211 protein-coding genes, 10 tRNA genes, 1 rRNA gene, 1 pseudogene and 1 other annotated feature are annotated in these 222,783 nt (G+C 38.3%); of the genes and pseudogenes, 181 read left to right on the top strand and 42 right to left on the bottom strand.

The annotated features are described in order from the left end of the window. Window positions 1-184: 184 nt before the first annotated feature. The 27 genes from KJS37_RS03435 (at window position 185) to recO (ending at window position 26,661) form a co-directional block, all read left to right on the top strand. Entirely contained in the window at window positions 185-985 is an 801-nt protein-coding gene (locus tag KJS37_RS03435) for a ParB/RepB/Spo0J family partition protein (RefSeq protein ID WP_213495906.1), read from the top strand. 255 nt (window positions 986-1,240) lie between these two features. Next, window positions 1,241-2,599: a chromosomal replication initiator protein DnaA gene (gene dnaA, locus KJS37_RS03430; protein ID WP_017370087.1), complete on the top strand. Its 1,359-nt coding sequence runs from the start codon at window positions 1,241-1,243 to the stop codon at window positions 2,597-2,599. A gap of 163 nt (window positions 2,600-2,762) precedes the next feature. Then, the gene (gene dnaN, locus KJS37_RS03425; RefSeq protein WP_096368904.1) at window positions 2,763-3,905 is read left to right on the top strand and encodes a DNA polymerase III subunit beta; all 1,143 of its coding nucleotides are present in this window, start codon (window positions 2,763-2,765) and stop codon (window positions 3,903-3,905) included. 43 nt (window positions 3,906-3,948) lie between these two features. Beyond that, entirely contained in the window at window positions 3,949-7,272 is a 3,324-nt protein-coding gene (gene rexB / locus KJS37_RS03420; protein WP_213495904.1) for an ATP-dependent nuclease subunit B, read from the top strand. Next, entirely contained in the window at window positions 7,265-10,828 is a 3,564-nt protein-coding gene (addA, locus tag KJS37_RS03415) for a helicase-exonuclease AddAB subunit AddA (RefSeq protein ID WP_213495902.1), read from the top strand. The genes rexB and addA overlap by 8 nt, the downstream gene beginning before the upstream one ends. 1 nt (window position 10,829) lies before the next feature. Continuing rightward, entirely contained in the window at window positions 10,830-11,033 is a 204-nt protein-coding gene (locus KJS37_RS03410) for a DUF951 domain-containing protein (RefSeq protein WP_017370091.1), read from the top strand. A 113-nt stretch (window positions 11,034-11,146) separates the two neighbouring features. Continuing rightward, window positions 11,147-12,262 carry a redox-regulated ATPase YchF gene (ychF, locus tag KJS37_RS03405; protein WP_017370092.1) on the top strand — a complete coding sequence of 372 codons (1,116 nt, stop codon included), beginning with the start codon at window positions 11,147-11,149 and terminating at the stop codon, window positions 12,260-12,262. A 110-nt stretch (window positions 12,263-12,372) separates the two neighbouring features. Next, window positions 12,373-12,945, top strand: a complete 573-nt coding sequence (pth, locus tag KJS37_RS03400; protein WP_213495900.1) for an aminoacyl-tRNA hydrolase — start codon at window positions 12,373-12,375, stop codon at window positions 12,943-12,945. Continuing rightward, window positions 12,942-16,427 carry a transcription-repair coupling factor gene (gene mfd / locus KJS37_RS03395; protein ID WP_213495898.1) on the top strand — a complete coding sequence of 1,162 codons (3,486 nt, stop codon included), beginning with the start codon at window positions 12,942-12,944 and terminating at the stop codon, window positions 16,425-16,427. Before pth ends, mfd begins: the two co-directional genes overlap by 4 nt. Window positions 16,428-16,545: 118 nt before the next feature. Next, window positions 16,546-16,818 (top strand): RNA-binding S4 domain-containing protein, encoded by a 273-nt coding sequence (locus tag KJS37_RS03390; protein ID WP_017370095.1) that lies wholly within the window; start codon window positions 16,546-16,548, stop codon window positions 16,816-16,818. A gap of 26 nt (window positions 16,819-16,844) precedes the next feature. Further along, window positions 16,845-17,216 carry an FtsB family cell division protein gene (locus KJS37_RS03385; protein ID WP_017370096.1) on the top strand — a complete coding sequence of 124 codons (372 nt, stop codon included), beginning with the start codon at window positions 16,845-16,847 and terminating at the stop codon, window positions 17,214-17,216. Beyond that, window positions 17,213-17,494, top strand: coding sequence for a S1 RNA-binding domain-containing protein (locus tag KJS37_RS03380; protein ID WP_017370097.1), 282 nt, complete (start codon window positions 17,213-17,215; stop codon window positions 17,492-17,494). Before KJS37_RS03385 ends, KJS37_RS03380 begins: the two co-directional genes overlap by 4 nt. Continuing rightward, complete coding sequence (locus KJS37_RS03375; RefSeq protein WP_213495896.1) at window positions 17,491-18,927, top strand: 4-hydroxyphenylacetate 3-hydroxylase N-terminal domain-containing protein; 1,437 nt, start codon at window positions 17,491-17,493, stop codon at window positions 18,925-18,927. Before KJS37_RS03380 ends, KJS37_RS03375 begins: the two co-directional genes overlap by 4 nt. Then, window positions 18,908-20,209, top strand: coding sequence for a serine hydrolase (locus tag KJS37_RS03370; protein ID WP_213495894.1), 1,302 nt, complete (start codon window positions 18,908-18,910; stop codon window positions 20,207-20,209). Before KJS37_RS03375 ends, KJS37_RS03370 begins: the two co-directional genes overlap by 20 nt. Further along, entirely contained in the window at window positions 20,206-21,456 is a 1,251-nt protein-coding gene (tilS, locus tag KJS37_RS03365; RefSeq protein WP_096368895.1) for a tRNA lysidine(34) synthetase TilS, read from the top strand. The genes KJS37_RS03370 and tilS overlap by 4 nt, the downstream gene beginning before the upstream one ends. Then, window positions 21,449-21,988, top strand: coding sequence for a hypoxanthine phosphoribosyltransferase (hpt, locus tag KJS37_RS03360; protein ID WP_017370101.1), 540 nt, complete (start codon window positions 21,449-21,451; stop codon window positions 21,986-21,988). Before tilS ends, hpt begins: the two co-directional genes overlap by 8 nt. Before the next feature lie 111 nt (window positions 21,989-22,099). Beyond that, window positions 22,100-24,145, top strand: a complete 2,046-nt coding sequence (ftsH, locus tag KJS37_RS03355) for an ATP-dependent zinc metalloprotease FtsH (protein ID WP_017370102.1) — start codon at window positions 22,100-22,102, stop codon at window positions 24,143-24,145. Between the two features lie 224 nt (window positions 24,146-24,369). After that, window positions 24,370-24,441 (top strand) — tRNA-Glu (locus KJS37_RS03350). Window positions 24,442-24,446: 5 nt separating this feature from the next. Next, window positions 24,447-24,536, top strand: a tRNA-Ser gene (locus tag KJS37_RS03345). Between the two features lie 9 nt (window positions 24,537-24,545). Continuing rightward, window positions 24,546-24,619: transfer RNA gene (locus tag KJS37_RS03340), tRNA-Met, on the top strand. Window positions 24,620-24,641: 22 nt separating this feature from the next. After that, window positions 24,642-24,714 (top strand) — tRNA-Phe (locus tag KJS37_RS03335). 3 nt (window positions 24,715-24,717) lie between these two features. Then, a tRNA-Gly gene (locus KJS37_RS03330) sits at window positions 24,718-24,788 on the top strand. Between the two features lie 40 nt (window positions 24,789-24,828). Then, window positions 24,829-24,902 (top strand) — tRNA-Ile (locus tag KJS37_RS03325). Window positions 24,903-24,904: 2 nt separating this feature from the next. Then, window positions 24,905-25,020, top strand: a 5S ribosomal RNA gene (gene rrf / locus KJS37_RS03320). Window positions 25,021-25,022: 2 nt separating this feature from the next. Further along, window positions 25,023-25,096: transfer RNA gene (locus tag KJS37_RS03315), tRNA-Asn, on the top strand. Between the two features lie 548 nt (window positions 25,097-25,644). After that, a tRNA-Lys gene (locus KJS37_RS03310) sits at window positions 25,645-25,717 on the top strand. Window positions 25,718-25,902: 185 nt separating this feature from the next. Then, complete coding sequence (gene recO / locus KJS37_RS03305) at window positions 25,903-26,661, top strand: DNA repair protein RecO (protein WP_165711725.1); 759 nt, start codon at window positions 25,903-25,905, stop codon at window positions 26,659-26,661. A gap of 34 nt (window positions 26,662-26,695) precedes the next feature. Here recO and lpdA read toward each other — a convergent pair whose 3' ends face one another. The 8 genes from lpdA to trpS all read right to left on the bottom strand — a co-directional run bounded on the left by lpdA (window position 26,696) and on the right by trpS (window position 35,505). Further along, on the bottom strand, window positions 26,696-28,117 hold the full coding sequence (gene lpdA / locus KJS37_RS03300; RefSeq protein ID WP_017370377.1) for a dihydrolipoyl dehydrogenase: 1,422 nt from the start codon (window positions 28,115-28,117) through the stop codon (window positions 26,696-26,698). A gap of 23 nt (window positions 28,118-28,140) precedes the next feature. Beyond that, window positions 28,141-29,712 carry a 2-oxo acid dehydrogenase subunit E2 gene (locus KJS37_RS03295; RefSeq protein ID WP_213495892.1) on the bottom strand — a complete coding sequence of 524 codons (1,572 nt, stop codon included), beginning with the start codon at window positions 29,710-29,712 and terminating at the stop codon, window positions 28,141-28,143. Then, complete coding sequence (locus tag KJS37_RS03290; RefSeq protein ID WP_096368871.1) at window positions 29,705-30,685, bottom strand: alpha-ketoacid dehydrogenase subunit beta; 981 nt, start codon at window positions 30,683-30,685, stop codon at window positions 29,705-29,707. The genes KJS37_RS03295 and KJS37_RS03290 overlap by 8 nt, the downstream gene beginning before the upstream one ends. Window positions 30,686-30,687: 2 nt before the next feature. Then, on the bottom strand, window positions 30,688-31,812 hold the full coding sequence (locus tag KJS37_RS03285; RefSeq protein ID WP_003133590.1) for a thiamine pyrophosphate-dependent dehydrogenase E1 component subunit alpha: 1,125 nt from the start codon (window positions 31,810-31,812) through the stop codon (window positions 30,688-30,690). A 32-nt stretch (window positions 31,813-31,844) separates the two neighbouring features. Further along, entirely contained in the window at window positions 31,845-32,840 is a 996-nt protein-coding gene (gene lplA / locus KJS37_RS03280) for a lipoate--protein ligase (protein WP_213495890.1), read from the bottom strand. A gap of 195 nt (window positions 32,841-33,035) precedes the next feature. Next, a complete protein-coding gene (locus tag KJS37_RS03275; protein ID WP_165711727.1) occupies window positions 33,036-33,806 on the bottom strand; it encodes a glycerophosphodiester phosphodiesterase in 771 nt (256 codons plus the stop codon). Window positions 33,807-33,817: 11 nt separating this feature from the next. Continuing rightward, window positions 33,818-34,456, bottom strand: coding sequence for an HD domain-containing protein (locus KJS37_RS03270; protein ID WP_213495888.1), 639 nt, complete (start codon window positions 34,454-34,456; stop codon window positions 33,818-33,820). Between the two features lie 17 nt (window positions 34,457-34,473). Then, window positions 34,474-35,505: a tryptophan--tRNA ligase gene (trpS, locus tag KJS37_RS03265; protein ID WP_096368867.1), complete on the bottom strand. Its 1,032-nt coding sequence runs from the start codon at window positions 35,503-35,505 to the stop codon at window positions 34,474-34,476. Window positions 35,506-35,573: 68 nt separating this feature from the next. Further along, window positions 35,574-35,798 (bottom strand) — a binding site (T-box leader). Window positions 35,799-35,923: 125 nt separating this feature from the next. Here trpS and KJS37_RS03260 point away from each other — a divergent pair. After that, the gene (locus KJS37_RS03260) at window positions 35,924-36,364 is read left to right on the top strand and encodes an OsmC family protein (protein ID WP_017370383.1); all 441 of its coding nucleotides are present in this window, start codon (window positions 35,924-35,926) and stop codon (window positions 36,362-36,364) included. A gap of 350 nt (window positions 36,365-36,714) precedes the next feature. Next, window positions 36,715-39,312: a magnesium-translocating P-type ATPase gene (gene mgtA, locus KJS37_RS03255; protein WP_213495886.1), complete on the top strand. Its 2,598-nt coding sequence runs from the start codon at window positions 36,715-36,717 to the stop codon at window positions 39,310-39,312. Between the two features lie 35 nt (window positions 39,313-39,347). On the opposite strand, the gene plsX is transcribed toward mgtA, so the two are convergent. The 3 genes from plsX to KJS37_RS03240 all read right to left on the bottom strand — a co-directional run bounded on the left by plsX (window position 39,348) and on the right by KJS37_RS03240 (window position 42,968). Beyond that, window positions 39,348-40,340 (bottom strand): phosphate acyltransferase PlsX, encoded by a 993-nt coding sequence (gene plsX, locus KJS37_RS03250; RefSeq protein WP_017368655.1) that lies wholly within the window; start codon window positions 40,338-40,340, stop codon window positions 39,348-39,350. Between the two features lie 114 nt (window positions 40,341-40,454). After that, entirely contained in the window at window positions 40,455-41,264 is an 810-nt protein-coding gene (locus KJS37_RS03245) for a Cof-type HAD-IIB family hydrolase (RefSeq protein ID WP_165711730.1), read from the bottom strand. 75 nt (window positions 41,265-41,339) lie between these two features. After that, window positions 41,340-42,968 carry an ATP-binding cassette domain-containing protein gene (locus KJS37_RS03240; protein ID WP_096368864.1) on the bottom strand — a complete coding sequence of 543 codons (1,629 nt, stop codon included), beginning with the start codon at window positions 42,966-42,968 and terminating at the stop codon, window positions 41,340-41,342. 240 nt (window positions 42,969-43,208) lie between these two features. Between KJS37_RS03240 and KJS37_RS03235 the strand changes: the two genes are divergently transcribed. Then, on the top strand, window positions 43,209-44,051 hold the full coding sequence (locus KJS37_RS03235) for an AraC family transcriptional regulator (protein ID WP_213495884.1): 843 nt from the start codon (window positions 43,209-43,211) through the stop codon (window positions 44,049-44,051). 214 nt (window positions 44,052-44,265) lie between these two features. Next, entirely contained in the window at window positions 44,266-44,751 is a 486-nt protein-coding gene (locus KJS37_RS03230; protein WP_096368863.1) for a YkgJ family cysteine cluster protein, read from the top strand. Window positions 44,752-44,768: 17 nt separating this feature from the next. Here the strand turns inward: KJS37_RS03230 and KJS37_RS03225 are convergent, their stop codons facing one another. The 4 genes from KJS37_RS03225 to KJS37_RS03210 all read right to left on the bottom strand — a co-directional run bounded on the left by KJS37_RS03225 (window position 44,769) and on the right by KJS37_RS03210 (window position 50,009). Next, entirely contained in the window at window positions 44,769-45,506 is a 738-nt protein-coding gene (locus KJS37_RS03225) for a MerR family transcriptional regulator (protein ID WP_165713323.1), read from the bottom strand. A gap of 102 nt (window positions 45,507-45,608) precedes the next feature. Next, window positions 45,609-48,314: a YhgE/Pip domain-containing protein gene (locus tag KJS37_RS03220; protein ID WP_213495882.1), complete on the bottom strand. Its 2,706-nt coding sequence runs from the start codon at window positions 48,312-48,314 to the stop codon at window positions 45,609-45,611. Between the two features lie 45 nt (window positions 48,315-48,359). Next, entirely contained in the window at window positions 48,360-48,890 is a 531-nt protein-coding gene (locus tag KJS37_RS03215) for a TetR/AcrR family transcriptional regulator (protein ID WP_003133604.1), read from the bottom strand. Window positions 48,891-49,115: 225 nt separating this feature from the next. Next, window positions 49,116-50,009 carry a choloylglycine hydrolase family protein gene (locus KJS37_RS03210; protein ID WP_213495880.1) on the bottom strand — a complete coding sequence of 298 codons (894 nt, stop codon included), beginning with the start codon at window positions 50,007-50,009 and terminating at the stop codon, window positions 49,116-49,118. A 234-nt stretch (window positions 50,010-50,243) separates the two neighbouring features. Between KJS37_RS03210 and KJS37_RS03205 the strand changes: the two genes are divergently transcribed. Beyond that, the gene (locus tag KJS37_RS03205) at window positions 50,244-51,464 is read left to right on the top strand and encodes an MFS transporter (protein WP_165711733.1); all 1,221 of its coding nucleotides are present in this window, start codon (window positions 50,244-50,246) and stop codon (window positions 51,462-51,464) included. A 133-nt stretch (window positions 51,465-51,597) separates the two neighbouring features. Here the strand turns inward: KJS37_RS03205 and rpmG (KJS37_RS03200) are convergent, their stop codons facing one another. Then, window positions 51,598-51,747, bottom strand: a complete 150-nt coding sequence (gene rpmG, locus KJS37_RS03200; RefSeq protein WP_003135293.1) for a 50S ribosomal protein L33 — start codon at window positions 51,745-51,747, stop codon at window positions 51,598-51,600. Between the two features lie 30 nt (window positions 51,748-51,777). Next, the gene (gene rpmF / locus KJS37_RS03195; protein WP_003135292.1) at window positions 51,778-51,951 is read right to left on the bottom strand and encodes a 50S ribosomal protein L32; all 174 of its coding nucleotides are present in this window, start codon (window positions 51,949-51,951) and stop codon (window positions 51,778-51,780) included. Window positions 51,952-52,325: 374 nt separating this feature from the next. On the opposite strand from rpmF, the gene KJS37_RS03190 reads away from it, so the two are divergent. Further along, complete coding sequence (locus KJS37_RS03190; protein WP_213495878.1) at window positions 52,326-54,119, top strand: heavy metal translocating P-type ATPase; 1,794 nt, start codon at window positions 52,326-52,328, stop codon at window positions 54,117-54,119. A 10-nt stretch (window positions 54,120-54,129) separates the two neighbouring features. Here KJS37_RS03190 and KJS37_RS03185 read toward each other — a convergent pair whose 3' ends face one another. Together KJS37_RS03185 and KJS37_RS03180 are read right to left on the bottom strand one after the other, a co-directional pair. Next, the gene (locus KJS37_RS03185) at window positions 54,130-55,398 is read right to left on the bottom strand and encodes a replication-associated recombination protein A (protein WP_017368676.1); all 1,269 of its coding nucleotides are present in this window, start codon (window positions 55,396-55,398) and stop codon (window positions 54,130-54,132) included. A 22-nt stretch (window positions 55,399-55,420) separates the two neighbouring features. After that, a complete protein-coding gene (locus tag KJS37_RS03180) occupies window positions 55,421-55,894 on the bottom strand; it encodes a GNAT family N-acetyltransferase (protein ID WP_213495876.1) in 474 nt (157 codons plus the stop codon). A 138-nt stretch (window positions 55,895-56,032) separates the two neighbouring features. Between KJS37_RS03180 and KJS37_RS03175 the strand changes: the two genes are divergently transcribed. The 11 genes from KJS37_RS03175 to ptsP all read left to right on the top strand — a co-directional run bounded on the left by KJS37_RS03175 (window position 56,033) and on the right by ptsP (window position 68,401). Next, complete coding sequence (locus KJS37_RS03175) at window positions 56,033-56,497, top strand: DUF3013 family protein (protein WP_213495874.1); 465 nt, start codon at window positions 56,033-56,035, stop codon at window positions 56,495-56,497. Window positions 56,498-56,521: 24 nt separating this feature from the next. Beyond that, a complete protein-coding gene (gene prmA / locus KJS37_RS03170) occupies window positions 56,522-57,475 on the top strand; it encodes a 50S ribosomal protein L11 methyltransferase (protein WP_017368679.1) in 954 nt (317 codons plus the stop codon). Between the two features lie 3 nt (window positions 57,476-57,478). Then, window positions 57,479-58,234: a 16S rRNA (uracil(1498)-N(3))-methyltransferase gene (locus KJS37_RS03165; protein ID WP_017368680.1), complete on the top strand. Its 756-nt coding sequence runs from the start codon at window positions 57,479-57,481 to the stop codon at window positions 58,232-58,234. A gap of 124 nt (window positions 58,235-58,358) precedes the next feature. After that, window positions 58,359-60,584 (top strand): RelA/SpoT family protein, encoded by a 2,226-nt coding sequence (locus KJS37_RS03160; protein ID WP_017368681.1) that lies wholly within the window; start codon window positions 58,359-58,361, stop codon window positions 60,582-60,584. A 54-nt stretch (window positions 60,585-60,638) separates the two neighbouring features. Then, window positions 60,639-61,088 (top strand): D-aminoacyl-tRNA deacylase, encoded by a 450-nt coding sequence (gene dtd, locus KJS37_RS03155; protein ID WP_213432764.1) that lies wholly within the window; start codon window positions 60,639-60,641, stop codon window positions 61,086-61,088. A gap of 17 nt (window positions 61,089-61,105) precedes the next feature. Continuing rightward, window positions 61,106-61,714: an HAD family hydrolase gene (locus KJS37_RS03150; protein ID WP_213495872.1), complete on the top strand. Its 609-nt coding sequence runs from the start codon at window positions 61,106-61,108 to the stop codon at window positions 61,712-61,714. Between the two features lie 115 nt (window positions 61,715-61,829). Then, window positions 61,830-62,450 carry a lysophospholipid acyltransferase family protein gene (locus KJS37_RS03145; RefSeq protein WP_017368684.1) on the top strand — a complete coding sequence of 207 codons (621 nt, stop codon included), beginning with the start codon at window positions 61,830-61,832 and terminating at the stop codon, window positions 62,448-62,450. 99 nt (window positions 62,451-62,549) lie between these two features. Next, complete coding sequence (secA, locus tag KJS37_RS03140) at window positions 62,550-65,123, top strand: preprotein translocase subunit SecA (RefSeq protein ID WP_213495870.1); 2,574 nt, start codon at window positions 62,550-62,552, stop codon at window positions 65,121-65,123. 99 nt (window positions 65,124-65,222) lie between these two features. Then, window positions 65,223-66,251, top strand: a complete 1,029-nt coding sequence (locus KJS37_RS03135; RefSeq protein WP_213495868.1) for a 3-deoxy-7-phosphoheptulonate synthase — start codon at window positions 65,223-65,225, stop codon at window positions 66,249-66,251. Between the two features lie 156 nt (window positions 66,252-66,407). Then, window positions 66,408-66,674 (top strand): phosphocarrier protein HPr, encoded by a 267-nt coding sequence (locus tag KJS37_RS03130; RefSeq protein ID WP_003133620.1) that lies wholly within the window; start codon window positions 66,408-66,410, stop codon window positions 66,672-66,674. Further along, window positions 66,674-68,401 (top strand): phosphoenolpyruvate--protein phosphotransferase, encoded by a 1,728-nt coding sequence (gene ptsP, locus KJS37_RS03125; protein ID WP_003133622.1) that lies wholly within the window; start codon window positions 66,674-66,676, stop codon window positions 68,399-68,401. The genes KJS37_RS03130 and ptsP overlap by 1 nt, the downstream gene beginning before the upstream one ends. 122 nt (window positions 68,402-68,523) lie before the next feature. Here the strand turns inward: ptsP and KJS37_RS03120 are convergent, their stop codons facing one another. From KJS37_RS03120 to KJS37_RS03110, 3 genes are all read right to left on the bottom strand, one after another. Further along, window positions 68,524-68,823 carry a YbaB/EbfC family nucleoid-associated protein gene (locus KJS37_RS03120; RefSeq protein ID WP_096368848.1) on the bottom strand — a complete coding sequence of 100 codons (300 nt, stop codon included), beginning with the start codon at window positions 68,821-68,823 and terminating at the stop codon, window positions 68,524-68,526. A 152-nt stretch (window positions 68,824-68,975) separates the two neighbouring features. Further along, window positions 68,976-69,061 (bottom strand) — tRNA-Leu (locus KJS37_RS03115). Between the two features lie 84 nt (window positions 69,062-69,145). After that, complete coding sequence (locus KJS37_RS03110) at window positions 69,146-70,081, bottom strand: alpha/beta hydrolase (protein WP_213432761.1); 936 nt, start codon at window positions 70,079-70,081, stop codon at window positions 69,146-69,148. A gap of 368 nt (window positions 70,082-70,449) precedes the next feature. On the opposite strand from KJS37_RS03110, the gene rnpA reads away from it, so the two are divergent. The 13 genes from rnpA (at window position 70,450) to gatB (ending at window position 81,125) form a co-directional block, all read left to right on the top strand. Further along, window positions 70,450-70,818, top strand: coding sequence for a ribonuclease P protein component (rnpA, locus tag KJS37_RS03105; RefSeq protein ID WP_019291921.1), 369 nt, complete (start codon window positions 70,450-70,452; stop codon window positions 70,816-70,818). Beyond that, window positions 70,815-71,630 (top strand): YidC/Oxa1 family membrane protein insertase, encoded by an 816-nt coding sequence (locus tag KJS37_RS03100; protein WP_003133626.1) that lies wholly within the window; start codon window positions 70,815-70,817, stop codon window positions 71,628-71,630. The genes rnpA and KJS37_RS03100 overlap by 4 nt, the downstream gene beginning before the upstream one ends. A gap of 24 nt (window positions 71,631-71,654) precedes the next feature. Beyond that, window positions 71,655-72,566 (top strand): RNA-binding cell elongation regulator Jag/EloR, encoded by a 912-nt coding sequence (jag, locus tag KJS37_RS03095; RefSeq protein ID WP_017368691.1) that lies wholly within the window; start codon window positions 71,655-71,657, stop codon window positions 72,564-72,566. 120 nt (window positions 72,567-72,686) lie between these two features. Then, window positions 72,687-72,821: a 50S ribosomal protein L34 gene (gene rpmH / locus KJS37_RS03090; protein WP_003135255.1), complete on the top strand. Its 135-nt coding sequence runs from the start codon at window positions 72,687-72,689 to the stop codon at window positions 72,819-72,821. A 148-nt stretch (window positions 72,822-72,969) separates the two neighbouring features. Continuing rightward, the gene (locus KJS37_RS03085) at window positions 72,970-73,881 is read left to right on the top strand and encodes an aldo/keto reductase (RefSeq protein WP_017368692.1); all 912 of its coding nucleotides are present in this window, start codon (window positions 72,970-72,972) and stop codon (window positions 73,879-73,881) included. Between the two features lie 178 nt (window positions 73,882-74,059). Continuing rightward, window positions 74,060-74,326 (top strand): IreB family regulatory phosphoprotein, encoded by a 267-nt coding sequence (locus KJS37_RS03080; RefSeq protein WP_003133629.1) that lies wholly within the window; start codon window positions 74,060-74,062, stop codon window positions 74,324-74,326. Continuing rightward, the gene (gene ruvX / locus KJS37_RS03075) at window positions 74,326-74,754 is read left to right on the top strand and encodes a Holliday junction resolvase RuvX (protein WP_017368693.1); all 429 of its coding nucleotides are present in this window, start codon (window positions 74,326-74,328) and stop codon (window positions 74,752-74,754) included. The genes KJS37_RS03080 and ruvX overlap by 1 nt, the downstream gene beginning before the upstream one ends. Before the next feature lie 14 nt (window positions 74,755-74,768). Next, window positions 74,769-75,092 carry a DUF1292 domain-containing protein gene (locus tag KJS37_RS03070; RefSeq protein WP_003133632.1) on the top strand — a complete coding sequence of 108 codons (324 nt, stop codon included), beginning with the start codon at window positions 74,769-74,771 and terminating at the stop codon, window positions 75,090-75,092. Between the two features lie 139 nt (window positions 75,093-75,231). Then, on the top strand, window positions 75,232-76,839 hold the full coding sequence (locus KJS37_RS03065) for a putative glycosyltransferase family protein (RefSeq protein ID WP_213495866.1): 1,608 nt from the start codon (window positions 75,232-75,234) through the stop codon (window positions 76,837-76,839). 136 nt (window positions 76,840-76,975) lie between these two features. Continuing rightward, window positions 76,976-77,767 (top strand): GTP-sensing pleiotropic transcriptional regulator CodY, encoded by a 792-nt coding sequence (gene codY / locus KJS37_RS03060; protein WP_003133634.1) that lies wholly within the window; start codon window positions 76,976-76,978, stop codon window positions 77,765-77,767. 145 nt (window positions 77,768-77,912) lie between these two features. Then, the gene (gatC, locus tag KJS37_RS03055) at window positions 77,913-78,218 is read left to right on the top strand and encodes an Asp-tRNA(Asn)/Glu-tRNA(Gln) amidotransferase subunit GatC (RefSeq protein ID WP_017368695.1); all 306 of its coding nucleotides are present in this window, start codon (window positions 77,913-77,915) and stop codon (window positions 78,216-78,218) included. Continuing rightward, window positions 78,218-79,690 (top strand): Asp-tRNA(Asn)/Glu-tRNA(Gln) amidotransferase subunit GatA, encoded by a 1,473-nt coding sequence (gene gatA / locus KJS37_RS03050; protein ID WP_213495864.1) that lies wholly within the window; start codon window positions 78,218-78,220, stop codon window positions 79,688-79,690. Before gatC ends, gatA begins: the two co-directional genes overlap by 1 nt. Before the next feature lies 1 nt (window position 79,691). After that, the gene (gatB, locus tag KJS37_RS03045; protein WP_165711746.1) at window positions 79,692-81,125 is read left to right on the top strand and encodes an Asp-tRNA(Asn)/Glu-tRNA(Gln) amidotransferase subunit GatB; all 1,434 of its coding nucleotides are present in this window, start codon (window positions 79,692-79,694) and stop codon (window positions 81,123-81,125) included. Between the two features lie 14 nt (window positions 81,126-81,139). On the opposite strand, the gene KJS37_RS03040 is transcribed toward gatB, so the two are convergent. Both KJS37_RS03040 and KJS37_RS03035 read right to left on the bottom strand, forming a co-directional pair. After that, window positions 81,140-82,495 (bottom strand): MATE family efflux transporter, encoded by a 1,356-nt coding sequence (locus KJS37_RS03040; RefSeq protein ID WP_213495862.1) that lies wholly within the window; start codon window positions 82,493-82,495, stop codon window positions 81,140-81,142. 126 nt (window positions 82,496-82,621) lie between these two features. Beyond that, on the bottom strand, window positions 82,622-82,819 hold the full coding sequence (locus KJS37_RS03035; RefSeq protein ID WP_003133641.1) for a cold-shock protein: 198 nt from the start codon (window positions 82,817-82,819) through the stop codon (window positions 82,622-82,624). Between the two features lie 111 nt (window positions 82,820-82,930). Here KJS37_RS03035 and KJS37_RS03030 point away from each other — a divergent pair, with 111 nt between their 5' ends. The 15 genes from KJS37_RS03030 to KJS37_RS02960 all read left to right on the top strand — a co-directional run bounded on the left by KJS37_RS03030 (window position 82,931) and on the right by KJS37_RS02960 (window position 97,487). Next, entirely contained in the window at window positions 82,931-83,449 is a 519-nt protein-coding gene (locus tag KJS37_RS03030; RefSeq protein ID WP_213495860.1) for a 5-formyltetrahydrofolate cyclo-ligase, read from the top strand. Beyond that, window positions 83,439-84,131, top strand: a complete 693-nt coding sequence (locus tag KJS37_RS03025) for a rhomboid family intramembrane serine protease (RefSeq protein WP_213495858.1) — start codon at window positions 83,439-83,441, stop codon at window positions 84,129-84,131. Before KJS37_RS03030 ends, KJS37_RS03025 begins: the two co-directional genes overlap by 11 nt. A 16-nt stretch (window positions 84,132-84,147) precedes the next feature. Then, the gene (locus KJS37_RS03020) at window positions 84,148-84,600 is read left to right on the top strand and encodes a dUTP diphosphatase (RefSeq protein WP_096368837.1); all 453 of its coding nucleotides are present in this window, start codon (window positions 84,148-84,150) and stop codon (window positions 84,598-84,600) included. 89 nt (window positions 84,601-84,689) lie between these two features. Beyond that, window positions 84,690-86,066, top strand: coding sequence for a bifunctional metallophosphatase/5'-nucleotidase (locus KJS37_RS03015; RefSeq protein WP_213495856.1), 1,377 nt, complete (start codon window positions 84,690-84,692; stop codon window positions 86,064-86,066). Next, the gene (locus KJS37_RS03010) at window positions 86,036-86,638 is read left to right on the top strand and encodes a YutD family protein (RefSeq protein ID WP_165713340.1); all 603 of its coding nucleotides are present in this window, start codon (window positions 86,036-86,038) and stop codon (window positions 86,636-86,638) included. The genes KJS37_RS03015 and KJS37_RS03010 overlap by 31 nt, the downstream gene beginning before the upstream one ends. Window positions 86,639-86,732: 94 nt before the next feature. After that, window positions 86,733-87,803: a dual-specificity RNA methyltransferase RlmN gene (gene rlmN, locus KJS37_RS03005; RefSeq protein WP_213495854.1), complete on the top strand. Its 1,071-nt coding sequence runs from the start codon at window positions 86,733-86,735 to the stop codon at window positions 87,801-87,803. 209 nt (window positions 87,804-88,012) lie between these two features. Continuing rightward, on the top strand, window positions 88,013-89,242 hold the full coding sequence (gene arcA, locus KJS37_RS03000) for an arginine deiminase (RefSeq protein WP_213495852.1): 1,230 nt from the start codon (window positions 88,013-88,015) through the stop codon (window positions 89,240-89,242). A 126-nt stretch (window positions 89,243-89,368) separates the two neighbouring features. Further along, window positions 89,369-90,412 carry an ornithine carbamoyltransferase gene (gene argF / locus KJS37_RS02995; RefSeq protein ID WP_213495850.1) on the top strand — a complete coding sequence of 348 codons (1,044 nt, stop codon included), beginning with the start codon at window positions 89,369-89,371 and terminating at the stop codon, window positions 90,410-90,412. A gap of 197 nt (window positions 90,413-90,609) precedes the next feature. Next, window positions 90,610-92,073 (top strand): basic amino acid/polyamine antiporter, encoded by a 1,464-nt coding sequence (locus KJS37_RS02990; RefSeq protein WP_017368706.1) that lies wholly within the window; start codon window positions 90,610-90,612, stop codon window positions 92,071-92,073. 97 nt (window positions 92,074-92,170) lie between these two features. Further along, the gene (gene arcC, locus KJS37_RS02985) at window positions 92,171-93,121 is read left to right on the top strand and encodes a carbamate kinase (protein ID WP_213495848.1); all 951 of its coding nucleotides are present in this window, start codon (window positions 92,171-92,173) and stop codon (window positions 93,119-93,121) included. A 51-nt stretch (window positions 93,122-93,172) separates the two neighbouring features. After that, window positions 93,173-93,664 (top strand): prolyl-tRNA synthetase associated domain-containing protein, encoded by a 492-nt coding sequence (locus KJS37_RS02980; RefSeq protein WP_165713344.1) that lies wholly within the window; start codon window positions 93,173-93,175, stop codon window positions 93,662-93,664. 10 nt (window positions 93,665-93,674) lie between these two features. Beyond that, complete coding sequence (locus KJS37_RS02975; RefSeq protein WP_096368830.1) at window positions 93,675-94,805, top strand: aminotransferase; 1,131 nt, start codon at window positions 93,675-93,677, stop codon at window positions 94,803-94,805. A 77-nt stretch (window positions 94,806-94,882) separates the two neighbouring features. Then, complete coding sequence (locus KJS37_RS02970; protein ID WP_017368710.1) at window positions 94,883-95,494, top strand: nitroreductase family protein; 612 nt, start codon at window positions 94,883-94,885, stop codon at window positions 95,492-95,494. A gap of 107 nt (window positions 95,495-95,601) precedes the next feature. After that, window positions 95,602-96,582 carry a polyprenyl synthetase family protein gene (locus tag KJS37_RS02965; protein ID WP_213495846.1) on the top strand — a complete coding sequence of 327 codons (981 nt, stop codon included), beginning with the start codon at window positions 95,602-95,604 and terminating at the stop codon, window positions 96,580-96,582. Between the two features lie 2 nt (window positions 96,583-96,584). Beyond that, window positions 96,585-97,487 carry a prenyltransferase gene (locus tag KJS37_RS02960; protein ID WP_213495844.1) on the top strand — a complete coding sequence of 301 codons (903 nt, stop codon included), beginning with the start codon at window positions 96,585-96,587 and terminating at the stop codon, window positions 97,485-97,487. Between the two features lie 193 nt (window positions 97,488-97,680). On the opposite strand, the gene feoB is transcribed toward KJS37_RS02960, so the two are convergent. The 5 genes from feoB to rpmB form a co-directional block, all read right to left on the bottom strand. Beyond that, window positions 97,681-99,786 (bottom strand): ferrous iron transport protein B, encoded by a 2,106-nt coding sequence (gene feoB, locus KJS37_RS02955; RefSeq protein ID WP_213495842.1) that lies wholly within the window; start codon window positions 99,784-99,786, stop codon window positions 97,681-97,683. A gap of 12 nt (window positions 99,787-99,798) precedes the next feature. Further along, entirely contained in the window at window positions 99,799-100,260 is a 462-nt protein-coding gene (locus tag KJS37_RS02950; protein ID WP_213495840.1) for a ferrous iron transport protein A, read from the bottom strand. 170 nt (window positions 100,261-100,430) lie between these two features. Continuing rightward, window positions 100,431-102,101, bottom strand: coding sequence for a DAK2 domain-containing protein (gene fakA, locus KJS37_RS02945; protein ID WP_017368715.1), 1,671 nt, complete (start codon window positions 102,099-102,101; stop codon window positions 100,431-100,433). Beyond that, window positions 102,101-102,463 carry an Asp23/Gls24 family envelope stress response protein gene (locus KJS37_RS02940; RefSeq protein WP_026063759.1) on the bottom strand — a complete coding sequence of 121 codons (363 nt, stop codon included), beginning with the start codon at window positions 102,461-102,463 and terminating at the stop codon, window positions 102,101-102,103. Before KJS37_RS02940 ends, fakA begins: the two co-directional genes overlap by 1 nt. 288 nt (window positions 102,464-102,751) lie before the next feature. Further along, window positions 102,752-102,946 carry a 50S ribosomal protein L28 gene (rpmB, locus tag KJS37_RS02935; protein ID WP_003133678.1) on the bottom strand — a complete coding sequence of 65 codons (195 nt, stop codon included), beginning with the start codon at window positions 102,944-102,946 and terminating at the stop codon, window positions 102,752-102,754. A gap of 181 nt (window positions 102,947-103,127) precedes the next feature. Here rpmB and KJS37_RS02930 point away from each other — a divergent pair, with 181 nt between their 5' ends. Then, the gene (locus KJS37_RS02930) at window positions 103,128-103,778 is read left to right on the top strand and encodes a DUF1129 domain-containing protein (protein WP_213495838.1); all 651 of its coding nucleotides are present in this window, start codon (window positions 103,128-103,130) and stop codon (window positions 103,776-103,778) included. A 103-nt stretch (window positions 103,779-103,881) separates the two neighbouring features. Continuing rightward, window positions 103,882-106,200 carry an HAD-IC family P-type ATPase gene (locus KJS37_RS02925; protein WP_213495836.1) on the top strand — a complete coding sequence of 773 codons (2,319 nt, stop codon included), beginning with the start codon at window positions 103,882-103,884 and terminating at the stop codon, window positions 106,198-106,200. A gap of 93 nt (window positions 106,201-106,293) precedes the next feature. Here the strand turns inward: KJS37_RS02925 and KJS37_RS02920 are convergent, their stop codons facing one another. Continuing rightward, the gene (locus KJS37_RS02920) at window positions 106,294-107,442 is read right to left on the bottom strand and encodes a glycosyltransferase family 4 protein (protein ID WP_213495834.1); all 1,149 of its coding nucleotides are present in this window, start codon (window positions 107,440-107,442) and stop codon (window positions 106,294-106,296) included. A 219-nt stretch (window positions 107,443-107,661) separates the two neighbouring features. Between KJS37_RS02920 and rfbA the strand changes: the two genes are divergently transcribed. From rfbA to KJS37_RS02795, 25 genes are all read left to right on the top strand, one after another. Further along, window positions 107,662-108,531: a glucose-1-phosphate thymidylyltransferase RfbA gene (gene rfbA / locus KJS37_RS02915; protein ID WP_017368718.1), complete on the top strand. Its 870-nt coding sequence runs from the start codon at window positions 107,662-107,664 to the stop codon at window positions 108,529-108,531. Next, entirely contained in the window at window positions 108,532-109,128 is a 597-nt protein-coding gene (locus KJS37_RS02910; RefSeq protein ID WP_096368823.1) for a dTDP-4-dehydrorhamnose 3,5-epimerase family protein, read from the top strand. A gap of 1 nt (window position 109,129) precedes the next feature. Beyond that, a complete protein-coding gene (locus KJS37_RS02905) occupies window positions 109,130-109,387 on the top strand; it encodes a hypothetical protein (protein WP_165711758.1) in 258 nt (85 codons plus the stop codon). 21 nt (window positions 109,388-109,408) lie between these two features. Then, complete coding sequence (gene rfbB, locus KJS37_RS02900) at window positions 109,409-110,452, top strand: dTDP-glucose 4,6-dehydratase (RefSeq protein ID WP_017368721.1); 1,044 nt, start codon at window positions 109,409-109,411, stop codon at window positions 110,450-110,452. A gap of 15 nt (window positions 110,453-110,467) precedes the next feature. Further along, window positions 110,468-111,367 (top strand): dTDP-4-dehydrorhamnose reductase, encoded by a 900-nt coding sequence (gene rfbD / locus KJS37_RS02895; RefSeq protein ID WP_213495832.1) that lies wholly within the window; start codon window positions 110,468-110,470, stop codon window positions 111,365-111,367. A gap of 54 nt (window positions 111,368-111,421) precedes the next feature. Then, window positions 111,422-112,570, top strand: coding sequence for a beta 1-4 rhamnosyltransferase Cps2T (gene cps2T / locus KJS37_RS02890; protein WP_213495830.1), 1,149 nt, complete (start codon window positions 111,422-111,424; stop codon window positions 112,568-112,570). Next, window positions 112,560-113,516: a glycosyltransferase family 2 protein gene (locus KJS37_RS02885; protein WP_213495828.1), complete on the top strand. Its 957-nt coding sequence runs from the start codon at window positions 112,560-112,562 to the stop codon at window positions 113,514-113,516. Before cps2T ends, KJS37_RS02885 begins: the two co-directional genes overlap by 11 nt. A gap of 31 nt (window positions 113,517-113,547) precedes the next feature. Then, window positions 113,548-114,357, top strand: coding sequence for an ABC transporter permease (locus KJS37_RS02880; protein WP_213495826.1), 810 nt, complete (start codon window positions 113,548-113,550; stop codon window positions 114,355-114,357). Continuing rightward, a complete protein-coding gene (locus KJS37_RS02875; RefSeq protein ID WP_213495824.1) occupies window positions 114,357-115,547 on the top strand; it encodes an ABC transporter ATP-binding protein in 1,191 nt (396 codons plus the stop codon). The genes KJS37_RS02880 and KJS37_RS02875 overlap by 1 nt, the downstream gene beginning before the upstream one ends. After that, entirely contained in the window at window positions 115,525-116,934 is a 1,410-nt protein-coding gene (locus tag KJS37_RS02870) for a DUF2142 domain-containing protein (RefSeq protein ID WP_213495822.1), read from the top strand. Before KJS37_RS02875 ends, KJS37_RS02870 begins: the two co-directional genes overlap by 23 nt. Before the next feature lie 20 nt (window positions 116,935-116,954). Next, window positions 116,955-117,926: a glycosyltransferase family 2 protein gene (locus tag KJS37_RS02865; protein ID WP_213495820.1), complete on the top strand. Its 972-nt coding sequence runs from the start codon at window positions 116,955-116,957 to the stop codon at window positions 117,924-117,926. 3 nt (window positions 117,927-117,929) lie between these two features. Beyond that, on the top strand, window positions 117,930-119,687 hold the full coding sequence (locus KJS37_RS02860) for a rhamnan synthesis F family protein (protein ID WP_213495818.1): 1,758 nt from the start codon (window positions 117,930-117,932) through the stop codon (window positions 119,685-119,687). A gap of 13 nt (window positions 119,688-119,700) precedes the next feature. After that, complete coding sequence (locus tag KJS37_RS02855) at window positions 119,701-121,152, top strand: DUF2142 domain-containing protein (protein WP_213495816.1); 1,452 nt, start codon at window positions 119,701-119,703, stop codon at window positions 121,150-121,152. A 95-nt stretch (window positions 121,153-121,247) separates the two neighbouring features. Further along, a complete protein-coding gene (locus tag KJS37_RS02850) occupies window positions 121,248-121,985 on the top strand; it encodes a glycosyltransferase family 2 protein (RefSeq protein ID WP_213495814.1) in 738 nt (245 codons plus the stop codon). Beyond that, a complete protein-coding gene (locus tag KJS37_RS02845) occupies window positions 121,985-122,344 on the top strand; it encodes a DUF2304 domain-containing protein (protein ID WP_213495812.1) in 360 nt (119 codons plus the stop codon). Before KJS37_RS02850 ends, KJS37_RS02845 begins: the two co-directional genes overlap by 1 nt. A 66-nt stretch (window positions 122,345-122,410) precedes the next feature. Next, window positions 122,411-123,208: a glycosyltransferase gene (locus KJS37_RS02840; protein WP_213495810.1), complete on the top strand. Its 798-nt coding sequence runs from the start codon at window positions 122,411-122,413 to the stop codon at window positions 123,206-123,208. Between the two features lie 45 nt (window positions 123,209-123,253). After that, window positions 123,254-124,240 (top strand): glycosyltransferase family 2 protein, encoded by a 987-nt coding sequence (locus KJS37_RS02835; protein ID WP_213495808.1) that lies wholly within the window; start codon window positions 123,254-123,256, stop codon window positions 124,238-124,240. Window position 124,241: 1 nt separating this feature from the next. Then, on the top strand, window positions 124,242-125,249 hold the full coding sequence (locus KJS37_RS02830; RefSeq protein WP_213495806.1) for a stealth family protein: 1,008 nt from the start codon (window positions 124,242-124,244) through the stop codon (window positions 125,247-125,249). A gap of 75 nt (window positions 125,250-125,324) precedes the next feature. Next, window positions 125,325-127,271 (top strand): putative glycosyltransferase family protein, encoded by a 1,947-nt coding sequence (locus KJS37_RS02825; protein WP_244851317.1) that lies wholly within the window; start codon window positions 125,325-125,327, stop codon window positions 127,269-127,271. Beyond that, on the top strand, window positions 127,207-128,142 hold the full coding sequence (locus tag KJS37_RS02820; RefSeq protein WP_213495804.1) for a glycosyltransferase family 2 protein: 936 nt from the start codon (window positions 127,207-127,209) through the stop codon (window positions 128,140-128,142). The genes KJS37_RS02825 and KJS37_RS02820 overlap by 65 nt, the downstream gene beginning before the upstream one ends. 532 nt (window positions 128,143-128,674) lie before the next feature. Next, the gene (locus tag KJS37_RS02815; RefSeq protein WP_213495802.1) at window positions 128,675-129,529 is read left to right on the top strand and encodes a polysaccharide pyruvyl transferase family protein; all 855 of its coding nucleotides are present in this window, start codon (window positions 128,675-128,677) and stop codon (window positions 129,527-129,529) included. Next, on the top strand, window positions 129,522-130,637 hold the full coding sequence (locus tag KJS37_RS02810) for a glycosyltransferase family 2 protein (protein WP_213495800.1): 1,116 nt from the start codon (window positions 129,522-129,524) through the stop codon (window positions 130,635-130,637). Before KJS37_RS02815 ends, KJS37_RS02810 begins: the two co-directional genes overlap by 8 nt. 24 nt (window positions 130,638-130,661) lie before the next feature. Then, entirely contained in the window at window positions 130,662-132,191 is a 1,530-nt protein-coding gene (locus KJS37_RS02805; RefSeq protein ID WP_213495798.1) for a lipopolysaccharide biosynthesis protein, read from the top strand. 49 nt (window positions 132,192-132,240) lie between these two features. Next, window positions 132,241-133,917, top strand: coding sequence for a hypothetical protein (locus KJS37_RS02800; RefSeq protein ID WP_213495796.1), 1,677 nt, complete (start codon window positions 132,241-132,243; stop codon window positions 133,915-133,917). 12 nt (window positions 133,918-133,929) lie between these two features. Next, window positions 133,930-135,309 (top strand): DUF2142 domain-containing protein, encoded by a 1,380-nt coding sequence (locus KJS37_RS02795; protein WP_213495794.1) that lies wholly within the window; start codon window positions 133,930-133,932, stop codon window positions 135,307-135,309. A gap of 59 nt (window positions 135,310-135,368) precedes the next feature. Here the strand turns inward: KJS37_RS02795 and KJS37_RS02790 are convergent, their stop codons facing one another. Continuing rightward, window positions 135,369-136,823 (bottom strand): GH25 family lysozyme, encoded by a 1,455-nt coding sequence (locus tag KJS37_RS02790; RefSeq protein WP_213495792.1) that lies wholly within the window; start codon window positions 136,821-136,823, stop codon window positions 135,369-135,371. Window positions 136,824-136,996: 173 nt separating this feature from the next. On the opposite strand from KJS37_RS02790, the gene guaB reads away from it, so the two are divergent. The 9 genes from guaB (at window position 136,997) to KJS37_RS02745 (ending at window position 143,350) form a co-directional block, all read left to right on the top strand. After that, window positions 136,997-138,478, top strand: a complete 1,482-nt coding sequence (gene guaB, locus KJS37_RS02785) for an IMP dehydrogenase (protein ID WP_003133714.1) — start codon at window positions 136,997-136,999, stop codon at window positions 138,476-138,478. Window positions 138,479-138,602: 124 nt separating this feature from the next. Next, window positions 138,603-138,779, top strand: a complete 177-nt coding sequence (gene rpsU, locus KJS37_RS02780) for a 30S ribosomal protein S21 (RefSeq protein ID WP_003134539.1) — start codon at window positions 138,603-138,605, stop codon at window positions 138,777-138,779. A 186-nt stretch (window positions 138,780-138,965) separates the two neighbouring features. After that, on the top strand, window positions 138,966-139,910 hold the full coding sequence (gene comGA, locus KJS37_RS02775; RefSeq protein ID WP_213495790.1) for a competence type IV pilus ATPase ComGA: 945 nt from the start codon (window positions 138,966-138,968) through the stop codon (window positions 139,908-139,910). Continuing rightward, window positions 139,849-140,868: a competence type IV pilus assembly protein ComGB gene (gene comGB / locus KJS37_RS02770; protein WP_276512719.1), complete on the top strand. Its 1,020-nt coding sequence runs from the start codon at window positions 139,849-139,851 to the stop codon at window positions 140,866-140,868. Before comGA ends, comGB begins: the two co-directional genes overlap by 62 nt. Window positions 140,869-140,886: 18 nt before the next feature. Continuing rightward, on the top strand, window positions 140,887-141,192 hold the full coding sequence (gene comGC / locus KJS37_RS02765; protein ID WP_017368746.1) for a competence type IV pilus major pilin ComGC: 306 nt from the start codon (window positions 140,887-140,889) through the stop codon (window positions 141,190-141,192). Further along, window positions 141,167-141,583 carry a competence type IV pilus minor pilin ComGD gene (gene comGD / locus KJS37_RS10450; protein ID WP_165711775.1) on the top strand — a complete coding sequence of 139 codons (417 nt, stop codon included), beginning with the start codon at window positions 141,167-141,169 and terminating at the stop codon, window positions 141,581-141,583. The genes comGC and comGD overlap by 26 nt, the downstream gene beginning before the upstream one ends. Then, window positions 141,555-141,848 (top strand): competence type IV pilus minor pilin ComGE, encoded by a 294-nt coding sequence (comGE, locus tag KJS37_RS02755; RefSeq protein WP_244851315.1) that lies wholly within the window; start codon window positions 141,555-141,557, stop codon window positions 141,846-141,848. The genes comGD and comGE overlap by 29 nt, the downstream gene beginning before the upstream one ends. Further along, window positions 141,829-142,269 (top strand): competence type IV pilus minor pilin ComGF, encoded by a 441-nt coding sequence (gene comGF / locus KJS37_RS02750; RefSeq protein ID WP_017368749.1) that lies wholly within the window; start codon window positions 141,829-141,831, stop codon window positions 142,267-142,269. Before comGE ends, comGF begins: the two co-directional genes overlap by 20 nt. 235 nt (window positions 142,270-142,504) lie before the next feature. Beyond that, the gene (locus KJS37_RS02745; RefSeq protein ID WP_213495788.1) at window positions 142,505-143,350 is read left to right on the top strand and encodes a metal ABC transporter solute-binding protein, Zn/Mn family; all 846 of its coding nucleotides are present in this window, start codon (window positions 142,505-142,507) and stop codon (window positions 143,348-143,350) included. An 86-nt stretch (window positions 143,351-143,436) separates the two neighbouring features. Here KJS37_RS02745 and KJS37_RS02740 read toward each other — a convergent pair whose 3' ends face one another. Then, a complete protein-coding gene (locus tag KJS37_RS02740) occupies window positions 143,437-144,306 on the bottom strand; it encodes an RluA family pseudouridine synthase (protein WP_165711779.1) in 870 nt (289 codons plus the stop codon). A 75-nt stretch (window positions 144,307-144,381) separates the two neighbouring features. Between KJS37_RS02740 and KJS37_RS02735 the strand changes: the two genes are divergently transcribed. The 6 genes from KJS37_RS02735 to KJS37_RS02710 all read left to right on the top strand — a co-directional run bounded on the left by KJS37_RS02735 (window position 144,382) and on the right by KJS37_RS02710 (window position 151,055). Next, entirely contained in the window at window positions 144,382-146,664 is a 2,283-nt protein-coding gene (locus tag KJS37_RS02735) for a PBP1A family penicillin-binding protein (protein WP_213495786.1), read from the top strand. A 168-nt stretch (window positions 146,665-146,832) separates the two neighbouring features. After that, complete coding sequence (locus KJS37_RS02730) at window positions 146,833-148,668, top strand: acyltransferase family protein (protein WP_213495784.1); 1,836 nt, start codon at window positions 146,833-146,835, stop codon at window positions 148,666-148,668. 41 nt (window positions 148,669-148,709) lie between these two features. Continuing rightward, window positions 148,710-148,859: a 50S ribosomal protein L33 gene (gene rpmG / locus KJS37_RS02725; RefSeq protein WP_003134525.1), complete on the top strand. Its 150-nt coding sequence runs from the start codon at window positions 148,710-148,712 to the stop codon at window positions 148,857-148,859. Window positions 148,860-148,864: 5 nt separating this feature from the next. Continuing rightward, on the top strand, window positions 148,865-149,062 hold the full coding sequence (gene secE / locus KJS37_RS02720) for a preprotein translocase subunit SecE (RefSeq protein ID WP_003133731.1): 198 nt from the start codon (window positions 148,865-148,867) through the stop codon (window positions 149,060-149,062). Window positions 149,063-149,170: 108 nt separating this feature from the next. After that, entirely contained in the window at window positions 149,171-149,731 is a 561-nt protein-coding gene (gene nusG / locus KJS37_RS02715; RefSeq protein ID WP_003133733.1) for a transcription termination/antitermination protein NusG, read from the top strand. A gap of 46 nt (window positions 149,732-149,777) precedes the next feature. Beyond that, entirely contained in the window at window positions 149,778-151,055 is a 1,278-nt protein-coding gene (locus tag KJS37_RS02710) for an MATE family efflux transporter (RefSeq protein WP_213495782.1), read from the top strand. A 38-nt stretch (window positions 151,056-151,093) separates the two neighbouring features. Here the strand turns inward: KJS37_RS02710 and mscL are convergent, their stop codons facing one another. Continuing rightward, window positions 151,094-151,474, bottom strand: coding sequence for a large-conductance mechanosensitive channel protein MscL (mscL, locus tag KJS37_RS02705; protein WP_165711783.1), 381 nt, complete (start codon window positions 151,472-151,474; stop codon window positions 151,094-151,096). Window positions 151,475-151,796: 322 nt separating this feature from the next. Here mscL and rpsJ point away from each other — a divergent pair, with 322 nt between their 5' ends. The 28 genes from rpsJ (at window position 151,797) to KJS37_RS02565 (ending at window position 169,705) form a co-directional block, all read left to right on the top strand. Next, the gene (gene rpsJ / locus KJS37_RS02700; protein ID WP_003129973.1) at window positions 151,797-152,105 is read left to right on the top strand and encodes a 30S ribosomal protein S10; all 309 of its coding nucleotides are present in this window, start codon (window positions 151,797-151,799) and stop codon (window positions 152,103-152,105) included. A 14-nt stretch (window positions 152,106-152,119) separates the two neighbouring features. Continuing rightward, window positions 152,120-152,743 (top strand): 50S ribosomal protein L3, encoded by a 624-nt coding sequence (rplC, locus tag KJS37_RS02695; RefSeq protein ID WP_017368756.1) that lies wholly within the window; start codon window positions 152,120-152,122, stop codon window positions 152,741-152,743. 22 nt (window positions 152,744-152,765) lie between these two features. Continuing rightward, on the top strand, window positions 152,766-153,392 hold the full coding sequence (gene rplD, locus KJS37_RS02690) for a 50S ribosomal protein L4 (protein WP_003133739.1): 627 nt from the start codon (window positions 152,766-152,768) through the stop codon (window positions 153,390-153,392). Next, window positions 153,392-153,688, top strand: coding sequence for a 50S ribosomal protein L23 (locus KJS37_RS02685; RefSeq protein WP_003134519.1), 297 nt, complete (start codon window positions 153,392-153,394; stop codon window positions 153,686-153,688). Before rplD ends, KJS37_RS02685 begins: the two co-directional genes overlap by 1 nt. A gap of 15 nt (window positions 153,689-153,703) precedes the next feature. Beyond that, window positions 153,704-154,537 (top strand): 50S ribosomal protein L2, encoded by an 834-nt coding sequence (gene rplB / locus KJS37_RS02680; RefSeq protein WP_096368789.1) that lies wholly within the window; start codon window positions 153,704-153,706, stop codon window positions 154,535-154,537. Window positions 154,538-154,749: 212 nt separating this feature from the next. Continuing rightward, window positions 154,750-155,028 carry a 30S ribosomal protein S19 gene (gene rpsS / locus KJS37_RS02675; protein ID WP_003133742.1) on the top strand — a complete coding sequence of 93 codons (279 nt, stop codon included), beginning with the start codon at window positions 154,750-154,752 and terminating at the stop codon, window positions 155,026-155,028. A 15-nt stretch (window positions 155,029-155,043) separates the two neighbouring features. Further along, window positions 155,044-155,391, top strand: a complete 348-nt coding sequence (gene rplV / locus KJS37_RS02670; protein ID WP_003133743.1) for a 50S ribosomal protein L22 — start codon at window positions 155,044-155,046, stop codon at window positions 155,389-155,391. 12 nt (window positions 155,392-155,403) lie between these two features. Next, window positions 155,404-156,057: a 30S ribosomal protein S3 gene (gene rpsC / locus KJS37_RS02665; protein WP_003133744.1), complete on the top strand. Its 654-nt coding sequence runs from the start codon at window positions 155,404-155,406 to the stop codon at window positions 156,055-156,057. 3 nt (window positions 156,058-156,060) lie between these two features. After that, window positions 156,061-156,477: a 50S ribosomal protein L16 gene (gene rplP, locus KJS37_RS02660; RefSeq protein WP_003133745.1), complete on the top strand. Its 417-nt coding sequence runs from the start codon at window positions 156,061-156,063 to the stop codon at window positions 156,475-156,477. Continuing rightward, window positions 156,474-156,683 carry a 50S ribosomal protein L29 gene (gene rpmC, locus KJS37_RS02655; RefSeq protein ID WP_003133747.1) on the top strand — a complete coding sequence of 70 codons (210 nt, stop codon included), beginning with the start codon at window positions 156,474-156,476 and terminating at the stop codon, window positions 156,681-156,683. The genes rplP and rpmC overlap by 4 nt, the downstream gene beginning before the upstream one ends. Before the next feature lie 18 nt (window positions 156,684-156,701). Beyond that, the gene (rpsQ, locus tag KJS37_RS02650) at window positions 156,702-156,962 is read left to right on the top strand and encodes a 30S ribosomal protein S17 (protein WP_003133748.1); all 261 of its coding nucleotides are present in this window, start codon (window positions 156,702-156,704) and stop codon (window positions 156,960-156,962) included. Between the two features lie 21 nt (window positions 156,963-156,983). Then, window positions 156,984-157,352 (top strand): 50S ribosomal protein L14, encoded by a 369-nt coding sequence (gene rplN, locus KJS37_RS02645; RefSeq protein ID WP_003133749.1) that lies wholly within the window; start codon window positions 156,984-156,986, stop codon window positions 157,350-157,352. A gap of 157 nt (window positions 157,353-157,509) precedes the next feature. Further along, on the top strand, window positions 157,510-157,815 hold the full coding sequence (rplX, locus tag KJS37_RS02640) for a 50S ribosomal protein L24 (RefSeq protein ID WP_003133750.1): 306 nt from the start codon (window positions 157,510-157,512) through the stop codon (window positions 157,813-157,815). 19 nt (window positions 157,816-157,834) lie between these two features. Next, on the top strand, window positions 157,835-158,377 hold the full coding sequence (rplE, locus tag KJS37_RS02635; protein ID WP_003133751.1) for a 50S ribosomal protein L5: 543 nt from the start codon (window positions 157,835-157,837) through the stop codon (window positions 158,375-158,377). A 19-nt stretch (window positions 158,378-158,396) separates the two neighbouring features. Next, entirely contained in the window at window positions 158,397-158,582 is a 186-nt protein-coding gene (locus KJS37_RS02630; RefSeq protein WP_003129946.1) for a type Z 30S ribosomal protein S14, read from the top strand. A gap of 228 nt (window positions 158,583-158,810) precedes the next feature. Then, on the top strand, window positions 158,811-160,412 hold the full coding sequence (locus KJS37_RS02625) for a Na/Pi cotransporter family protein (RefSeq protein WP_213495910.1): 1,602 nt from the start codon (window positions 158,811-158,813) through the stop codon (window positions 160,410-160,412). 386 nt (window positions 160,413-160,798) lie between these two features. Further along, the gene (locus tag KJS37_RS02620) at window positions 160,799-161,200 is read left to right on the top strand and encodes an ArsC/Spx/MgsR family protein (protein ID WP_096368786.1); all 402 of its coding nucleotides are present in this window, start codon (window positions 160,799-160,801) and stop codon (window positions 161,198-161,200) included. A gap of 100 nt (window positions 161,201-161,300) precedes the next feature. Next, complete coding sequence (locus tag KJS37_RS02615; RefSeq protein ID WP_165711787.1) at window positions 161,301-162,254, top strand: L-lactate dehydrogenase; 954 nt, start codon at window positions 161,301-161,303, stop codon at window positions 162,252-162,254. Beyond that, the gene (gene rfbD, locus KJS37_RS02610; RefSeq protein WP_213495781.1) at window positions 162,251-163,120 is read left to right on the top strand and encodes a dTDP-4-dehydrorhamnose reductase; all 870 of its coding nucleotides are present in this window, start codon (window positions 162,251-162,253) and stop codon (window positions 163,118-163,120) included. The genes KJS37_RS02615 and rfbD (KJS37_RS02610) overlap by 4 nt, the downstream gene beginning before the upstream one ends. Window positions 163,121-163,450: 330 nt before the next feature. Continuing rightward, window positions 163,451-163,849, top strand: a complete 399-nt coding sequence (gene rpsH, locus KJS37_RS02605) for a 30S ribosomal protein S8 (protein ID WP_003133755.1) — start codon at window positions 163,451-163,453, stop codon at window positions 163,847-163,849. Window positions 163,850-163,936: 87 nt separating this feature from the next. Continuing rightward, complete coding sequence (gene rplF / locus KJS37_RS02600) at window positions 163,937-164,473, top strand: 50S ribosomal protein L6 (RefSeq protein WP_019291431.1); 537 nt, start codon at window positions 163,937-163,939, stop codon at window positions 164,471-164,473. 142 nt (window positions 164,474-164,615) lie between these two features. Then, complete coding sequence (rplR, locus tag KJS37_RS02595; RefSeq protein WP_003133759.1) at window positions 164,616-164,963, top strand: 50S ribosomal protein L18; 348 nt, start codon at window positions 164,616-164,618, stop codon at window positions 164,961-164,963. A gap of 20 nt (window positions 164,964-164,983) precedes the next feature. After that, a complete protein-coding gene (gene rpsE, locus KJS37_RS02590; RefSeq protein WP_003133760.1) occupies window positions 164,984-165,478 on the top strand; it encodes a 30S ribosomal protein S5 in 495 nt (164 codons plus the stop codon). A 10-nt stretch (window positions 165,479-165,488) separates the two neighbouring features. Continuing rightward, window positions 165,489-165,671 (top strand): 50S ribosomal protein L30, encoded by a 183-nt coding sequence (gene rpmD / locus KJS37_RS02585; protein ID WP_003134512.1) that lies wholly within the window; start codon window positions 165,489-165,491, stop codon window positions 165,669-165,671. Window positions 165,672-165,809: 138 nt separating this feature from the next. Beyond that, window positions 165,810-166,859, top strand: coding sequence for a BMP family lipoprotein (locus KJS37_RS02580; RefSeq protein WP_017368762.1), 1,050 nt, complete (start codon window positions 165,810-165,812; stop codon window positions 166,857-166,859). A gap of 207 nt (window positions 166,860-167,066) precedes the next feature. Then, window positions 167,067-167,519 (top strand): 50S ribosomal protein L15, encoded by a 453-nt coding sequence (rplO, locus tag KJS37_RS02575; RefSeq protein ID WP_003133763.1) that lies wholly within the window; start codon window positions 167,067-167,069, stop codon window positions 167,517-167,519. Between the two features lie 70 nt (window positions 167,520-167,589). Beyond that, window positions 167,590-168,906, top strand: a complete 1,317-nt coding sequence (gene secY / locus KJS37_RS02570; protein ID WP_165714259.1) for a preprotein translocase subunit SecY — start codon at window positions 167,590-167,592, stop codon at window positions 168,904-168,906. A 151-nt stretch (window positions 168,907-169,057) separates the two neighbouring features. Continuing rightward, entirely contained in the window at window positions 169,058-169,705 is a 648-nt protein-coding gene (locus KJS37_RS02565; protein WP_003133767.1) for an adenylate kinase, read from the top strand. Window positions 169,706-169,752: 47 nt separating this feature from the next. Here KJS37_RS02565 and KJS37_RS02560 read toward each other — a convergent pair whose 3' ends face one another. Genes KJS37_RS02560 through KJS37_RS02550 form a run of 3 tightly spaced genes read right to left on the bottom strand, consistent with a single transcriptional unit; the run spans window position 169,753 to window position 171,742 of the window. Next, complete coding sequence (locus tag KJS37_RS02560) at window positions 169,753-170,562, bottom strand: metal ABC transporter permease (protein ID WP_165711789.1); 810 nt, start codon at window positions 170,560-170,562, stop codon at window positions 169,753-169,755. Next, complete coding sequence (locus KJS37_RS02555; protein ID WP_165711790.1) at window positions 170,555-171,277, bottom strand: metal ABC transporter ATP-binding protein; 723 nt, start codon at window positions 171,275-171,277, stop codon at window positions 170,555-170,557. Before KJS37_RS02555 ends, KJS37_RS02560 begins: the two co-directional genes overlap by 8 nt. Window positions 171,278-171,298: 21 nt before the next feature. Continuing rightward, window positions 171,299-171,742 (bottom strand): zinc-dependent MarR family transcriptional regulator, encoded by a 444-nt coding sequence (locus KJS37_RS02550; protein ID WP_017368767.1) that lies wholly within the window; start codon window positions 171,740-171,742, stop codon window positions 171,299-171,301. A gap of 201 nt (window positions 171,743-171,943) precedes the next feature. Here KJS37_RS02550 and infA point away from each other — a divergent pair, with 201 nt between their 5' ends. Genes infA through rplQ form a run of 6 tightly spaced genes read left to right on the top strand, consistent with a single transcriptional unit; the run spans window position 171,944 to window position 174,501 of the window. Further along, window positions 171,944-172,162: a translation initiation factor IF-1 gene (infA, locus tag KJS37_RS02545; protein ID WP_003133772.1), complete on the top strand. Its 219-nt coding sequence runs from the start codon at window positions 171,944-171,946 to the stop codon at window positions 172,160-172,162. Between the two features lie 52 nt (window positions 172,163-172,214). Next, a complete protein-coding gene (gene rpmJ / locus KJS37_RS02540) occupies window positions 172,215-172,331 on the top strand; it encodes a 50S ribosomal protein L36 (RefSeq protein ID WP_014024193.1) in 117 nt (38 codons plus the stop codon). 17 nt (window positions 172,332-172,348) lie between these two features. After that, the gene (gene rpsM, locus KJS37_RS02535; RefSeq protein ID WP_003133773.1) at window positions 172,349-172,714 is read left to right on the top strand and encodes a 30S ribosomal protein S13; all 366 of its coding nucleotides are present in this window, start codon (window positions 172,349-172,351) and stop codon (window positions 172,712-172,714) included. Window positions 172,715-172,731: 17 nt separating this feature from the next. After that, window positions 172,732-173,115 (top strand): 30S ribosomal protein S11, encoded by a 384-nt coding sequence (rpsK, locus tag KJS37_RS02530; RefSeq protein WP_003133774.1) that lies wholly within the window; start codon window positions 172,732-172,734, stop codon window positions 173,113-173,115. 51 nt (window positions 173,116-173,166) lie between these two features. Beyond that, window positions 173,167-174,105 (top strand): DNA-directed RNA polymerase subunit alpha, encoded by a 939-nt coding sequence (locus KJS37_RS02525; RefSeq protein WP_003133775.1) that lies wholly within the window; start codon window positions 173,167-173,169, stop codon window positions 174,103-174,105. Between the two features lie 15 nt (window positions 174,106-174,120). After that, the gene (gene rplQ / locus KJS37_RS02520) at window positions 174,121-174,501 is read left to right on the top strand and encodes a 50S ribosomal protein L17 (RefSeq protein ID WP_003133776.1); all 381 of its coding nucleotides are present in this window, start codon (window positions 174,121-174,123) and stop codon (window positions 174,499-174,501) included. Window positions 174,502-174,838: 337 nt separating this feature from the next. Here rplQ and KJS37_RS02515 read toward each other — a convergent pair. Continuing rightward, window positions 174,839-174,911 (bottom strand) — tRNA-Thr (locus KJS37_RS02515). 188 nt (window positions 174,912-175,099) lie between these two features. Here KJS37_RS02515 and radA point away from each other — a divergent pair. The 5 genes from radA to ald all read left to right on the top strand — a co-directional run bounded on the left by radA (window position 175,100) and on the right by ald (window position 180,274). Continuing rightward, window positions 175,100-176,461 (top strand): DNA repair protein RadA, encoded by a 1,362-nt coding sequence (gene radA, locus KJS37_RS02510; protein WP_035001005.1) that lies wholly within the window; start codon window positions 175,100-175,102, stop codon window positions 176,459-176,461. Window positions 176,462-176,595: 134 nt separating this feature from the next. After that, window positions 176,596-177,672, top strand: coding sequence for a PIN/TRAM domain-containing protein (locus KJS37_RS02505; protein ID WP_017368771.1), 1,077 nt, complete (start codon window positions 176,596-176,598; stop codon window positions 177,670-177,672). Between the two features lie 8 nt (window positions 177,673-177,680). Beyond that, the gene (locus KJS37_RS02500; RefSeq protein ID WP_213495779.1) at window positions 177,681-178,310 is read left to right on the top strand and encodes a pyridoxamine 5'-phosphate oxidase family protein; all 630 of its coding nucleotides are present in this window, start codon (window positions 177,681-177,683) and stop codon (window positions 178,308-178,310) included. 135 nt (window positions 178,311-178,445) lie between these two features. Continuing rightward, window positions 178,446-178,952 (top strand): PepSY domain-containing protein, encoded by a 507-nt coding sequence (locus KJS37_RS02495; protein ID WP_213495777.1) that lies wholly within the window; start codon window positions 178,446-178,448, stop codon window positions 178,950-178,952. Between the two features lie 200 nt (window positions 178,953-179,152). Further along, a complete protein-coding gene (gene ald / locus KJS37_RS02490) occupies window positions 179,153-180,274 on the top strand; it encodes an alanine dehydrogenase (RefSeq protein WP_165711795.1) in 1,122 nt (373 codons plus the stop codon). 30 nt (window positions 180,275-180,304) lie between these two features. On the opposite strand, the gene KJS37_RS02485 is transcribed toward ald, so the two are convergent. Continuing rightward, the gene (locus KJS37_RS02485) at window positions 180,305-180,799 is read right to left on the bottom strand and encodes a GNAT family N-acetyltransferase (RefSeq protein ID WP_017368775.1); all 495 of its coding nucleotides are present in this window, start codon (window positions 180,797-180,799) and stop codon (window positions 180,305-180,307) included. A gap of 145 nt (window positions 180,800-180,944) precedes the next feature. Between KJS37_RS02485 and gltX the strand changes: the two genes are divergently transcribed. Further along, on the top strand, window positions 180,945-182,384 hold the full coding sequence (gene gltX / locus KJS37_RS02480; protein ID WP_165711796.1) for a glutamate--tRNA ligase: 1,440 nt from the start codon (window positions 180,945-180,947) through the stop codon (window positions 182,382-182,384). A 26-nt stretch (window positions 182,385-182,410) separates the two neighbouring features. On the opposite strand, the gene KJS37_RS02475 is transcribed toward gltX, so the two are convergent. Beyond that, entirely contained in the window at window positions 182,411-183,364 is a 954-nt protein-coding gene (locus KJS37_RS02475) for a zinc-dependent alcohol dehydrogenase family protein (protein ID WP_165714265.1), read from the bottom strand. A gap of 223 nt (window positions 183,365-183,587) precedes the next feature. On the opposite strand from KJS37_RS02475, the gene KJS37_RS02470 reads away from it, so the two are divergent. Next, entirely contained in the window at window positions 183,588-188,732 is a 5,145-nt protein-coding gene (locus KJS37_RS02470) for a vWA domain-containing protein (RefSeq protein WP_213495775.1), read from the top strand. Window positions 188,733-188,775: 43 nt separating this feature from the next. Here the strand turns inward: KJS37_RS02470 and KJS37_RS02465 are convergent, their stop codons facing one another. Then, entirely contained in the window at window positions 188,776-191,073 is a 2,298-nt protein-coding gene (locus KJS37_RS02465) for a Xaa-Pro dipeptidyl-peptidase (protein WP_213495772.1), read from the bottom strand. A 183-nt stretch (window positions 191,074-191,256) separates the two neighbouring features. On the opposite strand from KJS37_RS02465, the gene KJS37_RS02460 reads away from it, so the two are divergent. The 11 genes from KJS37_RS02460 to KJS37_RS02410 all read left to right on the top strand — a co-directional run bounded on the left by KJS37_RS02460 (window position 191,257) and on the right by KJS37_RS02410 (window position 202,735). Beyond that, window positions 191,257-191,463, top strand: coding sequence for a hypothetical protein (locus KJS37_RS02460; RefSeq protein ID WP_213495770.1), 207 nt, complete (start codon window positions 191,257-191,259; stop codon window positions 191,461-191,463). Window positions 191,464-191,807: 344 nt separating this feature from the next. Beyond that, entirely contained in the window at window positions 191,808-192,470 is a 663-nt protein-coding gene (locus tag KJS37_RS02455; RefSeq protein ID WP_019335976.1) for a Crp/Fnr family transcriptional regulator, read from the top strand. A gap of 248 nt (window positions 192,471-192,718) precedes the next feature. Further along, window positions 192,719-193,588: an aquaglyceroporin Gla gene (gene gla / locus KJS37_RS02450; RefSeq protein ID WP_003133793.1), complete on the top strand. Its 870-nt coding sequence runs from the start codon at window positions 192,719-192,721 to the stop codon at window positions 193,586-193,588. Window positions 193,589-194,117: 529 nt separating this feature from the next. Further along, window positions 194,118-194,969, top strand: a complete 852-nt coding sequence (locus tag KJS37_RS02445; protein WP_096368767.1) for a MetQ/NlpA family ABC transporter substrate-binding protein — start codon at window positions 194,118-194,120, stop codon at window positions 194,967-194,969. Window positions 194,970-194,990: 21 nt separating this feature from the next. Continuing rightward, window positions 194,991-196,067: a methionine ABC transporter ATP-binding protein gene (locus KJS37_RS02440; RefSeq protein ID WP_213495768.1), complete on the top strand. Its 1,077-nt coding sequence runs from the start codon at window positions 194,991-194,993 to the stop codon at window positions 196,065-196,067. Further along, window positions 196,068-196,763, top strand: coding sequence for a methionine ABC transporter permease (locus KJS37_RS02435; protein WP_213495766.1), 696 nt, complete (start codon window positions 196,068-196,070; stop codon window positions 196,761-196,763). It abuts the gene before it with no gap. A gap of 20 nt (window positions 196,764-196,783) precedes the next feature. Beyond that, on the top strand, window positions 196,784-198,205 hold the full coding sequence (pepV, locus tag KJS37_RS02430) for a dipeptidase PepV (protein ID WP_213495764.1): 1,422 nt from the start codon (window positions 196,784-196,786) through the stop codon (window positions 198,203-198,205). 98 nt (window positions 198,206-198,303) lie between these two features. Beyond that, a complete protein-coding gene (locus KJS37_RS02425) occupies window positions 198,304-198,591 on the top strand; it encodes a helix-turn-helix transcriptional regulator (protein WP_017368786.1) in 288 nt (95 codons plus the stop codon). A 171-nt stretch (window positions 198,592-198,762) separates the two neighbouring features. Continuing rightward, on the top strand, window positions 198,763-199,668 hold the full coding sequence (locus KJS37_RS02420) for a LysR family transcriptional regulator (RefSeq protein WP_017368787.1): 906 nt from the start codon (window positions 198,763-198,765) through the stop codon (window positions 199,666-199,668). Window positions 199,669-199,765: 97 nt separating this feature from the next. Then, on the top strand, window positions 199,766-200,467 hold the full coding sequence (locus KJS37_RS02415; RefSeq protein WP_003133801.1) for a phosphoglycerate mutase: 702 nt from the start codon (window positions 199,766-199,768) through the stop codon (window positions 200,465-200,467). A 126-nt stretch (window positions 200,468-200,593) separates the two neighbouring features. Then, window positions 200,594-202,735 (top strand): penicillin-binding transpeptidase domain-containing protein, encoded by a 2,142-nt coding sequence (locus KJS37_RS02410; protein WP_017368788.1) that lies wholly within the window; start codon window positions 200,594-200,596, stop codon window positions 202,733-202,735. 35 nt (window positions 202,736-202,770) lie between these two features. Here the strand turns inward: KJS37_RS02410 and KJS37_RS02405 are convergent, their stop codons facing one another. After that, window positions 202,771-203,703, bottom strand: a complete 933-nt coding sequence (locus tag KJS37_RS02405) for a TDT family transporter (RefSeq protein ID WP_213495762.1) — start codon at window positions 203,701-203,703, stop codon at window positions 202,771-202,773. A gap of 157 nt (window positions 203,704-203,860) precedes the next feature. On the opposite strand from KJS37_RS02405, the gene KJS37_RS02400 reads away from it, so the two are divergent. Continuing rightward, window positions 203,861-204,703, top strand: a complete 843-nt coding sequence (locus KJS37_RS02400) for a LysR family transcriptional regulator (RefSeq protein ID WP_213495760.1) — start codon at window positions 203,861-203,863, stop codon at window positions 204,701-204,703. Here KJS37_RS02400 and KJS37_RS02395 read toward each other — a convergent pair. Next, on the bottom strand, window positions 204,666-205,583 hold the full coding sequence (locus KJS37_RS02395) for an alpha/beta fold hydrolase (RefSeq protein WP_213495758.1): 918 nt from the start codon (window positions 205,581-205,583) through the stop codon (window positions 204,666-204,668). The genes KJS37_RS02400 and KJS37_RS02395 overlap by 38 nt on opposite strands. Before the next feature lie 267 nt (window positions 205,584-205,850). On the opposite strand from KJS37_RS02395, the gene recR reads away from it, so the two are divergent. The 14 genes and pseudogenes from recR to KJS37_RS10405 form a co-directional block, all read left to right on the top strand. After that, a complete protein-coding gene (gene recR, locus KJS37_RS02390; RefSeq protein WP_017368792.1) occupies window positions 205,851-206,453 on the top strand; it encodes a recombination mediator RecR in 603 nt (200 codons plus the stop codon). 12 nt (window positions 206,454-206,465) lie between these two features. After that, the gene (locus KJS37_RS02385) at window positions 206,466-207,515 is read left to right on the top strand and encodes a D-alanine--D-alanine ligase (RefSeq protein WP_017368793.1); all 1,050 of its coding nucleotides are present in this window, start codon (window positions 206,466-206,468) and stop codon (window positions 207,513-207,515) included. Between the two features lie 237 nt (window positions 207,516-207,752). After that, a complete protein-coding gene (locus tag KJS37_RS02380) occupies window positions 207,753-208,019 on the top strand; it encodes a metal-sensitive transcriptional regulator (RefSeq protein WP_019294199.1) in 267 nt (88 codons plus the stop codon). A 104-nt stretch (window positions 208,020-208,123) separates the two neighbouring features. After that, window positions 208,124-209,455 (top strand): UDP-N-acetylmuramoyl-tripeptide--D-alanyl-D-alanine ligase, encoded by a 1,332-nt coding sequence (locus KJS37_RS02375; RefSeq protein WP_165714211.1) that lies wholly within the window; start codon window positions 208,124-208,126, stop codon window positions 209,453-209,455. 391 nt (window positions 209,456-209,846) lie between these two features. Then, on the top strand, window positions 209,847-211,520 hold the full coding sequence (locus tag KJS37_RS02370; RefSeq protein ID WP_017368796.1) for a peptide ABC transporter substrate-binding protein: 1,674 nt from the start codon (window positions 209,847-209,849) through the stop codon (window positions 211,518-211,520). A 73-nt stretch (window positions 211,521-211,593) separates the two neighbouring features. Next, window positions 211,594-212,511, top strand: coding sequence for an ABC transporter permease (locus KJS37_RS02365; protein WP_003133819.1), 918 nt, complete (start codon window positions 211,594-211,596; stop codon window positions 212,509-212,511). Between the two features lie 15 nt (window positions 212,512-212,526). Further along, window positions 212,527-213,561: an ABC transporter permease gene (locus KJS37_RS02360; RefSeq protein ID WP_165711806.1), complete on the top strand. Its 1,035-nt coding sequence runs from the start codon at window positions 212,527-212,529 to the stop codon at window positions 213,559-213,561. Window positions 213,562-213,577: 16 nt separating this feature from the next. Beyond that, entirely contained in the window at window positions 213,578-214,639 is a 1,062-nt protein-coding gene (locus tag KJS37_RS02355) for an ABC transporter ATP-binding protein (RefSeq protein WP_017368799.1), read from the top strand. Further along, a complete protein-coding gene (locus tag KJS37_RS02350) occupies window positions 214,639-215,574 on the top strand; it encodes an ABC transporter ATP-binding protein (protein WP_213495756.1) in 936 nt (311 codons plus the stop codon). The genes KJS37_RS02355 and KJS37_RS02350 overlap by 1 nt, the downstream gene beginning before the upstream one ends. Window positions 215,575-215,725: 151 nt before the next feature. Then, window positions 215,726-216,169, top strand: a complete 444-nt coding sequence (locus tag KJS37_RS02345) for a divergent PAP2 family protein (protein ID WP_213495754.1) — start codon at window positions 215,726-215,728, stop codon at window positions 216,167-216,169. A gap of 107 nt (window positions 216,170-216,276) precedes the next feature. Beyond that, window positions 216,277-217,848 (top strand): peptide chain release factor 3, encoded by a 1,572-nt coding sequence (locus tag KJS37_RS02340; protein ID WP_096368750.1) that lies wholly within the window; start codon window positions 216,277-216,279, stop codon window positions 217,846-217,848. A gap of 609 nt (window positions 217,849-218,457) precedes the next feature. Further along, window positions 218,458-220,341 carry an LTA synthase family protein gene (locus KJS37_RS02335; RefSeq protein WP_244851310.1) on the top strand — a complete coding sequence of 628 codons (1,884 nt, stop codon included), beginning with the start codon at window positions 218,458-218,460 and terminating at the stop codon, window positions 220,339-220,341. Between the two features lie 253 nt (window positions 220,342-220,594). Next, window positions 220,595-222,205 (top strand): degradosome RNA helicase CshA, encoded by a 1,611-nt coding sequence (gene cshA / locus KJS37_RS02330; RefSeq protein WP_017368803.1) that lies wholly within the window; start codon window positions 220,595-220,597, stop codon window positions 222,203-222,205. Window positions 222,206-222,566: 361 nt separating this feature from the next. After that, window positions 222,567-222,783, top strand: a pseudogene (locus KJS37_RS10405) (signal peptidase I); the annotation flags it as partial.

The raw sequence follows: 222,783 nt of genomic DNA, 5'->3' as shown, positions 1-222,783 counted from the left end.
GAGATGTGCTCTCTCGCGACAACTATTATATTCTATCAAACTCACTCCCTTCTGTCAAGAATAAACTGTCCTTTTTTCTGTTTTTTTTCGCCTTCGTTCGGAAAACCCCGCCGTTGTCACGTTCTTCTATCTATTTTTTTTTTGCTTTATTCTTGTTTTTTCTATTTTATGGTACTATTAGCACATGGAAGAAAAAATTTATCAACTAAATATAGAAGATATTAGTAAAAACCCTTATCAACCACGTAGAAATTTTGATAGTGATAAATTAAATGAATTATCGCACTCTATAGAAGTTAATGGTGTACTTCAACCTATTATTGTTCGTAAAAGTAATCTCTTTGGCTACGAGCTTCTTGCTGGAGAACGACGTTTACGTGCATCAAAGCTGGCAAATCTTGATAAGATTCCAGCGATTATTCGTTCTTATTCTGATAATGACATGATGGTGCTTTCTATTTTAGAAAACTTACAACGCGATGATATGAGTCCATTAGACGAAGCTGAAAGCATCAAGAAAATTATAGAGAAAAGTTCAATGACTCATGATGAAGTCGCTAAGCATCTCGGCAAATCTCGCTCTTACATTTCTAATCTCCTGCGAATTTTGAAACTTCCTCAAGAAATACTTCTTCTATTAGAAGAAAAAAAAATTAGTTTGGCTCACGCTCGGACACTTCTTGCTGAAGAAAATAAAGAAAAGCAAGTTTTCTTAGCTCACAAGACCATTCAAGAAAAACTTAATGTCCGTCAACTTGAAGATCTTATTTACCAAAAAGATTCAAATAAAAAAATCAGTAACAAAAAAAGTATTAAAAAAAGTATTTATATAGTAGAAAAGGAAAAAGAACTTACAAAATGTTTAGGTATAAGTAATAAAATTTCATATAATGAAAAGCTTCAAAAGGGAAAACTTGAATTGTACTTTGAAAGTCTAGAAAAACTCGAAGAACTACTGAATAAACTCACAAAAAATTCACAGTAAATTTACTGTGGATTTTTTTATCCCAAGGTTTACTCACAAAAATATTGTTTTCCTTTTTTGTGGAAAACTTTAGAAACGCTTGTTATAGCCTTTAGCTTTTGTGGAAAACTTTTCCTCTCTCCACATTATCCACAGTTTTGGGGATATTTATCCACTTCTGTGGAAAACTTTATTTTTTTTTCAACAGCGGTGGATAAATAGTTATCAACATGATATAATAGGTTCTACTTAATTTTAATATATTAGAGGAAAAATATGGCTCTCCAAAAAGAAAAAAAAGAATTTTGGACGAGAGTAAAAGAATTAGCGAAAAAAAATATCAAACCGCAGTCTTATGATTTCTTCATTGAGCCTGCTCAACTGTTAGAAATTGAAAATGATATAGCAACCATTATCGTGGGGGCTAAATTTCATAAAGATTTTTGGCGGAGTCAGGAAGGACTAATTAGTACAGCCGGGTTTGAAATTTTTGATCGACCAATTCGTTTCAATTTACTTTCAGAAGAAGAGGTTTCAGAAAAGATTGAACAAGAAGTCAATGAGCCAGACGGGCTTGATAAAGCACCCGCTCTAGCAACTCCAGACTTCACGCGCTTGAATCCAAAATACATTTTTGATAATTACATTCAAGGTGAAGGTAATAAATGGGCAAAAGCCGCTGCTTTTGCCGTCGCCGATAAACCTGGTGATGTCTATAATCCACTCTTTATTTACGGTGGGTCTGGACTTGGTAAAACACATTTGATGCATGCGATAGGGAATGAAATCCTGAAGGACAATCCGCATTCTAAGGTTAAATATGTATCTGCAGAAACTTTTGTCAATGATTATGTCAATGCAACACGTAAAGGGCAGATGGCAAAATTTGAAGAAACATATCGTAACTTAGATATACTTCTTCTTGATGATGTTCAATTCTTTAGTGATAAAGAAGGTACCCAAAACGAATTTTTCAATACCTTCAATACTCTTCATGATCGTGGTGCTCAAATCGTCCTTACTTCAGACCGTATACCGCAAGAACTTAATAAACTTGAAGAACGTTTAGTGACTCGTTTTTCATGGGGATTGACGACCGACATCACGGCACCTGACTATGAGACACGTATGGCTATTCTCCAGACTAAATCTGAGAGCAGTAACTTAGAGTTCCCTCAAGAAACTCTAAGTTATATTGCTGGCCAAATTGATTCAAATGTCCGTGAACTTGAAGGTGCACTTAATCGTGTAGAGTTTGTTGCAAAAACGAACAATCAAACAGTAGTCAACATTGATACTGCTAGTGAAGCACTACGTTCTCTTAAAAGTAATACGCAGCAACCTTTGTCGAATTTGACAGTCAAAAAAATCCAAGACGAGGTTGCAAAATACTATCATGTGTCAACAGCTGATCTTATTGGGCCCAAACGTCCAAAAGAAATTGCCTTTCCAAGACAAATTGCAATGTATTTAATTCGAGAATTGTTAGCGCTCAGTCTTCCAGCTATTGGTAATGAATTTGGTGGGCGTGATCACACGACGGTCATGTATGCGCACAAGCAAATAACAGAAAAAATGAAGAATGATATTGATGTACAAAAAGACATTGATGCCATCAAGCGACTGTTTCAATAAAACATGGCCTGTGGAAAACTTCAAAAGATTTCCCTGAGTTATCCTCTATTTATACACAGTGGAAAACTTAATAAAGTTCATGTTTTAGCGCTTATCCCCATACTCACAAGACCTACTACTATTACTAATATATTTATATAAATAAATAAAGAAAAGGACTATCATGATAAAATTTTCAATTAACAAAGTAGCTTTTCAAAATGCACTAAAAATTACCAAACAAGCAATTGGTTCTAAAGTTACTATTCCTGCCTTAACGAAATTAAAAATTACAGTTACAGCTGAAGGAATCACACTAACAGGTTCTAATGGACAAATTTCAATTGAGAACTTTTTACCAGCCACTGATAAAGATGCTGGAATGAATATTTCTGGTACCGGCAGTATCTTATTGGAAGCTTCTTTCTTTGAAAGTGTAGTTAGCCAAATGCCAGAACTTACTTTAGAATTTGAAGAATTAGAACAAAAGCAAGTATTACTTACTTCTGGTAAATCAGAAATTACCTTAAAAGGACAAGATGCAGAAATTTATCCACGTATTCAAGAAATTTCACAAGAAAATCCTCTTAAAATTAATGTTGGTTTTTTGAAAGAAATTTTTACAGAAACAGTGTTTGCTGTAAGTACGCAAGAAAGTCGTCCTATTTTTACTGGGGTTCATTTGGTCTTATCAGATAAGAAAAATCTCAAAGCTGTTGCGACTGACTCACATCGTATGAGCCAACGCTTACTTGCTCTTGAGAATGATGGTTCTGATTTTGATGTCGTTCTTCCTAGTAAGTCTATCCAAAGTTTCAAAAATGTCTTTACTAATGATGAGGAAGATTTGGATATTTCTTTGGCGAATAATCAAATTCTCTTCCGTAACGAGCGTATCAGCTACTACAGCCGTCTAATTGAAGGAACTTATCCTGATACGAATCGTTTAATTCCTAATGAAGCTGACTATAGCTTAAACTTAGTCTTTGATGTTGCTGCCTTACGTCGTACAATGGAGCGTGCACGTCTCTTATCAAATGCAACAGCAAATGGTACCGTTAAACTTACTGTTTCAGGTGATTCAGTAATTACAACAGCTAATTCTCCTGAAGTGGGAAGTGTTCATGAAGAGTTGACAGCAATTGAAAAAACTGGTGAGGATATTGCAATCAGCTTTAACCCACAATATCTGATTGATGCGCTTCGTGTTATAAAAGAACCAGAAGTTCGTATTCGTTTCATTTCAAACGTTCGTCCTTTTACACTTCTTCCTAAAAATGATACAGACAGTTTCGTACAGCTTATTACACCTGTCAGAACAAACTAAAAAATGTTAGAATAGACTTAACGAAAGTGAGGTCTATTTTTTTATGGAAATCATTTATACTGAAATTACACAAGATCTAACTCAATTTCTTTTGGAGCGTGCTCAACAGGCATTGAAAGAAGAGAAAAAAGTTTATTATATTGTTCCATCTTCAATGTCTTTTGAAAAAGAAAAGGAAATTTTAGAGCGTATTTCATTAGGTGCAGATACAGCCGTTTTTGACCTCTTAGTCACGCGTTTCAAACAGCTTCCGTATTATTTTGATCGTAAAGAAAAAAATACAAATGAAAAAGTCGAACTCAGTCAGTCTGGATTGAGTATGCTTTTTCGTAAAGTTTTGAAGTCTTTTACTAAAGAAGAATTGCCGCTTTATCATAGTTTACAAACTTCACCATCTTTTCTTGAAATGTTGGTAAACTTGCGTGCAGAATTAGTTACTGCGAATTTGACATATGAAGATTTACCAGAAAGTCCCAAAAATGCGGAGTTATCAGCAATTTTGGGACGTTTCGAAGATGAATTAAATCTCTCTTATGCTAATTTTTCAGAGTTTCAAGATTTTATACAAAGTATAAATGAGGGAAAATTTAATCAGGTGTTACATAATGTGGTAATCATTATTGATGGGTATACGCGGTTTACTGCTGAAGAGGAAAGCTTTATTTCTGCCCTTCATTCCGCAGGTTCAGAAATCATCATTGGGACCTATGCTCGTTCATCAGACTATAAGTTGACAGATTTTTCTTTGTCGATTTACACGAATGCTCTAGAGATGATTCAACGTTTTCGCAATAAGTTTTCTGCTCAAATCTCTTCTGTTTCGAATACAAAACCAGATAAAGTATATGATAAGTTGACACGTTTGATTGAACTGGAAACTAATTTTCTTCAAAAAAGAGAAAATATTGAATTGGAGACTAAGGATAAAGCTCATTTTGAAATCTGGGAATCAGAAAACCAGATGGCAGAAATCGAAGCCGTTGCTAAAGATATCAGCCAAAAGATAGCTCAAGGCGCTTTATTTAAAGACTTTACGGTATTGGTTGGTGATGTGGGAGCTTACGCAATACCAGTTCAAGAAATCTTTGATTTGTATGAGATTCCTTTTTTCTATGCTCAGGAAGAAGCAATGAGTCAGCATCCCTTGATTATTTTCTTAGAAAGTCTTTATGCAATAAAAAAGAACAATTATCGTACTAATGATGTGGTCAATCTCCTTAAAAGCAAGGTTTACAGCGGTGTAAACTTTAGCCAAGATACCTTAGATTACTTTGAATACTATGTGAACAAGTATAAAATTCGAGGCAGAAAGAAATTTGCCACTGCTTTTGAAGAAAGTGAATTTTTAGAATTAGAGCAGGTTGAAACTTTAAGAGAAGAGATGCTTGGTGAAGCCTCAGCTCTCCAAAAGTTTTTGATAGGTAGTTCAGAAAAAACGGGATCCAAATGGCTTGAACAATTTCAACTTTTTCTCCAAGAAGGTAATGTTCTTGAGAATATGAATCTCCTTTACAATCAAGCCGAAGCTGAAGAAAATCACGTCTTGGCAGATAAATACGAACAGGTTTGGAAATTACTGCTTTCTAACTTAAAAGAGTTTCAGGCTATTTTTGCTGAGCAAAAGATGAAAGTACTCGAATTTCTTGAGTTGATTTTAGCGGGGCTGAAAGGTGCGAAATATCGTCAAATTCCTGCAAATGTTGATGTTGTCAATATAAAAGACTATGAACTGGTGGAAGCAAGAACCAATAAGTACATCTATGCTATTGGTCTGACAATGGCTAACTTTCCCAAAATCAAGAAAAATTCAAGCTTGCTTTCGGATGAAGAACGTGCAACTATTAACCAAAATGTATCGCATGATGATTTTCGTTTTATTGAACAATTAAATGTGACGAACTCTAGTAAAAATACCTTTACAAGTGTCTCTTTAGTCAATGCAGCAACAGAAAAACTTGTACTTTCTACACCTCAAATTTATGCGAATGTGCAAGATGATAGCTCGGCATTATTGCAGTTATTTATTGAACATACAAAAGCAGGAGAAAGTGTTAAACGTGAAGTCTCTTCAGTTAATCTCATGGAAACTGTAACGCATATAGGAAATACACGTTCCCTCATTGCAAATATCGGGAAAATTGAACATCTCCTTGCTCAAGAGGAGAATGATGGAATTGAAGATAAACGGAGTTTTTGGTCTAGTTTATTCCGGATTCTTATTAAAGAAAATACGGACTTTCAACGTCTGATTTACAATCTTGATCAAGACATAGCACCTGTCCCCTTGACTCCCGAGACTGTAAAAGAAATTTACAGTGATAAAATTCATGCTTCTGTCAGTAGTTTTGAACGTTTTTACAACTGTGAATATCAATATTTTTTAGAACAAACTTTGGGATTAGAAAGTTTTGAAAATATTGATTTGAATTCAAAAGTTGTGGGCAATTTCTTCCATGAAGTTTTTGAAAAGCTTCTAGACCAAGCGAACTTGACGAGCGAAAATTTTGACAACCACCTGGAAAGTGTTTTACATGAGGTTGACACTTCCTATGCTCGTTATTTCACGCAAGATGCAACTGCTCAATTTACGTGGGCCAATCTTGGAGAAATCGTCAAGCAAACTGCAGTTGTTTTGAAAAAAGGCTTGGAAAATGATCAGATGAAGACTTTAGCAACTGAGAGTGCTTTTGGTTTGCCGAAAAGTGAACTGGGTAATTTTGCTATAGACAAGATTAATTTACGTGGAAGGATTGACAGAATAGATCAATTTTTTGATGAGAGTATTGGTGCTATTGATTATAAATCTAGTCAACATAAATTTGATCTTGCCTCGGCCTATGATGGAACAAGTTTACAGTTTCTCACTTATTTAGATGTCCTCAAGCAAATGAATGCTGATCAAAAGCTTTGGGGCGCTCTTTATTTGCAGTTAAAAAACGAAAGCATCAACCTTTCTGATGTAGATTATTTAGGAGAAATAGCTGAATTATTAGCGAAAAAAATGCGCTATGAAGGCCTTATCCTCGAAGAGTATAAGGATAAAGTAAATCAAGAAATTGATGTTGTCAATATTAATCGAAATAACGTCTACAGTGAAGAGGAGTTTGAAAGTCTTATCAAGCTCAACGAAAGTCATTATGCTCGTGCAGGAGAACGACTGCTTGAAGGAGAAATAGCGATTAATCCTGTGATGACTAAAGAAGGTATCGATAAATCTGGTAACGTACATGGTTGCCGCTATTGTCCTTTAAAATCAATTTGTCGTTTTGAAGCAAGCCGCCATATGAATGATTATGCCCGTGAAGTTGGTCAAAAAAGTCGTAAAGAGATTCTTGAAGAGTTGAAAGGAGGTCCAGTAAATGACTGAAGTAAAATTCACACCTGAACAGGAAGAAGCAATACATAGTCAGGGACATAATATACTTGTTTCAGCAAGTGCCGGATCAGGAAAGACCTTTGTCATGGCAAACCGAATTGTTGAAAAAATAAAAAATGGTATTGATATTGAAAGCTTATTCATTTCAACTTTTACTAAAAAAGCAGCGGCAGAACTACGTATGCGTTTAGAAAAAGATTTAAAAAAAGCAAGTTATACATCACAAGATAGTGGAGAAAAACAGCGGATTAAACTGGCGCTACAAAAGCTGCCTCATGCAGATATTGGCACAATGGATAGCTTTACACAGAAACTTTTGCGAGAAAATTTTAATCGCGTAGATATTGATCCTAATTTTAGAATTCTAGCAGATCAGACAGAAAGCGATCTCTTGAAACAAGAAGTTTTTGATGAACTTATTGAGCAGTACCTTTCAGAGCAGCCAGAAATCAAAGAAACAGCAAAAATAGATAAAAAAACCTTTGAAAAATTGGTGAAAAATTTTTCAAGAGATCGAAATATTAAAGGTTTTCAGAGTGTGGTTTACACGGTTTACAGATTTGCTTCAGCAACAGAAAATCCTGAAAACTGGTTAAATAATGAATTTCTTAAAGGGTTTGAGTTTTATCAAAGATTCTCTGATTTACCTGAATCATTTTCTGAAGATGTACTTTTACAACTTAAAAATTTTATTTTAGATTTACAAAAAGCGCTGACAGAAAAAAATCTTACGGGGAAAACTTTAGAAAAAGCACAGATTGTAGTGGATAATCAAGAATATCTTCTTGGCAGTTTAACTCGAAGAGACTATCTTCAATTTACGGAGATTTTCCGTTCTCTTGACTTCTCACGTTGGTCATTAAAGAAAGATGAAATTTTAGCAGAAAGTTTTAAGTCTGTGATAGGAACTAAGACGGATCCAGGACTTGTACGAAATTTTTTAGAAAAAATAAAACATTTGTCAACGATTGAAAAATACCAACCTGAAGCAAAAGTATTAGCTGAAAATCTTCAAAAATTTGTTCTATATTTTTATAATGTTTATCTCGAGCGTAAACGTTCGGAAAATGCATTTGAATATTCGGATATTGCGCATTTTGCGATTAAAATACTAGAAGAAAATTCAGATGTCGCAACGGCTTATCGCAATAAATATAGTGAGATAATGATTGACGAGTATCAAGATACTAGCCATGTCCAAGAGGCAATGTTACGCTTGTTGAGTAAAAACGGTGATGGCACGGATAATCTTTTCATGGTTGGTGATATCAAGCAATCAATCTATGGCTTTCGTTTGGCAGATCCTAGTCTTTTTCTTAAAAAATATACGGCATACGCTGATGAAGAAAACCCAAATCAACTCATTCGTCTCAAAGAAAATTTTCGTTCGCGTGGTGAGGTTCTCTCCTTCACAAATGAGGTATTTAAACATTTGATGGATGAAGAAGTGGGAGAAATGATTTATGGTGAAGAGGAAGAATTAGTCCAAGGAAATCTTGTGGATTATCCGCAACAGCTTGATGAAAACTTTTACCCCCAACTCCTTCTTTATGAAGAAGAAGCTTTGGAAGATGAGTCAGAACAAATGAGTGACGGTGAAATAAAAATCGTTGCCCAAAAGATTAAAGAGTTAATAGCATCTGATGAAAATTTAGAATATAAAGATATTGCTCTTTTGGTGCGTTCAAAAACCCAAAATAATAAAATTGAAGATATCTTGAAAGCTTACGATATTCCTGTAGTTTTGGATGAAGGACGCGTTGATTTTTTAAAATCTCTCGAAGTAACCTTAATTTTAGATGTCTTGCGTGCGATAGACAATCCGCTGTATGATATCCCTTTGGTAGCTACCTTACGCTCACCAATGTTTAATTTTACAGAGGATGAGCTTACAAGGATTAGTTTGAACGCTGGCTCTGACACTCGTTTTTGGCAGAAATTGCAGCTTAGCGATGGTCAGCTGATCAATAAGGCACTTAAAGCAAAGATTAATTCCTTTCTGGAGAGGTTTACATCTTGGCGTAAACTTGTAAACGAAGTCAGTATTCATGAACTTCTGTGGAAGATTTATACAGAAACTTACTACATGGACTATGTTGGGGCCTTACCGAATGGTGAATTGCGTCAAGCAAATCTACATGCTCTATCAATAAGAGCTGAATCCTATGAAAGTGCGGGTTATAAGGGGTTATTCCGATTCATCAAAATGATCGATAAATTTATGGAACAAAACAACGACCTTGCTTCTGTGAATATTAAGTTGCCGCAAAATGCGGTAAGAGTAATGACTTTTCATAAGTCCAAAGGGTTAGAATTTGATGTTGTCTTTCTCATGAATTTACAAACTAAGTTCAACCAGAAAGATCTAAGAGATTCGGTGATACTTACCCGGGAAAATGGCTTAGGAATGAAATATACAGCTGATTTAAAAAATGAAGCAGCTGTAGAGACAGAATTCCCCTATGCCTTAGTTAAAATGGAAACCTTACCGTATCTTGTCAATAAGGATTTGAAGCGAAATGCAATGCTTTCAGAAGAAATGCGAGTTCTTTATGTCGCCTTTACAAGAGCGAAGAAAAAACTCTATATGGTCGGTAAAATCAAACCAAAAGATCTGGAAAAATATGGGGAAGCGAAATTAGAAAAAGGCATTTTACCTCTTAAATATCGTCAAGCTGCGAATGGCTTTCAACATTGGTTGTTAGCTCTTCAAAAAGCACATAAGTTACCGATGAATTTTAAAGTAATCAAGGCGGCTGACTTACAAGGAATTGATAAAAAATTTACAGTTTATCCTGACTTTAAAAAACTATCAGAAGATGCGAAAAAATTTGATAAAATAATGGACAGTTTATCCGATGTAAAACAAGCGCGTGCCATATTAGATTATCAATATCCAAAGCTAGCAGCAACGAAGCTATCAAGCATTCAAACTCCCAGTCAAGTTAAAAAAAGAAGTTATGAAAAGCAGTTAGAGTTGGGAAATGTTTTACCATCAAGTGAGTATGAACGTGTAAAACAGTTGGAGATGTTGGATTTTGGTCAACACAAAATTACTGCTGCCGAAATAGGTTCCGCGACCCATAGCTTTATGCAGTATGCAGATTTTTCACGGCCAAACTTATTCGATTTCCAGCAAACATTGGATCAAATGAATCTTGTGGATGAAGTGAAAAATAAAATTGATTTGCCTAAAATTCTGACCTTATTTGACACAGATTTTGGTAAATTGCTGGTTGAGAATGTTGATCGTACAACCAAGGAAGCACCTTTTTCTATGTTGAAAACAGATGAAGTTGCACAAGAACAATACATTGTTCGGGGAATATGTGATGGCTTTATAAAATTTGAAGATAAAATCATCTTGTTTGATTATAAGACGGATTATTTCAGCAATACTGCACAGATTGTTGAAATCAAGAAGAACTATGAAGTTCAGATGGAACTTTATGCAGATGCTTTAAGAAAGGCCTACCATGTCAACCAAGTTGACAAGTATTTGATTTTATTAGGAGGGCCTCGAAAAGTTATTGTAGAAAGGATTTAAAATGTTAGAGTATCAATTAGGATCAATTGTTGAAATGAAGAAACCACATGCTTGTACAATCAAATCAACGGGGAAAAAAGCAAACAGTTGGGAAATAATTCGTATGGGTGCAGATATCAAAATCCGATGTACGAATTGTGATCATGTCGTTATGATGAACCGTAATGATTTCAATAAAAAAATAAAAAAAGTTGTGACAAAGTAGTCACACTTTTTTTAAATCCTTTAAAACACCTGATAAATTATGCTTTTTTGTCTTTTTTCGGGATTTACGGTATAATTGGATGAATATAAAATTTGACGGAGAAATGAATAAATATGGCTTTAACAGCAGGTATTGTCGGCCTTCCTAATGTCGGAAAATCTACTCTTTTTAATGCAATCACAAAAGCGGGTGCTGAAGCAGCAAACTATCCTTTTGCCACCATCGAACCTAATGTAGGTATGGTTGAAGTTCCCGATGAACGCTTGACTAAAATCACAGAATTGATTAAACCTAAAAAAACTGTACCTACAACTTTTGAATTTACAGATATTGCAGGTATTGTAAAAGGTGCCTCTAAAGGTGAAGGTTTAGGAAATAAGTTCCTTGCTAATATTCGCGAAGTTGATGCAATCGTACACGTGGTTCGTGCTTTTGATGATGAAAATGTTATGCGTGAGAATAACCGTGAGGATTCTTTTGTTGATCCATTAGCCGACATCGAAACGATCAATTTAGAATTGATTTTGGCCGATTTGGAATCTGTAAACAAACGCTATGCGCGTGTTGAGAAAGTTGCGCGTACAGTTAAGGACAAAGATGCAGTAGCAGAATTCAATGTTTTGTCTAAAATCAAGCCTGTTTTGGAAGATGGAAAATCTGCGCGTACAGTAGAATTTGACGAGGAAGAACAAAAGGTTGTGAAACAGCTCTTCTTGCTCACTACAAAACCTGTACTCTATGTTGCTAATGTGGGAGAAGATGAAGTAAGTACTCCGGATGACATTGAGTATGTGAAACAAATTCGTGAATTTGCAGCGACTGAAAATGCCGAAGTCGTCGTTATTTCAGCACGTGCTGAAGAAGAGATTGCAGAACTTGACGATGAGGACAAAGCAGAGTTTCTTGAAGCACTTGGTTTAGAAGAATCTGGTGTTGATAAATTAACAAAAGCTGCTTATCACTTACTGGGACTTGCAACATATTTTACAGCTGGTGAAAAAGAAGTACGTGCTTGGACCTTCAAACGTGGCATGAAAGCACCTCAATTGGCAGGCGTCATTCATAGTGACTTTGAAAAAGGATTTATTCGCGCTGTTACCATGTCTTATGACGATTTGATGAAATATGGCAGTGAAAAGGCCGTTAAAGAAGCCGGGCGTTTACGTGAAGAGGGTAAAGAATATGTTGGACAAGATGGCGATATCATGGAATTCCGCTTTAATGTTTAAGGTTCTACCCCTAATTTTTAAATTTATAAGCCAAAAAGTTTTACAGTAACAAAAAAGAGCTGATTTGTATAAATCAGCCTTTTGCTATTTTTTTGGAAAGAGGAGAAAAAATGACAAAAATGATTGTAGGGCTGGGAAATCCTGGCGAAAAATATGAGAAAACCAAACATAATATGGGCTTTATGGCTATTGATTTACTTGCAAAAGAATATGGTGTAAACTTTAGTATGGAAAAAACCTTTATGGCCGAAGTTGCTTCTACTTTCGTTAATGGAGAAAAAGTTTTTCTAGTAAAACCGCAAACCTTTATGAATGAATCAGGACGTGCGATTCAACCCTTATTGACTTACTATAATCTGGATACAAAAGATTTGACTGTTATTGTTGACGATATGGATTCGGCTGTCGGACGCGTGAGACTACGTCAAAAAGGTTCTTCCGGTGGTCAACGAGGTATTAAATCAACAATCACTCATCTAGGGACAGAACAATTCAATCGAGTGAAAATTGGGATTGGACGTCCAGAACATGGAAAAACAGTAGTTGCACACGTCTTATCTAAATTTGATAAAGAAAATGTAGAAATTGCACAAGATGGCATAAATAAGGCTGTAGAAGCAGTGAAATTTTATATTGAATCAAATGATTTTTCTCAAGCAATGAATAAATTTAACGGACAATGAAAATAAACGAATTTTTTGATCAAAACCATGATTTACAGTCATGGCAGAGAAGTTTTGCAAAAGCAGAGCGTACGCTTTTAACCGGTCTTTCCGGAACTGCTCAGGCGATGGTTATGGCTAATGCTTATGAGAACAATCCAGATAAGTACGTGATTGTCACTGATAATCAATACCACGCCAATGAACTTTATGATGAACTGACTCATCTTGTTGAAGACGAGAGGGTTTACCAATTTTTTTCAGATGACAATGTTTATGCTGAGTTTGCGATAGCAAGTAAAGACCGGACAGCATATCGTCTTGAAGCTCTAAATTTCCTGCTTGATGCACAGCAAACAGGCTTTTTAGTTGTTCCTTTCATGGCTTTACGTTCGATCTTGCCCCAGCCTGATAATTTCCAAGAAAACTATCTTCTCTTGGCTCAAGGCGATGAGTTTGACATGGAAAACCTACTCGCTATTTTAACTAGTGCAGGTTATGAAAAGACACAGCGCGTGATGGTACCAGGAGAATTTTCACAACGTGGCGACATCGTGGATATTTACCCACTAGATGCAGCTCAACCCTTAAGGTTAGAATTTTTTGGCGATGAAGTAGATACGATTCGTACTTTCGACAGTGAAACACAACGTTCTCTCAAAAATATGGATCAGATAGAAATATATCCAGCGAGCGACTTTATTTTAATGCCCTGGGAATTTGATCAAGGTGTAAAAAAATTAATTGCTCAACTAGAAAATGTATCAGATCCTACAGCGCAATCTTATTTTGAAGAAGTTATTGCAGCAGCAGAAAATCATTACTATCATAAAGATTTGCGCAAGTTTGCAGAATATTTTTATGAAAAACCTGCCTCTCTTTTAAATTATTTTCCGAAAAATATTCAAATTTTCATTGATGATTTTCAGAAAATTAACGAAGCAAACAATAAAACAGAACAAGAACTTGCAGAATTTATCGTTTCTGAAAAAAGTATGGGCCGTTCTTTTGAGGGGCAAAGCTATCTTTTAGATGTTATTTCTAAGTTACGTTCTCACAAACCAGCAAGTTTTTTCTCCAATTTTCAAAAAGGTTTAGGTAATATAAAGTTTGATGCTTTATATAATTTTAATCAACATTCAATGCAACAGTTTTTCGGACAAATGGAACTTTTTTATACAGAAGTTGACAGGTTTGTAAAACAAGGGTTTACAGTTGTCCTAGCTGTATCTTCAGAGAAACTACGCACGGAGCTTCAAAAATTTGATTTAGAGCTTCAGGTTGTATCTACTGAAGAAATTCAAAAAGAAAAAGTAAACCTTCTGAATTTAACACTTAACAATGGTTTTAATTTTATTGATGAGAAACTTGTTGTTATTACTGAGTCAGAAATTTTTGGTAAAGCGCGGAAGAAAAAAACACGTCGCTTAAATATTACCAATGCGGAACGCCTAAAAGATTATAATGAACTTGAAGTTGGAGACTACGTTGTCCATAAAAATCACGGGATTGGGAAATACCTAGGGATTCAAACCATTGAAGTATCAGGCATGCACCGTGATTACTTGACGATTCAATATCAGAATGGTGATACAATCTCGGTTCCAGTGGACCATCTGAATCTATTAAGTAAATACTCGGCGGCGGAGGGGAAAACCCCCAAGATAAATAAGCTTAATGATGGTCGTTGGCGTAAAACTATGTCGACTGTAAGCAAGCAAGTCGAAGATATTTCTGAAGACCTGATCAAGCTCTATTCGGCAAGACAAGCTTTAAAAGGTCATGCTTTTTCTTTGGATGATGTTAACCAGGAAGAATTTGACAATGGCTTTGCCTACCCAGAAACTGCAGACCAGATGCGCTCAATCAATGAGATTAAAAAAGATATGGAACTTGAACGTCCGATGGATCGACTATTGGTTGGAGATGTAGGCTTTGGGAAAACTGAGGTTGCAATGCGCGCCGCCTTTAAGGCAATGAATGATAGTAAACAGGTGGCTGTTTTAGTACCAACCACAGTTTTAGCGGAACAACACTATAATAACTTTATGGAGCGCTTTGTAAACTTTGGTGTAAACATTGCCGTTTTGAGCCGTTTCCAAACTAAGGCGCAACAAACAGAGATTTTGGATAAGTTAAAGAAAGGGCGCGTGGACTTAATCATCGGTACCCATCGTCTTTTATCTAAGGATGTCGAATTTCTTGACTTGGGCTTAATGATTATTGACGAGGAACAGCGCTTTGGTGTCAAACACAAGGAACGCTTGAAAGAGTTAAAAACACAAGTTGATGTTTTGACGCTTACGGCAACACCGATACCAAGAACTTTACATATGTCGATGTTAGGTATTCGTGATTTATCAGTCATTGAAACGCCTCCAACAAACCGTTATCCTGTCCAAACATATGTAATGGAAACGAATTATGGTGTGGTGCGGGACGCTGTACTTCGAGAGATTTCACGAGGTGGACAGGTTTACTACATTCACAATAGAGTAGATAGTATTGAGCAAAAAGTTTCACAACTGGAAGAGCTGATACCTGAGGCAAGAATTGGTTACATTCATGGACAAATGACAGAAATTCAATTAGAAAATACCCTCATGGATTTTATCAATAATGAATATGATGTCTTAGTGGCGACGACGATTATTGAAACAGGCGTCGATATTCCAAATGCCAACACGCTTTTTATTGAAAATGCCGATATGATGGGATTATCGCAACTGTATCAATTAAGAGGTCGAGTAGGACGAAGTAATCGGGTGGCTTATGCTTACTTTATGTATAAACCAGAAAAAATCTTATCTGAAGTTTCAGAAAAACGTTTGGAAGCAATCAAGGGATTTACGGAACTAGGCTCAGGCTTTAAAATTGCAATGCGCGATCTTTCAATTCGGGGTGCAGGAAATTTGCTGGGCGCAGAACAATCTGGCTTTATAGATTCGGTCGGTTTTGAGCTTTATTCGCAACTACTTGAAGAAGCAGTCCATAAACGCATGGGCGGCGATAAGGTAAAAACCAAGACCAATGCGGAAATTATTCTTGGTTTAGATGCCTTTATCCCAAGCTACTATATTGGTGATGAAAGACAAAAAATTGAGATTTATAAACGTATTCGTCAAGTAGATACTCGGAAAAACTATGAGGAATTACAAGATGAGATGATGGACCGTTTTGGAGAATATCCTGATGAGGTTGCTTACCTATTAGAAATTGGTTTATTGAAAACATTTGCAGATAATGCTCTCGTTGAAAAAATTGAAAAAAATAAATTTGATGTCTTACTGACAATGGCAAAATCAGCCAATACTATGTATGATCCACAAGAGTATTTTGAGGCTTTGTCTGAAACGACCTTAAAAGCAAGTGTTGGTGAGAAGCTAGGAAAAATGACATTTCGCTTTAAAATTGAAAATCGAAAAGATGTTGTTCTCCTCCGTGAAATCATGAATTTTACTGAGAAACTTTCAGAATTACGAGATAAGCACGAAAAAGAATAATGTTTCATATGAAACATTATTCTTTTTTAGAGAAGTCTTTTAAATACAGACTTTGCTGACTCTAAAAATAATTTCAAGTGATTTTTCAAAAGTCTTGAAGTGTGTTATAATAACGACTATGAGATTAGATAAATTTTTAAAGGTTTCTCGTCTGATAAAACGTCGTCCAGTCGCTAAAGAAGTTGCAGATAAGGGACGGATTAAAATCAATGGGAAAATAGCGAAATCTTCAAGTGATGTTAAGTTTGATGATGTTATTGAAATTCGTTTTGGGAATAAGATTGTGGAAGTGAGTGTCTTAGAGCTTAAGGAATTCACGCGTAAAGAAGATGCAGAAAAAATGTATAAAATTTTGAGTGAAACACGAATTACTGCAGATACTGAACTTTGATTCAGTATAAATTTTTCGGAGGAAAAATGGACAAACAAATTATTCATTTGAAAAATGATTATACGAATGCTAAAAAAATGGAAAGAATACCAAATCCTCTCCCTCGACGGAAACATTTAGGTATTATTTTGATTGGAGCAATGTTGCTATTTAGCTTAGCAACCATCAGCGTTGTTCAGTCTTATCAAAATTTGCAAAAACAAATTGCAATGGAAGCCCAAGCAGCACAGAAAAATGCAGCATTGGACCATGATTTAGCGCTCAAAAGTTCAGATATTAGTAAACTCAAAGATCCTACTTTCTTAGCAAAATATGCGCGTGCTAAATTAGATGATTCACAGGAAAATGAGAAAGTCTTTAGCATTCCAGAACTTGTCAATGGTGGGATAGAGCCGTGATTGGAAAAATAAAATCAATCAGTAAATTTGGACTTTTTGTCCTTTTTTCTGATTCAAAAACAGGTCTTTTACGGTGGTCGAATATACCTAAAAGACAGATAAAATTTAAAGCAGGCGATCTTATTGGTGTGGAAGTTTTGAAGGAACGTGAAGATGGTAAGGTAGAGCTTTCTTTTATCGACAAAGATTTTAAAGAAACTTTTGGGAGTTTTTTGGAAGAAACTGAAGATCGGCTAAGAGATTTAAAAACAAAAAACGGGAACCTTAGAAGCTTATGACGACAAAAGATGGAAACTTGAATGATGGACGTGCTGTATATTATCAAGGAAAACGTATCGATGATTTTACGGCAGAGCCAGTTTTTGCACGTACTTTAAAATATATTCAACGCTATTACGAGTTGCAAAACGAAAAAGCAGATCATATGTATGATGATAACGGTGTTCAGCGTCCTGTAATGTTTCTTCCAACTAAAAGAATTGATGATTTTGCAAAAAAACGTAAGATTTATGAGGATATTTCGCGTGAAAGCTTCGGTATGCTAGGTCGTACCCCTGATTTCATTGACACAGGCATTGCTATTCTTGATTATTATGCTGATATTCTTGGAGCAGATCAACGTGCGAACTATGTAGAAAATGCTAAAAAATGGGGAAAAGGAGTTAAGGATAAGGACTTGTTCGTTTCTCATGCCATTCAGAATCCTCAGGTAGATCGTTCGAAAAGTTTGCATACCTTGCTTGAAGAGGGGCACGAGTTCGTAGCAGTTTGGATCAAAGAAGAGCGCGCAGATGGTGTTCTTGTTCGCGGTGCAAAACAGGTCAATACTTTGGCACCTTTAGCTGATGAATTAATGGTCTTTAATTTGCCAGGACTTTCAGCTGAAGATAAAAAGTTTGCCCTGGCTTTTTCTGTTCCTTTAGCTACTGAAGGTGTAAAGATTGTATGCCGTAAATCAACAATGCGAGAGGAATTTTCTCTTAAAGATTATCCTCTTTCAGGAGCTTTTGATGAAATGGATGCCTTCATTATTTTTGATGATGTTTTTATCCCTAATGAACGACTTTTTGTTTGTGGTGATGTTGAGATGTCAAATGCATTTTTCGAAGGATCTGGATTCTTTGTACATACAGCACATCAAGATGAAGTACGTGGATATGTGAAATTAGAATTTGTAACAGGATTAGCTGTACGCTTAGCTGAAAAATTAGGCTTGACTGAGTTTTTACGGGTACAAGAGATTCTAGGAACCCTAACAGTAAATTTAGAAATGATCAAATCTAGTATTCTAGCGAGCGAATATACTGCTCATATGGAAAATGGAGTCTTAGCACCAAATATGCAAGTTTTACTTGCCGTTCGTGCAAGCTTAACAAAGTATTATGACGAGGCCCTTCGGGCCATTGCCGAATTTGCTAGTGGCTCAATCGTTGGTGTGCCAGATTTTCGTGCATTTGAAAATTCCGACATTGCTGACCTTTTGAAAGCAAGCATGAGTAGCCCATTGATTCATGCTGAGGAACGTGCACTTCTGCTTAATCTAGCTTGGGATATAACTGGCGAATCTTTTGGACAACGCCAAAGAACTTATGAATTTCTGCACGGTGGTAATCCAATGTGGATTAAGAATATGCACTGGAAAAATGCAGACTTAAGTAAAGCATATGATATGATTGATAAGGTTTTAGAAAATGCAAAAGCTAAAAAATAAAATTAATATAGCTGTTTGGTTGGTGATGATTATAATGCTCATACCAGCCTTTTTTATCTTGCCGCAGAAGAGTCAAGAGGCAAGCCCTGATTCCAAAGTAAAAAGCTTAACAAAAAGTAAGGAAAATTATTATACCAATATACCTTCTCGGGCCGTAACGCTTACCAGTGTTATAGCTTATAAAGATGCAGCTATGACTCAAAAAGTTGGAGAAATTCCTAGGCAGAATCAGCTTGAAATTATAAATTTAAAAGAAAATGTGTTTGAATTATCTAATCATACATTTATCAAGGCAGATCCTACAATGATAGGTTCGGATGTTGTACTGAGCAAAGAGGAGCAAAAGATAGCTGTTTATACAGCAAGTTCAACTGATGTTTATTATAGCCCGTTTACGACATATGACAAGGAAGTTTACACAAAACTTTCTGGAGGTCAAAAGCTTCTTACAAATCAGGTTGCCAAGACCAACTGGGGAACTTATTATGAGGTTAACTTTAACGGTGGACAAACAGGATGGATTAGCAAAGATAACTTGAAGTTTGAAGACCCAAAGATGCTGAAAGCTCAAGAAATGTTGAAGCAAAAATATGACGATTCAAAGTATTCTATTTATGTTAAACAATTAAATAACTCGTTTACAACAGGTGTAAACCAAAATCAAAAGATGTACGCAGCAAGCTTATCAAAACTTCCAATATTATATTGGACGCAAAAACGTTTAAATGAAGGTCAAGCAACTTTAAGCGATAAGCTGCAATATAGTAATGCAATCAATACATTTAAAGGAGCATTCGAAGCGGGTGGAACAGGAACGCTCCCGGTTATGGCTAATAATAAAGTTTATTCCTTATCAGAAGTTATTGATCGGACAGCTAAAAACTCTGATAATGTGGGAAGTAATCTTTTAGCTTACTACGAAACAGGACAATTTTCTCCGGATTTTCTAACTGGGATTACCAAAATTGCAGGCGGAGTCTGGGATCCGGTTGAGCGAGAAGCCTCAGCTGAAATGGCTGGAAGAGTACTCGAAGCTCTTTATAATGAAGGGGGTTACTCTTTCAATGCTCTATTTGATACCCAATTTGACGATATAAAAATTCAGGCGGGACTGCCTAAAAATGTTCGTGTCGCCCATAAAATTGGTGCTGCTGATGCTTACAATCATGATGCAGCAATCGTCTTTACAAATGAACCTTATATTTTAGTTGTGGAAACAAAAGGAGGCAGTGACAAAATCATTTCACAAATTTCCAAAGATGTTTATGAGGTGCTAAAATGAATAGATTTTTAAAATTGGTTCAGCAAAAGGAATTCTTTAAATACCATAAACGAGTTTTAGTTGCCTTATCAGGTGGAAAAGACTCAATGACGCTCTTCAATTGGCTTTACACTTATCGAGAGGAGCTTGAGATTGAACTGTTTGCAGCTCATGTAAACTATGGTTTACGTGATGTGGCAAATTGGGAAGAAGAGCAACTTAAGCAGAAAATGGCAACATTGCATATTGAGTTTGAAGTTGCTCATTATGCAGGTGAGAAATTCAGCGAAGAGGATGGCAGACGTATGCGTTATGATTTTTTTAGAGAAGTCATGACAAACAAAAAGTGTACCGCTTTAGTTACAGCTCATCATAAGGGAGATCAAGTTGAAACAGTTCTTATGCGTGAAATAACAGGTCGGCGTTTACGCCATTTGACAGGAATCCCTGAACGTCAGTCTTTTGGCCCTGGTGAATTAATTCGTCCTCTACTACTTTTTAATAAAGCAGATTTTGATGCGGAAGAATATTTTGAGGATGTGACAAATGCAGGAACGGACTACTTACGTAATCGTGTACGTAATCGATATATACCGGCTCTCACACAGGAAAACCCTAGGTTTTCAGAGGCTATTATAGATATGTCGGAAGAAATTAACTTGGCTTTTTCAGTTATTAAAGATAAGATAGCAGAGTTAGAAATTATTAAGGACGAAATCAGTCTCAAAATCTTCCTCAGGCAATCCAGGGCCTTGCAACATTTTATCCTCCAAGATTATCTAGAAAAATTTCCTGACCTGCAAGTTTCCAAAGCAAAATTTTCGGAACTTTTATGGATTATTGAGCGTCCGCAGCAATATCGTTCGGAGTTGTCAGGTGACTATTGTTTTGTGAAAAACGATAAGCATTTCATGATTGTTCCAAATAAGCCTATACCTCAAAAAGAACTCGAAATAAAGAAGGAGGATCCGGAAGATGCAAGTTTTATGCGTGTTGATCTTCCGATGGCAGGTGAAATTGAAATAAGGCAGCGACAGCCAGGAGATTATATTTTAATTAATGGACATCATAAGAAATTGCGGAAATTTTTTATTGAGCAACATGTTCCGCTAGAAAAACGGGAAAATCTTTTAATTTTAGTTGAGAAAGATATCTATGCCATCACTGATCTAACTGTTTCAGATTTGAGTAAAGCCCTTAAAAATGATAAAATGAAAAGGACGCTGTGGGTTAAGCCCACTATAAGAGAGGATATTGATAATGCTTGAAAAAGACATAAAAAAAGTACTCATTTCAGAAGAAGAAATCCAGACTAAAACGATTGAACTTGGAAAAATTCTTGCTGATGAATATAAAGACAAAAATCCATTACTTCTGGGTATTTTACGTGGCTCAGTTCCCTTCCTTGCGGAGTTAGTTAAACGTATGGATATCCAATTGGAAATGGATTTCATGACTGTTTCAAGCTATCATGGTGGAACAGAGTCTTCAGGCGAAGTAAAATTGCTTCTTGATGTAGCAACTCCTGTAACAGGACGAGAAATTATTATTGTTGAAGATATCATCGATACTGGTCGTACTTTGAAATATCTGAAAGAGCTTCTTGAACACCGTGGCGCAACAGTTAAAATTGTAACGCTTTTGGATAAACCAGAAGGACGTGTTGTTGAAATTGATGCAGATTATACTGGATTTACTATTCCTAATGAATTTGTTGTCGGTTTCGGTCTTGACTTTGATAACCATTATCGTAACCTCCCATACGTTGGTGTATTGAAAGAAGAAGTCTATAACAAATAAGAAAATCATACCAAAGTATGAAAATTGCTCATGATAGGGCTTACTAATAGCAAAAGATACGTAAGTATGCTATAACTAAGAGATAAAAAAATAAAAGGCAAAGAAGAAAATATGAACAATCCAAATCCTAACAACAACAAAAACGGAGGCTTTATTAAAAGCACTCTAGGTTGGGTCTTGCTTGTAATCGTCATTGTTTTCGGTATTAATGCTTTCTTTAGTGGCAATCAATCCAACGTTGATAAAATCAGCTATTCTACATTGATGAGTGACATTAAAGATGGCAATATTAAATCACTGAAAATGCAGCCTAGTGATAGTCTGTTTACAGTTTCTGGCGAATACAAGGATCCTAAACCTGTAGAAGGTAACAATAACCTTCCATTTTTACCAGGCAACAATTCTAAAGTAACAAATTTCCAATCACTTATTATCCCTACAGATAGTGTTATTAAAGGTGTCCAAACAGCAGCAGAGGAAAAAGGAATCCAAGTGAGTGTCGTTCCAGCTTCAACAAGCGGCATGTGGATTCAAATCCTTTCATACATCTTACCAATGCTTCTTATGGTTGGCTTCTTCTGGTTGATGATGGGTGGAATGGGCTCACGTGGCGGCGGTGGTGCCGGCAACCCAATGAGCTTTGGTAAATCACGAGCTAAACAACAAGATGCTAAAACTTCAAAAGTTCGTTTTGCAGACGTTGCAGGATCAGAAGAAGAAAAACAAGAACTTGTCGAAGTTGTTGATTTCCTCAAAAATCCTAAGAAATATCATGATCTAGGTGCACGTATCCCTGCGGGTGTCCTTTTAGAGGGCCCTCCAGGTACAGGTAAAACTTTACTTGCAAAAGCTGTTGCCGGTGAAGCTGGCGTACCATTCTATTCTATTTCAGGTTCCGACTTTGTCGAAATGTTCGTCGGTGTCGGTGCTAGCCGTGTACGTGACCTTTTTGAAAATGCGAAGAAGACAGCACCTTCAATCATTTTTATTGATGAGATTGATGCTGTTGGTCGTCAACGTGGCGCTGGTCTTGGCGGTGGTAATGACGAACGAGAACAAACGCTTAACCAGCTCTTGGTTGAGATGGATGGTTTCCAAGATAATGATAACTCTGTTATTGTTATTGCAGCGACAAACCGTTCAGACGTTCTGGATCCAGCCTTGTTACGTCCAGGACGTTTCGACCGTAAAGTACTTGTTGGCGCTCCTGACGTTAAAGGACGTGAAGCTGTACTCCGCGTTCATGCGAAAAATAAACCGCTTGATTCAAGTGTTGACCTTAAAGTTGTTGCTCAACAAACCCCTGGTTTTGTTGGAGCTGATCTTGAAAATGTCCTCAATGAAGCTGCTCTCGTGGCTGCTCGTCGTGATAAAAAAGTTATCGATGCCTCAGATATTGATGAAGCACAAGACCGTGTTATTGCAGGACCAGCTAAGAAAGATAAGAAAATCTCTGAGCGTGAACGCGAAATGGTGGCTTACCATGAAGCAGGACATACTATTGTTGGTTTAGTGCTTTCAAATGCTAATACTGTCCATAAAGTTACTATTGTTCCTCGTGGCCGCGCTGGTGGATACATGATTGCTCTTCCTAAGGAAGATCAATTCCTCCTTTCAAAAGAAGATATGCAAGAAAACCTTGCAGGTCTTATGGGTGGTCGTGCAGCTGAACAAATCATCTTTAACGCTATCACTACTGGTGCTTCAAATGACTTTGAACAAGCAACACGTATTGCGCGTGGCATGGTTACTCAATATGGTATGTCTGAAAGACTGGGTACTATCAGTTACGAAGGCAGTCAAGCTGTATTTATCGGTCGTGACTACGGACAAACAAAAACTTATTCAGAAGCTACAGCACAAGCTATTGATGAAGAAATTCGTGCAATCACGAAAGAAGCTTACGATAAAGCTGTTGAGATTATCGAAGCTCACCGTGAACAACATAAAGCTATTGCACTTGCCCTTCTTAAATACGAAACATTGGATGCTAAACAAATCATGTCTCTTTATAAGACAGGAAAAATGCCAGATGATGTTATCGAACACGAAAATGAGCCTGTAGAAGCAAAATCTTTTGAGGAAGTCCTTGAAGATGCAAATAAAGCTCAAGAAGAAGCAGCTAATGAGAATAAAGAAGAAAAAACAGTCGAATAAGACTGTTTTTTCTAAACTCGGATATTTTTAAACTGAATATTCGAGTTTTTCTTTGACAAAAATGAAAAATATGGTATACTAATATAGTTGTCACTTAACAGGTTCTATCTAAACACGAATTTAAAAGAAATTTTTTTGAAAAAACGACAGCTTATTCTTGACATATTTCTAAATTAGTGTATAATAGAAAAGTACTGTTCGAGAGGGCAGCGCAATAATAAGATGGTCCGTTGGTCAAGGGGTTAAGACACCGCCTTTTCACGGCGGTAACACGGGTTCGAATCCCGTACGGACTATTTTTGGAGGATTACCCAAGTCCGGCTGAAGGGAACGGTCTTGAAAACCGTCAGGCGGGTAAAACCGTGCGTGGGTTCGAATCCCACATCCTCCTTTTTATTATCGCGGGATGGAGCAGCTAGGTAGCTCGTCGGGCTCATAACCCGAAGGTCGTAGGTTCAAATCCTGCTCCCGCAATTAATTGTTGAATTACATTTTTGGCTCGGTAGCTCAGTTGGTAGAGCAATGGATTGAAGCTCCATGTGTCGGCGGTTCGATTCCGTCTCGCGCCATTTGCGGGTGTAGTTTAGTGGTAAAACCTCAGCCTTCCAAGCTGATGTTGTGAGTTCGATTCTCATCACCCGCTTTGTTTTTCATAAAGATATGAAAAACGTTTTCAAATATGAGGGAGCATAGCTCAGTTGGTTAGAGCACTGTGTTGATAACGCAGGGGTCCGAGGTTCAAATCCTCGTGTTCCCATATTTGGTATTCATTGCATAGGAGATACACCTGTTCCCATGTCGAACACAGAAGTTAAGTCCTATAACGCCGGAAGTAGTTGGGGGTTGCCCCCTGTGAGATAAGGTAGATGCCAAGTATTGCGGATTAGCTCAGTTGGTAGTAGCGCATGACTGTTAATCATGATGTCGTCAGTTCGAGTCTGACATCCGCAGTCCCAAGACAATCTAAGGGTTGTCTTTTTTTATTTTATAGACTAATGATGAAACCGCTAACTCTTTTACTTGAAAAAGAGTTAGGAACATGTTAGTATATGTATATAGAAAAGCACTGGAATGTGCGAGTTTACTCAAATTTTTGACCGACTATATTTGTATTGCATAGGGGTTCAAGAGACATTCGATAGCGTTAAGACTCTGAATAAAGTAAGAGCAGCTGATCTGAAGCGAGAACACCCACCTGGCTTCTTGGCGGGTTCAATACTGGAGTAAGCATACGGCATTCAATCAGTGTTTTTTTGTATTTGTAAATATTTGCTTATAACTAAATTATTTTCGTGGTATTGTTATTTATTGCCTTAAAAGGCTACAAAACGCTGTTTGAGGCTTTTATAAAAGTTTTATGTCCTTTTTTATTATGGTGTAAAAGAAAGGCTAAAATAAGCTTATATGGAGCTTTTAGGATTGGATGAAATAAATACAAAAATTCTTGCATTTTTGCCTGAAAGTGCTATACTAATAAAGTAAGTTATTACATGTGAATAGCCTCCTTAGCTCAGTTGGTAGAGCAGTAGACTCTTAATCTATGGGTCGCAGGTTCGAGCCCTGCAGGGGGCACTATAAAGTAAACAGTCTCATCTTTAGTATGAGACTGTTTTTATATCGAATTAAGATGATAAAGGATGTTGAAGCCATTTTAATAATAGTAACATTATCTTTCTTATCTGTGTAACAGCCTTAGCTGTAGGTGCAATAGGATAAGTCTCTTGACAAAGATAGACCTCTGCCTTTACAATATAAGAATGAAGAGTGTTGAAACCCGCGGGCTCGTCCTGTATACTAAAAATTATCGTGAAAAGGATAAGTTGGTCAAGATTTTTACCGAGTCTTTTGGTAAACGCATGTTTTTTGTTAAAAATTTTGCACGCTCTAAATATGCCAGCAGCTTACAAAACTTTACAAGTGCAAGTTTGATGGGAACAATCAATGATGAAGGCTTTTCTTTTGTGGATGATGTGAGTGATACTATTACTTACAAGCATATCAGCGAGGATATCTTTCTCAATGCTCATGCTTCTTATATCATTAGTCTGGCTGATGCAGCTATACCTGATAATCAGTATGATCCTTCTCTCTACGCTTTTCTAATTAAGTGTTTGGATTTGCTTGATGAGGGTTTCGATAAAGAAATTGTTACCAATATTTTTGAATTACAGGTCTTAAGTCGTTTTGGTGTCAGTCTGAATTGTGCTGAGTGTGCGTTTTGCCATAGTAAGCAAGGTCCTTTTGACTATTCCTATAAATTCAATGCCTGTCTTTGTAAGCAACATTTTGATGAAGATATGCGTCGCTTACATCTGGATCCAAACGTTCTTTATTTGATCAATCTCTTTCAGGAAATATCTTTAGATCAACTCGAAAAAATATCTGTTAAAAGAGAGATGAAAGAAAAGATACGTTTATTTATTGATGGTATCTACGATGAGTATGTCGGTATTCATTTGAAATCAAAGAAGTTTTTAGATGGAATGAAAGATTGGGCCGACATAATGAAAGAATAAAAAAAGCATTCAGATGAATGCTTTTTTTATTCTTTTAAACGTGGATAGGTAATCCATCAGCGATTTCAGCTGTATCCATGATTGCTTCACCAAGTGTTGGGTGAGGCTGGATAGTCAATGAAATATCTTTTGAAGTCAAACCGTTTTCGATTGCAAGAGCAAGGCCTGAAATCAAGTCAGAAGCTCCAGGACCAACGATTTGTGCACCAATAACGGCACCTTCCTTGTTCTCTGTGATCAAACGGATGAAACCTGTTGTATCGTCCATTGAGATAGCACGACCGTTAGCTGCAAATGGGAATTTGCTGATTTTAACTTGATCCATACGATCTTTTACAGATTCAGGTGTTTCACCTACAGTAGCTAACTCTGTTGTTGTATAAGCAACAGCAGGAAGAGCGATATGCAAGTCAACAGCGTCTTCTCCGCCCGCAATGGCAGCAGCAGCAATCTTCGCTTGGAATGATGCTTTGTGTGCGAGCATTGGTCCAGGAACAACGTCACCGATAGCATAAATGTGTGGTACAGAGGTTTGGAACGAATCGTCGACTTCGATAAGGCCACGATCTGTCAACTTAACGTCAGTATTGTTAAGACCTAACATATCTGTGTTTGGACGACGACCTACTGATACGAGCAAGTAGTCACCAGTAACTGTTTGTTCTTTACCATCTACTTCGAAAGTTAAAGTAACATCTGTATCTGTTTGAGTCGCAGATTTTGCCATAGCAGAAGTGAAGATTTCTGAACCAGCAGTTTTTACACGGTTAGCAATGATATCTGACATTTCTTTGTCGAAACCATTCAAGATGTGGTCTAATCCTTCAACGATAGTGATTTTAGAACCTAACATACGGTAAGCACCACCAAGTTCAGAACCGATAACACCACCACCAACGATGATAAGGTGTTTAGGAATTTCCTTAAGGTTAAGCGCACCTGTGGAGTCAATAATGCGTCCACCGTAAGGGAAGCTTGGGATTTCAATTGGACGTGAACCTGTCGCAATAATCGCGTTTTGGAAGTTCAAGAGTTGGAAACCGTCTTCTTGTTCTACGTTGATTGTTTCATTATCAAGGAATTCAGCTGTACCTTTGATGAGCTCAATTTTATGCTTTTTAAGAAGCATTGCGATACCGCCAGTAAGTTGTTTAACAACTTTATCATCTTTCCACGCTTGAGCAGCTGTCCAGTCAAGATTTACTTCACCGTTAGAAAGACCAAATGGGCTTTTTCCTGCTTCTTGCTTAAGGGCGTCTTGATAGTGGTGACCCACGTTAATCAAGGCTTTTGAAGGGATACAACCAATATTAAGGCAGACCCCACCGACATTATCTTTTTCGATAACAACAACTTTTTTACCGAGTTCAGCCGCACGGATAGCCGCAACGTAACCGCCAGGGCCTGATCCGATGACAACTGTATCCACTTCAGTGGCTTGTGCACCAACAACCATAATTATTCTTTCCTCTTTTCTTCTTAAACTTCCATGAGCATGTAGGCTGGATCAGCCAAAAGACTCTTAAGATAGTTCAATGAACCTTGTCCGAGCATACCATCGATGAGACGATGGTCATAGCTTACAGAAAGCTTCATGTTTTGACCAACAGCTAATTCGCCTTCAGCGTTAACGATAGGTTCTTTAACGATTGAACCAAGACCGAGAATCATAACGTCAGAACCATTGATGATTGGTGTGAACCAAGTACCGCGGGCAGAACCAATATTTGAGATTGTGATTGTTGAGCCACGCATTTGGTCTGGCTTGATAGATCCTGTACGTACTGCTTCAGCAAGTTCAGAAATTTCTTTAGCAATAGTAAAGATTGATTTCTTATCAGCATTTTTAATCACAGGTACATAAAGTCCGCTTGGCGCATTTACGGCGATACCGATGTTTACATCGTTGTGGTAAACAATATCTGTACCATCGATAGAAGCGTTAATTTCTGGGAATTTCTTAGCTGTAGCAGCCAAGGCTTTAGTCACGTAAGCAAGGTAAGTGAGTTTAACGTCTTGTTTAGCCGCAATTTCTTTGTACTCTTTACGGTGAGCAACAAGTTTAGAGACTTCCACTTGGTCAAAGTTAGTAACCGCAGGGATATTTGCATTTTGTGTACTCATCGCGTTTGAGATAGCTTTACGCGTTGGTGTCATTGGCTCACGACGATCACCTTCAGCTGCTTGTACAGGAGCTGGAGCTGGTTTAGGAGCAGCAGGTTTAGCTGTATCAGCCTTAGGAGCTGGCTTAGCTTCCGCAGGAGCAGCGGCGCCAGAAGCAAAGGCTTTGACATCTGCCAATGTTGTGTGACCGTGACGTCCTGTAGATTGGACTTGAGTCAAATCAATACCGTGTTCACGCGCATAGTGACGTACAGATGGCATCGCAAGAACGCGACCGTCTGCAGTAGTACGTGTTGTAGCACCACCTTCAGTTTTTGGAGCAGCAGGTGCTGCATCGGCAGTTGCTGTTGGAGCTGCTTGAGGAGCTGAAGTAGGGGCGGCTGTAGAACCATTACCGTTATATTCGATAAGTGGAGCGCCAACTTCAACAGTTGTTCCAGCTTCAACAAAGAGTTTTGTAACTTTACCAGAGTAAGGAGACAAGATTTCTTGCATCAATTTGTCGTTTTGCACTTCAGCCACAGGATCGTCTTCTTTGACATCGTCACCAACTTTTACAAGCCAGTTAGCGATGTCACCTTCGTGCATACCTTCACCGATATCAGGCATGGTAAAGATTTGAGCCTCACCTGAAGGAGCTTCAGAAGAAGCAGCGGGTGCCGCTTCAGCAGTATCAGCTTCACTTGAGCCATCTCCATCGTATTCGATAAGCGGAGCACCCACCTCAACAGTGGTTCCGGCTTCAACGAAAAGTTTTGTTACAGTACCAGAGTAAGGAGACAAGATTTCTTGCATCAATTTGTCGTTTTGTACTTCGGCTACGGGATCGTCTTCTTTAACGACATCTCCGACTTTTACAAGCCAGTTAGCAATGTCACCTTCGTGCATGCCTTCGCCGATATCAGGCATTTTAAAAATTTCAGTCATAATCTACTACCTCTTTCACTTTTTTCACAATATCGTCTGCTTTAATTGCCCAGTCATTTTCGGCTTGAGCAAATGGGAAGATAGAATCTGGCCCAGCTACACGGCCGATAGGTGCTTTAAGTGACAGAACGAAACGTTCTGAAATTTCTGCCATAACGTTAGCAGCAATACCAGCTGTACGTTGAGCTTCTTGAACGACAACAACACGTCCAGTTTTTTCAACTGTTTCCCCGATTGATTTGATGTCAAGTGGTGAAACGGTACGCAAATCAAGAACTTCAGCGCTAACACCATCTTTTTCGAGTTGTTCAGCTGCCTTGATAGCTAAAGGAACTGTCCCACCGTAAGCGATAATCGAAACGTCTGAACCTTCTTTAGCAACAACGGCTTGGTCCAAAGGCGTTGTGTAGTAACCTTCTGGAACTTCGCCCTTAACAGAACGGTAAAGGTGTAAGTTTTCAAGGTACATTACAGGGTCGTTGTTTTCAATGGCTGCCAAAAGGAGACCTTTAGCATCAGCCGGGTTTGAAGGCATAACAACACGGAGTCCAGGAATTTGAGCAAAGAGCCCTTCGATAGAGTCTGCGTGCATTTCAGGTGTTTTTGTACCGATACCATAAGGTGTACGGATAACGATTGGGTTATGACGTGTGTTGTTAAAACGGTAACGTGTACGTGACATTTGTCCAGCAATAGAGTCAAAAACTTCATAAACAAATGTACCAAATTGGATTTCCATAACAGGGCGGAAGCCTTGAGTTGAAAGACCAATTGCTAAACCACCGATACCAGATTCAGCCAAAGGTGTGTTGAAAACGCGGTCTTCCCCATGTTTAGCTTGGAGTCCGTCAGTTGCACGGAATACCCCACCATTTTGTCCAACGTCTTCCCCGAAGATCAATGTGTTTTCGTCACGTTCAAGCGCCAAGTCAAGCGCTTCTGTGATTGCTGCAATATAAGTTTTTACTGCCATGTTTACTTGCCCTCACTTTCAAATTTTGCAATTTGTTCTGCCATTACTTGGCTAGGTACTTCAAGTGTATTTTTCAAGAAGCTTGAGATTTTTTGTTTTTCAACATTATTTGCTTTCTTGATGTCTGCATCGATACGAGCATCGAGTTCAGCGATATAAGCTTCTTCTTGAGCATCATCCCAGATACCTTTTTCAGTCAAGTAAGTACGCATACGGAGCAATGGTTCTTTTGCCCACCAAGCATCAAGTCCTTCTTGGCTACGGTAACGAAGTGGATCATCACCAGCTGTTGAGTGAGGTTCCAAACGGTTAGTAAGAGCTTCAATAACTACAGGTCCATTACCAGCGACAGCCCAAGCACGAGCTTCTTTAGCTGCTAAGTACATAGCGATTGCGTCGTTACCATCGACAACGATAGATGGTGCACCAGCTGCCCAACCTTTAGCTGCTAAGTGAGGTGCTGCTGTTTGGAGTTCACGTGGTGTTGAGATCGCATAACCATTATTTTGAATAAAGGCAACAAGTGGTGCTTTGTAAGCAGAAGCAAAGTTGATACCTTCGTAAGTATCACCTTGAGATGAACCACCATCACCAGTATAAACAAAGGCAACGGCATCTTTTTTGCGTTTTTTAAGACCCAAAGCTACACCAGCTGCTTCAACGTATTGAGCACCAATGATGATTTGTGGGAACCAAGATTTTACTTCCGCACCTTCGTCTGTAGTGTATTCATTACCAAGTTGGTGTCCACGAGACCAGAGGAGACCTTTCCAGATTGGCCAACCTTTAGCGTAAATTTGTGGCAAATCGCGGTAACCTGGGAAGAGCCAGTCTTCATCAGTGAATGCAAAAGCAGAAGCCATTTGAGAAGCTTCTTGGCCAGCAGTTGGTCCAAAGAATCCCATACGGCCTTGTTTAGCAAGCTTCATGCAACGGATGTCGATTTGACGACTAAGAAGCATATTTTTAAAGAGTTCTACTAAATCTTGATCTGAAAGATCGGCACGCTTGAGGCCTTCTTCGTCAACGATTTTTCCGTTTTCGTCTAAGATTTGGAGCGTCGGAAATGCGCTATCTTGTAATTCTAATTGTTCTTTGAAATCGAGGATTTTTGTGCTGTTTGACATAAATATCTCCCTTTCTTCTTCATTCTTGTTTTTTAAACCAATTCATCAGCTCTAAAAAGCTGTGAAAGTTCGCTGTTTTCAATTGTTCCAAAATACTGACCTGATTTGTTTTTTTCTAAAACATTATAGACAGCATCTGGGTTAAACGGAAGACCGATAAAATCTTGTTTGATATCACGCCAGTCACGGACACCAAGGAAATCCCCCAAGAAGTTAATATCAGTAATCAGACCATTATCAACGTCAACTTGGATATCGATTGACCCGCCAGTAAATTTGGCATGATTGTTGAAACTGAATTTAGGACTTTCACCATAATTCCAATCCCAGGTTGAAAATTGTTCATCACGTGCAGCTTTTATACCCGCGAGCTGCTCATCGTTCAGAACATATTCACCATCTTTACCTTGGTCCGTCAAATAGTATTTGAGGGCATCGATAAAAGTATCTAAGTTTAAGTCAGGTGCAAAGTCTTTAATGTTTCCGACACGTGCGCGAACAGATTTAGCAGCTTTAGAGACAAACTTTTCGTCAGAGACATTCAGGGAGCGAATCATCGCCTCCACATCGGTATCCCAAAGTAAAGTACCATGGTGCATAAGATAGCCACCAGCATAACGTTGGGCGTTTCCTGAAACTTTTTTACCCGAAATTTCTAAATCATTTCTTCCAGTAATTTCGGCTTCAATACCAAGGGAACGAAGTGCATCATACATGGGTTTCACGAATTGATGAAAGTTGACCTGGGCTGAACTGGCTACGGGAACAAAAAATGTAAAACAAATATTTCCTTCATCATGATAGACAGCACCACCACCAGATACGCGACGTACAACTTGTACATCATGTTGATCAATATAATCTTGGTTTATCTCAGCAAAAGTATTTTGGTTACGTCCAACGATAACAGCGCGCTTGTTTTGCCAAAGGGAAAAGACAGGCTCGTCTGCTTTCAAATTGTTTAATAACCAAGAATCCATCGCAATGTTAGTATAGGCATCCTGCCCGAGATAATTGATATATTGCATAGATTCTCCTTCCATTAAAAATATATGTCAAATGTCTTTGACATTGAACACATATAGTTTCATTATATCCCTTGTGAAATAGAAAGTAAAGAAAAATGACTCCGCTATCATAACCGAATATTATGCTATTTCTCCCACAAAATTGTGAAATACTAAGCATAGAAAAAAACATGCTGAAGCATGCTTTTATGGTTTTTATAAGTGTTGTCTGATTTTTAATGCTTTTTCAGGAAAATCAGTGAAGATTCCTGCAATATTATGTTGAAAAGCATAACGCATATCTGCTTCTGAATCAATACCCCACAGACGGAGAGGGCGACTATCCGGTGCGAGAAGTTCGGGATACTTTAAAACGTACTTTTTTTTCAAATGAAGACTGGACATGAAGCTTCTTACTTTGTTTAGACTTATCTTTTGTAATTTTTTACCCGCAAGATAGGCAATTTCATCTTTTACACCGAGAGCGTGAAGCTTCTGAAGTGTATTGATATTAAAAGAAGAGTAGATGATTGTGAAAGGAAGGGATTGCTGAGAAACAAGCCCCAATACTCTTTCTTCAATACCAGGATAACTAATAATATCGGTTTTGAGTTCAATATTTAAAAAACCTGTGAAATGCTCACTGATCAGTAGATCTAGAACCTCATGTAATGTAGGAATACGTTCGCCCTGAAAACGCTCATCAAACCAGGATCCGGCGTCTAGCTGCTTTAGCTCTGCTAGTGTCAGGTTACGGACACGCCCTTTCCCAGAAGTTGTTCGATTGACCTTCTCATCATGAATAACGACCAATTGATCATCTTTAGATAGATGGACATCGAGCTCAATACCATCTGTTTTAATACGAAGAGCCTCTTGGAAGGCAGCTAAAGTATTCTCAGGACGGTTACATTTCGAGCCACGATGAGCAAAAACAAGACATGTATTCCGATTTTCCATAAAAGTATTATTTTTTGCTAAGACCATAACTTTTCCTTCTAAATATTATACTCTTCTTCGATAGCAGTAACAAAATCGTGCATTATTTTATCTCTCTTTGCGGCTATTTTTTTAGCATGCGCTGTATTCAATAAATCTTTGAGTAGAAAGAGCTTTTCGTAAAAATGATTGAGTGTTGTACCTTGATTTTGATGATAAGTATGCTTATTTTCGAACTTTTCAGGTAATATCTGTGGGTCGTAAAAGGTTCGACCTTTGGACCAGCCGTATTCTAAGGTACGTACAATTCCCCAAGCGCCCATCGCATCAATACGATCTGCATCTTGGACGATTTGCCCATTGATATCGAGTTCTTTTTTTTCTAAAAGATTGGCAGAATAACTCATGTTATCAATGATATAAAAGAGTTTATCTTGTTTCTCTTGGGAAAAGTCTAAAGAAGTTAAGAAGTCTGCCACGTTTTGTTTTTGTTTTGTTACATCGGAGCATATCTTTTCATCATAGGTATCGTGCAAGTAAGCCGCAGCAACCACTAAACTTGGATCTGCAAGGGGCTCCGTAGCAAGAATTTGCTTTGCGAGCTTGACAACGCGACTGACGTGGTCAAAGCCATGTCCATCATTGTTATTCTCATGGATTTTCTTAGCAAAGGCGGCAATTTTTTCTTGAGTTGTCATAAGTTCTTGCCTTCTTTTTATTTAGCATCAAAGTAGTTAATACCCATCGCTGATTTTACTTCAGATAAGGTATTTGCAGCAACAGCACGTGCTTTTTCAGAGCCCGCTTGAAGCATATCATAAACAGCGCCCATATCTTTAGCGAACTCGATGCGGCGTTCACGAATTGGAGAGAGTTCACGGTCGAGAATATCTAATAAATAACGTTTTGTTTTTACATCCCCTAAGCCACCAGCCTGATAATGCTCTTTCATTTCGGCGATAGTAGCAGCATCTTCCTCACGTCCAAAGACATCAAGATAATGGAAGACCATATTGCCTTCAATTTTACCTGGATCCTCAACCTTGATGTGGTCAGGATCTGTATACATACTCATCACTTTCTTTTTGAGCGTATCCATATCATCAGCCAGATAGATGCCGTTACCAAGTGATTTAGACATTTTTGCATTCCCATCAAGACCAGGAAGACGTCCTGCTGCTTCATTTTCTGGATAAAGTCCCTCAGGTTCAACTAAAACGTCACAGTTATATGCATTATTGAAAGAACGGGCGATTTCGCGACATTGTTCAATCATTGGCTTCTGGTCATTTCCTACAGGAACCAGATTGGCTTTAAATGCAGTAATATCTGCGGCTTGAGCGATAGGATAAACTAAGAAACCAGCAGGAATAGATTCGCCAAAGGCTTTTTGCGCAATTTCTGTTTTAACGGTAGGGTTTCGTTCAAGTCGCGCTAGAGAAACCAAATTCATGTAATACATTGAAAGTTCAGCTAACTCGGGGATTTGGGACTGGATAAAAATTGTTGATTTTTCTGGATCGAGGCCAGCAGCCAAATAATCTAAGGCGACGTCTCCGACAGATTGGATAATTTTTTCTGGTTCTTTGGCATGGTCGGTGAGTGCTTGTTGGTCGGCAAGGAAAACAAACATGTTATATTTTCCTGTATTTTGTAGAAGCACACGATTTTTTAGTGAGCCAACATAATGTCCGATATGGAGTTTGCCTGTAGGGCGATCGCCAGTTAAAATTGTAGGTTTATTCATGGTAGTTCTCTCCTTCTGGATGTACAAAATTTTATAACAAAAACGCCCGTAAAGCATTGTAAAAATACTTTACGGGCGTTTTCACGCGGTACCACCGTAATTCGAAATTCTTTAAGAATTTCCTCGAGCTTGTCCTAGGAACAAGTGCTTTGTTAACGGGAGCAGCCGTGATTTATATTGCTTAAAATCATTTTTTATTATTATCAGCCCATTCACTTTTCTGAAAACATTGACTTGCACCACCGTCAACTTCCTAAAGAATTCTTTGAAAAGCTACTCTTCTGATAGTACAAATTCTACATTTATTTTCAAATAATGTCAAATAAGTCTGAGCCCAATCTCTTGAAAAGGCCATAATAAAATCCTATACTGAGAATATAGGCAAACTAACTATTTATAACACAAAAAGGAGAAAAATATGGCAAATGTATCCACAGCATCCGCACAATGGCAAGGAGATTTAGAAAATGGTTCAGGTACCATCAGTCTAGATTCTTCACAAGTATTTACTGATACACCTTATAATTTTGAAGCGCGCGCAGAGCATTCGGCATCAATAACAACCCCTGAGGAACTTTTGGGTGCTGCACATGCTGCTTGTTTCAGTATGGCATTCTCATTGCTTCTAAGCGAAAAAGGTTACAAAGTCAATAACATATACACCCAAGCAGATGTTACCTTTGCGGTAACAGCCGATGGTCCTGCGATTACAAAGATTCACTTGAAGAACCAATCGAAAATTGCTGGAATTTCTGATGATGAATTTCAAAAGTTAGCAAAAGAGATCGAAGCAACATGTCCAGTATCCAAGGCTTTAGCATCAGTTCCTATTGAGCTTGATGCCGAACTCGTTCTTTAAATCAAAGTTATTAACATGTGGAAAGGTCCCTCCATATCTTTCCACATGTTTTTTTTGTTGTCTAAAAACCAAAGTTGTAAACATGTGTATAACTTCAGGATAAACGGAAATCGAGTGTCAACTAAGTTTACAAGTGGATAACATAGTCCTGGTTTACAAAAATAACATCAAGAAGTGAAGTATGTTCTTGTATGTAGAATAATTTACTTTATGATTGCGTTTTAGTATCTTTGGAGGACTTTCCTTTAATTTGTAGTAGAATAAAGAGAGGAATTTCGCAAACCACACCATAATAACAGAAAAGTAAATCTTTTAAAGGTTTACGCCCTAGAAACGAGGGAGGTGCAAGTATGCAAAAAATGAAAACAAACAAAAACGATGTGCTCAAAGAGTTGGCACAGTTGAATCGTGACGAGCTTTTTGAACGTTTAAACACGAGCTTTACGGGTTTAAACGCTGAACAGGCTGAGGAACGCTTAGACGAATACGGGCCGAATGTGGTTGCAAGTCAGCAACCCATTCACTGGTATATTATACTGCTCCATGCATTTAAGAATCCATTTGTTTTTGTTCTAGCTTTTTTGGCAGTTGTTTCGGCATTGACAGGAGATATGGAAGGTGCACTTTACATGTTGCTCATGGTTACCGTATCTGCTGGTGTAAGCTTTGTACAGGAATACAAGTCACAAAAAGCTTCAATCGCTTTACATGAGATGATTGAAAATACCACAAACGTTAAACGTGGGGCGGAAAATTTTGAAATCCCAATGGATGAGGTTGTCCCAGGAGATATCATTCAGCTTCAAACGGGAGATATGATTCCAGCAGATGCTATTCTGCTCTCACACCGTGATCTGTTTATCAACCAAGCCTCTTTAACCGGGGAATCTTTCCCGGTTGAGAAGCGTTTACCGGAAGATTTAGATGAAGATGAGCAAATTGATTGGGAAGTTACATCAGCTCTAGATGCTCCAAATGTTCTCTTTATGGGGACTGATGTTTTATCAGGAAATGGTGAGATTTTAATCGTTAAAACAGGCGCTTCTACTATGTTCGGTGATATTGCAAGCAAAGCTACAGCCACAAAAGTTGAATCTGCTTTTGATAAAGGATTGAGCCGTGTAAGTCGCCTTCTATTGACTTTAGTTGCGATTATGTTCCCAGTTGTTTTAGTTTTGAACTGGGTAACAAAAGGCGATTTCGAAACATCATTCTTCTTTGCCATCGCTGTAGCTGTAGGTCTTACACCTGAAATGCTGCCCATGATTGTCAATGCCAATTTGGCTAAAGGTGCAGTAGCGCTCAGTAAAGAAAAAGTCATAGTAAAAAATCTATCTGCTATCCAGAATCTAGGTTCAATGGATATACTTTGTACAGACAAGACAGGCACAATTACAGAAGACCGTGTCGTGATGGTTGAATATGTAAACTCACGTGGAAACAAGGCAGATGAAGTATTAAATTCCGCTTTTATCAATTCTAACTTCCAAACCGGTTGGAAAAATCTGATGGACGTTGCTGTCATTGACTATTTCAAAAAAATAGGTCGAGAATTACCGGATGAAAATATTACAAAAGTTGATGAAATACCGTTTGATTTCTCACGCCGTCTTTTATCTGTCGTCGTGAAAACTGACAATAAAAACTTGATGGTTACCAAGGGCGCAGTTGAGGAAATGCAAGCTATCTGTACACATGTAATGGAAGACGGGGAACGTGTCGAAATTACGGAAGAACGTTTAGCAGAGATGAAAGAAGTCAACCGTGAAATGAATATGCAAGGCATGCGTGTCCTGACTATTGCGGAGCGAATCATTTCAGATGATGAATTAGAAGAATTTGACTCTGCTAGTGAGCGTGATATGACCCTTGTCGGTTTTATCGGTTTCCTTGATCCAGCCAAAGAATCTGCTGCTAAAGCAATCAATAGTTTACAAAATCACGGTGTAACTGTAAAAGTGTTGACAGGTGATAATGCCATTGTAGCGCAAAAAGTTTGTGAAGATGTTGGAATTCCGGTTGACCGTTATTGTATCGGAAGTGAAATTGATCTTATGGATGATGAAGAACTGTTCAATACAGCTATGGAAGTACATCTTTTTGCAAAATTAAATCCAATGCAAAAGGCACGAATTATTGAACTTATTCGTAAGGTTCACACGGTTGGTTTTATGGGAGATGGAATAAATGACGCCCCAAGTTTACGCGCTGCGGATATTGGAATTTCAGTAGATACTGCAGCCGATATCACTAAAGATGCCTCAAATATTATTCTGCTTGAGAAAAGTTTACAAGTCTTGGAAACTGGTGTAACCGAAGGTCGTAAAGTCTTTACAAACATGATGAAGTATATTCGTATCACTTTGTCTTCAAACTTTGGGAATGTCTTTTCAGTTTTGGTGGCTAGCGCCTTTTTACCTTTCTTGCCAATGCTCAGTTTACAAATTTTAACTTTGAACCTGATTTATGACATGAGTCAACTTTCAATTCCTTGGGATAATGTTGACGAAGAAGACATTGCACGTCCAGTGAAGTGGCAAACTAAAGGCCTTGCTCGTTTTGCATTTATTGTTGGACCCGTGTCTTCTATCTTTGACATCATCACTTTCCTTGTACTGTGGTATGTCTTTGGCTTTAATACAGTTGCCCATGCTAACCTTTTCCAAGCAGGTTGGTTTGCAGTCAGCTTAGGTACACAAGCTTTGGCTTTTCATATCTTGCGTACCAAAAAAGTCCCCTTCTTGCAAAGTCGTCCTTCGTTGCCAGTTATCCTTTCTACAATTGGCGCATTTGTCGTTGGCTTTACATTGATTTTAAGTTCTTATGGATCAATTATTGACTTAGCACACTTGCCTGTTCAATTCTTCTTCTACTGGGGCCTAATTATCCTTGCTTATCTCTTATTGTTACAGTTTGTCAAAAATGTGTACTACAAAAAATACAACTAACAAAAAGCTTTACCATTATGGTAAAGCTTTTTTTATTAGTTTTTGTCTTCGAAATGTTTCACCAGTTGGCCAGTAACATCCGTTTCTAGCATCCGATGGATTTGACGAATCGTTGAAACAATGGCCTCAGGGCTAGAATTACCGTGAGCCTTGATAACAGGTGCTTTGACACCTACTAAAGCTGCACCACCCGCGCTATCGGTACTCATCGTGTCTTTGAGTTTGCTGAGTTCTTTTTTCACAAGAGCTCCACCGATTTTAGTGGTGAAGCCTCCATTCATGATGCCGTTTTTGATTTGACGCATCAGAACACTTGCAGTCCCTTCGATAGCTTTAAGCACAGCGTTTCCCGTGAAACCATCAGCGACAACGACATCAGCTGCTCCAGTCAAGATGTCACGCGATTCAATATTACCAATAAAATTAATATCTTCAATATTTGAGAGTAAAGCATGCGTTTCTTTAATCATCGTTGAACCTTTTGATTCTTCAGAGCCGTTGGAGAGAAGTGCTACACGAGGATTTTTAACACCACGTACATTGGCCGCATAGTAGCTCCCTAAAATAGCGAAGTCAGCCAGATGTTCAGGTTTATTTTCAGCGTTAGCACCTAAATCTAACATATCGAAGCCTGTACCATCTGCAGTAGGAAGTGTACTCATAAGAGCTGGCCGGTCGATCTGTTTGATGCGACCGACAATAAATAAGCCAGCAGCAAGCAGAGCTCCAGTGTTTCCTGCAGAAAGAACAGCATCAGCTTCACCATCTTTGACTGCTTTAACCGCACGGACGAGAGAGCTATCTTTTTTCTTGCGGATAGCTTTTACTGGCTCATCGTGGAAGTCGATAAGCTCAGTTGTTGCGATGATTTTTACGTTTTTTTCATCCTCTAAATGTGCTTTAATTGCTTCAGGTTCCCCGTAGAGCTGAAACTCAATATTTGGAAATTCTTTTTTTGCTAAATTAATTCCTTTAACGATTGACTCGGGTGCAAAGTCGCCACCCATAGCATCAATTGCGATTCTCATAGTGTATCCTCCGATAATTTCTCTGTTCAATTATAACGAAAATCTTTTGTTTTAGCCAATATGATTGAGGCTGAAAACAGTCAAAAAAGTATGAGGCAAGGCTCATACTCTTGATTAATGTGCCAAAATGGCTTCGAGCTCAGTTAAGACAGCTGCGTCGCGATTGTGACCGATAACCTTATCGGAAATTTTCAAAACCTCCGGAATAGCATTCTCAACGGCTACAGCGGTACCTGCTAATTCCAGCATTTCTAAGTCATTGCTTTGATCACCAAAAGCTGTAAGTGACTCTGGACTTGATTGAAGGTGTGTGAGCAAGTGTGAGAGGCCTGTAGCCTTGCTGATTCCAGCTGACATGATGTCAATAGAGCGGAAGCCGGTCGTTGTTGCACGAATATCGGTCATTTGTGCATTTATCCAGTCTTCACATTCACGGATTTTTTCTGGTGGAAACTCCACACAGACTTTTAAGATTTCATCTTCAATATCATGTACTGATTTTACTAATTTTAAATCGGAATAATAAAGATTGGCAAATTCGACAAATTGCGGGTCGGCTGTTTGAAGTGCATAAGCACCGTTGAGTCCTGAAAAGAGGACAACATCACGATGCATATGAGGATTTTGACGTACGAGTTCAACGAGCTTACTCGCCTTATCTTGACCCAAGATACTGCTGTAGAGAATCTCGCCTTGGTATTTAACCAAGGCGCCGTTTTCCGCACAGAAAGCAACTTGGTCTTGGAACTCGTCAAAGAGTTCTTCTAAAGCCAAGAGTTGACGTCCGCTTGCTGCACAAAAAAGATAATTTCTTTTTTTAAATTCTTTTAAAATATCACGTAGACGACTTTTATCGTAGGCGCGGTTTTCGTCGAGAAAAGTGCCATCCATATCTGTCGCAAATATTTTCAATTGATTACTCATCTTGTCCCCTTATTAAAAATACTCCGCTTCAAGATAGTCTTGGCGGAGCAACAATTTATTCTTTTAAAGCTGATCTTAATCTTCAGACCAAAGTTCTTTTACTTTAGCTTGGACCTCGTCATTAGCCAAGAAGTCATCATAAGTTTCTCCAATACGATCAATGACACCGTTCTTAGAAATAACAACGATATGATTTGCTAACGTATTGATAAATTCATGGTCATGTGAAGCAAAGATAATGCTGCCTTTGAATTTTTTCAGTCCATCATTAAGTGCAGAAATTGACTCCAAGTCCAAGTGATTAGTTGGATCATCAAGAACTAAAACATTTGCACGTTGCAACATCATTTTAGAAAGCATAACACGAACTTTTTCTCCCCCTGAAAGGACAGAAACAGACTTAAGAGACTCTTCGCCTTTGAAGAGCATACGTCCCAAGAAACCACGGAGATAAGTATTGTCATCCTCTTCTTTGGTTAAGACAAATTGGCGGAGCCAATCCAAGATAGATTCGTCTGTCGCAAAGTCACGGCTGTTATCTTTTGGAAGATAAGAACGTGATGAAGTAACACCCCATTTAATTTCACCTGTGTATTCGATATCGCCCATCAAGGCACGAATCAAAGCAGTTGTTTGGATATCATTTTGACCGATAAAGGCAGTTTTGTCACCAGGAGCTAAGATAAAGCTGATGTTGTCAAGGACTTTTTCACCATCGATTTCGACGGACAAATTATCTACGCGGAGTAAGTCATTTCCGATTTCACGTTCTTGATCAAAACCGATAAATGGATATTTACGAGAAGAAGGCACAAAGCTTTCCACTTCGATTTTATCCAACATTTTCTTACGTGATGTGGCTTGTTTTGATTTCGAAGCGTTGGCCGAGAAGCGGGCGATGAAATCTTGCAACTCTTTGATTTTTTCTTCAGCCTTGCGGTTGGCATCCCCTTGCAAGCGAAGGGCAAGTTCAGAAGATTCTTTCCAGAAATCGTAGTTACCAGGATAAAGTTTGATTTTACCGTAATCCAGGTCGGCCATATAAGTACAAACGTTATTGAGGAAGTGACGGTCATGGGATACAACGATGACTGTATTTTCAAAGTTGATGAGGAAATCTTCAAGCCAGTTGATTGCTTGAATATCCAACCCATTGGTAGGTTCGTCCAAGAGAAGAACATCTGGTTTACCGAAAAGCGCGCGTGCTAGAAGGACCTTAACGTGTTCGCCAGAGGTCAAATTTGCCATGAGATCATAGTGCTGTTCAGTTTTAATGCCTAAGCTTTGAAGGAGTTGAGCGGCTTCAGCTTCGGCTTCGTAACCACCCATTTCGCCAAACTCTGCTTCGAGTTCAGCTGCACGCATTCCATCTTCATCAGAAAAATCTTCTTTCATGTAGATGGCATTTTTTTCTTGTGCGATGGCGTAGAGCTTTTCATTACCCATCATAACAACATCAAGCGGTGTTTGATCTTCATAGTCATAGTGATTTTGACGAAGGACAGACATACGCTCGTTGGGGCCCATTGAAACGTGACCAGTTGTGGGTTGAACTTCACCGTCCAAGATTTTTAAAAAAGTTGATTTACCGGCACCATTGGCACCGATTAAACCATAGCAGTTTCCTGCCGTAAACTTAATGTTAACGTCATCAAAAAGCTTGCGGTCAGAAAATTGTAATGAAACATCAGAAACTGTAAGCATGGATATATTTTTCTCCTAATTATATTGGTTTATAAAAGTTAACTCTTATAAAGGTTATCGCCTTATTCTATCATATTTTCAGTCTTTTTGAAACAGCGTAATTGTTCAACTCTAACCATTGTGAAAACTAAAAAAATTAGCAATTTTTGTTCTAGAAGAAACTTTGATAAAATTGATTCAAAAAGTATCAAGTAAGTCTTAACGAGTTTTGATAAACTTGCATCATGGAGGAAGTTGTAGATGCTTCAATCTTTTAACAAAGCAATGGATTACATTGAAGATCATTTGACTGAAAGTATAGATAGTCAAAAAATTGCCCAGATCACTTTCGTGTCTGATTATCATTTCAGGCGGATGTTTTCCTATCTTACGGGGATGTCTTTGTCGGAGTATATACGTAAACGTCGCTTATCAGAAGCAGCAGCAGCTTTGCTTGCAGGGATGTCCGTAACGGAAGCAGCCTTTCTTTATGGCTATGACAGTCTAGAAGGGTTTTCCCGGGCTTTTAAAGAATGGTCGGGGCGGACGCCAAAATCAGTGCAAGAAGGTGAGTTTGTACCCACTTTTTCCAAAATCAACTTTCAAATAACCATGACAGGAGGAAAAAACATGGATGTAAAAATCGAAACAAAAGCAGCCTTTCATTTAATCGGTGTAGAAAAACGTGTGAGGCAACAGTACGAAGGTGTTAATCAGGAGATTCTAGACTTGACTCAGTCTATTACGGAAACACAGCGCAAAAATATGCGTGCCTTGGGTGATTTGCCCCCTCAAATGCCACTTAATATTTCTTATGATGCAGATGAGACACATTTGACGCATATGATTGGATTTGCAAGCACAAAAGATAATATATTTGAGGAGCTTAATCAGGTTGAGGTACCTGAAAGTCTTTGGGCAATTTTTTCTAGTAAGGGGACTTTTCCAGAGGCACTTCAAGTAACTTGGACAGAAATTTTTACCCAATGGTTACCAAGTTCAGATTATGAATTAGTGGATTTGCCTCAAATTTCCTTTACAGATTGGTTTAGTGAAGATGAAGAAAAATATTCTGAAATCTGGCTAGCCATTAAGAAAAGATAATTTTTGAATTTTAGTTTTATTTCAGTGTGGCTTTAGCCTAGCTTAAGTCGGGTCCATTATAATATCCTTATTCCAATAAAATTTTTCATAAAACCTACTCCTAAAAGCAGAAGATGTCTGAGCTAACTCAGGCATTTTTTGTATTCAATGAATTGTTTGAGAAAAGCGAGCTGTGATTATTTCTCGTATTCATTTATGATATAATGATGAAGAAATGGATATAGAACATTATAAAGATTTGGCTCTTCAGAAGAAGAAGGAGCATAAGAAATTTTTGGGCAACTTAAAAAAGAAGGCTCCTAAAAACTTAGATTATATTGTAAAAGAAACACATGATGAAGTTTTTGCTGAAATCGATTGTACGGCTTGTGCTAACTGCTGTAAGAGCTTAGGTCCACTTTTTACAGAAGCTGATATTACCCGTATTTCGAAGTATCTTCGCATGAAGGCGGCCGATTTTGAAGCCCAATATTTACGTGTAGATGAAGATGGTGACAAGGTTTTTCAAACAATGCCTTGCCCCTTTCTTGGTAGTGACAATCTTTGTAGCATTTACGAGGTTCGTCCTAAGGCCTGCCGTGAATTTCCTCACACAGATCGGAAAAAGATTTATCAAATTAACAATCTGACTATGAAAAACACAGTAACTTGCCCAGCGGCCTATCTTTTTGTAGAAAAATTGCGGAAAAAAATAGAGTAAAAAACCCTTTGGGCTTTTTATTTGTAGTAATTTTTAATCGCTTCTAAGAAATACTCGGGAAGCTGGGCGTGTTTTTGGTTGTAATTGGTACGGAAGCGAGGATCTTCAACATACATTTGTCCTAAGTTAATATGCGCTTCAGGAGCGATGGTTTCTTCTGGCCAAAAGAGCTCTAAGATTTCTTTATGGAGAGCAATAGCTTGTTTGGCGAGATTATCATCTTTATTTTCATAAGCTTCTTCCAACATTTGTATCATTTTTTCGTGTGAAGTTTGCCAATATTTGATTTTGGCTTGATCTGCTTGAGCATATTTCTGATATGACTTATCGACGCGCTCACTGCCCCATTTTTGACGGATTTCTGCGCCATATTTATCTTCGTTTTCTTTCAGTTGTGTACTCTTGAGAAGTTCAAATTCTTGTTCATTCATGTGGTAATCTCCTATTTCTAATTTGTGTGACAGATGTTCAATCAGTTTTTCAAGGTGCTTGAGTTGATTATTTAAGCGCATCAAATGTTGGCTTAAAGTTTTCTTTTCATCTTCATCTTGTGAGAGGATATTTTTGATTTGATCAAGGGGCAAGTCCAACTTCCTTAAGCTCATGATATAAAAAATTTGAGCAATATCTTGTTCAGAATATAAACGGTAATCGTTTTGGTCTCTCGCGGGGGCCAGAAGTCCTACAGACTCCCAATGCCGTAAAGTTTTGGAGGTTAAACCTGTCATTTTTGTGATAGCTTTAATATTTTGCATAACGCTCCTTTCATTGATACTAATATTATATATCTTGACCTAAGGTCAAGGTCAAGAAAAATATAAAAAAAACTCAAAAAATATGAGTTTTTTTTACTTTTATTAATGGAAAATGTGGCTCTTTTGTGCCATTTCTGAGATTTTTCTAGATGTTTTCTCAAGATGTGGGAAAAATATAAGCCCAGCAACTAAAAAGACGATAGAAACAGCTACGAGGATGATGATGGCAAGCCAAGCGTTAGGCCAATAGATACCCCCTGCAGATTCCCGTAAGAGGTTAACCGCATGGGTAAATGGTAGGTAAGGGTTGATGGCTTGGAAGAATTTACCAGAGACTTGGATAGGGTAGTTCCCCCCACCACCGGAAATAGAGAGGACCAAGATAATAATGGCAATCCCTTTCCCGATATTTCCAAATAATGCTACTAGGACATAGACCATAATCATAAAGGTTATAGCAATCAGTAAGGCAAATAAGACACTATAAACAGGATTACGTACGTCTACTCCAAGGCCGAAATAGTTCCCAAGGGTAACGATAAGTGCTTGTCCGAGTCCCATCACGATGAAAGTAAGCATACGTGCTGAGAATTGTTCACGTTTAGAGTAAAGCAGTTTGTCTTTACCTTCTAAGTGGAAGCCGGTGACAGCGACACTAGAGAAGAGGACAGCGCCGACCCACAAACAGAGTGCAGTGTAGAAAGGCGTACTTGCTGAACCGTTATTTGCGATTGGATAGATAGCATTTTCTTGGACCTCAACAGGTTGTGTTAGGAAGTCACTTTCTTTCGTCGCATCAAGTTTTAGAAGTTTTACAATTTCTCCAAGATCAACTTCTTTCTCACCTTTACGAATAGCATCAGCAGCCTTACGAATCCCTGTTTTGATTCCTGGCCAGTCATTGACGATGAGGTCATTGGCTTGGTTCAAGGCTTTTTCAAGGTCAGGCATTTTTTGGTTGACTGTACCTAAAGTTTCTGTCAAATCTTTACGAATACCGGGGTAATCATTTTTGACAAAATCAGCGGCTTTATCAAGTTTTTGCTCCACAACTGGCAATTCATTTTGATAAAGTGAAGCACCTTTATTAATAGCGTTGACAATAGTGTTCATATTGCCGTTAAGCATAATGTTGGCATCGTGAACTTCTTGCTTAATCGCAGGCATTTCTTTTTGATACTTTTCAAGCAAAATAATCGCATTAGAGACCGTCTTACTTGTTGAGCTGAGCAAGGATTCAAAATCAATAGCTTGGGCTTTTGTTAGGAGACCTTGGGCATTTTTGATGGTATCGATAAGTTGGGTGAGGACGTTTTGCACTTTTGCGGTTATATCTTGAACATCTATTTGGCTAACAAGACCAGAAATGTTTTTTGCTAGGTCATCAATTTGATCTAAGTAGGCCTCAATAGAAGAAATATCTCCAGCTTGAACAAATTCATTAACCTTACCTAATCTAGTACTGATATCTCCTAATAGCGCACTTAAATCGTTCAAGTTTTTAATAGCGGTATCAAATTCATTATTACCAGCACTCTCTTGGGCCTTTTGTAGAAAATCAATGAGATTTTTGATTGCCTCTTGTTGTTGGGGAACGCTTGCTTGATAAGCTTTGACTAGACTATCAATTTTGGCCTTTTCATCATCAGTGAGTTGCCCATCCTCAATAGCTTGTCTTATAGTAGTAACAATAGAAGAAGTGCTGTCAGCTACATTTTGCAAAGCTTTTAAAGTCACTTCTACACTACTTGTAATACTTGGCAAAGCATTTTGAAGCTGCGTTACACCGTCCAAAGTAGTAGAAGCCAGGTCATTGGCTTGGTTGCCAAGTTTGCGAATATCTGGCAAGGCAGTTTGGACTTGTTGAATAATGGTTAAGCCTTGTTTGGCTTCTTGGATACCCTCATTCATGGTTTGTTCAACAGAGGCAAAGTCATTGTCAATCATTGCGATCTGTTTACCAGCATTTTGAATTTCAGGGATTTTTTCTTGCAAGGTCATAATAATTGCAAGCTGATTTTTCACAGTTGGCATGCTGTCGTCCAATTGGACCACTTTCTGACCAAGTGCATCAACCTCAGGCAAATAGTCAATAAACTCATTTGCCTTAGCGAGCTTCGCTTTCAAATCAGGCATTTTGCCATGTAAATCAACGACTTGCTGAGTATATTGGTCAATTGTATCTAAATTATCGTTAGTAGATAAGATAGTGTTTTTAATTTTCTGGATGCTGACCATGTTTTTATCAATGTCATATCCGATATCATTAAAGGTTTTAAGCAGTGTGCTACTTGCCGTTTTAATAAATTCTTCGGAAATTTGACTTTGTAATGAAGACGCACCTTTCGAAGTAATTTTTGGGGCAATAGCATTTATTTTTTCATTGATGGAATAAACGATTTTAGGCTTCTGGATATCCCCAGTGGTGAAGCTAAGCAAATTTTTAGAGAAATCCGCTGGCAGATAGATACCTGCGTAGTATTTACCAGACTTGACACCCTTATCCAACTCTTGTTTAGAGTCAACGAACTTCCAGCCGAGTTGTTTGTTTTCTTTGAGGTTTTTCAAGACCTCGTCACCGATATTAATCGATTTGTCTTGAAATTTCTCTGTTCGGTCATCACTATAAACCGCTATTGGGAGCTGTGAAGTGTTTGCATAAGGATCCCAAAGGGCTTTAATATTAAACCAAGCATATAAGGATGGAATAAACATCAAAGCAACCACTAAAAAGATTGCTATTGGATTTTTAAAGATACGTTTCCAATCCAGAATAAATAGTTTCCCAGTATTTTTTATATGTTTCACATATTCTCCTCTTTTAATAATTCTAAGGCAGTTTTTATTTTGTTATCAGCTAATCAGAGCCATCAACAATTCAGAAATCTGTTCTGGTGTTTCTTTCCGTTTGCGCCGAATCCAAGCTTGAGTTAAACCGAAAATGGCATTGGCATAATAAGTTGTGGTGTAGATACTTTCCAACTTGTCCAGTTTTTCACGCTTAGGGTTTTGTGGCAGGATTGAACGTGCCAAAATATTTTTCAGTTGAGCCTGCATGAACTGATGGATTTCTTTACTGCCATTTTCTGAAAATAAAGCAGCATAAATCTCATTGTTATCAAGGAACTCATAAGTTTCTAACATGGTTTTATGAAGATCGCCATTATTTTTTTCAAAGACATACTCGATCGTATTAAACAAGGTTTTTTGGTATTGGTCAATCATATCATACTTGTCTTGGTAATGCGTATAAAAGCCGCTTCGGCTGATTTTAGCAACCTTCACAAGCTCAGTTGTTGTGATATGGTCGAACGATTTTTCCTGTAAAAGTTGTGTTATTGCGTCGCGAAGTTTTGATTTCGTACGTTCTTTTCTATTTTCCATAAATCCTCCTCTATTACTAAAATATAAAAGAACAACGTGTCTATAATTAGCAAAGATTCTCATTACAACCCTTATTGAGTTTACGATATGCAATTATAGCACAAAATGGACGGAGCGTCTATAATTTTGCGTTCAAATTTTGATTTTTTTAAAGAAAGGGATTTCATAGAATGTGCTACTAATATATAGAAGAAAAAGAGAAAAAACCGCTTGAGGCGGTTTTAATTAATCAGGAAATGGATAACTTATGATAGAAAGAGAATCATAAGTCTGAAAATATAAGGTACGGCTATTTAAATCTACCGCACTGCGATAAACAGTATAAGTATCTGAACGTCCATCAGACTTAGGGACAGTGACAGCATTTAAAATGTGCCAGACTTCACTGATATTCTGCTGTTCATCAGCAGGAAGAATCGCACGTTCTTTAAGAATAGTGGCACGGATGAAGCGCGAGGTTGGGGTAAAACCTCCGGGAAAGACAGGCTTGCCACTGAAGTCCCCAGTTGAAATGCGATTAGGCGCGAGAGGTTTCGAAGTTAGCTCCATATAATCTTGTAACTTGACGATTTCACGTTCAAACTTAGGGGCGTTTGTGACTACGCCGATTGTATTTTCGATAATCTCAAAACTGCCATTGCGTGGTTCAATATTAATCATACGACCTGTTGGATCGACAGCGGAGAAGTGCAAATCACTCCGGCCAAATTTATAATGCGAAAAGGTGTCGCTCATGAGTTGGACGTTTTCAAGTTGGTTTATCAAATCAGCTACTGAACGACAGTTTCCTAAAGCCCAAGTGACAAATTCAAAAGGCGCGAGCTGTAATTTATCCTCATGAGCATGTTCAGCATACTCCGAGTGGTTAGAAAAAGTCAGCTTTTGGACGGACAGTCCAAAATTATTAACGCCATCTGAGATATCCGCATGCAAATCAGGAATATTTCGACCGACTCCTAATATAGTATAAGCATTGGAGATGATCCTGTTATTATAAGCACTTTTCCATTGGTAATTTTGCGGTAGAACAAGAGCTTCAGGGATAAAGCTATGCCAATCCATTGTTCTTGCGAAGATGATGCTTTTATCAGCAGCATGCATTTTTATACTTGTACACATATTTATATTCTAGCAAAAAAAATTTCCCAACTTCGGATAAGTGTCTTATTGGTGGACAATAAAAGGAGGGTTCTTTATTTTTCTTATAATTTAGATAAATTATAGGAAAAGCCGAACATTTTTCAATTTAGTTTCGTGTAAGGTTGGCTGAGCCTTGAATCACAATTTTTAAAGTGATAAACTGTCTAAAGCAAATAAAGCTAGACAGAGATCTGGCATTTGGAGGAATTGAATATGAGAACACACACATCGGCACAACCCAAGGCTGTGAGCGCCTATCAAGTCAAAGTAGGAACCCTGGTTTCTGCTGGATTTGGTTTAGAAAACATGGATATCATGTTTCTTTCATTCGCACTCTCGTCAATTATTGGCGAATTTGGCCTAACAACGACAGAAGCGGGTGCAATTTCTACCGTAACTAATTTGGGGATGCTGCTGGGCGGAATTCTTTTTGGGATTCTGGCCGATAAATTCGGACGTGTAAAAATGTTGTCCCTTTCGATCCTCATTTTTGGGCTGGCAACGGGCGCGATTTATTTCTCGCACAGTGTTACCTCGCTTTATATCTTACGTTTTATCGCCGGAATTGGTGGCGGTGGCGAATATGGGGTCGGAATGACCATTCTGGCTGAGAATTTCAGTAAGAAAAAACTGGGGCGAACTTCTTCGATTGTTGCCGTTGCGGGACAAGTTGGTGCCATGTGTGCAGCAATTTTGTCAATGAGTATCTTACCTACTTATGGCTGGCGTTTCTTGTTCTTGTTTGGACTTGTGCCAGTAGTTTTGACAGTCTTTATTCAAAAACATCTGAAGGAAAGTGATTCTTTCAAAGCTATAAAAACCCAAAACAAAGGAAAAATTTCTGACTTGTTTAAAACGCGTCAGTTGACACATCAAACACTTGTTCTTATGTGGATGGCGATCGTTCAAATCGCTGGTTACTTTGGTCTGATGAATTGGCTCCCAACAATTATGCAGAAAAAACTGAACTTAACAGTCGCTGGTTCATCATCTTGGATGATTGCGACCATTATCGGTATGTCTTTAGGTATGCTGACTTTTGGGCAAATTTTGGATAAACTTGGTCCAAAAGTAGCTTTCGGCCTCTTCCTTATTGCCTCGTCCTTGGCTGTTTATGTCTTGACTATTCCGACAACACTTGCATCACTGACTTTAGTTGGTGCCGTCGTTGGTTACTTTTCAAATGGTATGTTTACAGGATATGGGGCTGTAGTTTCTCGTTTATACCCACCAGAAGTACGTGCGACAGCAAATAATGTGATTATGAACACAGGGCGTTGTATTGGAGGTTTCTCTTCAATAGTTATTGGCTTTATCTTGGCACATTACTCTATCATGACTGTTATGCTCTTCATCTCTGTACTCTATATTTTAAGTTTCTTGGCTATGCTGACGGTGAAGAATTTACGTGCGAATGTGTACTGGTCACTTTGATAATAAATAGAAATAAGCTTTCCTGCTTAGTGTTGGAAAGTTTTTTTATTTGAGAAGCTCGGCAAATAAAAGTTTTTGATTAGTTTTCAGGGGAGTTCTGAGTAAACAAAAAAACCGCCACAGCGGTTTAATATTATTTAACTTCTTTAAAAATAACGTGTTTACGAAGTTTTGGAGAGTATTTTTTCAATTCCAAACGGTCTGGGTTGTTACGTTTGTTCTTTTGAGTAAGGTAAAGACGTTCACCAGATTCTTTGTGTTCAAGTGTAATATTTACGCGCATAACTGTTCCTTTCTGACTTTTTTACTGTTTTTATTTAGCGTCTTTTACTTGGCGGCCTTTGTAGTAGCCTTTAAGTGAAACACGGTGTGAGTGACGGTAGTCACCAGTAGTTTCGTCAAAAGTAACAGTTGGAGCTGTCATTTTGTAGTGTGTACGACGTTTGTTTTTCTTAGATTTAGAAGTGTGACGTGCAGGTACTGCCATGGTTTGATTCCTCCGTAGATTTTTTCGTTTTGGATAAGCCCAAAAACGTACTTTACTATAATACACTAATCTTTTTCAAAAAGCAAGCTTTGTAAAGTATTTTTACTTGACGTTTTTTTAAGGTGACTATTGGTTGAAAAAGTTCTAGAGATAAAGTGACAAAGACTTTTGACAGTTGTCTGGTTGGGAATATTCCCTGTTTTTTGCTAATATATAGTTAAGAATGTTGTAACTTATAAAATAAAAGCTCAGTTCTTCGGAATCAAAGTGCGACAAGGATTATTTTTCTATCCCGGGCAAATCAGTGTTCGATGAAAACTATTTTGAGTCAAACAGGGCAAAGTTTCAGGAATTTTATTTTATAAGGAGAAAACATGAAAAACTGGCAAAAACTTGTTTTAGTATTTTTCATAGCAGCTGCGTCTCTTTTGGCTCAGTTTGCTTTTAATGCACCTTTGGTAGCACGTTTTATCATCACTGTTGCAGGTGGTATTTTAGCACTGTCCATGTTTATTGAGATGGTTAAAACACTACGTAAAGGAAATTATGGTGTTGACTTACTCGCAATTACTGCGATCATTGCGACACTACTGGTAGGAGAATATTGGGCCTCATTAATCATTATCTTAATGTTGGTTGGAGGTGAAACGCTTGAGGATTACGCAGCGGGACGGGCCAATCGTGAATTGTCTGCCCTGTTGCAGAAAACACCAGATATTGCCCATGTCATGCAAGACGGCAAAGTCGTCGACATGGATTTAGATGATGTTGAGATAGGGGCACATCTCTTGATTAAGCCTATGGAAGTTGTACCTATCGATGGGGTTCTCCTTTCAGAAGCAGCTATTCTGGATGAATCCTCTGTCACGGGTGAAACTAAACCGAATGAGTTACAACAGGGGGATGAAATTCTTTCAGGTGCAATTAATGGCAGCTCCAGTATCGAAATCCGCACAAGTGTTGCAGCAAGTGAATCCCAATTTCAAAAAATCGTTGCTCTTGTTCGTGAAGCAGAAGCAACGCCGGCAAATTTTGTACGTTTAGCAGATCGTTACGCTGTGCCATTTACAATTATGGCCTACATCATTGCAGCTGTGGCTTACTTTATCTCTGGTGACCCTGTCCGTATTGCAGAAGTATTGGTGGTCGCAAGTCCTTGTCCTTTGATTTTGGCTGCGCCCATTGCTTTTGTCTCAGGAATGAGTCGTTCCTCAAAAAATGGTTTTTTAATTAAAAATGGAACCATCATTGAAAAACTTGCAACAGCCAAGGCAATTTTCTTTGATAAAACGGGAACAATTACCGATGGTAAAATCGAAGTAGATGCCATTGTTCCAGCAGAAGGAATATCGCAAGAAGAGTTACTCAATATTGTTTACACCATCGAAAAATCTTCCACTCACATCTTGGCCAAGGCTGTTTCAAGCTATGCAGAGTCACATAATGTCCAAAGTCTTGCATTAGAAAGCCTGAGTGAGGTTGCAGGGTTAGGTGTGACAGGGCAAATCAATGGTCAATTGATTAAAATTGGGCGTGCAAGTTTTGTGGGCGCACCAGAGGGTTTAGATTTTGAAACAGCTTTTTATGTGTCACGTGATGGCCAATATATCGGTGCAGTAACCTTCTCAGATACTTTACGTGCCAATGCTCCTGCTGTGATTAAAGATTTACGTCAAGCAGGTTTTAAGAGTATTACGATGCTGACGGGAGATAATGCTCGTGTTGCCGATAAAATTGCAGCACAAGTAGGGATTACCGAGGTTTACAGTAGTATGTTACCAGAAGAAAAGCTTGCCAAAATACAAGCTTCAACTATTCATCCAACGATTATGGTTGGTGACGGTGTCAATGATGCCCCAGCTTTAACGCTTGCGGATGTTGGGATTTCTATTGGAACAGGAAACAATACCGTTGCTAGTGAAGCGGCTGATATTGTACTCTTGAAAAATGATTTGTCCTCTGTGACAAAAGCAGTTCATATTAGTCGTGATACATTAACCATTGCGAAACAGTCGGTTTTGATTGGAATTATCATTTGTGTTATCTTGATGTTAATTGCTGCTACAGGGCTTATTCCGGCAATTATCGGTGCTCTTTTCCAAGAGGTTATCGATGTTGTTTCGATTCTTTATGCTTTAAGAGCCTTGAAGGGATTTAAGAATAAGTAATAAAAAATCGTCAGTTTTGACGATTTTTCTTTTGGTTTTCGATCCATTTTTTACGTTCGTTTAAGGCCCATTCGTATTTGCCCATCTTATCAGGGTGGAAGTAATCTGCTTTTCGCAGTTTATCGGGAAGATAATCCTGTTTCACCCAATGTTCTGGGAAATTATGGGGGTACTTATAACCCTCGCTTCGCCCAAGATCCTTAGCTCCCGCATAGTGCCCATCTTGCAAGTGCGCCGGAATGGGAAGATTTCCGTATTTTCCTAAGTCTCCTATTGCCGCATCCAGAGCCATATAAGCGGCATTGGACTTAGGGGAGAGGGCAAGGTCAATAACGATATTTGCTAGCGGTATCCTTGCCTCAGGAAACCCTAATTTTTCTGCAGCTTGTAAACCTAACATTGTATGGACAGCGGCTTCTGGATTTGCAAGACCGATGTCTTCATAAGCCATTACTGTCAATCTTCGTGCCAGACTTTGAAGGTCTCCGCCTTCAATTAGGCGCGCAGCATAGTGTAAACTTGCGTTTACATCAGATCCACGGATTGATTTTTGTAAGGCACTAAGCAAGTCATAATGAGCATCGCCATCTTTATCAAAACTTAGTGCTTTACGTTGAAGTGAGTTTTCCATATCTTCCAGAGTTACATGATGGTTTTCGGAAGATAAGACGGCAAGTTCTAAAGCATTGTAAACTGCGCGTAAATCACCGTTGGTTGAGTGCGTGAGGAAGTAAAGAGCATCATCGTCAAGAGTAACAGGGAAGTTAAAGCCTCGTTCCGTATCTTCAAGGGCAAGGTTTACAGCGTTCTGTAAATCATCACTTTCTAGAGGCTTTAACTCAAAAATCTGTACACGACTACGGATGGCAGGCACAACACTAAAATAAGGGTTTTCCGTAGTAGCGCCAATTAAGATAATTTGACCATTTTCTAACAGAGGCAGGAGAAAATCTTGCTTAGGTTTATCCAAACGGTGGATCTCATCCAAGAGAAGGACCAATTGTCCAGAAAATTCCGCCTCAGCGGCAATTTCTTGTAGTTTTTTCTTGCTGTCTGTTGTCGCATTAAAACTACGGAAAGCGGCATTCATCGTGCCAGCGATAGCAGAGGCAATGGAAGTTTTACCAATTCCCGGAGGACCGTAAAGAATCATGGAAGTCAAAAGTTTTGTTTCGACCATCCGGCGAATGATTTTTTTAGGGCCAACAAGATGAGATTGCCCAATAATCTCGTCAATATTACGCGGTCGCATGCGGCGAGCTAAATTTTGATGTGTCATATAAAGCGGTTCTCCTTACTCCCTAGAGATAATAGGCGTAAATTAAGCTGTCAACATAGGCACCATCAATGAAATACTCTTTTTTAAGTCGCCCTTCAAGTTGAAATCCTAGACGCTCGTAGAGAGCTACTGCTGTAGGGTTGCTTGACATTGCATTGATGGTAATCTTTTCATATTTTGCGGTACGTGCTTCGTGGATAAGATGTTGGATAAGCTGAGTTGCAACACCTTTTCCTCTTGCTTCTTTTACAGTCATTACACCGAAAGTAATTACATGTGAACCAAATTCAGACTTATTGCGGGGACCGTAATCTAAAACACCCAAAATAACACCCTCTTCTTCCGCAAGAAGATAACGTGTTCCCTTCAATATTTTTTTCATTATTTTTTCAGCAGAGCTGTTGATGACAAAGGGTGTGGATTTTAAAGTCCAGTTTTGATTTTCGATTTTAGCCACATAAGCGAAATCATGGGGTTCGATAGGTCTGATTTTCATATATTTCTCTCTAGAGATAATTTTTATTTCTGTTATAATTATAACAGAAAAGTATTACGACGTTTAAACTCCCAATTGCTATTTTAATTCGAAGCATTGGAGAGGAAATTGCTTGTAACAGAAAAAAAGAGGTAGAAAATGGCAAAGTACGGTTTTTTAGATATTTTAGATGAAGAATTGAGCAAGAATTTCAGTTATGATTTTGAGATAAATTGGGATAAAAGAAATTTCGCTGTCGAAGTTAGTTTCCTTTTGGAAGCTGCAAATCCAGAAGGCGTTGTTCTTTCGGATGCAGATGGTGTCGAGTCAGAAGAAAATGTACTTTATGAAGATGCTGTGATTTTTTATAATCCGAACAAGTCGAAGTTTTCAGAAGAAGACTATTTAGCAGGTGTGGCGTATTCAGATAAGGGATTATCTCGTGAATATATTGCTTACTTTGTTGAGTTCTTACAAGAAACAGCGGATGAAGGTTTAGATGCTTTGATAGATTTCTTAAATTCTGATGAAGAAGAATTTATGCTTGAATTTGATCAAGAAAAATTTGAAAAAGGTTTGGAAAATCTTGAGAAGACAACTTTTTTCAAGTATCCTCGTTATTAATATAAGGAAGAGAATAGCAATAATATGAATAATTGGAACAGTATCACCGTACGCATCATTCGTGCAGCGGAAGAAGCAATCAGTAATATTTTAGTTGAAGCAGGATCAGCAGGGGTTGAAATTAACGACAGTGCAGATTATCTTAATCACAAGGACCTTTTCGGAGAAGTGCTTCCTCAGGTAGAACAGTCAGAAATGGTGGAAGTGACTGCTTATTATCCGGAAAATATGCCAATTACTGAGCTCAAGTCAGATATTGAACAAAAGATAAATGCTTTAGCAGGAAGCTTTGACGTGACCAACGTTGAAGTACGTACAAATAATCTTGCAGAACAAGATTGGGCAGATGCTTGGAAAAAGTATTTTGAACCAGCTCGCATTACTCATGATTTGACGATTGTCCCAAGTTGGACAGATTATACGCCACAATCTTCAGCGGAGAAGCTGATTCGCCTTGATCCAGGGATGGCTTTTGGTACAGGAACGCACCCAACAACAAAAATGAGTCTTTATGCTCTAGAACAAATCATTCGCGGTGGCGAAACGGTCTTGGATGTAGGTACAGGTTCTGGTGTTCTCTCTGTAGCTAGCGCTTATCTTGGCGCAAGTGAAATTCATGCATATGATATTGATGAAGTTGCTGTGCGTGTAGCACGTGAAAACATCGAGCTTAATCCAAATACGGATAAAATTTCAATCTCAGCCAATAATTTATTGGAGGGTATCGAGCAACAAGCAGAAGTTATCGTAGCAAATATCTTGGCTGATATTCTTGTACTTATGACTGACGACGCTTTCCGTCTCGTCAAAGATGAAGGTTATTTGATTATGAGTGGTATCATCGCTGATAAGGCAGATAAAGTTATTGCATCCGCAGAAAATGCTGGTTTCTTCCTCGAAACACGTATGACTCAAGGTGAATGGAACTGTGTGATTTTCAAAAAGACAGAGAACCGTGAAGGGGTAATTGGCGGTTAAGTTATGGCGAATCAATATTTTGTGTTCAAAAAGCAACCTGAAGTTGGTGATGTTTTTACCATTGACGATAAGGCAGCTGCTCATCACATTTTTACAGTAATGCGGATGAATGCGGGACAGAAGCTACAGCTGGTTTTTGAAGAGGGGAAAGTGGGCCTTGCCGAAGTTGTTTCTAGCGAGCTATGTACGGTACGTTTATTAGAGGTACTGGATGTGCAAACGGAACTTCCAGTTTACATTACTGTAGCACTTGGTTTCCCTAAAGGCGATAAATTAGAATTTATCAGTGAGAAGGCAACGGAACTTGGGGCAAGTGCAATCTGGGCTGCGCCCTTCAAATGGTCTGTGGCCAAATGGGACAGTAAAAAGCTTGCTAAAAAGAAGGAAAAATTAAATAAAATTGTATTGGGTGCTGCAGAACAATCTCGCCGTCAAATATTGCCAGAAATCTGTTTTTTTGAAAAGCTGTCTGAACTGCTTGCTACATTTTCTCAATTTGACCAAGTTTTAATTGCTTATGAAGAATCTGCTAAAGCAGGGGAGCAAGCGAGGTTGGCTCAAAGTATGGCGAGTTTAAAACCAGGCCAAAAAGTTCTGCTGCTTTTTGGACCAGAAGGTGGTATTGCACCGGAAGAGATTGCGCTATTTGAACAAGCAGGTGCAGAGAGTGTCGGGCTCGGACCACGTATTATGCGTGCTGAGACAGCACCGCTCTACGCCTTGTCGGCCTTTTCAACTTACTTTGATTTGTTGAAATAAACCGAACAAAGAGACAAAAACTCGTGCTTTAAGGACTAAAAGCGTAAATTTATAGGCAGAAATGTGTTAGAATAGTAAAAATATATCAAGGAGGAAAGTGGAGCTACTTCACAGGAAATAAAACATGCCCTCAGAACCAAATCTTACCGGAGATCAAGTGGTTAAACTTGCCTCCGCATACATGAATGAAAAAGATATCTTGCTAGTGCGTAAAGCTTTACAGTGTGCATCAATAGCTCATGCTGAGCAATATCGTGCAAGTGGAGAACCTTACATTATCCATCCCATCCAAGTGGCAGGGATTTTAGCGAAATTACAGCTTGATGCAGCAACTGTATCAGCAGGTTTTTTGCATGATGTTGTGGAAGACACTAACTTTATACAGTCAGACTTGGTGGAGCTTTTTGGTGAAGAGATTGCGAATATTGTAGACGGAGTAACGAAGCTTGGTAAGGTAGAATACAAATCGCATGAAGAGCAACTTGCGGAAAATCACCGTAAGATGTTGATGGCTATGAGCAAGGATATTCGAGTTATCTTGGTCAAACTTGCCGACCGTCTTCATAATATGCGCACCCTCAAAAACCTCCGACCAGACAAACAAAAACGTATTTCAAGTGAGACTATGGCGATTTATGCGCCACTTGCACATCGTTTGGGTATTGGAAGCATTAAATGGGAACTTGAAGATCTCTCTTTCCGTTATCTTAATGAAACAGAGTTCTATCGTATCCGCGGCTTAATGAACGAAAAACGCGCAGCGCGTGAAAATTTAGTTGAAGAAGTGATTGAGAAGCTAAATGAGCGTATGAAAGATGCACAAGTTGACGCTGAAATCTATGGGCGACCAAAACATATCTATTCTATTTATCGTAAAATGCACGATAAGAAAAAGCGCTTTGATGAAATTTATGACCTTATCGCCATTCGTTGTTTGACAAACTCGACAAGCGACGTTTACACGACACTAGGCTACATCCATGATTTATGGAAGCCGATGCCTGGGCGTTTCAAGGACTATATTGCTAATCCTAAAGCAAATGGTTACCAGTCGGTTCACACCACAGTTTACGGTCCTAAGGGGCCGATGGAATTCCAAATCAGAACCCATGAAATGCATCAGATCGCGGAGTACGGGGTCGCAGCACATTGGGCTTACAAGCAAGGGCGTAAAGCTAAAGTTGACGTTCATGAGATTTCGGAAACACTAAACTGGATTAACGAATTGGTGGAACTTCAAGAGCAATCAGGTGACTCCGCAGAAGAATTTGTAAAAGCTGTTCAGGAAGATATTCTTGGCGACAAAATTTATGTGTTTACACCAACAGGAGCAGTTCAAGAATTGCCAGCTGGCTCTGGCCCTATTGACTTTGCATATGCCATCCATACGCAGGTCGGGGATCATGCGACAGGTGCGAAAATTAACGAGCGGATGCAACCGCTGAATTATGTTCTGAAAACAGGTGATAAAGTAGAAATCATTACTTCCAAAACTTCATTTGGACCAAGTCGTGATTGGATTAAGCTCGTTAAGACCAATAAAGCTCGCAACAAGATTAAACAATTTTTCAAGAGTCAAGATAAGGAACTCTCTATCCATAAAGGACGTGAAATGCTGCAAACGGAACTTGCAGAGAATGGTTTCACACCGAACCAATATTTGGATAAAAAACATCTGGACGAAGTGCTTGAAAAATTAAGTTATCGTGACAGTGAAGCCCTGTTTGCTGCAGTTGGTTTTGGTGAAATATCAGCAACTTCTGTATTCAATCGTTTGACAGAAACGGAACGTCGTAAAGTTGAGAAAGAAAAGCTGAAAGCTGAATCTGAACAACTGATGAAGGGCGAAGTCAAACGCGAGAATAAAAATAAAAATGTCATGAAAATTCGCCATGATGGTGGTGTGAGTGTTTCTGGCGTTGATAGCATGTTGGTGCATATCAGTAAATGTTGTAACCCTGTGCCAGGGGATAAGATTGTCGGCTATATCACTAAAGGTCGAGGGGTTTCCATCCACAGGGCAGACTGCAAAAATGTTCGCAGTCAAGAAGATTATGAAAAACGTCTGATTGATGTAGAATGGGATGATTCACAACACCTTACTAAAGAGTACGTGGCCAATATCCATGTGTATGCGTTTAATCGCCCGAATCTGCTTAATGATATTGTTCAGGTGTTGTCTAATACAACAAAAAGTTTGATTTCAATCAATGCTCATCCAACAAAGGATAAAAAAATGGCCAATATCCATCTTTCGATTGGAATAAAAAATCTATCTGATTTGACTTTGATTGTTGATAAGATTAAGATGACACCAGATGTCTATAGTGTTAAACGGACCAATGGTTAATATAAAACAGCAAAAAACTGTCCTTTTGGATAGTTTTTTTGTTAAAATTAAATTATGAAAATAGTAATCCAAAGAGTTAAAGAAGCTTCAGTAAAAATTGAAAATAAAATCAGAAATCAAATCACATCTGGTCTATTACTTCTCGTTGCAGTAGAAGATGCAGATACAGATTTTGACTTAGATTATGCCGTGCGCAAGATCAGTAAAATGCGTATTTTTTCCGATGAAAATGGCAAGATGAACTTATCTGTACAAGATATCTCTGGCGAAGTACTTTCTATTTCACAGTTTACACTCTATGCGGATATTCGCAAAGGAACGCGACCAAGCTTTTCGCAAGCAGGAAATCCTGCTTATGCAGAAGCGATGTATCTTAAATTTAATGAAAAACTTAACGAGATTGTCCCGACTAAAGCAGGGGAATTTGGTGCTGATATGGAAATCAGTTTAATTAATGATGGACCGGTAACAATAATTGTAGATACAAAAAATGCACGAAAGTAGGAAGCAGAGGAAGGGCAATGACAGTAAAAAACATCATTTTCGATCTCGGTGGTGTGATTCTTGATCTGGATTTTGAAAGGATGACGCATCAATTCCACAAACTGGGTATTTCAGAGTTTGAAGATTATTTCACCTTGAAAAAACAAGCGGATTTTTTCGAAGCTTTGGAGTTGGGACTCATTACACCAGAAGAATTTTGTGACCGTCTTCGTAAAGAAGCAAAAGTTGATGTAGAGAATGAGGCGATAGAAGAAGCTTGGAATCTTATTTTGAAAGATTTCAGTTCAGAGCGAATGAATTATCTGGAAAGAATTTCTGAAAAATATAATATTTTTCTCTTTTCAAACACCAACAGTATCCATGCAAAATGTTTTGAAAAAAGATGCTTAGAACAAACAGGAAGAACTTTAGACTCTTACTTTGACCAGGTATTTTATTCCCATGATTTACACCTTAGGAAACCTGATGAAGAAGCTTTTGCTGAGGTTTTGGGCCGTTCTGGTTTACAGGCAGTGGAAACTTTGTTTATAGATGATAATGCAGCCAATATAGCTGGTGCACACAAGGCTGGGCTCCAAACAATCCACCTTCAAAAACCTCAGACTCTTCTTGAGTTAGAAATTTAATAACTTCAAAATAAAACTCCAAAGGGAGTTTTTTTTTGTTTTTCTGACTAGCCAAATCGAACTAAATAGTATAAAATTTATAAAGCTAAATATTTTTAGGAGTATTCTATCAGTTATGTTTTATATATTTTTACGCGGTTTAGTTCGCTTTTTACTTTTCATATTTAATGGTAAGGCTACATACCACCATACGGAACGACTTCCAGATAAGTCAGAGAACTATATCTTAGTAGCGCCACATCGTATGATTCTTGATCCTGTTTATATGGCTTTTGCGACTCGTCCAAAACAGTTCATCTTTATGGCCAAGAAAGAACTCTTCAAAAACCCTTTTTTTGCTTGGTGGATTAAAAAATGTGGAGCTTTCCCAGTCGATCGTGAAAATCCTGGACGTGAAGTCATTCAGTATCCAGTGAAGATGTTAAAAAAATCAGATAAATCTCTCATCATGTTTCCAACAGGATCACGTCACTCCAACGAGCTCAAAGGTGGTGTTACGATTATCGCTAAAATGGCTAAGGTTCGGATTGTTCCTGCTGTTTATCAAGGGCCTTTATCTATGAAAGGTATTTTTAAGCGTGAAAAAGTACAATTGAATTTTGGAGAGCCTATTGATATCTCAGATATTAAAAAAGCAAATGCTGAGGGTATTGAAGAAGTAAATCGTCGTTTGGAGGCCGCATTTACTCAACTTGATAAGGAAATTGATCCTAATTACAAATATGTTGCTAAATAATACAGTTATATTTATATTTCTGGGGTAACTATTGGAAAAAACCTTTAAAAATGCTAAAATTAAGGTAATATCCCTTAATGGATGATAAACGGAGAATACATGGCAAATTTTATTAAAAAATTAGTAGAAAACGACAAAAAAGAGCTAAAAAGATTAGATAAAATGGCTCAAAAAGTCGAAGCATACGAAGAAGAAATGGCTGCTCTAGCAGATGAGCAACTGCAGGCCAAAACGGAAGAATTTAGAGAACGTGCAGCTGCAGGCGAGAGTCTTGACGACATGTTGTATGAAGTTTTTGCTGTCTGCCGTGAAGCAGCAAAACGTGTCCTTGGTCTTTTTCCTTTCCACGTGCAAATTATGGGGGGGATTGTTCTCCACAATGGTGACGTTCCGGAGATGCGTACCGGTGAAGGTAAAACTCTGACAGCTACTATGCCAGTTTATTTAAATGCGATTTCTGGCAAAGGTGTACACGTGGTTACAGTCAATGAGTATTTGACAACACGTGACGCAACAGAAATGGGTGAATTATACAACTGGCTCGGTTTGACTGTTGGACTTAACCTTAACTCTAAATCACCAGAAGAAAAACGTGAAGCTTATAACTGTGACATTACTTATTCAACATCAGCCGAGCTTGGTTTTGATTACTTGCGTGACAACATGGTTACCCGTTATGAAGATATGGTACAGCGTCCGCTTAACTACGCGCTTGTCGATGAGGTTGACTCGATCTTGATTGACGAAGCACGTACACCATTGATTATTTCAGGTCAAGCAGAAGGATCTTCTGCGCTTTATTACCGCGCAGATCAGTTTGCTAAAACGTTGCTTGGTCGTGAAGATTACGAAGAAGGTGATGATTATAAGATTGACTTGCAATCTAAAACTATTTCACTCACAGATGAGGGGATAGATAAAGCAGAACGTTTCTTTGATATTGAAAATCTTTATGACATGGAAAATGTTGCCTTGACTCACTTTGTGGACAATGCACTCCGTGCCAACTATATCATGCTTCATGATATTGATTATATGGTTGATGACCAACAAGAAGTCTTGATTATTGACCAGTTTACAGGTCGGACAATGCCTGGCCGTCGCTATTCGGATGGGTTACACCAAGCGATTGAAGCCAAAGAAGGTGTGCCGATTCAAGACGAATCTAAAACTATGGCTTCAATTACGATTCAAAACTACTTCCGTATGTACAAAAAATTGTCAGGGATGACTGGTACAGCGAAAACGGAAGAAGAAGAGTTCCGTGAAATCTATAATATTCAAATTATCCCGATACCAACGAACCGTCCGATCCGCCGTGTGGACCATCCAGACCTGCTTTACCCAACACTTGAAGCAAAACTGAATGCTGTCTTGGACGACGTGAAGAAACGTCATGCTGAGGGACAACCTATCTTGATTGGTACGGTTGCTGTTGAAACTTCTGAGATTATTTCGAAAAAATTGGTCGCAGCTAAAATTCCGCATGAAGTTTTGAATGCGAAAAATCACTTCCGTGAAGCACAGATCATTATGAATGCTGGTCAACAAGGTGCTGTAACCATTGCAACCAACATGGCTGGTCGGGGTACCGACATTAAGCTTGGCCCTGGTGTTAAAGAGCATCCAAATCCAGAATATCAAGGTCTCGCAGTAATTGGTACTGAACGTCATGAAAGCCGTCGTATTGATAATCAGCTCCGTGGCCGTTCTGGTCGTCAGGGGGATGCTGGTGTTTCTCAATTTTATCTATCGCTTGAAGATGACTTAATGAAACGTTTTGGTTCTGAACGTGTTTCTGCTTTCCTTGATCGTATGCGTATCAGTGGTGATGATGCAGTCATCAAATCTGGTTTGATTACACGTCAAATTGAAGGCTCACAAAAACGTGTCGAAGGAAATAACTACGATTCGCGTAAACAAGTTTTGCAATATGATGATGTCATTCGTGAACAACGTGAAGTTATCTATGCGCAACGTCATGAAGTAATCGTAGCGACAGAAGACATGACCCCTGCTTTGTACGGTATGTTTAAACGTACAATTGATCGCCAAGTTGACGGACATGCAGCAACAGGTGATTTGCAGGAAGAAGCAAATCTACTCAATCTTTATGAAACTGTTGAAAACACTATGCTCTCAGCAGATATCTTTAACATCGATGATCTTCGTGGTAAAAGCCCACAAGAAATTAAGGATTTTCTTTTTGAAAAAGTTAAAGAACATTATGCAACACAAATGGGACGCTTGGGTGATAAAGAGCGGCAGATTGACTTCCAACGTGCTGTTATCCTTCGTGTGGTAGATAACAATTGGTCAGAACATATTGATCATCTGGATCAAATGCGTCAGTCTGTGGGCTTACGTGGTTATGCACAAAATAATCCGATTGTTGAATATCAAGAAGAATCACATAAGATGTTTAACAACATGATCGGGGCAATTGAGTTTGAAGTAACTCGTTTGATGATGAAAGCTCAAATTCATCCGCAAACTGCTGTTCAAGAACAAGCACCGCGTGTAACTGTAACGGCTTCACAAGAAAACTTGACAAATGTGGGACAAGCTTCTGCAGAAGGTATTGATTTCAGTAAAGTTGGTCGTAATGATATGTGTCCATGTGGTTCAGGTAAAAAATATAAGAACTGTCATGGTCGCGTTCACAGAGCTTAGATAAAAAAGTGATAAAATAGATGAAACACCCTAACTTAGGGTGTTTCATTTTTCTAAGTTGATAAATACAAAAGATATCAATAAATTGAAAGGAGAGAGATGTCTTTCAAAATAATAAGTCCAGAAATAAATGTTGACGCAGTCAAAATGCTGGGCCACCTTGATAGCAAACAACATCAGCGAAAAGAAGCAAGAGACAGAGAATTAGAAGCAATTATCAAAGGGGAAGATTCCCGACTTTTGTTAATTATTGGTCCTTGCTCCTCGGACAATGAAGCAGCTGTTCTGGAGTATGCACATCGTTTGGCTAAGCTCCAAGAAAAAGTAAAAGACAAGATTTTCATGGTAATGCGTGTCTATACAGCGAAACCACGAACAAACGGAGAAGGGTACAAAGGAATCATTCATCAACCAGATGCATCAGGTGAAGCTGATCTTATCAACGGTATTCGCATGGTACGTGATCTCCACTATAAGGTTATTACAGAAACAGGATTGACTACCGCTGATGAAATGCTTTACCCAGAAAATCTACCCTTAGTCGATGATCTGGTCTCTTACTATGCAGTTGGTGCGCGCTCGGTGGAAAACCAGCAACATCGCTTCGTGGCATCGGGGATTGATGCGCCAACGGGAATGAAAAACCCAACTTCAGGTAATATCAAAGTCATGCTAAATGGTATTTACGCGGCGCAGCAAGAACAAGACTTCCTCTTTGGTCGTGCAGAAGTGCAAACTGCAGGAAATTCTTTGGCACATGCCATTTTACGTGGTGGGCAGGATGAGCATGGCAAAAATCTTCCCAATTACTATACGGATAATTTGCAGGAAGTTATTGAAAATTACGAAAAAATGGGACTGAAGAATCCCTTTATCATTGTGGATACCAATCACGATAATTCGGGTAAAAAATATATGGAGCAAATTCGAATTGTACGACAAACTTTAGTTAATCGTGATTGGGATGAAAAAATTCGACGTTATGTACGTGGCTTTATGATTGAGTCGTATTTAGAAGATGGACGTCAAGACCAACCGGAAGTGTTTGGAAAATCAATCACGGATGCTTGTCTTGGTTGGGAGAAAACAGAGGCCTTGATTCAGGAGATTTATCAAGCGGAAATATAATAATTTCAGAGGATAAATAAAAAAGCCGAAATGATGAAGATAATTTAATGAAAAAATGATTGCAAACCTTTTCACTTTGTAGTATAATGTTAAAGTATAGATATGCTGAATAAAAAGGCATTATCGAATAAAAATTGAAATAAGGAGATTCCAAAAATGGCATCTAAAGAATTCCACATCGTTGCAGAAACTGGTATCCACGCACGTCCAGCTACATTGCTCGTTCAAACAGCTTCTAAATTCACTTCAGAAATTAACCTTGAATACAAAGGTAAATCTGTAAACCTTAAATCAATCATGGGTGTTATGTCACTCGGTGTTGGTCAAGGCGCTGATGTAACTATCACTGCTGAAGGTGCTGATGCTGATGACGCATTGAGCACAATCGCTGAAACAATGGTTAAGGAAGGTCTTGCTGAATAATGACATCTATGCTTAAAGGTATCGCTGCATCATCAGGTGTAGCCGTAGCGAAGGCATACTTGCTTGTTCAACCTGATTTGTCATTTGAGACAGTGACTGTTGAGAATATCGAAAATGAAGAAGCTCGTCTTGATGCAGCTCTCGCTGCCGCTCAAAGCGAGCTTCAAATCATTAAAGATAAAGCAGTAGATAGCCTCGGAGAAGAAGCCGCAGCTGTATTTGACGCACATATGATGGTTCTTGCAGATCCAGATATGACAGCTCAAATCAAAGCTACTATTGAATCTAAAAAAGTTAATGCTGAAGCAGCCCTTAAAGAAATCACTGACATGTTCATTGCTATCTTTGAAGGTATGGAAGACAATGCTTATATGCAAGAACGTGCTGCCGATATTAAAGACGTTACAAAACGTGTAATGGCAAACCTTCTTGGTGTTAAATTGCCAAGCCCAGCTTTGATTAACGAAGAAGTGATCATTGTTGCTGAAGACTTGACACCATCAGATACTGCACAGCTTGATAAGAAATACGTTAAAGCCTTTGTTACAAACATTGGTGGACGTACATCTCACTCAGCAATCATGGCACGTACGCTTGAAATTCCTGCTGTATTGGGTACAAACAATATCACTGAACTTGTTTCTGAAGGTCAGCTTATGGCTGTTTCAGGTTTGACAGGTGAAGTCGTTCTTGATCCAACTCCAGAACAACAAAGCGAATTCCATGCAGCTGGTGAAGCATATGCGGCACAAAAAGCTGAATGGGCTGCTCTTAAGGATGCTGAAACAGTAACAGCTGATGGTAAACACTTTGAGTTAGCTGCAAACATTGGTACACCTAAAGATGTTGAAGGTGTTAACGACAATGGTGCGGAAGCTGTTGGTCTTTACCGTACAGAGTTCCTCTATATGGATGCTCAAGACTTCCCAACGGAAGAAGATCAATACGAAGCTTACAAAGCAGTACTTGAAGGTATGAATGGTAAACCAGTTGTTGTTCGTACAATGGACATCGGTGGTGACAAAACTTTGCCATACTTTGACTTGCCAGAAGAAATGAATCCATTCTTGGGTTGGCGTGCTTTACGTATCTCACTTTCTAATAGTGGTGATGCAATGTTCCGCACACAACTTCGTGCACTTCTCCGTGCATCAGTTCACGGTACACTCCGTATCATGTTCCCAATGGTCGCATTGGTTACAGAATTCCGTGCTGCTAAGAAAATCTACGACGAAGAAAAAGCTAAATTGATCGCCGAAGGTGTTCCAGTAGCGGAAGGTATCGAAGTAGGTATCATGATCGAAATCCCAGCAGCAGCAATGTTGGCTGACCAATTTGCGAAGGAAGTTGATTTCTTCTCAATCGGTACAAACGATTTGATTCAATATACAATGGCTGCAGACCGTATGAATGAGCAAGTTTCATACCTTTACCAACCTTACAACCCATCTATCCTTCGCCTTATCAACAATGTTGTTAAAGCGGCTCACGCTGAAGGCAAATGGGCTGGTATGTGTGGTGAAATGGCCGGTGATCAAACTGCTGTTCCACTTCTCATGGGTATCGGACTTGATGAATTCTCAATGTCAGCAACATCAGTTCTCCAAACACGTTCATTGATGAAACGTTTGGACTCAACTAAGATGGAAGAACTTTCAAACAAAGCGCTTACTGAATGTGCAACAATGGAAGAAGTTGTAGCACTCGTTGAAGAATATACAAAATAAGAAAAACGCGGAGAAATTCGCGTTTTTTTTGTGTTTAAAGATGACAAAAATCTTGTTCTTTGATTTTTCAATCTAATTTATAAACAGAAGTAAAATAAAAAAGCCTTTCATGGCTTTTTTAATTAGAAGGGAAGTCCTTTAGAGAACTTGCCAAGTTTTTGCTCGGTTGTTTTTTCGATTTGAGTAAGGGCATCATTTACAGCATCTGCTACTAAATCTTGCAATGTTTCAGGATCTTCAGGATCAATTACATCACTCTTGATAGTTAAATTTGTTAATTTACGATCACCAGAAAATTCAGCAACTACTAAATCTTGTGCTGCTTTACCAAAAAAAGTAGTGTTAGCAATTTCTTCTTGTGAAGCTTGCATTTGTTTTTGTAACTTTTGCGCTTGCTTCATCATGTTTTGCATATTCATCATGTCGTGTATTATCTCCTTATTTCAAGACTTAAGTGCCTTGATTATTGCAAATATATAGTTTCTTGATGTCATTATTATACCATTTTTGCACATAATTTTGAAGTAGATGTGGAAACAAAAAAAACGTCTAATTACTAGACGTTTAAATAATATGCGGAAGGCGGGACTTGAACCCGCACAGCCAAGATAGGCCACAGGATCCTTAATCCTGCGCGTCTGCCAATTCCGCCACTTCCGCGAATTGGTACCTTAATATAATACCATTTTAGGAAGTGGAATGCAAGAATAAACTGCAATAGAATGATTTGGCAGGATAAAATGATTAACTGTTATAGGTTTTCAGGAATTTCTCAACAGATTGACGATAAAGTTCAGGGTTTGTCTCAAAAGCCTTAGCATGTGCAGCACCTTTGACTAAAAGCATTTCTTTTGGTGTTCCCGATTTGACTGCTTGGTAGTTTTCCTTAAGCATTGATGTAGGAACATAAGTGTCTGAATCGCCGTGAATAAGGAGAATTGGGCGTTCATTTTGCGAAAGTGCTTGTGTCGCACTTGCTTCTTTTAAAAACCAACCTTGACGTGCTTTATTCATAGCGGATAAACTATAGACAAGGGGAAATGGTGGGATATTGTAGGTTGATTTGGCTTGATAGGTGATTTCTGACCAGACATCAGTGTATCCACAGTCTTCAATAATACTGTTGACAGAGCTAGGTAATTCTGTCTCACTCGAAGCCATCATAACAGTTGCTGCTCCCATAGAAAGACCAAATAAAGTAATACGGCTTTCAGGATTTTCTTGTGTTAATTTTTTTGACCAGGCAATCACGTCTTTTTTATCGTAGTAACCATAAGTGATAAGCTGGCCTTCAGAGGCTCCAGCAGCGCGATTATCAGGCATAAGAACATTGTAGCCTAGGTCATGGAAGAGTTGGCCATATTGACGCATCGCTTCTTTATTTTGACGAAAACCGTGGACGACGATAACAGTTTTATTTGTTTTATGTTCTGCAGGAATGTACCAGGCGTTGAGTTTTAAGCCACCATTTTCTATGGTAAGCGTTTTTTTATTCAACTTATCAAATTGTGTGACGAGAGGATAATTTTTACTTGATGCTTGAACTTGGCCTACGGGAGCATCATTTCGGATATAGGCAATGGAATAGAAGTAATATGTGATTCCTAAATCAATGAGCAGGAGGAGGCTTATGATACTGATTGTCCATAGAGCGAAATTTTTCTTTTTACGTTTTTTCATCGCATTATTATACCAAAATTTTTGATAAAAATAGGAATAATATCACTCGCATAAGATGTTGTTTAGACCATGGAGGTCATGAGGCATTAAAAAACCTCCCCACAAGAGCCAACAAATGTGTGAGGAGGAAAAGGTGTAGTCGGGAATCAAAGGGGATTGATTCTTTGAGCCATTATGTTTAGGGAAGCGAAATGAAGATCACTTTATTGGCTCTTGGCTACATCTATCTTTTGTTTACCTTCATTCTAACATGGTTTTGGGCTTATAAGTAATGATATGCAAGATAAAGCAAGCATGAAAAAGCGCTTTCTTAGAAAAAAGTGACTTTTCCTCTAGTTTGTGTTAAAATAATGGAGATAATTTTTAGTATGGGAGAGAGTGGCTTGGCTATAAAAAAGACCTATCGTGTAAAACGCTCGAAAGACTTTGAACAAATATTTTTAGCGAAAAATAGCTTTGCCAATAAAAAATTTGTTGTATATAAACTCGATACTGAGCAACAGCATTTTCGTACAGGGATTTCAGTAAGTAAAAAGATTGGAAATGCGGTCACACGGAATCGTGTGAAGCGACTCATTAGACATGCAGTAGCAGAGTTTTCTTCTCATTTAGAAGACGAAGATTTTGTGATTATTGCACGTCCAGGAGTCGAAAAACTCAGTTTTGATGAAGTAAGAAAAAATCTCAAGCATGTATTGAAATTGTCTAAAATTTATAAAGATGGAGAAAAGAATTGAAAAAGAAAATAACTTTGCTTTCGATGGCAAGTGCTTCTTTACTCTTATTGGCTGCCTGTGGACGTTCTGAGGTCACACAACATTCAACAAACTTTTGGGAACAGATAGTTTATGGATTTGCTCAGGTTATTCGTTTCTTGTCATTTGGTGGTATGACAGCTGTTGGTATTATTTTATTTACCTTGATTATTCGTGCGGCACTTTTGCCTTTGATGAATATTCAAATCAAGTCTAGCCAAAAAATGCAGGAAATTCAGCCTGAAATTAAAAAAATACAAGCGCAATATCCAGGTAAAGACGTGGATTCGCGTCGTAAAGTTCAAGAAGAAACACAAGAACTTTACGCTAAAAACAAGGTCAATCCTTATGCAGGTTGCTTACCGCTCTTAGTGCAAATGCCAATACTATGGGCATTGTACCAAGCCTTGACACGTGTGGACTTCCTAAAACACGGCACCTTCCTCTGGTTTAATATCGGGGATAAAGATCCAACATTTATCCTTCCAATTTTGGCAGCACTCTTTACATTTGCTAGCTCTTGGTTGACAATGAAATCAGCCCCTGAGAAAAATGCAATGACAAGTACCATGACGTTTGCTATGCCTGTGATGATTTTTGTTTTTGCAATCAATGTCGCAAGTGGTGTTGCTCTTTACTGGGTAGTGTCAAATGGCTTCCAAGTGTTACAAACTTTACTTATTGCCAACCCCTTCAAAATAATCGCAGCGCGTGAAGCCAAAGCTCAAGCAGAAAAGGATAAAGTAAAAGCACGTGAGAAGGCGCTGAAGAAGGCTTTGAAAAATAAAAAGTAAATCAGGAGATAGGAGTTTTAAATCATGACTATTTTTACTGGGAGAACAGTTGAAGAAGCAATAGAACGCGGTTTATACCGTTTAGGTGTAAAACGTGAAAATGTGCATATTCATGTAAAACAAAAAGAAAAACGTGGTTTTTTAGGATTTGGAAAAAAGCGAGCCCTCGTAGATATAGAAGAAATCAAAGAAGAAACCATTCGCAAAGCAGATCGCTTAGCAGAACGTGGTGTTGAAGATGTTAATCTTGGTGTGCCTAAAGCGCAGTCGGCCATGGAAGCTACTCTTGAGTTAAGTCAAATTGTTAAAGCTGTCCGTGCAGCTGAAAAAGAACAAGAAGGCGAATTAACTCCAGAAGAACGTGAAGTTATAATTGAAGAAGTTAAGGCAGACATCGCTCAAAGCAAAGATCCGATTCCAGAAGTTGAGATTCCTGAGAAGGTGAAAGAAAAAGCTAAGGCTGTACCGATGGAATTAACTGCTGAGGAAACAGCTTTTGCAGATAAAATTTCAACTTACTTAACAAATATTACCTCTGAAATGGGCATTGCAATAACTGTGAATGTTGCAAAAGAAGGTGCCTTGATTGTTTTTAACCTAAATTCTAATCAAGATGCATTACTCATTGGTAAACATGGGAAGATTTTGCAAAGTCTGCAAACTTTGGCTAAAGCTTATGCCAACAGTATTTTGAGTACACGTGTAAATATTGCTGTCAATGTTGGTGATTATCATGAAAAACGTAAAGCATATATAACAAGTTTAGCACATCGTGCAGCAGAGCGCGCACGTTCTGGCGAGACGGTGTATATTAATGATTTGCAGTCGAATGAACGCAAGATTGTGCATACAATTATATCGAAAGAAGAAGGTGTTTCTAGCCATTCTGAAGGTAACGAATACAATCGTTATATCACCGTCACAAAAGAAATTTGACATTTGAGATGATTTGGTGTAGAATATTTTAGTATGCTTTAAGCACAGAAATGAAAGAAAGGAACACCGCAAGAACGGTGGAGCTACTTTCCCAAGTGAAGTAGCCCAGGGATTTAACAAATGAAACGTACTTACCAACCACATAAAAAACCTCGTAAGACTACTCACGGATTCCGTGCACGCATGGCAACTAAAAACGGACGTCGTGTACTTGCAGCTCGTCGTCGTAAAGGACGTGCTTCACTTACAGTTTAATTGTAAAAAAGATTCTCACCCTCGGGTGGGTTTTTTCTTTTGGAAACATGATTCATAAAAAGGAACAAAAATAACTCTTGGGAAAGTAAAGCGTTTACTTTTATTGTGATATAATGAATTTATTGTAAAAGAAGAGGAGTTTTTGTTGATGAAAAAAATTCAGATTGCCGATATGCAAGCTTCACAAATTATCTTAGGCTGTATGCGTATCATAGAACCAGGAAAAAATCCTGTCAAAGTTATTGAGACAGCTTATGAAAATGGTATTAACTTTTTTGACCACGCGGATATTTATGGTGCTGGACAGTGTGAAACGGTTTTTGCCGAGGCTTTGGCGCAAACCTCTATTCGACGGGAAGACATTTATCTCCAATCGAAATGCGCTATCCGCCCAGGGGTTGCCTTTGATTTTTCAAAAGAACATATTATCAAGTCGGTAGAAGGCTCTTTACAACGGCTACAGACGGACTATCTCGATACTTTGCTCTTGCATCGCCCAGACACATTAATGGAGCCAGAAGAGGTTGCCGAGGCCTTCCACGAGCTCGAGAAATCTGGCAAGGTACGTTATTTTGGCGTTTCAAATCAAAATCCGATGCAGGTGGAGTTGCTTAAAACAGCAGTGAAGCAACCGTTGCTCTTTAATCAGCTTCAATTTGGCTTGAAGCATACCGAAATGATTGATGCAGGTCTCAATGTGAACATTCCCAATCAGGCCAGTCACATGCAAGATGGTTCAGTATTAGAGTACTCCCGTATAAATAAGATGACAATTCAAGCTTGGTCTCCTTTCCAGCATGGTTATTTTGATGGACCTTTTGTTGGCAATGATAAATTCCCAGAATTAAACAAAAAGCTTGAGGAATATGCTGAAAAATATAATCTCACACCTTCAGGGATTGCCATAGCTTGGATTAATCGCCATCCAGCAGGTATGCAAACAATAATTGGTACGATGACGGAGCAACGTATTTTGGAAGTAACGAATGCGAGTGACCTTGTTCTCAGTCGTAATGAATGGTATGACTTGTATATGGCAGCAGGTAATATTCTCCCTTAAATATCGGATGAAAAAACGCTCTAATAGATTAGTTTATGGGACTATTTGCTCGAGCTGCTAGACGAAATAGATTGAATTAGTGCCAGAAATGATGTATAATTAAAGAGCATTATTAGAAAAAATTAATTAAAAGGATTTTTAAGCAGTTGCTTGAACCTACCCAAAGGAGGTACATATTATGAGTTTTACAGATGAAACAGTCCGCTTTGAATTTGATGATTCAAGTAAAAAAGAAATCGGCGAAACACTTGTAAATGTTTATCGTGCACTTGATGCTAAAGGTTACAATCCTATCAACCAAATGGTAGGTTATGTTTTGTCAGGAGATCCAGCTTATATTCCACGTCACGACGATGCGCGTAACAAAATCCGTCGTTTTGACCGTGATGATATTGTTGAAGAATTGATTAAAGAATACTTAAAAGCACACGGTGTACAACTTTAATGTACAGTAGAATTTTAGGTTTGGATGTCGGTACGAAGACTGTTGGTGTAGCTGTAAGTGATTTGTTGGGAATGACCGCTCAGCCTGTCGAAACAATAAAGATTGATAGTGAAGCTGGAGCGCTTGGTTTTGAACGCTTAGCAGAGCTAATTACAGAATATAAACCTTCAAAAATCGTACTTGGTTTACCCAAACATATGAATAATGATGAAGGTATTCGGGCAGAAGCTTCAAGAAACTACGGTGAAAAAATTACCGAAACGTTTGATGTTACTGTAGAATACCAAGATGAACGCTTGACGACGATGCAAGCAGAAAAAGTATTGATTGATGGTGGGGTTCGTCGTAAGGACCGTAAAAAATCAATCGATAAACTCGCTGCTGTCTTGATATTGCAAAATTATCTTGATGCACACAAATTATTTTAGAAGTAGGAAATATTATGTCAGAACATACACATGACCATGACCATGAAGACCGTTTTATCACTCTTATTGATGATAACGGTAATGAAAGCCTTTTTGAAATCTTGATCACTATTGATGGTCAAGAAGAATTTGGTAAAAACTATGTCCTCGTTATGCCTGTTGATGGTGCAGAAGATGATAATGGTGAAGTTGAAATCCAAGCCTATTCATTTACTCAAAATGAAGATGGCACTGAGGGGGATTTACAACCTATCGCTGAAGATTCCGATGCTGAATGGGATATGATTGAAGAAGTTTTTAATAACTTTATGGAAAATCAAGACGACGAAGTTTATTGATAAACCAAGGGGCGTAGCCTCTTTTTTTATTGTATCAATGTAAAAATATTATAAATTATTACATAAAATTTTTAGCAAAAATTGAGTACTTCGAAGAAATTTGTTATAATTTAGTGATTACTCTTTGAAGGAAAATTAAATGAAAAAAAGATATGGTTCACGTTCACTAAGGCATGAACATAAAAAACAATTAGAACAATCAGAAGAAATCGAAGAATCCAAGGAGATTGAGGTTCATGAAGACCATGAATTTCATGAAGGAGATGGGGGATTTTATTCACGTCGTCATAAAGCAGAAGCGAGTTTTGTGCCGAGCAGAGAAAAAACACCGCGTCTTATGCCTGCCGATTGGTTGTTTATTGCGCTAGTTTCCTTAGTGCTTAGTCTCAGTTTCTATGCTTTCCCTATATTTAATCTTCAACCAGCAGGTGTGCAATCGCAATATCTCTATTCGGGGATGGCAATGCAAGCTGGTCTAGTGCCTTATAATGATTTTTGGGGCTCGGGCGGGATTGTCTTTTATCTGATTAATTGGCTTGGTCATTTTGGTCAAACAACATGGCTACTTTACCTTTTCCAAATCTTAGCCTTGTTTATGAGTGGTGTACAAGTTTATCGTTTGATTTCACAACGCACCCGTAGCCGCTTAGCAGCACGTATTACCACCGGTTTTACATTGGTTTCGATTGCGGGTCTGGCTCAAGGGGGCACAGCACCCACCTTGATTGCTTTACCTTTTGCACTGTGGGCATTACAGTTCTTCGACCGTTATCTGCGTCAAGATGCGCGTGATGAAGCTTTTATCATCTTTGGTATGAGCGGGGCTCTTGTTCTTGTTATATCGCCAATTATGACGATTATGTGGGTTCTTTCATGTCTCGCTTTGCTTATCTTTAATATTCAAAATAAAAGAATTGGTCGTGGTATTTATCAACTTTTAGCAATTTTATTTGGTGTATTGTTAGTGGGCTATACTGTTGCCTTTTATTCCTTAAATGCGCAAGTTCTGTATACATCAATGGAACAATCCATCATTATTCCGCTTACGACATTAGGCTTTACGGATAATTTTTGGATGTCACTCCTGAAAGCTCTCGTATTTCTTTTAGTATTTGGTCTTGCAGCCAACTTTGTGCATGGTATACGCAATATTAAGAAATCGGGTCAAACATTTATCTGGCAACTCTTATTGCTGTTTGGTTCGATTCTTGTTTTGGGATTTGTTATTTTTTCTCAAGTATTTGAAAGCTCAAACTTACTTGCTATCTTGCCATTACTTCTATTATTTGTCAGTGATACCTTGCAAGATGCCGTGGATCAACGTCAGAATATCTTACAAGATTATATGAAGGCAAAGCTTTTTGCGCCAATTTTGGCCCTACTCTTTGTGATAGGGGCGCCTATTGTTACGCAAACAATGCATCAACAGATTTTCTCAGAAGAACAACAAGTTTCTCAGTTTGTGAAAGCAGACACTACAAAAGAAGATAAGGTGCTGTCTATAGCAGCAGATAAAAATATTAACCTACGGGCACAGCGCGTAGGTGCTATAGATAGCTTTCCTAGTCATTATCCAGTTAGATTCCATCAGAATTTTGATTTAATCTTTGCTAACGCAGGCAACAAGTATGTCGTAGTGCAAAGTGGACAGGATCTTTCAGATTCAGTAAAAGAAACACTTAAAGATTCTTACAAAAAAGTGGAAGTTGGTAATGTTAGTCAATTTTCTGTATATAAAAAGAAATAAGATATACATAATTGTATATCTTGTTTTATTATAATGAAAAAAGCGAATTTTCTGACTATTCCTGTTGTTTTTTGAATTTTTTTGTGTTATAATTCATTAAGAGTTTATTTAGAAAATAATATAATAGGAGAAAACCGTGGCTACTTTACTAGAAAAAACCCGCAAAATTACATCAGTTCTGCAAGATGGAGTAACTGATTTAAAGCAGGAGTTACCCTATGATAACATGACAGAGCGTTTAGCCAACGTTATTGACTGTAATGCTTGTATCATTGATACAAAAGGGAAACTTTTGGGCTATTCACTGCCATACGAAATTAACAACGATCGTGTTAATGAACTTTTCCATGTACAAAAACAATTGCCAGAAGACTATGCACGTGCGGCTATCCGTATCTATGACACTTTAGCAAATATCACAATTAACGAGCCTTTGTCAGTATTTCCTGCAGAACTTTTAGGTGAGTATCCTAATGGTTTGACAACATGTGCACCAATCTATGGTAGTGGTATGCGTTTGGGAACCTTCATCTTATGGCGTACAGACGGAAAATTCAGTGATGATGATCTTGTACTTGCAGAGCTTGCAACAACAGTTATCGGTGTTCAACTTTCAAATCTTAAGCTTGAACAAATGGAAGAAAATATCCGTAAAGACACAATGGCTAACATGGCAGTCAATACACTTTCGTATTCAGAAATGAAGGCTGTGAAAGCAATTCTTGAAGAACTTGATGGTGAAGAAGGACATGTTATTGCTTCAGTCATTGCCGACAAGATTGGAATTACACGTTCAGTAATCGTTAATGCACTACGTAAGCTCGAATCTGCTGGTGTTATTGAAAGCCGTTCGTTGGGAATGAAAGGGACTTACCTCAAAGTTCTTAACCAAGGTTTATTTACAAAGCTTGAAGGTCGTAACTTCTAACCTTAAAAGTAATAAAAAAACTTCTCATAGTGAGAGGTTTTTTACTTGTGGTAAAGGCAGTAGGCAGTAAAGCCTAGCTGTATCAGTTTTTAAAGATTTTTGCTATAATTGAGAATGAAAATCTTTAATAGTTAGGGAAAATAACATGAGCAAGATTACAAAAGAACAAGTGGAGCATGTGGCAACTTTGTCAAAGCTTAAATTTGAGAAAAATGAACTTGATGCTGTGACGGATAAACTCGATAAAATTATCGAAATGGTGGAGCAGTTAGAGGAAGTCAATACGGAAAATGTAGAATTTACGATGAGCGTTGCGGATAACTTAAACCGCATGCGTGAAGATATTGCTGTACCGGGTGATGACCGCGATGAATTAATGCGTAATGTACCAACGAAGCAAGATGGCTTTATTAAGGTTCCCGCAATGTTGGCTGATGGAGGAGATGCATAATGGCTTTGAATAATAAAACAATTAAAGAGTTGCATGACCTCTTGGTGAAAAAGGAAATCTCTGCTGTTGACTTGACACAGGCGATATTGGATGATGTGCATGCACGTGAAGCAGCAATGGGCAGTTTTGTTTCTGTATTAGATGAAGAAGCACTAGCGCAAGCAGCTGCTATTGATGCGCGTGGGATTGATGCAGCAAAACTTACAGACGGTATTCCCTTAGCAGTTAAAGACAATATTGTTACTAAGAATATTGAAACAACTGCAGCAAGTAAAATTCTTTCTGGTTTTATCCCACCTTATGATGCAACTGTCGTTGAAAAGCTTTATGACAATGGCATGGTTATTATTGGTAAAGCCAATATGGACGAATTCGCAATGGGGGGCTCAGGGGAAACTTCTTCTGTTAAGCCAACGTACAATGCGTGGGATCAAACAAAAGTACCTGGTGGATCATCTTCAGGTTCAGCTAGTGCTGTTGCGAGTGGACAAGTACGCTTGTCATTGGGATCCGATACAGGTGGTTCGATTCGCCAACCAGCTTCGTTCAGTGGTATTGTGGGTCTGAAACCAACTTACGGACGTGTTTCTCGTTATGGTTTGATTGCTTTTTCTAGTTCACTTGATCAAATTGGTCCCTTTTCAGCTACTGTTGAAGAAAATGCACAACTTTTAAATGTTATCTCAGGTAGTGATGCTAAAGATGCTACAAGTTCAGAAGTAGCTGTGCCAGATTTTGGTTCAAAAATAGGACAAGATATTAAAGGAATGAAGATTGCTTTGCCTAAAGAATACTTTGGTGAAGGCATTGATCCAGCAGTCAAAGAGCAAATTATGGCGGCGGCGAAACACTTAGAATCTTTAGGGGCTATTGTTGAAGAAGTGAGCTTGCCACATAGCAAGTATGGGGTAGCTGTTTACTACATCATCGCTTCTTCAGAAGCGAGCTCAAATCTCCAACGCTTCGATGGTATTCGTTATGGTTATCGTGCACAGGATATCGAAAACCTTGAAGATGTCTATGTGAAATCACGTTCAGAAGGCTTTGGCGATGAGGTCAAACGTCGCATTATGCTAGGTACATTTAGTCTTTCTGCAGGGGCATACGATAAGCACTTTAAAAAGGCCGGTCAAGTGCGTACAATGATTATCGAAGACTTTAATAAAGTATTTGCGGATTATGATTTGATTCTTGGCCCAACGGCTCCAACGGTTGCCTTTGGCTTCGATGAAAAATCAAAAGATCCTGTTCAAATGTATCTCTCAGATATTTTAACTATTCCAGTCAACCTTGCAGGTTTACCAGGAATTTCGATTCCGGCGGGTTATGTCGAAGGTCTACCTGTTGGTATGCAATTGATTGGTAAACGCTACGATGAGGAGACAATTTATCAAGTCGCAGCAGCGTTCGAAGCAACGACAGATCATCATAAGAAAAAACCAATTATCTTTACAGAAGGAGGGGCAAAATAAGATGAACTTTGAAACAGTCATTGGACTTGAAGTCCATGTTGAGTTAAATACAAACTCAAAAATTTACAGCCCAACTCCAGCTGAATTTGGCTCTGAACCAAATGTCAATACGAATGTTATTGACTGGGGAATGCCAGGGGTTTTGCCAACATTGAACAAAGGTGTTGTCGTTGCTGGGATGAAAGCTTCTCTTGCCATGAATATGTCGATTCAAAAGAGTATGCACTTTGATCGTAAAAATTATTTTTACCCTGATAATCCTAAAGCTTACCAAATTTCACAAGCAGATGAACCTATTGGTTACAATGGTTCTATTGAAATTGAACTTGAAGACGGTACTAAATCGACTGTACGTATTGAGCGTGCACATATTGAAGAAGATGCCGGTAAAAATACGCACGGAACCGATGGCTACTCTTATGTTGACTTGAACCGTCAAGGGGTGCCATTGATTGAGATTGTCTCTGAGCCAGATATGCGTAGCGCTGATGAAGCTTATGCTTATCTAACAGCATTACGTGAGTTGATTCTCTACACAGGTATTTCTGATGTGAAGATGGAAGAGGGATCAATGCGTTGTGATGCCAATATTTCATTGCGTCCTTATGGCCAAGAAGAGTTTGGTGTTAAAACAGAAGTGAAAAACATGAACTCTTTCAGTAATGTGAAGAAAGCTTTAGCCTTCGAAATTGAGCGTCAAGCGAAGATCCTTCGTGCTGGTGGTGAAATTCGTCAAGAAACACGCCGTTTTGATGATAAAACAGGTGAAACTATCTTGATGCGTGTTAAAGAAGGGGCTTCGGATTACCGTTATTTCCCTGAGCCAGATTTGCCACGTATTGAAATTTCTGAATCTTGGATTGATGAAGTACGTGCGGAACTTCCTGAGTTCGCAGCTGCGCGTCGTGTGCGTTATGTAGAGGAAATGGGCCTCAGTGAATATGATGCACGCCAGTTGACAACTTCAAAAGATGTCTCTGACTTCTTTGAAGCGGCTGTTAAACTAGGTGGTGATGCCAAATTGGTATCCAACTGGCTTCAAGGGGAAGTTGCACAATACTTGAATACAGCACATCTGGAACTTAAAGATATTCAATTAACCCCAGAAAATCTTACAGAAATGTTGCGTTTGATTGCGGATGGGACAATTTCATCTAAAATTGCGAAGAAAGTCTTCCTCGAATTAGCTAAAAACGGCGGATCAGCAGAAGCTTTTGTTAAGAAGGCAGGATTGGTTCAAATCTCTGATCCAGCTGTACTCTTGCCAATTATTCATGAAGTCTTTGCTAAAAATGAACAATCTGTTGCGGATTATCGTGGCGGTAAGGAAAATGCAGCTAAAGCTTTAGTTGGTCAGCTCATGAAAGCTACAAAAGGACAAGCTAATCCGACAGTAGCGCAAAAACTACTCTATCAAGAATTGGATAAAGACTAATATAAAAAAATCGTTCAAGGAAGAACGATTTTTTCTTGTGTGTTTTCTCGGTTAAAGCGACGGACCATCCGAATAGTTGTGGGGATTAAAATAGCGGTTGATCCAATCCAAGCAGCAGGATTAGATGAAATAATCACGGTATAATTTAAGAGATTAACACCGATGATAGCCACTGCGGCACGCATAACTAGCTCTGCCACACCACAAATCGTCGGAATGCGCGCATTGCCCAAGCCTTGTAGTGTGGAGCGTGTGACAAAGAGAATAGCAAGTAGCCAGTAGAAACCACCATTTACAATATAATAATGTCTAGCCATATCGATAACAGCAGTTTGGTTTGGTGAGATAAAAGCAGTAGTGAAGTAGTAGTTCAAGCTTACTAAAAGAAGGGCAAAGCCAATCGCCCAAGAAACAGCAATGAGTAGAGCTTGGAAAAGCCCTTGATTTATTCGTCGATATTGTTTTGCACCATAGTTTTGGGCTCCAAAAGTAGCCATGGCAAGCCCAATCGACATCATTGGCAGCATCGCGATTTGATCAATCTTAGAAACAATAGCCTGAGTGGCGACAGCATTTGTTCCCATAGTGTTAAGCGCTACTTGAAGCGTAATAGAGCCAATGGCGATAATACTAGATTGAAATCCCATGGGGATGCTTAAGCGCGCATGTGTACGTATTTCTTGTGCATTGTAAGCAAGGAGTTTGCGATTAAGATGTAACTCAGGCACCTTGAGTTTAATGTGTAAAATCAGATAGAGCACAGAGATACATTGGGCCAAAATCGTAGCTGCACTTGCCCCTGCTAAGCCTAAATGGAGAACGAGGATTGCGAAATACTCAAAGCCTATATTTAAAATACTGGCGACGATAAGTGCATAGAGTGGTGTCTTGGAATCACCTAAGGCACGGAGCGCATTTGAATAATAAGCATATAGTGTGGTCGCTGTAAGTCCACCTAGCATAATACTCAAAAAAGTATGTGCACCTTCGTAAATCTCAGCAGGAGTTTGCATAAGTTGGAGTAATTGCCCCACAAATAGGACCGATAAGACACTGAGCAAGAGCGAGATAGCTATCGTAAAATACAGCCCTGTCACAAAGGACTTTTTGACAGCATGTGCATCTTTGGCACCAAAGCGTTGCGCAGTGATAATCGTGAGTCCAGCGGTCATACCCTGAGCAAAACCAACGATTAAAAAGTTGATGGACCCTGTAGCTCCTACAGAAGCAAGGGCGTTTTTCCCTAAAGTTTGACCAACGATTAGTGTATCTGCGGTATTATAGAGCACTTGAAAAAAGTTTCCCAAGAGCAAGGGGAGGGTGAAGGTAATTAAACCCTTAAGAATGTTTCCTTTTGTTAAATCTTTCATAATATTCCTAAATTCTTTGCTTTATACATTGTAAACTTTTTATATCTATAAAACAATAGCATAGCTGCTTTTATTGTGGTGTTTAAACAAAAAGAAAAAGCACCGTAAAGGTGCTTTAATTACCAATTATTTAGTAACATTGATTGCTTGAGGTCCACGTGGGCCTTCTTCAAGATCAAAGCTAACTTTTTGGCCTTCATCAAGAGTTTTGAAGCCATCAGTTTGAATAGCTGAGAAGTGTACGAATACATCGTTGCCTTCTTCAGTTGTAATGAAGCCAAAACCTTTAGTAGCATTAAACCATTTTACAGTTCCTTGTGCCATTTGAATACATCCTTTCTTTAGTTTGGTAAATCTTATCGTCGGAAAGCGTGTAACAAAAAGCACAAACGTTAACTTGAAAAAAACTTACAGCTTTATGATACCATATAAAGTATGGAAAAGAAAGCGCTAATTCGAAAAGAAATGATAAATTTACTGAAAAGTTTTGATTTTGCTGACAAAAGCCGCCAAAGTCAGAAAATTATTGCAGAGCTGCTTGCTTCAGAACAATGGAAGAGCGCGAAGACTGTTGCGCTCTATATGCCGCAAGAGTTTGAATTTGATTTGGGAGGCCTTTTTAAGCAAGAAGATAAACAAATAGTTATACCAAAAACTTTCGCTAATCGTCAGATGATTTTTGTAAAGTACGACAAAAATAACTTAGAACGTACAAAATTTGGTATACTAGAACCTAAGTCTGAAAATGAAATTGTCCCTGATTTGATTTTGGTCCCCGGTTTGGCTTGGAATAAGGAAGGCTATCGGATTGGTTTTGGTGCGGGATATTATGACCGTTATCTGGCAAGCTTTTCTGGACAGACAGTTAGTCTATGTTATGATTTCCAGCACAAAGACTTTCATCCAGAACCTCATGATATAAGCATAGGAGAAATATTTACTTATGAACATTGATATGATAAAAAAAGACTTTATGAAGCATAAAGCGACTTATATTTTATCACTTTTAACAACGATGGTTTGGCTTTATCAATTTTTACGTTATGGTTTAGCTGCAACCTCGGCTATTAATCTTTTTAACACTGGTGCATTATTTCCACCAGCCATTTTAGCTGATCCAACTCAATTGTGGCGCCTTGTTACACCAATTTTTATTCATATTGGATGGACGCACTTCCTCATGAATACTCTGACGCTCTTTTTTATTGGACGTCAGGTTGAAGCTGTATTTGGTAGTCTTAATTTCAGTTTGATATATATTCTCTCAGGAATTTTTGGTAATGCCGCAACCTTTATTTTTTCGCCCAACTCCTTATCTGCAGGGGCATCGACGTCGATCTTTGGCCTTTTTGCAGCAATTGCGGGAATTGGCTTCTTTACAGGGCATCCGATGCTAAAACAGATTGGTAAGACATTTACCATCTTGATTGCGATTAATCTTTTCTTTAATATGTTTAATCTTAGCTCAGTCAATATTTGGTCACATGTTGGAGGAGCAGTTGGGGGGCTTCTTTTAGCTCCTGTTTTTCCACCCAAATATTTCAAGAATTCTGTACCAATGCAAAATCGAATTTTATCAGGAGTAACGGTCGTTGTCTTATTTATCGTTTTTCTGGTTTTACCATTTATAAAGTAAACAATAAGGAGTAATTATGAAAACACGTGGATTTGAAATAGTAAGTAAATACAAAAATGAAAACCTAGAATTACCAATGCGTGCGACCAAGCATGCGGCAGGCTATGACTTATCAGTGGCTGAAAACATTTCCATTAAACCTGGTGAAATCAAGCTGGTATCTACAGGGTTGAAAGCATATATGCAAGCAGGAGAAGTTCTGTATCTGTTTGATCGCTCGTCAAATCCGCGTAAAAAAGGTTTGGTGATGATTAACTCGGTAGGTGTCATTGATGGTGACTATTACAATAACCCAGGAAATGAAGGTGAGATCTTTGCTCAGATGAAAAACATTACGGAGTCAGAAGTTATCTTGGAAAAAGGTGAGAGAATTGTTCAAGCAGTCTTTATGCCTTTCTTGGTTGCTGATGGAGACGAAGAAGTGGTCAAATCTACACGAACTGGCGGCTTCGGATCAACAGGAAAATAGGAATGAAGCCTTGCTTTTGATTTGCAGGCGTAAGTATAAAAGTACAAAAGCTACCGCTTTAGCGGTCTTTTTTGTGCTATAATGGTAAAATGAATTCATTACGCATTATTCACTTGAACGATCTGCACTCGCATTTGGAACGATTTCCAGTGATTGAGCGTTTTTTTGCGGAAAAATCAGTTGGGCATCCAGATGTCTTGCGATTTGACTTAGGGGATAATGTTGACCGGGTACATCCTTTAACCGAGGCAACAGAAGGGCAGATTAACGTTGTTCTGATGAATAAACTGGATTTGACAGCAGCAACTCTCGGCAACAATGAAGGTTTAGGCTTAACTCATGAAATGCTAAGTTGTTTATATAATCAAGCAGACTTTGATATATTGCTTTCGAATATCAGTAATATGCCTTTTACTCAAGGTCCTAAAATTATTGAAAGCAGTTGGGGAATGCGTATCGGAATCATTGGTTTGACAGCTCCTTATTCGGCTTATTTACAAGCAGGTTGGGATATTATTGATCCTTTAGCTTGCTTGGATCAGCTTTTGCCGCTGGATTGTGATTTTACGATTCTTTTGAGCCATTTGGGAAAAACTGTGGATGCAAAAATTGCTGAAAAATACGATATCGATTTAATTATTGGAAGCCATACGCATCATCTTTTTGAACATGGGGCAGAATTACATGGCACCTTACTTGCGGCTGCAGGAAGATACGGGGAGCATATCGGAGAAATCAATCTTACCTTTGACCAAAATAACAAAGTAATTGCTTCAGAAATTTCCACGATTGCTACCAACACGCTAAAAAAAGAAAAAAGTGATGCTTTACACATCAACTTGTGGGAGTTGAAAGGACGTAAAATGTTGCAAGGCAAGGCTGTCGGAGAAATTCCTTATAGCCTGACCAATGTTTATCCTGACTATAATGCCAGCCATTTTATTGCAGAGTTACTTGCCCGATATGGCAACGTGGGAGCTTGTGTTTTGAATACTGGACTCTTAGTTACAGAAGCATTGCCACACCAACTTACTTCAGATGATTTACACCAATTTTTGCCCCATTCCATGCGTTTAGTGCGGCTTACGATGAGCGGGAAGGCATTGAAAGAAGTTTTACTCGAAATGCTTGATGTATCTGCAATGCTGTCGGGGCAAAATATTCGCGGTATGGGTTTTCGAGGTAAACGATTTGGTCGACTTATCTTTCAAGGAATAAGTTTTGATAGAGGGAGTTTCTATTATGGAAGTACGCCTGTGCTTGATACTGAATCTTATAGTATAGTCGTTCCTGACCAGTATCTCTTTGCTTGGTATTTTCCTTTGTTGAAAAAGCAAGAGAAAGCAGAAATACTTTTTCCGTATTTTCTACGTGAAATAGTAGCAAATGAATTAAAAAACGAGAAAATGAACAATAAGAGAAGGGGGAGAGGGAAGTGCCAAAAGAAGTTGACGAATCAAAATTAAATTATAATCGTTTCCCTGGAGAGCGGGTTACAGCTACAGATGATATTGTAAAAGTAGGCGGTAAAACTTTTCATCTGGTTTACAATTATCGTGAAGGATTTGATGCTGAAAAGCTGGAGCAGCGATTTAGCGATATTTTCGATAAATATGACTACATTGTGGGAGATTGGGGTTTTGAACAGCTCCGTTTAAAAGGCTTTTTTTCAGTAAGTAGAAAAAAAATGCAATCGGAAAACAAAATTGATCGACTAGAAGATTACATTAATGAATATTGTAATTATGGCTGTGCTTATTTTGTTTTACGACGTGTACGGTCACAAGATGAAGCTTACACATCCGAACGTGTTTTTGAAGACAAGCCACGTCAACCTAAATTTGAAAAGCCACGACGTCGAAATAATCGCAATAAAAATCGAAGTCCTCAAGAAAAGCAAAAGAAAAATGAGAAAAAATCATTTGAAATTCGCGAAAAATCAGGCAAGAAACCAGCTAAGGTAAAACAAAATGAGAAAAATGAGAAATATACAACCTCTAAATCTAATTTTGTAATACGCGAACGTTCAAAAAAATAAAATGGACAAAAATATAAAAAGTGTCTAAAAATGTATTGAATAATATGCAAAAAAATTCTCTAAAAGTTTTTTTGTGAAAAATATCGGAGATATAATGGAAAAACAAACAATTTATGGCTTAACACGTGATCAACTTATTGATTGGGCGATTGAAAATGGTGAAAAAAAATTTCGTGCAACTCAAGTATGGGATTGGCTCTACCGAAAACGTGTTCAAACGTTTGAAGAGATGACAAACTTATCAAAGGATTTTATCGCAAAGTTGAATGCGCATTTTATTATGAATCCTCTGGAGCAAGTCGTTGTGCAGGAGTCGGAAGATGGAACAGTTAAATATCTATTTATGTTACCAGACAAAATGATGATTGAAACTGTGTTGATGCGTCAATCTTATGGCTTATCTGTATGTGTAACCACACAGGTAGGGTGTAACATGGGCTGTACGTTTTGTGCCTCTGGTATTCTAAAAAAAGAGCGTGATGTGACAGCTGGAGAAATTGTTGCTCAGATCATGTTGGTTCAGAAGTACTTCGATGAAAAAGGCCGAGATGAGCGTGTTTCTCATGTTGTGGTCATGGGAATCGGTGAACCATTTGACAACTATGTAAACTTAATGAACTTTTTACGCACAATTAATGATGATAACGGCCTTGCTATTGGAGCACGTCATATTACTGTGTCAACCTGTGGTTTCATGCCAGCAAAAATTAAAGAGTTTGCAAATGAAAACTTACAAGTGAACTTGGCTATTTCTTTACATGCACCAAACAATGAATTACGTACAAGTTTGATGCGCATCACACGTAGTGCACCACTAGAAAAACTTTTTGAAGCGATAGATTATTATACTGAAACAACAAATCGTCGTGTAACCTATGAGTATATCATGCTTTCCGGAGAAAATGACACTCCAGAAATTGCTCAAGAATTGGCTGATTTAATAAAACCACGAAATAAACTTTCATATGTCAATCTTATTCCATATAATCCTGTAGCTGAACATATCAAATATGAACGCTCAACACGAAATGATACTGCGAAATTTTATGATGTGCTCAAGAAAAATGGCATCAACTGTGTTGTGCGCCAAGAGCATGGTACAGACATTGATGCTGCTTGTGGCCAACTCAGAAGCAAACAAATTAGAAAAAACAAAGAAAAATAACAAAATGATAAAAGAAATCAGTGCAAAGGCTCAACCTTGCTATTACTGGTTTCTTTTTGTATATTTATTATTTTTAACAAAATGAAAGCGCATTATTATAATAATCTTCAATTTGCATTCAAAAAAAGATTAGACTATAATAAAAGGTGTTGAAAGCGCTTTTACAATTTTAATATATAGTTTTATATAAAAGAAAGGATGCTTATCTCATGGAAAAAGCAATCAATGTCAACTCAGAAATCGGAAAACTTAAATCAGTTCTCCTTCATCGTCCAGGTGCTGAAGTCGAAAACATCACACCAGACACAATGCACCAACTCTTGTTTGATGATATCCCTTACTTGAAAATTGCGCAGAAGGAACACGATTTCTTTGCTCAAACATTACGTGATAATGGGGCAGAAACAGTCTACATAGAAGATCTTGCCACAGATGTTTTTCAAACGGAAAGTGTTAAAAAAGATTTCTTGGCCCGTCTCTTACATGAAGCTGGATATCGTCCAGGGCGTACACTTGAAGGTTTGACTGAGTACTTGTCAAGTATGGACACAAAAGCAATGGTTGACAAGATTTATGCCGGTGTTCGTAAAAATGAATTGGACCTAAAACGTACAGTTCTTAGCGATATGGCTGGTTCTGATGCCGAAAACTATTTCTACCTCAATCCATTGCCAAATGCCTACTTCACACGTGATCCACAAGCATCTATGGGTGTAGGGATGACCATCAACAAAATGACTTTCCCAGCACGTCAACCTGAATCATTGATTACTGAATATGTAATGGCACATCACCCACGTTTTAAAGATACTCCAATTTGGCGAGATCGTAACCATACAACACGTATCGAAGGTGGTGATGAACTCGTATTAAACAAACACACTGTAGCTATTGGTGTGTCTGAACGTACTTCATCTAAAACAATTCAAGCTTTAGCAAAAGAATTGTTTGCAAACCCATTGTCAACCTTTGACACTGTACTTGCTGTTGAAATTCCGCATAATCACGCAATGATGCACTTGGATACAGTGTTTACAATGATTAATCATGATCAGTTTACAGTCTTCCCAGGAATCTTTGATGGTTCTGGAAATATCAATGCATTCATCTTACGTCCGGGTAAAGATGGAGATGTGGAAATTGAACATTTGACAGATCTTAAAGTTGCTCTTAAGAAAGTGTTGGAACTCTCAGAACTTGACTTGATTGAATGTGGTAATGGTGATCCAATCGTTGCACCACGTGAACAATGGAATGATGGTTCAAACACATTAGCTATCGCTCCTGGTGAAATTGTTACTTATGACCGTAACTATATCACAATCGAATTACTTAAAGAACATGGTATCAAAGTCCATGAGATTCTTTCAAGTGAGTTGGCACGTGGTCGTGGTGGGGCACGTTGTATGTCTCAACCATTGTGGCGTGAAGATATTTAATCAAATACCCACTCTTTATTTGCTTGGTTTACAGCTCTGTCAACCTTGTTGACACCTTATTGCTTACAGCACAAGCAAATGTCCTTATTTTAAAAAATAAAAAAATTATATTTAGGAGAAAATTAAATGCAAACACCAAAAATTAACTCAGTTTTCCAAGGCCGTTCATTTTTAGCAGAAAAAGATTTTACACCTGCAGAAATTCAATATCTTGTTGACTTCGCTATTCACTTAAAAGCATTGAAGAAAAATAACATTCCTCACCACTATCTTGAAGGAAAAAATATTGCCTTGCTTTTTGCTAAAACTTCTACACGTACACGTGCCGCATTTACAACTGCAGCTATCGACCTCGGGGCTCACCCAGAGTATCTTGGTAAGGATGATATTCAACTTGGTATCAAAGAATCTACTGAAGATACTGCCCGTGTTCTTGGATCAATGTTTGATGCGATTGAACGTCGTGGTTTCTCACAAAAAGAAGTCGAAGACTTGGCAAAATACTCAGGTGTTCCTGTATGGAATGGCTTGACTGATGATTGGCATCCAACTCAAATGATTGCAGACTACATGACAATCAAAGAAGAGTTTGGCTATCTTAAAGGTCTTAAACTTGCTTATGTTGGTGATGGTCGTAATAACATGGCCAACTCTCTTATCGTAACAGGAGCGATGCTTGGAGTGAGCGTAACTATTGTAGCGCCTGAATCACTTCAACCTTCAGAAGAAGTTATGGAAATTGCACGCAAATTTGCAGCTGAGTCAGGTGCAAAACCAGAAACAACTGCAGATATTGAAACAGGGGTTAAAGGTGCAAACATTATCTACTCAGATGTATGGGTATCAATGGGTGAATCAAACTGGGAAGAACGTGTGGAACTACTCACTCCATACCGTATCACAATGGATATGATGAAATTGACTGGAACTCCAGATGAAGAGCTCATCTTCATGCACTGCTTGCCAGCTTTCCACGACACTGAAACTGAATACGGTAAAGAAATTAAAGAAGAGTATGGCTTGACTGAAATGGAAGTTACTGACGAAGTATTCCGTTCTAAATATGCACGTCAATTTGAAGAAGCTGAAAACCGCATGCACTCAATCAAGGCAATCATGGCAGCAACTTTGGGTAACCTCTTTATTCCAGATGTACCAAGTATCAAATAATAAATTTTGAATTTGATTTTTTCCGGATTTGACAGACTTTCCACTTCCTAATACCGGTGGGAAGTTTGCACAAATCTGGAAAAAATATTTTTGGTTCCCTCTATAACTCTTGTTTTGAAAAGGTCAGACCTCGTATATTTTCATAATTGGAGACTTTTTTAAAGCATATGACTTTATGAAAAAAAATAGGAAGTAATATGGAAGTAGAAAATAAAAAAGGAATAGGGCTCATGGCCCTCGTCGCAATTATCGTATCCGGAGCTATTGGTGGAGGGGTATTTAACCTCTCGAACGACTTGGCAAATGGAGCTACACCAGGTGGTGTGGTCATTTCATGGCTCTTTATTGGTTTTGGTATTCTTATGCTCGTTTTGAGCTTAAATCACCTCGTTGTGAATAAACCAGAACTCTCCGGTGTTTCAGATTACGCCCGCGCAGGATTTGGTGATTTTGCCGGATTCTTATCAGGCTGGGGTTACTGGTTGTCTGCTTGGGCAGGTAACGTGGCTTTCGCTGTTTTGATGATGACATCTGTCAACTATTTCTTTCCTGGTGTTTTTGCTAATGAAGACGGTTCTTTGACCTTTTTATCAGTCATCGTTGTTTCAGTCGTTTCGTGGTCGTTAACTGCACTTGTTATTCGTGGGGTTGAAGGGGCAGCAGTAATCAATGCTATTGTACTTATTGCTAAATTAATTCCAATCGCAATTTTTGCCATTGTTGCCATTGTTATGTTTAAAGCAGGAGTCTTTACAGAACATTTTTGGCAAAATGTCGTCATTAATGCAGATGGATCAGCAGCATTTACTCAGATGACTGCCTCAGGATTAATCGGACAGATTCAAAGTTCCTTGATGGTTATGATTTGGGTCTTCGTTGGTATTGAAGGTGCGGCAATGATGGGCGACCGTGCTAAGAAAAAATCAGATGCTGGTAAAGCTTCAATTATTGGATTGTTTACTTTGCTAGTGATTTATATCTTGCTTTCGCTCTTACCTTATGGGTACTTGGATCAAGCACAGCTTGCAAGTATGCCACAACCAGGTATGGTTGGTATCTTACGTGAAATGGTTGGCCCTTGGGGTGGTAATTTGATGGCTATTGGGCTGATCATCTCGCTTCTCGGAGCTTGGCTATCATGGACCATGCTTCCAGTTGAGTCAACTTCTCAGTTGGCTTCGCAAAAGCTCTTGCCTGCTTGGTTTGGAAAAGAAAATAAAGCTGGTGCACCTGTTAATTCATTACTTCTGACTCAAGGTTTTGTACAGCTTTTTATCATCATCACTTACTTTGCCTCAGATGCTTACAATGTCTTTGTTTACCTCTGTACTGCAGTAATTATGGTCTGCTATGCCCTTGTCGGTGCATATCTGTTAAAAGTTGGTTTAGTTGAAAAATCAACTAAGAATGTGTTGATTGGTTTCTTTGCTATGGCATTCCAAATCATTGCCCTTTACCTGAGTGGTTGGCAGTTCGTTTGGATGGCTTCTATTCTGTATGTTGTTGGTTTTGTCCTCTATATCCGTGCAAAACGTGAAAACAACAGAACTATTTCAACAGGCGAATGGTTTGCTATTATTATCTTTACTCTCGCAGCTTTGCTGGCTCTTTATGGCTTGCTTGCTAATCAGTTTGGTTTGAGAGAGTTACTTGGTATTTAAAAAGAAAATTTAGAGTAAAATTTTTGAGCAATCAAAAGTTTTATTCTTTCAAGCGCAAAGTAAGCGCTTTAATAATATAAAATAGGAGAAAATAATTATGGTTAGACGTATTGTAGTTGCTCTTGGCGGTAACGCTATTTTGACAGATGATCCAACAGCTCAAGCACAACAAGAAGCACTTGAAGTTACAGCGAGTCAATTGATTCCGCTCATTAAGGATAACGATGTAGAAATGGTTGTGACGCATGGTAATGGCCCTCAAGTTGGTAATTTACTTTTGCAACAACTGGGATCAGACAGTGCTAAAAATCCTGCGATGCCTTTAGATACAGCTGTGGCTATGACTCAAGGGCAAATCGGATACTGGATGACTCAAGCCTTTACTAAAGCTTTAATCAAAGAAGGCTTGGAACGAATTCCTGTAGCTTCTGTTGTCACACGTGTCGTGGTGGACAGTAACGATCCTGCGTTTGAAAACCCAACAAAACCGATTGGCCCATTCTATGACGAAGCACAGATGAACAAAATGTTGAAACAATATCCAGATTGGAAATTTGTCGAAGATTCAGGTCGTGGGTATCGTCGTGTTGTTGCCAGTCCAAAACCAGAACGTATTGTAGAAGCAGAAGCCATCAAACCACTGTTAGATGCTGCAGTTTTAACTACTGTATCTGGCGGCGGCGGTATCCCTGTAGTTGAGCATGAAGACGGTACATACACAGGAGTGGAGGCTGTAATAGACAAGGACTTTTCAGCAGCTAAACTGGCAGAGCTTGTGGATGGTGACGAGTTAGTGATTTTGACAGGTGTGGACAATGTTTTTGTTAATTACAACAAACCAGATCAAAAGAAATTAGAAAAAGTTACTTTGTCTGAAATTGGTGCCTACTTGGAAGACGGTCAATTTGCTACAGGCTCTATGAAACCAAAAGTTGAAGCAGCCATGGCTTTTGTGGAACGTACAGGTCGTGCCGCTACAATTACTTCCCTTGAAAATCTTGAAGATTTCTTGGCAAACGGTTCAGGAACAACAATTGTTGCTGATTAAAATTAAAGAGGTCGTGTTTTGCGCGGCCTTTTTCTTATATAAGGAGGCTGAATGAGAGACTTTAAAGAAGTAGAGAAGTTAATGGCTCAGCTCGAAATTCCCTATAAAATTGTCGAGCATCCGGCCAGTCATTCTACAGAAGAATCTGACCATTATATTGAAGGACATGAAGGTTGTAGGTCGAAAACTTTGGTTTTGGCTAATAAAAAATCTACGCAATTCTACATGGTTATTATGGATGACAGTAAGCGAGTTGAAATGAACAAACTGGGAGAGATACTTAAAGTAAATCGTCTCCATTTTGTATCAGAGGAACGGTTGGAAAAGATGCTTGATTTACAGCCGGGGATTGTTTCGATCTTTGGGCTGGTGGACAATAAGCAGGCGAATCTACATGTTTATTTTGACCGTGAAATGTTAGAAGAGCATGAGATTATGACGTTACACCCTAATGACAATACAAAGACAATCTTTTTTCCAATGGAAGATTGCTTTAAAATACTGGACGCACAATGCTATACTTATACTATAATTGATATTTAGGAGGGCACATATGAAGATAGATGGTTTTGGAGTAGAAGAATGGCTCAACGTATGGGAAAAAGAAGCAGTTTATGACATTGCGCAATCAACGATTTCATCCATGACGCTGCAAGAAATATTAAATCTGGAAGAAGACAAGGGCCAAAGCTTTATGTCTCGCTTGATGCAGGAAAAATTTAACTATGGTTGGATTGAAGGCTCTCCTGAATTTAAGCAAGAAGTTTCCAAACTTTATACGAAAGTTCCAGCAGAAAATATTTTGGCGACAAATGGCGCAACGGGTGCTAATCATCTGGTCTTGTATGGCTTGATCGAGCCGGGAGATCATGTGATTGCAGAGTATCCTAGCTACCAGCAGCTCTATGACATTCCACGTTCTTTAGGAGCAGAAATTGAGTTCTGGCAAATTTATGAAGCTGAAAACTGGTATCCACGCTTGGATGAACTTCGTCAGATGATTCGACCAAATACAAAGATGATTTGTTTAAACAATGCCAATAATCCAACAGGTACAACCTTAAACCGCGCCTTTTTGGAAGAGGTTGTTAAGCTAGCTCAAACCGTTGGGGCATATGTCTTGGTTGATGAGGTTTACTTGCCTCTTGATGATTCGGAAGATTATGCGCCAATTGTTGACTTGTATGCAAAAGGTATCTCGACAAACTCACTTTCTAAAACATATTCTGTACCTGGTGTACGTTTAGGTTGGGTAGCGACTCAAGATGAAAAGCTAGCAGATGAGTTTCGTAAATACCGTGATTATACAATGATTTGTTGTGGAGTCTTTGACGACGCCTTAGGAACCTTAGTCTTAAAGCACCGTGATCAAGTGCTGGCGCGCAATAAAGAAATTGTCACTAATAATTTGCAAATACTTCGAGAGTGGGTGGAACATGAGCCACTGGTATCAATGATATATCCTAAAGCAGTATCGACAAGCTTTGTGAAATTTGAAACGCTCGATCCGTCCCAAACAGAAGAATTTTGTGTGGCCTTGCTTAAAAACAAAGGTGTCCTTTTAGTACCGGGAAATAGGTTTGACTTGCCAGGCTATGCACGTTTAGGCTATTGTACGGATGAAAAGACATTACGCGAAGGTTTGTCTGCTTTGTCTCAATTTTTGCGAGAATATAACAAATAGGATAATAGAGGGGATTTACCCCTTTTTTATATACTAAAAATATGCAAATTTGGTACAATAATGAGAGGAGGATATTCATGGATTTTGTAAAAATTAATAAAGAACGCCACGCTGTAAAAACATTTGATGGTAAAAAAATACCAACAGTAGATGTGAAACAGATTATCTCTGCTGCAAGTTTAGCACCTTCTGCACATAACATCCAACCTTGGCATTTTGTTATTGTCGAGAGTGAACAAAAACGTCAAGAACTTCTATCCGTTGTTAATGGAAAAAATGGTCAGCAAGTGAAAGAGGCAGGAGCAGTTATTGCTATTTTTAGTGATACTAATCTTTCCGAACGCTCAAGTGAAATTGCACGTACAGGCGCCGGTGAAATGGACAGTGAACAACTGCAACGTTTCAATAGTCGTTATCCACAAATGTTCGAAAATATGGATGAGATGATGGAAGCAAGCTACTTGTCACTGAATATCGGTTTTGTGACGATGAATCTTATGTATGTCATCAAAAATAGAGGTTATGAAGGCAATATTATCCTTGGTTTTGAACGTACAGAGCGCGTGAACGAAATTCTTGAAGTCGATAAACGTTACCGTCCAGAGCTCTTGGTTGTACTGGGTTCATCAGAAGCAAAAGGTCAAGCAAGTTACCGCTTGCCACAACAAAATATTATTGAAATTCGATAATAAGTAGTAAGAGAAAAAAGTGAGTCGTTTATATCGAAATTTAAGGTGGATTTTGCTAGAATAAGAGAGATATAAAAACGATAGATATAAGGTAGTAAGGGGAAAAAGTGCTAGATTTTTGGCAGGACTATCCTGAAATTAAGGAAAAACTTATCGCAGTACAAACTATGATGACAGAACGTTTAGCGGTAAATAATACAGATATACGTGACGCATTACAAAAGTTTACGACGCGCGGAGGTAAAATGGTTCGGCCAGCGCTTTTTTTTCTATTCTCTGGTTTAGTTGAGGACGAGATAGAAGACGAAGAACGTTTGGTTAAAATAGCAGCCAGTTTGGAGTTGTTACATTCGGCAACGTTGATCCATGATGATGTTATTGATGATTCTCCTTTGCGTCGAGGTCTGCCAAGTGTAGAAGCACAATTTGGCAAGGATGTTGCAGTATACACGGGTGATTTTATTTATACGGTTTACTTCGAGTTGCTTTGTGAAACGATGGCAGCGACGCCATTTTTGCCGCGGAATGCAAGATCGATGAAAAAGATACTTCAAGGTGAACTTACACAGATGCAATCAGCTTTTAATGCCGATAACAGTATTAGACGCTATCTAAAAGCTATCAGTGGTAAAACCGCTGAACTATTGAGCTTGGCTTGCTTGGAGGGTGTGTATTTCTCTGGTGGTGACAAGCAGATGCAACGGTCTGCACGAAAAATTGGCTTAGCGATTGGTCTTGCTTTTCAGATTTATGATGATGTACTTAATTTTACAGTCGGCTTGGAAGAGGCTGACAAGCCCATATTGACGGATTTTCGTCAAGGGATTTATACTTTACCCTTGTTGCTGGCAAAAGAAGAAGCGCCTGAGAAAGTCCTACCTTATCTGGAAGCGCCAGAAGGACTGAGCCGTCAAGAATGTATCGAATTTTCCGAATTGGTAACTGATCTAGGAGGCATTACAGGAAGTCTTTTCTTAGCGAAACATCTGACAGATCAAGCACTACTTGAAATAGAGAAATTCCCAGAATCTCGTAACCGTGAAATTTTGATGGAAGTTACCCAAACCTTATTACAAAGAAGTTATTAAAAATGAACTTTAAAATATTTGCTGAGCTTATTGAGCTGAAAGCTAAAACAGCGAGCATTTTTCCTTTTATACTGGGAGTTGCTTATTCACTTTACCATTATCAAATAGCCAATTTTGGCCCATTAATCATCTACTTTGTAGCTATGTTTTGCTTTAACTGTTTTGTAGACATCTGGGACAACTACAATGATTATCATAAGGCTGTAGATACAGAAGATTACAAGAAAAATACCAATATCATCGGACGAGAAAATCTCTCGCTGTCGCTGATAAAGGGCTTATTACTTTTCTTCTTCTCTATTTCCTTGATTTTAGGATTAATTGTGGCAGGACTTGTGGGCTGGCCGGTGTTTTGGCTCGGACTTTTCTGCTACTTTATTGGTATCTTTTACTCAGCTGGACCAAAACCCTTATCAAGTTTACCTGTAGGTGAGCTGGCCAGTGGTTTAACAATGGGCTACTTAATTTTTCTGATTTGTGTGTATATCAATACAAGTGCAGTTTTTGTTTGGGATTTTGCAACTTTGGCATCAACCTTCCTTGTTGCTTTACCAAGTACCTTGTTAATTGCTAACTTGATGCTGGCGAATAACACTTGTGATTTGGAAGAGGACGAAGCTAATCATCGTTATACTATTGTGCATTACATCGGGAGAAAGAATGCTCTCCGCTGGTGGACATTAGCTATTGTACTGGCATACATTTTTATCGTTGTGGCAGTTGTTCTGGGGTTAATCTCTCCGCTGATGTTGCTTATGTTTATACTCTTGCCTTTCATCATTAAACAAGCACGCCCTTATCTGCAGAGACAAGTAAAAAGTGAAACTTTTATTGCTTCAGTGAAAATATTAATGGTCTTTTCTTTACTACAGGCTATACTGATGGTACTGGCTTTAGTTTTCTGAGAGTAAAATAAAAACTTCCTAAATGGAAGTTTTTTATTATTCACAACAGTCTTTTTTCGATGGGGTTTCTAGGACAGAAATACCCTTAACAGGACAGGTTGTAGTGGTACAGTCATCGCAAGCCCCTTTGCTCCGTACTGTTTTACGTATTGAAAAGAAAGCTGCGATTAAAATAAGAGACAAAAGAATGATACTAGCTAAGTTCAAGAGAAAGTTCCTCCTTGTTCGATGTAGATTTTGGTCTACGGAAGATAAGATAAAGACCGAAAACCAAGAGCAGTGTTGCAAGCAATGTACTAATGCTAATGGACTGCGTAAAAAAGGCAGAGCCCAACTGATAAATGATGAAACTCATACTGTAAGCCACAGCGGTTTGAAAGCCCACAGCGCGTAAAGTCCATTTAACTTCCCCCATCTCCTTATAAATTGCCGAAATCGCAGCAATACAGGGTGCACATAACAGGTTGAAGACAAGTAAAGAATAAGCGGCCAGTGGTGTGTAGCTATTTTGTAGAGCCGTCCAAATGGCTCGTCCGTTATTTTCTACCTCTGCACCTTGGGCGTACAATTGGCTCATAGTTCCGACAATAGTTTCTTTGGCAATTAAACCGGTCAAGGTAGCTACCGTTGCTTTCCACTCTCCAAAGCCTAAAGGAGTAAAAACAATACTCAAGTACCCTCCGAGTGTTGCTAATATTGATTGACCAGGTTCAACTTGGTGTAAAGTGAAGCTATAGTTTGACAAGAACCAGAGCGCAACATTGAGCGCAAAAATAATTGTCCCGGCGCGTTTAATAAAGCTCAATCCTCGATCAAACGCATATTTAAAGACGGTTGGAAAATGAGGCAGATGATAAGTAGGCAACTCCAAGATGAAAGCGGAAGTATCTCCTGCGAACATTCTTGTTTTTTTCAAAATTATCCCTGAGAGAATAATCATGGCCATACCTAAGAAGTAAGCGCTAGGTGCAACCCAGCTGGTAGAGTGAAAAAAGGCCCCCGAAACTAAGGCAATGATTGGCAACTTGGCTGAGCAAGGCATAAAGGTGGTAACCATGATGGTAATTTTTCGGTCTCTTTCTTGTTCAATAGTACGTGTAGCCATAATTCCCGGTACACCACAGCCAGAAGAAATCAACATAGGGATGAAGGATTTACCAGATAAGCCGAACCTTCTAAAAATACGATCCATGACAAATGCGACACGAGCCATATAGCCTGAATCTTCAAGAAAGCCTAACAGGAGGAATAGAACGAAGATTTGTGGAACAAAGCCTAGGATAGCACCGATTCCGGCGAGGACACCATCGAGGAGTAGAGATTGGACCCAAGGAACAATCGCCAAGCTATCCATTGCTTGGTGTAAAACATCTGGCAAAAAACCACCAAAAAAGTTATCGTTAAGCCAATCGCTAGCAGGTGTACCAATGACTTGTATAGCCAAGAAGTAGACCAACCACATGATGAGGATAAAGATAGGGAGTCCCAGCCATTTATGGGTAACGATACGATCGATTTTATCTGTTAGGTTAAGTTGTCCTTTTTGCGTACTTGTAACAACCAAACGAATAATTTGGCTAATTAAATCATAGCGCTCGTTGACGATGATTGACTCACGATCATCGCCCATAATTCTTTCGGTAATCGCTACGATTTCATCTAATTCTTGCCGTTGTGAGGCAGTGAGGGTGGCTAAGGCTAAACTGTCTCCTTCGAAAAGTTTAATTTGGTCAAAATGATTCTTGGCTTGGGGACAAATCGTTTGAATTTCTGCCAAGGCGCTTTCAAGACGATGATCATAATCTAAAGGAGTGATTTCAAGAGGCTGACAAGCTTTCCGAATAGCCTCGTCTAGTCCTTTCTTCTTTAGAGCACTCGTAAGTACGACAGGTAAACCTAAACTATAGGACAATTTTTCGATATCAATCTGTTTACCTTGATGTTCTAGCAAGTCGCTCATATTTAAAGCGACAACGATAGGAATATTAAACTCCATGAGTTGCAATGTGAGATACAGTGAGCGTTCAAGATTTGTTGCATCTATAATATTGAGAAGCACATCTGGGGGTGTTTCACTGAGATAATTTCGTGTAACTTGTTCTTCTAAAGTATAAGGGGAAAGAGAATAAGTTCCAGGTAAATCTTGAATCGCGATATTTTTGTCTTTTTTATAGCGTCCTGTTTTACACTCGACGGTTACACCTGGCCAGTTTCCTACCTGCTGATTACTGCCAGTTATTATATTGAAAATGCTTGTTTTTCCACTGTTGGGATTTCCCAATAAAGCGATTTTAGTCATCTGTATTTCCTTTTAGTCTTGGCTAACAATTTTTATTTTTTCAGCATCTTTCTTTCTTAAAGATAGAGAGTAACCACGAAGATGGAGTTCCATGGGGTCTCCTAAAGGTGCAAGCTTATGTACAGAGATACGTGTCCCTCTCGTAATTCCCATATCCATAAGCCGGCGCTTTATTTCTCCTTGGCCATCAAGCATTCGGACAACACCACTTTGTCCGGTATTCAAAGATGAAAGAGGTATAACTTCTTCATTTGATTGTTCATCTTTAATCAAAATAGTATTAAGATAGAGGTTACTCAATGCTAGACGTGTCTGACCAATCTTTAAAAGCGCATTTTCCCCATCCATGGACATTAGAACAACTTCTTTATCCGGGGTAAAACCAAGCTCTCGAAGTTTTCCAGCATGCTCAGATTTTAATATTTTACTTACATAATATATTTGACCAATACGGGCAGTATTCAGTGTTTTCATGCATGCTCCTTTAGTGAATGTAAAAAGTATTTGACATTACAATAAGTATAACACGAATTACTTGTAATTTCGAGGAAATTTGTGTATGGGAGCGCCTAATAAAAAAAGGAATGTTTCACGTGAAAACAAAACACACAAAAAAACTAGCTTTGAGAGGCTAGTTTTTTGTTTTATTCTACAGAGAAAATGTATGGATAAACGGGTTGCTTACCATCATGAATCTCTACTTCAAGTTCTGGATAACGCTTCTCTAGTTCTTTGGCGATACGTTCTGCATTTGATTTCTTACCATCTGCGCCAATATAAATTGCTGCAATCTCGCTGTCTTCATCAATCATCTTTTCAAAAGCAGCAAAGATAGCGTCGTTCATTTTTTTGGTTGAAGCGACAATTTTATTGTTGACCATGCCAAGGGTATCTTTTTTGTGGATGTCAATACCATCAATATTAGTGTCACGAATAGCTTGTGTCACTGCACCAGATTGTACGTCTGCCAAAGAAGCAGTCATATTTTCTTTGTTTTCTTCAATTGATTTTGTTGGGTCAAAGCTGAGCAAGGCAGTAAAACCTTGAGGGACAGTTGCTGTTTCAATCACTTCAACAGGGATGTCTGAAACTTCAGCGGCAGATTTGGCAGCCATGAAGATATTTTTATTATTTGGAAGAATAATAACTTTTTCGGCATTGACAGCTTCAATAGCTTTGAGAATATCTTCTGTTGATGGGTTCATTGTTTGACCACCAGAAACGACATGCTGTACACCCATTTCACGGAAAATGTCAGCAAGACCATCACCAGCAGCGATGGCAATCAATCCCCAGTCAGATTTAGAAGTAGAAGTGCTGATGTTGTTTGTTTTTTCTTTTTCAGCAACACCTTCGTTTTGGAGGCGCATGTTGTCAACTTTAACCTTAACCAGACGACCATATTTAAGGCCTTCTTGCATAACAAGACCAGGATCTTCAGTATGGACATGGACTTTAACGATTTCTTCGTCATCAACAACTAAAAGTGAATTACCGATACCCGCCAAGTAAGCTTGGAAATTATCGTGATCGTAACTTTCACGTGCTGTTGGACCTTGGCCTAATTCGACCATAATCTCTGTACAGTAGCCGTATTTGATATCGCTTGTGGAAGCACCCGCAACACTTGTTTCAGACTCGTGCTCAAGGTTGATCATGCGGTCCATGGCACCTAAGCCTTGCTCAGGATTTTCAGGGACGAATTCACCGTTGAGAGCCATCAAGAAGCCTTCGTAGATATAAACTAAACCTTGACCACCTGAATCGACAACACCGACTTCTTTAAGGACTGGCAACATATCTGGAGTTTTCGCTAAAGCGATTTTAGCTCCTTCAAGAGCAGCTTCCATAATAGCTGTTGCATCGTCAGTTTCATTAGTTTTACGATTTGCAAGTTCTGCTGCACCGCGTGAAACAGTTAAGATTGTACCTTCAACAGGTTTCATAACCGCTTTATAAGCGACTTCAACACCATTTTGCAAAGCATTAGCTAAATGAATACCATCAAGTTCATCGTAGTCTTTAGCATATTGTCCAAAACCGCGGAAGATTTGACTAAGGATAACTCCAGAGTTACCACGAGCGCCCATGAGCAAACCTTTGGAAAGGATTTGAGCAACTTGACCAACAGTTTCGGCTGGTTTTTCAGCGACATCTTTGGCACCATTTGTGATTGTCATCCCCATGTTTGTTCCTGTATCTCCATCTGGGACAGGAAAGACATTCAGAGAATTGACATATTCAGCTTGTTCGTTAAGGCGACTTGCTGCCGCCTGAATCATTTCTTGAAATTTACTTGCGTTAATATTTGACACTAGTCTTCGACCACCTTCACATTTTGTACATACACATTGACTTTAGCTGCTACAATGCCAAGTTGATTTTCCAGATTAAAACGGATACGTTCTTGGATGTTTTTGGCAACTTCGCTAATTTTAACACCATAGCTGACAACAACATAAACACCAATGATTGTTTGGTTATCGGTTGTCGTAACGACAACACCTTTAGAATAGTTTTCTTGTCCGAGGATATTACGGAAATTGTCTTTTACAGCATTTTTGCTTGTCATGCCGACAACGCCGAAAATTTCAGTAGTGCTTGCACCTACAACAGTAGCGATAACATCTGTTGCAATGTCAACATTACCATGTTGAGTATTAATAGTAACGGTCATTTTCATATGCGTGCTGTTGAATCATACAGCACTTTCCTCCATAATAATTTATGTATCACTTCATTTTATCATAATTTTGTAAAATAGAACAGTTGTTTTGTTGGTTTTTTGGTCAATTTAGCCGTGTAAGTGCTTTAGGAAAAGCACATGAGCTGAAAGAGTTTTAGAAGATAAAAAACCAAAGATCAATCGTTAGTCATGACCTTTGGCTTCTGAAGTATTGAATAAGGAGAAGAGAATAAAAAAGACCAGTAAATAAAATTCACTAGCTTTCTTTATTTTATCCAATTATACACGCTCAACGCCTGCAGGCAATTTTTTCAATGCTTTAGCTGAAGCCCATACAGTTTTGAGTTCACCGTTTTCAAGAATTTGAACTTTTTGAAGATTAGGTTTAACTACACGTTTAGTTTGGTTCATAGCGTGTGAACGGTTATTACTTGATACAGTCTTACGACCAGTAAAATAACATTCTTTTGACATGGTTTGGTTCCTCCTTAAAAATTTTATGCTTTTTTTAAAGAGCATCTCTAAAAATTCAGATCTGAAACACAATTCTTACAGAAACCCTCAAAATAACATACCAAATTAGTATAACATTTTTTTATTAAAAAAATCAAGTTTTATTTCCAAATTTCACCAAAATTTTTATATAATAGGAGATATGGAAAATCTAATCGAGCAACTCACTGCCAAAAATAGCGAATATGTACATAACGTAACAAAGCAATTGATGCTTTTAGGAAAATCAGACGAGGAAATCAAAACAATACTTGCTGAAATCTTGCCAAAAATCATCGAAGGACAAAAGGAAGGCATTCTAGCCCGCAAATTATTGGGGGCACCAATGGAATTTGTGACACAGTATAAACCTGAAGAAGATAAGGTGAAACGTCAGGAAACAGCGAAAAATGAATCGCCCTTCTTGATGTGGTTAGATAGTGCTTTACTCTTTTTTGGTGTGATTTCAGTGGTTATGGGATTGATGGGTCTCTTCCAACCACAAGCAAGTGTTTACGGTCTTTTGACAACGCTGGCCTCTTCCGCTCTCGCTGGTTTGGTGATGTACTGGATGTACAAATACTTCTATAGTGCACAACGCCCACAGAAAAAAGGTAAAGGTTTTGCGATGTTAGCTGTCGCGATGGTTGCATGGGCAGGTGTTTCTGTCTTAGTAGCCCTCTTACCAAAATCCATCAATATCGTACTTGCGCCTTACCTGACGATTATTCTTGGGGCAGCTGTGATGGGGATTCGCTTCCTTATTCAACGTAAATTCAATGTACAGTCTTCAATGGCACGTCAAACAAAATAAACCAATTCACCTCGTCCTCATTGTGACGGGGTTTTATTTCGAAAATGTAAGGTGTTTGCTTCTCTAATAATGTTAGGATAGAATAAGAGTTAGGAGAGAGCTTATGCTATTTAAATATGAAGGTTTGACACAAAAAGAAGTTGAGAAACGTTTAAATTCAGGTCAGGTCAATATCGCAAAGAATGAGAGCAGTAAAACATACGGCCAAATTTTTGCGAGTAATTTGCTGACTTTTTTTAACTTAATCAATATTTTCCTTTTTATTTTAGTGCTTTCAGTGGGCTCGCATCGAAATGCGCTTTTCATTATTGTTGTTGCGGTGAATGCAGGAATTGGTTTATATCAGGAAATTAAAGCACGTCGCTTGCTCGACAAGCTTTCTTTATTGAATACAAGTAAGGTCAAGACTTTTCGTCAAGGGAAACAGATTGAATTAAAACAAGAAGAGCTTGTGCTTGATGATATTATTCTTCTGGGACTTGGGGATCAAATTCCGTGTGACAGCCAAATCATTGAAGGTCAACTGGAAGTTAATGAAGCTTTGCTTACTGGCGAGGCAGATGCGCTGAGTAAAAAAGAGGGAGCGAAACTTTTTTCTGGAAGTTTTGTCACAAGTGGCACAGCAGTTGCACGGGTTATTCATGTAGGAAAAGACAATTATATTCATCAATTGGCCCATGAAGCTCAAAAAATAAAGAAACAGAAGCGAATGTTGCGTGACAGTTTAGCAAAGGTTGTACGCATCGTGAGTTTTATTATGGTTCCGTTGGGCATTATGCTTTACCTCAAGTTATTTTATGTCATTGATACGGGGCACAAACAGGCTGTTTTGGGAACAGTTGCTGCTCTAGAGGGGATGTTCCCGCAAGGTTTGATTTTATTGACCAGTATGGCTTTAACGCTAGGTGTTATCAATTTAGTGAAGCAAAAAGTATTGGTTCAAGAGCTCCATACGATCGATGCACTTGCACGAGTGGATGTGCTTTGTTTGGATAAAACGGGGACTATTACGACAGGTGAGATGGAGGTAGAACATATCGAGAGTTTGGCTGAATGTTCGGAGCAACACATTGCTCATGTTATGGGGAACCTACTAGAGATTCTTCCAGATCAAAATGTCACTGCCCAAGCCTTAAGGAAGTATTTTGCTTCATTAAAGAATTATAATGTTTCTCAAGTGTTGCCATTTTCTTCTGAGAGAAAATACAGCGCAGTTGAGTTTACAGAAGGGACCTTTTATTTAGGTGCTTGGCAGTTTTTGTTTCCAAAGGGAAATACCGTGTTAGAACAGCACGCACAAAAGTATGCAGAAAAGGGTTATCGTGTGTTAGTGTTGGCCCGCTCAAAACAAGCACTTGATAGAGACCGACTTCCTGAAGACCTAACTGCAGAAGCGCTCATTGTTATTTCTGATGTCTTACGTGACGATGCCAAACAGACATTGGCTTACTTTAAAAAGCAAGGTGTACGCTGTAAGATTATCTCTGGGGATGACCCTGTGACCGTATCGGCAATTGCGAAGGCTGTTTCCTTACCAGATGCTGAGCAATATGTTGATGCCAGTCAAATAAAAACAGATGCAGAACTAGAGTTTGCAGTAGAAAATTTTCAAATTTTTGGTCGTGTCTCCCCACAACAGAAAAAAATGATGGTGCAAATCCTGAAGAAGCAGGGACACACAGTAGCGATGACGGGAGATGGTGTCAACGATATTTTGGCCTTTAAGGAAGCTGATTGTTCAATTGCCATGCGCGAAGGTAGTGAAGCAGCGAAACAAACGGCAAATCTTATTTTAATGGATAATAATTTCTCGGCAATGCCCTATATTGTAAATGAAGGGCGACGTGTGATTAATAATCTAACACGTACAGGCTCCTTGTTAATGGTGCGGATGATGTTTTCGATAGCTTTGACTGTTTTGACTTTGGTTGTTGGGAGTGTCTATCCTTTCGAGCCAATTCAGCTTACTGTTTTGACCGCATTTTTTGTCGGAATTCCTTCTTTTTTCTTGAGTTTTGAGTCAGATTTCTCCAAAGTAGAAGGAAGTTTTTTGCAAACGCTATTTGAGCGCGCCTTTCCCGTTGGTTTCAGTATTGCAGTAGGAGCAATCCTTATTGTTGCAATAGGGAAGGCTTTGGGGATTTCACATCCGGAGCTTGCTATGATGACAGTTCTTTTTTCTGCGTGGAACTATGTTTTGATGCAACGCAAGATATTTTGGACTATTAAGCGCTATCGCTTATGGATTTTCACGCTTACACAGCTGTCGTTTTTCGTAGCTTTAATTGTGGGTACGGACTTCCTCAATTTGGCATGGCCGAGTCCGCTTCATTTTACATTACTTATCCCATTTGTTATTGCTACACCTCTTATACAATATTTACTTTCTAAGGGATCTGTATTTATATTTAAAAAATTATAAAGGAACACAAAAAAGATACTCTGAGGAAAGTACCTTTTGTCATTCGCATATAAAAAAACAGTTGAGAAAATTTTCTGACTGGTTTTTTTATTACTAAAGCTTCTTGTCTAACTCGTCTAATTCAGAAAAAGCTGTTTCAAAAGCATTAGCTGTTATTTCCCAAGTGAAATTTTTCATAATATGCGTGGATGTTTTTTCCTGCATACTTTTGCGCTTTTCTGGATGAGTAATGAGATGTCTTAGGGCATCTATTAAAGCTTGTTCGTTGTTTTCGATAACGAATCCGTAGGAATCATTTGGAAGAAGTTCTCTTGCTCCACCTACATTTGTTGTTATAAGTGCATTTTTTAAGAGGCCTGCTTCGAGTAAAGCCGTGGAAAATCCCTCAATTTTTGAAAGTAAAACAAAGATATCAGATTCACTGTTCATTTGCATTACCCCATCATGAGAAATCTCTCCTAAAAATATAATGTTTTCTTGAGGGTATTTTGCTACCATATCTTGATAAATAGGTCCATCACCAGCTATTGTTAATTCTAGGTTATCAAATTCTTTGGAAAGTTTGCTAAAAGCCGCTAAAAGAGTTTCTACACCTTTAAAGTGGGGCTGCAAACGACCGGCATAACTAATTTTTATTTTGTTTTCAGTTTTTTTATTCTTGAAATATTTTGAAAAATCATTGCTGTCAATAGCGTTATAAAGGACACCCTTGGATTTTATAGCAAACTCTGACAACCAATCAGCTGCTTCCTGAGAGACACCATAGAATATTTTGGAATTCTTTTTAACTCGAGCAATCAGAAGCTTTTCGATGATGTTCAATATTTTATCTAAAAATTTATTATTGGTCGTAAGATAGGTTGTCCCATGCTCTGTAACTATAGCTTGCTTTCCTTGCTCTTTTGCTATTTTTGCTCCAAGTAATGAAGGGAGTTGGAAACGAGTATTGATAACAAAATAATCAATGTTTTCTGCTTTAATTTTCTTTAATAATTCTTTATATGTTTTGTTTTTTTTGAGGAATGGGTAGCGTTTCTTGCCAAAATTGTAGATAGGAAGTCGGTATATTTTAATCCCATCCTCAATAGATTCATCACAAAGGTCATCTGAATGTTTCGAGGTTATAACGATTACTCGATAACCGCGAGCTACCAATTTTTTTGAAATATTATAAGTGTATCTTTCGATGCCACCAAAAAATGGGACATAGAAGCCACTAAAAAAAGCGACTGTTCGGGTCATCTCGCCTCCTTATTTGAAACTCACAAACCTCTCTTCTGCTCTTTCATTTAGAAATATTGCTTTGATTTTGAGTATGATATAGTTAAATTCTTCACCATTATAACACAATCTTAATTGTAACGTGAAATGCTTCACGCAGCGAATTAGAATGAAATAAAACAAAATTTATGCTATAATTGTGCTGATTAACTATAATAAAAAAACAAAGTGAGGTACCTCATGAAAGGGATTATTTTAGCAGGCGGATCAGGAACGCGTTTGTATCCACTGACTCGTGCAGCAAGTAAACAATTGATGCCCGTCTATGATAAACCAATGATTTATTATCCGCTATCTACATTGATGTTGGCTGGAATCAAAGATATTTTGATTATCTCAACACCAGAAGATACACCGCGTTTCCAAGAACTCTTGCAAGATGGTTCTGAATTTGGTCTTAATTTACAGTACGCTGTTCAACCAAGTCCAGATGGTTTGGCTCAAGCTTTCATCATCGGTGAGGACTTTATTGGTGATGATTCGGTTGCTCTTATTTTAGGAGACAATATTTATCATGGCCCAGGAATGTCTAAGCTACTCCAAGCAGCTGCAGCCAAAGAAAAAGGAGCAACTGTGTTCGGATATCAAGTGCCAGATCCAGAGCGCTTTGGCGTTGTCGAGTTTGACAAAGACATGAATGCTGTTTCGATTGAAGAAAAGCCAGAAGTGCCAAAATCTGACTATGCTGTAACAGGGCTTTATTTCTACGATAATGATGTTGTAGAGATTGCGAAAAACATCAAACCTTCACCACGTGGAGAGTTGGAAATCACGGATGTGAATAAGGCCTATCTTGAACGAGGTGATCTCTCTGTCGAACTTATGGGGCGTGGTTTTGCATGGCTCGATACAGGGACACATGAAAGTTTGCTTGAAGCAGCGCAATATATTGAAACAGTTCAACGTATGCAAAACGTTATGGTTGCTAACCTTGAAGAAATTGCGTGGCGTATGGGCTACATTTCGGAAGAAGCTGTACGTGAACTTGCGCAACCGCTTAAGAAAAACGCATACGGTAAATATTTACTTAAATTAGTAGGTGAGAAATAAATGACGGATAACTTTTTTGGAAAAGAACTCGCAGCACGCAAAATCGAAGCTATTCCAGGTATGTTAGAATTTGACATCCCGGTTCATGGTGATAATCGCGGCTGGTTTAAAGAAAACTTTCAAAAAGAAAAAATGCTCCCACTCGGTTTCCCAGAAAAATTCTTCGCAGAAGGAAAGTTACAAAATAACGTTTCTTTCTCACGTAAGAATGTTTTGCGAGGGTTGCATGCAGAACCATGGGACAAATACATTTCCGTAGCGGATGGCGGGCGTGTTCTAGGCTCATGGGTAGACCTTCGTGAAGGTGAGAGCTTTGGTCAGGTTTATCAAACAGTGATTGATGCCAGCAAGGGTATTTTTGTACCACGTGGCGTTGCCAATGGCTTCCAAGTTTTAAGTGATACCGTTTCTTACTCTTACTTAGTTAATGACTACTGGGCTTTGGAGCTTAAGCCAAAATACGCCTTCGTCAATTATGCAGATCCAACTTTAGGCATTGAATGGGAAGACCTTGCCAATGCTGAAGTGAGTGAAGCAGATAAAAATCATCCACTGCTTACAGATGTAAAACCCTTGACTGCAGATTTACTCGGTTAACATGAAAGCGAAACATCTACAAAGTAAAAAAGTACTAGAGTTTTGGCAAGTGAATAAAGATAACGAGCAGCCTGTATGGGTAAAGAAGGCCTTTGCTTCAGGTGGATTTTCTTGGTTAAATGATAAAACATTACGTATTGTTAATACTGGTGGACTAATCAAAATTAACGCTGCTCAAGATGAATTTCTGGTGTTTAACGGCAAATATTTAAAAATCGTTTCAGCACAGAAATTCAGACAAGACTATCGCTTGCAATAAAAATATACTAGAGGAAAAACAATGACTGAATTTAAAAACATCGTAGTCACTGGTGGCGCTGGATTCATCGGTTCAAATTTCGTACACTACGTTTATAATAATCATCCAGATGTACATATCACCGTTTTAGATAAATTAACTTATGCGGGAAATCGTGCCAATATTGACATGATTCTTGGAGATCGTGTAGAGCTTGTAGTTGGTGATATTGCAGATCCAGAGATTGTGGATCAAGTTGCTTCCAAGGCAGATGCGATTGTGCACTATGCGGCAGAAAGCCACAACGATAACTCACTTAAATCACAAGATGAGTTTATCCAAACGAACTTTATCGGGACATATACCTTGATTCAAGCGGCACGTAAATATGATTTACGCTTCCATCATGTATCGACAGATGAAGTTTATGGTGATTTGCCTTACCGCGAAGATTTACCAGGACACGGCGAAGGCGAAGGTGAGAAATTCACTGATAAAACACCTTACAATCCATCAAGTCCTTACTCTTCGACTAAAGCAGCATCAGACTTAATTGTCCGTGCTTGGGTACGTTCATTTGGTTTGAAAGCGACAATTTCAAACTGTTCAAATAACTATGGACCTTACCAACACATCGAAAAATTTATCCCACGTCAAATTACAAACATTTTATCAGGGATTAAACCAAAACTTTATGGCGATGGTAAAAACGTGCGTGACTGGATCCATACAGAAGACCATTCTTCTGGTGTTTGGGCAATTTTGACTAAAGGTCGTATGGGTGAGACTTATCTTATCGGAGCCGATGGTGAAAAAAATAATAAAGAAGTTTTAGAAGAAATCTTAACGGAAATGGGACAAGCAGCTGACGATTATGATCGTGTAACTGACCGTGCTGGCCATGATTTACGTTACGCTATTGACAATACAAAACTTCGTACAGAACTTGGCTGGGAGCCTAAGCACACAGACTTTGAGTCAGGCTTGAAGGCAACGATTGATTGGTATACTGAAAATCAAGACTGGTGGAAGGCAGAAAAAGCTGCTGTTGAGGCAAAATATGCTGAAAGCCAAAAAGTTCTCTAAGATAAAGGAATAAATATGATTTTAATTACTGGTGGAAATGGTCAACTTGGTACCGAGTTACGCCATCTTCTTGATGAACGTGATGTAAAATACTTTGCAGCAGATGTCAATGAACTTGACATTACAGACAAAGCTGCTGTTGATACTTTCTTTGACAAAAATAAGCCAGAATTGGTTTATCACTGTGCTGCATACACTGCTGTAGACAAAGCCGAAGATGAAGGCAAAGCACTCAACGAAAAAATTAATGTTGATGGCACACGTCATGTGGCTGAGGCAGCGGCTCGCGTTGGAGCAACACTTGTTTATATTTCAACAGACTATGTTTTCAATGGCGATTTACCTGTTGGTCAAGAATGGGAAGTTGATGCTCCAGCTGATCCACAATCTGAATATGGTCGTACAAAACGATTAGGTGAACTTGCGGTGGAAGAATCAGGAGTGAAATTTTATACGATTCGTACCGCTTGGGTATTTGGTAACTACGGACATAATTTCGTTTTTACTATGCAAAACTTAGCGAAAACGCATGATACATTGACAGTGGTAAATGATCAGCATGGTCGCCCTACATGGACACGTACCTTAGCAGAGTTCATGGTTTACTTGGTTGACAATGATGTAAACTTTGGTTACTATCACTTAACAAATGATGCTGCAACAGATGAAGATGTGACTTGGTTTGATTTTGCGTCGGAAATACTGAAAGATACAGAAACAAAGGTAACACCTGTTGATTCAAGCGCTTTTCCAGCAAAAGCAAAACGTCCTTTCAATTCTACAATGAGCCTAGAGAAAACAAAAGCCACTGGATTTAAAATTCCGTCATGGCAAGATGCTTTAGCTCAAATGGTTGCAAAAGGTGATTTACGTCCAGATAAATCTGGTGTAAAAGGCGATATTAATAAGAAATAAAACGATATTCTGTCGGAAACGGCAGAATTCTCGTTTTGAGAGGCTATAAGTATTATGGTAAAACATATTTTTATTATTGGGAGTCGTGGACTCCCTGCGAAATATGGCGGTTTTGAAACTTTTGTGGAAGAACTTGTTAAACATCAAAAAAACGAAAATATTAAATATCATGTAGCTTGTCAAAGCGAGAATTCCGATTTGGCTCGTCTTTCGGATGGACATTTTGACTACTTAGGAGCAGATTGTTTTGCTATAGATGTTCCTAAGATCGGTCCAGCTCGTGTTATCGCATACGATATTTTAGCTATAAAAAAATCCCTAGAAATCATTAAACAAGAAGGAATAAAAAATCCTATCTTTTATATTCTAGGGAATACTATCGGTGGAGTTATTGGTACCTATGCAAAAAAAATACATCGTATAGGTGGGAAGCTTTTTGTAAATCCTGATGGGCTGGAGTGGCGCCGTACCAAGTGGACGGCCCCGGTTCGCAAGTACCTTAAGTTTGCTGAGAAAAAAATGGTTAAATATGCAGATTTAATTATTTCTGATAATGTAGGAATCAAAGAATATTTAACGGAAGAATATGGTCCTGTTAAATCTAAAATTATTGCCTATGGTACTGAAACAGAGATGTCGAGTTTGGATTTTTCTACAACTTTAGAAAAATTTGATGTTAAAGATTACTATTTGATTGTAGGGCGTTTTGTCCCTGAAAATAATTACGAGATACTGATTCGTAGTTTTATGGCATCAAACACGGAAAATGACTTGGTAATTATCACTAACTATGAAGGAAATGGTTTTTATGAAGCACTTCTTCAAAAAACAAAATTTGACCAAGACAAGCGTATAAAATTTGTTGGAACAGTATATGATCAAAATGAATTGAGGTATATACGAGAACATGCATTTGCATACCTGCATGGACATGAAGTGGGAGGGACCAATCCAGGGCTTCTTGAAGCGATGTGGTCAACTTCGGTTAATCTCGTTTTAGATGTCAATTTTAATCGTGAAACAGCAGGGGATACAGTGCTTTATTTCTCTAAAAATGAGTTAACTGAAAAAATAGAACAAGTTGAAAACTTGAGTGATATGGAACGAGATGACCTACAAAAAAGATCAAGAAGTAGGATTCAGGAAAAATATATGTGGGACATGATTTGTACCCAGTATGAGGAGCTTTTTGTTGAAAGTTAATATTTTATTGTCAACATACAACGGTGAAAAGTATGTTGGTCAACAAATAGAAAGTATTCAGAAGCAAAGCTTCACCGAATGGAATTTGTTAGTGCGAGATGATGGCTCAAAAGATAGAACGTGTGATATCGTTGCTTCATATGCGCAACTTGACCAACGGATTCAGCTGATTAAGGCTGAAAATAAAGGTGTGGTTGATTCTTTTTATGAACTAGCTAAATATAATCAGGCAGATTACTATTTTTTCTGTGATCAGGATGATTTTTGGCTACCGGAAAAATTGCAAACCATCCTTGATGAGGCGATTAAACAGGATAATGAGAAGGCAAAACTTTATTATACAGATTTGAAAATTGTTGATAAAGATTTGAATATAATAAATGACTCAATGATTAAGAGTCAATCGGGACATGCCAATACAAAACTTGTCCAAGAACTTACTGAAAATTCTGTAACTGGTTGTACAATGATGGCAAACAATGCTTTGATTAATCTTTGGAAAGATACTTCTGATATCATCATGCATGATTGGTACCTGGCGCTCTTAGCAGCTTCACAAGAAGGACTGATTTATATTGACAAGCCCACAATACTCTATCGTCAGCATGATGATAATGTTTTAGGGGCACGTACATTTAATAAAAGGATCAAGAAATGGATTCGTCCTAATCTTTGGTTTAAAAAATATTGGTGGTTGATTATAGAAAGCCAAAAACAAGCAAAAAAATTGCTTGAAGAAGATATACAGATTTCAGAAGAAAATCGAGATTTGATTCACAACTACACAAGCATTTTAGAACAGAATCAAGCAACGCGACGTGCCTGGATTAAAAAGCATAACTTGCGTAAAAATAAATCAGGGCATACACGGATATTCCGCGCTTTGATTATTACAAAATTTGCCTACAAGGCCTTTCTGCGCTCGGATCGCAAGGATATTAAATAAAATTTGCAGCAGCAAATTCTCGGAGGACTCTATGAATTTCTTTAACCGTAGAAACCAAATTCTACTCAAAGAATTGATTAAAACAGATTTTAAATTAAGATATCAAGGAAGCATCATTGGTTATTTGTGGTCAATTCTTAAGCCTGTCATGCTCTTTGTAATTATGTATATGGTGTTTGTACGCTTCTTGCGTTTCGGATCAGCAGTACCTCACTTTGCTGTCGCACTTCTTTTGGCATTGACTCTTTGGAATTTCTTTGCAGAAACAACAAATATGGGTATGCTTTCAATTGTATCGCGCGGAGATTTATTACGTAAAATTAATTTTTCCAAGCAAGTGGTTATCTTTTCAGTAGCAGCAAATGCAATGATTAATTTGATTATCAGTTTGATTGTGGTTATTATATTTGCTCTTTTGAATGGCGTACAAATGTCTTGGACTGTTATTTGGGCGGTTCCGTTAATTTTTGAATTACTACTCTTTGCAACAGGTATCGCTTTTATCTTATCTACAATTTTTGTACGTTTTAGAGACTTGGGTCCTATATGGGAAGTAGCCATGCAAGCAGGATTATATGGTACACCTATCATTTACCCCATTACACAAGTATCAGCTACGCATCCCACAATTGCTAAAATTTTGATGATGAATCCAATGGCACAGATTGTACAAGATATGCGTTATATTCTAACGTTTAGTAATAATACAAATCCCACAGTATGGCAAATGATAGACAATCCTTTTATAGTAGTGATTCCTTATATTATCCCTGTCATCATATTTGGGTTAGGCCTCTTTATTTTCACAAAGAATGCTAAGAAATTTGCGGAGATTATATAATGAACGATAATATAGCAGTAAAAATAGATCATGTCAGCAAGTTTTTCCGTTTACCAACTGAAGCAACAAATAGCTTGCGGACTCTTCTGGTTAATCGCTTACGTGGCATCAAGGGATATAAGGAACAGCATGTACTGAAAGATATTTCTTTTGAAGTCCAAAAGGGGGATTTCTTTGGAATTGTGGGTCGTAATGGCTCGGGTAAGTCAACGCTCTTAAAAATTATATCTCAAATATACACGCCTGAACAAGGAAGTGTAGAAATAGATGGTAAGTTAGTTTCCTTTATTGAACTTGGCGTAGGTTTTAACCCTGAGTTAACGGGTCGGGAAAATGTTTACCTGAATGGTGCAATGCTTGGCTTCTCAAGAACAGAAATAGATGCTATGTATGACGATATCGTCGATTTTGCTGAATTGCATGAATTTATGAACCAAAAACTAAAAAATTATTCATCAGGGATGCAGGTACGTTTAGCCTTTTCTGTGGCAATCAAGGCTGAAGGCGATATTTTGGTCCTTGATGAAGTATTGGCAGTAGGTGATGAATCTTTCCAACGAAAATGTAACGACTATTTCTTGGAACGTAAAGCTGCAGGAAAAACGACGATTCTTGTTACTCACGATATGGGTGCTGCTAAAAAATACTGTAACAAAGCAGTGCTCATTGAAAAAGGATTGGTTAAAGTTTCCGGAGATGTTGATGAAGTAGCTAACCAGTATAGTTTAGATAACTTACAAACAGAGGTGGCGGAAGGTGATACACCAGAAACAGCGGAGGATTTAATTGAAAATCTTCAACTTAACATTCTCAACGATTCTAAAATAACACCAGAAGATGATATTAAATTTGAAATCAGCTATGATGTAAAGAAAGATATTGAAACTTATATTGCCTTTTCAATGACAGAGGTTGACCGTAATATCTGGATTTATAATGATAACTCTCTTGACTATATGACTCAAGGGTCGGGACAAAAAAAGGCAGTATATTCTTGCAAGCTTGGTCAGGTTAATGATTTGAAATTAAAACTGCAAGTTTCGGTTCGTAATAATAAAGATGAACTGATTGCTTTTGCGGATGAAAAAGTGTTTATGATTAATCGTAATGATTTGGCAGATGACGATTTGAGTGCGAAAGATTCGGCAACAGGCTTAATCCAAAGAAATGGGGGATGGAAGTTTGGATAGCTTAGAAGGTGGAAAGTTATGGAAACCCGAAAATATTTTTTTGGTCTTCGCCATCTTTTTTGGTTTACTTTTCTCTTTTGTACAACCCCTATTTAATGAACCTGATTCGAGTTATCATTTTGATCATGCTATGTATATTTCGAATACAGTTGTTGATCGCTCAGCTATAGGTTTCTCAGGAGAAGACTATCAATCACAACCGATTGCTTTTACAAAAGTAAGTGATATACAAGCTGAAGGGACTTATTTTAAGAAATTTTTCGAAACGAAATTGCCCCTTATCCATAAAAAGGATGCAGACCCTAGAGCCAGTCGAGGTTACGGAACAAAGTGGGATTTGACTTGGTATAATGATGTGATGCATATTGTACCAGGATTAGGTGTCAAGCTCGGATATGCAATTTATCCTTCTATTGGCAGCATGGTTTTAACGGCACGAGTTTTTAGTTTGATTTTCTTTGTTTTAAGTATGTTTTTTATTATTAAACAACTTAGAGCATATCAATTTATCTTTGTTGCTATATCTGTGACGCCTACAGTTATTCAACATGCAAGTAGCTTGAGTTATGATGTGTATAACTACGTTGCTAGTGCATTTATGATTATGGTGGTGATAAATATAGCTGTGGATATTAAGTCTAGGTCGGAGCTGAGTTTCAAATCCTTCTTTGTAAGGCTTTTAGCACCATCCGTTATGCTATATTTTGCTAAAGAAAATGCCCAATTGATATATTTATCTTTGCTCTTTATATTTATTTATCTTTTGGGTAAGAAGTTTAACTTTAAATTATCAAAGCTGCAGTCTATTCTTGGAGTAATTATATTAATAGCTGTGGGTATGGGCTTGTTTTATTTTATGTTTTCAGATCAGCTTTTCTTGATTGCCAAGAAAATGTTTTATAGCCTGATTGAGCCTTATTATACTGTCCTAACAACAGAGGTTATTAGTGGAACCACTACAGCAGGGATTCCCGCTTGGTTTTTCCCTATCCAATTTACTGTCCTTATTCTTCTTTTTCTTTCCTATAATAAAGAAGTTGTTCCAAGATGGTTTGCTTGGGGAACGCTGAGTCTGGTATTGCTTAATTTTTTAGCAGTTATGACTTCTTATGCTATTGATCCAGCATTTATTGATTATTCAGGTCAAATTATCACGGGAGCTCAAGGTCGTTATTTTACACCTTTTCTTTTGCTATTAGGACCAGTTTTTACACTTATGGCTAAAAAGATTACAGTAAAACCTGGGCCGGCGCTCATTTATTTACTTATTGTTATGAGCGTTTTTGCCCTCATTCTTAATCTAGGGATTACATCAATAAAATTTTACCAGTTACAATTGCCAGCTGACGAATGGCGCTCAGGTATCCATCATTATATATTTAAATAATTTCAAATAAGGAGAAACGTATGGAAAATAAAGTTTCAGTCGTTGTTACTTGTTATAACCACGAGGAATATATTGAAGGATGCTTGCGCAGTATTTTTAAACAAACATACAAAAATATTGAGCTTTTAGTTTTCGATGACGGCTCAACTGATGACTCGGGTCAAATCATTGAAAAAGTATTAAAAGAGAGTCCTTTTTTAGGTAACACTTATTATTTCTCATCTGAAAATAGAGGTGTTACCTCAGTGCGTAATGATGCTTTATCTAAAATAAAAGGTGAGTTTCTCCTTTTTGTTGATAGTGATAACTTTATTGATCCCGAGCATATTGAAAGGCTGCACTATTCTTTAACAAAAGAAGGTGCAGATATTGCATATTGTCAATTGTGGGACTTTGTGCATGGTAGAAATGTTCTAAGAGATGATTTGGAATACAGTTTATCAAAAGAATTGACAGGCAATCTTATTGATGCCTCATCACTGGTACGTACTTCTAAAATATCTGGATTAAAATTTGATGATGCCCTAAATGATAAAGCCTTAGAAGATTATGATTTTTGGCTATCTATGATTTTGCTTAGAGAGGCGAAATCTATTTTTGTGAAAGAAACTAAGCTAAATTATCGTGTTTTAGATACTTCTAGAACAGAGCGAGGAAATTGGAATAAATATTATCAGTCATATTTTTATATTTTGGATAAGTATGTGGACCTGATTCCTAAAGAAATCATTCAAGCCTTAAAAAATAATATAAAGATTTGGCTGAAAGGCTATGAAGATTTAGAGAAAAAAAACAGTGAGCAGGATGTTGCGATTCGTGAAAAAGATAAACATATTGAAAACTTTCAAAAAGAAGTAGCTCTACTCAAAGAAAAGCTTGACTATCAGGAGAATAAGTTAGCTGAAAAAACTGAAATTGTGCGAGATTTTGAAAAGTCTTTGTTCTATAAACTTTATAAAAAAAGACTAAAAGTAAAAGATATTAAGGGGTAAAAAATGAAGCGTCTGCTGTTATACGTTCATTACAATAAATATAATCAAATTAGTGACCATGTTCTTTATCAGTTAAGACAGATGAAACCATTGTTTGAGAAAGTAGTATTTATTTCAAACAGTTATCTTTCTGTTGAAGGACAAGCCAAGTTGACAGGTTTGACAGATGATTTCATTCAAAGAGAAAATAAAGGCTTTGATTTTGGTGCTTGGCGTGATGGAATGGAGTATATTGGCTTTGAACAGTTAAAGAAATACGACTCAGTCACGATTATGAATGATACTTGTTTTGGTCCTTTACATGATATGGTACCTTATTATGCTGAATATGAAGCGCGTGAGGTTGATATTTGGGGGATAACTAATCACAGAGCTTACCAAGAATCAAAAAACCATGGTTTTGCGGAACATATACAATCCTATTATAAGGTTTTCAGTCATAAAGTTATTTCTTCAGAAGTCTTTCAAAATTTTTGGAAAAATATTGAAGACTTTGAAAATGTACAAGATGTCATTGATCACTATGAAATACGTTCAACTACGGTCTTTATAGAAGCTGGTTTTAAATATGAAACTATTCTTGACACACGTGAGCTTGATGATTCACGTCTTTTACATCCAGATTTTTCATACTACGCTCCAGATGTAATATTGCAAGAAAAGGTTCCATTTATTAAAGTGAAGGCGTTTCAAAGCCCAGAGAGTTCTGGAATTGCTAAATACATGTTGGATTATGTCGAGGAGTATACAGATTTTCCCAAGCAGCTTATCGTGGATCACCTTTCAGCGGTAGATTATCCAGATGCAAATTATCTTTTGGCAGAGAAATACCTGAATGAAGTAAAAAATGAGGCAATCACCAAAAAAATAGCGGTACACCTTCATGTTTTCTACACGGAATTATTGGAAGAATTTCTCGATGCTTTTGGTCACTTTCACTTTGATTACGATTTGTATTTAACGACAAATACAGATGAGAAAGAGAAACAAATTGAGGAAATACTCAAACAACGACAGATTAAGGCAGAACTTGTACGAACCGCTAATTATGGACGTGATGTCATGCCTTTCTTGGCTCTGAAAGATATTTTGAGACAATATGATATTGTAGGGCACTTCCATACAAAACGTTCTCTTGAAGCAGCTTTCTTTGCAGGAGAATCTTGGCGTAAGGAATTGATTGAGATGCTCATTGTTCCAGCGGATAAAGTGATGCGTAATTTTGAAAGTAACAATAAACTTGGTATTGTTATTGCAGATATTCCTTCCTTCTTCCGTTTTAATCGTGTTGTCGATGCGGACAATGAAAATAAAATGATTGCCCCAATCATGAATGATATGTGGAAGCGTATGAAAATGCGTAAAAAAATAAATTTTCATGATTTTAAAACATTTACGATGAGTTATGGCACATTTTTTTGGGCAAAAACAGAAGTTCTTGAACCACTTTTCGATTTAGAAATTATGAAAAAAGAAGTGCCTAACGAACCCTTGCCTCAGAATACGATTTTACATGCGATAGAACGCATTCTAATTTATCTAGCTTGGGACAAAGATTTGGATTTCCGTATTAGTAAGAATCATCAAGAGCTTTCTCCATTTATTGACGCGCGTACATTTAACCAACGGTTTGGTATAACAGAAGAGAACGCAAAAGACATTCGACTCACATTTGTACTAAAGCTAGCGGTCAAAAAAACGTTGCGTTTGATAAAGTATAGAACCCATAAACTCTTAGGGAAAGATACGAAACATATATAAGATTAGAGGAACTATGAATACAGTAAATAAGCTATCCAATGGCAAATACAAAGTGGAGAACATCTTTCTTACAATTGCTCTAATTTTTGGCTTGATTACCGTCTTTGTCCAGCCTATTTTTTCAGCACCAGATGAATTTGTTCATTTTAAACGTGCTTATACTATTTTTCATAATGACACGGATAAGCTATTTGAAGAAGTTGATAAACTAACAGCTTCAATTCCTTACGAGGGCCCAGAATTAAATGAAAATGCTCTGAATTCCCCTGAGTCAAGTTTTGCTTTTGAATCAGCTTATAGAGATGGAAGTTTTATTCAGAAATATTTTAAGGAAGAAGTATCTGATAAAGGTTCCTTGACTCTTAATATGGATTTTAATCAATTAAGCTGGTTTCCTCAAGCCTTAGGGATACTCATTGGAAGTCTCATTCACCCGAGTTTCGGTGTTATGATTATAGCTGGACGTTTAATTAATCTTTTGGTCTATATTTTAGCTATATATTTTGCAATAAAAAAGGCTAAGGTTGGGAAGTGGGTAATGGCAGCTGTTGCTTTGCTGCCGGTAAGTGTACAACAAGCAGCTTCTTTGTCTTATGATGTCGTTTATTATGTTGCTATTTTTCTATGCTTCTCTTTAATGAGCAACTTATGGACGCGTAAAGAAAAAATGGGCTATAACTGGTATTTATATCTCTTACTTATTGCTCTACTTTTATTTATACCGAAAGAAGCAGTTCTCGTTTTGGGAATTTATTATTTCACACTACCTATGTGTCTATTTGGAGATAACCCACTCACAAAGTTTATTGATAGATTTTGGGGATTTTGGAACAAACATAGAAAACTTAGTGTATTCGTTATTCTAATATTCTTTTACGCTTTATTTGTATATGAATTTCGTCAGGCTGGTGGAGCTCTGCGTGGCGTACAGATTATGATTAATACATTCTTCAGACCAGACTTCTATAATAATATGGATAGTGTGCTGGTAAGCGGAATGATTGGTAACTTTGGACAAATGACTTATCGCTTGCCAGCTTGGCTTGTAGCTATGAACTTCATTTTCTTATTTATTCTTAGTCTTACCGAAAAGGAAGTAAAACTGGATCGACGTGTAGCAGTTACTAGTGGTATCGCTTATACTCTTGTTGTTATAATGACTGCAGTTACAATGTATATGAGTTGGACTTTAAAACATTTGGATATTGCTGGTGCATTAATAAGTTTAGGAAATCAAGGGCGCTACTATACTCCATTTTTAATTATACTGATTCCTATTGCTTTGATTTTGAAGAAGTATATCAAAGTGGAAATAAGTGAAACCTTAAAGAGAAGGATATTTAAATCATTTGTAATTTTTAATCTCACCTATTTTGTAGGGTTAACAATTTTGTTCTATTACTCAGCAGATCGTGGAGCAAATTTTTTACCAGATTTAATAATTTGGGTTAAAAGTCTTGTTTAATAAAGATTTAATAGGCATTTCGTAGTTTGTTTTTCAAAGAAATATAAGATATAATAATTAAGATGCGTTTATGCAAAATGTTGTAAGGAATAAAAATGAAGAAAAAAAATGAACAGAGAATATTATTGATAATTCCTGCTTACAATGAATCTGAAGGAATTGTTAGTGTTATAGAGGACGTTGAAAGTTACAGAAAAAAATGTGATTATCATCTGGATTATATTGTAATTAATGATGGTTCAACAGATAATGAAGAAGAAGTACTTCGTGCTCACAATATAAACCATGTGGAACTGATTCAAAATTTAGGTATTGGAGGAGCTGTCCAGACTGGGTATATTTATGCTTTAGTAAACGGCTATGATATTGCCGTTCAATATGACGGGGATGGTCAACATGATATTGAGTCTTTACCAAATCTGGTGGAGCCTATTTTGAACAATGAAGCAGATTTTACAGTTGGTTCACGCTTTTTAGGTGAGAGCAACTCAGAATTTAAATCATCGAAATCACGTCAGCTGGGCATTAAAATTTTATCTGCATTAATTTTATTAACCTCACATTTTAGAATTAAAGATGTCACAAGTGGATATCGTGCAGGGAATCGGAAAGTAATTGAACAATTTACGAAGCGCTACCCAAGACAATATCCAGAACCAGAAAGTTATATGCATTTGTTTGCCAAAAATATTCGTGTTAAAGAGGTAGGTGTAAGGATGTTTGAGCGAACTACCGGTGTATCGAGTATCAACTTACTCAAGGGGGTAAACTATATGATTAGTGTCTCTCTTGCAGTCCTCGTATCCTCAATGATTGGAAAGGAGAAAGATTAATGCCCATTCAATTACGTATTTTAGCGATTGTTTTTTCAATTATTTTCTTCATTTATGTTATTCAATTGATAAAAAAAGACAAAGCTGAAATAAGACATATGCTTAAATGGTTCATACTAGCAATAATTATTTTGTTTGGGGCACTTTTTCCTGAAATGGGAAGCAGTGTTGCTCATTTTATGGGGATACAGACTTTAACATCTCTCGCTTTATTTATATTGGTGAGCTTGTTACTATTTATATCTTTGAAGTATCAAATGTCACTAATCTCAGCAGAAAAACAGATTAAAAATTTAGTTCAGGAAGTTTCTCTATTGAAAAAGAAAGTGGAAGAAACTGACCATTTAAATAATCATTAAAAACTTTTCAACAACCAGTTAGGCTGCTGTTTAGAACGATCAGAGGAAAGGTTAAACTAGCTAACCATGCGAGATAAACAATTTGCACATACTTTTGTTATTTGTGCATACCAAGATTCACCTTATTTAGAAAAGTGTATCCACTCATTACTGTCACAATCTTCTGTGATAAATCAAAAATCAAAAGTTATTTTGTATACTTCAACTCCCACTAAGTTAATGATTAGTATAGCCGAAAAATATAAGCTTAAACACTTTATAGGAAAAGGTGGAGGGATAGGTGCCGATTGGAATGGTGCATTATCCTTCGTGGATACGAAATATGCTACTATAGCACACCAGGATGATACATATGAACCTGAATATGGTACAAAGATTATTCAAGCTTTCCAACAGCAAGAAGATCTAAATATCGTTTTCTCTGATTATTATGAGACAGATGAAAACGATAATATTAGAAAAAGAAATATTAACTTAAAGGTTAAAACTTTTGGTCTACACTTGCTTTCGCTTTTCAAGAATAAGTCTTATCAACGTCGCATTTACTCTTTTGGAAACTTTATTTGCTGTCCAGCTGTTTCGTATAATATGGAACGACTGAGTGATTTTAAGTTTAATGAAGAACTAAGAATGGCTTTAGATTGGGATGCTTGGGAGCGGATTATGCGCCGTCCAGGTACTATTAAGTATCTTTCCGAAAGACTAATGGCGCATCGGATTCATAGTGAATCAGAAACAAGCGCGAATACTGTTGATAAAAACAGAGAAAAAGAAGAGTATGATATGTTTCGTCGATACTGGGGAGAAAATATGACCCAGTTACTTATGAAAATTTATGTGAATAATCAAAAAGGCAATTCATGATTATTGAGCGAGAACTGAGCAGAAAAGAAAAAGGATTAAAGTGATATGTCACAGTCAAGTACAGCATTGATATCGGTTATTGTACCCGTGTATAATGCGGAAAAATATTTAACTGAATGTTTGGACTCAATTTTAAGACAAACTTATCAGAATTTAGAAGTCATTTTGGTTAATGACGGTTCAACGGATCGTTCTTTAGAGATCATTGAAGAATATGCTGAAAATGATGAAAGAATAGTTGCTTTTTCAATTGAAAATTCTGGACCGGGTTCTTGTAGAAATATAGGACTAGATCACTTTACAGGTGATTACGTGATGTTTGTTGATTCTGATGATACCTTGTGCGATGATTTGTTTGAGTTGCTACTGAACATGACAAAAAGTACATCAGAGATTGTCATGTGTAAATTTTCAAAAGATATTTCAAATATGGGGCAGGGTAGTAGAGAAGTTATTGGACAAACGTCTACATTTACAGAAAGTGTAAAGCAAATGTATTCACCTGGTTTTGCTTCAGCAGGACCATACTCAAAACTTTATGGCCGTGATATTTTTGAATACCTTAGATTTCCTGATATAGCTATGTATGAAGACTCTGCAATAAGTCTTCAAGTTCTTTCCAATGCTGAAAAAGTAATATTTGTTGATTACATTGGATACTATTATCGATTTAATCCAGAGAGTATCACAAACAAAACAGTATCTGAAAGAAATTTCTCGATTTTCAAGAAAACAGATATAGTACTAAATTTTGTAGAACAAGAGCATCCAGAGGCTATCAATCTTGCACGGACAATATGTGTAAATGACAATGAATATGTGATGATGGAATCTACTCGTGTAAAAACAGAAATTTCAAAGACTCTTTTCACTCAATTGTTTAAACAGAATAAAGAATTAACAAAAGAGATGGGATTAAGAAAATTGCTATATCTTAACCCAGTGGTATTATATATGAGCTTTAGAGTGATGAACAAGGTATATTATAATGATATAGTTAGAAATTTTTTTAAAAAAGTACTAGGGGTATAAAATGACTGATAAAATAGATTTTGTGATAACTTATTTAGATGGAGCGGATCCAGAATGGATTAAGGAAAGAAATTACTATCGCGAAAAAACTCAAGGCATTACATCACACGAGAATAGTGATAGTAGATATAGAAATATGGATAATTTTCATTATCTTTTACGCTCGATTGAGAAATTTGCACCCTGGGTTAATAAGATTCACATCGTGACTTGGGGACATATTCCAGAATGCTTAAATGAAAATCATCCAAAAATCAATGTTGTTAAGCATAGTGACTTTATCCCCAAAGAGTATTTGCCGACTTTTAATTCCAATGTGTTAGATTTAAATTTAGATCGTATCCCGGGATTAACTGAACAATTTGTCTATATCAATGATGATGTGTTTTTTAACAGTCCGACTCAGCCAACAGACTTTTTTGAAAATGGACTACCGAAATTACAACTCATGCATGCGCCATTTATGCCAACGGATGCAATATTTTCTAATAATACTTTGGCTCTTAATAAAGTTGTAGATGCAACTAGTTTATTTACAAAGAAAATGCTATCGATGAAAAATGGTGTCTTCGCAGCCTTATCTAATTTATATTTATTACCAATTTTAAAATATTACGGAAAATTTATTGGCTTTAGAGAGGATCACTTATCGATGCCATTAACAAAATCTTCCTATAAAGCAGTAAGAGAAAAATTGCCTGAGTATTTTGATTATGTCGGTAGAAGTAAATTTAGAAATTCATTGAATATCCAAGCGGTCAATGTTTGGTTAATGATGGATTATGCACGCGCGACGAATGAGTTTGTCCCAATGAATTCCTTTAAATTTGGTCGTTTGGTTAATTTAGGAACAGATGTTGACTTTAAAAAACTTTTTCAGTCTAAATATAAAATTTTATGCTTAGAAGATGGGGATTTTGTATCCGAAGAAGATTTTCCAAGTATTGTACAAAAAATGAATGCAGAACTTGAAGGACAGCTTCCAGTAAAAAGTAGCTTTGAAAAATAATGCTGATAATAGCTAACCAAAACGCCTATTTTTAGGTGTTTTCTTTTGTATTTTACTATGTAAAATAATCAATTTTTGCTAGAATTATGGAAGAGAAAATTTTATTTAGAGAGTGGTATTTTGTTGAAGTATAAATTAAGTAGTTACATTAAAAATTTTTGGCTAAGGAATTTTATTTTTATTTTGATTTCCTTTATCTTATTCCTTCCATTTCTAATTAATGGTGAGTTGATAACTTGGGCTGACTCTCAATTCCATATTACTCGTCTTTATGAAATTATTAAACAACAACAGCATGGACAGTACTTTCCAGATATTGTCCAATACTCCGGTTTACAAAATTGGGGATATGGTCTTAATCTATTTTATCCACCTTATGCGTTGCTACCTTTGGTCTTTTTATGGCGATTTTTAGATAACCCAGTTATAGCTTTTATTTTATTTGATATATTTATTGTATATTTTGCACTTGCTATGAATTTTCGAATATTTAAAAAGGCCACTCAAAATCTGTCCTTGTCTTTTCTAATATCGACTTTATACATTCTCACAGCTTCAGCAGGTACAATGCCCCCGATAGCCAGAAATGGCATGAATATTCCTGTAGTTGGAATTGTACTCATTAATCAACTAACCTCCAATATTGTATTTCTTTTTGCTCCTGTTATACTTGTAAGTTTTTATCAAATAATATTTCGAAATGAGAAGTCTTATTGGAAAACTGCAGCTGTATTTAGTGCTCTGTCAGCAATGCTCTCTATTCCTGCAACCCTTGGCTTAGTAATCACGATAATTATCATGTTTATAGTCGGGATACTTAAAAAAACGATAAATACTAAAAATCTTACGACTTTATTCGGAGTGGCTGGAGTGACGCTCCTTTTATCTGCCATATTTATTGTTCCTCTGCTGGAACAAAGACTTTATAGTTCATGGGGGAGTTTGCCAAATAGACAAACATTATGGGGGAAAAGTTTTTTTGACATTGTAGTAAAAAATATATTTAACTTCTCTGATATTCTTTCAGTCTTTGTTGTGATAGCATTTATTTATCTTCTTTTGTATAAAAAACTGGATAAATCCTACAAGATATTAGCTGCGGGGTATCTTCTCTCACTGCTTGTCTTACATTCTTCTGTCTTTCCATGGTGGCTTATTCAAAACTTTTTCGCTGCAACTTTGCAATATACTTCACGATGGGAGTTTGTTCCTAGATTGATAGGAAGCATGTTTGTCGCTAGAGTAGTATTAGATGTTGCGCAAGAAAAACCAAAGATATTTTCACTTACTATTTACGTAACTTTGATTTTTGCAGTCCTAGGAATGTATGGTAATACATTATCTACTTATTTTCCTGTTATTCCAGCTATGCAAAAAAATCCTACTGAACCCAAGGACGGAATAAAAAATGAATCTTTTGAACCGGTCAAAACATATGCTTTGAAAGGTAGAATTTATTTAAGAGTAAATTCTGAAAATATAAGAAATATTTTGGACAGTAACTTCGCTTCTCGTAAAGAATTGGGACTTAAACCTACAGATCCTATGCTGTCTTCCTTGGCTTTTAATGATTATCGAATTCAGGGACAGTATAGAGACCATCAAAAAGTCTATGCAAATTCATTGGTAAAATTTAATGGAGAGCTTCATAAAAATATGACCTCGGTTCAGGGAGAAGAATTCCTTATTAAGAATCTACCAAAAAGTCTCAATACAGTTCAGGCTCCCATTACTTACCTTAAAGGTTTCAAAGCTTATAATGATTTGGGGAATGAGCTAGTAACTTATAAAAATGACGATGGATTTCTTGAAATAAAACCAGAAGGCTCTGAGAATATAAAAATTACTTATGAAAAAACATTTCTTCATAAGATTAGTATTGTGGTAACTATTTTTTCTTGGATAATCCTGTGTTTAGGAGTGTTTCTAAGTAAAATAAAAAAGAGAAAGAGAAGACATGCTAAAACTTTCAATCGTAGTTCCAGCATACAACGAAGAAGAAACAATCAAAATATTCGTTGATGAGGTTAACAAACAAACAGAAGAATTGCCATTGGAAAAAACTTTTTATTTTGTGAATGATGGCTCAACAGATAATACATTAAAAGTTTTAAAAAAGCTTGCTTTAAAAGAAAATATTAATTATATATCTTTTTCAAGAAATTTTGGAAAAGAAGCAGCATTATTAGCAGGATTAAAAGTTGCAGATGGAGATTTTATAACAGTTATGGATGCGGACTTACAAGATCCTCCAGAAATGTTAAATGAAATGTATTTGTATCTGCAAAAGGGATATGACATAGTGGGAACACGCCGTATTTCACGTGCTGGAGAGCCGACTTTAAGGTCTTTCTTTGCTAAAACTTTTTATAAAATAATAAATAAAATATCTGATACTGAAATGGTCGATGGTGTTCGTGACTTTCGATTAATGACACGACAAGTTGTTGATAATATTTTGAGCTTAGAAGAGCGCAATCGTTTTTCAAAAGGATTATTTAGTTGGGTTGGGTTTAGAACTCTCTATCTTCCCTACGAAAATCGTGAACGTGTGTCAGGGACCACTTCGTGGAAGTTTTGGGGGCTCGTTAAATATTCAATTGATGGTATTGTAAATTTTTCTGAGGTGCCACTGAATGTTGCAACTTTTGTGGGGATTCTAAGCTTCCTTACATCAATAGTAATGGGAATGTTTTATTTTGTGCGGACTCTTATTTGGGGTGATCCGGTTACTGGCTTTCCCACTCTCGTTATCCTTATTCTTTTATTAGGGGGGCTACAGCTTCTTTCTCTAGGGATTATTGGAAAATATCTTGCAAAAGTATTCCTCGAAACAAAGAAAAGACCTAACTATATTATTAAAGAGACAAATATAAAAAAAGATTTATATTAAAGTATATAATTCATTGGTTACGAGAAATCCCTTAGTTTAGAGGGGTTTTTTAAAAGAAAAAAGCTATTAGGACTATAACGATTTAAGATTACATACTCCATATATGATGATGCATCTTTTAACTATTTTAATTTTGTCAACTATTTCTTCGAGAACCTACCTTAAACCAGAAGTCTTATTTGTCTTTTTTATTCCAAAAGTAATCGGAATTAAGAATGATTTACCATTTCTTTATATCAATCGGATGTGTGAAACTAGGACATTTAGTACTAAAAAATAAAAGAAAATCGTCAGCTTATTTTAACTCAAAGTAACACAAAAAAGTACTGAATTTTCTTTAATTAGAATCATAATAAAATAAGAATGAGGTACTAGGATTTCTAATCGAAGTTTGAAAAAAGCTTAGAAATATGGTAAAATATAGCGTTAGTTGTATACTTTATTATATTGGATATTAATACAAGATATAGAATTATTTAAAATGAATTAGAAGTCTAAATACCCACAAAATATGAAAGAGGAAACCAAAAAGATGAAAAAAGTCAAGCTTTTCTATGCTGCTAATAAAAACATGGGAGATGAACTCAGTAAGGTTATTGTTGAGGAATTATTTCATCTAAAAGTTGAAAAGAAAATAACAGTTTTCTCAGATTTATTTGCTATAGGAAGCATCTTAGATGGTATGGTATTTAATAAAAAATCTCTTCTTCAATCAATAGTAAAGACGCTTTTAGGGAGAGTGAATCAGACAGCAGTATATATTTGGGGATCGGGGTTTATCACCAATGATACTGAAGGACCATTCTTTTATAGAAAAAATATGCAGTTTCGGGCAACGCGGGGAAAATTGACTCAACAAAAAGCAGAAGAAATATTAGGTAAACCCATTCATCCCGTCTATGGTGATGCAGGCATTTTAGCGTCGGAGCTCATAAAAGAAGAATTGCCAATACAAAAAAAATATAAGTGGGGAATTATCCCTCATTTCGTAGATAAAAAGCATCCTGCAGTAGAAACATTACGTGAAAATTTGCCTAATTCCACTGTTATTGATGTGAGAAGTGATCCTAAGGATGTTATTCGAGAAATTGCAAAATGTGAATATATCTTATCTAGCAGTATGCATGGGTTAATAATTGCAGATTCTTTGAATGTGCCCAATCACCATATTGTCATCACCGATAAGGTAACTGGAGATAATTTTAAATTTAGAGATTATTATTCTGCTTTTGGCTTAGAACATCATTTTACAAATATTGTAGAAAAAAATTGGACAGTCTTTTCAGATGAATTCATGAAGGAATCTTATGAAGTAACGGAAGATATGGTTAAAAAAATGAAAGAGGATATGAGTAATTCATTTCCTAAAGAGTTGTTAAATGACTGAGAATAAACAATGTGTCAGTGTGAAGCAATTAAAAGAAATGAATGTTCACACAGGGGATACAACTTTAGAAGATTTATTATCACTCAAAGATATAAGCAGTGATGCAATTAACTATTATTTGACTCAGACAAACTCAGAGTACTTTATAGAAGATTCAAAGTTTGTGACAACAACTGTTAAGGAGCCTCTCGTCTCATTTTTAATGACAACATGGAATAGGAGAGAATTATTACAGAAAACACTCGAGTCTATATTTGACCTATCTTACAGTAATTTTCAGTTTGTTATTGTTGATGATCATTCTACAGATGGCACTGATTTTTATATCCAACAACTACAAAATAAGTATCCTGATATTGATATTATCTTCATAAAAACAAAAGGGAAGCAAGGCCCTGGATTAAACAAAAGACTCGGTTTTGAAAAGATAACGGGAGATTACGTCATTTTTATTGATGACGATGATTTTTATATTGATAAAAATTGGATAGGAAAAGCACTAAATATTTTCAAAGATAATCCTACAGTGGGGAGTGTCTGGTTCAACTCACTACAACTTTATATGAATAAGGAAAAATTACTCTTTTCTAAGCAATCCCAGATGTCTCTATATGGCTTAGTTTCAAAAGAAGTTGTACTAGAAGGTTTCCAAACTCAAGTGAAAAAACCTCAATCCACATTCCCAGTTATTTATGATACAAAAAAATACCGACAAGCTGGTGCTGAAGAAATGAAAATTTTGAATGATACTTCAATTTATCTTAGAGGAATTCTTGCGGGTGATGTGTATATTTCAGATGCTGTCGTTGGAGTGTATCGTATTCATGATGGGTCTATTGGAAAAAATGTATCCTTTGACTTCATAATGGATAATGTAGAAGAAAAGAAAATGATTGCAAATAGATTGCCAAGTAATATATCTAAAGAACAATGGTTTTATAAGCAATCAGCTCTTTCCTGGAATTATTATTTTGCGAAAAGTAGGGTGGTAAATTGGAAAGGTGTAATCAGGTGGTCACACCAGTTATCCACAAAATATAGACTGAAATTTTACTTAGGAGTAATAAAACAGCGGCTAGGATATTATCTTCAAAAAATTAAACACTAAAGAATGTGAGATTGAGAAATGCAAATGAATAAAATGTCATCAAATAGACAGATGATGATTAATATATCGGCAACTTTAGTTGTCTTCATCGCAAATGCTTTAATTAACTTTTTGCTTTCTCCATTTATTGTTAGAGAGTTAGGGGTAGAAGCTAATGGTTTTGTCCAGTTAGCCACAAATTTCGTGGCTTACATTGCGATTATTATGTCAGCAATGAATTCTATGTCTTCTAGATTCATGACGGTAGCTTATCATGAAAAGAAAATGGATAGAATGAATGAGTATTATACTTCAACTTTTGTAGGGAACAATGTTATTATCTTCCTGTTGCTCATCCCTGTATCTCTTGGAATCATGTTCTTGGAACACTTTATTCAGATATCTCCAGATTTAGTTTTTCAAGTAAAGATGCTCTTCCTTCTTATTTTTCTGAATTATTTTGTTTCAATGGCTACGCCAAATTGGGATATATCTTTCTTTGTGACAAATAAAGTTTACATGCGCTCAATAGGTAATATGGTTTCTTATCTAGTTCGTGCACTCGTTATTGTTGTTATGTTTGTATATCTTCCTCCAAAAATTTGGTATGTAGGTGTTTCCGCTATTATGGCTACTTTGGCTCTTCAACTCTGGTTTTATTTTGGTATGCGTAGAGAGTTACCAAAGTTAAGGGTCAACAGAAGATCTATTAAAGTATCTGCTCTAAAAGAATTACTGTCAAGCGGTGTTTGGAATTCTATAAATCAGCTTGGTTTTGTACTTTCAAATGGGCTGGACTTATTGATTACAAATATATTTATCGGTGGCAACATCATGGGGATTGTTTCCTTAGCAAAAATTGTGCCGAGCATAATTGGAGGTCTTCAAAGTACCATATCCACAACTTTCACCCCACATCTAACTATTCTTTACTCACAAGGAAAAATAAAAGAGATGGTGGCGGAAATTTATAAGGCAAGTAAGATAACTCTTATTCTTATAGGTCTTCCGTTGACTGGGTTTATTGCTTTCGGGCATCCCTTTTTCACACTATGGTTGCCAGGCCAGGATGCTACCCAACTCCAGATTCTTTCATTTCTTACTATGATGAATTTAGCAGTGATTAATGGGAGTCAACCCCTCTGGCAAGTTTTTGTAGTTGTTAATAAAAATAAACCAGATGCTTTGAGTGTGATTTATGGTGGTATAGCAAATGTACTTATAACATTGATTGTATTAGAAACTACAGATTTGGGAGTTTATGCTATTGTAGGTATTAGCTCGATAATAGGTATTTTAAGATATCTGTTGTTTGTTATTCCTTACTCAGCAAAATACCTAGGTCTTAAGTGGACAACTTTCTATCCATTGATTGGCTACTCGTTAATAACTCTTGTTGTTAATTTAATTATTGGTGTCTTCATTAGCAAAGTTATCTTTATTAATAGTTGGCTAACCTTAGCTATGGCTGTAATTGTTTTTACAATTATTAGTGGACTTGTGACTAGCTTTATTGTTTTGAACAAAAAGGAAAGAAAATTCGCCTTAAAGTTGATTATGTCTAGAATTCGGTAAAAACTGGACTCAAAAATTTTATACATGCATTTAATATTGGAAAAAAATTATGAAAAATAATAAAAAAATTCTGTACATCATTATTGCCTTTTGCCTATTATTATTTATAGGTAACTACAAAATAGTTCAGGCAGAAGGGCTGCCTCAAGAAAGAGTATCTATTGAACTTAATGCCAGTAATAATGGTACCCCAATTAGGGGAGGAATTTTTAATGCAATTAATTTAGAAAATGCATATGAAAAATTAATGAACGGGGAAATAAATCCAGAAGAAACTGAGTCGGCAAGCTGGAAAGCTATTCAAACTCAATTACAACCAGATAAAGTTGAAATAAATAGCAACATTATACAGTTTGCAAATGGACAAACTGTTGGACCTGGGATAAAACATACTGCTGAAGAGACTCAACGTCTCATAGAAAGTATACTAAAACTAGGAGGATGGGGGTCTACGTTTCTAACAGAACTTAATGGCCCAACGGAAAAGATTCGCTTTAGACAGGCTGAGCGTGGCAGAGACAGCAATACCTTTACTAATGAAAAAGGTGAAGCCATTGCTACAGTCCTGACAGGACTCACAGCGATCATGTCGGGAGATAATAATTTTCAAAAACTTGTCACAATTACGGACAATAATCAAAAAATAGAGCTTGATACAGCTAATAATGATAGTCGTCTTTCAATTACTTTAGAAAATGAAGACAAAAAAGAACGGACAAGTTTTGGAAGTTATGTAGTAGATATTTCTCAACCACTCACTTACCAAATAAAGATAAATAAAGATATCAACCATCTTGGTGGTAATTTTATAATAAAATCTACAGCAAATATTGTAATAGACTCTGTTTCAAGTGCAGGTGATTCTCTTGAAAATGTTTCTATTGAGAAAACAGATACATTAGGTGATGTTATTAATCCGGAATGGCAAGTGACATTCCCTACTTTATCTCAGGATTTGGTTCTTAAGGTCACAGCTCATTTAGTCCCAACCTCTGTAAAGGATATTCAAAAAATGGGAGAAACTCTTACTGTTTCAGGAGTTGATGACACGGGAGGGACTGTAGTATCCGTATCTCCCCCTGTAATTGTCTCAGGTGCTAATTTTGTAATGATGGATAATCAAAAAAATAAATTAGTAACTGGTGGAGAATATGTGCTTGGAAGATACGTGGGGCAAACTTATCAAATATATTCCTCGCAAGAAGGTTGGATGGATGTTAATAATCTGGAAGAGATTGATTCAAATAATGCAATGGTTTTACGTGGAGGGAATCAGTACGTTATTGGAGAAAAAGAACCTGTTCCAATACCAAAAGCAACTAATCGTTTTAATTATGATTCAGATGAAAATGATAAGCTAAATAAATCTCTTATCCAAATTACTGGATTAGCTCAAGCAGACAACTACTTCCTGTATCCAATAAAAGCTATTCCTAATTATAAATTAGTTCCTACTCCCTTCAATTTCAGTGTGTTTTCAGATTTTTCTATTGGTAGAAATGGCTCAGTTTTAACAAGAAGTTCTTTAGGGAATGCTGAAGTTCAAAATTTCTCTCTAAATACAACAATTCCTGATTTTCAGACTAATGTGAATGAATATAATGTTTTAGATGTCAAAGGTTCTACGGTAACTCCGATGAATACTTTGACTAAGATTATTATCCCGATAGCTATATTATGTATTATTATGGTTGTTGTTATGATCTTGTTTACTAGATTTTTGTGAGGAGAAAATTAAGTGAAAAATATTTTTTTAACAGAAGAAACGATAAAAAGTAAGATTCATAAAGTTTATCTGTTTTTAGCTTTATTTATCGGAATGATCTTTTCCCTCGCAATGCCTCTTTTCAGTGAGCCTGATGGGATGTTTCATTATACTGTGACTACAAATATAGCGAGACTTTCAAATGATTTGTCTGCTTATGGAGAGTCAAGAATCGGAACAAACTTTTCAACACAAGTACAGAACTATCAACAAGGAACTGTATTTGAAAAGTATTATAAGAACAAAATAAAAGAGATGCCAATGGAAAATCTTCCTCGAGAAAATTCCTTCCCTTCAATTATGAGTTATAATTTCTGGGGGCATATCATTCCTGCTGTTGGTGTAAGAATTGGTCATGCTATCTATCCTTCAATTGGAGTGATGATTGTTTGTGCCCGTTTATTTACAAGTTTAATATGCAGTCTAGCTATGTTCTTTATTATTCGCTGGGTAAAAGCAGGTAAGCTTTTATTCTTTACGGTATCTTTAAGCCCAATAATAACAAGTTCCTTTGCAAGCTTATCCTATGACTCAACTACATATGTTATTGCAGCATTTATTGTAGCTCTTGCTATTAATATTTTAGTAAAGCAAAGGGTACAAAAGCTAGATTATATATGGATGTTTCTATCAACTATAGCACTGCTTCTTGGAGCAAAAACAAATATAAAATTATTTGCAGTTCTTGTTCCCTTAGTTATGATAAGTACATATATTAGAAATAAAGATGTAGATTTACCCTTCATAGACACTTGGAAGAAAAAAGAGATAGCCAAATGGAAATGGGCCGGTTTGTCAATTATATTAGTAATTATAATGATACTTTTTGTTTATCTTGTAAGGCCAACTCTATTCTTTACACTGCAACGGATTGCGATCAGTTTCTTAATTAATATTTCTCCAGGATTAGATGTATCAAATTTATTCCAAACTCTCCTTGTTGCGCCAATTGCGAATATTAATTATGTTCCTTATTGGGTATCTGCAATCTGGTATATTTTACTCGTCTTAGTCCTTTTTTCAGATACAAAATATGTATCTTCACCGTTTATAGCTTATACTTCTTTAGGCTTATTTTTAGCAGGGTTCTTAGCAGTTTACTATAGCTACGCTACCTATATTGGGGGAGGAATGACAGTTACTCAGAGTCGTTATATAGGAGCTATAGGTGCTATGCAAGGAAGGTACTTTACCCCAACATTACTCTTGCTTTCTCTTTTTGCTAGTTATCAAAAATTCAAATTTAAAGTTACACAATACCGCTTAGTTATGATATTCTCTATATTAGTGATTGTTGTTTCTAACCTTATGCTTATTTTCGGTACTTTATTTGGTTTCTATTACTTGTCATGATATAGAATATCGTGACTAAAGAAAAAACACTAACTTCATGTTAGTGTTTTTTTCTTACTTTATTTTTTCCCATACCAAGCAACACCTTCATACTTCCAACCTCGTGTAACGAGCACGTTCATCTCATATGAATCCATTGTGATAAAGTGTGATCCTACACCTGCTGCAGGGTTGTAGAGCCGATAAGCTGGGGTTGCTGAACTACTGTCTGAATAGAAAGCTATTCCTTCTCTTCGCCAACCGTGTTTAGAGGTTAAGACACTTACTTCATAAGCGTCTTTCGTATAAAGATGTTCCCCTGAGCGTGGATCATAGACGCGGTAGACAGGGATGCTAGAACTCTTAGGCGCTTTCCAAGCAATGCCTTCATATTTCCAGTCTTTAGATATTTGTGGGAGTCGATCTTTTTCATTCGCATCTTTTGTATATAAATGCTCTAAATTACGCTTGTTGTACAAGCGATAAACATTTGTATATCCTGAAGGTGCAGGTGGATTGACAGGGGTGAAGATATTAGCGTAATCAATGCTGACATCTAAAGGGCTGCGTCGACTAAAATTAGTGAAATACATTTGACTTGTATACTGCCATGAACCAAACTGAGTGTTTTGGAGATTACCAGAACTTGGTTTACCGTAAAGATATTGTGCAATCCAAAGATTTTTTGCACCTAATTTACTTGGTTCCATCTGACCAACACCATCTACAGCCCAAGCTTTTGAAGCATAATGACGAGTGGTAGCAAAGCCTTGCTTTTTAAGTTGATCCGCAAAGTTTTGTGAGGCAACCGTCCAGTCCCAGTAAGGCATGGTTCCCACGCTATCTTTTGGAACATACTCGGCATCGTTAATCATGACAGTACTTGTTGAAAGGCCGTACTGTTTAGCAACATTTGCAAAAAAATTAGCTTCTGCTCGTGCAGTATTGTTAACAGTCGCTTGAGCCGTTTTTCCTGACTCTGAGAAATGTGAAAAGTGGTAAACAGCAACAGTTAGTCCAGCATTTTTAGCCATCTGAATTTGAGCTTTAGCTGCAGGATTAATATAATTTGTGCTCTCCGTCAGTTTAACAACCACTGTCTTAACACCTTGTGCTTTAAGTTGGTTGAAATCACTTTGAGTCATCCAATTTTGCCAAGAAGCAATATCCACAGCATCCTTACGTGGTAAGCTAGTATCATTGGAGACTAAATCAGAAGGGGCGTTTCTTAAGCTCGCTTGAGCAGTTTCCGAATCATCAGCGATAGAGCGACGTACTCTGCTGGAAACTTTTGGAGTATCAGTATCTTCTGGGATTTCTTCTTTTACTGTTTGTCCGTCTTCATCGATAGGCGCCAGCTGTCCTTGTGCATCAACAGGAGCGCTCATTGGATTTTCATCAGTTTGCACTTCAGCGTAGTATCCCATCGGGTGATTGTTTATAGGCACTTCAGCAGTATCTGCTTGTGCTGCATGAGCAGCGAGTGTTATGAAGCATAAGCCGGTAAATATGGCTGCTTTTTTTTTAGTGAACATTATTTCCTCATTACTATTTTTACTTTTTTTATTAACCATCTTTTATTTTAACAAAAAGCTTAAATCAAAAAAAGTAGTTTACAAAAAATATTGACAAATATGGTAAAAAATCATTGAAATACCTAAAAGATAGTGATAGAATAGTAAAAATATATATTTGGAGGATAAATTTAATGTCAAATTGGGAAACAAAGTTTTTGAAGAAGGGTTACACTTTTGATGATGTGTTATTGATTCCAGCGGAATCGCATGTACTACCAAACGAGGTGGACATGAGTACCAAACTAGCGAAGAACTTGACATTGAATATTCCGATGATATCTGCTGCAATGGATACTGTAACAGATAGTAAAATGGCAATTTCAATGGCACGTCAAGGCGGACTTGGTGTTATTCACAAAAATATGAGTATCGCTGAGCAGGCTGAAGAAGTGCACAAAGTAAAACGTTCAGAGTCTGGCGTTATTACTGATCCATTCTTCTTGACACCTGAGCATAAGATTGAAGAAGCAGAGAATTTGATGGCTACTTACCGTATTTCAGGTGTACCAATTGTTGAAACATTGGAAAATCGTAAACTTGTAGGTATCTTGACAAACCGTGACCTTCGTTTTGTTTCGAACTATAATCAAGAAATCAAAAATGTCATGACTTCTGAAAACTTGATTACAGCGCCTGTTGGTACTTCATTGCGTGAAGCTGAGGAAGCACTTCAAAAACACAAAATTGAAAAATTGCCGTTAGTTGATGAGAGCGGTAAGCTGGCAGGTTTGATCACAATCAAAGATATTGAACGTGTGATTGAATTCCCTAATGCTGCAAAAGATAGCCAAGGTCGTCTTTTGGTTGCGGCAGCCGTTGGTGTAACCTCTGATACTTTTGATCGTGCAGAAGCTCTCTTTGCAGCTGGTGCCGATGCTATTGTCATCGATACTGCGCACGGTCATTCAGCAGGTGTATTACGTAAAATCAAAGAAATTCGTGAACACTTCCCAGAACGTACATTGATTGCAGGGAATATTGCTACTGGTGAAGGTGCACGCGCACTCTTTGAAGCTGGTGTTGATGTTGTTAAAGTCGGAATTGGTCCAGGTTCAATCTGTACTACACGTGTTGTAGCAGGTGTTGGTGTGCCACAAATCACAGCTATTTATGATGCGGCAGCAGTTGCGCGTGAATACGGTAAAACAATCATCGCCGATGGCGGAATCAAATACTCTGGCGATATCGTTAAAGCTTTGGCAGCAGGAGGAGATGCAGTAATGCTTGGCTCAATGCTTGCCGGTACAGACGAATCACCAGGTGAATTCGAAATATTCCAAGGACGTAAATTTAAAACATACCGTGGTATGGGTTCACTTGCAGCAATGAAGAAAGGTTCAAGCGACCGTTACTTCCAAGGCTCTGTCAATGAAGCAAATAAATTGGTTCCTGAAGGTATCGAAGGTCGGGTTGCCTATAAAGGTACAGCGACCGATATCGTTTTCCAAATGGTTGGTGGCTTGAAGTCAGGTATGGGCTACACTGGAGCAGCTGATATCCTTGCTTTACATGAGTCAGCACAATTTATCGAAATGTCAGGTGCTGGTTTGAAAGAATCTCACCCACACGATGTTCAAATTACAAAAGAAGCTCCAAACTACTCCGTACAATAAGCGAAAAGGCAGAGGTAATCTGCTTTTTTATTTTATATATCCAGTTGACAAACCTACAGCCATTTGATAGAATGTTAGGAGTGCTCTTTAAGAGTAAATACGAAAATGAAATGGGGTGAAATCAATGTCAAAAACTATCGTTCGTAAAAATGAATCGCTTGACGACGCTCTCCGCCGTTTCAAACGTTCAGTAACAAAAGCTGGAACTCTTCAAGAGCTCCGCAAACGTGAACACTACGAAAAACCTTCTGTAAAAGCTAAACGTAAATCAGAAGCTGCACGTAAACGTAAAAAATTCTAATTGAAAATTTTAAACCTGCCATTGGGCAGGTTTTTTTTATTACTCTTGCCTTTATTCGGCATTGAGAAAGGATATTAAGTATTCAACAAAGCTTATTATAAATTTTCTGCTCATTTTTTTGAAAAAATTGTGATAACTTGCTAACTTTATCGTATTAATAAATAAGCTTAGCTAAGGAGGGCAATGATGATACAGGTTTTGGCAAAAACCCTTTTACAAAAAGCAGTAGATCAGATGGTGCATGATCTTTACTTAATAGCCTTAGAGGGAAGGTATTCTCTATATTTTCGTACAGCAACAGAAAGGAGATTTGAAGAAGAAGTCTCCCTTGAACAAGGGCAAGCTCTGATCGCTCATATGAAATTTTTATCTGGTATGAATCTAGGTGAAAGCAGACGCGTACAGTTGGGGGCTTGCACTTATAGTTTAGATAAAGGTAAGCAACGCTTACGTTTATCTACTGTAGGGGATTTTCATGGTCAAGAAAGTATGGTTATTCGATTCTTGCATCATCAACAAAACCAACTTTATTTTTGGAACTCAGAGCTCTTTAACACTTTTCTGGGTGGAAGAGGACTTTATCTATTTTCAGGACCTGTGGGGTCAGGTAAGACCAGCCTTATGTACAAGTTTGCAAGAGAGTTTTTTAAGGATCAACAAGTTATTTGTATAGAAGATCCTGTGGAGTTAGTGGAAGCTGAGTTTTTACAACTTCAAGTCAATAAAGTTATAGGGAATGATTACGATGCCTTGATTAAACTTTCTCTTCGCCATAGACCTGATTTACTCATTGTTGGTGAAATTAGGGACAGTCAGACGGCTAAGGCTGTGCTCCGTGCAAGCCTGACTGGGTATACGGTATTCTCCACTGTTCATGCACGCTCAATATCGGGTGTAGTTGCACGCCTAAAAGAACTTGGATTAACTGATTGGGAACTACAATCTAGTCTTCAGCGAGTGATTTATCAGCGGTTAATTGCAGGAAAGGGATTACTTGTTTGTGAAAAAGAAAAGTTTGAAGAATGGCAACCAGACGAATGGAATGACCAGATTGATCAGTTGGTTGCAGATGGATTTATCTCAGCTGCTACAGCTGCGCGTGAAAAAATTGAGTTTAGCGAAGCAGATTAAACTTATTCAACTCATGAATAATCTTTTCAAAAGTGGTTTCCACCTCTCTGAAATTATTGATTTTCTTGAACGGTCGGGACTAACAGAGCAATATTTTATTTCCAAAATGCGTGAAGGTTTACTCAAAGGACAAAGTTTCTCTGGTATTTTAGCGGAGCTCAAATTTTATGAGGATATTGTGACTCAGCTCTCTTTGGCCGAGTCTCATGGGAATGTTGAGTATACTTTGGGGCTGATTGAAGAAAAACTGATACGCGTTTTGAACATCCGCAGAAAGCTCATCCAAGTCTCCACTTACCCGCTCGTTCTTCTGGCATTTCTAATCTTTATCATGCTAGGCTTGAAAAATTATTTACTGCCTCAACTGGACGAAAACAGAGGATTAGCAACTTATGCTATACAAAATCTTCCGACCATCTTTTTAGGGTGCCTCTTCGGTTTGCTTGTTTTCTTTTACCTGTGCAGATACTATTGGAAGAAAAAAACTGCTTTAGAAGCGATGAGGATGATGGTTAAAATACCTTTTGTTGGCCGTTTTGTCCAGCTTTATTTGACGGCTTATTTTTCAAGAGAATGGGGAAACTTAATTGCCCAAGCAGTTGACTTACGTCAGATTTGTTTCATTATGCAAGAACAAAAAAGTCGAATCTTCAAAGAATTTGGTGTTGAATTCCTTCAAATATTAGATAGTGGTCAGAAGTTTGAAGATGCTCTTCGATTTTACCCCATATTTACCAAGGAGCTGGCATTAATTGTGGAATATGGTGAACTAAAGGCTAAGCTAGGGCAAGAGTTAATGGTTTTTTCTGAAGAAAGCTGGTCGCTCTTTTTTGAAAGAGTCGAAAGAGCAATGCAACTTATCCAGCCTATTGTTTTCTTGCTGGTGGGTTTGTTGATTATATTAATTTATGCTGCAATGCTACTTCCTATATATAGCAATATGGGAAACTTGATTTGAAAGAATAAGGAGGAAGAAATGGAAAAAAAGAGGTTCAAAGCTTTTACTTTAATTGAAATGCTTGTCGTCTTACTTATTATCAGTGTTTTACTTTTATTGTTTGTTCCAAACTTGGCTAAAGAAAAGAAGAATATCCAAAATACAGGTCAAGCAGCAGTTGTTAAAGTTGTCGAAGGGCAAGCCGAACTTTATCAACTTGATAAACAGGATGGTCCAAGTTTAGGGAAACTTGTCTCCGGTGGGTTAATTACACAGAAGCAAGCCGATAGCTACAATGATTATTATACTAAGAACCCTAATGCAAAACGTAATGTCCCGAATTAAAGCTTTAACTTTACTGGAGAGTTTACTCGTTCTTTTCCTATGCTCTTTTGTTCTTTTTCTATTTTCAAGTTCGGTGAAACAAAGTGTGAGGATAGCACGTTCAGAGATTTTTATTTTACAATTTGAACGTCTGTATAAGGATACCCAGCGCATGGCTGGACTAAAGGGGCAGCGACAGACATTGAGTGCGCGTAATGGCACACTATATAGCCAAGAAGAAATGTTGAAAGTCCCAGAGGAGGCTGAAATAAATGATTTCTCTATTACTTTTGATCAAAAATCAGGCAATTCGAGCCTACAAAAAATCACAATATTTCTTCCCTATCAGAAAAAAACGATCTCTTATCAATTGGAAATTGGAAGTGGAAAATATAAGAAGAGAATCACTTGAGGCTTATCTTTTACTGGAAAGCTTGGTTGCTATGAGTTTGCTTGTCTTTTTTGTCACGGTTGTTTTAGAACAAGTTATTCAGGTTAAGAAACAGACAGAGATGGAAAATAGGGAAATAGAGGCTCTAAATGTTGCATATATGGCAATAAACACGGGGAAAAAACATTTAAACTTAAATGGTGTGCAGATTTCGATTGAGGAAACTACTTCGCAAATGACTGTCCGTGAATCAGGAGAGATATTAATTGTTCTTGAAAAAAAATAATGTTACGGCTTTTACTCTTATGGAGGCATTACTCGCTTTACTCGTGTTAGCGGGCACTTTTTCCTTATTTCTAGATATGACGAAAATTTTTCATGAAGAAGTGAAACGTGCAACAACAGACTATACCCAAGACTGGCAACTTTTTTGCAGTCTGTTAAGAAGTGAACTCGAGGGAGCAAGCTTAGATAAGGTGGAAAACAACTATCTTTATGTTCGTAAACACGTTCATCTGAGATTTGGCCTTTCATCTCAGGGCGATTTTCGTAAAACCAATGCTAATGGCCGAGGCTATCAACCCTTGATTCATCATTTAAAAAAGGCTAAGATTGATCAAGAGGGGGAGCAGATAACAATTACTTTATCTTTTGAAAAAGGAGGAGACCGCATATTCCTTTACAAGTTTTCAGAAAAAGAAAGCTAAAAGCTAGTATTTTGCTCTATACATTGGTAATCTCCCTTCTTTTCAGTTTACTTTTACAGTATTATTTTCAAGGAGCAATTAATGCTAGGAAACAGCGTTTACTACAACGAGAGCAACTCCAAATGCAGTTAAGAGAAAAGCTCTTCGAGCGAGAGAAGACATATATCAAATAAAAAATTAGTTAACCGGTAGTTAACCAGTTGACTTTATTTTAGATTTATATTATACTAGCTTTATGAAAAAATATACCCTCTTATTTCTTATCCCAGTCTTGCTCTTTTTGACAGCTTGCCAAAAAACAGCAAGTGATAAACCACAAATTGTGACATCTTTTGAGCCAATGTATGAGTTTACAAAAGCCGTTGCTGGTGATAAAGTTGACATTGTTAATATTGTTCCGGCCAATCAAGAAGCGCATGATTTTGAACCAAGTGCAAAAGACATGACCATTTTGACAAATGCGGATGCCATTATTTATAATTCAAAATATCTTGAAAAATGGGCCCCTTCTGTAAAAAATAAAGGTGTTAAAATAGAAGCAAGTACACCCGTAGAAAAAATTGGTGATGACCCACATACATGGGTAAGCCCTAAAGCAGCTCTACTTGAAGTTCGCTACATTGCAGACGAATTATCAAAAAAATTCCCCGAATATAAAGAAGACTTTACTAAAAACGCTGATGAGTATATTGGGAAGTTGAAAAAAATAGACCAAGATTTTGATCAATTGAAAAATGCTAAGAATAAAACATTTATTACACAGCACGAAGCTTTTGGCTATCTGGGGCGTGATTATGGTTTGACAACCATTGCTATTACAGGCCTCGACCCTGAAGCGGAACCTTCAAGTGCGACATTGATTAAACTAAAAAATGAGATGCAAAAAGCAAATTTAAATACTGTTTATTTTGAAGATAATTCTAGCAGTAAGCTTGCAGAAACTTTAGCCAAGGAAGCAGGAGCTAAATTGTTGGTGATTAACCCTGTTGAGGGCTTGACCGATGAACAAAAAAAATCAGGTGAAAGTTACCTGACAATTATGGAAGAAAATCTAAAATCATTGAAAGAAACAATTAAATAACACTTAAGTTTATTTTAAGAAGCGTCCACTATAATAAAGACCTTCCTAAAAAAATCTTTTCATAAAACTCCTAAGGTCTACTTTATCTAAAGTAGGCTTTTTTTGTCATGATAAAAAGTTTGGCTAGGTGCTATAACTACAATTGATTCTTCCGTAAATGGATGTGTGAAATATATTTTTTCTGCGTGAAGCATCATGCGCTGATTTTTTAACGCTGAATTATAGAGTGGATCACCGATGATAGGATGCCCTTCACTGGAAAGATGAACACGTATTTGGTGTGTACGACCGGTATCTAGAGTACAGCTCACAAGGCTGTTTCGACGTCCTTTTTCGAGTACAGTTACATGCGTAATAGCTCTTTTCCCGTTTTCACTGGTAATGTATTTTTTTCTATTGTGACGATTTCTTCCGATATTTTTATTGAGGATTAAGCTTTTTTCGTTAAAATAACCTTGTATGAGTGCCAAATAAGAGCGATGGATTTTATTTTCCTCAAACATTTTACCTAGAATGGGCAAGATCAATTGATTCTTGGCAAAGAGGACTGCTCCAGAAGTTTCCGTGTCCAAGCGGTGAACGACATGTACGGGGTGCTTCAAACGAGCTGCCACGTGATTTTGTAGGGCGATTTCCTCAGACGTGTTGCCATGAGTTTTCATACCTTCGGGTTTATTGACAATCACAAGATGTTCATCTTCATATAAGATATGAGCAAGTTGGGGATTTCCTTCTGGAACATCAAGTAGCTTGAAATCGCCGACATCAAAAATAAGGGTAATTTCGTCTTGGGGTTCCACATGCTCCTCCCAGTTTACTAAACGACCGTTACGGAAGACATGTTTTTTCGTACGTAGCAGATGCCTTTGTTTACGAGGGATAAGCCAAGTCTGTTCAAGTAAATGCGAAACACTTTGCTTTTTAATATTTTTTGGTAAAATTAAACTAAATTTCATATAGAATATTGTAACACAAAGGTTTTTTTGTTAGAATAGGCAAAATATAGAATGCAAAAGGATTTTTAAAAAATCATGTCAGAAAAAGATCAAAATTTTAGCCGACGTGCTAAAAACAAGAAATTGTCTAAAAAAATCGAAGATAATAATATAGAAGAAAAAGAAATAAAAGAAGCGGAAGTTCCGCTTGAAGACCTTAAGGGTATAAAAAAATATTTGAGATTGATGGCGCCTTATACAGATAAAATAAGGCAATTTTTACGCCCAGTAAAACGTTTCTGGAAGAAGTATAATTTAACTAAAATTACGATTATTGCTATTTTAGTTATGATTCTTGCTGTTGGTTCTTACTTGTTCTATTTGGCAAAAACGGCCAATGTTTCCATTTTACAAAAATCTATTGATGCGCAAACACAAATTGTGGATAAAAATGGCGATGAGGCAGGGTTACTTTATGGAAGTAAAGGGTCTACAGTTAAGTTTGACGAGATAAGCGACAATATTAAAAATGCAGTTGTCGCGACCGAAGACCGCACTTTTTATAAGAACCATGGAGTTAATCTGAGCCGTTTTAGCTTGGCAGTTGTTACCTTGGGGCGTTTTGGTGGTGGTTCTACCATCACGCAGCAGTTGGCCAAAAATGCATACCTTACTCAGAAACAAACGATTGACCGTAAAGCCCGGGAATTTTTCCTCGCTTTAGAAATCAATAAACATTACAGTAAACAAGACATTCTTACAATGTATCTGAATAACGCTTATTTTGGAAATGGTGTTTGGGGGATTGAAGATGCTAGTCGGAAGTACTTTGGAGTATCAGCAGATGCAGTGACCGTAGATGAGGCCGCTACGCTTGCGGGGATGCTGAAAGGTCCAGAAATTTATAATCCACTTTACCAGGACGGAAAATATGCGACACCGCGACGAGATACGGTACTGCAGAACATGGTCAGTGCAGGCTATCTTACGCAGTCAGAAGCAGACAGTTATGCATCGGTCGATCTGGCCTCTCGGGTAAAAGACACTTATGTTTCTCAGTCAGAAGCTTACAAGTATCCAAGCTATTTCAATGCTGTGATTGCGGAAGCTGAACGTAAATACGGCCTTAGCTTGCAGGACATTATGAATGACGGTTATAAGATTTATACAACTTTGGATCAGAACAAGCAGGCAGGGATGCAGGTTACTTATGACAATGCTGCACTTTTCCCACAAGCTGCGGACGGAACGCATGCACAGTCTGGTTCGGTGGCAATTAATCCGAAAACAGGGGGAGTCGAAGCTCTTGTCGGCAATGTCACTTCGGAAGACCATAACAGCTTCCTTGACTTCAACTATGCCACACAATCAAAACGTTCGACAGGTTCAGTTATCAAGCCGCTAATAGCCTATCTGCCAGCAGTGCAAGCAGGTTGGCCAATTGATAAAGTATTGGAGGATAAACCAACAACCTATCCGAATAACTGGCAACCACAAAATTACAGCGGTGAGTATCTTGGGACTGTACCAATGTATCAAGCTCTGGCAAACTCTTACAATATTCCTGCAATTAATACTTATCGCGACATCACTCCAGAAAAAGGAAATGCTGTTGGTCGCGAGTTTGGTTTAAATCTTACCAAAGATAATGACATTCTTCCAACCGTTCTAGGTTCTGGTATTGAAACCAATCCTTGGGAAATGGCGCAAGCATTTGCAACTTTTGCGAACGAAGGTGTAATGAACAGCGCGCATTTGATTACTAAAATCGAAAATGCGGCTGGGGATACAATCGTAACAGCCAACGTGACACAGAAACGGATCATGACCAAAGAAGTAGCAGAGAAGATGAATTCCATGATGTTGGGTACATTTACCAACGGTTCAGCTTGGAATGCTGCACCGGCAAGCTATGCAATGGCAGGTAAAACAGGGACAAATAATACGACTGACCAATGGGTGGTTGGTTATACACCTGATATTGCGATTGCATTATGGATTGGTTTCCCGAATGAGACAAATGAGCAGCAACAGCTAGAAGGTTCTTCTGAGGGGCAACCTTCAGTCATCTTCCGGAATATAGCCAGCTATTTGCTTCCTTATACAGATGGAACCGCCTTTACAGCTGAAAATGCCTATGCCATGCATAATATTGCACCGATAACTCCAGCTTGGACAGCTCTACGTGATCAACAAGATGCAATTGTTTATCAAGAGCAAAGTGCACAAAACAGTTCAGGAAATATGCCACAAACAGAAGATTCTAGCAGTGATTCTTCTGAAAAAGGCAGCGGATTTGATTTCCAAAAAACAGTAGATGATGCTAAAAATGCTACCAAAGATGTTTGGGATAAAATTACTGGTTTTTTCGGTAGGTAAATTGTTCTAAAACAGCATGAAAAGTGATAAAATAAAGGTAGTGCATAGGTGAGAAAAAGAGTCATGGCACGGCTCTTTTTCTTGCAAATATATGAAAAAAATTATTGGAATAAAAATATAAAAAGAGAATAATAAAAGTGAAGCTTACTTTTTAGAAGGAGGACAGTTTTGGAAGCAAAAAAACGCTACGTAACAGGTTTTAATGGCTTACGTACCCTTGGGGTTCTTGCTGTCATTTTGTATCATCTTTATCCACAGAAAATCCAAGGGGGATTTTTAGGCGTTGTTCTCTTCTTTGTGTTGTCCGGCTACTTAGTCACGGATTCACTACTAAGAGAATATACTAAAACTAAAAAGATAAGACCACTTAAGTTTTGGGGGAAAAGAGCCAAGCGTATTTATCCCATGCTCTTGGCTGTTTTCTTGATTGTTTCGCCTTATTTGTTCTTCTTCCAACAAAATCAGATGAAGGGCCTCAGGTCAAACTTTCTCTCAAGTATTTTTATGGTGCAAAACTGGTGGCAAATTCAGCAGGGATCCTCCTATTTTGCTGATGCTGCAGGAGAATCACCTTTTAAGCATATATATTATCTGGCGATTGAAGGGCAATTCTTTATTTTCTGGCCGCTCATTATGATTTTTTTAGTGAAGGTCATTCGGAGTAAGAAGCACAGTTTCCTTTTGACAAACTTTTTAGCCATCCTCTCATTGATACTGATGATTGCTCAGTATAAGGTGGGGCAAGATCCAACGCGTGTGTATTATGGCACAGATACCCGTATTTTTAGTCTCCTGATGGGAGCAAGTATGGCTTTCATTTGGCCAATGAATAAAATGCCTGCCAAGCTGAATAAGAAGGGGCAAGTTTTTGGCCGTAATCTTTTATGGGGAGTTCTTGCTCTGACTTTAGTCTTGTATGTTTTTATGCCAGCACAAAGTCCAGTTACCTACTACGGTGGTCTTTGGTTTGTTAGCCTCTTGACAATGTTGTTAATCCTTTTAGTCGTTCATCCACGATTAAAAGCAAATAAAATATTCTCAAATAAACTTTTTGACTATATTGGATCACGCTCCTATGGGATTTATCTCTGGCAATTGCCAGTCTTTGCTTTGGTTGCTGCTAAAGTTGTTAATCCGACAAGTTGGTACAATGTCATTTGGCAGCTGGCCTTGATTCTTGCCCTATCTGAGTTTTCATATCGCTTTATTGAACGCCCGCTTGTTGCTTACGATTACAGTAACTTATGGCCTTGGGTAATGACAAAAGTTGAGCAAGTCAAGAAAGAAAAATGGCGTGCCTTACCCGTCCGTGTAATCCTAGTGTCTGCTTTAGTACTTGCTTCACTCGTTATGATCCTTACTTCTCCAAAATCACCACATGATCAGCAGGTTTTAGAAGCTCGAATTATGGAACAACAAAAAGCGCTTGAAGCTGCAAACTTAAAAGCTGCTAATGCGCGTGTCAGCACGCCACTGAAGACAATTGCTGAAAAATATGGCGTTGATCCAGTGGTTGCCGAAAGAGCAAGTAAGATGCAAATCTTTGCAGTTGGTGATTCCGTGATGGTGGCGGGGTCAACCACTCTACAGGAAGCCTTCCCAAGAATGACGATAAAAGCTGTTGTTGGTGAGCAAGTAGATGGTGGTGCGACCATTTTAGCAGAGAATAAAGAAGCAGTTGAAAAAGCAGATGCTGTCTTAATTGGTCTTGGAACTAATGGCACACTGACCGTTGGCAATACAAATTATGTGGAAAAGATTATGGAAGAAGTTGGCGATAAGCCGGTCTTCTGGATTAATAATCAAATGCCACGTCCCTGGGAAAGCAATAACAATGAACAATTAGAAGCGATGGCGAAGAAGTATCCCAACTTGACGATCATCGATTGGCATGGCTTATCAGCAAATCAAAGTTCATGGTTCTATAGTGATGCTATCCATCCGAAGGACCAAGGGGCAATTAATTATACACGCCTTGTCTTAGAAAATATGACAAAAAAATAGAGAGATTTGTATTTTTCTCTTAGTTCTGCTAAAATAATAGCATGTTAAAAAAAGCAGGATTAGCCTGTACGGTGTGCGGTTCGAGAAACTATTCTCTTCAACTGTCAGGTACAGCAAAAGAAAAACGCATAGAAGTTAAGAAGTTTTGCTCGCGTTGTGGCAAGCATACTTTGCATAAGGAAACGAGATAAGTCAAATGTTTAAATTTATTGGAAGTGTTGTCAAAGAAATGAAGTTAACAACGTGGCCGACACGTAAACAGTCTGTCATTGATTTTTTCATGGTTATTGAGTATACAGTTTTCTTCCTCATCTTTTTGATGATCTTTGACTGGGTAACACAAAATGGTATCACAAGTGCTGTACAACATCTGCTTCCATTTGTACGTAATTAGTGATATAATGAAGAAAGAGGCGAAAGCCTTTTTCTTATACAATCCGTTCAGAACATGAACTCATCAATTTGAAACTAAAAAAATAAAAAACAATAAAGAGGTACTCCAATGGACGAAAGTACATTAACAAGTTTTGACCAAGGCTGGTTTGTTATTCAAACTTATTCTGGTTACGAGAAAAAAGTAAAAGAAGATTTGCTTGAACGTGCAGAACTTTATAACATGGCAGATAAAATTCTTCGTGTTGAAATTCCGACAGAAACAGTTCGCTCAGAAGTGAACGGTAAGATGAAAGATGTTGAAGAAAATCTCTTCCCAGGTTATGTTTTGGTAGAAATGAACATGACAGATGAAGCTTGGTTTATCGTTCGTAATACACCGAACGTTACAGGTTTCGTTGGATCACACGGTAACCGTTCAAAACCAACACCACTTTTTGAAGAAGAAATTCAAGAAATCCTTATCGGTATGGGTAAAGTCGTACGTGAAATTGACTTTGATATCTTTGTGGGTAAACGTGTACGCATCATTGATGGTGCCTTCTCAGGATTTGAAGCACCTATTACTGAAGTTCTAGGCGACGATAAGATTAAAGTTATGGTCGATATGTTTGGTCGTGAAACTCCAGTAGAACTTGACTTACACCAAATTGAAGAAGTTGAAGGATAAAAAATAAGAGCGTATCATTAAGGGTGCGCTCTTATTTATTAAGTATATGAAATCTACAAAAGAAATATTAAAATTCGCCCTGCCGGCAGTTGTTGAGAACTTTCTGCAAATGCTAGTAGGAATTAGTGACACTTTTCTGGTCACCCGAATTGGCCTCACAGCTGTAGCAGGCGTGTCACTAGCCAATAATATTATCACCGTTTATCAGGCCGTTTTCATTGCTTTAGGGACAATTTTATCAAGTTTCTTGGCACGTGCAATGTCCAAAAAAATGGTGAATGCAGGAATAAAACTGACGGTCTTATTGGGAGGGACTATTGGAATCCTCACTGCTCTTTTTGCGCAACCTCTCGTGCATTTTTTTGGCGGGCGTGGAGAAGTAGCGACTTTAGGTCAAGAGTACCTCCTTCTGGTTGGGGGGACAATTATTTTGCTGGCCTTAATGACAAGTTTTGGGGCTATTATCAGAGCAAATGGAGACAGCCGTACACCAATGTATGCAAGTCTTTTAACCAATATTCTAAATATCTTTCTCTCAGCTCTTTTGATATTTGTTTTTCACATGGGAATCATGGGAGCTGCCTTAGGTGCAACCCTTTCAAGAGCAGTAGCGCTTTTATATCTATGGAAGAAACTCAAAGATAAGGATTTACAACCAACGAAAAACTTTTTCTCAGAAAAAATAAGTAGAGAACTGATTTTGTTGACCATTCCTGCTGCTGGTGAACGTTTAGCGATGCGTTTGGGTGATTTGGTGATTATGGTGCTTATTATATCTCTTGGAGATCGTGTCTTTGCGGGAAATGCGATTGGGGAAAGTATTACTCAGTTCAACTATATGCCCGCTTTCGGGTTAGCTACTGTAACAGTTATTTTGGTTGCTCAAGAGTTTGGACAACATAACTATGTAGCTATTCAATCATATATTAAAAGAACTTACTGGTTGGCGACAGGGATGATGTTATGTATTGGTTTGCTTCTTGTATTGGTCTCTACATCTTTAAGCAATCTTTTTACCACAGATACTGTCGCTATAGCTTCAAGTAATATCGTTATTCTTTTTTCTTTTTTGGCAACTTTTTTTGTCACAGGAACGACCACTTATACGGCAGCTTTTCAAGGAATAGGCAATGCAAAGTTTCCTTTATATACGACCATCATTGGTATGCTTATTATACGTGTGGGTCTCGGATATATACTGAGTCAAACCTTTACTCTTGGATTAGAAGGTATCTGGCTTGCTGTACTTGCAGATAATCTTTTCCGCTTCATTTTTTTAAAATTTAATTTTGACAGGAGATTAAAAAGATCTCTTACAAAATAAAAAACCTCTATATATAAATAGAGGTTTTTTATTAAATTTTATTTTGAAAGTTCTTTTTCTTTCAAAAGATCACGAATTTCGCGTAAAGTATCTAGTTCATCAGTAGAAACAATCTCTTCCTCCTCTTCCTTTTTAGGGAAGAGTTTGTTGATGGCTTTTATGAGAATGAAGATGACAAAGGCTGTAATCAGGAAGTTTAAAACATCATTTAAGAAAGCACCATAAGCAAAAGTTGCACCAGCAACCTTAACTGACATTTGTGTTAAAGCACCATCTTGAACAAAAAGACCAATAAGTGGGTTGATAAGGTTATTTACCAAAGAAGTGACAATGGCCGTAAAAGCAGCACCAATGATAACACCAACTGCCAAGTCTAAGACATTACCACGTAAAATAAATTCTTTGAATTCTTTAATCATAAGATCTCCTATATAAATTAATATGTATTTATTACTATTATATAGTATTTCTAAAAACATGTGAATTATTCTGTCGCAAAATATCAGCGTAATAAAGGGGAAGCGTATCAAGAACATATTTTAGTTGAAGCAAAATAAATTAAATAAAAGTGAATTATACTCTTGACAAGCCAAAGCCGCTTTGATAGAATAGATAGGTGCTGTAAAAATTACAGTATTAGCGACGAAGCGAGAGGTTGCGACACACCCGAAAGTATTGCCATACTTCAGTGTCGGTTTTCCCGCTGAGCTAGCCTATTAACAAATAGACGAAGGAGAAAAAATGGCAACTAAAAAAATCCGTATCCGCCTCAAAGCATACGAACACCGTATCCTTGACGCTGCTGCTGAAAAAATTGTAGAAACTGCAAAACGTACAAACGCAGAAGTAAGTGGTCCAATCCCACTTCCAACTGACCGTAGCGTCTACACAGTTATCCGCGCGACTCACAAATACAAAGACTCTCGCGAACAATTTGAAATGCGTACACACAAACGTTTGATCGACATCATCGAACCAACACAAAAAACTGTTGACTCATTGATGAAACTTGATCTTCCAAGTGGCGTAAACATCGAAATTAAATTATAAGAAAGGTAATTCTCATGTCAAAAGGAATCTTAGGGAAAAAAGTGGGAATGACTCAAATCTTCACAGAAAACGGTGAATTGATCCCCGTAACTGTGATCGAAGCAACTCCGAACGTTGTGCTTCAAACAAAAACTGTCGATACAGACGGTTATGAAGCTGTTCAAGTTGGTTTCGATGACAAACGTGAAGTTTTGTCTAACAAACCTGCCAAAGGTCATGTAGCTAAAGCTAACACAGCTCCTAAGCGCTTCATTCGTGAATTCAAAGGAATCGAAGGCTTAGAAGTTGGATCAGAAATTAAAGTTGATACTTTCGAAGCTGGAGATGTCGTTGATGTTACCGGTACTTCTAAAGGTAAAGGTTTCCAAGGACCAATCAAACGTTGGGGTCAATCACGCGGGCCAATGGCTCACGGTTCACGTTACCACCGTCGTCCTGGTTCAATGGGTCCTGTTGCAGCTAACAAAGTTCCTAAAGGTAAACGCCTTGCAGGACGTATGGGTAACAAAAAAGTTACTGTACAAAACCTTGTTATCGCTCAAGTACTTCCAGAACAAAACGTTATCCTTGTAAAAGGTAACGTACCTGGATCTAAAAAATCATTGATCGTTATTAAATCAGCGATCAAATCTAAATAATAAGGAAAGGAGATAGATTATAATGGCAAAAGTATCATTATTTAAACAAGACGGCACACAAGCTGGTGAAGTAACACTTAACGATGCAGTGTTTGGTATCGAACCAAACGAAACTGTAGTATTTGATGTCGTTCTTTCACAACGTGCTAGCCTCCGTCAAGGTACACACGCTCATAAAAACCGTTCACTCGTATCTGGTGGCGGTAAAAAACCATGGCGTCAAAAAGGAACTGGACGTGCCCGTCAAGGTTCAATCCGCTCACCACAATTCCGTGGTGGTGGTACTGTCTTCGGTCCTAACCCACGTAGCTATGCTTACAAACTTCCACAAAAAGTACGTCAGTTGGCTCTTAAATCAGCTTACTCACAAAAAGTTATCGACAACACACTCTTGGCTGTTGACGAGTTGAACTTCTCAGCACCAAAAACTAGCGAATTCGCTAAAGTTCTTGAAGCTCTTTCAATCGAACGTAAAGTGCTTGTTGTTCTTCCTAACGAAGGTAACGAATTTGCAGAACTCTCTGCTCGTAACCTTAAAAACGTGAAAGTATCAACTGCTAGCTCAGTAAGCGTACTTGATCTTGTAAACACTGACAAAGTTCTTGCTACTCAAGCAGCTCTGTCTCAAATTGAGGAGGTTCTTGCATAATGTCTCTTTATGACGTAATCCGTAAACCAATTATTACAGAAGCTTCTATGCAAGCAATGGATCAAAAGAAATACACTTTTGAAGTAGATGCTCGCGCACACAAACTCCTTATCAAACAAGCTGTTGAAGCAGCATTTGAAGGTGTTCAAGTTGCATCTGTAAACACAATCAGCGTTAAGCCTAAAGCTAAACGTGTTGGTCGTTACACAGGTTTCAAACCTGGCTACAAAAAAGCAATTATCACTTTGACTGAAGGTTCAAAATCTATTGATATCTTCGGCGAAGACGCAGAATAATAGAGGAGGAAAATCGTGGGAATTAAAGTTTACAAACCTACCACAAACGGTCGTCGTAACATGACTGGTAGCGATTTTGCAGAAATCACTACAAGTACTCCTGAAAAGAGCTTGCTTGTAAGTCTTAGCAAAAACGCTGGTCGTAACAACCTTGGCCGCATTACAGTACGTCACCATGGTGGCGGACACAAACGTAAATACCGTTTGATCGACTTCAAACGTACAACTGATAACGTAAAAGCTAAAGTTGCTACAATCGAATACGATCCAAACCGTTCAGCGAATATCGCGCTTATCGTATACGAAAATGGTATCAAATCATACATTCTTGCACCTAAAGGTCTTGAAGTTGGTATGACAGTTGTATCTGGTCCTGAATCAGATATCAAAGTTGGTAACGCATTGCCACTTGCTAACATCCCAGTTGGTACTTTGATCCACAACATCGAGATGAAACCTGGTAAAGGTGGACAACTCGTACGTTCAGCTGGTACATCTGCACAAGTACTTGGTACAGAAGGTAAATACACACTTGTTCGTCTTCAATCAGGCGAAATGCGTATGATTCTTTCAACTTGTCGTGCTACAGTTGGTACAGTTGGTAACGAACAACACAACTTGATCAACTACGGTAAAGCCGGTCGTACACGTTGGCGTGGTATCCGTCCAACAGTTCGTGGTTCTGTAATGAACCCGAATGATCACCCACACGGTGGTGGTGAAGGTAAACAACCTGTTGGTCGTAAATCACCAATGACTCCATGGGGCAAACCAGCTCTTGGTCTCAAAACGCGTAACAAAAACGCACGTTCTAACAAACTTATTGTTAAACGTATCAACGATAAATAATTTTGCAGCATAAGATAAAGATTACTTTTATTTAAAAGATAAACTTATATCTGTGTGTAAGATATTTTATTGAGATGCCTTCTCGGCGTCTTGCTAAAATTGATAAAGCTTGTCAACTTTAGTAAGATGTCGAGAAGATGTCTATATAAATCATCCGCCAACCTGGCCCTAGTAGCCAGCGTGGTATCAAATTTAAAGGAGAACTCAAAAACATGAGTCGTAGTCTTAAGAAGGGGCCTTTCGCTGACGAGCATTTGATGAAAAAAGTCGAAGCTCAAGAAAACGCCGAAAAGAAATCAGTGATCAAAACTTGGTCACGTCGTTCTACAATCTACCCTAACTTTGTAGGACTTACAATTGCTGTTTACGATGGTCGCAAACACGTTCCCGTTTATGTTCAAGAAGATATGGTTGGACACAAATTAGGTGAATTTGCACCAACTCGTACATACCGTGGTCACGCTGCTGACGACAAGAAAACTAGACGTTAATAGGAGGAGAACAAAATGGCAGAAATCACTTCAGCTAAAGCAACTGCAAAAACAGTTCGCGTTTCACCTCGTAAAACTCGTCTTGTTACAGACTTGATTCGTGGTAAACGTGTTGCGGATGCAATCGCAATCTTGAAATTCACACCGACTAAAGGTGCTGCAGAAGTTCTTAAAGTAATGAACTCAGCTATCGCTAATGCAGAAAACAACTTTGGTCTTGAAAAAGCTAACTTGGTAGTTAGCGAAACTTTCGTCAACGAAGGACCAACAATGAAACGTTTCCGTCCACGTGCGAAAGGTTCAGCTTCACCAATCAACAAACGTACTAGCCACATTACAGTAGTAGTGGCTGAGAAAGAATAAGGAGGTAAAATCGTGGGTCAAAAAATTCATCCAATTGGTATGCGTGTTGGCGTTATTCGCGACTGGGATGCCAAATGGTATGCTGAGAAAGAATATGCGGATTACCTTCACGAAGATTTGGCAATTCGCCAACTCGTTCAAACAAAACTTGCTGATGCTTCAGTTTCACTTATTGAAACAGAACGTGCTGTAAACAAAGTTATCGTTACTTTGCACACTGCAAAACCAGGTATGGTTATCGGTAAATCTGGTGCTAACGTTGATGCACTCCGTGCAGACCTCAACAAACTCACTGGTAAACAAGTTCACATCAACATCGTTGAGATCAAACGTCCTGACTTGGATGCTCACTTAGTTGGTGAAGGAATTGCTAAACAACTTGAAGCACGTATCGCTTTCCGTCGTGCTCAAAAACAAGCTATCCAACGTGCTATGCGTGCAGGAGCTAAAGGTATCAAAACTCAAGTATCTGGTCGTTTGAACGGTGCGGACATCGCCCGTGCAGAAGGATACTCTGAAGGTACAGTTCCACTCCACACATTGCGTGCGGATATCGACTATGCTTGGGAAGAAGCAGACACTACTTACGGTAAACTCGGCGTTAAAGTTTGGATCTACCGTGGTGAAGTTCTCCCAACTAAAAAATCTGTGAAAGGAGAAAATTAATCCATGTTAGTACCAAAACGTGTAAAACACCGTCGTGAATTCCGCGGTAAAATGCGTGGCGAAGCTAAAGGCGGTAAAGAAATCGCATTCGGTGAATTTGGTCTTCAAGCGACTACTTCTCACTGGATCACTAACCGTCAAATCGAAGCAGCCCGTATTGCTATGACTCGTTACATGAAACGTAACGGTCAAGTTTGGATTAAAATCTTCCCTCATAAATCTTACACAGCCAAAGCTATTGGTGTGCGTATGGGTTCAGGGAAAGGTGCTCCTGAAGGTTGGGTATCACCAGTTAAACGTGGTAAAATCATGTTTGAAATTGCTGGTGTAAGTGAAGAAGTAGCACGTGAAGCTTTGCGTCTTGCATCTCACAAACTTCCAGTCAAGACTAAATTTGTAAAACGAGGTGACGCAGAATGAAATTGAACGAAACAAAATCACTTCTCAAGGATCTCCGCGCTTTGTCAATCGACGAATTGGCTACACGCGAAGCTGAATTGAAAAAAGAATTGTTTGAACTTCGTTTCCAAGCTGCAGCTGGTCGTCTCGAAAACACAGCGAAACTTGACGAAGTGAAGAAAACAATTGCACGTGTTAAAACTGTGCAACGCGAATTGACTAAATAGATCGGGAGAAATACATAAATGGAACGTAATCAACGTAAAGTTTATCAAGGCCGCGTGGTTTCAGACAAAATGGATAAAACTATCACAGTTGTCGTAGAAACTAAACGTAACCACCCAGTCTATGGTAAACGCATTAACTACTCTAAAAAATACAAAGCTCATGACGAAAACAATACTGCCAAAACTGGTGATATCGTACGTATCATGGAAACTCGTCCTCTTTCAAAAGACAAACGTTTCCGCTTGATCGAAATCGTTGAAGAAGCTGTAATTATCTAAGCTAACTAGGAGGAAAAAAGCATGATTCAAACAGAAAGCCGTTTGAAAGTTGCAGATAACTCTGGTGCCAAAGAAATCTTGACTATCCGTGTACTCGGTGGTTCAAGCCGTAAATTCGCTGGTATTGGTGATGTTATCGTAGCTACAGTAAAATCAGCTGCCCCTGGTGGAGCTGTTAAAAAAGGTGAAGTTGTTAAAGCTGTTATCGTTCGTACTAAATCTGGTGCTAAACGTCCTGATGGATCTTACATCAAATTTGACGAAAACGCAGCAGTTATTATCCGTGACGATAAAACACCTAAAGGAACACGTATCTTTGGCCCAGTAGCTCGTGAACTTCGCGAAGCTGGTTACATGAAGATTGTTTCTTTGGCACCTGAGGTTCTCTAATATTTAGAGGATGTCGAAATAGCGGGAGAGTATCCCGCTATTGATGTCAAAATCAACAAAAGGAATTTTATTCCACATTTATAAATCCACTTCTATCATAGATAGAAATAGTCCCCTACATGTAGGGTGCCCAGAGGGCGTAAGAAAGGAATATCAAATGTTTGTAAAAACTGGAGATACTGTAAAAGTTATCGCAGGTAAAGACCGCGGTACAACAGGTAAAGTAATCAAAGCTTTGCCAAAAATGAACAAAGTCATCGTTGAAGGTGTTGCTATCATGAAGAAACACCAAAAACCAGACGCTGTTAATCCAAACGGCGCTATCCTTGAAATCGAAGCACCTATCCACGTTTCTAACGTACAAGTGCTCGACAAAAACGGTGTAGCTGGTCGTGTTGGTTATAAAGAAGTTGACGGCAAAAAAGTTCGTTTCAACAAAAAATCAGGCGAAGTCCTAGACTAAGACGGGAAGGAGAAAGAATATGACTAATCGTTTAAAAGAAAAATACTCTAACGAAGTAGTACCAGCATTGACTGAAAAATTCGGTTACACTTCAATCATGGCAGTGCCAAAAGTTGAAAAAATCGTGCTTAACATGGGTGTTGGGGATGCAGTAAGCAACTCTAAAAACCTTGACAAAGCCGTTGCTGAATTGGCTTTGATCTCTGGTCAAAAACCGTTGATTACTAAAGCTAAAAAATCAATCGCGGCTTTCCGTCTTCGTGAAGGTCAAGCTATCGGTGCGAAAGTAACTCTTCGTGGCGAACGCATGTACGAATTTTTGGATAAACTCGTAACTGTTTCTCTTCCACGTGTACGTGACTTCCACGGTGTATCAAACAAAGCGTTTGATGGACGCGGAAACTACACACTTGGTGTGAAAGAACAATTGATCTTCCCAGAAATCTCATACGATGATGTTGATAAAGTACGTGGTTTGGATGTTGTTATCGTAACAACTGCGAACACTGACGAAGAATCACATGAATTGCTTGCTAAACTTGGCATGCCGTTTGCTAAATAATAGGATAGGAGAATAACTAATGGCTAAGAAATCTATGGTTGTTAAAAACCAACGCCCTGCAAAATTCTCAACGCAAGCCTACACTCGTTGCGAACGCTGCGGACGCCCACATTCAGTTTACCGCAAATTTAAACTTTGCCGTATCTGTCTTCGTGAGTTGGCTTACAAAGGTCAACTTCCAGGCGTTAAGAAAGCATCTTGGTAATTTGAAATTGATATAAAAAGGGCATGTCAGAAGCTTAGCTTATTGCCCATGCAATCTCCACGGGGGATTGTGGTTCTAACATATAAAAATACTTTCTCAAATGAGAAAGTTTTTTTGTTTTATAAAAGAGGCTTTGTTACGATATTATTTCTTTATGAAATTAAAATGAGATATACTTAAATATAAGGAATAACAAATTGAGCATGAATTAAAACTGGAGAATTTATGATGACCATCTACGACATCTTTTTCTTATTAGGCGGTTTGGGCCTTTTTTTATACGGTATGAGCTTGATGAGTGATGGTTTAAGCTTGATTGCCGGATCTCAATTAAAAAAAATATTGCAACGTTTAACACGGAATAAATGGTTTGGCGCTCTTTTAGGTTTTATTATAACAGCTATCATTCAAAGTTCGACAGCAACAACGGTCATGGTTTTAGGATTTATTGATTCTTCATTAATGAATCTGAGTCAAGCTGCAGGAATCATTATGGGGGCCAACGCTGGCACGACCTTAACGGGCATTTTATTTACATTTAATATTCAAGACATTGTTCCCTTTGTTATCTTTATCGGCACGATTGCTACGCTGTTTATGAAGCGCAAAGCTTTCAATCATATGGGGATGATTTTGCTAGGGTTTGGGCTCTTATTTTTAGGGCTAAATTTGATGAGTGTCTCTATGGTACCTTTAAGAGAAGCTCCTCTCATGGCAGAACTCTTTACTCATACGCAAATGCCCCTCGTGGGTTTATTGGTTGGTTTTGCTGTTACCGCTTTGATCCAAAGTTCAACTGCTTCAGTAGGTATTTTATTGACGATGGTTACTGCGGGGATTGTAGTAGATTTGCATCAAGCTATATTTATCCTATATGGTTTTAATGTGGGGACTGTTGTGACGACTCTCCTAGCTTCACTCCGTGGAAATAAAACAGCCAAGCGAGCTGCAATGGTGCACGTATGGTTCAATATTATTGGAGCGCTTATTTTCACTGTTTTGACTGTTTTGCCTTTTGGGTTTGTGAGTCTTATTCAGAATACTTCCGAGAATATTGCGCTACAGCTGGTTTATGCACATATTGTTTTTAATGTTGCAACACTTTTTATTTTGCTGCCGCTCTCGAGATTTATTATTGCTCTAGCTGAAAAGAGTATTAAAAATACACCAGATGGTACAGCACAGCTCAAACTAAAATTTATTGACCGAAGGTTACTCCATACACCTGAAATTGAAGTCGAGCATATTCTTAAAGAAATTCAAAGAACATTTGAACTTGTACAGGAGGATTTTGTCGAAGGGACGAATGTTCAAAGTGTGAAAAAAGACAACATAATCCTTACGAACGAAACTTTGATTAACTACTTAGTTCAGGAAATAAACCGTACACTTGTCAATCTTAATACAGTTGATTTAAAAGACAGTTATGCTATTTCTGTCGGAAGAGCGTATAAAATAATAAATTATCTGGCTCAGATTGAAGCATGTACAAAAGACATCGCACTGACTCTAAAAGATTATGATTATTCCGAGGAGGAAGTCGACAAGGAAAAAAATGAATTGGCTATTAAGCTGGTCATGGAGGCCATCGTACCATTAATAGAAAGAATGCTCAATCGAGTTTTTATGTTCTTTAAAGATAAAAAATATCAGGAAGAAGAAACAATACTTTATGAGATTGAAAAGTTAGAACGAGAAATTTTTAATCTTACTCAAGTCAATAGAGATTTACTACGAGCAGACTTTGAAGATATTCGAATTCTTAATAATTTACGAAAAGTAAGTACGGATATCCTTCATATCGCAGAAGTATTGGATTATAAAGGGTAATAAAAGGAATTTATTCCTTTTTTTTTATAAAAAAAAAGCAGTATGGAAGTACTGCTCTAAAATCAAGTTTTTTAACAGATTGAAAAGAGAATTGTAATTGTTTTTTATCATAAATTTTTTAGGGTAAAGGGTCTTTTCTAAGGACCAGAAAACTTTTCAAGGTGTCTTTAACATGATTGAGTGATTAACTACGCTTTCAGTATACTACAAAGTCATAAATAGGTAAAATGAATCTTTTTTATAGTTGTGATTATGTATATTAATTAATAACCGAAACTTTTGATTATATTTATTAATGTTTGAGATTAAATAGATTTATTTTACAAATTAAAAAGAAAACTCTACAATGTTTATAGAAAAAACACAGACATAATAAAGGAGAAAAAATGATTACTATCTACTATCGCAACTCTTGTTTATCCAGTAGAAAGGCGATAAACTGGCTGAATGCCCACCATATTCCTTACCGAAAATGTACGATAGATTGTGTGAGCTGTGAAGACTTGTCGTATATGCTTAGATTAACCGAAAACGGAATTGATGACATCGTGAAGTCTACGAAACGCTGCACCGAGGATTTGCACTGGAAGATTCTCCAGCTCCAACAGATGCATTTTAATGAAGCAATTGTTTATCTTAGTAAAAATGTCGAGATGTTACAGACACCTCTGATTGTTGATCACAATAAATTTTTAGTGGGCTATCATTCCGAAAATATTCGACAGTTTGCCCCACGCTATTATCGAATGAGCAGTATTTTTCTGCACCAGTATAAACGCCAAATTTAATTAAATAAATTAATATCTATTATTAAATTAATTCATTTTACAAATGCTTAATTATGGCTTAATATAGAGATAGAGAAATAATACAGAAGGAAGTGTAAATATGCAAGTAACAAATAGAAAAGTAGTCGTTGTCGGAACAGGATTTGTCGGAACAAGCATTGCTTACTCGATGATTAACCAAGGGATTGTCAATGACCTTGTGCTGATCGATGTAAATCAGGAAAAGGCTGAGGGTGAAGCTTTAGACCTTCTTGATGGAATTGCTTGGGGTCAAGAAAATGTAAATGTCAAATCTGGTGGCTATGAAGAATGCAAAGATGCAAATGTGGTTGTCATTACAGCAGGAATTAATCAAAAACCAGGGCAAACACGTTTAGAACTTGTAGATACAAATGCGAAAATCATGAAATCTATTGTGAAGGAGGTAATGAAGTCTGGTTTTGATGGTGTCTTTGTTATTGCATCTAATCCTGTAGATGTCCTGACTTACTGTGCTTGGAAAGCCTCAGGTCTACCAGCTTCAAGGGTTGTCGGAACAGGAACAACCTTAGATACGACACGTTTTCGTAAAGAACTCGCGACAAAACTTGAGATGGATCCTCGGAGCATCCACGGTTATATCATTGGTGAACATGGGGATTCAGAAGTTGCGGTATGGTCACATACGACGGTTGGTGGTAAACCAATTCTTGAGTTTATCGTGCAAAACAACCGCTTAGAAGTTGCCGATTTACAAACTTTATCAGACAAGGTTAAAAATGCAGCTTATGAAATTATTGACCGTAAAAAGGCGACTTATTACGGTATCGGAATGAGTACAGCTAGAATAGTAAAAGCTATTCTTAATAATGAACAAGCAGTTCTCCCTGTTTCATCATACTTAGAAGGCCAATATGGAGAAGAAGGCATCTTCACTGGTGTGCCGTCTGTTGTAAACCAAACCGGTGTAAGAGAAATTATCGAATTAAACATTGATGCATACGAACGTAAAGCTTTTAAAAACTCCGTTAAACAGTTGCGTGAAGTGATTCAGTCACTAGAAAGTCAAGAATGAATCTGATTATAGGAAAGAATGGTTTATTAGGACGGGAACTTTGTTTACGGTTTGATGCACAAAGAATTCCTTATCTGGCTACGGGATCACACGAGCTAGATATCACCGATAAAGTTGCAGTCGATGCGTATTTTTCTCGTCATAAACCACAAATTATTTATCTTTGTGCAGGCTATACTGCGGTCGAAAAAGCAGAACAAGAAGAGCGACATTTAGCCGAGCAGGTCAATGCTGTTGGTACCGAAAATATCGCGCAAGCCGCCGAGCAGGTGGGGGCATTGTTACTCTATGTTTCCACTGATTATGTCTTCAGCGGCGACTTAGCGCTTGGGAAAGAATGGGAAGTAGACGATCTTCCACAACCGCAAACCCACTATGGCTATACAAAACTATTGGGAGAAAATGCTGTGCGGAGCAACACCACCGAGCATTATATCATCCGTACAAGCTGGCTTTTTGGATGTTACGGTAATAATTTTGTCTCCACTATGAAAAATAAAGCCAAGAATAAAGATGATCAAGTAATTATGGTGGTCAATGATCAATTTGGTTGTCCAACTTGGACCAGAACTTTAGCTGATTTTATGATTTACTTGGTGCAGCATAAACCGGAATATGGCATCTACCATCTGTCTAACGCAAAAGCTGAAACTGAAAATCTTTCTTGGTTTGATTTTGCAAAATATATCTTACACAAAGATGAAGTCAAGCTTTTACCCATTGCTTCAGTAGAGCTTGCATCAAATATAAAACGACCTTACAACTCCACATTAAGTTTAAAGAAAACAGAAGCTATTGGTTTTTCAGTACCAACCTGGAAAGAAGCTTTGAATGCCATGCAGGTGTTAGAAGAAAATGGGGAGTAGAAGATGGAACTACTTATCATTTGTATCTTATTAAGTTTCCTTGTCTTTCAAATGTTTTCTTTTTCCAAAACCTCGATTCTTCAGGAAAAAGCCAAAGAGAGAGAAGAATAGCTTTTTAGTCTACCATATATATTAATTGAGGAAACACAGCTTTTTTAAGGTCTGTGTTTTTTATTATTCTAAAATTAAATGAGGGAAGAAACACCCGAGCCTATTGACACGAGAGAAATAATTTGATAAACTATATAAGTTCGGTCTTTTTAAAAAGACCTCATTAATTTGAAAGTGGGATTGAACAAACCCAAACTACAAATAAGGAGAAATTACATTATGGTAATGACAGACCCAATTGCAGACTTCCTCACACGTATCCGTAACGGAAACATGCGTCGTTTCGAAGTTGTTGAAGCACCTGCTTCAAAAATCAAACGTGAAATCGCAGAAATCCTCAAAGCTGAAGGTTATGTGAAAGACGTTGAGTACGTTGAAGATAACAAACAAGGTGTTATCCGTGTATTCTTGAAATACGGAAAAAACAACGAAAAAGTTATCACTAACTTGAAACGTATCTCTAAACCAGGTCTCCGTGTTTACGTTAAATCTGACGAAGTACCACGCGTACTTAATGGACTTGGTACAGCAATCATCTCAACTTCTGAAGGCGTTGTAACTGACAAAGCTGCACGTTCTAAGAACATCGGTGGTGAAGTTCTTGCTTACATCTGGTAATCTTTTACCCGTAAGCTGAAAGTATTATAATTGTGAAAACAGGTAGTAGAAATACTCTTGATAATTTAACAGAAAAGGTAAAAAAACATGTCACGTATTGGTAATAAAGTCGTTGTTTTGCCAGCTGGTGTAACAGTTGAACAAAATGGCGCAACAGTAACAGTTAAAGGCCCTAAAGGCGAATTGACTCGTACATTTGCAGAAGCAATCACAATGGAAATCAATGGTTCTGAAGTAACATTCAAACGTCCAGATGATTCTAAAGAAATGAAAACTATCCACGGAACAACTCGTGCAAACTTCAACAACATGGTTGTTGGTGTTAGCGAAGGTTTCCGTAAAGAACTCGAAATGATCGGGGTTGGTTACCGTGCACAACTTCAAGGTTCAAAACTTGTATTGGCTGTTGGTAAATCTCACCCAGACGAAATCGAAGCTCCAGCAGGAATCACTTTCGAAGTTCCAGATGCTACACACATCAACGTTTCAGGTTCAGATAAAGAAGTAGTTGGTCAAACAGCTGCTTACATCCGTAGCCGTCGTTCACCAGAACCTTATAAAGGTAAAGGTATTCGTTACGTTGGCGAATTCGTACGTCGTAAAGAAGGTAAAACTGGTAAATAATCTCTTTGAGATTATGATCCGTCATTTGGTGAATGTAAGTTTGCCAAAATTCTGTACAAACAGAAACTTCCCGCTTGCATTTTTTGCAAGAAAATCGATGGCAGAAACTATCGAAATATAAAATATTTAAAGAGGTAGAATTGTGATTTCTAAACCAGATAAAAACAAACTCCGTCAAAAACGCCACATTCGCGTTCGCGGAAAAATCTCAGGTACTGCTGAGACTCCACGTTTGAACGTATTCCGTTCAAACACAAACATTTATGCACAAGTTATTGATGACGAAGCAGCTGTAACACTTGCATCTGCATCATCACTCAAATTGACTGGTACTAAAACAGAACAAGCTGCTGAAGTTGGTAAACTTGTTGCTGAAGCTGCTAAAGCTAAAGGCATCGAAGCAGTTGTATTTGACCGCGGTGGTTATCTCTATCACGGACGTATCCAAGCACTTGCAGAAGCTGCACGTGAAGCTGGATTGAAATTCTAAGGAAAGGGGTAATCATTAAAATGGCTAGAAACGAAGAAGTTAAAGAATTCGAAGAACGCGTTGTTGGTATTAACCGCGTTACTAAAGTTGTTAAAGGTGGACGTCGTCTCCGCTTTGCTGCACTTGTTGTAGTTGGTGACCGTAACGGTCGCGTAGGTTTCGGTACTGGTAAAGCTCAAGAAGTTCCAGAAGCAATCCGTAAAGCTATCGAAGCAGCTAAGAAAAACATCGTGACAGTTCCTATGGTAGGAACTACTGTACCTCACGAAGTACTTGGTGTATTCGGCGGTGGTAAAATCCTTATCAAACCAGCTGTAGAAGGTTCTGGAGTTGCCGCAGGTGGTGCCGTTCGTGCCGTCCTCGAACTCGCAGGTGTTGCTGACGTAACATCTAAATCATTAGGTTCAAACACAGCTATCAACGTTGTTCGTGCAACAGTTGAAGGTTTGCAACAATTGAAACGCGCTGAAGAAGTTGCGGAACTCCGCGGCAAATCAGTAAGCGATTTGGCATAAGGAGGATATCATGGCTCAAATCAAAATTACATTGGTAAAATCACCAATCGGCCGTATCCCTGCACAACGTAAAACTGTTGTTGCACTTGGCCTTGGTAAACTTGGTTCATCAGTTGTGAAAGAAGACAATGCAGCGCTTCGCGGCATGGCTAATTCAATTTCACACTTGGTAACAATTGAAGAAGTTAAATAATAATTAAAAAAAGTTCAGATTATCTGGACTTTTTTTCTGAGGAAATTGTAAAAATTTTCAAGATGTCGAATAAAATAAGTAAAAATGTACATTAAATTTTAAGGTATAATTGTTTTTAAATGTGAAAGGAAGAGAAGAATGAACAAACGAATTTTTGCACTTGCGACAGTAGCACTTGCATCAGTAATTGTACTTGCAGGTTGCGGAGGGCGCAATACAGAAAGATCGCAAGGAAAAACAGACCTTAATGCAGCCCTCGTTTTAGGTAACGATGGGGTTGATGATCGCTCATTTAACCAATCAGCTTGGGAAGGTCTTCAAGCTTGGGGGAAAGATAACGGGCTTTCAAAAGGAAAAGGAATTAACTACTTCCAATCTAACTCTCCAGCTGAATTCACTTCAAACTTTAATTCGGCCGTTTCAGGTGGTTATGATCTTGTGTTTAGTATTGGTTTTGTCTTACAAGAAGCAACTTCTCAAGCCGCACAAAATAATCCTGATACAAAATTTGCTGTTATTGATTCTGTAATCGAAGGTAAAGACAATGTTGTCTCTGCAACTTTTGCAGATCAACAGTCAGCTTACCTTGCGGGTGTTGCAGCAGCAAAAACAAGTAAAACAAACCATGTTGGTTTCATCGGTGGGATCAAGTCAGACGTGCTTGCTGCTTTTGAAACAGGATTTACAGCAGGTGCCAAATCAGTATCTCCAGACATTAAAGTTGATGTACAATATGCTCAATCTTTCACAGATGCAGGTAAAGGTAAAACAATGGCTTCTGCAATGTATGCAAGTGGTGCAGACGTTATTTATCAAGCAGCAGGTAGCGTTGGAACAGGCTTGTTTACAGAAGCTAAGAATTTAAATGAAACAAGAAAAGAAGAAGACAAAGTCTGGGTTATTGGTGTTGACCAAGACCAAGAATACCTAGGTGGTTATACATCAAAAGACGGTAAAAAATCAAACTTTGTTCTTGTTTCAACAGTCAAAGAAGTGGGAAATGCAGTTAAAGACATTGCTAATAGAACAGAAAAAGGAAAATTCCCTGGTGGCGAAAAACTCAAGTATGATCTTTCTAACGGTGGTGTAACACTTGCTCGAGATAATGCTTCAGATGAAGCTTGGAAAGCAGTTGAAGCAGCAAAAGCTGATATTGTTTCAGGAAAAATTGAAGTTCCAGCAAAATAAAATAAAAAAAGGGTATGAAAGATATACTCTTTTTTCTATCTCTGTCTCTCAAAAGAAAGCTATGGAATGATTTGCTTTTTCAGAGTAAATTTAGTAAAATGGAAAAGGTTTAAAAGCCCAAAATTAGAAAAAAGTACAGGCGAGTTGAACTCCATCCTTCCTTAGAGTGGAGCGAGGCGGCAGCATTGTACAAAATAAGGAGAAAACATGAAACTTCATGAAATGAAAGCTGCTGAAGGCAGCCGTAAAGTTCGCAACCGTGTAGGTCGTGGTACTTCATCTGGTAACGGTAAAACATCTGGTCGTGGACAAAAAGGTCAAAAATCACGTTCAGGTGGTGGCGTACGTCCTGGTTTTGAAGGTGGACAAACAGAATTGTTCCGTCGTCTTCCAAAACGCGGATTTACTAACGTAAACCGTAAAGAATACGCAATCGTAAACCTTGACACTTTAAACCGTCTTGGTGATGGTGCTGAAGTTACAGCTGAAACTCTTGTAGCTGCCAAAATCATCAAAGATGTTAAATCTGGTATCAAAGTTCTTGCTAACGGCGAATTGACAGTGAAAAACCTTAAGGTTAATGTTGCTAAAGCATCTTCTGCTGCGAAAGCTGCTATTGAAGCTGCTGGTGGTTCTGTAGAACTTCTTGAAGCAAAATAATTCAATTGGCGGTTGATTTTCAACCGCTTATTTTATAGGGTTAATTTTTAAGAAAGTTTAGAGGGAAATTATGTTTTTCAAAACTCTAAAGGAAGCTTTCAAAATAAAAGATGTAAGAGCACGGATTATCTTCACCATCTTTATTCTGTTTGTCTTTCGATTAGGTGCGCATATCACAGTACCGGGGATCAATGTTGAAAACTTGAATGCCCTGAGTGATTTACCATTCTTGAACATGATGAACTTGGTGTCTGGTAATGCCATGCAAAACTACTCATTATTTGCTATGGGGGTATCACCTTACATCACAGCATCAATTATCGTTCAACTTTTACAAATGGATATTTTGCCTAAGTTTGTAGAGTGGTCAAAACAAGGGGAAATCGGACGTCGTAAGCTTAATCAAGCCACACGTTATATTACTTTAGTTTTGGCTATGGCTCAATCTATTGGTATTACCGCAGGTTTCCAAGCTATGAGCACGGCAAATATCGTACAAAATCCTAACTGGCAAACTTATTTGATGATTGGGGTCATTTTGACAACAGGATCAATGGTTGTGACATGGATGGGTGAACAAATCAATGAAAAAGGATTTGGTTCTGGTATTTCTGTTATCATCTTTGCGGGTATCGTTTCGGGTATACCAAGTGCCATTCATGAAGTTTATACGGAATGGTTTGTAAATGTTCGCCCGAGTCAAATTCCAATGTCATGGGTAATGGTCGGTATCTTGGTTGTTTCTTCAGCATTAATTATTTACTTTACAACATTTGTACAACAAGCAGAGCGTAAAGTTCCTATTCAATACACAAAGTTAACACAAGGTGCACCTACAAGTTCATACTTGCCACTTCGTGTCAACCCAGCAGGTGTTATTCCGGTAATCTTTGCAGGTTCTATCACAACAGCTCCAGCAACAATTTTGCAGTTCTTGCAGCGTGCTCAAGGTAACAATGTGGGTTGGTTAAACAGTTTACAAGAAGCTCTTTCTTATAACACATGGACAGGGATGCTGCTTTATGGTTTACTGATTGTCCTCTTTACTTTCTTTTACTCTTTTGTACAAGTTAATCCAGAAAAGATGGCAGAAAATCTACAAAAGCAAGGTTCATATATCCCTTCAGTTCGTCCAGGTAAAGGAACGGAGAAATATGTTTCAAGTTTACTTATCCGTTTAGCAACAGTTGGAGCTTTATTCCTTGGTTTTATCTCGATTTTACCAATCGTTGCTCAAAACATTTGGGGCTTACCAAAAATAGTTGCACTTGGAGGGACTTCCCTTCTGATCTTGATTCAGGTGGCTATTCAAGCAGTTAAACAGCTTGAAGGTTATCTTTACAAGAAAAACTACAAAGGATTTATGGATAATCCGATTGAAGGCTAAAAAAATCTTGCTTCGGCAAGGTTTTTCTTTATTTATCGTAAGAAATGCGGTAAAATATTAAGGTATAATTTATATTATGTTGTCTGTAACCTCATAAGCAAGAGTTGCAGCATCTATAGTAAAACTTGTAAGAAGAAAACGGGAGAAAACAATGAACTTGTTAATCATGGGCTTGCCAGGCGCAGGTAAAGGTACACAGGCAGAATTTATCGTTAAAAATTACGGTGTGAATCACATCTCTACAGGAGATATGTTCCGTGCAGCGATGAAAAATGAAACTGAGATGGGCAAACTTGCTAAATCTTATATCGACAAAGGAGCATTGGTTCCAGATGAAGTAACAAACGGTATCGTCAAAGAACGTTTGGCACAAGATGACATCAAAGCTTCAGGATTCTTGCTTGATGGTTATCCACGTACATTTGACCAAGCAGAAGCTTTGGACAAAATGTTGGTAGAACTTGGCATTAAACTTGATGCAGTCATCAACATCGAAGTAAACCCAGATATCTTGGTCGAACGCTTAAGTGGACGTTATATCTGCCGTACATGTGGCGCAACATATCACAAACTCTTCAAACCTACAAAAGTTGAAGGCACATGTGATGTATGTGGAGGACATGACCTTTATCAACGTGCCGATGATGTTCCAGAAACAGTTAAAAATCGCCTAGAAGTAAATATCAAAGAATCAGCGCCAATCTTGAAACACTATACAGAACTTGGTTTAGTTAAATCAATCGATGGCGGACAAGCTATGGAGAAAGTAACCGAAGATATTCAAGCTGTTCTTGGCTAAAATAGAACAAAAAAACACTGAACATTATTTCAGTGTTTTTTGTTTGTTTATCTTCGGAAAAGACGCTTCAATAAGGAAACAATTAAAAAAAGTGCAACGAAGATCAAGGTAATCGCAGAACTTGCAGGCGCATTGAAGTAATAGGAGATGATTAATCCACTGTTCATACCAATAAAACCAATGATAACTGACCAAATAAGTACGGTCTTAAAGGATTTTCCAATAAGCATAGATACACTAGCAGGTAAAACCATAATTGCAGAAACTAGTAGGGCGCCACAGGCAGGAATCATCAAAGCAATCGCCAAACCAGTTACAATATTAAAAATCATTGACATAGCACGAACGGGAAGACCATCTACTAAGGCTGTATCCTCATCAAAAGTCATCACATAAAGTGGACGGAGAAAGAATATAAAGCCAGCAAGAACAATCAGAGCGATGATGTAGAGCATTACAACTTGTGGGGTAGCAATAGTTACAATAGAACCAAAAAGGTATTGGTCGATACTAATGCTGGTTTTACTTCCTGCCACATTGATAATAAACATGGCTAAAGCGAGCCCAGCAGACATTAAAATAGCCGTTGCGAGCTCAAGGTAATTTTTATAGACAGTCCGGAGAAATTCCATAAAGATAGCAGCAATAATAACGACAATTAAAGTTGTCCATGTGGGATTTAAACTAAAAAGGACTCCGAAAGCAACACCTGCTAGAGAAACGTGCGAGAGTGTATCAGAGAGTAAGGACTGACGACGAAGGACAAGGAAAACACCGAGAAGTGGTGCAAAGAGTGAGATAGCTGTTGTCGCCAGTAAGGCGTTACGCATAAAGTCATAAGAGAGGATTTCAAGCATTAGCTTTTACCTCCTTTTTCATTTTTCCATTAGGAGTGCCATGGACTTCAAAACATTCAAATTTTCCATTTTTGTCTCGAGCGAGATGGATGTTTCGGTCCATGTATTTTTTAACAGAATCAGGATCGTGTGTAACCATGAGGACGCTTTTACCATGCTCATGTGCAGCATGAGCCATGAGCTCGTAAAAGGCTTCTGTGGTTACATCGTCCATGCCGACAGTTGGTTCATCCAGAACAAATACATCAGGGTCAGAAGCGAACGTACGGGCAATGATGATACGTTGCTTTTGTCCACCGGAAAGTTCTCCGATTTTTTTATGGCGAAAATCCCACATGCCTACAGCATTAAGCGCAGCTTCCACGTGTTCCTCATCATGTGCATTAAGTTTGCGGAACCAACCTTTGCGTGGGTAGCGTCCAGAACGAACAAATTCATGAACAGTTGAGGGAAAGCCTGCATTAAAACTTGAGATTTGTTGTGGGACGTAGGCGATACGTAAACGGCGATTTTGTGTGTCGTGGCGTGCGATGATGATTTTACCTGACTTCGGTTTTAAAATACCGAGCGTTATTTTGATTAGCGTTGACTTTGCAGCACCGTTTTCTCCGGTCAAAGTTACGAACTCCCCCGGGTTAACGGAGTAACTCACATCTTCTAAAACAGGATTGTTGTCATAATAAAAGCTTACATTTTGAACATCAATATAAGGCATAATTTTTATTTACTTTCTAAACTACTTAAATTTTTCAGCAAGTTGATGAAGAAAGTCTTGGATTACTTTTTGTTCATCTTCTGTATATTTCTGTGTAAGTTGCTGATAACTGTCTAGTGTTGCCTCGTGATGTGCAGCGTGTTCACGTGCAATGGGCAGTGCTTTTTCTGTTAGATTCCATAAAACAACACGTTCATCGGTCTTACTTTTGGTGGGCGATATAAGTTCTAAATCTTGTAACTTTTTTAAAGCTTTGGTGATGGCAGCAGGGGAAACCGAGAGGGTTTCTGCCATCCGAGCATTTGTTGTTGGTTCTCCGTTCAGGAGCATCAGGAGGTGTTCTTGAGTAGAAGTTAATTTAATATCACTCTGACACTTTCCGAGAAGAATTTCGTGCTTATTTTCAGCAAATTGCATGACTTGAGATAAAAATTGATCAATTTGGGTTTCTAAATTTGTATGCATAATCCCTCTCCTTTCGTTTACTGGTTAATGATAACACGCCTCCTATTAAATGTCAACCGGTTAATATTAAAATAGAAAGAAAAATAAAGGAAAAAAATAAATAGAGGGCTTGTTATTTGTCAGTCAGTGTGCTATAATATATCAGTCCGACTTTTTAGATACACTTGTATCTTTCGGGGATTTTTAAGGAGGTACTTTTGCTTGGCAAAAGATGATGTTATCGAAATTGAAGGTAAAGTAGTAGATACTATGCCGAATGCGATGTTCACTGTTGAACTTGAAAATGGTCACAAAGTTTTGGCGACGATTTCTGGAAAAATTCGTAAGAATTATATCCGTATCCTGCCTGGCGACCGCGTGCAAGTGGAAATGTCACCATATGATTTGACACGTGGACGCATTACCTACCGTTTTAAATAACCTGGACATTCATTGAGTGCGAAAGCACAGTAACCATAGAAAGGAAGACACAATGAAAGTAAGACCATCAGTTAAACCAATCTGCGAATACTGTAAAGTAATTCGTCGTAACGGTCGTGTTATGGTAATTTGCCCTGTAAATCCAAAACATAAACAACGTCAGGGATAGAAAGGAACTATTAAATTATGGCTCGTTTTGCTGGAGTTGATATTCCAAACGAAAAACGTATCGTTATTTCATTGACATACGTTTACGGTGTTGGACTTCAAACTGCTAAAAAAGTGCTTGCTGCTGCAGGTGTTTCAGAAGATGTACGTACTAAAGATCTTACATCTGATCAAGAAGACGCAATTCGTCGTGAACTTGACGGCTTGAAACTCGAAGGAGATCTTCGTCGTGAAGTAAACCTCAACATCAAACGCTTAATGGAAATTGGTAGCTACCGTGGTATGCGTCACCGTCGTGGACTTCCTACACGTGGACAAAACACAAAAAACAACGCACGTACTCGTAAGGGTCCTGCTAAAGCTATCGCTGGTAAGAAAAAATAATCTAGAAAGGAGTTAAAATGGCAAAAATTACTCGTAAACGTCGTGTGAAAAAGAATATTGAAACTGGTATCGCCCACATTCAATCAACTTTTAACAACACTATCATTATGATTACTGACGTTCATGGTAACGCTCTTGCTTGGTCATCTGCAGGCTCACTTGGTTTCAAAGGTTCTAAAAAATCTACACCATTCGCTGCACAAATGGCATCTGAAGCTGCTGCTAAAGCTGCTCAAGAGCAAGGGTTGAAAACAGTATCTGTTACAGTTAAAGGTCCTGGTTCAGGTCGTGAATCTGCAATCCGTGCACTCGCGGCTGCTGGTCTTAACGTAACTTCTATTAGTGATGTGACTCCTGTACCTCACAATGGTGCACGTCCTCCAAAACGTCGTCGTGTATAATCGTTAGTGAGTTGCAAAATCACTTTACTTTTCTTTTAGAGGAGACTATACATGATTGAGTTTGAAAAACCAAAAATTATTAAATTTGACGAAACAGAATTTTACGGTAAGTTTGTAGTAGAGCCACTTGAACGTGGTTATGGTACAACTTTAGGTAATTCTTTGCGTCGCGTTCTCTTGTCTTCATTGCCTGGGTCTGCTGTTACTTCAATCCAAATTGAAGGTGTTCAACACGAATTCGCAACAATCCCTGGTGTACGTGAAGATGTGGTCCAAATCATCCTTGCTATTAAAGGACTTGCGATCAAATCTTACGTTGAAAATGAAAAACAAATTGAGCTTGACGTTACTGGACCTATGACAGTAACTGCAGGTGACATTTTGACAGATAGTGATATCGAAATTGTCAACAAAGACCATTATCTTTTCTCTATCGCAGAAGGTCATTCTATGCGTGCTGTGATGACTGTAAACAAAGGTTACGGATATGTTCCTGCTGACGAAAACAAAGTCGAAGGTGCACCTATCGGTACAATTGCTGTGGACTCAATTTACACACCAGTTAGCAAAGTTAACTATCAAGTAGAACCAGCTCGTGTAGGTGGTGATGCATCTTACGATAAATTGACTTTGGAAATCACTACTAACGGCACAATCGTTGCTGACGATGCTTTGTCTCTCTCTGCGAAGATTTTGACAGATCACTTGAACTTGTTTGTTGACTTGTCAGAAACAGCTTCAGAATCTGAAACTCTCGTGGCTAAAGAAGAAGTTAAAACAGAACGTGTTCTCGATAAAATTATCGAAGAAATGGACTTCTCAGTTCGTGCTTATAATGGTTTGAAACGCGCTGGAATCAATACCGTAGCTGATATTGTGGAAATGAGTGAAGCTGACATGATTAAAGTCAAAAACCTCGGTCACAAATCAGTAGAAGAAGTCAAGGTTAAATTGACTGACTTGGGCTTGGAGCTCAAAAAACGAAAATAATACAGGAGGAAAAAAATGGGTTACCGTAAACTTGGACGCACATCTTCACAACGTAAAGCTATGCTTCGTGATTTGACAACTGATCTTATCATCAACGAAACAATCGTTACAACTGAAGCTCGTGCTAAAGAAATCCGTAAAACAGTTGAAAAGATGATCACTCTTGGTAAACGTGGTGACTTGCACGCTCGTCGTCAAGCAGCAGCTTACGTTCGTAACGAAATCGCTATTAAAGATTTCAACGAAGAAACTGAAACTTTCCCAACTGCACTTCAAAAATTGTTCGACGATATTGCTAAACGCTACGAAGGCCGTAACGGTGGTTACACTCGTATCTTGAAAGTTGAACCACGTCGTGGTGATGCTGCCCCTATGGCAATCATCGAGCTTGTTTAAGAGAGTTCGGATTTAAATATTATATAAGATTACTTATTGAGTGTTATGATGATGGCGCTGTGTTTGAGTTGACGTATAAACGTCGAGTAGCACTGCTTAGTCTAGCTCTGTCTGCCGAAATATTTATTTCGGTAGTTCACTCAATATGTTTTTTTTTTTTTTTTGCTTTTTTATAAAAAATTTTTGCCCTCTTTTATGTGAAGAGGCTTTTTTGCTAACATATTATTTAAAAATTATTTTAGAAGAAAAGAAAACAGTCAGTGAACTCCGTCTTTTGATATGTTATAATCAGATAATAGGGAAAATAAAAAAGCCTCAAAAGGCTAAAATTTAGTCATGCCACTGAATGGAATCGAACCATCGACCTCCACCTTACCATGGTGTTGCTCTACCGACTGAGCTACAGCGGCTATATTTGTGTTTTCGCCCACTCGGAGAGCAACAGATGAGGATTTGCTTTGCAAATCTCTATCTACAGATTGGAAGCAGTGCTTCCAACTCCACCGACTGAGCTACAGCGGGTTACAGTTAAACCATAATTATTTTAACAAAAATACGAATAAAAGTCTATAAGAATAATAGAAATGAGGACAGAAAAATAGCTAAAAAAAAATCAACCTTTCTTTGTCAAGAATGTGGTTATAAATCAGTAAAAAAACTCGGACGTTGTCCCAATTGTGGCGCTTGGGGCTCCTTTGTGGAAGAAGTAGAAGTCCAAGAGGTAAAAAATCAGAGAGTAAGTATGACAGGCGAGCACTCTAAACCGATGAAGTTAGATCAGGTTGAACTTTTTGATACACCACGAGTCGAGACTGACTTAGATGAATTTAATCGAGTGCTTGGTGGGGGTGTCGTTCCAGGAAGTCTTGTTCTTATTGGAGGTGATCCAGGAATTGGTAAATCTACTCTGCTGCTTCAAGTATCTACGCAACTTGCTTCAAGGGGACGTGTTCTTTATGTGAGTGGTGAGGAGTCGGCCCAGCAAATTAAACTGCGTGCCGAGCGTTTGGGCGATATTGATACAGATTTTTACCTTTATGCCGAAACCAATATGCAAAGTATCCGAAATGAAGTGGAAAGGTTACAACCAGACTTTCTCATTGTGGACTCGATTCAAACTATTATGACGCCTGAAATCCAGAGTACTCAAGGTTCGGTTAGTCAGGTGCGCGAGGTTACAGGAGAGCTAATGCAGTTGGCCAAAACCAATAATATTGCAACCTTTATTGTCGGTCATGTCACCAAGGAAGGACAACTTGCAGGCCCACGTATGTTGGAACATATGGTTGATACCGTCTTGTATTTTGAGGGAGAACGTCAAAATACATTCCGAATTTTACGTGCGGTCAAAAATCGCTTTGGTTCAACAAATGAAATTGGGATTTTCGAGATGCAGGGCAGTGGTTTAGTGGAAGTAACCAACCCGAGCGAAGTTTTTCTTGAGGAGCGCTTAGAAGGATCTACTGGTTCTGCTATCGTTTGTGCATTAGAGGGTACTCGTCCAATATTAGTTGAAATTCAAGCTTTAACTACACCAACCATGTTTGGGAACGCGAAACGCACGACTTCTGGTTTGGACTTTAACCGCGTGAGTTTAATCATGGCAGTACTCGAAAAGCGGGCCGGATTTCTTTTGCAGCAACAAGACGCTTACTTGAAGTCAGCAGGTGGCGTTAAATTGGATGAGCCTGCAATTGACTTGGCAGTTGCAGTAGCTATTGCTTCTAGCTACAAAGAAGAGCCAACAGATGCACGCGACTGCTTTATTGGTGAAATTGGCTTAACTGGTGAAATCCGTCGTGTCACACGCATGGAGCAACGTCTTAATGAAGCGAGTAAATTAGGTTTCCAAAAAGTTTATGCGCCTAAGAATAGCTTAGCAGGCGTAAATACTCCAGAAAACTTGAAAGTGGTTGGTGTGACAACTTTATCTGAATGTTTGAAAAAAGTATTTGGTTAAAAAAAGAGGCTTTGTGAGTCATTCTGTCATAATTGTAATGAGACAAACAGGTATCTTGTTATGATGTGTGATATAATTGACACAGAGCTTTTTAGTTATAAAAAAATAGAGGCTATGTATGGAAAGGAAGTCTTATGCGTCGTTGGATAATTCATGTTCTCATGGGTATTGTGGGTGCCTCTTTGGGTATCACAACTCTCCCTTGGGTATGGCACCTCTTTAGACAAGAGGGAAATGCTTTTAATCAGGAAATTATAAATGGGTTAATTGGAGCAATTATTTTTGTTATTTTATCATTCTTTATGTCCAATTTGCTGATGCGAGCTTTGAAAAAACTAGATCAAAAAATCACGAGAGTCAATCTTTCAAAGATGGTGTTTAATTTTATTGGTGCCATTTTGGGTCTGACCGTAGGTGTGCTTTTAACCACTCCTCTCTCTTTACTCGGTATTCCAGTATTGAGTAACATTATTTCTTTTGTGCTTATTATTGGTCTGCTGTATCTAGGCTATACTGTTTTTGATAAGCGAGGGGATGAAATCTTTAAAATCGTTTTTCGTAAACGTAAAGAAGTCGCTGCAGTGGATAAGCCTCTTGTAAAAGAAGAGGTTCAAGTTCAACATGCTATGATTCTGGATACAAGTTCGGTCATTGATGGTCGTATTTTGGATGTTCTAAAAACAGGATTTATCAGTGATAAAGTTATCGTGCCGAATTTTGTATTGCTAGAGCTTCAACTTATTTCAGACAGTGCTGACCCACTGAAACGTGCCAAAGGTCGTCGAGGCTTAGATCTTGTAAACTCCCTAAAAGAGTTTGACAATGTGGAAATTTCAAACAAAGACTATAAGGACATACGTGAGGTTGACACTAAACTGCTTCGCTATGCCAGCGAAATCAGTGCAAAATTAGTTACAAACGACTTTAATTTGAATAAAGTCGCGGAAATCCAAGGCGTTATTGTCTTGAATATTAATGATCTTGCAAATGCTGTTAAGACACAGCTAGTGGTTGGAGAACAGATTGAAGTAACGATTATTCGTGAAGGTTCTGAACGTCAACAAGGTGTGGCTTATTTGCCGGATGGTACGATGATTGTCATTGAAGATACGGCCAAAATGATTGATCAAAAAGTTTTGGTTGAGGTCGCAAAAGTCTTGCAAACAAGTGCAGGACGTATGATTTTTGCTGAACTCGTTAATGCAAAATAGGGAGAAATATGTACTTTAAGCGCTTTTTACAACTTTTTCTGATCTACATACTAGCAGCACTTGTTCTTACTGGTATTGTTTCGACAAATTTTTTACAAAATAAAAGTTTAACTTTCGTTCTGGCTGTACTTGTCTCCTATACAGTATTAACCTTGCCTTTAGTCCTGTTGACTGTGTTGAAAACCAATAAAAAAGCAACTAGCGTTGGTGCGCAAGGTCAAGGGGGAAAGGTCAGACAAGTATTATCCGGCCTTCCTGGTTACCTCATTTTGAGTTGCCAAACAAAAGACGGCATGCAAGAAACGACAATCATGAGCTTTATCCAATCAGTACATGAAGAAAATGTATTTTATATGGTTGCTGATAAGCATGCCAGTAAGGTGCAAAACATCAAGGTCAGACCTCGGGTTTCTTTTACCACATGGTTTGACAGCTTGGAAAAAGGGGAGCGTTTATCCTCTAATCAGGTTGATGCCGAGATTTTAGAAGGATTATCTGCAAAAGAAGTTGTTAAACATGAGCCAAATCTGCTTAAACTACATGAAAATGCGACAAATATGGCTATTATCAAACTTAAGATTCATTCCTTAGTCCATGAAAGTTTTAGAGATGGAGCTGAGATTATAGAATTTAAATGAAGTCCAAGGACTTCTTTTTATTTATGGAAAATTTTGATGTTTGCATATCTTTTTAGTTATAAAATGTCCTTTGTTATAATATAAGTAATAAAAAACTTATTTTTTTCTAATAAAAAATATAGAAAGGAGAAAAAAATGGAGAGGGACAGAAATAGGCTTTTGATTATCATCGCCTCGATTGCAGGAATGGTCATCTTGGCTCTTGGAGGTTTGTACATCGCCCTTGACTTTATTGAGGAACAACAAGAGCGCCAACAACTCACGCATCAGCAGCAACCTCCACAACAAGCAGAAGATATGAATGTGATTGACATTGAGCCTCCCTTAGCAGAGCAACCACCGGTACAAGAAGAACCACCGCCACCTGCGCAAGATTTACCAGTAGCAGCCCCAGAACAGCTTCCTGCAGCAGGTCAGCAAGGTCGGCAGATAGGCCTGGACGAAGCACGAGCAATTGCGGAAAGGCACCTACAGTCACGAAATATTCAGGCTACTTTCCGTAATCATTCAGGCATTGATCGTGAGGCAGGAACACGTGTTTGGGAGCTTGAATACCGTGGAACAGATGGTCTTTCCCATGAGTTTTACATTGATGTCTATACGGGAGATATCGTAAAATTTGAGACAGGCGATTGGGATTGACAATTAAAAAGCAAACTTGAAAAAGTTTGCTTTTTTTTGTTACATTAACAATAAAAATACGTATAAGTTCATAGTTGCAATAAAACTTTAGAAATGTTATTCTAAGTATGAAGGCGGTTACATTCTCGCTTTTATCGTATTATGGTTTTAAATAAAAAGGGGAAAAGCCCCGAACATATATCTATATGGAGGATAAATTTATGAAAATAGGTGTTCCAACAGAGATCAAAAAACACGAATATCGTGTAGGCCTTGCACCAGAATTCGCTGCAGCTTATGTTGCAGCTGGACATGATGTCTATATTCAAAAAGGAGCAGGTGAGGGGTCATCATATTCTGATGAACTTTACACAGCAGTTGGGTGTAATATCCTACCAACTGCCGAAGATATTTATGAAACAGCAGATATGATTATTAAGGTTAAAGAACCACTTGAACCAGAATATTCGTTGATGCGTGAGGGACAAATATTTTATACCTATTTCCACTTAGCAGCAGACAAAGCACTGACAAAAGCTGTTTTAGATAAGAAAATTGTCGCTATTGCTTATGAAACCATACGTGACCGTAATGGTGCTCTCCCAGCACTTAAACCAATGTCAGAAATCGCGGGGCGTCTATCTGTTCAAGAAGGTGCAAAGTATTTAGAACGTCCTTTTGGTGGACGGGGTGTTCTTCTTGGCGGAGTGACTGGCGTTCTTCCAGCAAATGTTCTTGTACTTGGTGGTGCCGGGGTTGTAGGGCGTAATGCTGTTGCAATGGCTGTTGGTATGCATGCAAATGTTACTGCTGTAGATGTAAATTTAGATGCTTTAACAGAACTAGATAAACTTTATGAGGGACGTGTAAATACTGTTTACAGTACAGATCACACAGTCAAAGATCTTATTTCAAAAGCAGACTTAGTGATTGGTGCAGCGCTTATCCCTGGTGCAGCAACACCTCAACTTATTCGTCGTGAACATCTGCCTTTGATGAAAAAAGGCGCAGTTATTGTCGATGTAGCGATTGACCAAGGGGGGACATGTCAAAGTTCTCATGTGACTTATCATGACAATCCTGTTTTTGAAGAAGAAGGTGTTATCCATTACTGTGTTGGTAATATGCCTGGTGCTGTTCCCGTAACTTCTACAGCTGCCTTAAATAATGCAACCCTTGCAAATGGTTTAGCTATAGCAAACAAAGGTTACAAAGAAGCTTTGAGAGCTAACCCAGGGCTTAAAGAAGGTTTAAATGCGGACCATGGTAAATTGACATGTAAACCTGTAGCTGACTTCTATAATATGGTTTACACAGATATTGATGAAGTCATAAGTGAATAAATAAAAAAACGCTGCTTAAGCAGCGTTTTTTCATAGAGGTAGAACCATGTTGTACCATGTTTCTCCTGCAAGTTGTGAGTCGGAAATTCCTTTAGAAACGAAACCATAGCGTTCGTAGTAAGGAATAAGGTTTTCTACACAAGTCAAGCTGATGCCTTGACGACTTTCCTCAGCTGCAGCTTCTTTCATCAAATCAAGCAATGTTGTAGCAATACCCAGTCCTTGGTATTCACTATCGACAGCAAGGCTGACGATAATTTGAAAGCGATCAGTCGGAAGACTTGCTTCTGTTTTTTCAAACATATCGTCTGTCAGGTAACATTTATCAGAAGTTGGGCCCACAAGGATACCGACCACCTTACCTTCTTCATTTCGAGCGACAAAAAAGCGCTCAGGAATGACTTGGATACGTTCTAACATTGAAGCGCGTGAGAGAACTTCATCCGCCGGGAAAGAAGTCTCTTCAATGTGCATCACATCATCAATGTCTGTGATTTTTGCTTTGTCATATGTAATTTTAGTCATATCTCTATTCTAACATGGTCCTCCTTGTCGAGTCAATGAAGCTTGTGTTTCTTTAATTACAGTATGATTTTATAATGACTCACTGTTAGAAACATTGCTCATAATATGATAGAATAAAAAGGACCGAAACTAACAGGAGAAAAATATGTCTAATAACATTCGTGTGCGCTATGCGCCATCACCCACAGGGCTTTTACATATTGGTAATGCCCGTACTGCACTTTTTAACTATCTTTTTGCGCGTCATTACAATGGAGATTTCATCATTCGTATCGAAGATACAGACCGTGAACGTCACGTAGAAGATGGGGAACGCTCTCAACTTGAAAACCTACGTTGGTTGGGGATTGACTGGGATGAAAGCCCAGAAACACATGAAAATTACCGTCAATCAGAACGTTTAGAACTTTATCAAAAATATATTGACCAACTTTTGAATGAAGGTAAAGCTTATTATTCTTATAAAACACCAGAAGAGCTTGAAGCTGATCACGAAGCACAAGAAGCAGCAGGTGTTGCACCTCATTATGTTAATGAATATGCAGGGATGACAGAAGCTGAGAAAGAGGCTTATGTTGCAGAACGTAAAGCTGCAGGGATTACACCAGTTGTTCGTATTTCTGTAAATGAAACAGCCATCTACAAATGGACAGATATGGTTAAAGGCGATATCGAATTTGAAGGTGGGAATATAGGTGGTGATTGGGTTATTCAAAAACGCGATGGTTATCCAACTTACAACTTTGCCGTAGTAGTGGATGATCATGATATGCAAATTTCACACGTTATTCGTGGGGATGATCATATTGCGAATACACCGAAACAGTTGATGGTTTATGAAGCTTTAGGATGGGAAGCACCTGTCTTTGGCCATATGACATTAATTATTAACTCTGAAACAGGTAAAAAGTTGTCGAAACGTGATACTAACACGCTTCAATTTATCGAAGATTACCGTAAAAAAGGTTTCATGGCAGATGCAATCTTCAACTTTATCGCTCTCTTAGGATGGAACCCAGGGGGAGAACAAGAAAAATTCAGCCCAGAAGAACTTGTGAAACTTTTTGATGAAAAACGTTTGAGTAAATCTCCAGCAGCGTTTGACCAAAAGAAACTGGAATGGATGGACAACGAATACATCAAGCATGCAGAGTTTGAACCTGTCTTCGAATTGACAAAACCTTTCCTTGAAGAAGCTGGCCGTTTTGATGCGCGTGCAGAAGAACTGGTTAAACTTTATAAGCCGCAAATGAAGTATGCAGAAGAAATTCTTGAGTTAACAGATCTCTTCTTTGGTGAATTCCCAGAACTCACAGATGAAGCCCGTCAAATGATGGACTTGGAAACTTCACCCGTTGCGGTGGGTGCTTTCCGCGCGAAACTTGAAAATTTAGAAGATTTCACTGCCGAAAACATCTTCCCACTTTTCAAAGAAACGCAAAAAGAAACAGGTGTTAAAGGGAAAAATCTTTGGATGCCGATCCGTATAGCTGCCTCTGGTAGTATGCACGGTCCAGAATTACCTGAAACAATCGCTCTTTTAGGTAAAGAAAAAGTTCTTGAACATATGGCTCAATTCTTATAATAGAATAAAATAAAAAAACGCACGAGTTAAAGCTCGTGCGTTTTTTGTATGAATGAAATCAGGCGTTTGTTTTTTTGTGAATACTCTAAAGCTTCAATAAGTTGGTCATAAGGGATAATGTCCACAGCTTGGTTGAGGATTAAGTGTCCATCAACAACCAAGTTAGCTAAAGTTTGCAGACTTTTTTGCCACTCTTCAGGACTGAGTTTGGTATTCCAATGCCGCAGGTGAAAGATGCTGACGTCGATGGGAAGTTTGGCTAATTTTGCCCAATCTACCTGTTGACCTGAAAGTAGACCAAGCGCTTGAAACCTCCCACCTGATCGGACACAAGCAGCCAAATCAGTTCCTGCTTTTCCACCGACACAATCAATAGCAGCATCTACTTCTAAATTGATTAAGTTTGTGCGTAATTCATGAGCTCCACGCTCCTTTAAAAGTTTGTGTTTCTTATCATCTCGGGTAATAGCGATAAAGTCGAAGCCTAAGATGCGTGAAAGTTGGGCAAAGACTTGCCCAATAGCAGATCCTGCTGCATTAACAGCTAGTTTTTGCCCAGGATGAAGGTTCAGTACTTCTGTACAGAGAAGCCAAGCTGTCAGAGGATTAATATAGAGTTGGCTGGCAGATATTGAGTCTAAGCATTCAGGGATGACAAAAGTATGGGAAGCAGGGCATTTGACATAAGTTTGCCAAGTACCCTCTCCTTCCAAGGGTAAAACGCGTTGTCCGATAAGCTTTCGTGAAAGTGAGCTTCCGACATCGACTACTAGCCCAACTCCTTCATAGCCAGCAACAGCAGGTAAACTTATCCGATGGGCATAAGCGCCTGTCATCGGGATTAAATCCGAAGGATTTACCGGGGCATAGAGCATTTTTACAAGGAGTTCTTGAGGGTGTAAACTTGGTTGACACCTTTCTTTAAGGGTTAATACCTGATGAGGCAGCCCATAGCTTTCGTAAATGAATGACTTGTACATGGCTTTATTATAGCAAACTTCTGGATAGACGGAGTTGTGGCTGATGAAAAATAAAATATACAAAAAGATTACGAATGTGTCTTTATTGTTTGTTTGGGTATTTAAAGAAAAGGATTTGATAAAAAGTAAACTTATGTTAAACTTAAGTTATATAAAATATACAATAGGGTAAAAATGTGTAAAAATACCCTTGAAGTATCGAAACTACAAAGGAGTTCGTTTTATGAAGCGTAAATTACTCTCGAAAGTATTGAACATCGCTGCTATTGCTTTGCTTGTAGCGCAGATTTTTCCAGGTTCATCTCTTCGAGCGATAGCTGATACCTTAGACCTTGGGGGAGAACCGCCAAGAGTCAATCTTACGGTGGCTGAGCTGGATAATGAAGCAGAGCCAGAATTTCTTACCCTCCAAGGCGAGGTGAAAGAAAGTGAAGCATCCGAAAACACAGAGATTACTCTATCTGGGGCAGATTTTATTGCCACAGAACAAGAAGAAGGACTTGGAGAAATACCTGAGGCAACTTATAAAGTGGATGACAATAAAGTTGTTCTAAGCTTGACGAAAGCCAGTACAGGTAACTTCTCACTAAAATTACAAATCGTTAAAGAGAGCATCACAGACGGTGAGATTCAAGTAACTTTAGGAGATCAAGTCTTAACGGTGCCACTAAAGGCAACCGAAAAGGAAAAAGCGGAAGCTGAAACAGAGAAAACGGAGAAAGCAGAGAAAGCAGCAGCTACGCTAGGAGGTACAACGCCAAGAGAACGTGGGCTGGGACTGAGTTCGGTCTTGCCGACGGCTGGTTATCCTTGGTCAGTTATTTCAGGCAGTAAGGTAGCTGATCCTGCAACCGATGATGTCTCTAATATCTTCTCAAATCTTCCAGCTGTCGATGATGGCCGCGTCTGGACAGATAAAACGGTAAGAACGCTTGGTGGGGCAACTAACTTTGAAGTTACACTATCGGCCTTGTCTCAAAGCGTGCCAACGCGCGAGGGTTATCAGATTCCTGCGGATACGGTCTTTACGATTGACGTTTCTGGCTCTATGACGAAGATTGACCCAGGAGCTGGTCGCTCACGTATCGCATTGCTGGTCGATGCGCTTAATGAAGCTATCGGTATTTTACAGGATGCTAACCCACTTAACCGTGTATCCGTTGTTGCTTATGGTGGTCGTACAGGTGGTTATGCGCGTGTCCAAAAAGTTTTGGATCTTGGCCGTTATGCGCCAAATGGAAGTGGGAACTTCTTTACCCTCGCTTCATCAGGTGATTCCGTTAATGTGAATGCGACAGCAGCAGGCGAAGGAGCAATAGCTCCCCCAGCCGCTAATATCCCAGTCGTTGGCTCAACACCAACTCAATGGGGCATTCGTGAGTCGGCGCGTATCCTAGAGAATGCAAGCAACAAACAGGTTAATGTACCTGTAACAGATACTGATGGCAACGTGACAGAAGAAGCTAACGTCACACGCCGTCCCAACATGATATTACTCACAGATGGTGAGCCGACCATGGGACGTCCTGACTATGCCTTTGACTCGTCTGCTCCTGTTGTACTTGGTCCAAACGGAAATCGTATTGATAATGCTGCCGCATCAGGTCAAGGCCCTTTCTATGGGGATGGGTCTTACGGTGAGCAAGGCCTTGCTGTGATGACTGCTTTGACAGCGGCTTATCGTAAAACAACAATTTTAGATGCGTATTTCTCAGCACCGAGTGGGGCTGAAGGTCAGCCAGCCGCAGATGTAGGCTTCTTTACCATCTCGACAGGTGTTCAACCGACAGAGTCACAGAGAAATCTTATCAATGCGACCTTAAATCCCATTCCGACGAATACAGACAAGATTTTGCCAAATATCCGTCATAGTTTCTTACCTGGAAATTCAAGCTATCTTCCAGGACCAACGGTAACAACACCGTCGATGACGACATTGCTCAATAACTTTGCCAGTGGTGCGACAGGAAACTTCTTGGCACAATACCGTGAAAGTTTTGGAGGTTACCGATGGGATAGACCACAAAGTACAGTAAATATCGCGAATACAACGTCTAGCCTCGCAACGTCGACAGATCTTGCCTATGCAGATGACTTCTTCGAGGCTAGCAATATCGAGGACCTACGTGATGCCTTCCAACATATCACGAGCAGTATCCAAGAAACAAGTAACAAGCCAATCGTCGATGGCGAAGCCGAGGGAGATTTAGGTTCGGACTCTCTTGACTTCTCAGATGTCCTTGGCGATTATATGAACTTTACTGCGGTGAAGAACATCACCTTTGCAGATAAGGGCACCTTTAGTCCTTCGACATCAGCACCAACGGACTTTAATGAAACTTTGGCGAAGTATGTACGTGGAGCAGACGGAGCAGACGGTGTTGCTTTGACACCAAGCAGTGCTGAGGTTGTAGCGATTCGTGCTACTTTTAATAACGGTCGTTTTACCTACTATGCAGACAACTATGGTCATTATCTAGATGCTACGAATCCTTCAGGTGCCGCTCTAAGGGTAGAAGTCTATCCTTTCCAGCAGGCAACAGTAAACAGTGAAGTATCTGGTGCAGCTGAAAGTATCAGTCGTGTCTTCTTTAGTGTAAATACAGCACTCAGTGATACAACTGTTGAGACAGATTACGGTATTGGAGAAACAGGAACACGTGATCTTCAAGAAAATGATCAGTTTGTGCATTGGGGGATTCCGAGTGAGCTCTTACCGATGCGGACAGTAAGTGCAAATAATGGCAGCACAACTGTATCGGGAGACCAAACACCGATCCAAGTTAAGTTTGATGTCGCATTGGACGAGGCACGTCTTTTGACAGACTTTAATGCTGATCGTGCAAGTGTACCTGCAAACTTCTGGTCGAACGATTGGATAATGCCAGCGACGGCTAATGACTCTTTTGCAACTTTTGAGCCAAGTGAGGATAATCCTTTCTATCAAAATGTCGATGGCAATCGCGTGGTTAACAAAACCCAAAACCCAACAGCTTCTGATGGATGGGTCAGCACACAAAGTATTACACCAGATCCAACGCGAGCTACAGGGGATAATATCGTTGTCAATACCCTCGGTAATAACGGAACTTACCAACTGCAATATCAAGGGCAAGTCCAAATCCAGAAAGAGTTTATCTTCCAAGGTCAAGATGGAACGAAAATCGATATCAATACTCTAGATGCAGTTCTTAGAGATGGCTCTCTTAATCTCGCACCATTACACTTTGAAGTGATAAGTACTGGCTTAGTGCCGACAACGGTTGGTACGGCTACGATTGATTTGAATGATGGAGCGGTCCTTGACCAAGCAATAGCTAATGATGGTAGAGTCACTCTGACACTCTTGGATACCAATGGACAACCTATGAACTTGCAACCAGGTGTTTACATGGTTACCGAGACAGGGGGAGATATTGAAAGCAACACTACAGGAGATAATTATATCCATGTTCCTGGTGCAACGACCCAGCGAGTAACGGTTCCACCTGGTGGAACAGGTATCGCTAGCTTTGTAAACCTCTATGCTCAAGTCGCAGATACCCAGCTGCTCCGTGTTCAAAAAGTCTTCCATGGCTTGGATGCAGCAGCTTTAGCACAGGCTAAGGCTAGCTTTGCAATGACCATAACAGCTAAGCAGACATTTAGTGGTGCTGATGCAACGACTCTTGAGTCACTCAACTTTAGCCTAAATGCAGAGGGTTATTATGAAAGAAGGCTCTCCTATGCAGATGCTATAGCTGGTGTGAACTTCGCTCAAATACCTTTAGGTGATTATGAAATCACGGAAACAGGTATGGATGTTGAAGGATACAATCATAGATTGGCTCATTGGCGCTTTATTGATTTAGATAACCCAGCTAACGCGGGTGAGTCTGGCGAAGACAGCAGTACTTCACACACGGTTACGGTAGGTGAGGATAGCCAAATCGTCTTCCGCTTTGACAACTACTATGAGCCTTTAGGCTCGATCGACTTGACGAAGAATTTTGAAGGAGTAACTTTTAATCAAATCCCTGAAGACTTCTACATCGAGATAACGAAGGATGATGACCCTGATTTTGATCCGATTCGTATAGAACGTGGAGAACTGACAGGGTTAACGACAAATGAAAAAATCTCCGGCCTCCTACCGGGTGAATACACCATCAAGGAATACAATTATGAGATTGAAGGGCGTAACTTTGAAGGTAATGCTCAAGTCGAAAGAGACTCGCAAGCAACACCAGAAGGGCAACAACCGACCTACAAAGTAACTATCCCGGGTCTTATTGGTAATAATGATGTGACTGTTAATATTTATAACCGTTACCTTCAAGGTGCAGCCATCTTACCACCTGTGATGGTTTATCCCGTACAGCTGAAAAAAGTTGACCAACGTGATCAAGGCGTTGCGGGGGCTATCTTTAGATTAGAGAAACGTAACCCAGAGACCAATCGCTGGGAAACTTACCTTGCTAATCTAACGTCTAATGCAGAAGGTTTCGTCAACACATCGGTCGGTGAGCCTGGAGATTACCGCTTTGTCGAAACAAAAGCACCAGACGGTTTTGACATGGCAGATAACCCAATCAGTAATGTTCAGACGATCGTTGATGGGGGTGTCGGAACAAACGATAATCCGGTCTACTTTGGCGAGATTGAAAATCATATGAGAACCCTTATCCAACTGAAAAAAGTGGATGAGGCAGACAACCCACTCGCAGGTGCGGTCTTCAAGGTAGAGTTCTATAACAATGGCACTTGGGAAACGATCGAGACAGGCTTGACATCGACTGCGGATGGTCTCGTAAGACTTGACGTAGAAGAAGATGGGCGCTACCGCTTTATTGAAACACAAGCGCCAGCGAACTATGTCCTAGATACGACACCAAAAGAAGTTACAGTAGTTGAAGGTCAACAAGCTATCTTTGAAGCTGGAACTTTGGAGAATAGACGTGTAGAAGGTCCTAATGTACAGAGCAACGCCATCCAACTTCTCAAAGTAGATGAGCAAAATAATGCACTTGCCGACGCCATCTTCAAGGTTGAAGCTTATAATCCAGAAAGTCAAACTTGGGAACTCTTGACTGAAAACCTCCAATCAGGTGCTGATGGTCGTGTTACTACAAGTGTACCAGGCCCAGGACGCTATCGTTTTATCGAAACGCAAGCACCTAACAGTTATGTTTTAGATGAAACACCAAAAGAGGTCACGGTAGAAGAAGGTGTGACTGGTGTCATTGATGCAGGAAAACTGGTCAATAAATCAAGAGCAAATCTTCCTATCGTCGGGGACAATCTCGGATTGTGGCTTTTGGTTTCAGGAATCGTTACACTTCTAGGTGCAAGTCTTGTACTGATGAAAAAGAAAAAACTTAATTTATAGAAAATAAAAAAGCGCCATCGAGAATGATGGCGCTTTTTTACAGTTATTTAGAGTCAATTGGGAAGATAATCTTAGAAGCACCAAGATCAACTTCATAAGTCAACTCACGGTTATCACGTACAGTATGTTCAAAATCTGTACTGTAAAGCAAGAGACGAAGCTTGTCGCCTTTTTTCAGCTGGTGAAGCGTCGGCTGTAATTTAAGATTTACTGTCATCCATTCGTTTTCCTCGACAGGACTGATTGTAAGCAAATCCTCACGGTTTTGCAGATTGAGGAAACCTTTGGTCATAAGTTGATAAGGACTATCCACCAGAGGGATTTCCATCAGATTTTCTAACATAAAATTACGGCCACGATCCAGAGCTTTCAGATCCAGTGTTTGTGCGTTTTCTGAGAGACGTTTCTTGTTTCCAAAGTCAAGAAGTTGCGCAGAGAGAAGGGCCTTACTGTCGTTGACTTTGATTTTGAGGTCCAGTTCGACTTGACCGTTTACCATCATGTCTGTCGGAACCTCTAAGTCAACTACAGCTGCTTGGGCTTTGCCTTCATACAAATCCTTTTTGAAACTATGGAAATCTTTACTGTAGGCCTCGAAAACTTCTTCGTTATAATGATTTTCAAACGTGAGGATGGAAGCAGCCGTCTTGCCAAGAGGCCATTTGGCGATCTCTGTACTGCCCCAGTCGTCTACGCCTGTCCAACTTTGGGACTTGCCATTTTCTTGCAAAACAAGAGGAGGTAAGCTCAAAGTCAGCTTGCGGTCTAAGAGTTTAGCGGTGAAATAACTGTTGATGGTTTCGCTAAAGTCGATAGACTGCCAATTGTTCATATAAATATGGGCGCCGCGGTGTAAGAAGGCGTGTTTAACCGTTTCTTTTGGCAGAGTTTGCCAAAAATGATAGGCTTGATCTGGTGTAACATTCCAGTCTTGTAAACCATGCACAATCAGAACATCTGCCTTGGTGTTTTTTGCATGAGGTAAATAATTCCTGTCGTGCCAATATTGGTTATAATCGCCCGTTGAACGCTCCAGAGCCTCAAGCATTTGCGAAAGGTGAGCTTCATATTGCGCATTATGCGCGAGGAAGTCAGCGCCCTGAAGATTACGTGAATAAGTCAATGCTGCCAAAACGTCTAAATCTTCGCCGGGATAGCCACCAGGTGAGCGCACCAAACCGTTTTCACGATAATAAGAGTACCAAGAGGTGATGCCTGCTTCGGCTAAAATTACTTCTAGACCATCAATGCCGGTAGTTGCTGCACCATAAGCCATTGTACCCAAGTAGGATTTACCCGTCATCGCAACTTTACCATTGGCCCAATCCGCAGTCACTTCTTGTGTTCTCTTGCGGGAAGAGAAAGCACGCGCTCGACCATTGAGCCAGTCAATCGCAGCGGTCATACTATAAATTTGTTGGTAATCACCTGAAGTTTGGAAACCATCCGAATCCAGAGTCCCGACACCGGCAACATAAAGTGAAGCAAAACCACGTGCTAAGAAATAATCATTAAGTGAATAAGTCCAACCGTGCGTGAACTTTTGAGTCGGCGTTTCAGGAGTAGCTTCTAGGGCAGGCTCTTTTTCGTAGTCTGGAAGATTAGGAAGTTGTGCTGTAACCTTGATTTTTCCAGGCGCTTTTTCTTCTAAAGACACATTCATGTCGTGCAATTGTTTGTCATTAGCGATTTCATTGATACCCAGATGGTAAGGACTTGCAGTCATGACTGCTGGCAATTGCCCCTCGAATACAGGACGAATAATTTGAATTTTTATTAAATCTTTTTTTCCAGTATTGTAAGTATCGACTTGAGATTCAACCCAGACAGTTTCACGAATCAGGTTTGCAGTATCAAAAGTAGCGAGCGATTTATCATTGAAAAAGTGATAGGTATTGCTTAAAGGAAGCAAACCTTCAGATACCCAATGTTCAACCAATGACATTCCGTTTTTGTGACGGCTACAAAGAAGGAGGTAAAGCGCGCTGATGAGGTTTTCACTGTGAAGCGCTTCCTCATCGACCATCGGTAAATTTACAGATTTTGCAAAAGCTTCTGCTTGGTCCACTTGAAACTCAAAATTTGGCACAAAACCTAGTAATTGTAAACTTACCGTCCAAAAGATATTCCATGTGAGTACTTCATCGGAAGTTAGGAATTCTTGGAAAGAGGCTGTAGGTGTTGCTTGAATGCTTTCACTGTCGACAGGCGCAACCATTAAAAAGTTTTTAAGGATTTTCTTTTCTTCCCAAAAAACAGACCAAGTAAAGCCGAGATGATCTAGCTCAATGAGCTGTTCGTCAAAGGTTTTTTCAACGATGGAAAAGTGATTAAATTTCATGCAATATCTTCCTTTCGATACACTATTATAGCCATTATATCAGAAAAGAGTCTTTGCCGCTTTGGCATATATCTTACGTGAAGAAGCAAAAATTGAAAAAGAAAAAGGCTTTGGTTGAGCAGTAGGTAAAAAGAGTGCTATAATGAAGGAGTAAAGAAGAACAAAACAGAGAGGAGAATAATTATGAAATTCAAATTCAGTGGGATTTCTTCATATGAGGAAAAAGCAACACCAAACTTTATGGGGGAAGCAAATTCACACAGTATTATAAAAGAGTTCGACAACATGGATCAAGCCATTCAGCATGTTGTGGATAATAATGGTTTTATGGTTACAGACAATGGCAAATTTGCCTTCCATATCCGTACCATCACTCAAGTTGATGAATAAAATGTTAAAAGCATGCTAAAAAGCATGTTTTTATTATCGTTCTTTTTGCTTTAGCAAATTAGAACGATAATACGCAGGGAGCGAAGCGAGTTGTGAGCAACTTAAAGTTCTTTTTGCTTTAGCAAATTAGAACGATAATACGCAGGGAGCGAAATGCCATAGAAAATATTCTTCTTAAGACGAAGAGTAACAAATGTTAGCGACAAAGTATGTACATTTTTTTAAAATAAGTAAGGAGAGTAGAAAAGCTTTAATATAAAATTGAAGCCATTATTTTAATAAACACGTTTAAATGGTGATATAATAACTGTTGTATTAAAGGAGTAGATGAATAAAAAAGGAAGATGACAAAAGAATTTATAGAATATTTACTGCGATTACTGGAAGAAAAAGAAGTAAATGTTGTGACTCAAAGACGGCATAGTTATGTGATGTATCAAGGTATTGAGTCAGATTACGTGTATATACTTAAAGAAGGTGTAGCTAAAATCAGCAATATTATGAGAGATGGCCGTGAGTTTAATATTGCTTATGTAACAGAACCAGACTTTGTTTCCTTGCTGGAAGAAAAGCAAGAAAATGGTATCTCAGCGCTTTTCAATGTACGGGTCGAATCAGAAGAAGCGAGTTTTTATCGTGTACAACGTCAAGAGTTTTGGAAATGGGTGATGAGTGACTTAACCTTGTTCCGTATCGTTGATGACTTTTATCAAAGAAGATTAGCCATGAACTTAGAGCTCTTGCAAAAGATGACAATCAATGGGAAAAAAGGTGCAGTTTGTGCCTGCATTAATAGCTTAATTAACGAATTTGGGATAAAGAAAAGAAACGGAATTCTGATTGATTTTCCGGTGACAAATGAGGACATCGCTGGTTTTTGTGGCATATCAACACGCAATAGTGTGAACCGCATCATCCGAGATCTCAAAACGGAAGAAATTATTGATATTATTGATAACAGGATTATGGTCTACAACTCAGAATATTTTGAGGATTATATTAGCTAAAAAGACTGAATTCAGTCTTTTTTCTTTTATAAATAGTGTTGTTTTTTAATTTTAAAGACTATAGCAATCGCTTACATAGAGCCGTTTTCTCTCATTTTTCTTGCTCAATAAATTTTCTGTTCAAGATTTCACATCTTTTTAGCCAAAATAAAAAAAACGTGCTATAATGTCTATGTATAACAAAAGAGTTTAACATTAGTTAATCTCGTTTTTATTTTGTCATTAATTTTTATTACTTGGAGGAATTCATGGACTATTCATGGACAGTGAAATATCTCACTGAATTTATTGGTACTGCCCTTTTGCTTATCTTGGGTAATGGTGCCGTAGCGAACGTTGAACTTAAAGGTACAAAAGCCTTTGGTCAATCTTGGTTGATTATCGCTTGGGGTTACGGACTTGGTGTAATGTTGCCAGCCGTAGCTTTAGGGAATGTCACAGCTCAAATCAACCCAGCCTTTACACTTGGACTTGCAGCATCAGGATTTTTCCCTTGGGCACAAGTGCCATTCTATATTCTTGCGCAACTTCTTGGAGCGATGTTTGGTCAGTTGATCGTTGTAATGGTTTATCGCCCTTACTATCTCAAAACAGAAAATCCAAATGCTATTTTAGGAACTTTCTCAACAATCGATAACGTTGATGATGGCACAATCACTACACATACAGGTGCCTTGGTTAATGGTTTCTTGAACGAGTTTGTTGGATCATTCGTTCTCTTCTTTGGAGCGATGGGCTTAACAAAACTTTATCGTGGTGTTGAGTCAATCAACTGGATGACAAACTACGCATCTCAACAAGGTGCAGATGTAACGAGTGCTGATGTTACTGGACAAATCGCAGCATCAGTATCAGGTGCAGCTTCATCAGCAGCAATCAGCCACGTTGTTCTTGGCTTCCTCGTGCTTGTATTGGTTGCTTCACTTGGAGGTCCTACAGGTCCTGGTTTAAACCCAGCACGTGACCTCGGTCCACGTATCTTGCACTCACTTTTACCAAAATCAATTTTAGGTGAAAACAAAGGGGACAGTAAATGGTGGTATTCATGGGTACCTGTTACAGCACCTATCCTTGCAGCACTTGCGGCTGTCGCTTTGTTCAAAATCATGTATCTATAATAAGACGCTTAGGAAAGAGCTTCAGGGACTTTCCATCTAACAATTAGTGGCTTATCCACAAATGTTGGCAGCGCATTAACCCTCATCTTTGGATGAGGGTTTTATTATTTTAAAAGTGGATATTAAAAATTTGTAAAGCTAACCTAAAATTAATTTGATAGAATAAATTCATAGTCAAAAAGCAAAGAAAGCGACTAGGAGAGTAAAAGCGAAAGTTAGCACAGGGAGCTTGCAGCTAGTGAGAGCAAGACTAACGGAAACTTTGAAAATGGCCTAGAAATCGTGTAACAGTGAGTTTACTTTCTAAATAAACTGTTAACGGAGTGGTTCTCGTTATTGAACACATTATTTTTGGGACAGTCTTGCTTGTTCCCAAAGATGATTAGCAAGACGTAAGACATCCTTTTTTGGTATTTTACGTGAAATTAGAATGGTACCACGATAATTCGTTTCTATTTATAGAGGCGGATTATTTTTTTTACTTTTGACTATACTGTTATTATTGTTGTTAATAAAGGGGAGACTTATTATGAAAAAGAAAACAAGAAATAAAATTATTACTGTTGTAGCGCTCGTCGTTGTCGTACTTATCGGCTACTTCTCATTCTTCAAGAAGGATGTTGCTGCGGATAAAACCGTTAAGGTCGGTATTATGTCAGGTTCAAAGGAGAGTACTGAGATCTGGGACTCTGTGGCGAAGACAGCAAAAGATCAATATGGTATTAATCTAAAATTTGTCCGCTTCACGGACTATAACCAACCCAATACAGCCTTAGTTAACGGTGATGTAGATATTAATGCGTTCCAACATTACGCTTTCCTTAAAGAATGGAATGATGCCAATAATGCTGATTTACAACCTATTGGCGATATCTTAATTTCACCAATTCGCCTTTATTCGAAGAAGCATACAGATGTGAAGGATATTCCTAATAAAGGTACTATTGCGGTACCTAATGATACCTCTAACGAAAGTCGTGCTCTTTACGTTTTAGAAAGTGCTGGCTTGATTAAGTTAGATACAAAGGCTGGGGCCTTGGCAACAGTTAAGGATATTACTGAAAATCCAAAAGAATTGACGATCAAAGAATTGGACGGCTCACAAACAGCTTCAGCTTTGTCTTCAGTCGACGCAGCAGTTGTAAATAATGATTTTTCTGTTCCCGCAGGTTTGACAAACAAGGAAGTTATTGCAACAGAACCTTTAGATGAAAATTCGAAACAATGGATTAACATTATTGTGGCACGAAAAGACGATAAAGATAACCAACTTTATAAAGATGTCGTTAAAGCCTATCAAACCAAAGAAACAGAAGAATTATTTGCAAAATTGTACCCTGAAAAAGGAACAATTCCTGCTTGGAATTTGAAATTGAAATAATCATAAATAATGGAGAAGAAGATGGCAATTATTGAACTAAATAATATCAGAGTTTCCTATGAGACCAAGAAAAATAAGGTGGATGCAGTAAAAGATACAACAATCCATATCGAAAAAGGCGATATTTTTGGAATTATCGGCTACTCGGGTGCTGGCAAGTCAACGATTGTCCGTACGATTAATCTTCTGCAAAAACCAAGTGCTGGTGAGGTGAAAATTAACGGTAAAGTTCTTTTTAAAGCGGGATCTGATGGTAAGGATCAAGCTAAAATTAAGCCAGCAGAGCTCCGTAAAGAACGTCAAAAAATAGGAATGATTTTCCAACATTTCAATCTCCTTAATGAAAAAACGGTTTTTGAAAATATCGAATTTGCACTTTTACATAGCCCTTTATCTGATAAACAGAAGGAAGAAAAAATCCGTGAATTGCTTAATCTTGTCAGTTTATCAGAGTTTGAAGAAAAGTACCCAGCCCAATTATCAGGCGGACAAAAGCAACGTGTAGCTATTGCGCGTGCCTTGGCGAATGACCCAGAAATTTTAATCTCCGATGAGGGGACATCCGCCTTGGATCCAAAAACGACCAATCAGATTTTGGACTTGTTGAAGGATCTCCAAAAACGTCTGGGTCTCACTATCGTTTTAATTACTCATGAAATGCATGTGGTAAAAGAAATCGCCAATAAAGTTGCAGTGATGCAAAATGGCGAGGTGATTGAGCAAAATAATCTTTTAGAAATCTTTGCCCATCCTCAAGAGCAACTGACACAACAATTCATTGATACAACCTCCAATGTTTCACGTTTCATTCATTCATTGACTGAAAATGACACATTCAGTGATTTGGCAGACGATGAAGAACTGATCTATTTGTCTTATTATGGCAATCAATCAGGAGAGCCGGCTATGTCAGAAATTACCCGTAAATTTGATGTTTCAACGAACATCTTCTATGGAAATGTTGAGGTTTTACAAAATACACGTTTTGGTTCCTTAGTTGTGTCTCTAAAAGGAACAGAAGAAAATCGTTTGGCTGCTAAAGAATATTTGGCAGGCCAAAATATTGAGTTTACAGTATTGAAAGCGCAGGTGAAATAGATGACAGCATGGTTTACAGAACATTTTCCAAATGTTGTAGCTTTAGGTTTACACGGAGATACAGGTTGGGTCACTTCAATCACAGAAACACTCTTTATGGTTTTTTGGTCAGGGCTTTTTGGGGGGATTCTCGGATTGGTATTTGGTGTCGCTCTTGTTGTGACTAACGAAGGAGGAATTACACCCCATCGTGGGCTTTACTCATTTTTGGATAAGTTTACATCTATTTTCCGCGCTGTACCTTTTATTGTTTTACTTGCTATTATTGCTCCTGTCACTCAAAAAATTGTGGGTACACAGATTGGAACAACAGCAGCTTTGGTCCCATTGACACTTGGTGTCTTTCCTTTTTATGCACGTCAAGTTCAAGTTGCTTTAGAAAGTGTAAATAAAGGGACGGTTGAAGCAGCACAGACTGTAGGCGCTAATTTCTGGGATATTGTCTTTACAGTTTATCTTCGTGAAGAACTTGGTAGTTTGATTCGGGTATCTACCGTTACGATTATTTCCTTGATTGGTTTAACAGCTATGGCGGGTGCGATTGGAGCAGGAGGATTAGGGAACACAGCCATCGCATACGGCTACAATCGCTTTTCTAATGATGTGACCTTCTTGGCAACCTTACTTATCCTGATTTTGGTCCTTTTGGTTCAGGTTATTGGCGACACATGGGCGAAGAGTGTGACACACAAATAATGTAAACTGGGGGACAGTGCATGACGATTGATTTTAAAAGTGAAGTAGAAAAACGTAAAGAGGTATTTTTACAAGATCTTATTGCGTTACTAAAAATAAACTCTGAGCGAAATGATGAAGAGGCTAACGAAGAATTTCCTTTTGGTCCAGGACCGAGTCTTGCTATGTTGGAGTTTCTAAAGATTGCCCACAAAGATGGTTTCAAAACAGCAAATTTTGATAATTATGTTGGAGAAGTACATTATGGTCATGGTCAAGAAACATTGGGGATTTTTGTTCATGCTGATGTTGTTCCAGCAGGTCAAGGCTGGACAACTCCTCCTTATGAACCAACACTTAGAGAAGGACGGTTGTATGCTCGCGGTGTTCTAGATAATAAAGGCCCCGCACTGGCTGCCTATTATGCTCTGAAAATTTTGAAAGAGGTCGGTGTTTCTTTCTATAAAAAGGTAAACTTTATTATTGGAACAGATGAGGAGAGTGGTTGGAAGGATATGGCTTATTACCTTCCCAAAGTACAATTGCCAGATTTCGGCTTCTCGCCAGATGCACGCTTTCCTGTAGTAAATGGTGAAAAAAGCAATCTTACCGAGTATCTGCACTTTGGACATAAAAATGACGGTGACTTTGTTCTTCATGATTTTAGGAGCGGCATACAAGAAAACTGTGTGCCAGAAGAGGCCCAGGCTTTGCTTACGAGTCCTCTCGACTTGAAAGTCGATTTTGAAAAATACCTGAAGAAGAACAGGCTAGAAGGAAGATTTGCGAAAACAGGAGCAAAAACTTCCTTACAAATTAAAGGGAAGTCAGCACACAGTTCCACACCAGAAGTTGGAGAAAATGCTGCAACATATTTAGCCAAGTTCCTTGCTGCATATGATTTTGGAGCAGATGCACAAAAGTTTCTAGAAGTGGCTGGTCAGAAGCTTCACCAAGATTTTGAAGGAAAGAGTATTGGAATTGCTTATGAGGATGAGGACATGGGTAAACTGTCGGTTAATCCTTCTGTCTTTCACTTTGCAGAGGATGGACAGGAAAATAAGATTGCACTCAATATCCGTCACCCGAAAGGTTTGACAGAGCAAGATATCCAAGAACGACTTGGCAAGCATTTGACTGCTTTTATACAGAAAGTAAGCATTAGTGCGCTTATTAACTACCAACCGCACTATCTTTCACCAGAAGATCCGCTAGTGCAAGTGCTTTTGAGTACTTATCGCGAACACACGGGTGATGACAGTCCACCACAAACAGTAGGTGGTGGAACATATGGGCGATTAATGAAACGCGGTGTAGCTTATGGGGCTCTTTTCCCTGATTCTGCATTTACTATGCACCAAACAGATGAGCATATGAAACTTGAAGAACTTTATAAAGCTATTGAAATCTACACAGATGCCATCTATCGTTTGGTTTGTGTAAAAGACGAGAAAAACGCTTAGGTATCAGTGATTTTTGGGAAAAAAATATTGCAAAAAGCCTCAAAAGATGATTAAATAGTAAAAGTAACACAGATTTAACAAAATCATCAGGAGGAAGCATGGAAAACAGAATTCGTGAATTTAGACAAGCTCAAAAACTTTCTCAGGAAGATTTGGCACGCATCGCTCACGTGAGTCGACAAACCGTCAATGCTATCGAAAATGATAAATACGATCCCGAACTTCTGCTTGCTTTTAAATTGGCTGAAATTCTGGGAACTAAAGTAGATGATCTCTTTATTTTTCAGCTTAGCCATGTGAAGAAAAAAGAAGAAGATGTCTTCTGGTGCGAAAAATACCAATGTGTGCTTTGGAAGCGTGCCGATGTCGAAAAAAGAGCAAACTAAATCATAAAATAAAATAAAAAGCCTAGTCAATAGTGTATAATTGAACTACAGGCTTTTTTTTATGCGGTGGCGGATCTCATCTCTAATATGAAACCAAAAAGGGAGAGTGAGAAGAGTTCCCGTATACAATACTTATTAATTAGTGCTAAAGAAATATCAAGGAGTGCAAAAATGAACATCAAACAGCTTCGTTATGTTGTGGCAATCGCTAACAGTGGAACCTTTCGTGAGGCCAGTGAGCAGCTCTTTGTGAGTCAGCCTTCCATGTCAATTGCGGTGAAGGATTTGGAGCAAGAGCTTAATTTCCAAATTTTTGAACGGACGAATACAGGAGCTAGCTTGACGATTGAAGGCGAGCGTTTTTATGAGCAAGCTCAAGGGATTTTACGAGACTTTGAAGCTTTTGAGTCGAAATACGCTAAGCCAAAAGAAGCAGAGCGTCATTTTTCAGTTGCAAGTCAGCACTATGACTTTCTTGCACCCGTAGGTGTTGAATTTTCAAAGAAAAATCCGGAAATCAAGAATTTCCGCGTCTTTGAATCAACAACTTATAATATTTTGCAAGAAGTGGCTCAAGGTCATAGCGAGCTTGGTGTTGTGTACTTGAATAAGCATAATCGTTCAGGTATCTTACGTATGTTGGATAAGCTGGAGCTAGATTATGAAGAGCTTTTTATTTCACAAACGCATATTTATTTGCGCAAAAATCATCCTTTGACACGTAAAGAAAGTATCAAAACAAGTGATTTAAAAGCTTTGGACCGCGTACGTTTTACTCAAGAAAATGAACAATTTCTCTATTACTCAGAAGATCTCGTAGAAACTTTTGAAAATACGTTTATTTATAATGTAACCGACCGCGCAACATTAAATGGTATCTTAGAACGTACAGATGCTTATGCGACAGGTTTAGGATTTATTGATAAGGAAAGTGTACATAATGTCACAGTTATCCCAATGGATGGAGACAATGTAAACAGCTTAATTTTGGTTAAACAAAAAGGGCAACTTTTAACAGATGCAGCTAAGTCTTATAAGCGCAGTTTGGAAGTTTATTTTGAGAATTATAAGTTTTAGTCTCCTCAGAGTCTGGGCTAGAAAAAATACGAAAATTAGTGTAAAATAGAGCAGTATACAAATTTTGTAAAACATTTAACATAGGAGAACTCACATAATGGTAAAATTAGTTTTTGCACGTCACGGTGAATCAGAATGGAACTTGGCTAACCTTTTCACAGGTTGGGCTGATGTAGACCTTTCAGAAAACGGAACACAACAAGCAATTGATGCAGGTAAACTCATCAAAGCTGCAGGTATCGAATTTGATATTGCTTACACTTCTGTATTGAAACGTGCGATTAAAACTACAAACTATGCACTTGAATACTCTGACCAACTTTGGGTACCAGTTGTTAAAACTTGGCGCTTGAACGAACGTCACTACGGTGGTTTGACTGGCTTGAACAAGGCTGATGCTGCTGCAAAACACGGTGATGAGCAAGTTCACATCTGGCGTCGTTCATATGATGTGTTGCCACCAGCAATGCCACGTGACGATGAATACTCAGCACATGCTGACCGTCGTTATGCTAACCTTGAAGACAGCCTTATTCCTGATGCTGAAAACCTCAAAGTTACACTTGAACGTTCATTGCCATTCTGGGAAGATCAAATCGCTCCAGCTTTGAAAGATGGTAAAAACGTATTTGTTGGTGCGCACGGTAACTCAATCCGCGCATTGGTAAAACATATCAAACAACTTTCAGATGATGAAATCATGGATGTTGAAATCCCTAACTTCCCACCACTCGTGTTCGAATTTGATGATAATTTGAACCTTGTTAAGGAATACTACCTTGCACCAAAACAAGCGTAATTAATACGATAAAACCTGCATCAAGCAGGTTTTTTCTTTTCTTTAAAAAATGTAAGGTAAAATACAGCTTAATGTGGTAAAATGTTTAGGTATAAATATGACGAGTTAAAATTAGGATAGGGTTCCATGTCAGAAAAAAGAAAAACACGAAACGAATTAAACGGAAAAAAAGATAAAACACGTAAGTTATTGAAAAACCCAACCATGCTGGCATCTGGGCGCGTTAAGCTTCTCTTTTTTGTCATCACGGTTCTCTTTTTGGTTCTGATTGGTAAGCTGTACCATATGCAAATCATGAATCAAAGCTTTTATGAAAGCAAACAAGCAGGTGGTGCAGGCTCGTTACAAATTGTTCAAGGTGCACCACGTGGGAATATTTATGACGCGAAAGGTGTTCCCTTAGCAACAACAGAACCTGTTGAAGCAATCGAGTACACGCGCGGGCAAAATACGACAGCAGATGATATGCGCAAAATTGCGGATCGACTCGCCAGTGTCTTGACTTTGGATAATGATTTTAGACAAATTACCGAGCGAGATAAAAAAGACTATTTCTTGGCTGATGCCAATAATCTGGAGAAAATTGCTAAAAGTCTAACCAAAGAAGAAAAAACAGATGAAAAGGGCAACTCGCTTTCGGGCTCTGAAATTTATAATGTCCAACTTAGTAAGGTAACGGATGCTGATATCAATTTTAATGAGCAGCAAATGTTTGCGGTTAAGCTCTTTAAAGAGATGAATTCGACTACCATCTTTAATACAACGATTATTACAACAAGTAACCTTACAGCGGAGCAACAAGCCTATATTGGAGAACATGAAGGTGAACTACAGGGTATTTCTGTAGGAACCAGCTGGAACCGCAAATATGCAGATACAGCGCTTAAACCTATATTGGGTACAGTAACGACTCAGAAGCAAGGTGTTCCAGAAGAGCTACTAGAGGAATATCTTAAAGAAGGTTTCCAACGGAATGATCGTGTCGGGACTGCCTTTTTAGAGCAAGGTTATGAAAAGTACTTGCAGGGAACGCATACGATTAGTAATGTGTTGACAGATAAACAAGGAAATGTGACCGGAACGGAAGTGAAGCAAAAAGGAAGTAAGGGAGATAATCTCAAACTTACGGTTGATTTAAAATTCCAAAATGCTGTTGATAAGATTTTAGAAACCGAAATGAACAATATGATTGCCGATGGTTTTGGTACTTATTCTACAGGGGCCTATGCTGTTGTTTTGGATTCTAAGACAGGCGCAGTCCTGGCTTTGTCTGGTATCCACCGTGATGAAGAAACAGGAGCAATGGAGAGTAACGCCAATGGAACATTCCAATCTGCTTTTGTGCCAGGATCGGTTGTTAAGCCAGCAACGCTGACCGCAGGCTGGAACGCCAATGTTATAGCTGGCAATCAAATTCTTAATGATATGCCTATCCAGATAGCAGGATCAAGTTTGATCGAATCATGGTTTACCAATGGAGCTCTTCCAATCACTGCTGTCCAAGCCTTAGAATATTCATCTAATACGTACATGGTTCAAATAGCACTCAAGATGCTTGGGCAGCCTTATGTCCCTAACATGGCTGTCGATGGTACAGACCGTGTAGCTGCTTTCAAAAAGCTACGTGAGGCCTTTGCTTCTTATGGAATGGGAACCTTAACAGGTTTTGATATTCCTGGAGAAACGCCAGGCTATATTACAGCTGCAGATAAAATAACGGTTTCTGACTTGCTCATGGAATCCTTCGGACAGTTTGATACCTACACGCCGCTGCAACTTGCAACTTATGGTATGACTTTAGCGAATAATGGCGAACGTTTAGCACCACATATTGTAGAGGGTATCTATGAAACTAACTCTGAAGGTGGCATGGGTAAACTCGTTAAAAATATCACCCCTAAAATCATGGACAAAGTGAATATCACACCAGAAAATATGGATGTCCTACATAACGGGATGTATCAAGTTGTTCACGGGAATGATTTTGTAAATGGACAAATCGGTGCTACAGGTTACTATATGCGTCCTTCACAAGGTGCTCAAGTTTCAATTTCTGCTAAAACAGGTACTGCCGAAGTGACCTACAAGGGTGTTCCAGTAACAGTGAATAACGTTGTTGCCTATGCTCCAACAGAAAATCCCCAAATTTCTATCGGTGTCATGGTCCCACAAACAACGATTAAAGAAGGTGGAGTAACCTCAAAAATTAGCCAAAATATCACCCGTGAGATTACTAACCTCTATAACTCAATGTATCACTTTAAATAAAATAAAAAACCAGCTCAATTAGAGTTGGTTTTATTTTAAGCTTTTTTGACTAAAAAATAGCTATAACGAATCAAAACGTAAGTGACTGCTAAGAAGGCAATCACAAGTTCTATCAGGGATAGAGGAGTGAGTAAGGCGCTGAAGCTAGGGTAACTTTGAGCCAGAAGATGAACCGCAGTGGCAGAAATGACCAAAGGGAAGGTAAAGGCAGCATAGCTTGGGTAGAAAGGTAAACGGAGCAGAGGGATAACAAGGAGTACAGTTGCAAGATAAATCAACTGTGAAAGCAAGAATAAACAGAAGACAAAAAGATTGGACTTGTTTTCTGTCACAGTAAGATAGGCTGCTAAACAGAGAGAACCTGGTGCTGTAAGAATAGTGATGAGGGGGAGAGTCGACTCATGCATTTTTTTGAAAATAAAGATACGATGAGTAATAATCGGAAGCAAAATCAAGTAGAAGAGAAGTGCAGGCCACAGTACGATGCGCCCAATTTCTACGTTAAAGACCGTTGCTGTATTGGGGATAACACCCAAACCTACAAAAGTAATAAACCAGCTCGGGTAGACATGAATCATTCCGACTTTTTGCGGTAGGATGTGAAGAGCGATAAAATAAGCCATCAAGAGAAAATGTAAGAAAATCGCAAGTAGCCAAATGAAGTAAACCAGACTTGAGTGGGGAAAAATCCTATTGAGAAAGACACAAATGACCATCCAAGCCATAGTGAAAGTTGGGGAAACTGCCCCAATGATAGGGTCCTTAAGAGCTTCCAGCAGATGGCGCATTGTAAAGATAAGTTTCAACATGATTAGAAACATAAAAAAGAGACCAACAAGGTCAAAGCAATTTCCTAAAAATGCGAATCCTTTGGAATAAAGTAGATTTCCCAAAGATACCGTACCTAAAATTAAACCACAAATAGGGATAGGAATTTTTTTCAAAAAATTTAAAAATAGTTGTTTCATCGAGAACTCCTAGTATTTATATAATTATTGAGTATGAGCTGTAGAGGATATAACAGTTCAATCACTGCTTTAAGTATAAAACACTTGATTTAATTTGTAAAATGAATTATTGTAATTATAGTAATAGAAAAAATTAATAAAAAACAAAGGAGATATGATGTTTTCACTGTTTGAAACCTTCATTGCCATATATGAATCGCGGAGTTTTACTAAAGCAGGACAGTACTTGTTTATTTCCCAGCCCACAGTGACAGTTAGAATAAAGAAGTTAGAAGAAGAAGTAGGAAGCTCTCTTTTCATCCGTGGGAAAAACCGTGAAGTTATTCCTACGGAAGCAGCAAAACTATTGTATAAGAAAGCGGTCCAATATGTTCAAGACTGGGAAAATTTGCAATCTGAGCTCAATCAAACCACGCTTGCCAAGAAACCTTTTAGGATTGGGGTATCACAGAGTGCAGCCATTGGAATTGTGCCTTTGTTATACCCTAAACTTGCTCCGTACTTGAATCAGATTGATTTGAAAATATCGATGTATGATTCAGAAAAAGTTTTTAATATGGTGGAAAATCATGATCTACATTTTGGTATTATCGAAAAACCGTTAGCAAGTGAGCAAGTAGAAGCTTTTCCGATGTTTAAAGATGAGTTGGTGCTTGCCGGACACTTGGAGAGCGAAACTTTCTTTACAAGAGAAGTTGGCTCAGGTGTGGGGCATTATATCAAGAAATATCTTCAAGAAGAAAGCTTTAAGCCACGTTACTTGGTAAGGATGAACAATAATGACATGATTATTGCCCACATAAAAGCCGGATTAGGTGTTTCTTTAATTTCAAAACGCTTTATTTCAGAAGGGATGCCGTATCAAAGTTTAGGGAGCAAATATCAGCGGAGCTTTACGAGCATCACTTATGCAGAAGAAAAAGACCCTCTTATGCTAGAAATTGTGCAGCATATCAGAGAATCTATCGTGGGAGATGTCGCATTAACCAGTCACCAATAGTGTGGTAGACTTCTTCATGTTCTGCCTCAAAGAGGATTTCATGGCGTAATTCAGGGAAAAGTTGGTGTTGGAGGTTATTAAACCCTGATTTTTGGAGTTTGTGATATACTTTTTGTGGCCCTTTACCCCAGTCGCCTACTGGATCATCAGCGCCGCTGATAATCAGTATTGGCAGGCTTGTGGGAATATTGCGCATCCAGTTTTTTTGATTAGCTCTATGGACCAGTGAGAAAAGTGTCGCAAAACCATTCCGTGTGAAAGTAAAACCAAGGAGTGGATCATTTTCATAGGTAGAGACATTGTTTTGGTTTTTGGAAAGCCAGTTGAAATTCCCAGCTTCAGGGAATTTTTTGCTATAGCTACCAAAAGCAAGCTTGTCAATCAAAGGAGCGATAGCTTTCGAGTTTTTTTTGCTTATTTTCTTAATGAAGGGCAGGAAGAAGTTCAAATGGAGAGGACTTGTCCCAGTCCCCATAAAGATTGCTCCTTGAATATCAACAGGATAATCTTGGAGAACGTTACGCAAAGCAAACGAGCCCATACTGTGTCCCATCATGAAATAAGGCAGCTTAGGGTGCTTTTCTTTGGTCCAAGTTTTAACCTTATAAATATCAGAGATGACATTTTTGGGACCATCTGCACCAAAGTAACCGTAAAGTGGATCGTTCTGTCGCACGGAATGACCATGTCCTAAGTGATCATGGCCGACAACTGCGAAACCCAAACTGTTGAGATAGAGGGCAAAAGCATGATAACGTTCGATATTTTCTGCCATGCCATGGACGAGCTGGATAATCGCCTTTGGATAATCAATCGGCCAGTAGAGAAGATGTAAATCAGTTTGCTTATCGCTAGATTGCAGAGTGTATTGTTCAACCATTGAGAAGTCCTCTTTCAGTAAATCTTTATCAGGATTGAAATTTATTATAACAAAAAAGCAGTCAAGCTGCTGTTGCTTGGAGAAAATTTAGCGCTCTTAGGAAGCATTTTGGTCTTAAATGTACAGAAATCTAAGTTATGGTATAATACACAATATCTCACATTCACAAGGCAGAACTATTTCCACAGAGTATAAGGGATAATCCTCAGTGTAGAAGGTGTGGTATAATAGTTATGACTTTATCACACTGAAAGAAGAAAGGAACGCATGGTATACTATCCAGAACCAATCGCTAAACTTATAGAAAGCTTTAGCAAACTGCCCGGTATCGGACAAAAAACAGCAACACGTCTCGCCTTTCACACGATTGGGATGGATGATCAGGATGTCAATGAATTTGCCCGAAACCTCATTTCGGCAAAACGTGATTTACGTTTTTGCTCGGTCTGTGGCAATCTGACAGAAAGTGATCCTTGTGCTATCTGTGAAGATCCTCTCCGTGATCGTACAACCATATTGGTTGTTGAAGAAAGTAAAGATGTCTTAGCAATGGAGAAAATCCGCGAATACAGAGGTCTGTATCATGTTTTACATGGGACAATTAGTCCGATGAATGGTATCGGTCCGGACGAGATTAATGTGAAAAGCCTTCTAACTCGTCTCATGGGTGACAGTGAGGTAGAAGAAGTTATCCTCGCGACTAATGCAACATCTGATGGTGAAGCAACGGCGATGTACCTTTCACGAATGATTAAGCCCGCAGGAATCAAAGTGACGCGCTTAGCGCGTGGCCTTGCGGTTGGCTCAGATATTGAATATGCGGATGAAGTTACCTTATCCAAAGCAGTTGAAAATCGTATGGAAATTTAAGTGGAGAAAATTATGTCAAAAGAAACATTGATTTTATTATATGGCGGCCGAAGTGCAGAACGAGAAGTATCCGTTCTTTCAGCTGAAAGCGTAATGCGTGCAGTGAATTATGACAAGTTCAGAGTGAAAACTTACTTCATCAGTCAAACTGGTGATTTTATAAAAACACAAGAATTTACTGAAACACCTGCAGAAAATGAAAAATTAATGACCAATGAAACGGTCAAGCCAGAACAAAAAGTTGCACCATCGGATATTTACGAAAAAGATGCAGTTGTTTTCCCTGTTTTACATGGGCCAATGGGCGAAGATGGTTCAATTCAAGGCTTCTTAGAAATTATGCGCCTCGCTTATGTTGGTCCCAATATTTTATCGGCCAGCAGTACAATGGATAAACTTTTAGCTAAGCATGTGTTTAGCGCTGTAGGTGTACCGCAAGTTCCTTATGTTGCAGCATATGCTGATGAAAATCAAGAAAAAATTCATGCAGAAGTTCACGAAAAACTGACTTTCCCTGTTTTTGTTAAGCCAGCCAATATGGGCTCAAGTGTCGGTATTTCTAAAGTTAACCGATTAGAAGAACTAGAGGCAGGTCTTGCAGAAGCTTACAAATATGATAACCGTGTAGTGATTGAACAAGGCGTTGATGCAAGAGAAATTGAATGTGCTGTTTTAGGCAATGGTGGCAAAGTACGTTCCACGCTGCCTGGTGAAGTCGTTAAAGATGTTGACTTCTATGATTACCGTTCAAAATATATTGATAATAAAATCGAAATGGCAATTCCTGCAGATATCCCAGCAGAAGTCGCACAGAAAATGCGCAATTATGCAGAGAAAGCTTATCAAGCAATGAATGGTGCTGGGCTTTCACGTTGTGACTTCTTCTATGATCAAAAAGGAGATATTTATCTCAACGAGATCAATGCAATTCCAGGATTTACACAATGGTCAATGTACCCGTTACTCTGGGAAAATATGGGACTTTCTTACAGTGAGTTGATTGAAGAGCTTGTTCATCTCGCTCAAGAAGCCTTCGAAATTCGTGAAAGTCATCTTTTATAAAACTAGAACAACTTCAGGCCACAAACCTGAAGTTTTTATTATCATTCTTTCTGCTTTAGCAGATTAGAATGATAATACGCAGGGAGCGAAGCGAGTTGTGATCCTTCCACTATTCTTTCTGCTTTAGCAGATTAGAATGATAATACGCAAGGAGCGAAGCGAGTGGTATGGGATGAGCTCACTCTTTTTGACAAATTATGAGTAGCTCTATATAATGAGAGGAAAGAGGAGATACACATGGGAACAATTTACGACAGCAAAACTAAAAATAGATTGAAAAGAGCCGATGGCCAGCTGCAAGGCGTGTTGCGTATGCTGGAAGAAGAAAAAGATTGTGATGCAGTAGTGACACAACTTAAAGCAGTACGCTCAAGCTTAGACAGTCTCATCGGCTTGATTGTAGCTGAAAATTTACAAAACTGTCTTCTTTTATTAGAAGATGACGATGAAAAAGAACGTGAGAAGAAAATAAGTCAGGCAATAAAAATGATTATTAAAAAGTAATGGTTTTGAGCAGAAGATTGTAAGATTCCAGTTGGTAACCATGCACTGTATTTTTATGGAGAATTGGTGCGTTATGAAAGGACTTTTGGTATAATAAACTCATCATGAAACTAACACTACACGAAATAGCCCATATTGTCGGTGCAACAAATAACTGGTCAGATTTGGCAGATACAGAAATTCATAACATTGAGTTTGATAGCCGTAAGATCCAAGAAGGCGATCTCTTCTTGCCACTTAAAGGTGCAAGAGATGGTCATGAATTTATTGATACAGCTTTTGCGCAAGGCGCTCTTGCGACATTCGCTGAACAAGAAGTAGCTCAGCCTCACTTACGTGTTGAGGATTGTTTGGAAGCCTTCCAAAAATTAGCTCAGTATTATCTAGAAAAAACAGCAGTAGAAGTTATTGCTGTGACGGGATCAAATGGTAAAACGACGACGAAAGACATGATTCATGCTGTACTTTCGGAGAAATATAAGACCTATAAGACCCAAGGAAATTACAATAACGAAATTGGAATGCCGTACACCGTCCTTCATATGCCTGACGATACTGAAAAAATTGTATTGGAGATGGGCATGGATCGTCTGGGGGATATTGATCTTCTGTCTAAAATAGCCAAGCCAAGAATTGCAATTGTCACGCTTATTGGTGAGTCGCATTTAGAATTTTTTGGTACACGTGATAAGATTGCTGAAGGAAAGCTAGGTATCAAAGCAGGCTTGCGCTCAGGTGGCGAACTAATCGTACCTGCTGATAAAATTATCAATAAGTATTTACCAGCAGACACAAAAATTACCCGTTTTGGACCAGATGAGGATATTTTTGTCACACAGCTTATCGAACACAAGAATCAACTCAGTTTCACAACAAACTTCTTAGACGAAGAAATTACAATTCCGGTGCCGGGTAAATTTAATGCAACTAATGCAATGCTCGCCGCCTATGTTGGGACTTTGCTAGACGTTGAAGAAGACGAGATCAGACATGCTCTATCCCATGTTTCCTTAACCCGTAACCGGACAGAGTGGAAGAAAGCAAGTAATGGTGCAGATATCCTTAGTGATGTGTACAATGCTAATCCAACAGCCATGAAACTTATCTTAGAAACCTTTCAAGCCATTCCGAAAAATGAAGGGGGGCGTAAACTCACAGTTCTTGCTGATATGCTTGAGTTGGGTGATCAAGCTCCAGAACTTCACGCAAGCATTGCCGCAGCAATTGATTTCTCGAAAATGGATCACGTTTACCTCTATGGCGACTTGATGAAGTATCTTCTAGCAGAATTACCAGAAGATAAAGTATCATACTTTGGAAATCTTGAGCAATTGACTGAGGAGCTTCAAAGCACGCTTCAGCCTCAGGATCAACTCTTACTTAAAGGCTCTAACAGCATGAAATTAGGGACAATTGTTGAAGAACTACAAAACTAAGCACGTAAGTGCTTTTTTATTATCATTCTTTCTGCTTTAGCAGATTAGAATGATAATACGCAGGGAGCGAAGCGAGTTGTGACCCTTCCACTATTCTTTCTGCTTTAGCAGATTAGAATGAAAATACACAAAGAGCGCGAGGAGAATTAGCCTCGCTTTTTTTCTTTTTCATAATAAATATTGTGCTAAGAGCAAAATTATATTGTGAAATTTTCAGATAACGTTCGGAAATGACGTATAAAAAAATTAAATGGCAAAAATTTAGAAAAAATATGTAGAAAAGTCTTTACAATTCAGATTGAATTAAGTATAATAGAGAACATAATAAATTTTCAGACAATAATAAACAAATGAAAATTGTCGGATAAGTCAAACAGAAAGAGGATGTTACATGGATAATTGGAAAAAAGTATCATTAGGAACACTTGCCCTGGCTTCGGTCGGGCTCTTGGCAGCATGTGGAAATGGCGGAGGTGGCTCTAAGACAGCTAACCCACAACTTTCCGTTCCGACAAATATTGCTACATTGGATTCAGGCTTGGCTACAGACACTTACTCAAACCTCTTCATCGGGAATACCCAAGAAGGATTGACACGTGTAGATGACAAAGGTGTAGCGCAAAACGCGATGGCATCAGATATTAAAGTCTCTGATGATGGCTTAACATATACCATCACTTTGCGTGATGACTTGAAATGGTCAAACGGCGATGAATTGACAGCAAAAGACTTCCTTTATTCATGGCAACGTGCTGTAAACCCTGCAACAGGTTCACAATACGCGTACTTGCTTGGTAACATCAAGAATGCCAATGAAATTAACACAGGTAAGATTAAAGACCTTAACGAGTTGGGTGTAAAAGCTAATGGCGACCACGAGTTGGTGATTACTTTGACGCAACCAACGCCATACTTTAAATTCCTCTTGGCAAATAGTGTTTACTATCCTGTAAACAAAGCAGCAGTAGAAGAATTTGGTAAACAATACGGAACTTCATCTGATAAAGTCGTTTACTCTGGACCATTCATCTTCAAAAAAGATGCAGGTTGGACAGGGACAAACAACAGTTATTCCCTTGTTAAAAACCCAGATTACTATGACAAAGACAATGTAAAATCAGACGAAATTGATTACACTGTTCAATCTAACCCTAACACAGCAGTTCAACTCTTCAAACAAGGAAAATTGGACCAAGCCAGCTTAGGTACGATGGACTTGTACAACGCCAATAAAGGTTACAATGATGGTAAAGACCTTGTTGTCTTGAAAGAAGCAACTACAGCTTACCTTCAATATAACCAATCTGGCGGTGGTACAACAAGCCCAGAAGTGGCTAAAGCATTGCAAAATAAAAATATCCGTGACGCTTTGAATCTTGCGACTGACCGTAAGAGTATCGTTGATCAGTTCATTCCAGCGGGTACAGTAGCACAAACATTCACACCAGCAGGTATGTCTGTCACAGCAGATGGTAAAGACTTTGCCGAGTTTGCAAAACAAGATTACAACTTTGATGCTGCAAAAGCTAAAGAACTTTGGGAAAAAGGTCTGAAAGAAATTGGTGTGACATCACTGAACATTCAGTACACAACCGATGCAGATGCGCCAGTTTCAAAATCTGTTGCTGACTTCTTGCAAGCCTCACTTTCTAAAACATTGCCAGGCTTGACACTTACTCAAAAAATCGTACCTTTCCAACAACGTTTGAAAGATTCACAAAACCAAAACTTTGATGTGGTACTCTCTCTCTGGGGTGGTGACTACGCTGAACCATCAACATTCTTGCAACTCTTTGCAGATGGCTCAGGTTATAACGATGGTAAATTTGTAAATCCTGCATATCAAGCAGCATGGACAAAAGCATCAACATTGCCAGTGGTCTTGGATGACAAAGCACGTGATGCAGCATATAAAGATGCTGAAGCAGCACTCTTTAATGAATCAAGCATCAACCCACTGTATTACCGTGCAACACCAGCACTCCGTAACCCACACCTTAAAGGTTTGCAATTCAACTCAACAGGTTTGTCTTACGATCTCAAAGGTGTTTACATCGAAAAATAGTAGGCACTAACATCAAACGAATAAGTAGGGCTTATTAGGCCTACTTTTCGTGTTTTTATTAAGGAATTTTTATATGTTAGCTAAATATCTTGTAAAACGTATCTTATTGATGCTCTTGACATTATTTGTAGTTATTACAGCGACTTTCTTCCTGATGCAAGTAATGCCAGGAACACCCTTTAATAACCCCAAATTAACCCCAGAGCAAATCCAACAATTAAATGTTGCATATGGTTTAGATAAACCTCTTATTGTGCAGTACTTCATTTATCTCCAAAATGCTTTCACGGGTAACTTTGGTACATCATTTACCTTTGCCAACCAACCTGTAAGCACAATGATTGCACAACGTCTTCCGGTTTCAGCTCAACTTGGTTTCCAAGCTTTGATTATCGGTGTCGTTGTCGGAACATTCTTTGGTGTCGTTGCTGCTCGCTTTAAAAACACATGGGTAGATGGACTTTTAAGTATTATCTCTACAGTCTTCTTCTCTGTACCTTCCTTCATCGTGGGTACTTTACTCCTTCTTTACTTTGGTTACACTTGGGAACTTCTTCCAGTATCAGGTTGGGGAACATTTGCGCAAACAATTTTACCGTCACTTGCGCTCTCCTTTGCTCCAATGTCACAGGTCATGAGTTTCGTCCGTGCACAGATGATTGAGTCACTTTCATCAGATTATATCCTTCTGGCACGTGCCAAAGGTCTCTCTGACCGTGAAGTTCTATGGAAACATGCTATTCGTAACTCATTGATTCCAATGTTGACGCTTATTGGCCCAATGAGTGCCGGGCTCTTGACAGGATCTGTTCTTATTGAGTCGATCTTCTCGATTCCTGGTATCGGTCAACAGTTTGTACAGTCGATTCCTTCAAAAGATTTCCCTGTCATCATGGGTACCACAGTTGTTTATGCCGTAATGCTGATGGCGATGATTTTGATCACCGATATTATTACAGCATTTGTTGACCCACGTGTACGTTTGGACTAGAAAGGAGGGGAGAAAATGGAAAATATTAACAGTAAATTTAAACTTGTAACAAATCGTGATTTTGAAGCGAGTGAAATGATCGCAAAACCCGCCCTCACTTTCTGGCAAGATGCATGGCGTCGTTTTAAGAAAAATAAAGTAGCAATGGTAGCGATGGTTGTCGTTATCTTCACCTTGTTGTTTTCAGTGGTTTCAACAGTTTTTGTCCCGCAATCAGCAGCGAATAACTTTGACCCTAATGCGGTTCAAACTTATAAAAACTTGCCCCCTAAGCTAGGAAATGTCAATATTCCTGGCTGGAACGGTAATTTTGCAGCACCAGGAAGCACAATCGCAGAAGACTTATACCAAGTGCAAAATGTACCAGAAGGCGAATCTTTTATCTTTGGTACAGACTCTTTAGGACGTTCGATTGCGAAACGTACTATTGTTGGTTTACGTATTTCATTGATTATCGCTTTTGCCTCTATCGTCTTTGACGTACTGATTGGGATTACTTATGGATTAATCTCTGGCTGGATTGGCGGAAAAGTAGATACTGTCATGCAACGTATCATTGAGATTATCAGCTCTATTCCAAGTTTGGTTATTGTAACCATGTTTGGACTCTTACTTGGGCAAGGTATCGTTTCAATCGTCCTTGCTATTGGTCTCTTTATTTGGACAGGAATTGCCCGGCAGGTAAGGAATATGACCTTGTCACTCAAGGAACGTGAATTTGTTCTTGCCGCGAAGACATTAGGTGCTAGCCCATTCAAAATCATGGTTAAACACCTTATTCCAAACATGTTAGGTGTTATTATCGTACAAATTATGTTTGATATTCCATCGGTAATTTTCTTTGAAGCTGTTCTTTCAGCGATTAATTTGGGGGTTAAACCACCAACAGCATCGCTAGGTTCATTGATATCAGATGGTATTCAAAGCTTGCAATTCTATCCATTCCAAGTTGCAGTACCTGCAGTAGTCTTGTCTCTCTTGTCACTCGCCTTCTTCCTCTTTGGTTACGGCTTACGTGACGCTTTCGATCCAAAATCAGGACAAGATTAAGAAATGAGGAAGTAAAATGACTGAAAAAGAAGAAAAAGTACTTGAAGTAAAAAATCTGCATGTTCATTTCAAAACATATGCTGGGAAGGTTAAAGCCATCCGTGACGTTTCGTTTGATTTGAAAAAAGGGGAAACCTTAGCTATCGTTGGTGAATCAGGTTCGGGAAAATCTGTAACCACAAAAACGCTTATGGGCCTCAATGCTGCAAATGCCGAAATCCCTAAAGGAGAGATTCTCTTTAAAGGACGTAATCTCCTCGACATCAAAGAAGAAGATTGGCAAAAGATTCGGGGTAACGAAATCTCGATGATTTTCCAAGATCCGATGACTTCCCTTGATCCAACCATGCGTATCGGTAACCAAATTGCTGAACCATTGATTAAGCACAGAGGGATGAAGAAGAAAGAAGCTTTGGTGAAAGCTTTGGAATTGATGAAGGCTGTAGGAATCCCTCAAAGTGAGCAGCACATCAACGACTACCCGCACCAATGGTCGGGTGGGATGCGCCAACGTGCAGTTATTGCCATCGCGCTTGCAGCTGATCCAGAAATTCTTATCGCAGACGAACCAACGACAGCTTTGGATGTTACTATCCAAGCACAAATCATGCAAATGATGTCAGAGCTCCAACAGCGTATCGAATCATCGATTATCTTTATCACCCATGATTTGGGGGTCGTTGCTGGTTTTGCTGATCGTGTTGCCGTGATGTATGCAGGAGAGATTGTGGAGTATGGGACAGTAGAAGAAATCTTCTACAACCCCCAACACCCTTATACATGGGGGCTTCTCGATTCTATGCCAACGGTTGATACTGATGTTGAACGTTTGGTTTCCATTCCAGGAACACCTCCAGACTTGCTCAATCCACCAAAAGGAGATGCTTTTGCCTTGCGTAACCAACACGCTCTCGAAATCGACTTTGAAGAAGAGCCACCTTATTTTGAAGTGTCACCAACACATCAAGTAAAATCATGGCTCTTAGATGAACGCTCACCAAAAGTTCTGCCATCTGAAAATATCCAACAACGCTGGACACGTTGGGAAAAAATGAAAATGAAGGGAAATGCTGAATAATGACTGAAGAAAGAAAAAAACTTGTCGAATTCAAAGGTGTTGACCTGGTTTTCAACAAAGGAAAAAAGAATGTTAATAAAGCCATTAATGACGTTTCCTTTCATATCTATGAGGGAGAAACCTTTGGTCTTGTAGGTGAATCTGGTTCAGGTAAAACAACAATCGGCCGTGCGATCATGAAGCTTTACGACATCAATAAAGGAGAAATCCACTTTAATGGCAATGATGTCAGCAAGATTAAAGGTGCTGAACTGAAAAAATTCCGTGAAAAAGTACAAATGATTTTCCAAGACCCCCAAGCCTCATTGAATGGCAGAATGCGGGTCAAAGACATTATTGCTGAAGGTATTGATGTCAATGGATTGGCTAAGAATAACGAAGACCGTACAGAAAAGGTCAAAGAGCTTCTCAAACTCGTTGGTCTTAACCAAGACCACATGACACGTTATCCTCATGAGTTTTCAGGTGGCCAACGTCAACGTATCGGTATTGCCCGTGCCTTGGCGGTAAATCCTAAATTCATCGTGGCTGATGAGCCCATCTCAGCTTTGGATGTCTCTATTCAGGCACAGGTTGTTAACTTGATGCGTGATATTCAGGAAAAAGAAGGCTTGACTTATCTGTTCATCGCCCATGATTTATCGATGGTAAAATATATCTCTGACCGTATTGGAGTGATGCACTGGGGTAAAATTCTTGAGATCGGAACATCTGATCAGGTTTACAATAATGCTTTACATCCTTACACGCAATCTTTGTTGAGTGCGATTCCTGCACCGGATCCAATTTCAGAGCGTAGTCGTAGTCCACAAGCTTACGATCCAACAACAGAGTTGGATGGACAGCCACGTGAACTGCGTGAAATCACACCGGGACACTTTGTGCTTTCAACTGAAGAAGAAGCCGAAAAATACAGAAAAATTGCAATGTCATAAAAAACAGCTGCACCTTGGAAGGTGTAGTTTTTTTATAAATCATAAAAGTATCTAAGGACTATTTTATTACTGAATTTATCTTAAATGGTATAAAATGAAGTTAAGGTGAGACACATTATTTTTATAAACGAAAGAGGAGAGAGGAAGGATAATGAACTTTTTTACTGAAATTATAAGTAACCAAATTTTAATAACGGCCATCGTGGGATGGTTTGCTGCACAAATTATCAAAATTATTGTTGATATGTTTCGGTACCGTAAACTGGATTGGCGATTGCTTTTTGCTACAGGCGGTATGCCGAGCTCGCACAGTGCTTTAGTGGTTTCTATGACCACAGCGACAGGTCTTTCGCAAGGTTTTGGCTCTGCGGTATTTGCTGTTGCCACTGTTTTTGCATTTGTCGTGATGTATGATGCGCAAGGAATAAGGCGTCAAGCAGGGACACATGCTTATATTTTAAATATCATTATCAAAACAATCGAAAACCCCAAGATAAATGCAGAAAAAGCCTTGAAAGAACTTCTAGGTCATACACCTTTTCAAGTCTTGGGGGGAGCAATTTTAGGAATTATTGTGGCCCTTTTAATGAATTAAAGAGATAACAAACCTCCTAAAAGCCATATAGCAATTGATAAAGAACAGTTTCCCTGTTTTTTTGCTATAATAATAAGGCATATATTTTGATAAGAATAGGTTAAAAAATGAATAGAGCAGAAGAAATAAAAAAACGTCGTACCTTTGCCATCATCAGTCACCCGGATGCTGGTAAAACAACAATAACAGAACAACTCCTTAAATTTGGTGGAGCAATCCGTGAGGCCGGAACGGTCAAAGCACGTAAAACAGGAAATTTTGCAAAATCGGACTGGATGGACATTGAAAAAGAACGGGGAATTTCCGTGACTTCATCTGTTATGCAATTTGACTATGCGGGCAAGCGTGTGAACATCTTGGATACACCAGGGCACGAGGACTTCTCTGAGGACACTTACCGTACCTTGATGGCCGTTGATGCTGCTGTTATGGTTATTGACAGCGCCAAAGGTATCGAGGCTCAGACTAAAAAACTTTTCCAAGTTGTAAAACGCCGTGGCATTCCTGTATTTACCTTTATTAATAAATTGGACCGTGATGGTCGTGAACCTCTTGATTTACTGAGTGAATTGGAAGATATCTTGGGTATCGCTTCTGTGCCTATGAACTGGCCAATCGGGATGGGGAAAAATTTTCAAGGTCTCTATGATTTCTATAATAAACGTATCGAAGTTTATCAACCTGAAAATGGCGAGCGTTTCATTGAGTTTGAGGAAAATGGAGAAATCGATGCCAGCCATCCGCTGACAAGCAACCCTTTCTATGCACAAGCTATGGAAGATGCGGAGCTCTTACTTGATGCAGGGAATGAATTTAACGAGGAAGAAGTGCTTGCTGGTAAGTTAACACCTGTATTCTTTGGCTCGGCCTTGACGGACTTTGGTGTTGAAACTTTCTTGGATACCTTCTTAACTTATGCGCCAGAGCCAAATGGACATAAGACTGTCGAAGATGAAATCATTGATCCATTACGTGAAGAGTTTTCAGGTTTTGTCTTTAAGATTCAAGCCAACATGGATATTCGTCATCGTGACCGAATTGCCTTTGTACGCATTGTATCGGGAGAATTTGAACGAGGAATGGGCGTAAAACTCCTTCGTACAGGGAAACAAGTCAAACTTTCAAATGTGACTCAGTTCATGGCAGAATCTCGTGAAAATGTCGAAAATGCGGTAGCAGGTGATATCATTGGGGTTTACGATACAGGAACTTATCAGGTCGGTGATACGCTGACTACAGGTAAACTCAAAACGGCTTTTGAGCCCTTACCAACGTTCACACCAGAACTCTTTATGCGCGTGACTGCTAAAAACGTCATGAAGCAAAAATCATTCCAAAAAGGTATTGAGCAGCTGGTGCAAGAAGGAGCAATTCAGCTCTATAAAACCTATACGACAGGTGAAATCATGCTTGGCGCGGTTGGTCAACTGCAATTTGAAGTTTTCAAACACCGTATGGAGAATGAGTACAATTCAGAAATCATCATGACACCGATGGGCAGCAAAACAGTCCGTTGGATTAAACCCGAAGATTTAGATGAAAAAATGTCGTCAAGCCGTAATATCTTAGCACGAGATCGCTTTGACCATCCTCTCTTCCTTTTTGAAAACGACTTTGCTATGCGTTGGTTTAAAGACAAATACCCCGATGTTGAGTTGATGGAGCAATTTTCTGTTTAAGAGATAATCAAAAAAAAAAAGCCCCGGTGGTTTTTTTTTATGTTGACGAGAGAGAGCCGGGCTTTTATAGACCTTTATTGTATTATGTAGGGCTTATAGCTTTATTTTTTTCTCTTTCCAGTTTAAGTATTACCAAGATTATCCCAGAAGTAATAAACATTTCCCAGCCCGTGGATATTGCGCTCCGTGCTTACAGTTTATTGGGAAGTGTTAGTCTGTTCTATCTTTTACTTATATTGTTTAAAAATAATGGGTTATGGTTTAACCAGTTAAACAATAGAAAATTTGTGGAATGGAATAAACTTTTACTTTTCTCGATAATTTTCATTGTCTATTTTGTCTTTCATGTCTTCATGATTTTAACAGAGAATATTAGTAATGGTAATTTTGAGTGGACTTACATTTCTTTAAATTTAAACCTGTTGGTAGAACGTTATGTACCATTGACGTTACTTATAATAGTAGGGATCCTTTTGCTGGAAAAAAATCGCGGATAAGAAAGGAAAAAAATCTTGGAGAATTTTAGAGTGGGTACCTACACTAAAACGTGAAGATATTTTTGTCTCTCTCTTAAGTTTTTTAGCCTTTAGTGATTATTTGCTGCGAGATTTGATTTGGAAGACAAGCTTTGGACCTCATAATTCTCGAGGAGTTTATCAACTGCAGTATGCTTCTGAAAAAATATTGGCACGTCAAGATTTCATGAGGTTAGTCGGCGCTTATCTGTTTATCTTTATTGTTGTTTTTACGTTGAGTTATTTGGTTTTTAAAGGCGTATCTGCTTTTTACAAAAAACAAAAGAACTTTGCCTTGGTTTTTGTAAGTAGCTTGTTTTTAGCCATCATTTTTAATTATTTTATCCAAGTTTCGATAAAGTCAGATACTTTTGTTACCTTCCATGGGACGATAGCTACGGGAGCGACAGCATTTCAAGTATTCGTTTTAACTTTACTTTTTATACTTGCATATCTGCTTATTAATCGATACTTGGCAGCGACAGCACTAAACATTGTTGTAGCCTCGCTTTTTAGTTTTGCCAATGGGATTAAGTTTTCTGAGCGCCAAGAACCTATTTATGTTTCTGAACTCTCTTGGCTGTCTAACCCTCAAACCTTACTTTCTTTTGTTGATGTGAAAAGTATTGTACTTGTGATTGGCTTAGGAGTCGTTGTGACCCTAGCTGTTATTTTTCTAAGTAGAAAGTTCTTTCCGGGTAAATTACTGACTTGGAAAACACGTGGTTTAACTCTTATGGCTTTGGTTTTGGCTTATCTTCCGATATCTCAAAATTTTAAAACTTTTACAAAACCTGCGAATCAAGTGAAGGTTCCTATACTGACACGCTATATGAATGTATCAAATGGAGATATTTTATGGAAAGGCTCTACTCATACAGCAAGGACGAAATCTTTATCCTATCTTTGGTTGAGACAAATTTATGGAGCAGCTATGGAGGAGCCTTTAGGTTATAGTGAAGAAAAAGTTAAGGAAATAGCAGACAAATACAGCAAACTAGCTGCGGATATTAACACTCAACGTGAACAAGAGATTAATGAGCAAACAGTTATCTATATTTTGAGCGAGTCTTTAGCTAATCCAAATCGTGTCAATGGTATTACACTTTCCGAAAATCCTCTTCAAAATATTGATCAACTCAAAAACTCTGCGTCTGGGGGCCTCATGTATGCTGATGGCTATGGCGGCGGTACAGCAAATATGGAAGCACAAACACTGACGGGATTGCCTAAGGTTAATTATTCAAGCGATGTGTCGATTATTAATTCCGATGTTTTACCCAACATGCCTTTTATTCCATCAACTTCTGATCATTTTACGAATAAGATAGCACTTCATCCAGAAAATGCTGCTAATTATAACCGAAATAAGGTTTACAAAAAGTTGGATTTCGACCACTTCTATGCACTTTCTAACACCAAGGATGGGGATATATTGAAAAATCAAAAAAGACTTGATGGTGTTGTTTCTGATGCACAAGTGTATGAAGATGTTTTATCAAAAATAAATCCAGAAGAATCACAGTTTTTCAGCGTTTTAACGATGCAAAATCATATGCCTTATACACGCTATGGAGGAACTTCCCAAATCACAGTTGTCTTTTATGGAGATCACTTGCCTAATATCTACCCTAATCCTTCTGAAAACTTCGCAGATGATGTGCGCAAGCAGTATCAAACGGATTATTTTATCTGGAGCAATAGAGGAAACAAAAATGATAAACAAGAAGACTTGAATTCAGCAGAATTTATTCCTGCTTTGTTTGAGGCAACTGGTTCAAAAGTATCGCCTTACTATGCTCTCTTGTCAGAAGTGATGTGGAGCTTGCCAGCAGAATATAATTCTTCGCTTTCAACTCAAGTTGACTTAAATGAGGAACAGAAAAAACTTGCAGAAGATTTAAAAATTATCCAGTATGATTTAACTTCTGGTAAACATTATTTGGAAGAAAGTTCACCGTTTTTCCAAATCCAATAATAAAAAGTAAAAAATCGTTTGTGAATAACTATAAGAGGAGTTCCAAGTGATTTTTTTTTAAAGTTTTACCTCTTTAAAAAAATATTTTAAAAAGAAAAAAATAGTAAGCATTTACATATTTAAAAGTATGATATAATAGTAAAGTTATATATTCAGGCGAGTTAAGACAAAGATTTTTTCGCCTGTAACTGAGCTTTCGAGCTTGGTCGTCATATTTGCCAGTGGCAAATTTAGAAAATTATAGGTGAAACAATTGAAATTCAACGAACTCGGCCTTTCAGAAGGCATTGTCGAGACGCTTACAGCTATCGGTTATGAGCAACCAACTCCAATCCAAGAGCAAACGATTCAACTCGCGCTCTCAGGACGCGACGTCCTTGGACAAGCTCAAACAGGTACTGGTAAAACAGCCGCTTTTGGCCTTCCAACAATCGAAAAAATTAATCCAGAAAATAAAGCAATTCAAGCTCTTGTAATTGCTCCAACCCGTGAACTCGCTGTTCAAGGTCAAGAAGAACTCTTCCGCTTTGGTAAATCTAAAGGACTTAAAGTTCGCACTGTTTTTGGTGGTTCAAGCATCGAAAAACAAATCAAAGCTTTGCGTTCAGGTGCCCATATCGTTGTCGGCACACCAGGACGTATGGTTGACTTGCTTAAACGTAAAGCACTTGACCTTTCACACCTTGAAACATTGATTCTTGATGAAGCAGATGAAATGCTTAATATGGGCTTCCTTGATGATATTGAATTCATCATTGGTAAAACACCAGCAGAACGTCAAACTTTACTCTTCTCAGCAACAATGCCAAATGACATCAAAAAAATCGGTGTCAAATTCATGAAAGATCCTGAGCATATCAAAGTTGCAGCTAAAGAAATGACAGCTGACCGTATTGATCAATACTTTATCAAAACAAAAGAATTTGAAAAATTCGATGTTTTGACACGCTTGCTTGATGTGGAACGTCCAGAACTTGCTATCGTCTTTGGGCGTACAAAACGTCGTGTTGACGAAATCACACGAGGCTTGAAATTACGTGGTTACCGTGCCGAAGGCATTCACGGCGACTTGGATCAAAACAAACGTTTACGCGTTTTACGCGATTTTAAAGGCGGTCACTTGGATATCTTGGTTGCTACTGACGTTGCAGCCCGTGGACTTGACATCTCAGGTGTAACTCACGTTTACAACTATGACATTACACAAGACCAAGAAAGCTACGTTCACCGTATCGGACGTACAGGCCGTGCTGGTAAGTCAGGTCGCTCTGTAACCTTCGTAAGCTACAATGAAATGGGCTATCTCCGTGCCATTGAAAAATTGACCAAGAAAGAAATGAAAGGTATGCGTCCGCCAACAAAAGAAGATGCTTACCAAGCCAGTCTTTCTGTTGCTATGGATGAAATTAAACGTGATCTCCAAGATGGCAACCTCAAAGGTAAATTAGCAAAATTTGATGCAGATGCAGAGCAACTCATGGCAGAATACGATGTCAAAGAATTAGTTGCAATGCTTATTCAAAGCCGTGTGAAAGATCCTGACACAATGCCAGAAGTACAAATTACAGCTGAACGTCCATTACCGTTTAATGGTGAGGGCAAAGGCTTTAAGGGCAAAGGTAAAGGCGGAAAAGGTGGCGGCCGTTATGGACGCGACCGTAACAACAATCGCGGCGGCCGTGGCGGCGATCGTGATGGTAAGGGCGGTTACCGTGGTAAAGGCGGCGATCGCGATGACAAAAAGCGCAATTGGCGTGACCGTGACGATAAAAAACGTGATTACTACAAAAAAGACCGCAAACCAAAAACACAAGGCAGTGAAAAACAAGCTGGCTTTGTAATGCGTAACCGCGGCGATAAATAAAATATTCCAAGAGAAAACTTGTGTTTATCTAATGATGATAAAAACCTCAGCTTAATGCTGAGGTTTTTTGTTTTAAATGAAGTGGACTTTATTATGCAACAATGTAATTAGTTTGCGCTCCATGAGATATAGGATTCTGAGAAGTGCTCAATCGTAGATAAGATGAACATATTAGATATTAAGTAGTACTTAAGAATCCTTCTTTTAAATTCCTCATATCTTTTTTATTTTTAAAATAATTTTTATATAATTGTTGTGTAACTAAAATGTAATTATAGAAATAATAGAAACCTGAAAAGAATTTTAATGTAATTTTAGATATGCTTTGAGTGGTAATTTCACTTAGAAAGGGGGGAAGCCAATGGGCAAGGCTCAGTCTCAGTTAGATAATATAAAAGATTGGGATCTTAGTGGTGGCGGCGGTTTTACCTTATCCGCTCTTGAATTTTCACAAGATATTCAAGCGCAACTCAATGAAGTAAAAAGAATCCTCGCAGCAAGCGAAGCAAAGCGAGAGGATACACCATTAGTAGATACACCATTAGTAGATACACCATTAGTAGATACACCATTAGTAG

Source organism: Lactococcus formosensis, from assembly GCF_018403745.1.
Classification (GTDB): Bacteria; Bacillota; Bacilli; order Lactobacillales; family Streptococcaceae; genus Lactococcus; species Lactococcus formosensis.
The sequence above is the reverse complement of the archived record's forward strand: the minus strand, read 5'-3'. Positions and strand labels throughout refer to the sequence as shown.

Bases quoted from the DNA above. Each gene is read 5' to 3' on its own strand.
- KJS37_RS03435 (WP_213495906.1), top strand. From the start codon at position 185: ATGGAAGAAAAAATTTATCAACTAAATATAGAAGATATTAGTAAAAAC.
- dnaA (WP_017370087.1), top strand. From the start codon at position 1,241: ATGGCTCTCCAAAAAGAAAAAAAAGAATTTTGGACGAGAGTAAAAGAA.
- dnaN (WP_096368904.1), top strand. From the start codon at position 2,763: ATGATAAAATTTTCAATTAACAAAGTAGCTTTTCAAAATGCACTAAAA.
- rexB (WP_213495904.1), top strand. From the start codon at position 3,949: ATGGAAATCATTTATACTGAAATTACACAAGATCTAACTCAATTTCTT.
- addA (WP_213495902.1), top strand. From the start codon at position 7,265: ATGACTGAAGTAAAATTCACACCTGAACAGGAAGAAGCAATACATAGT.
- KJS37_RS03410 (WP_017370091.1), top strand. From the start codon at position 10,830: ATGTTAGAGTATCAATTAGGATCAATTGTTGAAATGAAGAAACCACAT.
- ychF (WP_017370092.1), top strand. From the start codon at position 11,147: ATGGCTTTAACAGCAGGTATTGTCGGCCTTCCTAATGTCGGAAAATCT.
- pth (WP_213495900.1), top strand. From the start codon at position 12,373: ATGACAAAAATGATTGTAGGGCTGGGAAATCCTGGCGAAAAATATGAG.
- mfd (WP_213495898.1), top strand. From the start codon at position 12,942: ATGAAAATAAACGAATTTTTTGATCAAAACCATGATTTACAGTCATGG.
- KJS37_RS03390 (WP_017370095.1), top strand. From the start codon at position 16,546: ATGAGATTAGATAAATTTTTAAAGGTTTCTCGTCTGATAAAACGTCGT.
- KJS37_RS03385 (WP_017370096.1), top strand. From the start codon at position 16,845: ATGGACAAACAAATTATTCATTTGAAAAATGATTATACGAATGCTAAA.
- KJS37_RS03375 (WP_213495896.1), top strand. From the start codon at position 17,491: ATGACGACAAAAGATGGAAACTTGAATGATGGACGTGCTGTATATTAT.
- KJS37_RS03370 (WP_213495894.1), top strand. From the start codon at position 18,908: ATGCAAAAGCTAAAAAATAAAATTAATATAGCTGTTTGGTTGGTGATG.
- tilS (WP_096368895.1), top strand. From the start codon at position 20,206: ATGAATAGATTTTTAAAATTGGTTCAGCAAAAGGAATTCTTTAAATAC.
- hpt (WP_017370101.1), top strand. From the start codon at position 21,449: ATGCTTGAAAAAGACATAAAAAAAGTACTCATTTCAGAAGAAGAAATC.
- ftsH (WP_017370102.1), top strand. From the start codon at position 22,100: ATGAACAATCCAAATCCTAACAACAACAAAAACGGAGGCTTTATTAAA.
- recO (WP_165711725.1), top strand. From the start codon at position 25,903: ATGAAGAGTGTTGAAACCCGCGGGCTCGTCCTGTATACTAAAAATTAT.
- lpdA (WP_017370377.1), bottom strand. From the start codon at position 28,117: ATGGTTGTTGGTGCACAAGCCACTGAAGTGGATACAGTTGTCATCGGA.
- KJS37_RS03295 (WP_213495892.1), bottom strand. From the start codon at position 29,712: ATGACTGAAATTTTTAAAATGCCTGATATCGGCGAAGGCATGCACGAA.
- KJS37_RS03290 (WP_096368871.1), bottom strand. From the start codon at position 30,685: ATGGCAGTAAAAACTTATATTGCAGCAATCACAGAAGCGCTTGACTTG.
- KJS37_RS03285 (WP_003133590.1), bottom strand. From the start codon at position 31,812: ATGTCAAACAGCACAAAAATCCTCGATTTCAAAGAACAATTAGAATTA.
- lplA (WP_213495890.1), bottom strand. From the start codon at position 32,840: ATGCAATATATCAATTATCTCGGGCAGGATGCCTATACTAACATTGCG.
- KJS37_RS03275 (WP_165711727.1), bottom strand. From the start codon at position 33,806: ATGGTCTTAGCAAAAAATAATACTTTTATGGAAAATCGGAATACATGT.
- KJS37_RS03270 (WP_213495888.1), bottom strand. From the start codon at position 34,456: ATGACAACTCAAGAAAAAATTGCCGCCTTTGCTAAGAAAATCCATGAG.
- trpS (WP_096368867.1), bottom strand. From the start codon at position 35,505: ATGAATAAACCTACAATTTTAACTGGCGATCGCCCTACAGGCAAACTC.
- KJS37_RS03260 (WP_017370383.1), top strand. From the start codon at position 35,924: ATGGCAAATGTATCCACAGCATCCGCACAATGGCAAGGAGATTTAGAA.
- mgtA (WP_213495886.1), top strand. From the start codon at position 36,715: ATGCAAAAAATGAAAACAAACAAAAACGATGTGCTCAAAGAGTTGGCA.
- plsX (WP_017368655.1), bottom strand. From the start codon at position 40,340: ATGAGAATCGCAATTGATGCTATGGGTGGCGACTTTGCACCCGAGTCA.
- KJS37_RS03245 (WP_165711730.1), bottom strand. From the start codon at position 41,264: ATGAGTAATCAATTGAAAATATTTGCGACAGATATGGATGGCACTTTT.
- KJS37_RS03240 (WP_096368864.1), bottom strand. From the start codon at position 42,968: ATGCTTACAGTTTCTGATGTTTCATTACAATTTTCTGACCGCAAGCTT.
- KJS37_RS03235 (WP_213495884.1), top strand. From the start codon at position 43,209: ATGCTTCAATCTTTTAACAAAGCAATGGATTACATTGAAGATCATTTG.
- KJS37_RS03230 (WP_096368863.1), top strand. From the start codon at position 44,266: ATGGATATAGAACATTATAAAGATTTGGCTCTTCAGAAGAAGAAGGAG.
- KJS37_RS03225 (WP_165713323.1), bottom strand. From the start codon at position 45,506: ATGCAAAATATTAAAGCTATCACAAAAATGACAGGTTTAACCTCCAAA.
- KJS37_RS03215 (WP_003133604.1), bottom strand. From the start codon at position 48,890: ATGGAAAATAGAAAAGAACGTACGAAATCAAAACTTCGCGACGCAATA.
- KJS37_RS03210 (WP_213495880.1), bottom strand. From the start codon at position 50,009: ATGTGTACAAGTATAAAAATGCATGCTGCTGATAAAAGCATCATCTTC.
- KJS37_RS03205 (WP_165711733.1), top strand. From the start codon at position 50,244: ATGAGAACACACACATCGGCACAACCCAAGGCTGTGAGCGCCTATCAA.
- rpmG (WP_003135293.1), bottom strand. From the start codon at position 51,747: ATGCGCGTAAATATTACACTTGAACACAAAGAATCTGGTGAACGTCTT.
- rpmF (WP_003135292.1), bottom strand. From the start codon at position 51,951: ATGGCAGTACCTGCACGTCACACTTCTAAATCTAAGAAAAACAAACGT.
- KJS37_RS03190 (WP_213495878.1), top strand. From the start codon at position 52,326: ATGAAAAACTGGCAAAAACTTGTTTTAGTATTTTTCATAGCAGCTGCG.
- KJS37_RS03185 (WP_017368676.1), bottom strand. From the start codon at position 55,398: ATGACACATCAAAATTTAGCTCGCCGCATGCGACCGCGTAATATTGAC.
- KJS37_RS03180 (WP_213495876.1), bottom strand. From the start codon at position 55,894: ATGAAAATCAGACCTATCGAACCCCATGATTTCGCTTATGTGGCTAAA.
- KJS37_RS03175 (WP_213495874.1), top strand. From the start codon at position 56,033: ATGGCAAAGTACGGTTTTTTAGATATTTTAGATGAAGAATTGAGCAAG.
- prmA (WP_017368679.1), top strand. From the start codon at position 56,522: ATGAATAATTGGAACAGTATCACCGTACGCATCATTCGTGCAGCGGAA.
- KJS37_RS03165 (WP_017368680.1), top strand. From the start codon at position 57,479: ATGGCGAATCAATATTTTGTGTTCAAAAAGCAACCTGAAGTTGGTGAT.
- KJS37_RS03160 (WP_017368681.1), top strand. From the start codon at position 58,359: ATGCCCTCAGAACCAAATCTTACCGGAGATCAAGTGGTTAAACTTGCC.
- dtd (WP_213432764.1), top strand. From the start codon at position 60,639: ATGAAAATAGTAATCCAAAGAGTTAAAGAAGCTTCAGTAAAAATTGAA.
- KJS37_RS03150 (WP_213495872.1), top strand. From the start codon at position 61,106: ATGACAGTAAAAAACATCATTTTCGATCTCGGTGGTGTGATTCTTGAT.
- KJS37_RS03145 (WP_017368684.1), top strand. From the start codon at position 61,830: ATGTTTTATATATTTTTACGCGGTTTAGTTCGCTTTTTACTTTTCATA.
- secA (WP_213495870.1), top strand. From the start codon at position 62,550: ATGGCAAATTTTATTAAAAAATTAGTAGAAAACGACAAAAAAGAGCTA.
- KJS37_RS03135 (WP_213495868.1), top strand. From the start codon at position 65,223: ATGTCTTTCAAAATAATAAGTCCAGAAATAAATGTTGACGCAGTCAAA.
- KJS37_RS03130 (WP_003133620.1), top strand. From the start codon at position 66,408: ATGGCATCTAAAGAATTCCACATCGTTGCAGAAACTGGTATCCACGCA.
- ptsP (WP_003133622.1), top strand. From the start codon at position 66,674: ATGACATCTATGCTTAAAGGTATCGCTGCATCATCAGGTGTAGCCGTA.
- KJS37_RS03120 (WP_096368848.1), bottom strand. From the start codon at position 68,823: ATGATGAATATGCAAAACATGATGAAGCAAGCGCAAAAGTTACAAAAA.
- KJS37_RS03110 (WP_213432761.1), bottom strand. From the start codon at position 70,081: ATGAAAAAACGTAAAAAGAAAAATTTCGCTCTATGGACAATCAGTATC.
- rnpA (WP_019291921.1), top strand. From the start codon at position 70,450: ATGGGAGAGAGTGGCTTGGCTATAAAAAAGACCTATCGTGTAAAACGC.
- jag (WP_017368691.1), top strand. From the start codon at position 71,655: ATGACTATTTTTACTGGGAGAACAGTTGAAGAAGCAATAGAACGCGGT.
- rpmH (WP_003135255.1), top strand. From the start codon at position 72,687: ATGAAACGTACTTACCAACCACATAAAAAACCTCGTAAGACTACTCAC.
- KJS37_RS03085 (WP_017368692.1), top strand. From the start codon at position 72,970: ATGAAAAAAATTCAGATTGCCGATATGCAAGCTTCACAAATTATCTTA.
- KJS37_RS03080 (WP_003133629.1), top strand. From the start codon at position 74,060: ATGAGTTTTACAGATGAAACAGTCCGCTTTGAATTTGATGATTCAAGT.
- ruvX (WP_017368693.1), top strand. From the start codon at position 74,326: ATGTACAGTAGAATTTTAGGTTTGGATGTCGGTACGAAGACTGTTGGT.
- KJS37_RS03070 (WP_003133632.1), top strand. From the start codon at position 74,769: ATGTCAGAACATACACATGACCATGACCATGAAGACCGTTTTATCACT.
- KJS37_RS03065 (WP_213495866.1), top strand. From the start codon at position 75,232: ATGAAAAAAAGATATGGTTCACGTTCACTAAGGCATGAACATAAAAAA.
- gatC (WP_017368695.1), top strand. From the start codon at position 77,913: ATGAGCAAGATTACAAAAGAACAAGTGGAGCATGTGGCAACTTTGTCA.
- gatA (WP_213495864.1), top strand. From the start codon at position 78,218: ATGGCTTTGAATAATAAAACAATTAAAGAGTTGCATGACCTCTTGGTG.
- gatB (WP_165711746.1), top strand. From the start codon at position 79,692: ATGAACTTTGAAACAGTCATTGGACTTGAAGTCCATGTTGAGTTAAAT.
- KJS37_RS03040 (WP_213495862.1), bottom strand. From the start codon at position 82,495: ATGAAAGATTTAACAAAAGGAAACATTCTTAAGGGTTTAATTACCTTC.
- KJS37_RS03035 (WP_003133641.1), bottom strand. From the start codon at position 82,819: ATGGCACAAGGAACTGTAAAATGGTTTAATGCTACTAAAGGTTTTGGC.
- KJS37_RS03030 (WP_213495860.1), top strand. From the start codon at position 82,931: ATGGAAAAGAAAGCGCTAATTCGAAAAGAAATGATAAATTTACTGAAA.
- KJS37_RS03025 (WP_213495858.1), top strand. From the start codon at position 83,439: ATGAACATTGATATGATAAAAAAAGACTTTATGAAGCATAAAGCGACT.
- KJS37_RS03020 (WP_096368837.1), top strand. From the start codon at position 84,148: ATGAAAACACGTGGATTTGAAATAGTAAGTAAATACAAAAATGAAAAC.
- KJS37_RS03015 (WP_213495856.1), top strand. From the start codon at position 84,690: ATGAATTCATTACGCATTATTCACTTGAACGATCTGCACTCGCATTTG.
- rlmN (WP_213495854.1), top strand. From the start codon at position 86,733: ATGGAAAAACAAACAATTTATGGCTTAACACGTGATCAACTTATTGAT.
- arcA (WP_213495852.1), top strand. From the start codon at position 88,013: ATGGAAAAAGCAATCAATGTCAACTCAGAAATCGGAAAACTTAAATCA.
- argF (WP_213495850.1), top strand. From the start codon at position 89,369: ATGCAAACACCAAAAATTAACTCAGTTTTCCAAGGCCGTTCATTTTTA.
- KJS37_RS02990 (WP_017368706.1), top strand. From the start codon at position 90,610: ATGGAAGTAGAAAATAAAAAAGGAATAGGGCTCATGGCCCTCGTCGCA.
- arcC (WP_213495848.1), top strand. From the start codon at position 92,171: ATGGTTAGACGTATTGTAGTTGCTCTTGGCGGTAACGCTATTTTGACA.
- KJS37_RS02980 (WP_165713344.1), top strand. From the start codon at position 93,173: ATGAGAGACTTTAAAGAAGTAGAGAAGTTAATGGCTCAGCTCGAAATT.
- KJS37_RS02975 (WP_096368830.1), top strand. From the start codon at position 93,675: ATGAAGATAGATGGTTTTGGAGTAGAAGAATGGCTCAACGTATGGGAA.
- KJS37_RS02970 (WP_017368710.1), top strand. From the start codon at position 94,883: ATGGATTTTGTAAAAATTAATAAAGAACGCCACGCTGTAAAAACATTT.
- KJS37_RS02960 (WP_213495844.1), top strand. From the start codon at position 96,585: ATGAACTTTAAAATATTTGCTGAGCTTATTGAGCTGAAAGCTAAAACA.
- feoB (WP_213495842.1), bottom strand. From the start codon at position 99,786: ATGACTAAAATCGCTTTATTGGGAAATCCCAACAGTGGAAAAACAAGC.
- KJS37_RS02950 (WP_213495840.1), bottom strand. From the start codon at position 100,260: ATGAAAACACTGAATACTGCCCGTATTGGTCAAATATATTATGTAAGT.
- KJS37_RS02940 (WP_026063759.1), bottom strand. From the start codon at position 102,463: ATGACCGTTACTATTAATACTCAACATGGTAATGTTGACATTGCAACA.
- rpmB (WP_003133678.1), bottom strand. From the start codon at position 102,946: ATGTCAAAAGAATGTTATTTTACTGGTCGTAAGACTGTATCAAGTAAT.
- KJS37_RS02930 (WP_213495838.1), top strand. From the start codon at position 103,128: ATGGAAAATCTAATCGAGCAACTCACTGCCAAAAATAGCGAATATGTA.
- KJS37_RS02925 (WP_213495836.1), top strand. From the start codon at position 103,882: ATGCTATTTAAATATGAAGGTTTGACACAAAAAGAAGTTGAGAAACGT.
- KJS37_RS02920 (WP_213495834.1), bottom strand. From the start codon at position 107,442: ATGACCCGAACAGTCGCTTTTTTTAGTGGCTTCTATGTCCCATTTTTT.
- rfbA (WP_017368718.1), top strand. From the start codon at position 107,662: ATGAAAGGGATTATTTTAGCAGGCGGATCAGGAACGCGTTTGTATCCA.
- KJS37_RS02910 (WP_096368823.1), top strand. From the start codon at position 108,532: ATGACGGATAACTTTTTTGGAAAAGAACTCGCAGCACGCAAAATCGAA.
- KJS37_RS02905 (WP_165711758.1), top strand. From the start codon at position 109,130: ATGAAAGCGAAACATCTACAAAGTAAAAAAGTACTAGAGTTTTGGCAA.
- rfbB (WP_017368721.1), top strand. From the start codon at position 109,409: ATGACTGAATTTAAAAACATCGTAGTCACTGGTGGCGCTGGATTCATC.
- rfbD (WP_213495832.1), top strand. From the start codon at position 110,468: ATGATTTTAATTACTGGTGGAAATGGTCAACTTGGTACCGAGTTACGC.
- cps2T (WP_213495830.1), top strand. From the start codon at position 111,422: ATGGTAAAACATATTTTTATTATTGGGAGTCGTGGACTCCCTGCGAAA.
- KJS37_RS02880 (WP_213495826.1), top strand. From the start codon at position 113,548: ATGAATTTCTTTAACCGTAGAAACCAAATTCTACTCAAAGAATTGATT.
- KJS37_RS02875 (WP_213495824.1), top strand. From the start codon at position 114,357: ATGAACGATAATATAGCAGTAAAAATAGATCATGTCAGCAAGTTTTTC.
- KJS37_RS02870 (WP_213495822.1), top strand. From the start codon at position 115,525: ATGGGGGATGGAAGTTTGGATAGCTTAGAAGGTGGAAAGTTATGGAAA.
- KJS37_RS02865 (WP_213495820.1), top strand. From the start codon at position 116,955: ATGGAAAATAAAGTTTCAGTCGTTGTTACTTGTTATAACCACGAGGAA.
- KJS37_RS02860 (WP_213495818.1), top strand. From the start codon at position 117,930: ATGAAGCGTCTGCTGTTATACGTTCATTACAATAAATATAATCAAATT.
- KJS37_RS02855 (WP_213495816.1), top strand. From the start codon at position 119,701: ATGAATACAGTAAATAAGCTATCCAATGGCAAATACAAAGTGGAGAAC.
- KJS37_RS02850 (WP_213495814.1), top strand. From the start codon at position 121,248: ATGAAGAAAAAAAATGAACAGAGAATATTATTGATAATTCCTGCTTAC.
- KJS37_RS02845 (WP_213495812.1), top strand. From the start codon at position 121,985: ATGCCCATTCAATTACGTATTTTAGCGATTGTTTTTTCAATTATTTTC.
- KJS37_RS02840 (WP_213495810.1), top strand. From the start codon at position 122,411: ATGCGAGATAAACAATTTGCACATACTTTTGTTATTTGTGCATACCAA.
- KJS37_RS02835 (WP_213495808.1), top strand. From the start codon at position 123,254: ATGTCACAGTCAAGTACAGCATTGATATCGGTTATTGTACCCGTGTAT.
- KJS37_RS02830 (WP_213495806.1), top strand. From the start codon at position 124,242: ATGACTGATAAAATAGATTTTGTGATAACTTATTTAGATGGAGCGGAT.
- KJS37_RS02820 (WP_213495804.1), top strand. From the start codon at position 127,207: ATGCTAAAACTTTCAATCGTAGTTCCAGCATACAACGAAGAAGAAACA.
- KJS37_RS02815 (WP_213495802.1), top strand. From the start codon at position 128,675: ATGAAAAAAGTCAAGCTTTTCTATGCTGCTAATAAAAACATGGGAGAT.
- KJS37_RS02810 (WP_213495800.1), top strand. From the start codon at position 129,522: ATGACTGAGAATAAACAATGTGTCAGTGTGAAGCAATTAAAAGAAATG.
- KJS37_RS02805 (WP_213495798.1), top strand. From the start codon at position 130,662: ATGAATAAAATGTCATCAAATAGACAGATGATGATTAATATATCGGCA.
- KJS37_RS02800 (WP_213495796.1), top strand. From the start codon at position 132,241: ATGAAAAATAATAAAAAAATTCTGTACATCATTATTGCCTTTTGCCTA.
- KJS37_RS02790 (WP_213495792.1), bottom strand. From the start codon at position 136,823: ATGTTCACTAAAAAAAAAGCAGCCATATTTACCGGCTTATGCTTCATA.
- guaB (WP_003133714.1), top strand. From the start codon at position 136,997: ATGTCAAATTGGGAAACAAAGTTTTTGAAGAAGGGTTACACTTTTGAT.
- rpsU (WP_003134539.1), top strand. From the start codon at position 138,603: ATGTCAAAAACTATCGTTCGTAAAAATGAATCGCTTGACGACGCTCTC.
- comGA (WP_213495790.1), top strand. From the start codon at position 138,966: ATGATACAGGTTTTGGCAAAAACCCTTTTACAAAAAGCAGTAGATCAG.
- comGB (WP_276512719.1), top strand. From the start codon at position 139,849: ATGGATTTATCTCAGCTGCTACAGCTGCGCGTGAAAAAATTGAGTTTA.
- comGC (WP_017368746.1), top strand. From the start codon at position 140,887: ATGGAAAAAAAGAGGTTCAAAGCTTTTACTTTAATTGAAATGCTTGTC.
- comGD (WP_165711775.1), top strand. From the start codon at position 141,167: ATGCAAAACGTAATGTCCCGAATTAAAGCTTTAACTTTACTGGAGAGT.
- KJS37_RS02745 (WP_213495788.1), top strand. From the start codon at position 142,505: ATGAAAAAATATACCCTCTTATTTCTTATCCCAGTCTTGCTCTTTTTG.
- KJS37_RS02740 (WP_165711779.1), bottom strand. From the start codon at position 144,306: ATGAAATTTAGTTTAATTTTACCAAAAAATATTAAAAAGCAAAGTGTT.
- KJS37_RS02735 (WP_213495786.1), top strand. From the start codon at position 144,382: ATGTCAGAAAAAGATCAAAATTTTAGCCGACGTGCTAAAAACAAGAAA.
- rpmG (WP_003134525.1), top strand. From the start codon at position 148,710: ATGTTAAAAAAAGCAGGATTAGCCTGTACGGTGTGCGGTTCGAGAAAC.
- secE (WP_003133731.1), top strand. From the start codon at position 148,865: ATGTTTAAATTTATTGGAAGTGTTGTCAAAGAAATGAAGTTAACAACG.
- nusG (WP_003133733.1), top strand. From the start codon at position 149,171: ATGGACGAAAGTACATTAACAAGTTTTGACCAAGGCTGGTTTGTTATT.
- KJS37_RS02710 (WP_213495782.1), top strand. From the start codon at position 149,778: ATGAAATCTACAAAAGAAATATTAAAATTCGCCCTGCCGGCAGTTGTT.
- mscL (WP_165711783.1), bottom strand. From the start codon at position 151,474: ATGATTAAAGAATTCAAAGAATTTATTTTACGTGGTAATGTCTTAGAC.
- rpsJ (WP_003129973.1), top strand. From the start codon at position 151,797: ATGGCAACTAAAAAAATCCGTATCCGCCTCAAAGCATACGAACACCGT.
- rplC (WP_017368756.1), top strand. From the start codon at position 152,120: ATGTCAAAAGGAATCTTAGGGAAAAAAGTGGGAATGACTCAAATCTTC.
- rplD (WP_003133739.1), top strand. From the start codon at position 152,766: ATGGCAAAAGTATCATTATTTAAACAAGACGGCACACAAGCTGGTGAA.
- KJS37_RS02685 (WP_003134519.1), top strand. From the start codon at position 153,392: ATGTCTCTTTATGACGTAATCCGTAAACCAATTATTACAGAAGCTTCT.
- rpsS (WP_003133742.1), top strand. From the start codon at position 154,750: ATGAGTCGTAGTCTTAAGAAGGGGCCTTTCGCTGACGAGCATTTGATG.
- rplV (WP_003133743.1), top strand. From the start codon at position 155,044: ATGGCAGAAATCACTTCAGCTAAAGCAACTGCAAAAACAGTTCGCGTT.
- rplP (WP_003133745.1), top strand. From the start codon at position 156,061: ATGTTAGTACCAAAACGTGTAAAACACCGTCGTGAATTCCGCGGTAAA.
- rpmC (WP_003133747.1), top strand. From the start codon at position 156,474: ATGAAATTGAACGAAACAAAATCACTTCTCAAGGATCTCCGCGCTTTG.
- rpsQ (WP_003133748.1), top strand. From the start codon at position 156,702: ATGGAACGTAATCAACGTAAAGTTTATCAAGGCCGCGTGGTTTCAGAC.
- rplN (WP_003133749.1), top strand. From the start codon at position 156,984: ATGATTCAAACAGAAAGCCGTTTGAAAGTTGCAGATAACTCTGGTGCC.
- rplX (WP_003133750.1), top strand. From the start codon at position 157,510: ATGTTTGTAAAAACTGGAGATACTGTAAAAGTTATCGCAGGTAAAGAC.
- rplE (WP_003133751.1), top strand. From the start codon at position 157,835: ATGACTAATCGTTTAAAAGAAAAATACTCTAACGAAGTAGTACCAGCA.
- KJS37_RS02630 (WP_003129946.1), top strand. From the start codon at position 158,397: ATGGCTAAGAAATCTATGGTTGTTAAAAACCAACGCCCTGCAAAATTC.
- KJS37_RS02625 (WP_213495910.1), top strand. From the start codon at position 158,811: ATGACCATCTACGACATCTTTTTCTTATTAGGCGGTTTGGGCCTTTTT.
- KJS37_RS02620 (WP_096368786.1), top strand. From the start codon at position 160,799: ATGATTACTATCTACTATCGCAACTCTTGTTTATCCAGTAGAAAGGCG.
- KJS37_RS02615 (WP_165711787.1), top strand. From the start codon at position 161,301: ATGCAAGTAACAAATAGAAAAGTAGTCGTTGTCGGAACAGGATTTGTC.
- rfbD (WP_213495781.1), top strand. From the start codon at position 162,251: ATGAATCTGATTATAGGAAAGAATGGTTTATTAGGACGGGAACTTTGT.
- rpsH (WP_003133755.1), top strand. From the start codon at position 163,451: ATGGTAATGACAGACCCAATTGCAGACTTCCTCACACGTATCCGTAAC.
- rplF (WP_019291431.1), top strand. From the start codon at position 163,937: ATGTCACGTATTGGTAATAAAGTCGTTGTTTTGCCAGCTGGTGTAACA.
- rpsE (WP_003133760.1), top strand. From the start codon at position 164,984: ATGGCTAGAAACGAAGAAGTTAAAGAATTCGAAGAACGCGTTGTTGGT.
- rpmD (WP_003134512.1), top strand. From the start codon at position 165,489: ATGGCTCAAATCAAAATTACATTGGTAAAATCACCAATCGGCCGTATC.
- KJS37_RS02580 (WP_017368762.1), top strand. From the start codon at position 165,810: ATGAACAAACGAATTTTTGCACTTGCGACAGTAGCACTTGCATCAGTA.
- rplO (WP_003133763.1), top strand. From the start codon at position 167,067: ATGAAACTTCATGAAATGAAAGCTGCTGAAGGCAGCCGTAAAGTTCGC.
- secY (WP_165714259.1), top strand. From the start codon at position 167,590: ATGTTTTTCAAAACTCTAAAGGAAGCTTTCAAAATAAAAGATGTAAGA.
- KJS37_RS02565 (WP_003133767.1), top strand. From the start codon at position 169,058: ATGAACTTGTTAATCATGGGCTTGCCAGGCGCAGGTAAAGGTACACAG.
- KJS37_RS02560 (WP_165711789.1), bottom strand. From the start codon at position 170,562: ATGCTTGAAATCCTCTCTTATGACTTTATGCGTAACGCCTTACTGGCG.
- KJS37_RS02555 (WP_165711790.1), bottom strand. From the start codon at position 171,277: ATGCCTTATATTGATGTTCAAAATGTAAGCTTTTATTATGACAACAAT.
- KJS37_RS02550 (WP_017368767.1), bottom strand. From the start codon at position 171,742: ATGCATACAAATTTAGAAACCCAAATTGATCAATTTTTATCTCAAGTC.
- rpmJ (WP_014024193.1), top strand. From the start codon at position 172,215: ATGAAAGTAAGACCATCAGTTAAACCAATCTGCGAATACTGTAAAGTA.
- rpsM (WP_003133773.1), top strand. From the start codon at position 172,349: ATGGCTCGTTTTGCTGGAGTTGATATTCCAAACGAAAAACGTATCGTT.
- rpsK (WP_003133774.1), top strand. From the start codon at position 172,732: ATGGCAAAAATTACTCGTAAACGTCGTGTGAAAAAGAATATTGAAACT.
- KJS37_RS02525 (WP_003133775.1), top strand. From the start codon at position 173,167: ATGATTGAGTTTGAAAAACCAAAAATTATTAAATTTGACGAAACAGAA.
- rplQ (WP_003133776.1), top strand. From the start codon at position 174,121: ATGGGTTACCGTAAACTTGGACGCACATCTTCACAACGTAAAGCTATG.
- KJS37_RS02505 (WP_017368771.1), top strand. From the start codon at position 176,596: ATGCGTCGTTGGATAATTCATGTTCTCATGGGTATTGTGGGTGCCTCT.
- KJS37_RS02500 (WP_213495779.1), top strand. From the start codon at position 177,681: ATGTACTTTAAGCGCTTTTTACAACTTTTTCTGATCTACATACTAGCA.
- KJS37_RS02495 (WP_213495777.1), top strand. From the start codon at position 178,446: ATGGAGAGGGACAGAAATAGGCTTTTGATTATCATCGCCTCGATTGCA.
- ald (WP_165711795.1), top strand. From the start codon at position 179,153: ATGAAAATAGGTGTTCCAACAGAGATCAAAAAACACGAATATCGTGTA.
- KJS37_RS02485 (WP_017368775.1), bottom strand. From the start codon at position 180,799: ATGACTAAAATTACATATGACAAAGCAAAAATCACAGACATTGATGAT.
- gltX (WP_165711796.1), top strand. From the start codon at position 180,945: ATGTCTAATAACATTCGTGTGCGCTATGCGCCATCACCCACAGGGCTT.
- KJS37_RS02475 (WP_165714265.1), bottom strand. From the start codon at position 183,364: ATGTACAAGTCATTCATTTACGAAAGCTATGGGCTGCCTCATCAGGTA.
- KJS37_RS02470 (WP_213495775.1), top strand. From the start codon at position 183,588: ATGAAGCGTAAATTACTCTCGAAAGTATTGAACATCGCTGCTATTGCT.
- KJS37_RS02465 (WP_213495772.1), bottom strand. From the start codon at position 191,073: ATGAAATTTAATCACTTTTCCATCGTTGAAAAAACCTTTGACGAACAG.
- KJS37_RS02460 (WP_213495770.1), top strand. From the start codon at position 191,257: ATGAAATTCAAATTCAGTGGGATTTCTTCATATGAGGAAAAAGCAACA.
- KJS37_RS02455 (WP_019335976.1), top strand. From the start codon at position 191,808: ATGACAAAAGAATTTATAGAATATTTACTGCGATTACTGGAAGAAAAA.
- gla (WP_003133793.1), top strand. From the start codon at position 192,719: ATGGACTATTCATGGACAGTGAAATATCTCACTGAATTTATTGGTACT.
- KJS37_RS02445 (WP_096368767.1), top strand. From the start codon at position 194,118: ATGAAAAAGAAAACAAGAAATAAAATTATTACTGTTGTAGCGCTCGTC.
- KJS37_RS02440 (WP_213495768.1), top strand. From the start codon at position 194,991: ATGGCAATTATTGAACTAAATAATATCAGAGTTTCCTATGAGACCAAG.
- KJS37_RS02435 (WP_213495766.1), top strand. From the start codon at position 196,068: ATGACAGCATGGTTTACAGAACATTTTCCAAATGTTGTAGCTTTAGGT.
- pepV (WP_213495764.1), top strand. From the start codon at position 196,784: ATGACGATTGATTTTAAAAGTGAAGTAGAAAAACGTAAAGAGGTATTT.
- KJS37_RS02425 (WP_017368786.1), top strand. From the start codon at position 198,304: ATGGAAAACAGAATTCGTGAATTTAGACAAGCTCAAAAACTTTCTCAG.
- KJS37_RS02420 (WP_017368787.1), top strand. From the start codon at position 198,763: ATGAACATCAAACAGCTTCGTTATGTTGTGGCAATCGCTAACAGTGGA.
- KJS37_RS02415 (WP_003133801.1), top strand. From the start codon at position 199,766: ATGGTAAAATTAGTTTTTGCACGTCACGGTGAATCAGAATGGAACTTG.
- KJS37_RS02410 (WP_017368788.1), top strand. From the start codon at position 200,594: ATGTCAGAAAAAAGAAAAACACGAAACGAATTAAACGGAAAAAAAGAT.
- KJS37_RS02405 (WP_213495762.1), bottom strand. From the start codon at position 203,703: ATGAAACAACTATTTTTAAATTTTTTGAAAAAAATTCCTATCCCTATT.
- KJS37_RS02400 (WP_213495760.1), top strand. From the start codon at position 203,861: ATGTTTTCACTGTTTGAAACCTTCATTGCCATATATGAATCGCGGAGT.
- KJS37_RS02395 (WP_213495758.1), bottom strand. From the start codon at position 205,583: ATGGTTGAACAATACACTCTGCAATCTAGCGATAAGCAAACTGATTTA.
- recR (WP_017368792.1), top strand. From the start codon at position 205,851: ATGGTATACTATCCAGAACCAATCGCTAAACTTATAGAAAGCTTTAGC.
- KJS37_RS02385 (WP_017368793.1), top strand. From the start codon at position 206,466: ATGTCAAAAGAAACATTGATTTTATTATATGGCGGCCGAAGTGCAGAA.
- KJS37_RS02380 (WP_019294199.1), top strand. From the start codon at position 207,753: ATGGGAACAATTTACGACAGCAAAACTAAAAATAGATTGAAAAGAGCC.
- KJS37_RS02375 (WP_165714211.1), top strand. From the start codon at position 208,124: ATGAAACTAACACTACACGAAATAGCCCATATTGTCGGTGCAACAAAT.
- KJS37_RS02370 (WP_017368796.1), top strand. From the start codon at position 209,847: ATGGATAATTGGAAAAAAGTATCATTAGGAACACTTGCCCTGGCTTCG.
- KJS37_RS02365 (WP_003133819.1), top strand. From the start codon at position 211,594: ATGTTAGCTAAATATCTTGTAAAACGTATCTTATTGATGCTCTTGACA.
- KJS37_RS02360 (WP_165711806.1), top strand. From the start codon at position 212,527: ATGGAAAATATTAACAGTAAATTTAAACTTGTAACAAATCGTGATTTT.
- KJS37_RS02355 (WP_017368799.1), top strand. From the start codon at position 213,578: ATGACTGAAAAAGAAGAAAAAGTACTTGAAGTAAAAAATCTGCATGTT.
- KJS37_RS02350 (WP_213495756.1), top strand. From the start codon at position 214,639: ATGACTGAAGAAAGAAAAAAACTTGTCGAATTCAAAGGTGTTGACCTG.
- KJS37_RS02345 (WP_213495754.1), top strand. From the start codon at position 215,726: ATGAACTTTTTTACTGAAATTATAAGTAACCAAATTTTAATAACGGCC.
- KJS37_RS02340 (WP_096368750.1), top strand. From the start codon at position 216,277: ATGAATAGAGCAGAAGAAATAAAAAAACGTCGTACCTTTGCCATCATC.